At 58.9% G+C, this 225,661-nt stretch carries 212 protein-coding genes, 1 other RNA gene and 8 pseudogenes (2 of these 221 only partly in view); 121 read left to right on the top strand and 100 right to left on the bottom strand.

Features of this window, described 5'->3' with window-relative positions; all coding sequences use genetic code 11:
- From CXF97_RS24265 to CXF97_RS24255, 4 genes and pseudogenes are all read left to right on the top strand, one after another.
- Positions 1-737: the 3' portion of a lysozyme inhibitor LprI family protein gene (locus CXF97_RS24265; RefSeq protein WP_101161673.1), read on the top strand. Its footprint begins 7 nt before the window's first position; only the last 737 of its 744 coding nucleotides appear in the window; its start codon lies off the left edge, out of view; its stop codon occupies positions 735-737.
- Between the two features lie 228 nt (positions 738-965).
- Positions 966-1,133 carry a hypothetical protein gene (locus tag CXF97_RS28085; protein ID WP_157830924.1) on the top strand — a complete coding sequence of 56 codons (168 nt, stop codon included), beginning with the start codon at positions 966-968 and terminating at the stop codon, positions 1,131-1,133.
- Positions 1,133-2,272, top strand: a complete 1,140-nt coding sequence (locus CXF97_RS24260) for a lysozyme inhibitor LprI family protein (RefSeq protein ID WP_101161671.1) — start codon at positions 1,133-1,135, stop codon at positions 2,270-2,272. Before CXF97_RS28085 ends, CXF97_RS24260 begins: the two co-directional genes overlap by 1 nt.
- A gap of 46 nt (positions 2,273-2,318) precedes the next feature.
- A pseudogene (locus CXF97_RS24255) lies at positions 2,319-3,682 on the top strand (lysozyme inhibitor LprI family protein).
- 3 nt (positions 3,683-3,685) lie between these two features.
- On the opposite strand, the pseudogene CXF97_RS28570 reads toward CXF97_RS24255, so the two are convergent.
- Positions 3,686-3,966 (bottom strand): annotated as a pseudogene (locus tag CXF97_RS28570) (DUF6124 family protein); the annotation flags it as partial.
- On the opposite strand from CXF97_RS28570, the gene CXF97_RS24245 reads away from it, so the two are divergent.
- The 10 genes from CXF97_RS24245 (at position 3,866) to CXF97_RS24200 (ending at position 12,755) form a co-directional block, all read left to right on the top strand.
- Positions 3,866-4,546: a hypothetical protein gene (locus CXF97_RS24245; RefSeq protein ID WP_175559539.1), complete on the top strand. Its 681-nt coding sequence runs from the start codon at positions 3,866-3,868 to the stop codon at positions 4,544-4,546. The pseudogene CXF97_RS28570 and the gene CXF97_RS24245 sit on opposite strands and share 101 nt — an antisense overlap.
- A gap of 86 nt (positions 4,547-4,632) precedes the next feature.
- Positions 4,633-6,027, top strand: a complete 1,395-nt coding sequence (locus CXF97_RS24240) for a TIGR01777 family oxidoreductase (RefSeq protein ID WP_101161669.1) — start codon at positions 4,633-4,635, stop codon at positions 6,025-6,027.
- Between the two features lie 9 nt (positions 6,028-6,036).
- A complete protein-coding gene (locus tag CXF97_RS24235; protein WP_101161667.1) occupies positions 6,037-8,487 on the top strand; it encodes an alpha/beta fold hydrolase in 2,451 nt (816 codons plus the stop codon).
- Positions 8,484-8,993, top strand: coding sequence for a hypothetical protein (locus CXF97_RS24230; RefSeq protein WP_256589913.1), 510 nt, complete (start codon positions 8,484-8,486; stop codon positions 8,991-8,993). The genes CXF97_RS24235 and CXF97_RS24230 overlap by 4 nt, the downstream gene beginning before the upstream one ends.
- A gap of 86 nt (positions 8,994-9,079) precedes the next feature.
- Positions 9,080-9,535: a hypothetical protein gene (locus tag CXF97_RS24225; protein ID WP_101161804.1), complete on the top strand. Its 456-nt coding sequence runs from the start codon at positions 9,080-9,082 to the stop codon at positions 9,533-9,535.
- A gap of 4 nt (positions 9,536-9,539) precedes the next feature.
- A complete protein-coding gene (locus tag CXF97_RS24220) occupies positions 9,540-9,911 on the top strand; it encodes a hypothetical protein (RefSeq protein WP_101161665.1) in 372 nt (123 codons plus the stop codon).
- A 19-nt stretch (positions 9,912-9,930) separates the two neighbouring features.
- Positions 9,931-10,335: a hypothetical protein gene (locus CXF97_RS24215; RefSeq protein WP_256589912.1), complete on the top strand. Its 405-nt coding sequence runs from the start codon at positions 9,931-9,933 to the stop codon at positions 10,333-10,335.
- Positions 10,336-10,345: 10 nt separating this feature from the next.
- On the top strand, positions 10,346-11,104 hold the full coding sequence (locus tag CXF97_RS24210; RefSeq protein WP_101161663.1) for a lysozyme inhibitor LprI family protein: 759 nt from the start codon (positions 10,346-10,348) through the stop codon (positions 11,102-11,104).
- Between the two features lie 61 nt (positions 11,105-11,165).
- The gene (locus tag CXF97_RS24205; protein ID WP_101161661.1) at positions 11,166-12,254 is read left to right on the top strand and encodes a M48 family metallopeptidase; all 1,089 of its coding nucleotides are present in this window, start codon (positions 11,166-11,168) and stop codon (positions 12,252-12,254) included.
- A 72-nt stretch (positions 12,255-12,326) separates the two neighbouring features.
- Positions 12,327-12,755: a hypothetical protein gene (locus CXF97_RS24200; RefSeq protein ID WP_256589911.1), complete on the top strand. Its 429-nt coding sequence runs from the start codon at positions 12,327-12,329 to the stop codon at positions 12,753-12,755.
- Positions 12,756-12,812: 57 nt separating this feature from the next.
- Here CXF97_RS24200 and CXF97_RS24195 read toward each other — a convergent pair whose 3' ends face one another.
- A complete protein-coding gene (locus CXF97_RS24195; protein WP_101161657.1) occupies positions 12,813-13,175 on the bottom strand; it encodes a DUF6124 family protein in 363 nt (120 codons plus the stop codon).
- A gap of 433 nt (positions 13,176-13,608) precedes the next feature.
- On the opposite strand from CXF97_RS24195, the gene CXF97_RS24190 reads away from it, so the two are divergent.
- On the top strand, positions 13,609-13,992 hold the full coding sequence (locus CXF97_RS24190; protein WP_016985803.1) for a helicase: 384 nt from the start codon (positions 13,609-13,611) through the stop codon (positions 13,990-13,992).
- 89 nt (positions 13,993-14,081) lie between these two features.
- On the opposite strand, the gene CXF97_RS24185 is transcribed toward CXF97_RS24190, so the two are convergent.
- The 6 genes from CXF97_RS24185 to exbB all read right to left on the bottom strand — a co-directional run bounded on the left by CXF97_RS24185 (position 14,082) and on the right by exbB (position 20,923).
- Positions 14,082-15,482 (bottom strand): aminoacyl-tRNA deacylase and HDOD domain-containing protein, encoded by a 1,401-nt coding sequence (locus CXF97_RS24185; protein WP_101161655.1) that lies wholly within the window; start codon positions 15,480-15,482, stop codon positions 14,082-14,084.
- 79 nt (positions 15,483-15,561) lie between these two features.
- Positions 15,562-17,637, bottom strand: coding sequence for an ATP-dependent DNA helicase RecG (gene recG / locus CXF97_RS24180; protein ID WP_101161653.1), 2,076 nt, complete (start codon positions 17,635-17,637; stop codon positions 15,562-15,564).
- A gap of 9 nt (positions 17,638-17,646) precedes the next feature.
- Positions 17,647-18,576, bottom strand: a complete 930-nt coding sequence (locus tag CXF97_RS24175) for a hydrogen peroxide-inducible genes activator (RefSeq protein WP_101161651.1) — start codon at positions 18,574-18,576, stop codon at positions 17,647-17,649.
- A gap of 215 nt (positions 18,577-18,791) precedes the next feature.
- Positions 18,792-19,538, bottom strand: coding sequence for an energy transducer TonB (locus CXF97_RS24170; RefSeq protein WP_101161650.1), 747 nt, complete (start codon positions 19,536-19,538; stop codon positions 18,792-18,794).
- Positions 19,535-19,963, bottom strand: coding sequence for a TonB system transport protein ExbD (gene exbD, locus CXF97_RS24165; RefSeq protein WP_101161648.1), 429 nt, complete (start codon positions 19,961-19,963; stop codon positions 19,535-19,537). The genes CXF97_RS24170 and exbD overlap by 4 nt, the downstream gene beginning before the upstream one ends.
- A gap of 6 nt (positions 19,964-19,969) precedes the next feature.
- Positions 19,970-20,923 carry a tonB-system energizer ExbB gene (exbB, locus tag CXF97_RS24160; RefSeq protein WP_101161646.1) on the bottom strand — a complete coding sequence of 318 codons (954 nt, stop codon included), beginning with the start codon at positions 20,921-20,923 and terminating at the stop codon, positions 19,970-19,972.
- Positions 20,924-21,111: 188 nt separating this feature from the next.
- On the opposite strand from exbB, the gene CXF97_RS24155 reads away from it, so the two are divergent.
- The gene (locus CXF97_RS24155) at positions 21,112-21,969 is read left to right on the top strand and encodes an SDR family oxidoreductase (protein ID WP_101161644.1); all 858 of its coding nucleotides are present in this window, start codon (positions 21,112-21,114) and stop codon (positions 21,967-21,969) included.
- Between the two features lie 141 nt (positions 21,970-22,110).
- Here CXF97_RS24155 and CXF97_RS24150 read toward each other — a convergent pair whose 3' ends face one another.
- The 6 genes from CXF97_RS24150 to CXF97_RS24125 all read right to left on the bottom strand — a co-directional run bounded on the left by CXF97_RS24150 (position 22,111) and on the right by CXF97_RS24125 (position 27,414).
- A complete protein-coding gene (locus CXF97_RS24150) occupies positions 22,111-22,851 on the bottom strand; it encodes a hypothetical protein (protein ID WP_101161642.1) in 741 nt (246 codons plus the stop codon).
- Between the two features lie 65 nt (positions 22,852-22,916).
- Positions 22,917-23,297: a RidA family protein gene (locus CXF97_RS24145; RefSeq protein WP_003229509.1), complete on the bottom strand. Its 381-nt coding sequence runs from the start codon at positions 23,295-23,297 to the stop codon at positions 22,917-22,919.
- Positions 23,298-23,321: 24 nt separating this feature from the next.
- Entirely contained in the window at positions 23,322-25,427 is a 2,106-nt protein-coding gene (gene spoT / locus CXF97_RS24140; protein WP_007920338.1) for a bifunctional GTP diphosphokinase/guanosine-3',5'-bis pyrophosphate 3'-pyrophosphohydrolase, read from the bottom strand.
- Between the two features lie 57 nt (positions 25,428-25,484).
- A complete protein-coding gene (rpoZ, locus tag CXF97_RS24135; RefSeq protein WP_039757363.1) occupies positions 25,485-25,748 on the bottom strand; it encodes a DNA-directed RNA polymerase subunit omega in 264 nt (87 codons plus the stop codon).
- Positions 25,749-25,916: 168 nt separating this feature from the next.
- Complete coding sequence (gene gmk, locus CXF97_RS24130; RefSeq protein ID WP_039757364.1) at positions 25,917-26,537, bottom strand: guanylate kinase; 621 nt, start codon at positions 26,535-26,537, stop codon at positions 25,917-25,919.
- A gap of 13 nt (positions 26,538-26,550) precedes the next feature.
- Positions 26,551-27,414 carry a YicC/YloC family endoribonuclease gene (locus CXF97_RS24125; RefSeq protein WP_016770639.1) on the bottom strand — a complete coding sequence of 288 codons (864 nt, stop codon included), beginning with the start codon at positions 27,412-27,414 and terminating at the stop codon, positions 26,551-26,553.
- 268 nt (positions 27,415-27,682) lie between these two features.
- On the opposite strand from CXF97_RS24125, the gene rph reads away from it, so the two are divergent.
- The 3 genes from rph to gltS all read left to right on the top strand — a co-directional run bounded on the left by rph (position 27,683) and on the right by gltS (position 30,381).
- Positions 27,683-28,405 (top strand): ribonuclease PH, encoded by a 723-nt coding sequence (gene rph, locus CXF97_RS24120; RefSeq protein ID WP_027610407.1) that lies wholly within the window; start codon positions 27,683-27,685, stop codon positions 28,403-28,405.
- Positions 28,406-28,430: 25 nt separating this feature from the next.
- Positions 28,431-28,799, top strand: a complete 369-nt coding sequence (locus tag CXF97_RS24115) for a DUF4870 domain-containing protein (protein ID WP_101161640.1) — start codon at positions 28,431-28,433, stop codon at positions 28,797-28,799.
- 373 nt (positions 28,800-29,172) lie between these two features.
- Entirely contained in the window at positions 29,173-30,381 is a 1,209-nt protein-coding gene (gene gltS / locus CXF97_RS24110; protein ID WP_101161638.1) for a sodium/glutamate symporter, read from the top strand.
- A gap of 68 nt (positions 30,382-30,449) precedes the next feature.
- Here the strand turns inward: gltS and CXF97_RS24105 are convergent, their stop codons facing one another.
- Entirely contained in the window at positions 30,450-31,229 is a 780-nt protein-coding gene (locus CXF97_RS24105; protein WP_016772543.1) for an exodeoxyribonuclease III, read from the bottom strand.
- A gap of 82 nt (positions 31,230-31,311) precedes the next feature.
- On the opposite strand from CXF97_RS24105, the gene pyrE reads away from it, so the two are divergent.
- Entirely contained in the window at positions 31,312-31,956 is a 645-nt protein-coding gene (gene pyrE, locus CXF97_RS24100; protein WP_101161636.1) for an orotate phosphoribosyltransferase, read from the top strand.
- Positions 31,957-32,056: 100 nt separating this feature from the next.
- Here pyrE and CXF97_RS24090 read toward each other — a convergent pair whose 3' ends face one another.
- From CXF97_RS24090 to coaBC, 6 genes and pseudogenes are all read right to left on the bottom strand, one after another.
- The gene (locus tag CXF97_RS24090; RefSeq protein WP_101161634.1) at positions 32,057-32,440 is read right to left on the bottom strand and encodes a hypothetical protein; all 384 of its coding nucleotides are present in this window, start codon (positions 32,438-32,440) and stop codon (positions 32,057-32,059) included.
- Positions 32,427-32,999 (bottom strand): hypothetical protein, encoded by a 573-nt coding sequence (locus tag CXF97_RS24085; RefSeq protein WP_101161632.1) that lies wholly within the window; start codon positions 32,997-32,999, stop codon positions 32,427-32,429. The genes CXF97_RS24090 and CXF97_RS24085 overlap by 14 nt, the downstream gene beginning before the upstream one ends.
- Before the next feature lie 439 nt (positions 33,000-33,438).
- Complete coding sequence (argB, locus tag CXF97_RS24075; RefSeq protein WP_016772548.1) at positions 33,439-34,344, bottom strand: acetylglutamate kinase; 906 nt, start codon at positions 34,342-34,344, stop codon at positions 33,439-33,441.
- A 17-nt stretch (positions 34,345-34,361) separates the two neighbouring features.
- A pseudogene (locus CXF97_RS24070) lies at positions 34,362-35,765 on the bottom strand (phosphomannomutase/phosphoglucomutase); the annotation flags it as partial.
- 295 nt (positions 35,766-36,060) lie between these two features.
- Positions 36,061-36,516 (bottom strand): dUTP diphosphatase, encoded by a 456-nt coding sequence (gene dut / locus CXF97_RS24065; RefSeq protein ID WP_101161626.1) that lies wholly within the window; start codon positions 36,514-36,516, stop codon positions 36,061-36,063.
- Between the two features lie 5 nt (positions 36,517-36,521).
- Positions 36,522-37,730 (bottom strand): bifunctional phosphopantothenoylcysteine decarboxylase/phosphopantothenate--cysteine ligase CoaBC, encoded by a 1,209-nt coding sequence (gene coaBC / locus CXF97_RS24060; RefSeq protein ID WP_039757372.1) that lies wholly within the window; start codon positions 37,728-37,730, stop codon positions 36,522-36,524.
- Positions 37,731-37,863: 133 nt separating this feature from the next.
- On the opposite strand from coaBC, the pseudogene radC reads away from it, so the two are divergent.
- The 3 genes and pseudogenes from radC to CXF97_RS28565 all read left to right on the top strand — a co-directional run.
- Positions 37,864-38,376: pseudogene (gene radC / locus CXF97_RS24055) on the top strand (DNA repair protein RadC); the annotation flags it as partial.
- Positions 38,377-38,874: 498 nt separating this feature from the next.
- A complete protein-coding gene (locus CXF97_RS24050; protein WP_003253411.1) occupies positions 38,875-39,912 on the top strand; it encodes a hypothetical protein in 1,038 nt (345 codons plus the stop codon).
- 336 nt (positions 39,913-40,248) lie between these two features.
- Positions 40,249-41,145, top strand: coding sequence for an alpha/beta fold hydrolase (locus CXF97_RS28565; protein ID WP_014754857.1), 897 nt, complete (start codon positions 40,249-40,251; stop codon positions 41,143-41,145).
- On the opposite strand, the gene CXF97_RS24035 is transcribed toward CXF97_RS28565, so the two are convergent.
- On the bottom strand, positions 41,138-41,671 hold the full coding sequence (locus CXF97_RS24035; protein WP_009682000.1) for a hypothetical protein: 534 nt from the start codon (positions 41,669-41,671) through the stop codon (positions 41,138-41,140). The two genes, CXF97_RS28565 and CXF97_RS24035, sit on opposite strands and share 8 nt — an antisense overlap.
- Positions 41,672-41,770: 99 nt before the next feature.
- On the opposite strand from CXF97_RS24035, the gene CXF97_RS24030 reads away from it, so the two are divergent.
- Positions 41,771-42,310, top strand: a complete 540-nt coding sequence (locus tag CXF97_RS24030; RefSeq protein WP_003253418.1) for a hypothetical protein — start codon at positions 41,771-41,773, stop codon at positions 42,308-42,310.
- A 275-nt stretch (positions 42,311-42,585) separates the two neighbouring features.
- Entirely contained in the window at positions 42,586-42,822 is a 237-nt protein-coding gene (locus CXF97_RS28080; RefSeq protein ID WP_074059229.1) for a hypothetical protein, read from the top strand.
- A gap of 535 nt (positions 42,823-43,357) precedes the next feature.
- Here the strand turns inward: CXF97_RS28080 and CXF97_RS24015 are convergent.
- The gene (locus tag CXF97_RS24015) at positions 43,358-44,032 is read right to left on the bottom strand and encodes a heavy metal response regulator transcription factor (protein WP_003253420.1); all 675 of its coding nucleotides are present in this window, start codon (positions 44,030-44,032) and stop codon (positions 43,358-43,360) included.
- Between the two features lie 489 nt (positions 44,033-44,521).
- Positions 44,522-45,865, bottom strand: coding sequence for an OprD family porin (locus tag CXF97_RS24010; RefSeq protein WP_019818113.1), 1,344 nt, complete (start codon positions 45,863-45,865; stop codon positions 44,522-44,524).
- Between the two features lie 403 nt (positions 45,866-46,268).
- Between CXF97_RS24010 and CXF97_RS24005 the strand changes: the two genes are divergently transcribed.
- From CXF97_RS24005 to CXF97_RS23985, 5 genes are all read left to right on the top strand, one after another.
- Positions 46,269-47,540: a TolC family protein gene (locus CXF97_RS24005; protein ID WP_016712696.1), complete on the top strand. Its 1,272-nt coding sequence runs from the start codon at positions 46,269-46,271 to the stop codon at positions 47,538-47,540.
- A 68-nt stretch (positions 47,541-47,608) separates the two neighbouring features.
- Complete coding sequence (locus CXF97_RS24000) at positions 47,609-48,859, top strand: efflux RND transporter periplasmic adaptor subunit (protein ID WP_003253426.1); 1,251 nt, start codon at positions 47,609-47,611, stop codon at positions 48,857-48,859.
- A 24-nt stretch (positions 48,860-48,883) separates the two neighbouring features.
- Positions 48,884-52,045: a CusA/CzcA family heavy metal efflux RND transporter gene (locus tag CXF97_RS23995; RefSeq protein WP_003253428.1), complete on the top strand. Its 3,162-nt coding sequence runs from the start codon at positions 48,884-48,886 to the stop codon at positions 52,043-52,045.
- A gap of 162 nt (positions 52,046-52,207) precedes the next feature.
- Positions 52,208-52,531, top strand: coding sequence for a DUF2790 domain-containing protein (locus tag CXF97_RS23990; RefSeq protein ID WP_003253432.1), 324 nt, complete (start codon positions 52,208-52,210; stop codon positions 52,529-52,531).
- Positions 52,532-52,732: 201 nt separating this feature from the next.
- Positions 52,733-54,730: a heavy metal translocating P-type ATPase gene (locus CXF97_RS23985; protein ID WP_046786872.1), complete on the top strand. Its 1,998-nt coding sequence runs from the start codon at positions 52,733-52,735 to the stop codon at positions 54,728-54,730.
- A 90-nt stretch (positions 54,731-54,820) separates the two neighbouring features.
- Here CXF97_RS23985 and CXF97_RS23980 read toward each other — a convergent pair whose 3' ends face one another.
- The 4 genes from CXF97_RS23980 to CXF97_RS23965 form a co-directional block, all read right to left on the bottom strand.
- Positions 54,821-55,045 (bottom strand): hypothetical protein, encoded by a 225-nt coding sequence (locus CXF97_RS23980; protein WP_003253436.1) that lies wholly within the window; start codon positions 55,043-55,045, stop codon positions 54,821-54,823.
- Between the two features lie 127 nt (positions 55,046-55,172).
- The gene (locus tag CXF97_RS23975) at positions 55,173-56,198 is read right to left on the bottom strand and encodes a hypothetical protein (protein ID WP_003253439.1); all 1,026 of its coding nucleotides are present in this window, start codon (positions 56,196-56,198) and stop codon (positions 55,173-55,175) included.
- 298 nt (positions 56,199-56,496) lie between these two features.
- Complete coding sequence (locus CXF97_RS23970; RefSeq protein ID WP_003253440.1) at positions 56,497-57,804, bottom strand: OprO/OprP family phosphate-selective porin; 1,308 nt, start codon at positions 57,802-57,804, stop codon at positions 56,497-56,499.
- A 210-nt stretch (positions 57,805-58,014) separates the two neighbouring features.
- Complete coding sequence (locus CXF97_RS23965) at positions 58,015-58,983, bottom strand: LysR family transcriptional regulator (RefSeq protein WP_003253442.1); 969 nt, start codon at positions 58,981-58,983, stop codon at positions 58,015-58,017.
- A 257-nt stretch (positions 58,984-59,240) separates the two neighbouring features.
- Here CXF97_RS23965 and CXF97_RS23960 point away from each other — a divergent pair, with 257 nt between their 5' ends.
- The 3 genes from CXF97_RS23960 to CXF97_RS23950 are packed head-to-tail and all read left to right on the top strand — an operon-like array spanning position 59,241 to position 62,057.
- Entirely contained in the window at positions 59,241-59,660 is a 420-nt protein-coding gene (locus tag CXF97_RS23960) for a GtrA family protein (protein WP_003253444.1), read from the top strand.
- Positions 59,626-60,609, top strand: a complete 984-nt coding sequence (locus CXF97_RS23955) for a glycosyltransferase family 2 protein (RefSeq protein WP_003253446.1) — start codon at positions 59,626-59,628, stop codon at positions 60,607-60,609. The genes CXF97_RS23960 and CXF97_RS23955 overlap by 35 nt, the downstream gene beginning before the upstream one ends.
- Positions 60,603-62,057: a glycosyltransferase family 39 protein gene (locus CXF97_RS23950; protein WP_003253448.1), complete on the top strand. Its 1,455-nt coding sequence runs from the start codon at positions 60,603-60,605 to the stop codon at positions 62,055-62,057. Before CXF97_RS23955 ends, CXF97_RS23950 begins: the two co-directional genes overlap by 7 nt.
- Before the next feature lie 82 nt (positions 62,058-62,139).
- Here CXF97_RS23950 and CXF97_RS23945 read toward each other — a convergent pair whose 3' ends face one another.
- A complete protein-coding gene (locus tag CXF97_RS23945; protein WP_003253450.1) occupies positions 62,140-62,361 on the bottom strand; it encodes a hypothetical protein in 222 nt (73 codons plus the stop codon).
- 266 nt (positions 62,362-62,627) lie between these two features.
- Between CXF97_RS23945 and CXF97_RS23940 the strand changes: the two genes are divergently transcribed.
- The gene (locus CXF97_RS23940) at positions 62,628-63,215 is read left to right on the top strand and encodes a hypothetical protein (protein ID WP_003253452.1); all 588 of its coding nucleotides are present in this window, start codon (positions 62,628-62,630) and stop codon (positions 63,213-63,215) included.
- 57 nt (positions 63,216-63,272) lie between these two features.
- Here the strand turns inward: CXF97_RS23940 and CXF97_RS23935 are convergent, their stop codons facing one another.
- Together CXF97_RS23935 and CXF97_RS23930 are read right to left on the bottom strand one after the other, a co-directional pair.
- On the bottom strand, positions 63,273-64,691 hold the full coding sequence (locus tag CXF97_RS23935; protein ID WP_009682005.1) for a heavy metal sensor histidine kinase: 1,419 nt from the start codon (positions 64,689-64,691) through the stop codon (positions 63,273-63,275).
- Positions 64,688-65,362 (bottom strand): heavy metal response regulator transcription factor, encoded by a 675-nt coding sequence (locus tag CXF97_RS23930; protein WP_003253457.1) that lies wholly within the window; start codon positions 65,360-65,362, stop codon positions 64,688-64,690. The genes CXF97_RS23935 and CXF97_RS23930 overlap by 4 nt, the downstream gene beginning before the upstream one ends.
- Positions 65,363-66,051: 689 nt before the next feature.
- On the opposite strand from CXF97_RS23930, the gene CXF97_RS23925 reads away from it, so the two are divergent.
- On the top strand, positions 66,052-66,378 hold the full coding sequence (locus CXF97_RS23925) for a DUF2790 domain-containing protein (protein WP_003253458.1): 327 nt from the start codon (positions 66,052-66,054) through the stop codon (positions 66,376-66,378).
- A gap of 32 nt (positions 66,379-66,410) precedes the next feature.
- On the opposite strand, the gene CXF97_RS23920 is transcribed toward CXF97_RS23925, so the two are convergent.
- From CXF97_RS23920 to CXF97_RS28560, 3 genes are all read right to left on the bottom strand, one after another.
- On the bottom strand, positions 66,411-66,761 hold the full coding sequence (locus tag CXF97_RS23920) for a DUF3147 family protein (protein WP_003253461.1): 351 nt from the start codon (positions 66,759-66,761) through the stop codon (positions 66,411-66,413).
- Positions 66,762-66,918: 157 nt separating this feature from the next.
- Complete coding sequence (locus CXF97_RS23915; RefSeq protein WP_003253462.1) at positions 66,919-67,824, bottom strand: cation diffusion facilitator family transporter; 906 nt, start codon at positions 67,822-67,824, stop codon at positions 66,919-66,921.
- 54 nt (positions 67,825-67,878) lie between these two features.
- A complete protein-coding gene (locus CXF97_RS28560; protein WP_223255137.1) occupies positions 67,879-68,079 on the bottom strand; it encodes a zinc ribbon domain-containing protein in 201 nt (66 codons plus the stop codon).
- Here CXF97_RS28560 and CXF97_RS28555 point away from each other — a divergent pair.
- Together CXF97_RS28555 and CXF97_RS23905 are read left to right on the top strand one after the other, a co-directional pair.
- The gene (locus CXF97_RS28555; protein WP_003253464.1) at positions 68,059-68,265 is read left to right on the top strand and encodes a hypothetical protein; all 207 of its coding nucleotides are present in this window, start codon (positions 68,059-68,061) and stop codon (positions 68,263-68,265) included. The genes CXF97_RS28560 and CXF97_RS28555 overlap by 21 nt on opposite strands.
- A gap of 440 nt (positions 68,266-68,705) precedes the next feature.
- Positions 68,706-70,403: a phosphoethanolamine transferase gene (locus CXF97_RS23905; RefSeq protein ID WP_003253466.1), complete on the top strand. Its 1,698-nt coding sequence runs from the start codon at positions 68,706-68,708 to the stop codon at positions 70,401-70,403.
- A 323-nt stretch (positions 70,404-70,726) separates the two neighbouring features.
- Here CXF97_RS23905 and CXF97_RS23900 read toward each other — a convergent pair whose 3' ends face one another.
- Positions 70,727-71,953, bottom strand: a complete 1,227-nt coding sequence (locus tag CXF97_RS23900) for an OprD family porin (RefSeq protein ID WP_009682006.1) — start codon at positions 71,951-71,953, stop codon at positions 70,727-70,729.
- Between the two features lie 202 nt (positions 71,954-72,155).
- Here CXF97_RS23900 and CXF97_RS23895 point away from each other — a divergent pair, with 202 nt between their 5' ends.
- From CXF97_RS23895 to CXF97_RS23885, 3 genes are all read left to right on the top strand, one after another.
- On the top strand, positions 72,156-73,067 hold the full coding sequence (locus CXF97_RS23895; protein WP_003253472.1) for a LysR family transcriptional regulator: 912 nt from the start codon (positions 72,156-72,158) through the stop codon (positions 73,065-73,067).
- A 112-nt stretch (positions 73,068-73,179) separates the two neighbouring features.
- Positions 73,180-74,619, top strand: a complete 1,440-nt coding sequence (locus CXF97_RS23890) for a YfcC family protein (RefSeq protein WP_003253475.1) — start codon at positions 73,180-73,182, stop codon at positions 74,617-74,619.
- A gap of 44 nt (positions 74,620-74,663) precedes the next feature.
- Positions 74,664-76,493 carry a CocE/NonD family hydrolase gene (locus CXF97_RS23885; RefSeq protein WP_003253477.1) on the top strand — a complete coding sequence of 610 codons (1,830 nt, stop codon included), beginning with the start codon at positions 74,664-74,666 and terminating at the stop codon, positions 76,491-76,493.
- Positions 76,494-76,623: 130 nt separating this feature from the next.
- On the opposite strand, the gene CXF97_RS23880 is transcribed toward CXF97_RS23885, so the two are convergent.
- The 3 genes from CXF97_RS23880 to CXF97_RS23870 form a co-directional block, all read right to left on the bottom strand.
- Entirely contained in the window at positions 76,624-77,544 is a 921-nt protein-coding gene (locus tag CXF97_RS23880; protein ID WP_003253479.1) for a hypothetical protein, read from the bottom strand.
- A gap of 956 nt (positions 77,545-78,500) precedes the next feature.
- Positions 78,501-78,860: a histone-like nucleoid-structuring protein, MvaT/MvaU family gene (locus CXF97_RS23875; RefSeq protein WP_003253484.1), complete on the bottom strand. Its 360-nt coding sequence runs from the start codon at positions 78,858-78,860 to the stop codon at positions 78,501-78,503.
- Between the two features lie 149 nt (positions 78,861-79,009).
- Entirely contained in the window at positions 79,010-79,330 is a 321-nt protein-coding gene (locus CXF97_RS23870) for a helix-turn-helix domain-containing protein (RefSeq protein ID WP_003253486.1), read from the bottom strand.
- Between the two features lie 86 nt (positions 79,331-79,416).
- Here CXF97_RS23870 and CXF97_RS23865 point away from each other — a divergent pair, with 86 nt between their 5' ends.
- The gene (locus CXF97_RS23865) at positions 79,417-79,836 is read left to right on the top strand and encodes a hypothetical protein (protein WP_169918881.1); all 420 of its coding nucleotides are present in this window, start codon (positions 79,417-79,419) and stop codon (positions 79,834-79,836) included.
- Positions 79,837-79,844: 8 nt separating this feature from the next.
- Here CXF97_RS23865 and CXF97_RS23860 read toward each other — a convergent pair whose 3' ends face one another.
- From CXF97_RS23860 to CXF97_RS23845, 4 genes are read right to left on the bottom strand one after another with little or no spacing between them, the layout of a single operon-like run.
- Complete coding sequence (locus CXF97_RS23860; RefSeq protein WP_003253491.1) at positions 79,845-80,204, bottom strand: hypothetical protein; 360 nt, start codon at positions 80,202-80,204, stop codon at positions 79,845-79,847.
- Positions 80,201-82,603, bottom strand: a complete 2,403-nt coding sequence (locus tag CXF97_RS23855) for a hypothetical protein (protein ID WP_003253492.1) — start codon at positions 82,601-82,603, stop codon at positions 80,201-80,203. The genes CXF97_RS23860 and CXF97_RS23855 overlap by 4 nt, the downstream gene beginning before the upstream one ends.
- Positions 82,600-84,207 carry a site-specific integrase gene (locus CXF97_RS23850; protein ID WP_003253494.1) on the bottom strand — a complete coding sequence of 536 codons (1,608 nt, stop codon included), beginning with the start codon at positions 84,205-84,207 and terminating at the stop codon, positions 82,600-82,602. Before CXF97_RS23850 ends, CXF97_RS23855 begins: the two co-directional genes overlap by 4 nt.
- On the bottom strand, positions 84,200-85,396 hold the full coding sequence (locus tag CXF97_RS23845; protein WP_019819803.1) for a tyrosine-type recombinase/integrase: 1,197 nt from the start codon (positions 85,394-85,396) through the stop codon (positions 84,200-84,202). Before CXF97_RS23845 ends, CXF97_RS23850 begins: the two co-directional genes overlap by 8 nt.
- Before the next feature lie 46 nt (positions 85,397-85,442).
- On the opposite strand from CXF97_RS23845, the pseudogene CXF97_RS23840 reads away from it, so the two are divergent.
- Positions 85,443-85,601, top strand: a pseudogene (locus CXF97_RS23840) (JAB domain-containing protein); the annotation flags it as partial.
- A gap of 77 nt (positions 85,602-85,678) precedes the next feature.
- On the opposite strand, the gene CXF97_RS23835 reads toward CXF97_RS23840, so the two are convergent.
- The gene (locus tag CXF97_RS23835; RefSeq protein ID WP_101161624.1) at positions 85,679-87,268 is read right to left on the bottom strand and encodes an ABC transporter substrate-binding protein; all 1,590 of its coding nucleotides are present in this window, start codon (positions 87,266-87,268) and stop codon (positions 85,679-85,681) included.
- Between the two features lie 446 nt (positions 87,269-87,714).
- On the opposite strand from CXF97_RS23835, the gene rpmB reads away from it, so the two are divergent.
- Positions 87,715-87,948 (top strand): 50S ribosomal protein L28, encoded by a 234-nt coding sequence (gene rpmB, locus CXF97_RS23830; protein ID WP_007920377.1) that lies wholly within the window; start codon positions 87,715-87,717, stop codon positions 87,946-87,948.
- Positions 87,949-87,959: 11 nt separating this feature from the next.
- Entirely contained in the window at positions 87,960-88,115 is a 156-nt protein-coding gene (gene rpmG, locus CXF97_RS23825) for a 50S ribosomal protein L33 (protein WP_016772554.1), read from the top strand.
- A gap of 85 nt (positions 88,116-88,200) precedes the next feature.
- Here the strand turns inward: rpmG and CXF97_RS23820 are convergent, their stop codons facing one another.
- A complete protein-coding gene (locus CXF97_RS23820; protein ID WP_101161621.1) occupies positions 88,201-88,476 on the bottom strand; it encodes a peptidase inhibitor in 276 nt (91 codons plus the stop codon).
- Between the two features lie 167 nt (positions 88,477-88,643).
- Positions 88,644-89,006 carry a cupin domain-containing protein gene (locus tag CXF97_RS23815; protein ID WP_101161619.1) on the bottom strand — a complete coding sequence of 121 codons (363 nt, stop codon included), beginning with the start codon at positions 89,004-89,006 and terminating at the stop codon, positions 88,644-88,646.
- A 236-nt stretch (positions 89,007-89,242) separates the two neighbouring features.
- Between CXF97_RS23815 and CXF97_RS23810 the strand changes: the two genes are divergently transcribed.
- Both CXF97_RS23810 and CXF97_RS23800 read left to right on the top strand, forming a co-directional pair.
- Positions 89,243-90,736, top strand: coding sequence for an aldehyde dehydrogenase (locus CXF97_RS23810; RefSeq protein ID WP_101161617.1), 1,494 nt, complete (start codon positions 89,243-89,245; stop codon positions 90,734-90,736).
- Positions 90,737-90,922: 186 nt separating this feature from the next.
- A complete protein-coding gene (locus CXF97_RS23800; RefSeq protein ID WP_101161615.1) occupies positions 90,923-92,065 on the top strand; it encodes an MFS transporter in 1,143 nt (380 codons plus the stop codon).
- An 88-nt stretch (positions 92,066-92,153) separates the two neighbouring features.
- Here CXF97_RS23800 and CXF97_RS23795 read toward each other — a convergent pair whose 3' ends face one another.
- On the bottom strand, positions 92,154-93,722 hold the full coding sequence (locus CXF97_RS23795; RefSeq protein ID WP_101161613.1) for a phospholipase D family protein: 1,569 nt from the start codon (positions 93,720-93,722) through the stop codon (positions 92,154-92,156).
- Between the two features lie 61 nt (positions 93,723-93,783).
- Entirely contained in the window at positions 93,784-95,205 is a 1,422-nt protein-coding gene (locus tag CXF97_RS23790; RefSeq protein ID WP_101161611.1) for a PLP-dependent aminotransferase family protein, read from the bottom strand.
- A gap of 175 nt (positions 95,206-95,380) precedes the next feature.
- Between CXF97_RS23790 and CXF97_RS23785 the strand changes: the two genes are divergently transcribed.
- Positions 95,381-95,623, top strand: coding sequence for a DUF1127 domain-containing protein (locus tag CXF97_RS23785; RefSeq protein WP_101161609.1), 243 nt, complete (start codon positions 95,381-95,383; stop codon positions 95,621-95,623).
- Positions 95,624-95,670: 47 nt separating this feature from the next.
- Here the strand turns inward: CXF97_RS23785 and CXF97_RS23780 are convergent, their stop codons facing one another.
- A complete protein-coding gene (locus CXF97_RS23780; RefSeq protein ID WP_101161607.1) occupies positions 95,671-96,981 on the bottom strand; it encodes an FAD-binding oxidoreductase in 1,311 nt (436 codons plus the stop codon).
- A 146-nt stretch (positions 96,982-97,127) separates the two neighbouring features.
- Here CXF97_RS23780 and CXF97_RS23775 point away from each other — a divergent pair, with 146 nt between their 5' ends.
- Positions 97,128-97,481: a YkgJ family cysteine cluster protein gene (locus tag CXF97_RS23775; RefSeq protein ID WP_101161606.1), complete on the top strand. Its 354-nt coding sequence runs from the start codon at positions 97,128-97,130 to the stop codon at positions 97,479-97,481.
- Between the two features lie 84 nt (positions 97,482-97,565).
- On the opposite strand, the gene CXF97_RS23770 is transcribed toward CXF97_RS23775, so the two are convergent.
- The gene (locus tag CXF97_RS23770) at positions 97,566-98,054 is read right to left on the bottom strand and encodes an Lrp/AsnC ligand binding domain-containing protein (RefSeq protein WP_010465173.1); all 489 of its coding nucleotides are present in this window, start codon (positions 98,052-98,054) and stop codon (positions 97,566-97,568) included.
- A 153-nt stretch (positions 98,055-98,207) separates the two neighbouring features.
- Between CXF97_RS23770 and dadA the strand changes: the two genes are divergently transcribed.
- The 5 genes from dadA (at position 98,208) to CXF97_RS23745 (ending at position 102,236) form a co-directional block, all read left to right on the top strand.
- Positions 98,208-99,512, top strand: coding sequence for a D-amino acid dehydrogenase (gene dadA / locus CXF97_RS23765; RefSeq protein ID WP_071172120.1), 1,305 nt, complete (start codon positions 98,208-98,210; stop codon positions 99,510-99,512).
- On the top strand, positions 99,484-99,837 hold the full coding sequence (locus tag CXF97_RS23760; RefSeq protein ID WP_101161604.1) for a RidA family protein: 354 nt from the start codon (positions 99,484-99,486) through the stop codon (positions 99,835-99,837). The genes dadA and CXF97_RS23760 overlap by 29 nt, the downstream gene beginning before the upstream one ends.
- Before the next feature lie 93 nt (positions 99,838-99,930).
- On the top strand, positions 99,931-101,004 hold the full coding sequence (alr, locus tag CXF97_RS23755; protein WP_101161603.1) for an alanine racemase: 1,074 nt from the start codon (positions 99,931-99,933) through the stop codon (positions 101,002-101,004).
- An 88-nt stretch (positions 101,005-101,092) separates the two neighbouring features.
- Positions 101,093-101,641 carry a cupin domain-containing protein gene (locus CXF97_RS23750; protein WP_016772566.1) on the top strand — a complete coding sequence of 183 codons (549 nt, stop codon included), beginning with the start codon at positions 101,093-101,095 and terminating at the stop codon, positions 101,639-101,641.
- A gap of 181 nt (positions 101,642-101,822) precedes the next feature.
- Positions 101,823-102,236 carry a cytochrome c5 family protein gene (locus tag CXF97_RS23745; RefSeq protein WP_039757383.1) on the top strand — a complete coding sequence of 138 codons (414 nt, stop codon included), beginning with the start codon at positions 101,823-101,825 and terminating at the stop codon, positions 102,234-102,236.
- Positions 102,237-102,505: 269 nt separating this feature from the next.
- On the opposite strand, the gene CXF97_RS23740 is transcribed toward CXF97_RS23745, so the two are convergent.
- Both CXF97_RS23740 and CXF97_RS23735 read right to left on the bottom strand, forming a co-directional pair.
- Positions 102,506-103,375 (bottom strand): hypothetical protein, encoded by an 870-nt coding sequence (locus tag CXF97_RS23740; RefSeq protein ID WP_157830923.1) that lies wholly within the window; start codon positions 103,373-103,375, stop codon positions 102,506-102,508.
- 14 nt (positions 103,376-103,389) lie between these two features.
- Complete coding sequence (locus CXF97_RS23735) at positions 103,390-104,268, bottom strand: ABC transporter ATP-binding protein (RefSeq protein WP_101161599.1); 879 nt, start codon at positions 104,266-104,268, stop codon at positions 103,390-103,392.
- 296 nt (positions 104,269-104,564) lie between these two features.
- Here CXF97_RS23735 and CXF97_RS23730 point away from each other — a divergent pair, with 296 nt between their 5' ends.
- Complete coding sequence (locus CXF97_RS23730; RefSeq protein WP_101161597.1) at positions 104,565-106,487, top strand: acetyl-CoA hydrolase/transferase C-terminal domain-containing protein; 1,923 nt, start codon at positions 104,565-104,567, stop codon at positions 106,485-106,487.
- Positions 106,488-106,619: 132 nt separating this feature from the next.
- Here CXF97_RS23730 and CXF97_RS23725 read toward each other — a convergent pair whose 3' ends face one another.
- Together CXF97_RS23725 and rep are read right to left on the bottom strand one after the other, a co-directional pair.
- On the bottom strand, positions 106,620-107,192 hold the full coding sequence (locus CXF97_RS23725; RefSeq protein WP_016772573.1) for a xanthine phosphoribosyltransferase: 573 nt from the start codon (positions 107,190-107,192) through the stop codon (positions 106,620-106,622).
- Between the two features lie 57 nt (positions 107,193-107,249).
- On the bottom strand, positions 107,250-109,259 hold the full coding sequence (gene rep, locus CXF97_RS23720; protein ID WP_101161595.1) for a DNA helicase Rep: 2,010 nt from the start codon (positions 109,257-109,259) through the stop codon (positions 107,250-107,252).
- A 272-nt stretch (positions 109,260-109,531) separates the two neighbouring features.
- Here rep and CXF97_RS23715 point away from each other — a divergent pair, with 272 nt between their 5' ends.
- Positions 109,532-111,202, top strand: a complete 1,671-nt coding sequence (locus tag CXF97_RS23715) for a bifunctional diguanylate cyclase/phosphodiesterase (protein ID WP_101161593.1) — start codon at positions 109,532-109,534, stop codon at positions 111,200-111,202.
- Positions 111,203-111,279: 77 nt separating this feature from the next.
- Here the strand turns inward: CXF97_RS23715 and CXF97_RS23710 are convergent, their stop codons facing one another.
- Positions 111,280-112,674, bottom strand: a complete 1,395-nt coding sequence (locus CXF97_RS23710) for a NorM family multidrug efflux MATE transporter (RefSeq protein WP_101161591.1) — start codon at positions 112,672-112,674, stop codon at positions 111,280-111,282.
- A gap of 160 nt (positions 112,675-112,834) precedes the next feature.
- Here CXF97_RS23710 and CXF97_RS23705 point away from each other — a divergent pair, with 160 nt between their 5' ends.
- From CXF97_RS23705 to CXF97_RS23695, 3 genes are all read left to right on the top strand, one after another.
- Positions 112,835-113,755 carry a LysR substrate-binding domain-containing protein gene (locus CXF97_RS23705; RefSeq protein ID WP_101161590.1) on the top strand — a complete coding sequence of 307 codons (921 nt, stop codon included), beginning with the start codon at positions 112,835-112,837 and terminating at the stop codon, positions 113,753-113,755.
- A 187-nt stretch (positions 113,756-113,942) separates the two neighbouring features.
- Positions 113,943-115,919, top strand: a complete 1,977-nt coding sequence (locus CXF97_RS23700) for a methyl-accepting chemotaxis protein (protein WP_101161588.1) — start codon at positions 113,943-113,945, stop codon at positions 115,917-115,919.
- Positions 115,920-116,114: 195 nt separating this feature from the next.
- Positions 116,115-117,329 carry an aldose 1-epimerase family protein gene (locus CXF97_RS23695; RefSeq protein ID WP_101161586.1) on the top strand — a complete coding sequence of 405 codons (1,215 nt, stop codon included), beginning with the start codon at positions 116,115-116,117 and terminating at the stop codon, positions 117,327-117,329.
- On the opposite strand, the gene CXF97_RS23690 is transcribed toward CXF97_RS23695, so the two are convergent.
- Positions 117,326-118,819 carry a YifB family Mg chelatase-like AAA ATPase gene (locus CXF97_RS23690; RefSeq protein WP_101161584.1) on the bottom strand — a complete coding sequence of 498 codons (1,494 nt, stop codon included), beginning with the start codon at positions 118,817-118,819 and terminating at the stop codon, positions 117,326-117,328. The genes CXF97_RS23695 and CXF97_RS23690 overlap by 4 nt on opposite strands.
- A gap of 305 nt (positions 118,820-119,124) precedes the next feature.
- Positions 119,125-119,385 (bottom strand): accessory factor UbiK family protein, encoded by a 261-nt coding sequence (locus CXF97_RS23685; protein WP_016772581.1) that lies wholly within the window; start codon positions 119,383-119,385, stop codon positions 119,125-119,127.
- Between the two features lie 395 nt (positions 119,386-119,780).
- Here CXF97_RS23685 and glnK point away from each other — a divergent pair, with 395 nt between their 5' ends.
- From glnK to sutA, 4 genes are all read left to right on the top strand, one after another.
- Entirely contained in the window at positions 119,781-120,119 is a 339-nt protein-coding gene (gene glnK, locus CXF97_RS23680) for a P-II family nitrogen regulator (RefSeq protein WP_002555808.1), read from the top strand.
- Positions 120,120-120,156: 37 nt separating this feature from the next.
- Positions 120,157-121,494 carry an ammonium transporter gene (locus CXF97_RS23675; protein WP_024014776.1) on the top strand — a complete coding sequence of 446 codons (1,338 nt, stop codon included), beginning with the start codon at positions 120,157-120,159 and terminating at the stop codon, positions 121,492-121,494.
- Positions 121,495-121,707: 213 nt separating this feature from the next.
- Entirely contained in the window at positions 121,708-122,133 is a 426-nt protein-coding gene (locus tag CXF97_RS23670) for a secondary thiamine-phosphate synthase enzyme YjbQ (protein WP_101161582.1), read from the top strand.
- Positions 122,134-122,234: 101 nt separating this feature from the next.
- The gene (sutA, locus tag CXF97_RS23665; RefSeq protein ID WP_101161580.1) at positions 122,235-122,561 is read left to right on the top strand and encodes a transcriptional regulator SutA; all 327 of its coding nucleotides are present in this window, start codon (positions 122,235-122,237) and stop codon (positions 122,559-122,561) included.
- Positions 122,562-122,702: 141 nt separating this feature from the next.
- Here sutA and CXF97_RS23660 read toward each other — a convergent pair whose 3' ends face one another.
- The 6 genes from CXF97_RS23660 to CXF97_RS23635 are packed head-to-tail and all read right to left on the bottom strand — an operon-like array spanning position 122,703 to position 127,300.
- Complete coding sequence (locus tag CXF97_RS23660; RefSeq protein WP_101161578.1) at positions 122,703-123,401, bottom strand: HAD family hydrolase; 699 nt, start codon at positions 123,399-123,401, stop codon at positions 122,703-122,705.
- Positions 123,398-124,297 (bottom strand): tyrosine recombinase XerC, encoded by a 900-nt coding sequence (xerC, locus tag CXF97_RS23655; protein WP_101161576.1) that lies wholly within the window; start codon positions 124,295-124,297, stop codon positions 123,398-123,400. Before xerC ends, CXF97_RS23660 begins: the two co-directional genes overlap by 4 nt.
- A 2-nt stretch (positions 124,298-124,299) precedes the next feature.
- The gene (locus CXF97_RS23650; RefSeq protein WP_101161574.1) at positions 124,300-125,025 is read right to left on the bottom strand and encodes a DUF484 family protein; all 726 of its coding nucleotides are present in this window, start codon (positions 125,023-125,025) and stop codon (positions 124,300-124,302) included.
- A 13-nt stretch (positions 125,026-125,038) separates the two neighbouring features.
- Entirely contained in the window at positions 125,039-125,869 is an 831-nt protein-coding gene (gene dapF / locus CXF97_RS23645) for a diaminopimelate epimerase (RefSeq protein ID WP_016772587.1), read from the bottom strand.
- Between the two features lie 3 nt (positions 125,870-125,872).
- Complete coding sequence (gene lysA / locus CXF97_RS23640) at positions 125,873-127,120, bottom strand: diaminopimelate decarboxylase (RefSeq protein WP_101161571.1); 1,248 nt, start codon at positions 127,118-127,120, stop codon at positions 125,873-125,875.
- Between the two features lie 9 nt (positions 127,121-127,129).
- Positions 127,130-127,300: a lipoprotein gene (locus CXF97_RS23635; protein ID WP_016772589.1), complete on the bottom strand. Its 171-nt coding sequence runs from the start codon at positions 127,298-127,300 to the stop codon at positions 127,130-127,132.
- A 226-nt stretch (positions 127,301-127,526) separates the two neighbouring features.
- Here CXF97_RS23635 and cyaY point away from each other — a divergent pair, with 226 nt between their 5' ends.
- The 3 genes from cyaY (at position 127,527) to rnk (ending at position 128,623) form a co-directional block, all read left to right on the top strand.
- On the top strand, positions 127,527-127,853 hold the full coding sequence (gene cyaY, locus CXF97_RS23630) for an iron donor protein CyaY (protein WP_101161569.1): 327 nt from the start codon (positions 127,527-127,529) through the stop codon (positions 127,851-127,853).
- Positions 127,853-128,077 (top strand): DUF1289 domain-containing protein, encoded by a 225-nt coding sequence (locus CXF97_RS23625; protein WP_101161567.1) that lies wholly within the window; start codon positions 127,853-127,855, stop codon positions 128,075-128,077. The genes cyaY and CXF97_RS23625 overlap by 1 nt, the downstream gene beginning before the upstream one ends.
- A gap of 126 nt (positions 128,078-128,203) precedes the next feature.
- Positions 128,204-128,623, top strand: a complete 420-nt coding sequence (rnk, locus tag CXF97_RS23615; protein WP_039757397.1) for a nucleoside diphosphate kinase regulator — start codon at positions 128,204-128,206, stop codon at positions 128,621-128,623.
- A gap of 9 nt (positions 128,624-128,632) precedes the next feature.
- Here rnk and CXF97_RS23610 read toward each other — a convergent pair whose 3' ends face one another.
- From CXF97_RS23610 to CXF97_RS23600, 3 genes are all read right to left on the bottom strand, one after another.
- Positions 128,633-131,476, bottom strand: coding sequence for a class I adenylate cyclase (locus tag CXF97_RS23610; protein ID WP_101161563.1), 2,844 nt, complete (start codon positions 131,474-131,476; stop codon positions 128,633-128,635).
- Positions 131,477-131,658: 182 nt separating this feature from the next.
- A complete protein-coding gene (locus CXF97_RS23605) occupies positions 131,659-131,904 on the bottom strand; it encodes a TIGR02647 family protein (RefSeq protein WP_101161561.1) in 246 nt (81 codons plus the stop codon).
- Positions 131,905-132,101: 197 nt separating this feature from the next.
- Positions 132,102-132,392, bottom strand: coding sequence for a hypothetical protein (locus CXF97_RS23600; RefSeq protein ID WP_101161559.1), 291 nt, complete (start codon positions 132,390-132,392; stop codon positions 132,102-132,104).
- Positions 132,393-132,515: 123 nt separating this feature from the next.
- Between CXF97_RS23600 and CXF97_RS23595 the strand changes: the two genes are divergently transcribed.
- Positions 132,516-133,175 carry a glutathione S-transferase gene (locus CXF97_RS23595; RefSeq protein ID WP_101161557.1) on the top strand — a complete coding sequence of 220 codons (660 nt, stop codon included), beginning with the start codon at positions 132,516-132,518 and terminating at the stop codon, positions 133,173-133,175.
- Between the two features lie 133 nt (positions 133,176-133,308).
- On the opposite strand, the gene argH is transcribed toward CXF97_RS23595, so the two are convergent.
- The gene (gene argH / locus CXF97_RS23590; protein WP_101161555.1) at positions 133,309-134,703 is read right to left on the bottom strand and encodes an argininosuccinate lyase; all 1,395 of its coding nucleotides are present in this window, start codon (positions 134,701-134,703) and stop codon (positions 133,309-133,311) included.
- A 311-nt stretch (positions 134,704-135,014) separates the two neighbouring features.
- Between argH and CXF97_RS28550 the strand changes: the two are divergent.
- The 8 genes and pseudogenes from CXF97_RS28550 to CXF97_RS23555 all read left to right on the top strand — a co-directional run.
- Positions 135,015-135,176: pseudogene (locus CXF97_RS28550) on the top strand (sensor histidine kinase); the annotation flags it as partial.
- A complete protein-coding gene (locus tag CXF97_RS23580) occupies positions 135,173-135,919 on the top strand; it encodes a LytTR family DNA-binding domain-containing protein (RefSeq protein WP_016772598.1) in 747 nt (248 codons plus the stop codon). The pseudogene CXF97_RS28550 and the gene CXF97_RS23580, both read left to right, overlap by 4 nt.
- Positions 135,920-136,056: 137 nt before the next feature.
- Positions 136,057-136,998, top strand: a complete 942-nt coding sequence (gene hemC / locus CXF97_RS23575; protein ID WP_101161553.1) for a hydroxymethylbilane synthase — start codon at positions 136,057-136,059, stop codon at positions 136,996-136,998.
- Positions 136,995-137,741, top strand: a pseudogene (locus tag CXF97_RS28545) (uroporphyrinogen-III synthase); the annotation flags it as partial. The gene hemC and the pseudogene CXF97_RS28545, both read left to right, overlap by 4 nt.
- Positions 137,742-137,777: 36 nt before the next feature.
- Entirely contained in the window at positions 137,778-138,920 is a 1,143-nt protein-coding gene (locus tag CXF97_RS28540; RefSeq protein ID WP_256589923.1) for a uroporphyrinogen-III C-methyltransferase, read from the top strand.
- Entirely contained in the window at positions 138,917-140,155 is a 1,239-nt protein-coding gene (locus CXF97_RS23565; protein WP_101161549.1) for a heme biosynthesis protein HemY, read from the top strand. Before CXF97_RS28540 ends, CXF97_RS23565 begins: the two co-directional genes overlap by 4 nt.
- A 216-nt stretch (positions 140,156-140,371) precedes the next feature.
- Positions 140,372-140,923, top strand: coding sequence for a disulfide bond formation protein B (locus CXF97_RS23560; RefSeq protein ID WP_101161547.1), 552 nt, complete (start codon positions 140,372-140,374; stop codon positions 140,921-140,923).
- A gap of 182 nt (positions 140,924-141,105) precedes the next feature.
- A complete protein-coding gene (locus tag CXF97_RS23555) occupies positions 141,106-141,564 on the top strand; it encodes an Rsd/AlgQ family anti-sigma factor (protein WP_039757408.1) in 459 nt (152 codons plus the stop codon).
- 56 nt (positions 141,565-141,620) lie between these two features.
- Here CXF97_RS23555 and CXF97_RS23550 read toward each other — a convergent pair whose 3' ends face one another.
- On the bottom strand, positions 141,621-142,286 hold the full coding sequence (locus tag CXF97_RS23550; protein WP_101161546.1) for an FKBP-type peptidyl-prolyl cis-trans isomerase: 666 nt from the start codon (positions 142,284-142,286) through the stop codon (positions 141,621-141,623).
- Positions 142,287-142,478: 192 nt separating this feature from the next.
- Here CXF97_RS23550 and CXF97_RS23545 point away from each other — a divergent pair, with 192 nt between their 5' ends.
- Positions 142,479-143,660, top strand: a complete 1,182-nt coding sequence (locus CXF97_RS23545; protein WP_101161544.1) for an AlgP family protein — start codon at positions 142,479-142,481, stop codon at positions 143,658-143,660.
- On the opposite strand, the gene CXF97_RS23540 is transcribed toward CXF97_RS23545, so the two are convergent.
- Complete coding sequence (locus tag CXF97_RS23540) at positions 143,657-144,118, bottom strand: TIGR02444 family protein (RefSeq protein ID WP_101161542.1); 462 nt, start codon at positions 144,116-144,118, stop codon at positions 143,657-143,659. The genes CXF97_RS23545 and CXF97_RS23540 overlap by 4 nt on opposite strands.
- A 50-nt stretch (positions 144,119-144,168) precedes the next feature.
- Here CXF97_RS23540 and CXF97_RS23535 point away from each other — a divergent pair, with 50 nt between their 5' ends.
- The 3 genes from CXF97_RS23535 (at position 144,169) to rhtB (ending at position 147,413) form a co-directional block, all read left to right on the top strand.
- A complete protein-coding gene (locus CXF97_RS23535) occupies positions 144,169-146,079 on the top strand; it encodes an ATP-binding cassette domain-containing protein (protein WP_101161540.1) in 1,911 nt (636 codons plus the stop codon).
- Positions 146,079-146,660, top strand: coding sequence for a mechanosensitive ion channel family protein (locus tag CXF97_RS23530; protein ID WP_101161538.1), 582 nt, complete (start codon positions 146,079-146,081; stop codon positions 146,658-146,660). The genes CXF97_RS23535 and CXF97_RS23530 overlap by 1 nt, the downstream gene beginning before the upstream one ends.
- Positions 146,661-146,780: 120 nt before the next feature.
- Entirely contained in the window at positions 146,781-147,413 is a 633-nt protein-coding gene (gene rhtB, locus CXF97_RS23525; RefSeq protein ID WP_024014759.1) for a homoserine/homoserine lactone efflux protein, read from the top strand.
- Positions 147,414-147,473: 60 nt separating this feature from the next.
- Here rhtB and CXF97_RS23520 read toward each other — a convergent pair whose 3' ends face one another.
- From CXF97_RS23520 to CXF97_RS23500, 5 genes are all read right to left on the bottom strand, one after another.
- Positions 147,474-148,220 carry a penicillin-binding protein activator LpoB gene (locus tag CXF97_RS23520; protein WP_101161536.1) on the bottom strand — a complete coding sequence of 249 codons (747 nt, stop codon included), beginning with the start codon at positions 148,218-148,220 and terminating at the stop codon, positions 147,474-147,476.
- A 3-nt stretch (positions 148,221-148,223) separates the two neighbouring features.
- On the bottom strand, positions 148,224-148,811 hold the full coding sequence (gene lpoB / locus CXF97_RS23515; protein ID WP_016772610.1) for a penicillin-binding protein activator LpoB: 588 nt from the start codon (positions 148,809-148,811) through the stop codon (positions 148,224-148,226).
- A 36-nt stretch (positions 148,812-148,847) separates the two neighbouring features.
- Positions 148,848-149,219: a YcfL family protein gene (locus tag CXF97_RS23510; protein ID WP_016772611.1), complete on the bottom strand. Its 372-nt coding sequence runs from the start codon at positions 149,217-149,219 to the stop codon at positions 148,848-148,850.
- Positions 149,220-149,234: 15 nt separating this feature from the next.
- Positions 149,235-150,629 carry a COG3014 family protein gene (locus tag CXF97_RS23505; protein WP_101161534.1) on the bottom strand — a complete coding sequence of 465 codons (1,395 nt, stop codon included), beginning with the start codon at positions 150,627-150,629 and terminating at the stop codon, positions 149,235-149,237.
- Between the two features lie 206 nt (positions 150,630-150,835).
- Positions 150,836-152,242 carry a COG3014 family protein gene (locus tag CXF97_RS23500; protein WP_101161533.1) on the bottom strand — a complete coding sequence of 469 codons (1,407 nt, stop codon included), beginning with the start codon at positions 152,240-152,242 and terminating at the stop codon, positions 150,836-150,838.
- Positions 152,243-152,491: 249 nt separating this feature from the next.
- On the opposite strand from CXF97_RS23500, the gene CXF97_RS23495 reads away from it, so the two are divergent.
- Entirely contained in the window at positions 152,492-154,390 is a 1,899-nt protein-coding gene (locus tag CXF97_RS23495; protein WP_101161530.1) for an FTR1 family protein, read from the top strand.
- A gap of 131 nt (positions 154,391-154,521) precedes the next feature.
- Positions 154,522-154,977: a YaiI/YqxD family protein gene (locus CXF97_RS23490; protein WP_101161528.1), complete on the top strand. Its 456-nt coding sequence runs from the start codon at positions 154,522-154,524 to the stop codon at positions 154,975-154,977.
- A gap of 165 nt (positions 154,978-155,142) precedes the next feature.
- Here the strand turns inward: CXF97_RS23490 and elbB are convergent, their stop codons facing one another.
- Entirely contained in the window at positions 155,143-155,811 is a 669-nt protein-coding gene (gene elbB, locus CXF97_RS23485; protein ID WP_101161526.1) for an isoprenoid biosynthesis glyoxalase ElbB, read from the bottom strand.
- Positions 155,812-155,978: 167 nt separating this feature from the next.
- Complete coding sequence (locus tag CXF97_RS23480; RefSeq protein WP_101161525.1) at positions 155,979-156,638, bottom strand: DedA family protein; 660 nt, start codon at positions 156,636-156,638, stop codon at positions 155,979-155,981.
- Positions 156,639-156,845: 207 nt separating this feature from the next.
- On the opposite strand from CXF97_RS23480, the gene hemB reads away from it, so the two are divergent.
- Positions 156,846-157,859: a porphobilinogen synthase gene (hemB, locus tag CXF97_RS23475; protein WP_101161523.1), complete on the top strand. Its 1,014-nt coding sequence runs from the start codon at positions 156,846-156,848 to the stop codon at positions 157,857-157,859.
- Positions 157,860-157,877: 18 nt separating this feature from the next.
- Positions 157,878-160,103 carry a polyphosphate kinase 1 gene (gene ppk1 / locus CXF97_RS23470; RefSeq protein WP_101161521.1) on the top strand — a complete coding sequence of 742 codons (2,226 nt, stop codon included), beginning with the start codon at positions 157,878-157,880 and terminating at the stop codon, positions 160,101-160,103.
- Positions 160,104-160,260: 157 nt separating this feature from the next.
- Here the strand turns inward: ppk1 and ppx are convergent, their stop codons facing one another.
- From ppx to CXF97_RS23445, 5 genes are all read right to left on the bottom strand, one after another.
- On the bottom strand, positions 160,261-161,763 hold the full coding sequence (gene ppx / locus CXF97_RS23465; RefSeq protein ID WP_101161519.1) for an exopolyphosphatase: 1,503 nt from the start codon (positions 161,761-161,763) through the stop codon (positions 160,261-160,263).
- Positions 161,764-161,996: 233 nt separating this feature from the next.
- Entirely contained in the window at positions 161,997-162,734 is a 738-nt protein-coding gene (locus tag CXF97_RS23460) for an amino acid ABC transporter ATP-binding protein (protein ID WP_101161517.1), read from the bottom strand.
- Positions 162,721-163,371, bottom strand: coding sequence for an amino acid ABC transporter permease (locus CXF97_RS23455; RefSeq protein WP_016772621.1), 651 nt, complete (start codon positions 163,369-163,371; stop codon positions 162,721-162,723). The genes CXF97_RS23460 and CXF97_RS23455 overlap by 14 nt, the downstream gene beginning before the upstream one ends.
- Positions 163,368-164,036 carry an amino acid ABC transporter permease gene (locus CXF97_RS23450; RefSeq protein WP_016772622.1) on the bottom strand — a complete coding sequence of 223 codons (669 nt, stop codon included), beginning with the start codon at positions 164,034-164,036 and terminating at the stop codon, positions 163,368-163,370. The genes CXF97_RS23455 and CXF97_RS23450 overlap by 4 nt, the downstream gene beginning before the upstream one ends.
- A 21-nt stretch (positions 164,037-164,057) precedes the next feature.
- Positions 164,058-164,843, bottom strand: a complete 786-nt coding sequence (locus tag CXF97_RS23445; protein WP_101161515.1) for a transporter substrate-binding domain-containing protein — start codon at positions 164,841-164,843, stop codon at positions 164,058-164,060.
- 256 nt (positions 164,844-165,099) lie between these two features.
- On the opposite strand from CXF97_RS23445, the gene CXF97_RS23440 reads away from it, so the two are divergent.
- The 6 genes from CXF97_RS23440 to CXF97_RS23415 all read left to right on the top strand — a co-directional run bounded on the left by CXF97_RS23440 (position 165,100) and on the right by CXF97_RS23415 (position 171,290).
- Positions 165,100-165,807: a FadR/GntR family transcriptional regulator gene (locus tag CXF97_RS23440; protein ID WP_101161802.1), complete on the top strand. Its 708-nt coding sequence runs from the start codon at positions 165,100-165,102 to the stop codon at positions 165,805-165,807.
- A 120-nt stretch (positions 165,808-165,927) separates the two neighbouring features.
- Positions 165,928-166,257, top strand: coding sequence for a thioredoxin TrxA (trxA, locus tag CXF97_RS23435; protein WP_003206727.1), 330 nt, complete (start codon positions 165,928-165,930; stop codon positions 166,255-166,257).
- Positions 166,258-166,504: 247 nt separating this feature from the next.
- Positions 166,505-167,764, top strand: coding sequence for a transcription termination factor Rho (gene rho / locus CXF97_RS23430; RefSeq protein ID WP_003229334.1), 1,260 nt, complete (start codon positions 166,505-166,507; stop codon positions 167,762-167,764).
- Between the two features lie 238 nt (positions 167,765-168,002).
- Complete coding sequence (gene ubiD, locus CXF97_RS23425; protein WP_039757427.1) at positions 168,003-169,469, top strand: 4-hydroxy-3-polyprenylbenzoate decarboxylase; 1,467 nt, start codon at positions 168,003-168,005, stop codon at positions 169,467-169,469.
- Positions 169,469-170,437, top strand: coding sequence for a CDP-6-deoxy-delta-3,4-glucoseen reductase (locus CXF97_RS23420; RefSeq protein ID WP_101161513.1), 969 nt, complete (start codon positions 169,469-169,471; stop codon positions 170,435-170,437). The genes ubiD and CXF97_RS23420 overlap by 1 nt, the downstream gene beginning before the upstream one ends.
- 184 nt (positions 170,438-170,621) lie before the next feature.
- Entirely contained in the window at positions 170,622-171,290 is a 669-nt protein-coding gene (locus tag CXF97_RS23415; RefSeq protein ID WP_024014748.1) for a gamma-glutamylcyclotransferase, read from the top strand.
- Here CXF97_RS23415 and glpT read toward each other — a convergent pair.
- Together glpT and CXF97_RS23405 are read right to left on the bottom strand one after the other, a co-directional pair.
- A complete protein-coding gene (gene glpT, locus CXF97_RS23410; RefSeq protein ID WP_101161512.1) occupies positions 171,266-172,615 on the bottom strand; it encodes a glycerol-3-phosphate transporter in 1,350 nt (449 codons plus the stop codon). The genes CXF97_RS23415 and glpT overlap by 25 nt on opposite strands.
- Before the next feature lie 256 nt (positions 172,616-172,871).
- Positions 172,872-173,849: an NADPH:quinone oxidoreductase family protein gene (locus CXF97_RS23405; RefSeq protein ID WP_101161510.1), complete on the bottom strand. Its 978-nt coding sequence runs from the start codon at positions 173,847-173,849 to the stop codon at positions 172,872-172,874.
- 150 nt (positions 173,850-173,999) lie between these two features.
- Between CXF97_RS23405 and CXF97_RS23400 the strand changes: the two genes are divergently transcribed.
- The gene (locus CXF97_RS23400) at positions 174,000-174,407 is read left to right on the top strand and encodes a flagellar basal body-associated protein FliL (RefSeq protein ID WP_056791694.1); all 408 of its coding nucleotides are present in this window, start codon (positions 174,000-174,002) and stop codon (positions 174,405-174,407) included.
- A gap of 94 nt (positions 174,408-174,501) precedes the next feature.
- Here the strand turns inward: CXF97_RS23400 and CXF97_RS23395 are convergent, their stop codons facing one another.
- Complete coding sequence (locus CXF97_RS23395; protein ID WP_101161505.1) at positions 174,502-174,951, bottom strand: EVE domain-containing protein; 450 nt, start codon at positions 174,949-174,951, stop codon at positions 174,502-174,504.
- A 197-nt stretch (positions 174,952-175,148) separates the two neighbouring features.
- Here CXF97_RS23395 and CXF97_RS28265 point away from each other — a divergent pair, with 197 nt between their 5' ends.
- Entirely contained in the window at positions 175,149-175,304 is a 156-nt protein-coding gene (locus CXF97_RS28265) for a hypothetical protein (RefSeq protein ID WP_090287349.1), read from the top strand.
- Positions 175,305-175,339: 35 nt separating this feature from the next.
- On the opposite strand, the gene CXF97_RS23390 is transcribed toward CXF97_RS28265, so the two are convergent.
- The 4 genes from CXF97_RS23390 to CXF97_RS23375 form a co-directional block, all read right to left on the bottom strand.
- Positions 175,340-175,945: a 5-formyltetrahydrofolate cyclo-ligase gene (locus tag CXF97_RS23390; protein ID WP_101161503.1), complete on the bottom strand. Its 606-nt coding sequence runs from the start codon at positions 175,943-175,945 to the stop codon at positions 175,340-175,342.
- Positions 175,946-176,025: 80 nt separating this feature from the next.
- A non-coding RNA gene (ssrS, locus tag CXF97_RS23385) (6S RNA) lies at positions 176,026-176,204 on the bottom strand.
- Positions 176,205-176,234: 30 nt separating this feature from the next.
- Positions 176,235-176,552: a cell division protein ZapA gene (locus CXF97_RS23380; RefSeq protein ID WP_056791703.1), complete on the bottom strand. Its 318-nt coding sequence runs from the start codon at positions 176,550-176,552 to the stop codon at positions 176,235-176,237.
- On the bottom strand, positions 176,549-176,758 hold the full coding sequence (locus CXF97_RS23375; RefSeq protein WP_007911197.1) for a TIGR02449 family protein: 210 nt from the start codon (positions 176,756-176,758) through the stop codon (positions 176,549-176,551). The genes CXF97_RS23380 and CXF97_RS23375 overlap by 4 nt, the downstream gene beginning before the upstream one ends.
- A 125-nt stretch (positions 176,759-176,883) precedes the next feature.
- Here CXF97_RS23375 and CXF97_RS23370 point away from each other — a divergent pair, with 125 nt between their 5' ends.
- The 9 genes from CXF97_RS23370 to gcvP all read left to right on the top strand — a co-directional run bounded on the left by CXF97_RS23370 (position 176,884) and on the right by gcvP (position 189,045).
- Positions 176,884-177,444, top strand: a complete 561-nt coding sequence (locus CXF97_RS23370) for a YecA family protein (RefSeq protein WP_101161501.1) — start codon at positions 176,884-176,886, stop codon at positions 177,442-177,444.
- Between the two features lie 27 nt (positions 177,445-177,471).
- Positions 177,472-178,806, top strand: coding sequence for a Xaa-Pro aminopeptidase (gene pepP, locus CXF97_RS23365; RefSeq protein ID WP_101161500.1), 1,335 nt, complete (start codon positions 177,472-177,474; stop codon positions 178,804-178,806).
- A complete protein-coding gene (gene ubiH, locus CXF97_RS23360; RefSeq protein WP_101161498.1) occupies positions 178,803-179,990 on the top strand; it encodes a 2-octaprenyl-6-methoxyphenyl hydroxylase in 1,188 nt (395 codons plus the stop codon). Before pepP ends, ubiH begins: the two co-directional genes overlap by 4 nt.
- Positions 179,991-180,099: 109 nt before the next feature.
- Positions 180,100-181,317: a 2-octaprenyl-3-methyl-6-methoxy-1,4-benzoquinol hydroxylase gene (locus CXF97_RS23355; RefSeq protein ID WP_178081231.1), complete on the top strand. Its 1,218-nt coding sequence runs from the start codon at positions 180,100-180,102 to the stop codon at positions 181,315-181,317.
- Positions 181,318-181,538: 221 nt separating this feature from the next.
- Positions 181,539-182,543, top strand: a complete 1,005-nt coding sequence (locus CXF97_RS23350) for an extracellular solute-binding protein (protein ID WP_101161494.1) — start codon at positions 181,539-181,541, stop codon at positions 182,541-182,543.
- A 141-nt stretch (positions 182,544-182,684) separates the two neighbouring features.
- The gene (locus CXF97_RS23345) at positions 182,685-184,301 is read left to right on the top strand and encodes an iron ABC transporter permease (protein ID WP_101161492.1); all 1,617 of its coding nucleotides are present in this window, start codon (positions 182,685-182,687) and stop codon (positions 184,299-184,301) included.
- A gap of 155 nt (positions 184,302-184,456) precedes the next feature.
- The gene (gcvT, locus tag CXF97_RS23340) at positions 184,457-185,539 is read left to right on the top strand and encodes a glycine cleavage system aminomethyltransferase GcvT (RefSeq protein ID WP_101161490.1); all 1,083 of its coding nucleotides are present in this window, start codon (positions 184,457-184,459) and stop codon (positions 185,537-185,539) included.
- A gap of 48 nt (positions 185,540-185,587) precedes the next feature.
- A complete protein-coding gene (gene gcvH, locus CXF97_RS23335) occupies positions 185,588-185,971 on the top strand; it encodes a glycine cleavage system protein GcvH (RefSeq protein ID WP_101161488.1) in 384 nt (127 codons plus the stop codon).
- 200 nt (positions 185,972-186,171) lie between these two features.
- Positions 186,172-189,045, top strand: coding sequence for an aminomethyl-transferring glycine dehydrogenase (gcvP, locus tag CXF97_RS23330; protein WP_101161487.1), 2,874 nt, complete (start codon positions 186,172-186,174; stop codon positions 189,043-189,045).
- A 140-nt stretch (positions 189,046-189,185) separates the two neighbouring features.
- On the opposite strand, the gene CXF97_RS23325 is transcribed toward gcvP, so the two are convergent.
- From CXF97_RS23325 to CXF97_RS23315, 3 genes are all read right to left on the bottom strand, one after another.
- On the bottom strand, positions 189,186-189,506 hold the full coding sequence (locus CXF97_RS23325; RefSeq protein ID WP_172667868.1) for a DUF2388 domain-containing protein: 321 nt from the start codon (positions 189,504-189,506) through the stop codon (positions 189,186-189,188).
- Between the two features lie 64 nt (positions 189,507-189,570).
- Entirely contained in the window at positions 189,571-191,355 is a 1,785-nt protein-coding gene (locus CXF97_RS23320; RefSeq protein WP_101161485.1) for a GspE/PulE family protein, read from the bottom strand.
- A 92-nt stretch (positions 191,356-191,447) separates the two neighbouring features.
- Positions 191,448-191,786, bottom strand: coding sequence for a hypothetical protein (locus CXF97_RS23315; protein ID WP_101161482.1), 339 nt, complete (start codon positions 191,784-191,786; stop codon positions 191,448-191,450).
- 125 nt (positions 191,787-191,911) lie between these two features.
- Here CXF97_RS23315 and CXF97_RS23310 point away from each other — a divergent pair, with 125 nt between their 5' ends.
- Positions 191,912-192,376: an Lrp/AsnC family transcriptional regulator gene (locus tag CXF97_RS23310; RefSeq protein ID WP_024014730.1), complete on the top strand. Its 465-nt coding sequence runs from the start codon at positions 191,912-191,914 to the stop codon at positions 192,374-192,376.
- Between the two features lie 168 nt (positions 192,377-192,544).
- Here CXF97_RS23310 and CXF97_RS23305 read toward each other — a convergent pair whose 3' ends face one another.
- Positions 192,545-193,915 carry an inorganic triphosphatase gene (locus tag CXF97_RS23305; RefSeq protein ID WP_101161480.1) on the bottom strand — a complete coding sequence of 457 codons (1,371 nt, stop codon included), beginning with the start codon at positions 193,913-193,915 and terminating at the stop codon, positions 192,545-192,547.
- Between the two features lie 158 nt (positions 193,916-194,073).
- Between CXF97_RS23305 and argE the strand changes: the two genes are divergently transcribed.
- Entirely contained in the window at positions 194,074-195,228 is a 1,155-nt protein-coding gene (argE, locus tag CXF97_RS23300) for an acetylornithine deacetylase (protein WP_101161478.1), read from the top strand.
- A 267-nt stretch (positions 195,229-195,495) separates the two neighbouring features.
- Positions 195,496-196,797, top strand: coding sequence for an amino-acid N-acetyltransferase (argA, locus tag CXF97_RS23295; RefSeq protein ID WP_101161475.1), 1,302 nt, complete (start codon positions 195,496-195,498; stop codon positions 196,795-196,797).
- 161 nt (positions 196,798-196,958) lie between these two features.
- Here the strand turns inward: argA and tauA are convergent, their stop codons facing one another.
- A complete protein-coding gene (gene tauA / locus CXF97_RS23285; RefSeq protein ID WP_371918393.1) occupies positions 196,959-197,945 on the bottom strand; it encodes a taurine ABC transporter substrate-binding protein in 987 nt (328 codons plus the stop codon).
- 367 nt (positions 197,946-198,312) lie between these two features.
- Here tauA and CXF97_RS23280 point away from each other — a divergent pair, with 367 nt between their 5' ends.
- The 8 genes from CXF97_RS23280 (at position 198,313) to CXF97_RS23245 (ending at position 205,610) form a co-directional block, all read left to right on the top strand.
- A complete protein-coding gene (locus CXF97_RS23280; protein WP_016772649.1) occupies positions 198,313-199,671 on the top strand; it encodes an OprD family porin in 1,359 nt (452 codons plus the stop codon).
- A gap of 295 nt (positions 199,672-199,966) precedes the next feature.
- Entirely contained in the window at positions 199,967-200,605 is a 639-nt protein-coding gene (locus tag CXF97_RS23275) for a peroxiredoxin (RefSeq protein WP_024014725.1), read from the top strand.
- Positions 200,606-200,936: 331 nt separating this feature from the next.
- Complete coding sequence (gene ssuE / locus CXF97_RS23270) at positions 200,937-201,530, top strand: NADPH-dependent FMN reductase (RefSeq protein WP_101161471.1); 594 nt, start codon at positions 200,937-200,939, stop codon at positions 201,528-201,530.
- 89 nt (positions 201,531-201,619) lie between these two features.
- Positions 201,620-202,594, top strand: a complete 975-nt coding sequence (locus CXF97_RS23265; protein WP_101161469.1) for a sulfonate ABC transporter substrate-binding protein — start codon at positions 201,620-201,622, stop codon at positions 202,592-202,594.
- Positions 202,595-202,619: 25 nt separating this feature from the next.
- Positions 202,620-203,768, top strand: coding sequence for an FMNH2-dependent alkanesulfonate monooxygenase (ssuD, locus tag CXF97_RS23260; protein ID WP_101161467.1), 1,149 nt, complete (start codon positions 202,620-202,622; stop codon positions 203,766-203,768).
- 9 nt (positions 203,769-203,777) lie between these two features.
- Positions 203,778-204,560 (top strand): aliphatic sulfonate ABC transporter permease SsuC, encoded by a 783-nt coding sequence (gene ssuC / locus CXF97_RS23255; protein ID WP_093097304.1) that lies wholly within the window; start codon positions 203,778-203,780, stop codon positions 204,558-204,560.
- Positions 204,557-205,363 (top strand): aliphatic sulfonates ABC transporter ATP-binding protein, encoded by an 807-nt coding sequence (ssuB, locus tag CXF97_RS23250; protein WP_101161465.1) that lies wholly within the window; start codon positions 204,557-204,559, stop codon positions 205,361-205,363. Before ssuC ends, ssuB begins: the two co-directional genes overlap by 4 nt.
- A gap of 31 nt (positions 205,364-205,394) precedes the next feature.
- Positions 205,395-205,610: a molybdopterin-binding protein gene (locus CXF97_RS23245; RefSeq protein WP_003229256.1), complete on the top strand. Its 216-nt coding sequence runs from the start codon at positions 205,395-205,397 to the stop codon at positions 205,608-205,610.
- Positions 205,611-205,744: 134 nt separating this feature from the next.
- On the opposite strand, the gene CXF97_RS23240 is transcribed toward CXF97_RS23245, so the two are convergent.
- The 3 genes from CXF97_RS23240 to CXF97_RS23230 form a co-directional block, all read right to left on the bottom strand.
- Positions 205,745-206,371 (bottom strand): TetR/AcrR family transcriptional regulator, encoded by a 627-nt coding sequence (locus CXF97_RS23240; RefSeq protein ID WP_101161463.1) that lies wholly within the window; start codon positions 206,369-206,371, stop codon positions 205,745-205,747.
- A gap of 89 nt (positions 206,372-206,460) precedes the next feature.
- On the bottom strand, positions 206,461-207,213 hold the full coding sequence (locus CXF97_RS23235; protein WP_101161461.1) for a carbonic anhydrase: 753 nt from the start codon (positions 207,211-207,213) through the stop codon (positions 206,461-206,463).
- Positions 207,214-207,421: 208 nt separating this feature from the next.
- Positions 207,422-208,798, bottom strand: a complete 1,377-nt coding sequence (locus tag CXF97_RS23230; RefSeq protein WP_016772657.1) for a glutamine synthetase family protein — start codon at positions 208,796-208,798, stop codon at positions 207,422-207,424.
- 727 nt (positions 208,799-209,525) lie between these two features.
- Between CXF97_RS23230 and CXF97_RS23225 the strand changes: the two genes are divergently transcribed.
- The 7 genes from CXF97_RS23225 to CXF97_RS23195 all read left to right on the top strand — a co-directional run bounded on the left by CXF97_RS23225 (position 209,526) and on the right by CXF97_RS23195 (position 217,882).
- Entirely contained in the window at positions 209,526-210,884 is a 1,359-nt protein-coding gene (locus tag CXF97_RS23225) for a glutamine synthetase family protein (protein ID WP_101161459.1), read from the top strand.
- Positions 210,885-210,940: 56 nt separating this feature from the next.
- Positions 210,941-212,305, top strand: coding sequence for an aspartate aminotransferase family protein (locus CXF97_RS23220; protein ID WP_101161457.1), 1,365 nt, complete (start codon positions 210,941-210,943; stop codon positions 212,303-212,305).
- A gap of 171 nt (positions 212,306-212,476) precedes the next feature.
- Positions 212,477-213,589 carry a polyamine ABC transporter substrate-binding protein gene (locus CXF97_RS23215; RefSeq protein ID WP_101161455.1) on the top strand — a complete coding sequence of 371 codons (1,113 nt, stop codon included), beginning with the start codon at positions 212,477-212,479 and terminating at the stop codon, positions 213,587-213,589.
- Between the two features lie 185 nt (positions 213,590-213,774).
- Positions 213,775-214,872: a polyamine ABC transporter substrate-binding protein gene (locus tag CXF97_RS23210; protein ID WP_101161453.1), complete on the top strand. Its 1,098-nt coding sequence runs from the start codon at positions 213,775-213,777 to the stop codon at positions 214,870-214,872.
- A 63-nt stretch (positions 214,873-214,935) separates the two neighbouring features.
- On the top strand, positions 214,936-216,078 hold the full coding sequence (locus CXF97_RS23205; protein WP_101161451.1) for an ABC transporter ATP-binding protein: 1,143 nt from the start codon (positions 214,936-214,938) through the stop codon (positions 216,076-216,078).
- A gap of 35 nt (positions 216,079-216,113) precedes the next feature.
- Positions 216,114-216,995, top strand: a complete 882-nt coding sequence (locus tag CXF97_RS23200) for an ABC transporter permease subunit (protein ID WP_178081230.1) — start codon at positions 216,114-216,116, stop codon at positions 216,993-216,995.
- Complete coding sequence (locus tag CXF97_RS23195) at positions 216,992-217,882, top strand: ABC transporter permease subunit (protein ID WP_101161448.1); 891 nt, start codon at positions 216,992-216,994, stop codon at positions 217,880-217,882. Before CXF97_RS23200 ends, CXF97_RS23195 begins: the two co-directional genes overlap by 4 nt.
- A gap of 144 nt (positions 217,883-218,026) precedes the next feature.
- Here CXF97_RS23195 and CXF97_RS23190 read toward each other — a convergent pair.
- The 3 genes and pseudogenes from CXF97_RS23190 to CXF97_RS23180 all read right to left on the bottom strand — a co-directional run.
- Positions 218,027-218,358 (bottom strand): annotated as a pseudogene (locus tag CXF97_RS23190) (phosphohydrolase); the annotation flags it as partial.
- A 252-nt stretch (positions 218,359-218,610) separates the two neighbouring features.
- Positions 218,611-221,022: a penicillin acylase family protein gene (locus tag CXF97_RS23185; protein ID WP_101161446.1), complete on the bottom strand. Its 2,412-nt coding sequence runs from the start codon at positions 221,020-221,022 to the stop codon at positions 218,611-218,613.
- A 102-nt stretch (positions 221,023-221,124) separates the two neighbouring features.
- Positions 221,125-221,703 (bottom strand): DUF6436 domain-containing protein, encoded by a 579-nt coding sequence (locus CXF97_RS23180; RefSeq protein ID WP_101161445.1) that lies wholly within the window; start codon positions 221,701-221,703, stop codon positions 221,125-221,127.
- A gap of 99 nt (positions 221,704-221,802) precedes the next feature.
- Between CXF97_RS23180 and CXF97_RS23175 the strand changes: the two genes are divergently transcribed.
- Complete coding sequence (locus CXF97_RS23175) at positions 221,803-222,750, top strand: alpha/beta hydrolase (RefSeq protein WP_101161443.1); 948 nt, start codon at positions 221,803-221,805, stop codon at positions 222,748-222,750.
- Positions 222,751-222,854: 104 nt separating this feature from the next.
- Here CXF97_RS23175 and CXF97_RS23170 read toward each other — a convergent pair whose 3' ends face one another.
- The gene (locus CXF97_RS23170; protein WP_101161441.1) at positions 222,855-223,586 is read right to left on the bottom strand and encodes a DUF2059 domain-containing protein; all 732 of its coding nucleotides are present in this window, start codon (positions 223,584-223,586) and stop codon (positions 222,855-222,857) included.
- A gap of 108 nt (positions 223,587-223,694) precedes the next feature.
- Between CXF97_RS23170 and CXF97_RS23165 the strand changes: the two genes are divergently transcribed.
- Together CXF97_RS23165 and CXF97_RS23160 are read left to right on the top strand one after the other, a co-directional pair.
- Positions 223,695-224,327, top strand: a complete 633-nt coding sequence (locus CXF97_RS23165) for a 2OG-Fe(II) oxygenase (protein ID WP_101161439.1) — start codon at positions 223,695-223,697, stop codon at positions 224,325-224,327.
- A gap of 2 nt (positions 224,328-224,329) precedes the next feature.
- Positions 224,330-224,815: a DUF523 domain-containing protein gene (locus CXF97_RS23160; protein ID WP_101161437.1), complete on the top strand. Its 486-nt coding sequence runs from the start codon at positions 224,330-224,332 to the stop codon at positions 224,813-224,815.
- 119 nt (positions 224,816-224,934) lie between these two features.
- On the opposite strand, the gene CXF97_RS23155 is transcribed toward CXF97_RS23160, so the two are convergent.
- Entirely contained in the window at positions 224,935-225,504 is a 570-nt protein-coding gene (locus CXF97_RS23155; protein WP_101161435.1) for a transporter substrate-binding domain-containing protein, read from the bottom strand.
- Between the two features lie 135 nt (positions 225,505-225,639).
- Here CXF97_RS23155 and CXF97_RS23150 point away from each other — a divergent pair, with 135 nt between their 5' ends.
- A protein-coding gene (locus CXF97_RS23150) for a DUF4399 domain-containing protein (RefSeq protein WP_101161433.1) crosses the window boundary here: on the top strand, positions 225,640-225,661 show its 5' end (the start). 404 nt of this gene lie beyond the right edge of the window; the window shows 22 of its 426 coding nt (coding positions 1-22); it begins with the start codon at positions 225,640-225,642; its stop codon lies beyond the right edge, outside the window.

Raw genomic sequence — 225,661 nt, 5'->3', positions numbered from 1 at the left:
TTTTCAGATTCGGCGTCGTTTTTTTACTGCTATCGTCCCTCGCCCATGCGGAAGGCACGATGATCGCAACGGTGCTTCAGGCGGATTTTTCCAAAGATCCGGAAATACGACTGCTCGTGAGGGTTGTAGACGTAGGATGGGGGCCGGATGCTCCGTCCATGGCCCTTCGTAAAGATTGTCTGGCGAGGGGGAAATCGTCCGACCGTCCCGGCCCGGATCCTTGCTTTTCGATTGAAATAACCGAGAGCAAAAAGCAACGCGCCATTGTTCGACAAACGCTGCTGAATGATCCTCAGCGCTCAAGTGACCCGATCTATCTGGAAATTGTTTACCAATCGGAAGTCAGCGAGAGCGATCCGACCAATCACTATGGGCGGTCTGCCCGGCTGAAAATTGAAGAGAACGGTTTCTACAATTGGAACAACGAAACCAAGCAGGCATTGGCGGACGTTGTGTGGCCAACTTTGCCGAGTGGGACGCTTGATCTGGTCGTGACGGATACGGATGCACTGCTCAACCTGGTTTACCGGGAGCGCATGGAGCGGTTGGACGAAAAAGCACAGAAAGAGCTGAGAGAAACCCAAAGAGCCTGGATGAAGTTTCGCGATGCGGAGTGTCTGCCTGAGGCGAAATCGTATAAATCGGTGTTTGGGGAATGGTCGAACTCCTGCTTGATCCGCGCGACGATAGAGCGAGCGCGTCAATTGGCAATGGCTCCGGACAAGAACAAACAGTGAAGTAAAGCGTTTGAAGGTCACGGGCACTTATGAGTTGATGACTCAAGGCTCGCAGATCGTCTCGATGTCTTACACAAAGCAGTCCAGCGGCAAGGTGTACAGCTTCAGAATCAACACTAGCATCGACTCCTCTCCAGAGTCCGGATGCAAGTGGGAGTAAGGGCGAGCAAATGCAGTTAAAAATTCTGGCTGTATTACTGCTCGGGCTGATGTGGACGATCCCGGGGGGTGGCCGAAGCCACTACGTTCAGTCCAGCCAAAGGCGTCGATGCAACGGTGGTTCTCGAAGGCTCGACGCTTGTGAGAGAGGGGACGGATTTATTTGTTGCGCCAAAATTATTTGATTTTGAGGCGGAGCGTAACGTATCCGTGTCGATGGTGGGAAAATTTCTTTGATGGCTGATTCAATGAAAAATTTACATTCGCTCCCTTGCTTTTTATCGTTAACCTTTTTGCTATTCAGTTCGGGCGCATTTTCTGCGAGTTTCGACTGTGGCAAAGCTTCGACGGAAGTAGAGAGGAAAATCTGTAGTTCTCCTTCTTTGTCCGCAATGGACGAAAAGCTCAGTGAGGTCTTCAAACCGATAAAAAATCGGCGAGTTTTACAAATAATCGAAAGTGAATGGCTTGAGTCAGAGCGTAACTCTTGTGAGTCAGTGGAGTGTTTAGAGGACTCTTATGTTCGGCAGATACGCTTTCTGTCGCCGGTTCCTAGTGCGTCTAGGCCAAATCAGAAAGATATTAAGTTAATGTTGGGTGATAAGCCGTACACACAGTTTGAGCGCTCATGGAAGGTCATTGATTTAGCATGGCTTCCCAATGAAAAAGGGGCTGTCGAACGATTTGTGATCTCCGCAGAAACAATTTCAGGCATGTTGCATGTCATCGTGTTTGAAGGGCATTTTGATGCGGCGATGATTGCGTACCGGGGTAATTTATATGAGTACGTTGATCGCAACGACAGGCCGGTATTGCACACGATTGCGAAAGATATCGGTTTTGACGGTGCTTTGAGTTTGGGTTCAAACGACGAAGGGAAAAGATTCGCGGGAATCTTGGATGGGGCGTTTTACTATCGACAGCAGCTCTCCAAGAATCAGCTGCGGGGGATGGTCTATAAGCTCGGTTCAAAATCTCCGCCATTGGAAAGCAGTTTGCTGTTCCAGCAGTGGCCAAATACTGATGAAAATGCTGTTAGTGGTTTGACATTCGGTTGGGGTGGTGAGTATGGAAAATTGCAAGCGTACTACTCGCACACCTCAGGGTATGAAACGATAGCGCAGGCTGGTCGGCCCGAGGCTGGTTGGAATATATATGCTCCGATTTGGAGCAAGTCACGGCCGACGTTTTATTTCAAGAATGGTGATGGAACTATTTGGCGTGCCAATGTTGCGGATAAGACGTTAACAAAAATTGCGAAGGCTAGTGATGAAGGAATGATCCAGAATCCTACCCCTGTCGATATTAATGGGCGCGAAGCAGTCGTTTATCTGAATGGATCTACTCTGAAAATGGCTATATCCCTTGAAGAGTAAGCACGACTTAAAAATACACTTTCGCAAAATATTGTTGGAGTTTACCTTGAGTAAATATCTTATTCCGGTGCTTCCCGCCGTGCTGATTGGTGGTTTATCTCTGTTGGGGGGACATGCATTTGCTGACGATGCATGTGCCGATATCACTACGAACTCTCAGAGGGAAAGATGTTCTGTGAGTGCCAAGGTTGCTGCAGATAAACAGTTGAATACCATCAAGAACTGATGGTTCGGCTCGAGGGTGGGTATCAAACCGATCCAGTTCTTGCGGCGAGCCAAAAGGCAACGGTTCAGGAGGCTCAGCGCGCCTGGATCAAACTGCGCGATACCGATTGCCAGGTCGATGCGTTGGAGACGGAACCGGGCTCTTCGGCGCATGTGTCAGCGGTGAACAATTGCATCGCCAGTATGAGTCGCGACCGTTCAGTGTTTTTGGACAATATCGCGTCCGATACCGGGAGTGGCCCGACAATTGGACGTGGCTCGTGCCCTACGCAAGACTTTGCACAGTTTCTTCCAGCATTCTCCGCTAATGCCGAATCGCAGAAGCGACTAACTGCGCAGGCCGTGAAGCTATTGGTGTTGAAGGGGACGTCGGATATAGGACGGATAGTGACTCACGTCACTGCAGTGGTGGGGCGCGAGATGGCGTTTCCCTTAATGGCTGCGGTGCCAGATGGGAAAGTCGAAGGAATAGAAGTCGAGAAGGTGGATGATCGTCACGTTGACGTTGTGGATAAACGTGCCGGAAACAGCAATATCAAGATCTTCAACTTTTCGCGTAAAGCCTGCTGGACGCTTGAGGGGGTTGAGGATTGGTCGATTCCCGAAAAGGAGCTTTCTGTAGCCAGTACGCGCTCATTGAGTCGTGAGGAAAATTTCTGCTCACAGCGTGCACAAGGGTTTATTAGTTTGGGTGGTCTTGAGCAATATCGACTCACAGTGGAGCTTTTTGAAGCGGCTTTGGAAAATTACCTGTGTGCAGCTGCTTCAGGCGATCCTATTTCCAGTGAGTCTGCGGCTAGGCTGAGTCTGTCGGGTATGGCTCCGCAGTTGGAATACAGCAAAGTTGAGGCTTTTTTCAAAGCAGCAGCTGTGAATTCACCAGGAGGCGCTGAGGGTCTGGCAAGCTTCTATTGTTTTGGCAATGAAACGGCCGGAAGCGGACCGTGCCAGCGGCCAATTGATGTTGAGAAAGAGCTTATTCGTGCCGGCTCCATGGGGTCAGCGCATGCAATTGTCGCGCTTGGTGACTACTGGAAGAGTGGCGATCTCGGCGAGAAGGATATTCCTCGTGCCTTGGCTTGCTATCAGCTAGCCGCCGACAAGGGATACGAGTCAGGTCTCGATGCTGCTAAGCGACTTCGGTCGGAAGTGATTGAGCCAATAGCTCCGAGCAAATGCTACTAAATGTGCAACCGAGCGGCGGGAGCCGTGGAGGTCGTCGGCGAGGTCTGAGGCAATGACGCTTATGGACAGGCGGTCTTCGGAGGCGTTGGCCATGAGTGCTTCGGCGTCGGTGCCGGGGAGAGGCTAAAGAGGCCGGTCTCGCGTGTTGCGTTTGGTTCAGTGGGCAGTTTGACGTGGTGGTCGATGGCGCGTTCGGCGGCTTTGTGGAATTTCTTGGATTCCAGCGATTCAATTGAATGTATTGGAGCAGGTGGCTCAGTGAATGGAAATGCGTACAGGGGCATTCAGTTGAGCTTGCCCCAATCTTGTTTGAGGTGGGTGTTCGCATTCTGCACGACACTTCTATCACCGACATTGTTTGCTCAAGAGTCCACCTGCGAGTTTCATGACGTTCAGCCAATGCTGGAGCTCGTCAGCTGTGTCAGCAAGGGCGCAATTGAAGTCCTGAAATTTTCGCCACTTCATCAGTCAACTTATGAAGGTGATCTAGACGGCCTCCCCACGTTTATCGTGCGGGGTAAGGACCTCGCCGAAGTCACGAAAACCGTGGGAATGAGTTCTTTATCGTCGCCATACAACTTGCTCGTCAAGCTGCCGAATGCTGAGGCAATCATGCACTTCGATGGACTTCCTGAATCAGCCAGGACGAAATTGGCAATGGCAGGCTGGGTGCTGACGGATGCGCGGGATGTCGTGTATGGAAGGCAGGATGGCGGGGAAGGTCCGGGGATTGTATGCAGCACCCATGAAAAAGCGACCGGCTATGAATATGTGGTCGTGACGCAATGTAATGCCTTTTATGAGGAGGATATTGCTAGGTTGAAGGAGCTGCTCGTCTTGATTGACGCTCACTCAGTGCGATAGCGACAAAACGTATTGTGTTCGAGCGACTGAAAACCCCCATTTTCCTTTAAACTCCCCACCCTCAAGGAATGCGCTCAGGACACGGAATGCCAGCCCCCTCGAACTCCCTTCGCCCAGCATTCGTGCTCTGGCTATACGCCGCCGCAATCGTGCACATTCTCGCCGGTCTCACCCTGACCTGGGCCGGTCATTCCGGATTACTCGACGGCTACCTGCACAATCTCGAACTCGCATTCTGGGGCACCGACGCAGTACCCACCGCCGGCCACGAACAACAAGTCTGGTGGCTCGCGCTGTTCGGCGCGACGCTGCAAAGTTATTCGCTGTACATGCTCGCGCTGGTGCACATCGGCAATCGCTTGAAAGCCCCGGCGGTGTGGGGCTGGTTGATCGCCGGCATCCTGTTATGGGCGCCGCAGGACATGTGGCTGTCAGCGCAACAACAGGTCTGGTCGCACCTGTGGCTCGACGGTTTTGCGCTGCTGATGCTGTTGCCGCCGCTGGTCTGGCTTTATCGCCATGACCGCCGAAAGTCTCCTGCAGTAAAGACACCGAGCCAATCCAACCCGTTTGCTGATGGCGCCCACAAGCGAGTGCTAATCACCGGCGGCACCGGGTTCATCGGCGAAGCCTTGGTCAATCGATTACTCGACGCGGGCCATTCGGTCAGCGTACTGACGCGCGATCCGTTGAGCGCGGCCAATCTATTCAATGGCCGCATCCGCTGTGTGCATTCGCTCAGCGAACTCAGCCACAACGAAGCCTTCGACGTAGTGATCAATCTCGCCGGCGCCCCCGTCGCCGGGCCGCGCTGGAGCCCCAAGCGTCAGGCGCAACTGCTCGCCAGCCGAGTCGGCACAACCGAAGCACTGATGACCTGGCTGAAGAACACCAAGCACAAACCAACGCTGTGGATTCAAGCCTCGGCCATCGGTTTCTACGGTGTGCGCGATGCCAGCGAAAGCCTCGACGAACGCGCCAGCAAGGGCGACGGCTTCATGGCCGAACTCTGCGCGCGTTGGGAAGCCGCCGCGCAACCGGCCACTGAGTTTGGCGTGCGTCAGGTGGTGCTGCGTCTTGGCGTAGTGTTCGGCCCGGGTGGTGCGTTGACGCCGTTGCTGCTGCCGTTCCGCCTGGGTTTCGGCGGGCGCATGGGCGACGGTCGGCAGATCATGAGTTGGGTGCATCGCGACGATGTGCTTCAGGTGATCGCGCGGGCTTTCACCGACGACAGTCTGCGCGGCACCTACAACATGGTCGCGCCGGAAACGATCCGTCAGGCCGCTTTCGCCGAGCAGGCGGGCAAAGTGCTCAAGCGTCCGGTGTGGTTGCACATTCCCGCCGCGCCAGTGCGTGCAATGGCGGGGGAGATGGCGCAGCTGTTCTTCGACGGTCAGCGCGTGGTGCCGCAGCGTTTGACCGAGGCCGGTTACACATTCCGCTATCCAACCCTCGACGCCGCTCTGCGCGATCTGACCTGAGGATCGCTCATGAGCAAGCCGTTGATGTACCTGCTGGCCGGCAACGGTAGCGCTGCCGATTGGTGGGACGACGCGCTGCCACACTTCCAGCGCTACGACCTGGTGCCGCTGGAGTTGCCGGGCTTCGGCGCGAATCCGCAGCTGCCTTGCGAGGATCTGGCGGACTACGCGCAGACCTTGTTGGCGATGACTGAGCAGGGCAGCGCGATCATGGCGGTCGGGGTCAATGCCTTGCTGGTGCTGCATGCGCTGCAACGTCGGCCCGGGCACTTTTCGCGCAGTGTTTTGTTGGCGCCGGTCGGTGCGTTTTTGTGGCAGCGTCGATTGCCGGCGCTGATGTCACCGCTTCCGATCCGCAAGACCATCCACTGGCTGCTGTCGAACAAACCCACGCTGTTCGCGCGCAAGTTCTCCAACCAGACCTGGACGCCCGCGCAGTATCAGCGCATGGGCGCCGGCTATGCGCGCTGCCGTGCGTTTGTGCCGCACTGGGATCTGATTCGCGCCGACACCGCGTTGCCGCTGCTGGAGTGGATCACCGATCCGGTCGAGCTGGTCTGGGGCGATCAGGACGCGGTGCTCGGCATCGAGCAAGCGGCGGCATGGTCGGCGATTCTCGCCCGCGCAGATCTGACCATCAGCCTCAAACCCGGTTGGGGCCATTACCCGTGGATCGACTCGCCCGCCGAGTTCGCCGAGTGGCTGGAGTCGGGCAAGTGCGGGTTTGTCGCCCACACCAAGGGCGGGCGTTTGCGTCTGGCTGAACTGGCGCGGCAAGCGGTGCCGGCAGCGCTGACGCTCAACGAGTGCAGCGATCCACGTCTGCCGGTATTTCTTGCCGCCCAACCTGATGTGATCTGGGCGGTGCGCTCCTCCAGTTATGGCGAGGATCAGGCCGATTCGGCGAATGCCGGTTTGAGCACCACCTATCTGCGCGAGCCGACCGCCAATGTGCCGAAACGCATCGCCGAACTGACGGCCGAAGGCGTCGAGGAAGTGGTGGTGCAGCGCTTCATCACCCCGGTAGTGTCCGGGATCGCTTTTGTGCGCCATCTCTCGGTAGAACTGGAATGGGTGGAAGGCCATCTCGAATCGCTCGCCGACGGTCATGTAAGCCCCTCACGGGCAACACTTTCGCGGCTCGGCGATGCGTGGCGCAGCGGCACGTTCACACCGTCCCACGGCTTGACCGAAGACCTGCTCTGGCGCTTTCTGCAAGACGTGCTGCGCGTGTTCCACTACGTGCCCGGCGACGTCGAATGGGCCTGGGACGGCGCGCAACTGTGGCTGCTGCAATACCGGCCAATCAGCGATTACGGCTGGCGCCGCCACCTGACCGCCGCCAACATCGCCGAGATCCTGCCGCCGCAACCGAGCGTGCTGGTGGAGTACGCCCAACGCCGCGCGGCAGCGAGTATCCCGGCGATCATGGCGCGTTGGGATGCGCGAGTGTTGCAGGACAACGAGCCGTTCACCGCTGTGTTCGGTGGCGCGTCCTATATCAACAATGATCTGTTTCTCGCCCGGCTGGCCGACTGGGGCATCAGCGCCGATAACTACGCTGGTGAAGTCGGTGGTGCGACGCCGCATTTGCCGTGGCAGCCACTGAAGATGTTGCGTTCGTTGCCGCTGTTTTTGCGCATGCAGCGCAGAGCCCGCGACCATTTGCTGGATCTTGAAAGCGGTTTGCAGCGGTTCGACCGAGAGTTATCTGAACTCGTTGCCCAAGCTGCCGATGGCCAGCAATTGGCGGATTGGTTCACCCGGTTTTACGTGTTCGTGGTGCAAGGCAATCTGTGCATCGCCACGGCACTGGCCAGCAGCGGTGGCGATTGGCTGGGCCGCCCGCCGACTGCTTACGACAACCTTGAAAACAGTCCGCATCGATTGCCGTGGGAAACCGATCCGGCCACCCCTCGGCCCGCGTCGAGCGATCTGCCGCTACAGCCATTCCCGCAATGGTCTGGACTGATCCGCCTCGCGCATTCGACCGGCCTGCCGGGCTTGCGTGGCTACTACCTGCAAGTGCGCGAGTGGTATCGCGACAACCTGATGCGCATCTTCTTCCGTCTGCACCACGCCATGCCGCTGGCGGACCGCGAGCATTGGTTCGCGCCGCACCCGGATGTGCGCACCCGCGATGGCGGCTTTTGGCAGGACGGTCGTGAAGGTGCGGAGCAGGCCACCGGGTTCATGATTTATCCGGGGCAGGTGCAAGGCATCCTCGGCGAGGACATCTTGCTCGAAGACACCCTCGATCCGGGGCGACATGCGCATTACCAAACAGCGCGTGCGGTGATTGCGCGGATGGGTGGGCGCTTGTCGCATGGCTCGACGTTGTTGCGCGAATTGCGCAAGCCGTCGGCGGTGATGCCGCAGGTGGATCCGGCGTGGGTGGGGTGTGAGGTGTTGTATCGGGATGGTGAGTTGCAATTGATTAATTCGAAGGATACGAAGTGAAACGATTGCTGGTGTTATGTGTGAGCTGGTTGCCGATAGCGGTTATGGCGGCAGATGTTTGCAATCAGGAAACTGACTCAAAATATTTCTTATCGCAATGGTCGCAAAGCGGTGAACATCCGGAAGACATACTTTCCAGTCTTGATGGAAAAGAATTTTCTATCGATCCGGGCCACGTGGTTTTTCGCGGCGATCTAAATGGCGATGGCATCGAAGACTTCATCTTCAATTCCCGCGTCGGCATTGGCTCATCAATGGATAGCACATTTGCCTTCCTGATCCAGTGCCGTGGTTATTTGAGGTATTCGGGCGGCGATTACTTCGCCGGGGTCAAAGTTCTGGACGGCCCACCCAAGGGGGGAGGTGAGTTCAAGGACATCGAGATCTATTCCTACATCCGCGATAAGCGCGGGCAGATCCGCTACAAGGGCAAAGAGGCCATGACCCGGCCCCATCTGTGGCAATTCAACCCGCAGGCACAGCGTTATGAAGGGCAGGCTGAGTAAGCCGACGGTCCCCACTGCATTTACGGAGTTACTACGTGAAAGGATTTTCGATTCTTCTCGGCAGCTTGATATTGGCTGCCACGTCCATGGCATTCGCTGCCGATCCAGCCTTCAAGGATTACACCGTCACGCCCGTTTTCACCGGCCCCAACCATAAGCTGGTGCCGCAAGAGAACAGCAGCCCAATGATGGATCAGGCACGGGTGCAAGCCCTGAACGGCAAGGTCAACTTCGCCGGCCATTACATCCTGCACAGGCTCGGTTGTGGCGGCAGCGCCATTTGCGGCGAAGTGCTGGACGCCCAGACCGGTGAAGTCGTTGGCGGTCTGCCGAATGCTTACGACGGCAGCACCTTCGGCATGATTTACCAGCCCGACAGCCGCTTGATCATCGTCTCCGGCATCACGCTCGACGGCGAAGAAAACGCCCAAGGGAATGCTTTGGAAAGTGGTAACCGGGACCGTTACTACGAGTTTGTGAACAATGATTTTCAGCTGCTGAGCATGACCGACGTGGAGTCGTCGCCGATGGATGAGGAGTGAGTGGATGAACCGGTTTTTCATTCGGCCTGTGCTGATTGCGCTGTTGTTTTTACCTCATTCGCTGCCCGCGACTGCCAGTGAAGGGAGTTGCTACGGCTACCTTACGGAGCTTGTCAGGAGCAGCGATTTTCCGTTTCGTTATGTCGACAAGGACAAGGTCAATTTGCTGATTGACGAGGATGACGGTGAAGTAGTGCGCGCTCAGCTGTTTTTCGACACCGACGGCAGCGGCACGATTGGCTGGATCAAATACACCACGGCTACCCACGAATTGCTCAACACCTCGGCCGAGTTGGATGAGCCGGTGGCGTTGTCATTCGACACCAAGTTTGCGGACGGCTATGCAAAGTGCCTGACAAAACAAAAGGCCGGCTAACGGCGGAAAGGATTTCTCAATGAATCAGCTTTTGTTCGCCGGGAGCGTGGCATGGTTGTTCTCTTCCCCAGCCTTCGCCGCGCCGACGGATGCTTACACCCAACGCGATGTCATGCAGTGTGGCGGTGTTGAAGTGGTGTTGGTTTCGTCCTGCCGATCCGTGACAGTGCAGGACACGGAAACCCACGTCATTCCGGTCTGCTCCGACCAGACCATCAACATCGGCGGCAAAGTGCTGCGGCGTGACATCGGCAAGGTTCTACAGCGTACGTCCGACGGTGCGAAAACGAAGATGCTGAACAACGTGGTCGTGGCGATGGATTGCGTGACAGGCAGCAAGGGCAGCCTTGTTTCGATCGGTGGCTACGGCGGATGCGGTGCCTGCCCGGAGTGGCACGGCTATTACCTGCCAATCAGGGAATGAAAAATTGAACATGCTTGTGCGTTTTATCGCGTTGTCCTTTGGATGCCTGTTTGCCTCTTTTGCAATGGCCGAAGACGACTGCAAAGAAATCACCGTGAGCGCCCAGGTCGATCGGTGTGTGGAGGCGGCCCGCAAGGAAGCCGACACGCAACTCAATGCCAGCTACAAGAAACTGTTGGGACGGTTTGAGTCTCAACAGCGGCGCGACCCTGAGCAGGGTAAGGCGCTGGTCGCCATGGCCAGAGAATCCCAGCGCGCCTGGATCAAGCTACGCGACACCACGTGCCCGCTTGAAGCCACGGAAATCGAGCCTGGGGTGGCAGCGCATGTCACGACGATCAACAACTGCATGGCAAGACTGAGTCTGGAGCGTGCGGCTTACCTGGACACAATCGTCGCTGATGAGCCGGGTAATGTGGTCGATCTGAACAAGGTGTACCTTTCCGGCTCCCAGCGCTTTGGCGATGTCGTGGCACGTTATGTCAGCACCTTTGGCAGCCCATGCCTGACGGTCCAGATATTGGCGCCCAACGGCGGTTGGAGGGCGCTGTCCTCCAAGCGGTTTTGCAGTTTCGAGGGCAAGGCTTTTTGGACGGACTATGCCGATGCCGGGTTTGAGGATCATGTGTTTGCCGAGGATGGGTTGCACGTGACGCTCAGTTTGACTGAGCTTCGTGGGCTCGGAGAAAAGCGCCTTGCCTGTGTGATTCCGATCAACAACGAGCAAATCAAAGAGCTGAAGTGCGGCGCGCCTGAACCCGGTGCCTAATTGGACGAGCTCTATTGGGGCGTATTTGGACATCATTTGATTGAATCAAGGATTGAAGAAAGTGAAACGCGTATTGCAGAGCGTTCTCTGCGCTCTAACTTGTTGTGTCGCTGTACCGGGTTCTCCCGCGCTTGCTGCGCCCCAAGTCCTGAAGGAAATCTCGGCTAGCTTGCTGGGTGATGCATCACGGCAAAAGGTGTTTGTGCTGGCGGGTGATGCGGACGACGTTTCTAACCGATTGTTGATTGCGCCGGTACAGACACGTGACGAGGACATCTTGCTCGATACGTCGAAGGCGCTGCCTCTGATCAAGAGTCAGTACTCGTCTGCGCTTCAGGGTGTATTCAGCGTCCATGTACTTAAAGGTCGCCCCGGCGTCATGACTGTCATTGATCCGCAGGTTGAGGAAGCTGTGGTCAAGCAGCCGTTCGTTGAGGCAGGGGATTACATCGCGCTGGTAACCAGCGAGGAAGATAACGCGGTTTACAACTTCAACCTGTTGTTCGCCTTCAATAGAAGTTCAAGGCAGTTTGAGCTGAAAGCTCTGCTGGAAGTGGCGAACAACGACTCCTGTGACCGGTCGCTTGTCAGCGTAGTGCAGTTGCCGGTGCAGACATTGGGCACAATCACTCTGGCCTCTTTCGATGGACGTGAGGCGCTGCAGAAACTGCAGGTTGCTCGTACTGGCAGGATTGAGGGCGTTAGAAAGAAATTGATGACCGTCAATTCGGCTGATTTGCTGGATATGGCGCTGGCAGCCTACCGAAAGGGTGATGACTCTTCCTTCAAGGATACGATGAGCTACGCGTTGATGGGCGGTGGCTCGCATGACACTTGTCCCCCGGATAGCTATATCGTCGCAAAGTACTACTACCCGCAGCGTCCCGGCTGGTCCAACGACCTCGGTTTTCTGCTCGGCGAGGCGGGTTACTACGCTGAGTCGATTGAGTTGCTCAACGCAGTGATTGCTGACCACCCAAACAGGACGGTTGCTTACCTGAATCTCGCTGACAGTTATTGGGCCGTGAACGATAAAGAGCGGGCGGTGGCGGCGTACAAGCAATACGCATCGCGAATGTCTGAAGCGGGAAAAGCTTCGAAAATCCCGGCGAGGGTGGGTGAGCGCAGTGCTGGAGTCTCCAAGAAATGATCCGGCCCTATTCCCGTAAAGTTCGCACAAATGCACTTTCAATTGCCCATAAGTCGCTAAGGAATGATCGGTTTGAAATCGTCGTTTGCGTTTATTTCTGCGCTTCTTCTAATACCGCTGACTGCCCTAGGTGAGGTTACCACCGAGGTTTCCTGCTTCCGTTCGTTGGAAGGCAAGAACATCAATTTCGAGTTTCGATCCTATTACGACACCGTCTCACGGTGGAGCGGAGCAGGGGTCAAGTACACGAAGTCCCGAAAGGTCATTCCCCTTGTCTATCGGAGTGTCGAAGAGGAAGTCATGGCAGAGGGGCGGCCTTCTCAGTTCACGACAACTTGGGTAGAAGTGTCCGAAGACTCGCTGACAGGCGAATATGAAATGGTCAGCCAGGGTGCTCGAATTTACGGGATGACTTACACGAACTACAAATCCGGAAAGAAGTATTCATTTGAACAAGACATCACCATGGATGCATCTCCAGAGACAGGCTGTCGGTGGTAAGACAGGGATCATCGAGAAAGGGGACTCAACGCCCCCACTTTTCTTCCGCGAATCTCGCTAAGATTTGGCAGCCAGGTTCCGCACTTCAATCTGGTCGAGCGTCCCTTCCACCATCAATCGCACCCCGTCCGCCATTCTGCTCAGGGCCAGTGCAACTGAGCGGCGGGAGCCATCTATGTCGTCCGCAAGATCCGCAGCGATGATGCTGATGGATAGCAGGTCTTCCGAGGCGTTGGCCAGGAGGGCTTCGGCGTCGATGTCCGGGTTCAGGCTGAACAAGCCTTCGCGGCGTGGGACCGGTGGATGGCCGGGGTTGCCCAAATGGTGATCGAGGACGCGCTCGGCGGCTTCATGTAGTTTTCTTGAATCGAAGGATTCGTAGGGGGAGGTGTCCTCGGTGTCGGTAGTTGAATTGGTCATCGGTGTAAATCCCTTGGAGTAAGAAGAAATTGCTCCCGAATTCGGACTTGCACATCCGGTCACCGAATACCCGATGACGCAGAAAGCCTATCGGTGATCTTCAAGCTCGCCTAGTTCATGGACAGCCCCGCACTTTGCAGGAAATTTCCCATAGATTCGCGGGCCGGAAGATCAAAAGATCGCAGGCTTCGCCAGCTCCTACAGGGATGTGTTTCAACAGGTTAGGAAAGGTGAGTGGTGAGACGCGGAGCGTCTCGGGATGCATTCCCACGCGGAGCGGGGGAACGATCAGTGGGCGAGCGCTTAATCGTGACTTGGCGGTCATCGTGCGGGAAATGGTCTGCATCCTCTTCCAATGGAGTCAGATACTGGCGTTATCATCCGAATCCCTTACACTGCCTCGGCCGTTCATTTTTCTTTTGAGGCTGTGCGCATGAAATTTCGTTTTCTTCTGTGGATGATGGGTTTGTTGATGGGTAAGGCCAGCCGGACAAATCCTGCGTTCCAGCAGCAGTTGGGTGACAAGGATCTGGTGTTTCAGCTGCAGACGCTGGACGGGAAAGTGGCGCGGCATTTCGTGGTCAAGGATCAGCGCATCACCAGCAAGTCTGGCGTGGTGGCGGAGCCGGCGTTTGCGATTGCGTTTAAGGATGCCGGTTATGGCTTTGCGACGATGCAGGCAAAGAACAAGCAATTGGCGTTTATGCAGGGCATTCAGGACAAGTCGATCCAGCTCAAGGGTAATCCGGCGCTGGTAATGTGGTTTCAGGGGTTGATGAAGTACTTGGTGCCGAGGAAGGCTAAGCCTAAGGCTTGAGGTGGTCAGTTAGACCGAGTTGGATTCTTCGCGAGCAGGCTCGCTCCCACAGGGATTTGTGTAAATCCTGGGGGAGCGGGCCTGTTTTTTTATGCCTGGCTGAACTGCGAGGCCAGTTCGCGCAACAGGACTTCGGCTTCCAGGACTTTGCTGACGACGTCATTGGCTTTGTCGCGTGTCAGGCCGACACGCTCAAGCAGGGCGTCGGGAATGTCTTCATCCGGGCCGGAGCCAATCCCGCGACCGCGCAACAGGCGCACGGCCAGGCAGACGAGGTTCGGGTATTCGGCGTAGGCGCCGTCGTAGCTTGGGTCGTGCTGGAAGCGCAGGGCGGTGGCCAGCTCGTCGGGCATGTCCCAGTAGCGCATCAGCCACGAGCCGATCTGTTCGCGGCTGATGCCCAGCAAGTGTTGCTCGATGTAGCTGTGGCACAGGTGCGGGTTGACCTCCAGGTGGCGGCAGATCAGCGAGAAGTGCGGCGGGAACACGTGGGCCAGCAGCAGGTAACCGAAGTTGTGCAGCAGACCGGCCAGATAGGTCAGGCCGGCTTCCGGGCGCTGGGCGCGTGGCATGGCGCGGGTCAGGCCTTCGATGACGGCGGCGGTGTAGATCGATTGCTGCCAGTACGGTGTGGTGTGTTGCGGGTGGTCTTTCGGCAGGCTCAGGGTCTTGCCGAGGGCCAGGCCCAGCGCAAGGTTGATCACCAGATCGAAGCCGAGTACGCGGACGATCGCGTCTTCCACCGAACGAATCTTGCCCGGCGAGGCGTAGTACGGCGACGCCGCCCAGCTTACTACTTGCGCAGCCAGCGCCGGGTCGGTTTCAACCACGCCGGTGATGTCGTCGATGGTGGCGTTGGGGTCGACGCGCAGTTTGATGATTTTTTGCGCGGTTTCGGCCAGCGGTGGAATTTCGATGGTCGCTTCCAGCCGCTGCTGGATGCGCCGCGCGGTGAACGCTTGCACGGCCTGGGTGATTTCCTCGCGGTCATCGTCCGGGCGGTCGAGATTCGGGCGGATGCTGCTCAGGGCTTCGCCGAAGTTGGCGGCGCTGGCTTTGGTCAGCATGGTCTTGAAGTCTTCGCTGCTGATTTCCAGCAGCAGTCCCGGCTCGCCGGAGTTGATCAGCAGCTTCGGCTCGCGCAGCAGGCTTTCTTCGTAGAGGCACGGCGAACTGGTCAGCGCCGGCAGCCCCGGCAGCAGGCTCAGGTTGTGTTTGCCGAGCATCTTTTCCAGGCGTTCGGTGGAGACGGCGGTCAGGCGCCGGCCGGTGAGTTCGGCAAGGCGATTGAGATCCAGCAACTGGCTCTGTGGAAACAGCACCATCAACGCGCCAACGGCATCGTCGAGCAACACGGCCTGGACCTTGCGCGAAGCATTGAGGCCGTGATGATCGAGCACTTCTTCGTAGGCGATACCCAGCTTGCCGAGCAACAGCCGAATCACAGACGGTGCGTGCGGGAGTTCGGGAGCGAGAGCTGCGTCAGTCATGGTCTGTATCCGTTTTTGAAACAATGGCAGGAGTATAACCAGCTTGTTCGCAAGGTTCTGTCAGAAACTGCGACCGTGCTCACACTTGGCCGTATTGCTGCCCATGCCGCAGCCAGCGGTCGAGCAACGGGCTGACGTGGGTCGGCCAGCGTTCCAGCAGGGCTTGCGCAGCGTCGCGCACAGCGGGCAACAGATCGGCGTCGCGCATCAGATCGGCAACCTTGAATTGCAGCAGGCCGGTCTGGCGGGTGCCGAGCATTTCGCCGGGGCCGCGCAGTTCGAGGTCTTTCTCGGCGATGACGAAACCGTCGTTGGTCTCGCGCATGATGCCCAAACGCTGACGGCCGATTTGCGACAGCGGCGGATGGTAAAGCAGCACGCAATGACTGGCCGCGCTGCCACGACCGACGCGGCCGCGCAATTGGTGCAGTTGCGCGAGGCCGAGGCGTTCGGGGTTTTCGATGATCATCAGGCTGGCGTTGGGCACGTCGACGCCGACTTCGATCACCGTGGTGGCGACCAGCAGTTGCAGGTTGCCGGCCTTGAATTCGGCCATGACCGCAGCTTTCTCGACCGGCTTCATCCGCCCGTGAATCAGCCCGACTTTCAATTCGCCGAGGGCGGCGGTGAGGTCTTCGAAAGTGGTTTCGGCGGCCTGGCAGGTCAGCTCTTCGGATTCTTCAATCAGCGTGCACACCCAATACGCTTGTCGACCCTCGGCACAAGCGCCGCGCACGCGTTCGATGACTTCAACGCGACGGGTGTCGGTGACCAGCACGGTGTTGACCGGCGTGCGCCCGGGCGGCAATTCATCGAGGATCGAGGTGTCGAGGTCGGCGTAGGCGCTCATCGCCAGCGTCCGAGGAATCGGTGTGGCGGTCATGATCAGTTGATGTGGGCACATGCACCCGCCAACGCCTTTCTGTCGCAGAGCCAGACGCTGCTGCACGCCGAAGCGGTGCTGTTCATCGATGATCACCAGCGCGAGGTTCTTGAACTGCACTTCGTCCTGGAACAGCGCGTGAGTGCCGACCACCATCGGCGTGCCGCTGGCGATCTGCTCCAGCGCGGCGACGCGGTTTTTGCCCTTGAGCTTGCCGGCCAGCCATGCGACGTCGATCCCCAGCGGTTCGAGCCAGCGCTTGAAGGTGATGAAGTGCTGTTCGGCGAGGATCTCGGTCGGCGCCATCAGTGCGACCTGATAACCGGCCTCTAGCGCTTGTAGGGCGGCGAGGGCGGCGACCACGGTTTTACCCGCGCCGACGTCGCCCTGAATCAGCCGCAGCATCGGTTCGTGCTGGCTGAGGTCGTAGGCGATTTCGTTGCCGACACGCTGTTGCGCGCCGGTCGGGTTGAAGCCGAGATTTTTCAGGTATTTCGGCGGCAGCCTGGTGGCTTTCGGCATGGCTGGCGCGCGCAAGGATCGCATGCTTTCGCGCAGACGCTGTTGCGACAGTTGATGGGTGAGCAACTCTTCGAACGCCAGACGATGCTGCGCCCAGTGATGGCCGAGGGCGAGTTCGTCGACATCGGCATCGGCGGGTGGGTTGTGCAGATAGCGGATCGCATCGGCCAGCGGCGCCAATTGATAGTCGCGGGCCAACTCGGTCGGCAGCCAGTCGGGCAGCGTGCTCGGCTTGAGCAGCGTCAGGGTCTGCATGCACAACTGGCGCAAGCGCTGCTGGGTCAGGCCTTCGGTGAGCGGGTAGACCGGTGTCAGGGTTTCGTCTACGGGCGGCGGTTCGTCGCCGGTGATCGCGCGGTATTCTGGGTGATAGATTTCCAGACCCGACGCGCCGGGCCGCGCTTCGCCGTAGCAGCGCACCCGCGTGCCGCGTTTGAGACCCTCTTTCTGCGCGTTGCTGAAGTGATAGAAGCGCAGACTCAGACCGCCGGTACCGTCCTGCAAGCGCACGACCAGACTGCGCCGACGGCCCATGACCACGTCGGCACCGCTGACGGTGCCTTCGACCACGGCGTCCTGCCCCGGCCGCAATGCGCCGATCGGCACCACGCGGGTGCGATCCTGATAGCGCAGCGGCAGGTGGAACAGCACGTCCTGCAAATTCTCGAGGCCGACCTTGGCCAGCTTCTCGGCCATGGCCTCGCCGACACCCTTGAGTGCCGTCACCGACACTTGCGACAGCTCCGTCATGACGCTCGCTTAACCGGCCGAAACCGGCGCGGCAGGCTTGGCCACCGAGCACAGGCGAATGGAGTCGGCGAGGATCTCGATGGCTTTCGGCCGTGGGAAGCTCGCACGCCAGGCGATCGCCACGGTGCGGAATGGCACCGGTGCGGTCAGTGGGCGTACTTCGATCACGCCGGGGGCATAGTGATGGCTGTCTACCGCGGACAGCGGCAGGATCGAGATGCCCAGGCCGGACGCGACCATGTGCCGAATGGTTTCCAGCGAGCTGGATTCCACCGTGGTGTGCTTGGCGCCGTCGTTGCCCTTGGTCAGGGTCGGGCAGGCTTCGAGCACCTGATCGCGGAAGCAGTGGCCTTCACCGAGCAGCAGCAGGCTCTTGTCGTTGAGCAGGCCGGCGTCGATGGACTCTTTCTTGGTCCACGGGTGCTGCGCCGGCATCAGGACGTAGAACGGCTCGTCATACAGCGGCAGGGTCAGCACGTCGGCTTCGTTGAACGGCAGGGCGATGATGATTGCATCGAGTTCGCCGTTGCGCAGTTTGTCGCGCAGCACGTGGGTGAAGTTTTCTTCGATGTACAACGGCATCTGCGGGGCGACCCGGTGCAGTTGTGGAATCAGATGCGGGAACAGGTACGGGCCAACGGTGTAGATGGCGCCGACTTTCAGCGGCGCGGTCAGCTGATTCTTGCCGGCCTGAGCCAGTTCGCGAATGCCTTGGGCCTGTTCCAGGACTTTCTGCGCCTGAGCGACGATGCCTTCGCCGACCGGGGTCAGGCGCACGGCGCTTTTGCTGCGCTCGAAAATCAGCACACCGAGTTCGTCTTCAAGTTTTTTCACGCCCACCGACAGCGTCGGCTGACTGACGTGGCAACGCTCGGCGGCGTGGCCGAAATGCTGCTCTTGGGCGAGGGTAACGATGTAGCGTAATTCTGTGAGGGTCATAGCAAGCGTCCATGAAGTTGCGCGCCAAGCATACCGGCTGCAATCGATAGACGCACGTTATCAGACTGAGGGCTGAGTGCGACACCGGGCGATGTGGGTTTGCCGCTCGTGAATAAGGAGAAAAGCAAAAGATCGCAGCCTTCGGCAGCTCCTACATTTGGAAATGCGATTCCCTGTAGGAGCTGCCGAAGGCTGCGATCTTTGGATCTTGCTCTTTAGCGCCGACGTTCGAGGGAATAAACAAACGGCGCAACAATTTCGATCGAGCCGTTGTTCAGCATGTCCGCCGGCGGCTTGGGCAGCGGTTGGGCACGGCGGATCATGTCCAGGGTGGCCCGGTCCAGATCAGCGTTGCCGGAGCGGCCCACCAGTTCGAACGACAACACATTGCCTTCGCCATCAACCACGAAACGCAGACGATTCAAGCCTTCCTTGCCCCGTGCCTGTGCGCTTTGCGGGTATTTCTTGTACTTCTGCAAATGCGCGAGCAGGGTGCCTTGCCAGCTGGCCTTGGCCGCCAGTTGCGCTGGCGATGGGCCCGGTGCCGGCTGGGCGGATTTCTCCGTCGGTGCCTGGGTCGGCTGAGTGTCGGCCGGTTTTTCCTCGGAAAGTTTCTCTTTCGGCGGATCAGGCAGCTTCTTCTCGATCGGCTTCGGCGGTTTAGGCTTTGGCTTCGGCTTGGGTTTCGGCACCGCGATTTCCGCTTTTGGTGCTTCAGCCAGTTTCGGAATCGGCAACTCTTCCACCGGAGCCGGTGGCTGCGGCGGTGTGACGACTTTCGGCGGTGCCGGCGGTGGCGGGGCAGGTAACGGGGCCAGCTCGACCATCATTGCCTGCGGCGGCAATTCGATGGGCGGGCGGGCAGTCCAGTTCAGCGCCAGCGCGATGGCCAGCGCATGCACGCCCAGCACCACGGCCAGGCTACCGCTGTAACGCGTCAGCTTATGGCGCGTCGTGATCATTTCTTGGCTGCCGTCTCGAGACCTACCAGACCGACCTTCAGGTAACCGGCGGCGCGCAGGCTGTCCATCACGCTCATCAGGTCACCGTAGTCCACGCCTTTGTCAGCCTGGAAGAAGATGGTGGTGTCTTTCTTGCCCTGAGTCTTGGCGTCGAGGGTGGCGCCGAGTGCTTCGGCTTTCACTTCGTCGTCACCGAGAAACAGGCGCTGGTCAGCTTTCACGCTGAGGAACACCGGTTTCTCAGGCCGCGGCGCCGGTTTGGCGGTCGAAGCGGGCAGGTCCACCTTGATGTCCACGGTGGCCAACGGCGCGGCAACCATGAAGATGATCAACAGCACCAGCATCACGTCGATGAACGGCGTGACGTTGATTTCGTGGTTCTCGGCCAGATCGTCGTCTGCGCCTTCTTTCAAATGCAGGCCCATGGCCGATTACCCCACTTTAACCATGTGCGGCTGCGAGCTGCGCTCAGGCTGGTGGTCAAGGTCGCGGCTGACCAGCAGCAGCACTTCTGCCGATGCGTCGGAAACCTGCGCCTTGTAACCGGCGATGGAACGAGCGAACACGTTGTAGATCACCACCGCAGGAATCGCGGCAACCAGGCCCAGTGCGGTGGCCAGCAGCGCTTCAGCGATACCCGGCGCGACGACGGCAAGGTTGGTGGTCTGGGTTTTGGCGATGCCGATGAAGGAATTCATGATGCCCCACACGGTACCGAACAGACCTACGAACGGCGCGGTTGAACCGATGGTGGCAAGGACGCCGGTGCCGCTGCTCATGTTGCGACCGCAGGCAGCTACCAGACGCTCGAGGCGGAAGCTGACGCGTTCCTTGATGCCTTCCTTCTCGCGGCTGTTGACCGACAGGCGCATCTCTTCGAGCGCATCATGCACCAGCACGTTGGCGAGTGTGCCTTCCTTGCCGGCCGTGGCGCTGGCTTCTTTGAGGGTGGTGGCTTTTTTCAGTGCGGCAATTTCGCCTCGCAGACGACGCTTGGCGCCCATCAGCTCGAAGCCTTTGGCGATCCAGATGGTCCAGGTGATGATCGACGCGATGGCCAGACCGATCATCACGATTTTCACGACGATGTCGGCGTTCTGATACATGCCCCATGGCGACAGGTCATGGGCCATGCCCAGGGTGTTGTCGGCTTCGAGGACTTCAGGCGCTTCGGCCGCATCGACAGCCTGCACCGGATCGGTGGCGGCGGGTGCAGCCGGAGCGGCAACGGGTGCGCTCTGTTCGGTGGCGGTTGGGGTTGCTGGCGCTTGAGCGTCGGCGAAGGCGGCGGTCGGTGCCAGCATCAGGCTGAGCAACAGAGCCGCGACAGCGCTCCAGGCGCGAGGTCGAATGGTTGGCGAAGCGGGAGTTTGATTACGTGTCATGCTGGCCGGACCTGAGATAGAAAAACGTTGTTGCTCTTCCAGGCCTCGTGAGGCCGAGAACAAAAGTGGCCTGCATTATTGCAAGTAATTCTTGTTAACAAAAGTAATAGAGTAACTTTTTTTCCTTCATTGCTAGCCGTTCGTCCTTTGCCGGAGCTAGTCTGTGCCTTTCCGATAGGAGTTTTTTGATGTCCGCGCCTTCTGTTTTGATTGCCGGCTGTGGTGATGTCGGCAGTCGTCTGGCCACGCAATTACTGGTCGCTGGCTGGCAAGTCCATGGCCTGCGCCGGGACGTTTCCAAGCTGCCGGAGGGTGTCATCGGCGTCGCCGGCGACTTGTTCAACGAAGAATGTCCCGCTACCTGGCCGGTGGGGGCTGTGGATTATCTGGTGTATTGCGCTGCGGCCACCGACCACGATGAAGAGGGTTATCGCAAAGCCTACGTACAAGGCTTGCAAAATGTCCTGAGCTGGCTGGATGACTACGGGCAAGCGCCTGAGCGAGTGATCTTCGTATCCAGCAGCAGCGTGTATGGCCAGCAGGACGGGGCATGGGTCGATGAGACTTGCGAGACTGTCGCGACCGGTTATTCAGGTCGCTTGATGCTCGAAGCCGAGCAGGTTGCGCTCAACAGCGGCATCCCGGCGAGCGTGCTGCGCCTGACCGGCATTTATGGCCCCGGCCGCGAGTGGCTGCTGACTCAGGTACGTCGCGGCTACCGCGTCGCCGTCGAGCCGCCGCTGTATGGCAATCGTATTCACGCCGACGACGCGGCGGGTCTGCTGGCGTTTCTGCTGGAGAAAGACCGCGAGGGCGCGAAGTTGGAACAGTTCTACATTGGTGTAGACGATGCGCCAGCGCCGTTGGCCGAAGTGGTGGGCTGGCTGCGCAAATATCTGGGTGTGACTGAATGGGCGGAAGACGCCAGCGTGCGCCGTACCGGCAGCAAGCGTTGCAGCAATGCGCGGGCGAAAGCGTTGGGCTGGGTGCCGACTTATCCGACCTACCGCGAAGGCTACGCGGCGATTCTTGAGGGTCGCTGCTGACCTCCAGACTTCACAAAACAGCTGTGGGAGCGAGCTTGCTCGCGAAGAGGGCTTAACATTCAACATCTACGTTGGCTGTTTTACCGCGTTCGCGAGCAAACTCGCTCCCACATTGGATTTGCTGCAATCCCCGAGGCGGGGTCACTGCTTCTCCAGCAACCACTTGCGCTCACCCGCGGCGAACTGCGGTTGCTCATCCGCCAGCGCAGCGTTAACTGCCTGCAGAATCTCCAGCTCTTTGCCCTTGCGCACGAAGATCCAGTTATTGCCCTGACCATTGAGCTGCAGCCACATGCTGTCGTTGCCGTTGCTCATCGACGCGCAATCGCCAGCCAGGCACAAAGCATAACGATCAACGCCCGGCAGGCCTGTCACCTGGCCATCGGCTTGAAACTGCACGGTGCCGCCTTCGCCCTGACCGCTGGCGATGGTCCAGTTGCCGCCCAGATACGCCGAATACAGCGCGCGCTCGAAGCTCGCACCGATCGGCGCGCCTTCAGGCACCGGGATCTGTGCGCGATCGAAGATTTGTTCGGGTTCGTTATCGCTGGCGGCTTGCTGCAGGCGTCCGCCGTCGCGTTTCAGTTCGCTGGCGGAGCTGCCATAAAAGTCGACTTTCCAGGCGCCGGACTGTTCGCCGAGCAGCCGCCCTTCGACGTTCTCGAAACCGTTGGTGTAGCGGGCCTGACTGGCCTTGGTGTTGACGTCCCATTCCAGATTCGGGCCATAGGCCTGAAGCGCTTCGCGCAGGGGGCCGCCCTTGGCGGCGGCATCGATCGCCACCTGGTTGATCCAGGTGCCGCTGATGTCACGGTCGGCAGGGTCGCTGGCGCAGCCGCCGAGAAACAGGGCGAGCAGTGAGAGAGCTAGCGCTTTGCGCATGGTGGAATCCTTTCAAAACCTTTTCTTGCGGCAGTCGGCGCGGCGTGAAGGCTGCGCCGTGCGCTTCACTCGATGACCAGAATGGCATCCATTTCAACCTGCGAACCCTTTGGCAGGGCCGCCACGCCGATTGCGGCGCGGGCCGGGTATGGCTGATCGAAGTACTTGCCCATGATCTCGTTGACCTTGGCGAAGTGGCTCAGGTCGGTGAGGAAGATGTTCAGTTTGACGATGTCCTTGAACGAACCGCCGGCGGCTTCGGCGACGGCTTTGAGGTTCTCGAAGACCTGGACGGTCTGGGCTTCGAAGCCTTCGACCAGTTCCATGGTTTTCGGATCCAGCGGGATCTGGCCCGACATGTAAACGGTATTGCCTGCCTTGATCGCCTGGGAGTAAGTACCGATGGCGGCCGGGGCCTTGTCGCTGGTGATGACGGTTTTGGTCATGTAGGACTCCTTGTAATGGGCAGGTTATGCACGCATGCGGGTGATACGGATCACCCCGGTCAAGGCGCGCAGCTTCTTGATCACACGGGCCAGGTGCACGCGGTCGTGGACGCTGACCACCAGTTGCACGACGCTGATGCGACCATCGCGTTCGTCCATGCTGATTTTCTCGATGTTGCCGTCGGCCGCGTTGACGCTGCTGGCCAGCAGGGCGATCAGGCCGCGCTGGTGTTCCAGTTCGACGCGCAGCTCGACGTTGAATTCGCCGGTGACATCCTTGGCCCACGAGAGCTGGATGCACTTTTCCGGGTTGTGCCGGATTTCGCTGATGTTGCGGCAGTTGTCCAGGTGCACGACCATGCCTTTGCCCGCCGACAGGTGGCCGACAATCGGGTCGCCAGGGATCGGCGTGCAGCACTTGGCGTAGCTGAGCACCAGACCTTCGGTGCCGCGAATCGCCAGCGGGCCTTCCGGGCTTGGCAGTTGCTCGCCTTCGCCGAGCAGGCGACGGGCGACCACGTAGGCCATGCGGTTGCCCAGGCCGATGTCTTCGAGCAAGTCTTCGATCAATTCGAGGCGGTACTCGGTGAGCATCGCCTTGACGCGTTCGGCCGGGATTTTCTCCAGCGAACTGTCGAAACCGTTGAGAACCTTGTTCAGCAAACGTTCGCCGAGACTGATGGACTCGGAGCGGCGCTGCAGTTTCAGCGCGTGACGAATGTGCGTGCGCGCCTTGCCGGTAACAACGAAGTTGAGCCATGCCGGGTTTGGCCGGGCGCCGGGTGCGCTGACGATCTCGACCGTGGAGCCGCTCTGCAGCGGTTCGGACAGCGGTGCGAGACGACGATTGATGCGGCAGGCGATGCAACTGTTGCCAACGTCGGTGTGGACTGCGTAGGCGAAGTCGACTGCAGTGGAGCCTTTCGGCAGCTCCATGATCCGGCCTTTGGGCGTGAACACATAGACCTCGTCCGGGAACAGGTCGATCTTCACGCTTTCGATGAATTCCAGCGAGTTGCCGGCGCGTTGCTGCATTTCCAGCACGCCTTTGACCCACTGGCGGGCGCGGGCATGTGTGCCTTTCGGCTGCTCATCGCCGCTGGACTTGTACAGCCAATGCGCGGCGATGCCGTTGTTGGCCATCTCTTCCATTTCGCGGGTGCGGATCTGGATCTCGATCGGTACACCGTGCATGCCGAACAGCGTGGTGTGCAGCGACTGATAGCCGTTGGCCTTGGGGATCGCGATGTAATCCTTGAAGCGCCCGGGCAACGGTTTGTACAAATTATGCACAGCACCCAGTACGCGGTAGCAGGTGTCGACCTTGTCTACGATGATCCGGAACGCGTAGACGTCCATGATCTCATTGAACGCCCGACGCTTGCCGCGCATCTTTTTGTAGATGCCGTAGAGGTGTTTCTGCCGACCGCTGACTTCACCCTGGATGCCGTCGATGGCGAGGCAATGGCCGAGGGATTCTTCGATCTTGTTGACGATTTCCTTGCGATTGCCCCGGGCGCGCTTGACCGCCTGATAGATCCGCGCGGAACGCATCGGGTGCATCGCCTTGAAACCGAGGTCTTCGAATTCTATGCGGATCGCATGCATGCCCAGCCGGTTGGCGATGGGGGCGTAGATCTCGAGGGTTTCCTTGGCGATGCGCCGGCGTTTTTCACCGGACAGCACTTCCAGCGTGCGCATGTTGTGCAGACGGTCGGCGAGCTTGACCAGGATCACGCGGATGTCGCGTGCCATGGCCATGGCCATTTTCTGGAAGTTTTCGGCTTGGGCTTCGGCTTTGGTTTCGAAGTTCATCTGGGTCAGTTTGCTGACCCCGTCGACCAGTTCGGCCACGGTTTCGCCGAACTGCGCTTGCAGCGCTTCTTTGGCGATACCGGTGTCTTCGATCACGTCATGCAGCATCGCGGCCATCAGGCTCTGATGGTCCATGTGCATGTCGGCAAGAATATTTGCCACGGCAAGAGGATGCGTGACGTACGCCTCGCCGCTGCGACGGCGCTGACCGTCATGGGCTTGTTCGGCGTAGAAATACGCTCGGCGGACCAGGTTGACCTGGTCGTTGCCGAGGTAGGTCGATAAGCGATCGGCGAGGGCGTCTATGCTCGGCATGATGAATCCTGCCGCAAGCTGTGACCCCGCGCCGTGCTACGTCGACCAGGCATAGGCTTAGACGGCCTCGTTCGACTCGTCCTCGAACGCTGCGAACAGCGGCTCATCCTGGACGATTTCCTGCTCGGCGATGTACTCGTAGCTCATCACGCCTTCAGCAATTTCACGCAGCGCGACAACGGTCGGCTTGTCGTTTTCCCACTGCACCAGTGGCTCTTTGCCGCCGGTGGCCAGTTGACGGGCACGCTTGGTAGAGAGCATGACCAGCTCAAAGCGGTTTTCCACGTGTTCTAGGCAGTCTTCAACGGTTACGCGGGCCATGGTATTCCTCGGAGCGAATGCAATATGCGCGCTGCCCGGTTGGGCGAGCGGACTGAGCAGTTTAAAAAATCACCAGCGATTAGGGAAGCGCTGATTTTTTGATCAAACCCTTCAACGCGCTGCAAGCACCAATGTAAAGCGCTTGCAGGCATTTTGGGAAGTGCTGTTTCAACCGAGCAATTCAGCCAGTAATTTGCCGAAGCGTACTTGCTGACGTTTCTGTTGCAGCTGATTGGCGCGGAAAATCGCTTTCAGATCGTCCAGCGCGTGAGCAAAATCGTCGTTGATGATCAGGTAGTCGTAATCGACATAGTGGCTCATCTCGCTGACCGCTTCGCGCATCCGCCCGTCGATGATCTCATCGCTGTCCTGGCCACGGTTGGTCAGGCGCTGGTGCAACGCTTGCAGCGACGGCGGCAGGATGAAGATCGAGCGCGCTTGCGGCATCAGCTTGCGCACTTGCTCGGCGCCTTGCCAGTCGATTTCCAGAATCAGGTCATGACCTTCGTCCAGCGTCTGCTGCAGACGGCTTTGCGAGGTGCCGTAGAAGTTGCCGAAGACTTCGGCGCGTTCAAGGAAGTCACCGTGCTCGCCCATTTTCACGAACTCTTCGCGGGTCACGAAGTGGTAGTTCACGCCGTCCACTTCGCCGGGACGCATGGCGCGGGTGGTGTGGGAGACCGAGACGCGGATTTCCGGATCGGCGTCGGTCAACGCCTTGACCAGACTGCTCTTGCCCGCGCCCGATGGCGCGGAAATGATGTACAGGGTGCCGGTGTGTTGGGTCATGTCGGGGGTAGCCTTACTCAATGTTCTGCACTTGTTCGCGCATCTGCTCAATCAACACTTTGAGGTTGACGGCGGCCTGGGTGCTGCGCGGGTCGAAGGCCTTGGAGCCCAGTGTGTTGGCTTCGCGGTTGAGTTCCTGCATCAGGAAGTCGAGGCGGCGTCCGGCCGCGCCGCCGGACTTGAGCACCCGGCGGACTTCGATGATGTGAGTGCTCAGTCGATCCAGTTCTTCGGCCACGTCGCTTTTTTGCGCGAGGATGACCATTTCCTGTTCCAGTCGCTGCGGGTCGAGCTCGGCCTTCATGTCGGCGAAGCGGTCGAGGACTTTCTGGCGCTGGGTGGCGAGCATCTGCGGCACCAGTTCACGCAGGGTCACCACGTCTTCTTCGATGGACGTCAGGCGGTCGTTGATCAAGCGGGCCAGCTCCGCGCCTTCACGCTCGCGGCCAGCCTTCAGATCCTTCAAGCCCTGATTGAACAGCGCCAGCGCTTCGGCGTTCAGCGCTTGCGGGTCGGTCGCATCGGCCACCAGCACGCCGGGCCAGGCCAGCACCTCCAAGGGATTCAGCGCGGCGGGATTCTTGATCAGGCCGGCAACGGTTTCCGCAGCGGCGACCAACTGCGCGGCGCGCTCGCGGTCGACCTGCAGCGGCTTGCCGGTGCTTTCCTCGGTGAAGCGCAGCGTGCATTCCAGTTTGCCTCGCGACAGGCCCTGACGCAGCGCCTCACGCACGGCGCCCTCAAGGTCACGAAACGATTCAGGCAAACGCAGGTGCGGTTCCAGATAGCGGCTGTTGACCGAGCGCAGTTCCCAGCTCAGGGTGCCCTGAACGCCGGCTTTTTCGACGCGGGCGAAGGCGGTCATGCTGTGCACCATGGCGGTGACCTCGCAATGCAGATCGGCGCGAAACGGTGTTTCGCAGGCGCGATTTCAATGAATTTAAGCCGACTGGCAGCAAAGGCGCAGGATTGTAGCGCAGTGCGGTGAATGCGCCCAAACACACGGTGTGACAAAGCGCTGCAGCCCGTCGGTTATGCGCGCTTGAGGGGCTTCGGTCGTCGGCCGGCGGTTTTAACCAGTGCCCACTCGCGGTGCGGGGCTCTATAATGCTCGGCAGTTTTCCGTCCTCAGTACAGGTATCCCTATGAAACGTCCAAGTGGTCGCGCTGCCGATCAGCTCCGCTCGATCCGCATCACCCGCAACTACACCAAACACGCCGAGGGATCCGTACTGGTCGAATTCGGTGATACCAAGGTCATCTGCACCGTCAGCGTCGAAAACGGCGTGCCGCGCTTCCTCAAAGGCCAGGGCCAGGGCTGGCTGACTGCCGAGTACGGCATGCTGCCGCGCGCTACCGGCGAGCGTAACCAGCGTGAAGCCAGTCGTGGCAAGCAGGGCGGCCGAACTCTGGAAATCCAGCGTCTGATCGGCCGCTCCCTGCGTGCGGCGCTGGACATGTCCAAGCTCGGCGACGTGACGCTGTACGTCGATTGCGACGTGATCCAGGCCGATGGCGGCACTCGTACCGCGTCCATCACTGGCGCCATGGTTGCACTGGTCGACGCCTTGAAAGTAATCAAGAAACGCGGCGGCTTGAAGGGCGGCGACCCGCTCAAGCAAATGATCGGCGCGGTCTCGGTGGGCATGTACCAGGGCGAGCCAGTACTGGATCTGGACTATCTTGAAGATTCCGCTGCTGAAACCGACCTGAACGTAGTGATGACCAGCACCGGTGGCTTCATCGAAGTACAGGGCACCGCTGAAGGCGCGCCGTTCCAGCCGGAAGACTTGAACGCCATGCTGGAACTGGCGAAGAAAGGCATGAACGAAATCTTCGAGCTGCAGAAGGCTGCACTGGCCGACTGAGGTTTTTGACCACAAGGAGGATGTGATGAGTGACGAGCAAGAGTTGCTGCCCAAACCGAGCCAGGAGGTTCGCCAGTGGGCGATGTTCTGTCACTTGTCCGCGTTGCTGGGGATCTGGATTCCGTTCGGCAATCTCGTCGGGCCGCTGATCCTGTGGCAGATGAAGCGTGAGAAGGACCCTTTCATCGATGCGCAGGGCAAAGAGGCGCTGAATTTTCAGATCACTGTCGCCATTGCTTCGATGATCTGCTTCCTCCTCATGCTGTTGATCATTGGTTTCTTTCTGTTTGGCTTGCTGGCGATTGCGGCACTGGTCCTGACGATCATCGCAGGGGTCAAGGCCAACGAAGGTTTCCCATACAGATATCCGTTCACCTGGCGACTGATCAAGTAGTGGTCCGCTGAATGGCAGTACCAGAAATGCCCCGAGATGTCGGGGTATTTTTTTATTTATGCAATTAAATAATGGGTTTTTGTTGTAGGACTAGTCTGTTGTCGATGTGCGGTTTGGCATCTATTAACTGAATTTCTTCAGTTACATCTTTGGTCACAACTTATCGGGCAAGTGTTTGTCCCCGTCCTTGTTAGTGTCGCGAGCGGGTTGTTAAAGTTGCTCGGTGTAATGTTTCCGCTGAAACATTTCGATATGTTCAAGCCATCGAAGGCACTTGAATTCCCTAGTAATCAGTGTTGAGACGATCAGCCATTTCACCCGTCGGGCCCAGGGTAAAAGCTCGCCTTGTGAATACATAGCAAGAATAATCCACATGATTCAGCTTGATTTTTACGGCACGCTCGTAGCCGCTTCCTTAGTGCTATTGCTCGGACGCGGACTGGTTACGCGTGTTGGCTTTCTGCGAAGTTACAACATTCCTGAACCGGTAGCGGGCGGCCTGGTGGTTGCCGTGCTTTTGTTGATATTGCGCACTTTCGATATTGAAGTTCGCTTCGATACATCATTGCAAACACCGTTGATGTTGGCGTTCTTTGCCACGATTGGCTTGAGTGCCGACCTTGCCAGTCTGAAAAAGGGCGGCCGCATTGTCGGCATTTTCCTGTTGGCGGTCATTGGCTTGCTGGTGGTGCAGAACGCCATGGGAATCGGCTTGGCAACCCTGCTCGGGCTCGACCCTTTAATGGGCTTGCTGACGGGCTCGATCACGCTGGCCGGTGGCCACGGAACTGGTGCTGCATGGGGCGCGGTGTTCAGCGAGAAATATGGTCTGGCCTCGGCTTCGGAGCTGGCGCTGGCCTCCGCGACGTTCGGTCTGGTCCTGGGTGGGCTGATCGGCGGGCCCGTCGCCCGCTTGCTGATCAAGCGTGTGCAAGTGCCGGGCTGCAGTGCGCAACAAGCGCCGCGACTGCCAAAAGGTTTTGAACAGCCAAACAAAGAGCGTTCGATCACACCTTTTTCGTTCGTTGAAACACTGGCGTTGATTGCGGTCAGCCTGCTCGCAGGCAATCTTTTGAATGGCTTGCTGCAGGGCACTGCCTTCGAGCTGCCGACGTTTGTTTGCGTTCTGTTTGTGGGCGTGATGTTGCGTAACGGGTTGTCAGCGCTCGGTTTGTATCAGGTATTCGAGCGCGAGGTCTCAGTGCTGGGCAACGTAAGCCTCTCGTTGTTTTTGGCGATCGCGTTGATGTCACTGAAGCTTTGGGATCTGGCGGCGCTGGCGTTGCCGATCTTCATTATTCTGGCCGTGCAGGCATTGGTCATGGCGCTGTTCGCGATTTTCGTGACGTTCCGGGTAATGGGCAGTAACTATGATGCCGCTGTGCTCGCTGCTGGCCATTGCGGCTTCGGTCTCGGTGCCACGCCGACGGCCATTGCCAATATGCAAGCAGTGACGCAACGCTACGGGCCGTCACAGATTGCCTTTCTGGTGGTGCCGATGGTGGGAGCGTTCTTCATCGATATCGTGAACGTCATCGTGATCAAGCTGTACCTGACGTTGCCATTCTTCGCGGCGGTCTAGATAGGGCGCCCATGAAAAATGCCCGCGTCTCACGATGCGGGCATTTTCTTTGGCTGCGCTTACGACGCTTAAATAGTCAGCGTCCAGTCGTAGTCGACGATCAATGGCGCGTGCTGCGAGAACCGGGGCTGACGCGGCAGGCGTGCGCTGCGCACCGAACGACGCAGGCCCGGGGTCAGGATCTGGTAATCAAAACGCCAGCCCAGATTGAGCATTTCGGCCTGTTCGTTATCCGGCCACCAGCTGTACTGGTCACCTTCACGACTGACTTCACGCAACGCATCGACATAGCCCATGTTGCCGACAATCTCGTCCATCCAGGCGCGTTCCGGCGCCAGGAAACCTGGAGATTGCTGGCTGTCGCGCCAGTTCTTGATGTCGAGTTTCTGCTGCGCAACGTACAGCGAGCCACAATAAATGTACTCGCGACGTTTGCGTCGCTGTTTGTCCAGGTACTTGCCGAAGTCGTCCATGAGCTTGAACTTCTGGTTCAAGTCCTCATCGCCGTTCATCCCCGAAGGAAACAGCAAGGTGGCAATACTGACTTTGTCGAAATCTGCTTGCAGGTAGCGCCCGTAGCGGTCGGCCGTCTCGAAACCGAGACCGCTGATGACAGCCTTCGGTTGCAACCGCGAATACAAAGCCACGCCGCCTTGGGCAGGGACTTCAGCATCGCAGGCATAAAGGAAGTAGCCATCCAGTTGGAAGGCTGGGTCATCCAGTTCAAAGGCGGAGGCACGGGTGTCCTGCAGGCAGATGACGTCGGCATTCTGGGCTTGCAGCCAACTGAGCAAACCGCGCTCGACTGCCGCCTGAATACCATTGACGTTCACACTGATGATCCGCATAAATGGCCCCAAAAATCGCGTGCGTGTATGATACACGGCGTCAAGCTAATTAGCTAAATCCGTGGTATTTGGGGTTTTTTTCATGCAAGCGTATCAGCGCGATTTCATTCGTTTTGCCATCGATCGCGGCGTTTTGCGCTTCGGTGAGTTCACCCTGAAGTCCGGGCGCACCAGTCCTTACTTCTTCAACGCCGGCCTGTTCAACTCGGGTTCGGCCCTGGCGCAACTGGGGCGTTTCTACGCTGCCGCCATTGCCGAAAGCGGCATCCCCTTCGACGTTCTGTTTGGCCCGGCTTACAAAGGCATTCCGCTGGCGGCGACTACCGCCGTTGCGCTGGCCGAACATCACGGCCGCGACCTGCCATGGTGCTTCAATCGCAAGGAAGCCAAGGCCCACGGCGAGGGTGGCAGCCTGGTCGGCGCACCGCTGACTGGTGAAGTCTTGATCATCGACGATGTGATCACCGCCGGCACCGCCATTCGCGAGGTGATGCAGATCATCGCTTCCCAAGACGGCGCCAAGGCAGCCGGCGTGCTGATCGCGCTGAATCGTCAGGAGCGAGGCAACGGCGAGTTGTCGGCGATCCAGGAAGTCGAGCGCGACTTCGGCATTCCGGTGATCAGCATTGTTTCGCTGAATCAGGTGCTGGAGTTCCTCGCCGACGATCCGCAGCTCAAGCAGCACTTGCCAGCCGTCGAAGCCTATCGCGCCCAGTTTGGCGTCTGAGACGAACCTGCAGGAGCTGCCGAAGGCTGCGATCTTTTGATCTTGATCTGACAAAACAAAATCAAAAGATCGCAGCCTTCGGCAGCTCCTACAGGGGGGGCTAACGCAATTTGCGCCATTTGCCGAGCAGCCTCAGCGCGAGTCCAACATTGACCAGCGCGAATACCAGCAGCGCAGCTACCACCATCACGTACAGCGTGCGATCCACATCGAAATCCCACAGATCCAGCGTGCTGCTGCCGATGATGCGAACCGCTGCCGGCAAGTTGACGTAGAACAACGCCACGAAAGCGCACGTCAATGGCAATGCTCGCCAGTAGAAAGCAGCCATCACCTTGTCTCGACTGCGTTTTCGGCCCTGCGAACCCTTTTGATATTGATCCTCAGCCAGCGCTTCGTTGAGCGCCGGCCACGCCAGGTTGAACATGAACGTGGTCAGGGTCAGCAGCAAGCCGCTGACCGCGACAATGTCACTGAACGGCATTCAGGCCCAGCGTTGCGCAGAGCAATGCGTGGGAATCTTCGCTGATCTCGAACTGTCCGGCGCTGCCCTTTCGCTTGGTGATGGGTTTGAACGTCGGCTCGTTTTGGGTGATGAGCATGTTCAGCTCATCGCGAATCACGTCCGAGCTGATCACCACCAGGAACACGTTTTGCGCATGTTCGGCAGACTCGATCACCGCGCGCATGCTGTGCTGCAGGATGTCGTCGAGCTGGTTGCGAAAGCGTGAAACAGTATTCTTCAGCAGGGTTTTGCTTTGGCTCTGGGTCAGTTGAAAGATCGTCGAGATCTGCGATTCGGTCGGCAGCGTTTGCCCGAAGTAGCTCTGAATCAGATACAGCAGACGATCCTGTTTGGCTTCGTCGGCCCGGCTGGGCATGCCGCCCTCGACCAGCATTTTCAGGTATTCAGTCAGGCTCGCCTTGGCGATCCGCTCCAGTGCGTGGGCGATTTCGGCGTCGCCGATGCGCAAGGTCTTTTTCACCGGCTCCTTCTGTTCCTGCTCGAAAGCGTCGGCGTCGATCGTGAACGAGATCCGCATGGCTCAGGCGCTCCGGGTTATTTGTCGCTGGTTGCTGGATAGGGATCCTGCGGTGCGTCTCCTTGCCCGCGCAGGACTTTCCAGCCCTTGAGAGGATGAGACGCTTGCGTGAAGTCAGGGCAGGGCGGCATCGAAGTTTGCGAGGGGCCTGAATACTCTCGGCCACAGTCCACGCAGGCGTAAGTGCCAGCCGAAATGTCACTGCCGTAAGGAACGCTGTCTTTTTGCATGGGAAGATCTCCACTGAATGAAGGGAAGATCCTAGGGCGATTTGTTCTGGGGGGATGTCGGACGTTTCGCTATGTCGAGTCAGGCGTTTCCTTCGCGGCCAAAAAGATCGCAGCCTGCGGCAATTCCTACAGAAAGCGGGTTCTCGTCTGTACGAAATCCCTGTAGGAGCTGCTGAAGGCTGCGATCTTTTGCTTTCAGCGATTAGCGATCATGGACGCTTGCGATTGCTGATCAGCGTACCCACGCCGGTGTCAGTGAAGATTTCCAGCAGGATCGCATTCGGCACGCGACCATCGATGATCAGCGAACTGCCAACACCGCCCTGAACCGCTTCCAGTGCGCAGCGGATCTTCGGCAGCATGCCGCCATAGATCGTGCCGTCGGCGATCAGGTCGTCGACCTGCTGCGTGCTCAGGCCGGTCAATACGGTGCCCGACTTGTCCATCAGGCCGGCGATGTTGGTCAGCAGCATCAGCTTCTCAGCCTTCAGCGCTTCGGCAACCTTACCCGCCACCAAATCCGCATTGATGTTGTAAGACTCGCCGTTTTCACCGACGCCGATCGGCGCGATCACCGGGATGAAGTTGCCCTTGACCAGCAGGTTCAGCAGTTCGGTGTTGATACCGACCACTTCGCCGACATGACCGATGTCGATGATTTCCGGTTGGGTCATCTCCGGGGTCTGGCGGGAAACGGTGAGCTTCTTCGCGCGAATCAGCCCGGCGTCTTTACCGGTCAGGCCGATGGCGCTGCCGCCGTGGCGGTTGATCAGGTTGACGATGCTCTTGTTGACCTGACCGCCCAAGACCATTTCCACAACGTCCATGGTCGCGGCGTCGGTGACGCGCATGCCGTCGACGAAATGGCTTTCAATCGACAGGCGCTTGAGCAGATCACCGATCTGCGGGCCGCCACCGTGCACGACCACCGGGTTTATGCCTACGGCTTTCATCAGCACGATGTCGCGGGCGAAGCCGGTTTTCAGCTCCTCGCTTTCCATCGCGTTGCCGCCGTATTTGATCACCAGGGTCTTGCCGACATAGCGTCGGATGTAAGGCAGCGCTTCGGACAGGACCTTGGCAGTGTTGGCGGCGGCTTCGCGTTCGAGGGTCATTCAGGGCTCCGGGTGGATCAGAACGGTAGTTGGAGATCAGGTGCAACGCGTTTAAGTTGGGCGTGGAATACATCCTTGATGCGCTGCAATTCAGCCTCGTCATCGGCCTCGAAACGCAGCACCAGCACCGGTGTGGTGTTGGACGCGCGCACCAGGCCCCAGCCTTTGGCGTAATCGACCCGCACGCCGTCGATGGTGGTCAGGTCGGCGCCTTCGCCCCACTGAGCATCGTGCAGTGCATCAATGATGCTGAATTTGCTCTCTTCGGTCACATGGATATTGATCTCCGGCGTGGAAATATCGTTCGGGAAGGTCGCAAACAGCTCTTCCGCAGTGGATTTTTCCTTGCTGAGGATCTCCAGCAGACGTGCGGCGCTGTAGATGCCGTCGTCGAAACCGAACCAGCGCTCCTTGAAGAAGATGTGCCCGCTCATTTCGCCGGCCAACAGCGCGCCGGATTGCTTCATTTTCTTCTTGATCAACGAGTGACCGGTCTTCCACATTAGCGGCCGACCGCCGTATTCCTTGATCAGCGGCACCAGGCGACGGGTGCATTTGACGTCGAAGATGATCTCCGCGTCCGGATTTCGAGCCACTACGTCGCGAGCAAACAGCATCAGCAGGCGATCCGGGTAGACGATGCTGCCGGTGTTGGTCACCACACCGACGCGGTCGCCGTCACCGTCAAAAGCCAGGCCGATATCGGCGTTGGTTTCCTTGACCTTGGCGATCAGGTCGACAAGGTTTTCCGGTTTGCCCGGATCCGGGTGATGGTTCGGGAAGTTGCCGTCGACTTCGCAGAACAGCGGGATGACTTCGCAGTTCAGCGCTTCGATCAGTTGCGGAGCGATCACACCGGCCGCGCCGTTGCCGCAGTCGACCACGACTTTCAGACGACGGGCGAGTTTGATGTCCTGGACGATTTCGGTGTTGTAACGGTCGAGAATTTCAACCTGAGTGACGCTGCCCTGGCCAGTGCTCAGGTCATTGTTCTTGATGCGCTCGTGCAGCACCTGGATCTGTTCGTTGGCGAGGGTGTCGCCGGCGATCACGATCTTGAAACCGTTGTAATTCGAAGGGTTGTGGCTACCGGTGAGCATCACCCCGGACTTGCCGGCCAGCACGTTGGCGGCGTAGTACAGCGCTGGCGTTGGTACCAGGCCCACATCGCTGACGTGGCAACCACTTTCGGCGATGCCGCGAATGAGTTCCGCGACCAGTTCCGGGCCAGACAGGCGACCGTCGCGACCGACCGACACATTCGGTTCGCCCTGGGCCAGGCTCTGCGAGCCGATGGCGCGGCCGATCCAGTAAGCGGTTTCACCGTTGAGAAAATCCGGCACGGTGCCACGAATGTCATAGGCGCGGAAAATGCTGTCAGGCAGCTTAGGGGCGATTTTGGCGGGGGTGCTCATCTGTGGACATGCTCCATCTCGGAAAGGGCGGGACAGGCCGGCGAAATGTTCGACGGCAGGCTCAAACTGAAGGGTATGACGGCGTTTTGCACAGAGAGTTCGTGCTATGAAAGGGCCATGACGCCTCGGCTGGCCGGGCTCGCGACTGGCAAAACCTTGATTTTCCGCGCTTAACCGTTCAGGCGAATCTGTACAAATTTCCGTGAAGGAGCTGCCGCAGGCTGGGATCTTTTGATCTTGATCTTGAAAAAACAAAGTCAAAAGATCGCAGCCTGCGGCAGCTCGTACAGGGGGTATTCAGTTAATTGGTGCCAGTGTGGCCAAAGCCGCCGGTGCCGCGCTCGGTCTCGACGAACTCTTCAACCATTTCAAAGTGAGCCTGCACCACCGGCACCAGCACCAATTGCGCCAGGCGTTCGCCGACGGTCATGGTGAAGTCGCTCTGGCCGCGGTTCCAGCAGGACACCATCAGCGGGCCTTGGTAGTCGGAGTCGATCAGGCCGACCAGATTCCCCAGGACGATGCCATGTTTATGGCCCATGCCGGAGCGCGGCAGGATCAGTGCAGCGAGATTCGGGTCGCCGATGTAGACCGACAGGCCGGTGGGAATCAGCACGGTTTCACCCGGCTTGATCACGGTGTCCTGATCGAGCATGGCGCGCAGGTCGAGGCCGGCGGAGCCCGGCGTGGCGTATTGCGGCAGCGGGAAGTCGGTGCCGATGCGTGGATCGAGGATCTTGGCTTGCAAAGCGTGCATGTAAATTAAACCTGGTTCAGACGTTCGGCGATAAAAGTAACCAGTTGGCGAGCAATCTTGCTCTTGCTGGTCTGGGCGAAAACCGTGGCGTGCAGCTCACGGTCGATGACGCTGCAGGCGTTCTCTTCACTGTTGAAGCCGATGCTCGGGTTGGCGACGTCGTTGGCGACGATCAAATCGAGATTCTTGTCCTTCAGCTTGCGTGCAGCGTAGTCGAGCAGGTGTTCGGTTTCGGCGGCGAAGCCGACACTGAACGGACGGTCGGGACGGGTCGCGATGGTGGCGAGGATGTCCGGGTTGCGCACCATTTGCAGGACGAAGCCGTCACCGCTCGTAGGATCTTTCTTGAGTTTATGTGGCGCGACGACTTCCGGCCGGTAGTCCGCCACCGCAGCCGACGAGATGAACACGTCGCATGGCATGGCCGATTCGCAGGCGGCGAGCATGTCGCGGGCGCTGACCACGTCGATCCGCGTTACACGATCTGGCGTCGGCAAGTGCACCGGGCCGCTGATCAAAGTGACGCGGGCGCCGGCTTCCACGGCCGCTTCGGCGAGGGCAAAGCCCATCTTGCCGGAGCTGTGGTTGGTGATGTAGCGCACTGGGTCGATGTTTTCCTGGGTGGGGCCGGCGGTGATCACCACATGCTTGCCGGTCAGGGCCAGGCGCTGGAAGCAATCGGCGGCGAGCAGCGCCAGATCGGTGGCCTCCATCATGCGGCCCATGCCGACGTCGCCGCAGGCCTGGCTGCCGGACGCCGGGCCGAAGGTCTTCAGGCCACGGCTTTCCAGCAGTTGCAGGTTGGCCTGAGTGGCCGGGTCGCGCCACATCGCCTGATTCATCGCCGGCGCGACGGCCACGACGGCATCGGTGGCCAGCACCAGCGTGGTCAGCAAATCGTTGGCGATGCCTTGCGCCAGGCGCGCAATCAGGTCGGCGGTGGCCGGGGCGATCAGCACCAGATCGGCCCACTTCGCCAGCTCGATATGGCCCATCGCGGCTTCGGCGGCCGGGTCGAGCAAGTCGAGGTGCACCGGGTGGCCCGACAGGGCCTGCATGGTCAGCGGGGTAATGAACTCGGCGCCGCCATGGGTCATGACCACGCGCACTTCAGCGCCCTGGTCGATAAGGCGGCGAACCAGATCGGCGCTCTTGTAGGCCGCAATGCCGCCGCCGACGCCCAGAACGATGCGTTTCCGATACAGCCGCTGCATAGGTCTGCCTTTCATTTCGTTGATGACTGCGGCGCGATGCCCCTCCCCAGGGTTGAATCGACCGCCAAAAAGATGGGCTACGATATCACAGCGACCGCTACGGAACAGCGGCGCCCACAGACAGGGAGTGTGTATGAGTATTCGCGATTGGCCGGCGGCGGAACGGCCGCGGGAGAGGTTGTTGGAGCATGGAGCGGGGAGCCTCTCGGACTCTGAGTTACTGGCGATTTTTCTGCGCACCGGATTGCCCGGGAAAAGCGCTGTGGACCTCGCCAGACATCTGCTGACGCAATTCGGCAGCCTGCGTTTACTGCTCGAGGCCGATCAGGACGCATTCAGCAAACAAATGGGCCTCGGCCCTGCCAAATTCGCCCAACTGCAAGCCGCTCAGGAAATGAGCAAGCGCCATCTGGCCGAACGCTCACGGCAGAAACCGGCACTGGAAAACCCTCAAGTCGTTCGCGACTACCTCAAGGCGATGCTGCGGCATGAGCCGCACGAGGTGTTCGGCTGTCTGTTTCTCGATTCGAAACATCAGGTGCTGAATTTCGAGGCGCTGTTTCGCGGCTCGATCGACAACACCAGCGTGCATCCCCGAGAAGTGGTGAAACGCGCGCTGGCCAATAACGCAGCGGCGGTGATCCTGACGGGTTATGGTGTCAACTCTAGTGTTTCACTCGGCTGAAGTGCCCGAGATAGAAGCATTCCTTGATGCTTATTCAGATTTTGATGTTCCATATTCAGTGTTGCAGAGCAAATTTGATTTTAGGCCCAGGCGGGCCACCACAGCAGTCAGCTTCACCAACAATTGTGATGCTAGGTCCCGGATGACTGGGGCTCAGGCTGTTGCTTGCGGTTCACAGAAAAGCTGGGAATTCCTACCCATCTTCCCGAAAAAGCTGAACATTACGGCAAAATCTGATGGAACCTACTCCACGTGGCCAAGGGATCCTACATCGCTGATGGCATTTTGACCTTCTCCACTCATTGTGTACCGCTGGATAAAAAGGCGAGAATGCGCGCGCAATGGAAGGCATGATGCGCGCAGGTCGGCGCTCTCGTGGCAGGATGTCACCGGCTTCATGCCTCCACAGCCAAGGCTCGCACGAGCCTTTAAGCTTAATGCCAATTTGTGGAGAGTGATGTGCTGAGTGACGACGACCAAAAGCTAGCCAAGATCCTTTTTGGCCTTCTGAAAAATGCGACTAGCCAAGCCGTCGTCAAGGAATTCCTCCGGACGAAGGGCATCCCCGTTTCTGCGCAAAACTGGGACGATCTCTATGAGAAGCGGATCGAGCCTGCCCTCAAGGATAAAAAACTTGCCCTGAAAGACCTCCGTGATCTACTGCAGCAGGTGGAGGAGTTTGGCAAGCAGCACTCGTTCCTTTTCCAGTGCACTGAAGAGCGGGCAATCGGCCTGCTGTCTCCTACGCGCATCGCTTCAATCGCAGCAGCTGAGGGCCTTTCGGGGCTGTTTACTCACCCGCTGGATCTTGAGATGCCCGACGAGGCCACAATCGTCGACATCCGCCTGTACCGTCCGGACCCGCAGAAGACACCGGTTTCGCTTACGATCAAAGTCGTCGAAAGCCGTGACATCAATCGTCTCAGCGCTGTGGAGACGGATCCAGCAACTGGCGAACTGATTCGACGCTATGCGACCACAAAAAAACGTGCGGTGAATATTGTTCACCTGGACCACACTGGTTTATTGGAGTTTCGTATTGCCTCTCAAGATAATCAGGCAAAGAAATATTCCGAGCTCTTGTGGGTGTTGAAAAACAAAGTAAGGAAATTTCTACCGGACGATGGGTTCGCTGAAGTTTCGCTTAGCCCCGCTAAGAATAAGATTCTGCGCGAGCGCGATAACCTCTCCCAAGAAATCAGATATAGCAATTCAACGGCTCGAAATGAATTCGGGGCCCAAATGCAGATTACCTCCGCATCGGTTGATGAAAACCTTTCATCGGATGAGGGTTCGATGTCTGCGTTGGATCGCTTCTTGGAGCGTGATGGCGAAGTGACGGGAGCCAATATTTACGTTAAACTACCAGACAGTGATCCTCCCCGTGAACTGAGGCTTTTGATTTCGGGTGAGAGAAACGAGTTTGCGGTGACCGTAGCGTGCTCCGCCGGAGAATACGAATATGTTCGCGGAAAAGTTATCGCCTTTAATACTTAACCATCCAGACGAGGCTGAAGGCCTCCGAAGATTGGCTAGTTTTATCCAGGGCTATGAATCCCAGGGTGGCGAAGCTTTGCCTAGAATTCGGCTAAACCCGAATCGCATGTTCGATATTATGCAAGCCGGTACTTCCGCGCACCTTGCAATCTTGATTAATATCTTGGTAACGGGCCGGATTATCAAGAGATTCCTTATTGTTAGGTGCCCCAGCGGCGAAGGTCTCTCATTCCAATCTTACGGCGATATCCCAGAGATTGTTCGTGATCCTGGGATGGATACCGAATTTGAAGTACTTGCCGCCAACGTGGAACCAACCTATAGATTGGTGCTCGATTGAAGCCTGTTGATATTGTTACCCTTGTTCGATCGACTTGGGAAAATACGATTGAGACCAAACGACTGGCCCAGCTGCAGGCAATTAGGGCAACTCTGGATGCCGAGCATCTGGAGCTGTTTGACTCGTTAGTCGATATGCAGATTTCTAATGTCAAAGATGATGCTCAGGCCATCACGCTCATGCTTGTCCATGGTATTCAAACTGATGGTTCCTGGCACGAGCTGGTAAAAGCAGCCTTCCGAGATGTTGCTCATGTCAGAGTCAAAGGTCTTGGCTACCATTGTGTGACCGCGCTGCAGCTTGCGTGTCCGTTTCGATCTACGCCAATCAATAAGATCGCAAATGACTTCCGAGACGCACGGCTTATGGAACCGACTGCTCGCATTATGGTCATTGCCCACAGCTTCGGCACCTATATCATTAGTCGGATCCTCGCCAAATACACTGACATCAACATTGAGAGAATTGTTCTCTGCGGCTCCATAATAAAAGGCAATTATGCCTGGGAGAAGCATGCTCGGCACATGGCTGCAGGCAACATCGTCAACGATGTCGGGACGCGAGATTTTTACCCCGTCCTAGCTACCTTTTCGACTATAGGCTACGGCGGGACTGGTCGAAACGGATTTAAAAATACACGTGTAGCTGACCGTTACTTTGATTACGGCCATAGCGATTTTTTTGAGCCCGACAAGGACCATATCGTCAAATATTGGAAGCCTTATATTCTAGATGGGACCATCGTCGAGTCTGAGTGGGATAGCATAAAGCCGAAGACCCATCTGGGAATCATGCTGGCTTGTCACCCTTGGATCGGCAGACCTGCCTTCTATGCAACCGTTGGGTTAATTACAGCTGCCGTAGCGGGTTTGGCTTGGTGGCTACTCACCTGATCTTCCACTGCTCTGTTTCAGGGTCCCTTACCAAATGCTGCTCTGAGACGACATCCAAGCCTACGGACCTAAAAATACTGAGCATTAGCGTCATAGAATAGTAATAGAGTCGCTGGTGTCGTCCCTTGTCTGAGGCCACAAACACCCCGTCAATCCGTCCATCCTCACTAGTCGCGAATTCGAATACGTACGAGTGGATTACCTGGTTCGCGACAAAAGTCATATCCCGCAGTTCTTTGTAAACTTTAGTAGTTTCGTAGTTTTCCATTATGTTGTGCCGATTGAAGTAGTCTACTGTCTTGCCACTGGTGATCGGGTAGTACGGTAGATGGAGCTTAATTTTCTTCGTTGATTCAGAGATTTTGTAGGTCTCGATTAGCTTGCGTACCGTATAAAAACTGACAAAAATTTCACGTTCTGCTTTCGCATAAATGCGCCCTTCAGAACACTCTTTTACACGAGCCTTCTCAAGCCAACGAGCTGAACGAAGAAGTGACTTCCTCCAATCATCAGACTCGTAAATCATCAGGATTCTCCTTGACTGAGAAATAAATAAAGCGTCAGTCTATTACTGCTGCATCAATACAATATTATCACCTCGGCTAGCATAGGACGCAATAGGTCAATGACCCAGGCTCTAAAGCAATATATCGCGAAAAGCATTAACTCAGTTATAATGATGGCCCCGCTTAAACGGGAGGTGATACGCCTCATCATATGCTGCTCTATAGCAATTATCCTGAATGCCATCCTATTCTTTGGTGTAGAAAACGACGGTACCATCAAGCCATGGGCAGAGATACCACTGAAACTGTTCGCCTCAACAACTTTATTTGCCTTTATGGTGAAGATTTTCCTTCCGCTTTTCGGTTGGACCATATTGAAGGCAGTGTTATTGAGCGCCAATAATGCCTTTAGTGGGGTGCTAAGCTTTCTAGGGAATCAATTTACAGGTGCTTTGTATTGTTCGGCCTTTATCCTGGCTTCTCTTACACTTAAGCAGTATGTAATTTCAGGGTTTATGGATCCTCAATTGGCTCTGATGGCGCCTACTGTTCTCTTTGCGGGCTTCTTGTACTTCTATATTTTTCAGTGCGCTATTCAAAAAACAATGACGCCTGCTCTGTGTGCTCCGCCTCTCCCGCGCTCTAGCAGGGTGCCGTGACTACCTGTTCTTGTAGGGGCAGGTTCGAATAGCAAGAGTCACTTGATGGCGTGATTTGATCTCTATCCTGGTGCCATAGCATGGCGCCAAAATTCCGCCGGCATAAAAATCTCCTGCCTGACACAATCAGAATAATAAATGCTACGAAAGTAGGCTGCGTACTGAGCGATTATGGAAAACTTCGCTGGAATCTATTCGTCATTACGTGATAAAAATTATTCTGTGCCCCGGTAAAGTGGCACAAAAATATAGAGCAACAGTTCAAGGGAATAGATATGGCTCAGTATAAGCACGGCAATTTTCTGCACAAAAGTGATCATTCGGAGTACGATAAAAAGTATTCGCCTGGTACCGAAGCGCCAAATCCAGGCATTTACCGATGCGTCTCCTGCGGGGATGAGATCGGTATTGCCAAAGGGCATGTTCTTCCTCCACAGAACCATCACCAGCATGCACCTGGCGCGGGCAAGATTGAGTGGCAGTTAGTGGTTTTTGCACAGCAGCGGAAATAAGGTTTTTGGGCTCAGTAGAGCTCTGCAACGTGGGTTCTACTGAGCACTCAATAAAAGGACGGAATCCGTATTGACTATTCAAACCACTATGAGGAGGGTGATCGTGAGCGTGCCTGGTTACGCATATATTCGGATATTAGATTGCCGAAATTGATGTCGGCCTCTTCAACAAAAATATTGACGTGGCAGTAAAACTCTTCAGGACCCCTGAGATAATTGAAAATTCTTGATCTGACGACGCCACAAACCCCCGCTTTGACGGCCGTAGAGGGTAGGTTGACTACATCGCCAACACATGGGATAAGAGCTAAGCCATGCTCACTGTTAAAGACAATATCAGCTGAGCGGTCATCAGGCCTGACAAACTCTTGATCCTCCGAGACCTGCTGATAATCAATGCTATACCTCATGCACAGCCTACCTCATTTGCGGGGTAAGGAATCAGCGCCGCGGGTCGTAAATAGTAAAATCCAGTTCAGTAGGCACGTTTGCGACGGAATTAGTTAGCCGATCTCGATACTATATAGTTTGGCAATTAACGCTTTTCAAGTACATACCCTACGCCTCTAAGTGTGTGTATCAGCTTGGTTTCGAAGGGGTCATCTATCTTGGCTCTGAGTCTTCGAATCGACACCTCTACAACGTTCGTGTCGCAATCAAAATTCATATCCCAAACCTGAGAGATAATCTGCGTACGGCTCAGTACCACCCCGGTGTTACGCATCAAGTAGTGCAGCAACGCGAATTCTTTGGTGGTCAAATCAATACGCTGACCGTCCCTGAATGCCCTGTGCCGGCTTTGATCAAGTTCCAGATCGGCCACGCGAATGACCTCCACAGATGCGGGGTGATCTGACCTGCGCATCAAGGCGCGAACCCGGGCTAGCAGCTCTGGGAACTCAAATGGTTTGATCAGATAGTCATCTGCGCCGTTCTCCAGCCCCCGGACCTTATCCGCCAATCGGCTTCTCGCCGTCAGCATCATGATGCGGGACGGGCAGTTTTTACGGCGCAACAACTCAAGGACCTGCCAACCGTCCATCTCTGGTAGGTTTATATCGAGGATAATCAGCTCGTACTCATGCTGCTTGGCCAAGAATAATCCATCTGATCCGGTGTGGACGCAATCTACGACATAGCCACACTCCGTCAGACCTTGACGCACATACTCCGCAGTTTTTACTTCATCCTCAATTACCAGAATTCGCATGGGATTTTGTCTCGATATCACTGAGCAATTAACCGCGCACGCGCGCCGGCATTATTGAAAGGGATGGTAAATCAAAATGAGCGTGCCGGGGCTCAAATGACGGATTTGTAATTTCTAGGTAATACAGTTGATAGTCTGGCGGTATATCTTGTCGCGGTTTGGGTTTGACAGTTGCGGGCCCTCTCTCCAGCAGGTGATTTGACCTTATGAAGTATTGGGTTATTTTCTTTTTTGTGCTGGCTTCGTTCCGCTCAGATGACGGCGAGGTCGCTCACATCGAGGAAGCTGGTCATTGGTGTAGTCATGAACTTCACCGGCATGCAATGCGTACAATCGAACGCTTGCTTGAATTTTAGGTAAAAAAAAGGCGCCCAATGGGCGCCAAATATCCACCTTTTACCAAAGGAGCACTTAAGCCACTCAAGGTGAATTCGTAATGCTCGTTTTACTAATAGGACCAGTTAATGAATAACTGGTCCAGTTAGCGAATTACAGAATCGAAAGCGGGTACTCAATGATCACACGGGTTTCATCCAGATCCGATTCGAATGCAGTGGCACGTGTGGTTGCCTGGCGCAACCGGAAGGACAGATCTTTTGCTGGACCGGTTTGGACAACGTATTTGACTTCGACGTCACGCTCCCAACGCTTCTGATTGTCGAGCGGGTTGCCGTTGTCATCAGTGCGCATGTAGAACTGGTTAGCGTTCGAGTAATCCGCGCCCGAGCCTCTGGCGTAGCGGGTCATGAACGTCAGGCCTGGAATGCCGTAGCTGGTGAAGTTCAGGTCATAGCGCAGCATCCAGGAACGCTCTTTCGGCGAGTTGAAGTCGCTGTACTGGATGGAGTTGTCGACGAAAATCGAGTCCGACTGACGCAGGTAGTCAAAATCGTCGTCGCCGTTGTTGCGCTGGTGCGACAGGGCTAGGGTATGGGCACCGTAACGCACGCCGACCTTGGCACTCCAGATGTTGTTGTCGAATTCACCCAGGCGCTTCTTACCTTCATCTACGGCTTTGTAGTAGTTGAAGCCACCGATCAGCGCCAGATCGTCGCTCAGCGGGTAAACCACGCTGGTGCCGGCGTAGTACTGATTCCAGACGTCTTTCAGCTGGCTGGCGTAGACGCTCACAGTCCAGTTGTCGTTGATCGAGTAGTCACCGCCACCGTAACCGATCCATGGCGAGTTGACCGGGCCGCCGTAGAACGTCACGAAGTTGTCGTTCAGGTTGCTTGAGAGCGGCTGGCTCATCGCATGCAGACGACCACCCTGCAGGGTGAGGCCTTGGATGCTGGTGTTCTCAACGGTCACGCCGCGGAAGCTTTCTGGCAGCAGGCGAGAGTCGCCGGATGCAACGACCGGAGTCGATGGGAAAACATCACCTACTTTCACGATGGTATCGAACAAGCGGACTTTGGCTGCGCCGCCGACCTTGGTGTATTCGTCGCGAGCTTCGCCCTTGTTATCAACGGGTAGCACGTCGAAGGAGCTACGGCCGCCGTTGCGCCCATCACCGGTGTCGAGCTTGAGGCCGATCATGGCGAAGGCATCAACGCCAAAGCCAACTGTTCCCTGGGTAAACCCAGAGTTGAATTTGCTGATGATCGCGTGCGCCCAGGCTTCGGAGTAGCCGTTGGTGTTGCCCTTGCCACTGTTATAAGTGGGGGCAGTGCTGTCGCGGTTATCACGGTTGAAGTAGAAGTTACGGTTCAGCACTGTAAGGCTGCTGCCTTCAATGAAGCCTTCTGGCTTGTCTTCTGCCTGTGCCGAAATAGCATAGCTTCCAGACAGCGCAGAAACTGCCGCCAAATACAGTGGTACTTTGATTTTCATCCGATGCTCCTTTGATTCACGGCAGTTTTTATTATGTTTACCGGCGCGGGTGTCGTTAATTGTTCTGACCAGGCGGCGCGCCTAGCGTAGCGCGAGCTCATATTTGCAGGCCGAAGATAACGGGGGGGTGATAGGAAAATTACAATTTCGTCATCTACCTGTTGTTCGGGCCTTCGCACCGCGTGTTTGCCATCTCCGTTGCTTGTAACGAAATCATCGTGTCGGGTTTGGTTTCCCAGTATTTTCGGGCATTACAGGACATTCTTACGGAATTGTAATTTTCTAGCCACCCCTCTGATAGCTACAGGTTATTAGAGTGACATCACCTAATCAAGTGGGGCTTGGCAGCTGTTTCGGCGTTCTCGCCAAGCTTTATCGAAGTTTGTGCACGAGGACCATCAAAGTGCCCCGGTATAACCGCAATGTCTTATCCAAGACCTCCGTCTCGCCCTGGAAGATCGCTGCACTCTGTGCAGTCATCTCTGGATTGATGGCACCTGCAGCTCTTGCCCAAAGCATCAGCTTGCCCCAGGCGCTTTCGACGGCCATGGATGCCAACCCTGACCTGGCCGCGGCCCGGCAAGAGATTGGCATCGCTGATGGTGCTCGCAAGCAGGCCGGGCTTATCCCCAACCCCACTATTTCGTACGACGTGGAAGACACCCGTCGTAACACCAGCACGACGACCGTGTCGCTTAGCCAAACCCTGGAGCTGGGTGGTAAGCGGGGAGCTCGTGTTGACGTCGCCACTTACGGGCAGACCGCCGCACAGCTGGAGTTGGACCGTCGCGTGAACGGTCTGCGGGCAGACGTCGTACAGGCCTTCTACGCCGCATTGCGGGCCCAGACAGGCCTTGACCTGGCCAAGCAATCTCTCGAACTGACTGAGCGCGGTCTCCGCATCGTCGATGGTCGTGTTCGCGCAGGTAAATCGTCTCCAGTAGAGGCCACCCGCGCCCAAGTACAACTGGCCGAAGCAAAGCTGCAAGTTCGACGTGCCGAAACCGAAAAGACGACCGCTTACCAGCAACTCGCTCAAATTACCGGGAGCTCGGTCACCGTCTTTGATCGACTCGAATCGCCAACCCTCTCCCCGGGACTGCCACCGCGGACTGAAGAGCTGCTGGCGAAGCTCGATCAGACCGCAGAAATGCGCCAGGCCGTGGTACAGATCGACAAGAGCGATGCCTCGCTCGGTTCAGAGAAAGCTCAGCGTATCCCGAACCTTACCGTCAGCGTAGGTAGCCAGTACGACCGCTCTGTGCGCGAGCGTGTCAACACTGTGGGCGTCTCTATGCCTTTGCCGCTGTTTGATCGCAACCAGGGCAACATTCTTTCCGCTTCTCGTCGTGCAGATCAGGCCCGAGACCAGCGCAATGCTGTGGAGCTGCGGCTGCGCACCGAAACCCAAACCGCGTTGAACCAGTGGTCCACCGCCATGCAGGAGGTCGAGTCCTACGACAAGACCATTCTGCCGTCAGCCCAACAAGCCGTAGATACCGCAACCCGCGGCTTCGAGATGGGCAAATTCGGTTTCATCGAAGTGCTGGATGCCCAGCGCACCTTGATCGTCGCTCGTGGCCAATATCTCGAATCGTTGGCAGCGGCGACCAATGCGCGTGCGCAGGTGGAAAGGGTTTATGGCGAAGTCGGCTCAACTGCCGGCGCTCGCTGAACGGGCCAAACATTTTCTTCGGCACACAGCCTTGAACAAGCCGGTGCCTACGATCAGCAGGAGTAGCAATGGATAACAAACGCAAGATCGCCCTCGCGGTAGCCGCTGTGGCAGCCCTCGGATTTGGCAGCCTTGCCTGGAACAACAGTTCTGGACAGCAGGCCGCTAGTACCGCCGAGCATGGCGCTAACGATGGCCATGGCGACGAAAAGAAAGCCGCATCTGCCGCCAAAGAGGAGGGTGATGAGGGCCATGGTGAAGAAGGCCACAGCGAAGAGGGCGGTGAAGAAGAGGGCAAGCTGACGCTTAGCGCTGAGCAGATCAAGGCTGCCGGCGTTGCCCTGGAAGCTGCAGCGCCGCGTGACTTGGGTACAGTCGTGAGCTTCCCGGGCGAAATTCGCTTCGATGAAGACCGGACCGCCCACGTGGTTCCTCGTGTTCCTGGCGTTGTAGAGACTGTCCAAGCCGACCTGGGTGAGACGGTCAAAAAGGGTCAGGTCCTCGCTGTAATCGCGAGCCAGCAGATCTCTGACCTGCGCAGCGAACAACAGGCCGCACAGCGTCGCGTCGAACTGGCGCGAGTGACCTTCGAGCGTGAGAAGCAGCTGTGGCAGGACAAGATTTCCGCGGAGCAAGACTACCTCCAAGCACGCCAAGCGCTGCAAGAAGCGGAGATCTCCTTGGCCAACGCCAAGCAGAAGGTCGGTGCGATCGGTGCTTCGGTTAACTCCGTTGGCGGTAATCGTTACGAACTCCGAGCTCCTTTCGACGCCGTGGTGGTGGAGAAACACCTGACCGTTGGCGAAGTCGTCAGCGAGGCGACCAACGCCTTCATCCTTTCTGACCTGAATCAGGTCTGGGCAACCTTCGCCGTCCCGCCTACAGATCTGGGCAAGGTCACGACTGGTCGTGCGGTGAAAGTCTCTTCGCCTGACATGAATGTCGAGGTCGAAGGGAAGGTGGGTTATGTCGGGAGCCTGCTGGGCGAGCAAAACCGCGCAGCCACTGTCCGCGTCACCTTGACCAACCCCAACGGTGCCTGGCGTCCAGGCCTGTTCGTGAACATTGCGGTCACTTCCCAGACTGATCGAGTTGCCGTAGCGGTCCCTGAGCACGCAGTCCAGACCGTTGAAGACAAACCCTCGGTATTCGTACGCACCCCAGATGGGTTTGACACCCGCCCGGTAAAACTGGGTCGTCGCGACAATGGGTACGTGGAAGTCATCGACGGTATTGAAGCCGGCGCCCAGGTAGCAACCAGTGGCAGCTTCACACTCAAGTCCGAGCTCGGCAAAGCTTCTGCCGAACACGGTCACTGATGCGAACTGACAGGATGATTTCTCATGTTTGAACGTATCATCAGATTCGCCATCGAGCAGCGCATCGTAGTAATGATCGCTGTTCTGATCATGGCGGGTATCGGTATCTACAGCTATCAAAAGCTGCCCATCGATGCGGTACCCGATATCACCAACGTCCAGGTGCAGATCAACACTGCAGCGCCTGGTTATTCGCCTTTGGAAACCGAACAACGGATCACGTTTCCAGTTGAAACGGCCATGGCCGGTCTCCCGGGCCTTCAGCAGACCCGTTCCCTGTCTCGCTCTGGCTTGTCTCAGGTCACCGTGATCTTCAAGGATGGCACTGACATCTTCTTTGCCCGCCAGTTGATCAACGAGCGGCTGCAGGTTGCGAAGGAACAGCTGCCAGAAGGCGTAGAGGCCGTTATGGGCCCGGTATCTACCGGCCTCGGCGAGATCTTCCTGTGGACCGTTGAAGCCGAAGATGGCGCGGTCAAAGAGGACGGTACGCCTTACACCCCGACCGACCTGCGCGTGATCCAAGACTGGATCATCAAGCCTCAGCTGCGCAACGTCCCGGGTGTAGCCGAGATCAATACCATCGGCGGCTATGCCAAGCAGTTCCTGGTTGCGCCAGATCCTAAGCGCCTGGCTACCTACAAGCTTACCCTCAATGACCTGGTCGCAGCGTTGGAAAGTAACAATGCCAACGTCGGCGCCGGCTACATCGAACGTAATGGTGAGCAGTTGCTCATCCGTGCGCCCGGCCAGGTAGGCAACATCGAAGACATCGCCAACATCGTGATCACCAGCGTGGATGGTGCACCGATTCGCATCAGCAGCGTTGCTGACGTCAGCATCGGTAAAGAACTCCGCACAGGTGCTGCTACTGAGAACGGCCGCGAAGTCGTGCTCGGTACCGTGTTCATGCTGATTGGTGAAAACAGCCGTACTGTGTCTCAAGCTGTCGCCGCCAAACTGGCGGACATCAACCGCACCCTGCCAAAGGGCGTGGTGGCTGTGACCGTTTACGACCGTACCAACCTGGTTGAAAAAGCCATCGCGACGGTGAAGAAGAACCTGGTAGAAGGCGCGATCTTGGTAATCGCGATTCTGTTCCTGTTCCTCGGCAACATCCGTGCAGCCCTGATCACCGCGATGGTGATTCCGCTGTCCATGCTTTTCACCTTCACAGGCATGTTCAACAACAAGGTCAGTGCCAACTTAATGAGTTTGGGGGCACTCGACTTCGGCATCATCGTCGACGGTGCCGTGGTTATTGTAGAAAACGCGATCCGTCGACTGGCTCATGCGCAGCATAAGCATGGCCGCATGCTCACCAAAACCGAACGCTTCCACGAGGTCTTTGCCGCGGCGCGAGAAGCTCGCCGGCCGCTGATCTTCGGTCAGCTGATCATCATGGTGGTGTACCTGCCGATCTTCGCCCTCACCGGCGTCGAAGGCAAAATGTTCCACCCTATGGCGTTCACCGTTGTGATGGCTCTGCTGGGCGCAATGATCCTGTCCGTTACCTTTGTTCCTGCAGCTATTGCCATGTTCGTCACTGGCAAGGTGAAGGAAGAGGAAGGCGTGGTCATGCGCACAGCTCGACTGCGCTATGAGCCGGTTCTGCAATGGGTGCTGGGACATCGGAACATCGCTTTCTCGGCCGCAGTAGCCTTGGTCGTGCTCAGTGGTGTGCTGGCAAGTCGTATGGGTAGCGAGTTCATCCCAAGCCTCAGTGAGGGTGACTTTGCGATGCAGGCCATGCGTGTGCCTGGAACGAGCCTCACTCAGTCCGTCGAGATGCAGCAGCGTCTGGAGAAAGCGGTAATAGCGCAGGTGCCTGAAGTCGAGCGGATGTTCGCACGCTCGGGTACCGCGGAAATTGCATCTGACCCGATGCCACCGAACGCCTCCGACGCCTACATCATGCTCAAGCCTCAGGATCAGTGGCCTAACCCCAAGAAGCCTCGCGATGAGCTGATTGCTGAGGTGCAGAAGGCCGCAGCGGGTGTTCCAGGAAGCAACTACGAGTTGTCGCAGCCAATCCAACTGCGTTTCAACGAGCTGATTTCGGGCGTGCGTAGTGATGTCGCTGTGAAGGTCTTCGGCGATGACATGGACGTGCTCAACAACACCGCCAACAAGATCGCGGCAGCGCTCAAAGCGGTACCGGGCTCGTCGGAAGTGAAAGTTGAGCAGACATCCGGCCTGCCGGTGCTGACAATCAACATCGACCGCGAGAAAGCAGCACGCTACGGCCTGAACATCGCGGATGTTCAGAACTCGATCGCTATCGCCGTGGGTGGTCGCCAGGCCGGCACGCTGTATGAGGGCGACCGTCGGTTCGACATGGTAGTGCGCCTGCCTGAGACCGTTCGCACCGACGTAGCGGGGATGTCCAGTTTGCTGATTCCGGTGCCTGCCAATGCGGCTCAGGGTGCCAACCAGATCGGTTTCATCCCGCTGTCGCAGGTCGCTAATCTGGACCTGCAACTGGGCCCGAACCAAATCAGCCGCGAGAACGGCAAGCGTCTGGTAATCGTCAGTGCCAACGTTCGAGGCCGTGACCTGGGATCCTTCGTTGAGGAGGCGACCGCTTCGCTGGATCAGAAGGTGCAAATCCCTGCGGGCTACTGGACGACTTGGGGTGGCCAGTTCGAGCAGCTGCAGTCGGCTGCCAAACGGCTGCAGATCGTTGTTCCAGTCGCCTTGCTGCTGGTCATGACCTTGTTGTTCCTGATGTTCAACAACCTGAAGGACGGCATGCTGGTCTTCACCGGTATTCCATTCGCACTCACCGGTGGTGTTGTGGCGTTGTGGTTGCGGGACATCCCACTGTCGATCTCGGCAGGTGTCGGCTTCATTGCACTGTCCGGCGTTGCAGTACTGAACGGCCTGGTGATGATTGCCTTCATCCGCGGGCTAAGGGAGGAAGGGCGAACGCTCAGGCAGGCAGTCGATGAAGGTGCATTAACCCGTCTGCGACCTGTTCTGATGACTGCCTTGGTAGCTTCCCTGGGCTTCATCCCGATGGCTTTGGCCACCGGTACCGGTGCAGAAGTTCAGCGGCCACTGGCGACTGTGGTGATTGGCGGGATCCTGTCCTCCACCGCATTGACCTTGTTGGTACTGCCTGCCCTGTATTACTGGGCACACCGCAAGGATGAAGACGGCGACGAGGCCGAAGTGGTTAGCTAACAGGCTCCGCTAAAGAGAAGCCCACAACACGTGTTGTGGGCTTTTTTGTTTAAAGTGAAGTAGATGCACTTACCTTTCAAAATTGTAAGTTTCTCGTCATGCCGGTGATGCCTATGCATTGCTAAGGTTACGCCCGAGAAGTTTTGAAATTGAGAGGGTTTTATGAAAAAGCTAATTATCGCTGCTGCACTTGTTGTTTTCTCGGTGGCTTCGCAGGCCAACACTTTTTCCGAGAGCAAGCAGCTGCAATACACCAAGGAGCACCAGACCGCAGTGGCCAAGTACGCGGAGAAAAATGGCAAGCCAATGCCAGAGATTCAGGATTACAAATATGGCATGAAGATAGACGTTGCTAAGTTCGTACGTCAGTCGCAGGACCCACGTACCTGCCAGGTCTACCCACGGTTGATGACCTTCGAGGACTCCCAGGGCACGCTCAAGACTGTTCGTTACTCGATGTATTCGCAATGCATCAACAACAAGTAGTAAACGATTTGAACAGAACAATTAGAGAATTCATAAATGCCAGGCAGTGCCTGGCATTTTTTATTACGCCCGATGCCCCATGGTTTTGACATGTTAACGCCTGGGCCGGGGCAAACCGTGCAATAGGTCTTAGCTAACCAACCGCGACGGCTCCCAACTGCAGAGGGCAATTGGAAGCCTTGACCCCAGAAGGGACGAGTTATGAAGAGTTTGCTTGAACGCCCTGATGACCAAGCTGGGCATGAAGGTCATAGCCATGAGCATGGCGGCATTTTTGGCATGAACACGGAGCTGTTTTTCGCGCTGATCTGTGGTGCTCTCCTGGGTGCCGGAGCCCTCGCAGGAAAACTTGGGCTGATTGATCGACTTCCCCTTATTCTGTACGTGTCGGCCTATGTGTTCGGTGGATGGTTCACCACCAAGGAAGCGATCAGCAACATCCGCCAGAAACGCTTCGAGATCGATTCGCTGATGCTTCTCGCCGCAGCCGGTGCCGCGAGCATTGGCGCCTGGGCGGAGGGGGCTCTGCTGCTGTTCCTGTTCAGTCTGGGGCATTCCCTTGAAAGCTACGCGATGGGGCGGGCCAAGAAAGCGATTGAGGCACTGTCCAAGCTCGCACCAGCCACCGCGATCGTACGCAGAGCAAATGGCACGTTGGAAATGCCTGTGGAGCTGCTGGTTCCCGGTGACGTTGTCATCGTGCGCCCCAATGACCGCCTACCGGCCGATGGTTTTGTTGTAGTGGGCTCCTCAAGTATCAACCAGGCGCCAGTAACCGGTGAGAGCGTCCCCGTGGACAAGCAACCTGTCCCTGATGCCGAACTCGCACGCAGCAAGCCAGATGCAGTGGATGCAGCCTCGAAAGTCTTCGCCGGTACCATCAATGGCGAAACGCTCATCGAGGTTGAGGTAACACGGCGCTCTACGGAAAGTACCCTGGCGCGGGTCATCAAGATGGTCAGTGAAGCCGAAGTCAGGAAGTCACCGACCCAGCGATTCACGGACCGCTTCCAACGCATATTCGTCCCGTTGGTTTTGCTGCTGGTAGTCGGGCTGCTATTTGCCGGCATTTTCCTTGATGAGCCGTTCCGTGACTCGTTCTACCGGGCGATGGCCGTACTGGTTGCAGCCAGCCCCTGCGCGCTGGCGATCGCAACACCAAGCGCCATTCTATCTGGCATCGCCAGGGCAGCCCGAGGTGGCGTGCTGATCAAGGGCGGTGCACCGCTTGAAGAGCTCGGCTCCTTGAATGCCATGGCATTCGACAAGACCGGTACCCTGACCGAAGGGCGCCCACGCATCACCGATGTAATACCGGTAGGCGGCACGCAGATCGAGGATCTACTAAACGTCGCCATCGCTGTGGAGTCGATGAGCGACCATCCGCTGGCTGCGGCAATTGTGCGTGACGGTGAAGAGATGATTGGCACACGGCGCCGATTGCAAGCCAAGAACATGAGCAACATGATTGGCCGCGGCGTACGTGCCGAGCTTGATGGGCAGTTCGTCTGGATTGGCAAGGTCGAGATGTTCGGTACCAATGGTATTCCCGCACTGAGCAAGGCAGCCTTGGAGGCTGCGGAGCGTCTGCGTCAGTCGGGCCGCACAACCATGGTGGTACGTCGCGCTGACAAGGATCTGGGCGCTATCGGGCTATTGGACACACCCCGAGAGGGTGCCAAAGAGGCACTCCAGAAACTCAGAGAGATGGGCATCGACCGCATGGTCATGATTTCTGGGGACCACAACCGCGTTGCAGAGGCGGTAGCCAAACAAGTTGGCTTAGATGAGGCGTGGGGAGACCTAATGCCGGAAGACAAGGTCAAGGCCATCAAGAACCTGCGCCTCAGCGCCAGGGTGGCCATGGTGGGTGACGGCGTGAATGATGCCCCTGCCATGGCCAATTCGAGCGTTGGCATCGCAATGGGGGCTGCCGGATCTGATGTCGCCCTGGAAACGGCTGATATCGCGCTTATGGCTGACGACATCAGGCAACTCCCATTTGCGGTGGGGCTGAGCCGTCACACGCGATCGATCATCCGCCAGAACCTGTTCGTCAGCTTGGGGATTGTGGCCATCTTGGTTCCGTCTACCATCATGGGCTTGAGCATTGGTGCCGCCGTTGCGATCCATGAGGGCTCCACACTGCTGGTCGTCTTCAACGCCTTGCGGTTGTTGGCCTACCGCAGAAGCTCCTGATCCCTGAGCTTCAATCATGAAGCTAAGCAGGGAAATGACTTGAAGTAGAAGTACGGGTCGTGCGCGATCAGCGCACGACCCGTACTTTTCTCACTCGTCGATCCCGATGCGCTTGAGGCTTTCAAGGGCCTTCCCACACTCAGGTGAGCCGTGCCTTAAGCCGCAGGCCAACGCAGCTTTGAGACTCATGACACCGGCTACGAAACCGACTTGATTGCCGACCCCTTGTCCGTTCGCAAATCCCTGATCATACGCAATCTCCACAAGTGCATTGATCGCCGCCAGGGTGTCTTGTTTGTTGGTACTGTTCTGCATATCTACTCCGCGAGCATTCAGCTCATATCGCTCGGTTAGATGGCGGCGCCTTCAGGTTTGGGGTGAGCGAATCCCGCTCCCATAGCCAATCCCTAACGGGGGGCATAGCCCGCCACCGTAAGGAAAATCAGCTATTGAGAGCAGGTGACTCGTTTTGGTCACGCGTGCTGCTCGCCTCACCGCATTGGCACTGAGTGGGTACATCCGGATAGCCGCTGTGTTTCTCGACGAACAGCGTTTGGCAGGTGGTGCACCCATAAATCCGCGGCAGAGACTTCAGACCACCTGGCAGCACATCGCTCAAGGGCTCGTTATGCCAAGGAGCCCCGTCAAGGATCTTGGAGCGCAGGATGTTTCCCAGCCGCCAGGTGTTACTTTGTGCGCGCCAGAACCACATCGGCGCCGAAAGTGAATACTGGATGAAGGTCTCTTCCGGCTGTTTGGAGAGCATCGGAAATTTAGGGCGGGTCGATCCGGAATCGATGATAGTGAACCCCATGCCCATCTCAGCGCTCGGATGGGTCTGTTCACCGAAATAGCGGTCGTGACTCGCCGAAGCCGTAGCTTGATGATCAGTCGGCGGAAATACCCACAGATAGCACTCGCTTCGAGTCACCATTTCGACGAGCTGGCTCTGTCCCCGTATAGGGAAATCTGCAGCCAGTGCGAAGCGATCTTTCCACGTGATTTTCGGAGGCGGTGCCATACCCGCCGCAATGGCCAGCGTCGCCGTTTTCGGGACGAATCGATCGCCGAGCTCGTTCAGATCCAGATTCTTGCAAAGGGCTTTGAATGCCTTTTTACGAGTCTTCGAGGTGAAGGAGGGGTCGAGGAGCAGGCGAACCTGGTTCACGCCTATCCCTGCAGCTCGTAGTACTTCGATGACTTCTTCAGCCACGCCGACTGCTTGAAGATCGGTCAATCCCAAGCACTTTTTCGCCCGCTCAATCGTCTCGTAGAGGTTGTACTGCCTGTCGCTGTCACGGCATACCTGGATTGGCAGATTGTCTTGGGAGTCAACTTCTGGGGAGACGGAGCCAATGGCAGCGTGGAGCAACTGGTGAATGTGCTGGTGAGCGTACGGGCGACCGGAAGCCGAGAATGAGGCGTGCAGCTGAGCAGCGAGAGGTTGAAGCAGCTTTTTGGCAGACATGACTATCCCCTAATGAGCGACGTTGGGGTAGCTGCGCTTGTAGGGCCGTTAGACGCGAAGCTGGACGTCGAATCAGGTTCAATCATGAGTAGGAGTCAGGTTTGGTTTGCTTGCACGGCCACCATGCAAAACCCGACGCGGCAATCACACCAGATTCGCCGAGTTTTGGCAAGAGAGGTCATCAGGTGAGCGAGAGCAGGTAGGAGGAGGACGCTCCAAGCTCGATCACGTCAGAAACAGGGAAGCCGGAAGCACATTGAGCGCTTCCGGCTTTCTCACGTCAGACTGATGAGAGGGATCAGAAGACGTATTGCAGGCGGGTCACGATTGCATTGCCGCTGTCGTCGCCCACGGTGTTCTCGTTATTGTCAGTACGCACGTTGATGTAGTTGGCACTGAGTTTCACTGCCTCGTTGACATACCAGTTCACACCCACAGTGTGGCTCTTGGCCTTGCGCTCGTTCGATTGATCCGCTGCGGTGACCAGGTTGCCGTCTTCGACCTTGATATCGTCAAAGCGGTAGAAAACTTCCCAGGCCCCCAGTTCCTTGTTCTCTGGTTTGATAGTGTCGAACTTGGCACCGTCGAGCTTGTAGATACGCGGCTCGCCGGTCAGGGTGTAAGCCATCTGGGCGTAGTAACCAGAGGCCTTCATGTCGCTGTTGGCCTGGTCAGCTTTCAGCTTGCGGCGAAGGTATTCCGCTTGCACCGAGAACGGGCCGGTGGCCCAGGCACCTTCGAGACCCCAGACCGAATCGTCCTTCCACAGGCCATCTTGTGCGGCGGCACCGCCAAACAGCATGCGGTTGCCGTTGGTGCCGGCATCGCCGCCGCCATTGGTATCTACACCGCGAACGCCAAGACGCGAACGAATCCGGGTATCGACCGCACTGTTTTTGAGGTCGCGGTAAGCGTACTGAGCACCGACGTGCAGGACGTTGCCATCACTGTGCAGCGGTGCGAACACGGCACGTGCGTTGTAGCGCTTGGTGCTGTCGCCATCCGAGTTGTTGTTGGTTTCGCTGAAAACGCTACCGGAGACATAAGCCATGTCAGCGATGGTGCTGGTGGCTTGAACACCCATGCCGGCGTTGTCGTTGATCCAGTCCGCCAGGTCGTACGAGAGGTTCCGCTCCATGGCAGTGGTCCACTTCGAACTGGTGGCTTTCTCAAGACCGAAGTCGGTGTAGAAACGACCGAATCGCAGTTGGACGGGCTTGAAACCGGTGTAGGTCAGGCTGGCCTCGTCGAAGTAACCGTCGGAGTCGTTGCCCGTGTTGCGGGAAAGGTCGTAGTTGAGCTGATACTTCCAGTCGCGGTACAGAACGCCGCCGAGCTCAAGGTAGGCGCGACGGAAGTAGCCGGCGTCAGCGGTATCGCCATTCTTGGTGAAGACACCATCGAAACGGCCGTAGTCGGCCTGAACGCGACCGCCCAGTTTGAAACTGAATTCCTTGTCAGAAGTCGATACTTCAAGACCGCCCTTGGTCTTCAGAACGATGTCAGCTCCGTCAGTGGTTACTGTTCCGGAGAATGCTTGCGAGGAAAATGTGCCTATTATTGCGGCAGCCAACAGCTTTTCCCGCATGTTCGAAGAACGGATCATTGCTTGCCTCTCGTATGTTAAGTGCTTAGCTACCGACGTTGTATTTCGCCCTTCGTCGGCCTAAATTTATCTTGCAGATGGGAGCAGGCCACGGTTGTCACCTGCTGTAACAAGATGCCTTTGTTCTAAGCACTCTGACTAGATTGCAAGCGAATATGACAGTTGTGTTTCTGTAGTGTTAACAGGAGAGTTTGAAACCTAACAAAACTGTTACCGAACAAGCCAGTCCTTCTTATCAAAGAAGCTCTTCTTGATCAATCTACGGATTTCCAGAACGTGCGGGTTGCGGGCAAGCTTGGTTTTGATAACAAGATAGACATCTTTCTCCTCCAGATCGTCCAAAAAACCCGGCATCGGCAGAATATTCCTCTCCATCTTTCGACTATAGTCGGGCAGCACACCGATACACGCGCCTCCTACGACAAGGCCACGGGATAAGTTATAGTTCTTTACCCGAGTGGTACCGCCCTGATGCTCAGCCATTATCGATGCCCACTTTCGTGAGCCCGCCAAAATCTCTTCATCCCAAGGGATAACGAGCATGAAGTTGTGCAAATCCAGGCTCTGCACTGGAAGGGTGACGCTTCTTGAGTAGCGGCTGGAAATGAACAGCGAGTGCCCAATCCGGCCAAGCCGTTCAAACCTATACGTAGGATGGCGATCAAACGCGCCCTCATCATCTGGGCTCACGAAAGCGATACCCACATCGACTTCACACTCAGAGAGCATCTGCGTTGTGCACTCTGAATGGATTTCAAGCTGCATTTCGGCATGATCGCGCACGTAGGCGACTAGATCGCGGTTTACGATGTCGCTCAACACTGGCTCCGTGATCGCGATGGTAAGCCTGGGGACTTCCTTTTCACCGGACTTGCCAAGGCCGTCTGGGCCGAAGAGCTGGCACAGGTAATGGCTGACCCTCTCGCCAGTGCGGGTCAGGGCAAGCTTGTTGTGTTTGTATACAAACACGGGAGCACCAATGTGCTCTTCCAGTTTCTCCAAGCGTTTCCGAAGGCCTACCACTGGCACATTGAGCCCCCGGGCAGCCTGTTTGAAACTGGCACAACGTGCTGTTGCGAAAAACTCTACGGCCAGCTGATCATCAATTGGCAGATCATCCAATATGTCAGGACTGTAAGGAACAACGCTGCTTGTAAATGTTTCATTTTGTGTAACCATTGGGTCCCCCTTAATTCGGGGAATCTATCTCAATGCCACCCAGCATTTCCTTATCTTGTCAGCATTGTAATCCGCAGGTCATGCATGCGTTATCGGAAGGTTTTATTTCGAAAGCGTAATTTTCGAGCAATCTTGCTGATATTGTAGCGTGCTAGCCTAGCGCGCCAATTTCATTACTTGGCAGATCTAAATTTAGCCAATTACGCATTTACATTTGGTTCACTTTTTTTTCACCTTTGCCTCCATAGGCTTTGGGCATGGAAAATCAAACCCTACCTCTTACTACCTTACTGATTCGTTATCTGGGGATCGGCTTCATAGCAACGGGAATCCATTATGCGGTGTTCCTAGTGCTGGTTACGACAGAATTATCTACTCCATTGCTAGCCAGTATCTGTGGAGGCATGGTTGGCGCTATCGCAAGCTTTATTGGAAATAGGGCGCTCTGCTTTGTGTCAGATGGCTCTCGTAAGTTTCAGCCTGTCAGGTTTGCACTGGTCGCGTTAGCCACAAACTTCGGCAATGGCGTGGGTATGTGGTTCCTCATCAAGTCGAATCTGTCACCGCTCATCTCCCAACTTGTAGTGACCTTAAGCCTCACTGCACTTGGATTCATTGCACATCGTTTTTGGACATTCAATCATGCAGACATTACATCGCTTTCCCGAGCGCCCTGATCCCTTGTTAACCATCGTCGTCCCTTGCTTCCAGGAAGAGGAAACCATCCCCGAGTTCCACCAGCGGATCACCCGCGTCGTGAAGCGCTTACCCGTCTCCTGCGAAATCCTCTATATCGACGATGGCAGTAACGACCGAACGGCCGACATTCTTCGCCACTATCAGGATGGGTCATCTGTACGTTGTCTGTCCCTGAGTCGCAACTTCGGCAAAGAGGCTGCACTCAGCGCCGGGATAGACCATGCCCGTGGCAGTGCGCTGATCTTCATCGATGTCGACCTGCAGGACCCACCAGAGCTCATCTCGGCCATGGTGGACCACTGGCAACGCGGTTACGACGTGGTGAACATGCAACGCAACCTGAGAGTCGGTGATTCGTGGTTTAAGCGCATGAGTGCCCGGGCTTACTACTGGGTCATGCAGCGCCTGGTGGAGAAGGTGGACATGCCGGCCGATGTCAGCGATTTCCGATTGATTGGGCCTGCGCCGCTGGCAGCACTGCGGGCGCTGGACGAACGCTCCAGGATTCTCAAAGGCATGATCGGCTGGGTAGGCTTCCGTACCATCGAGCTGCCCTACAATCGCACCGTTCGCCATGCCGGCAGCACCAAGTGGAATGCAGCTGGCCTGTTCAATCTGGCCATCGAAAGCATCGTCAGCTTCTCTCGCAAACCGCTGCGCATTTTCAGCCTCATCAGTTTCGGTCTTTTCGTCTCCAGCATCTGCTACATGCTTGCGTCGCTTGTGGCAGGAAGTTTCGACATCCATCACCTGATCGTCGGAATGGCTTCATTCATGTGCGTCGGTGTCGCCATGGTGGGGGAGTACCTGGGCGTGACACTCGCGGAAGTGAAGCGCCGGCCTCTCTATTTCCTGAAGCACAGCAGCAAGGCGGATCCCGTGTCACTCCACCCTTCGATGGCCTCGATCGAGGGTAAGAAATGCTGAGCCTGAAAAACGAGCGGACGCTGTGGTGGATCCTGGGTTCGATTTTGCTCTTGCGTTTGGTGGGGCTGGGCATCTATCCACTGATGGACACATCGGAGGCTCGCTACGCTGAAATGGCTCGCAAGATGGTCGAGTTGAATGACTGGATCACGCCCATGTTCGACTACGGGGTACCGTTCTGGGGCAAGCCACCGTTGTCCTTCTGGACCCAGGCCGCAAGCATGACGGTCTTCGGCGTTAACGAGTTCGCTGCGCGTTTCCCGGCGTGGCTGCTGCACCTGGCAAGCTGTTTCATCATCATCAAACTCGGCACGCAGCAGATTTCCCGTAACGCCGGCATCTGGGCCGCCATTATCTTTTCCAGCACCACCCTTGGCCTAGTCTCCAGCGGTGTCGTGCTGACCGACCCTGTTTTGTCGTTCTCGATTCTGCTGGCCAGCTACGGTTTCTGGCGTTGGATGAAGTGCGCCAGCAAGGCGGATGCCTACCTGATGTTCGCAGGTCTCGGGCTGGGCTTGCTTGCCAAAGGCCCTCTGACCCTAGTGCTTATGGGGGCGCCGGCATTCGCCTGGTTCGTTATCTACAAGGAATGGGGACGGGTACTGAGGCTTCCCTGGATCAGCGGCCTTGTACTCATGTTCGGTATATCCGTGCCTTGGTATGTCGCGGCCGAGATGAAAACGCCCGGCTTCATGGAGTACTTCTTCGTTGGTGAGCACTGGAGCCGCTACGTCGTCAGTAACTGGGCGGGCGACCTATACGGCAGTGCTCATGCCAAGCCATATGGCACCATCTGGATCCAGCTCGGACTGTCGCTACTGCCGTGGGCCTTTTTCTTACCATTACTGATCCGCAAGCGTGAATCAATGCAGCGCTTCGAGGCTTACCTCTGGCTGTGGGCCTTGGCGACACCGGTCTTCTTCACATTTGCAGGCAACATTCTGTGGACCTACCTGCTACCTGCGCTGCCAGCCTGGGCATTGCTGCTATCCGGACGGATCAGCGATGTTGGCCCGAAGACTACATGGGCTGCCGCGGCGAGTGCATTGGTGTTACCAATCATCGGTGCGGGCATCATCTACGCCGGGGTACTTGAGGAGCGACCTCAGAATCAGCGAGATGTGGTTCAAGCCTGGCTCAATGTGCAGTCTGCTCATTCCGCTCCCCTGATCTATCCTGGCCGCCGCTCATACTCGTCGGAGTTTTACAGCAGCGGAAAGTCCGAGAACATCAAGGATCCTGCCAAGTGGCCGCAGGATGGCTCGTTCTATCTGTCCAGGCGCTTGCGAGACAGCAAGGATGGTCTGCCCGCTGATCTAGCATGTACAGCGATCACCGAAGCGAACGCCAGCCAGCTCATGCTGTGCCATTGGAAACGTACCGTACAAGGTGCCGAGGGTCTGGCTGGAGAAAGCAATGCGGAAACGCCTCGCAAGAACGAAGGCTAAATTCCAAGCACAAAAAAGCCAGGTTTTATCCTGGCTTTTTTGTCGATTTCTTTCGTCATTTGAAGTCCTATTTAACCGCCGATTAATTGTCGGCTTGTTCCTTACCATCCTTGCTTTCTTTCTTTTGCTCTTGAGCGACTTGTTGTTTGTTCTGGTCCGAAGAGTCATCGCTCCATAGGCGAGCCTGTTCGGTTCGGAAGTTTTCATTGAACTGTTTCGCTCGCTCGAAGCCACCTTCAGCGTAAGCGGTACCCATGAGACCCAGCAGCAGGCTGCCAATAGCGATAGATTTGACAAATTTCATTGTGAACCTCGGTTCATACTAGGCCTGCCTGATTAGCGGCCTTTGTTGGTTTGTAGTTTAGGAACGCGAAGCTAACGACAAGGTGAGTCAATAATTACAATTCCGTAATTTTGGCGGCAGGCAGGATGCGTTAAATCCTCAAATCTGGAAGGATCATGTCTATCTCGGCACTGTCGAGGGCGACTAAGAATTTTCTCTTAAATTACAATTTTGATATCTAGCGCGTTAATTCAGCGCGGCGTTGTTGGCCGCCCTAGGAGATAGCCATGAATGACATAGAGCCCTGGGCAGTTGCTATCGGTGACTTTCGCCGCTGCACTGAAAAACTCACTGTCCAGCTCGATGAGCTGACCTCGCAGACGCGGACCTCCAGCGCTGTTCTGGAGAGGTCGAACGAACTGGTGGAGCAGGTGGACGCTGTCGGCCGGCAGATTCAGGAGGAGGTGCGAAAGGCGGAGAAGGCTTGGTCGAACGCGGAGGAGGTTGCCTTGCGCGCCGCTGCATCAGCGTATTCAGCTGCATGCCGCGGAGTCGACACCGCCATCCAGCCACTGATCTCGGAGCTTACAGCAGCGACAAAGGCGGCGGACGCCTCTATCCAGGAGCTCAAGCGGGCACCGGTGCTGGCCAAGCGTTATGTGATGGTGGTCGCCACGTCGTTCTTCATTCTGGCGCTGATCTGTGTCTACTCGACCATGCGCCTGATCGATGCCGCCGGCAGCGTAAGTGCTCAAGAGAAAGTGAATGCTCAGTACTTCTCACACCTGTGGAAGAACGCCAATCCTGACGAGCAGAAGATCATCAAGTCGGTGATTCTGCGGTCGCCTATGGACCCTGTGGTCCTCCGGCACTGATGCATTGAGCAAACAAAAAGGCCCGTCGATGGACGGGCCTAATCATGTCTGCGCGGTTTAAGCGGCGGTCATTGCTGGCTGCAGTTGCTGGGCTGCGGGAAAGTGAAGGTGGAACCAGGTGAAGTTTTCTTCGGTCACCTCCACGCTCGCCGACCCTTGGTGCAGGCTCATGATCGACTGCACAATGGCCAAGCCAAGACCGGTACCGCCTTCGCTCCGTGCTCGGCTCTTGTCCACACGGTAGAACCGCTCAAATAAGTGCGCATGGTGTTCCTTGGCAATACCGCGGCCGGGGTTGCCGACACTCAAGGTCGTACCGCTCGCACTATGCTGCACCTTCACGTAGACCGTGCGGCCGCGAGGGCAGTAGCGGATCGCGTTCGACACGAGGTTTGAGACGGCCCGTTGAACCATCAGGCGGTTCCCGCGTACCACATCATCACTCCCAGAAATCTGCAGCTGGATCTCGCCTTCCTCTGCCGAAATGCTGAAGAGGTCGCATACGCGCTGAACCTCGTCGACCAGGGACACCGGTTCGAACTCCACCATGGACGCAGGGTGACTGACCTGGGCCAAGAACAGCATGTCGGAAACCATGCGGCTCATGCGGTCCAACTCTTCTGTGCACGACTCTAGAACCTCCCGGTACTCGGAAAGCGATCTTTCTCTGGTCAAGGCAACCTGGGCCTTGCCCATCAGGTTGGAAAGCGGTGCTCGAAGTTCGTGGGCAAGGTCGTCAGAGAACTGCGAGAGCTGCTGAACGCCATCATCCAGGCGAGCCAGCATGATGTTGATGCCGTCGGCGAGCTTCTTGAGTTCTGCCGGCATCCCATCAGTCGGAAGACGATGGTCGAGGCTCTCCGTTGAGATCTTTGACGCCACCTTGAGGAATTTGGTCAGCGGCAGCAGGCCTCTGCGCACGGTCCACCAGCCAATGGCCAAGATCAGTGCGAGGATGACGGGGGACATCATCAAGGCCCAAGTCAGCAACGCATCAAGCAGTGCCTCACTGGATGACTGGTCCATGGTCATATAGACGCTGACCTCTGTTCCATCGCCCAAGCGCATGATCCGAGAAGCACTCAGCAGAGGACGGTCCTGCGTATCACGCCATTCATGCTCTTTAGGCTGGGCCGCCGGCTGAAACTTGTGCACCTCCAGATTGACCTGTTTCGAGCCAATCGAGAGCAGAGGAGTCTGATTCTGTGAGGTATCGAATATGCTCACATACAGGTTGTTGTGGCCCATGACCAAATCGACAAGCTGATGTGCATCTGCGTTGACGCCGGAGATATCCGGGATGGTGGACAGGTTGTGAGCCATCCCCGCCATCTTTACTTCCAGGTCCGCTCGGGCATTTCTTTCCAGAGCCTTACCTACCATCAGATAGCCAAAGGTGGCGAACAGAAGCAGCAACGCTGCGCTCATCAACCCAACTTTTAACCCCAGCTTTGCAGCCAGGCTGAATGGCCTCATGCGCGTTCCTCAAAAACGTACCCAACGCCACGAAGCGTGTGAATGAGCTTGGTTTCAAACGGGTCATCGATCTTCGAGCGCAAGCGCCGGATGGCTACATCGATGACATTGGTGTCGCAATCGAAATTCATATCCCAGACCAACGAGATGATCTGGGAACGAGTCAGCGCTTCGCCCGTTCGGCTCATGAGCAGGTGCAGAAGCGCAAATTCCTTGGTGGTGAGATCGATGCGTGTGCCACCGCGGAAGACGCGATGGCGGACGGAGTCGAGTTCCAGATCCGCAATTTTCAGCGAGCTCTTCTCGACCAACTCATCACCACGGCGTTGCAGCGAACGGATGCGAGCAAGCAGTTCAGGGAATTCGAATGGCTTCACAAGGTAGTCATCCGCGCCGCCGTCCAAGCCCTTGAGCTTGTCATTGATGCGTCCGCGGGCGGTCAGCATGATGATGCGGACCCGGCTGGTCTTACGGATGGTTTCCAGCAGGTCCCAGCCGTCGATACCGGGGAGGTTCACGTCCAGAAGGACCAACGAATAGACATTAGTGTTGAACAAGTGCAGGGCATCTACACCGTTGTGCACGATATCTACGACATACCCGCTTTCGGATAGGCCCTGCTGAAGATATTCGGCAGTTTTAATTTCGTCTTCCACAACTAGAACGCGCATAACTTATCTCAAGGTGTGAGGAAGGAGTTGGCCTAATCCGCCAAGATTATGGTTGCAGGCTGTTCGAAAGATAGGCTGAGGGTATGGCATGTGGTAGTCGCTACCTCTGTCCATACGCCGGGTCACCTGAGGACGCTTGAATCTTAACGCGAAGAAGCTGGCCGCGGCGAAATCCTACAAATTTGTAATGTAGCCGCAAGATTTCTGACAGTCATGCAGGCTCCAGCTCTGAGCTTAGCGGATTCTGGGGTCTGCGACGGTGTATGACAGCTTCGCCTGACAGGCGGAATCGGCCATGACAGGCAGTATTTCGGTCGCCAGCTTGCAGAGACTGGCGCTGGCCTTGCATCGAGTGCGCCACGCAGGCAGTCCCCATGCACGGCCGCGAACTGCTACGCCTTTCTGCGAATTAGTTCACTTGGTGGCTCAGTAGTCTCCCGAATAATTACCTTACAATCTATTACATGTCCAAATTGTAATTGCGCGATCATCTTGGTGTTAGCCTCCTTTGCTAGTTTAAGGGCAGCGGAAGAGGCATCGCTGCTTTGGAAATTGTCTCATTTCAAAGCAGCTTGGCAAGAGCAGCGGGCAGTTGTTCTCGTCAATGCATTCACCTGTAAACCATACGCTCCTTTGGTAGGTGAATTTTAGCGCCCCCCTACGGGCGCTTTTTTATTAAGGGACTTCTTATGAACACTACTGTATCAGCGATCGCCGTGTTTATGCTCTTCACATCACTAACAGCCAATGCACAAAGCGGTATGGAAATAAACCAACGCATTGAGCGTTCTGCTAGAGAGGCTACTGCGGATTATGCTCAGCGCGTAAAAAAGCCCATGCCTCAACTTGAAGACTATGCCTACGGTATGGACCTTGACGTTGGTAAGTTGGTGTATGTATCACCCAGCGTGCGGTACTGCGGTAATGTAAGAAGTATGATGACCTACGAAGACTCGAAAGGCGAGCTGCACATGGTTCGCTACCTGGTGAAGGGCGAGTGTATTAACAGCCGTTAAGGCTCATCAAGATGATGTCTGCGGTCGCCGGATCATAGAAGCTCAATGCCGAACCGGCGCAGCAGTACGGCGAAACATCCGAAACTGGCCATTGTGATGAGGATGCTGCTGATAAGGGTCGGCCAGAAGCCGAGCTTAGGTAGCAGCAACGGGAACGCGATAAACATCGGCAGTGTAGGAAGCACGTACCAGAACGTGTACCAAGCATGATTGGAGATCTTCTCCATGCTCTGGTTCTCCAAATAGAGCCAGACCAGCGTCAAGACAGTGACCAGGGGTAGGGCGGCGACCAGGCCGCCCAGCTTGTCACTGCGTTTCGCCAGCTCTGATACGAGAATCACTATTCCGGCAGTGAGTAGGTACTTCGTGATGATCCAAGCCATCGCTGAACCTTCTGGGGATTGTGGACGGGGGAGGTGAAGCCATTCTCCAACCCCTCTCGAAGTGCTCCTGCCGTTTACGCCATCCCTCATCGCATTTCTTCTACAACATCCCCCTCAGCCAGGAAGGGGATGTGTCTGCATGGTGTTTACCGATCGATCAGTGCGAGGGCGAGGGAACGCTCTCGTGGAAAGCTGCCCGCTCGATCTGGATGGTGCAGTGATGGATTTCAAATCCATCGCTGACAGCATCCACGACGGCCGCCAACACAGCATCCCCATCTGCAGAATCCCGTACCACTACGTGCGACGTCATCACGTTGCTGCCACTGCTGACGGCCCAGACGTGCAAGTCATGAACGTCCGTGACCCCATCTACGCCGCGGATGGTGGCCTCGATTGCCGTAACGTCGAGCCCCCTCGGCACACCCTCCATGAGAATCCCCAGGCTTTCGCGAAGCAACTGCCACGTCCGCGGCAGTACCCAAAGTCCGATTGCCACAGCGACAATCGTGTCGACCCAGGTCCAGCCCGTGAAGCGGATGATGAGTGCTGCAATGATTACGCCTAGCGAGCCGAGCATGTCGCTCCAAACTTCGAGGTAGGCGCCTTTGACGTTAAGGCTCTCGTTGCTCGCAGATGCCAGAAGGCGCATCGAGATTAGGTTGATGATCAGGCCGGCGATTGCGATCCACATCATCGCCCCGGTAGCGATCTCCGCCGGCATGAAAAAGCGCTGGTAGGCCTCGTACAAGATGTACATCGCCACCAGGAAGAGCAGCACGGCGTTGAACGTCGAAGCCAGAATCTCCAGGCGCGCATAGCCGAAGGTTCTTTTCTGATCCGCCGGGCGCTTGGCTATCTGAAGTGCAATCAGTGAGATCGCCAAGGCGGCAGTATCTGTGAACATGTGGGATGCGTCAGACAGCAGCGCCAGGCTGCCGGTAATCCACGCACCGATCACTTCTGCAATCATGAAGCTGCCAGTCAAGGCGAGCGCCATGATTAGCTTCTTCTGATGCCCCTCGCGTACTGCAGCGCTGCCATGGTCATGATTTGAACCCACGTATTTCTCCTTGCGCAGGGTTGTGGTCTCGTTGGCCTTCCTGTCTGCCTATCGTTAGAGCGTCGCTTGGCCACACTGACTGCAGAATTTTGCTCCTGCGCTCAGCAACGAGCCACAGGCGGTGCAACCACTCGATAGTGGTGTTCCGCAGTTTAGACAAAAGCGTGCTGACGGATCGTTGGCCGTCCGGCACTGCCTGCAGCCCTGCAGATCTTTAATGGGGGCTGGAGTGGCATGGCGCCCGCCGTCATACACCTGGTTGCCGCCGTCGCAGCCCTGCTGCCGGCCATGGCGATCGTATTGCTCGGCCCCATGTCCCCCGCTGTGGTGCTTGCCTCCACCGTGGTTTCCACGGCCATGGTGCCCGCCCAGGATATTTTTGAAAAAGCTCATGGTATTCGCCCCTCATTGATGGGTGACATATTAACGAGCAAAAGTTGAAAAGAATGTTCTGCTCGCGAGAAAGACTTGTAAGTTAAAGTGAAAGTTCAAAATTAGCCTACGTCAAAACGAAGCCGTTTTGTTTGTGAAATTAAATTTATCTAGCTGAGCGGTGCTCTGCGTTTAATAGATGGTGTCGCCCTAATTTTTATCATAGCCTGGTCGATGGCAATTAAAACAGCAGTTATTGCATTTCTGTCAGCATTGTAATCACGAGGTCATCGTGTCGTTATCAGGCGCCGGAAATAATGCGCTCAGCGAGATTTATTTCTCTTTTGTCCCTATGCCTCACACATTCTAAGCGTCTCCAACGCCTAGGCCCTAAGGCCTCTGGCGCTCCGCACATTGCGCAATCGCTCAGCATCTGTCGATGGTTTGCCAAGCAGCTCCCGCTAACTCCACAGCTAACGCATGGATAAGCAGCCTCTCAGAGTTTGATAATGACACCTTCAAAATCCATTGTTCACACCCTGTTAAGTAAATGGATCTTTGCTATTCGCACTGCCCGACAGGAAGGCATCAGCACTAATCTGCTCATTGGGCTGGTAACTCTTTGGTTGCTGCTATTCGCGAATGCTGAGCTCTGGAGCGTGCTCTGGAAGCTGGTATTCAAAACCGATGAAGTGAACTGGCTGCTAGCAGCTAGCCTCCCAGTCATAGTATTCGCATGGGTGTTTACGGTTCTGAGCTTGCTGTCATGGGCGCGGCTGACCAAACCTTTTCTATGTCTCGTACTGATCAGCGCGGCTTTTGCGAGTTACTTCATGAATGCCTATGGCATCGTGATCGATTACACAATGTTCACCAACGTTGTGGAGACAGACGTCGCTGAGGCAACCGAGCTGCTGAATTGGAAGCTCGGTCTGTGGGTCGCAATGGTTGGGGTGTTGCCCGTCTACCTGATCTCCCGGGTTCCCCTCCGGCGCAAGCCTTGGGCCAGAGCTTTGGTCAGCAGGGTCATTGCTCTGTCGCTCGCTCTGTTGACCTTGTCTGGCATCGTGCTGAGTCAATACCAGTCATATGCCTCCTTGCTGCGCAACAATCGGGAGATCCGACTGATCCTGGTACCCACCAACTTGTTTGCGGCTGGCCATGGTTACCTGAAGCGCCAGCTGGCCACACCTAAAACGCTGACGGCCATTGGAACTGATGCGGTAGTTAATCGACAGGGGGCGGCCCGTAAACCTAGGCTGCTGGTACTGGCTGTAGGAGAGACCGCCCGCTCCGCCAACTTCTCCCTCAATGGCTACACCCGTGAAACGAACCCGGAGCTGGAAAAACGCAACGTCATCAGCTTCTCCAACGTCAGCTCCTGCGGCACCGCCACCGCAGTTTCGTTGCCATGCATGTTCCTGGATGTGGGTAAGGCCGAGTACAAAGATGGCTTGGCCAAGAGCCGAGAAGGGCTGCTCGACGTGCTTCAACGCGCAGGCATTAGTGTCATGTGGACTGACAACAACTCGGGGTGCAAAGGGGCCTGCGACAGGGTTCCCAACCACAAGGCTGCCTCTCACGCGGATCCCCAACTTTGCACCAGCGAGGAGTGTAAGGACGGGGTGCTGCTCTCGGAGATGCAAGACTTCATCAAGCGTCAAGAAGGCGATGCTGTCCTGGTGCTCCACTACAAAGGTAGCCATGGCCCGGCCTACTACAAGCGCTACCCCGCGCAATTCAAGAAATTCGCGCCGGTGTGCGAGACCAACGAGCTCGACAAATGTAAGCAGCAGGAAGTGCTCAATGCCTACGATAACTCGATCCTTTACACCGACTACGTTACAGCCGGGCTGATCGACATCCTGGCAGCGAACACCAAATTCGACACTGGGCTCCTGTACGTTTCTGACCACGGAGAATCACTGGGTGAGGGTGGGCTCTACCTGCATGGGCTGCCTTATGCGATGGCTCCTGAAGAGCAAACCAAGGTGCCATTGGTGCTTTGGATGTCCGATTCTCTTGCGAAGAGTGAAAGGCTCAACGTCGGCTGTTTGAAAGCTCAAGCAAGCTCACCTCTTAGCCACGACAACCTGTTTCACACAGTGCTCGGGATGATGAATGTCCAGACGTCCTCGTACCGCTCAGCCTTGGATTTCACTGCCCCGTGCAAGCCCTTGCCAGGAGGCTCTTACTCAGGCCTCTAAGACACGAAGTAGGATGGCCCCTCTGGGATGCCAAGTGCTTCTGCTCCCGTCCGCTTTGACAGCTATAAGAAGCTGGACTAACTACATAGCAGCACCCACCAACCCAAGCGATAAAGGAAATCTCGCATGAGCATCAAGCCAGGCCCTAAACGAACTAACGAAGATGGCACTCCGGATAAAAGGCAGCGAGTCACGCCTGAGAAGCAGAAGGACCATCCGGACCTGAAACCCCACAAGCACAAAAAGGGGGAGTAGGTTAACAAGGCAGCTCCCGACTGCGGGAGCTGCCTTTAGATGACGGCTTCAAGGGGAACTTGAAGCTATCACCACAATGCAATGTCGTACGTCAGATACAAGCGGTAGTTATCCCGGTCACTGCTGTACGTGCTCCTGGCCACTGCATATCGAAACTCAGCCCCCACACCTTTGAAGAGCCCGTCCTGGATCACATATTTCAGGTTCGTATTGGACTCGTGCTCCCGGGCTTCCTGACCACGATAGACCCCATCCTCGCCCTTGTAGTAGCGGGTCATGAAGCTCAGTCCAGGAATTCCCATGCTAGTAAAATCGTAGTCGTACCTCGCCATCCAGGTCCGCTCTCCGGGCTGAATGAATTTGCCAACGCTAGCATTGCTGAACGAGTAGACCGTGCTTACGCTCACGTACGGAAGTGCGGTGCTGCCATCAACCTTTTGATATCCAGCACTGAACGTGTGGCCACCCAGACGATAACTGAGTAAACCGCTAAACATATCGCTATCAACTACACCATTACGGGCTGCGCCAGCATCATCACTGATAAAGTAACGTAGATCGCTAGTTAGCTTGCCTGGGCCAAGCGGCAGTGTGTAAACCAACCCGAAAAATTGTTGGCGGTAGAAATCCCGAAGTTCCCCGTAGTAGCTGCTAAAACTGAGCTGTTTGGTGAGGTCGTAGCGCATCCCCGCAAAATCAAAGTCCGTACCGCCACCTCCGGAATATCCCTGAGGAAATATATCGACGCTATCGGTAGAGTTTCGGGCTTTGAATTTGTCTAGATGCCCAGCTTGAAGGTACAACCGATCAACACCGGTGTACTCCGCTTGGGTACCTCGGAACGTTTGAGGTAGTAGTCGACCATCGTTGTAAACCAGGACGGGGATTTTGGGGAGGAGAGTGCCACCACTGACCAAAAGGTCATTCCATTTGGCCTTAGCGGTAATGCCAAGACTCGAATATTCGCTAGCTGCCCGACCATCGTCGTGGACCGGCAGAAGGCCTGTCCCCGCATGCTTAGCGCTTGAGTCGAGCCGGATTCCTGAAAGTCCCAGTGCCTCCAAACCAAAGCCTACAGGTCCTTCGGTGTAACCTGACTGTAGCTTGAGCAGAAAACCCTGCGCCCACTCTTTGCGATCTTCGCCCCCATCACGAAATCCATCATTGAAATAGTAATTTCGCAGAGCCAGCCGGCCCTCGGAGTCTTTGAAGAAGTCTGCTTCAGCAAAATTGGGGAACAAGCTAGCAATGACGCTTGCACACGCGAGTGTGCGCGATGTTGTGAGGGTGTTCATCGGAAATCTCTGCTGTGTATTGTGATTTTTGGCAGCATCAAAATGGAGCGACCCAGTACTATCCATCGCAGATTACGCAGCGTCATGCTGGACGGGATTCACTCATGCGGCGGACACTAACCCGTCGTGGAATCGGCAACAACGTTATGAGTAATACGCATGAGGCTATGCGTTTAGTTGGTAAGAAACCTCGGAGTATCTTGTGAACCTCAAACAACTCGAAGCTTTTCAAGCCATCATGACAACGGGCTCTACCATCGGAGCTGCTACCCGTATGGGCTTGTCCCAATCGGCCGTCAGCCGCTTGTTAACTCAGCTCGAAGATCACTTAGGCCTCGCGCTCTTCCTTCGACGTAAGGGCAGATTGATGGCGACTCCTGAGGCGGAAGAACTCCTTGGACAGGTGGCGGAGCTCGTAGACAACCTCCAGCGCGTACAACGCATGGCAGATGAGCTGAGACTGGGTCATTCGCGCCGGAGTCTGCTCAAGGTTGCAGTACCGACCAGCATGTCTCAACACTTGCTACCGAGGATCGTTGCCGAATTCATGCAGGGCCGTGAGGACGTCGTCGTAGAGGTCATCACCGGCGGATACGATGCGCTGGAAAGGGCCGTACTCGACAAAAGCGCTGACTTCGCTTTCGTGCGTTTGCCTACGGAACTTCAGCATTTTGAAGTGCTACCGGTACTGGAGACCGAAGGGATGTGCGTCATGCACCAAAGCCATCCACTGGCGGAGCTATCGGAGGTCAGTCTCGAAGCATTGCGGTATGAACCCCTCGTGCTTCTGGGGCGGCAAAGGAGCCTTCGATCTGAACTCGACCTGCGTTTCCGAGAGGCTGAAATTACCCCTCAAGTTCGCGTAGAGGTCCACTCGGTCAGTGCTGCTTGCGCATTCGTTGCAGAGGGTATGGGGGTCTCAATTATCAATGGTCTTTTGGCCAAAGAGTTTGGTGGCCTTCCTTTGATCGCCAAGCCGCTGAGACCTGCGCTTTGCTATCGTTTTGGCCTGATTTTCCGCAAAGACCAGCCACGCTCTTTGCTGGTTGAGAGTTTCGCGGAGCACATGCGTAACAGGCTCACAGAGGTGAATGGTTCTACGCCAACGCAATAAATTGCATAGCCCAACCCGATTTACTCATAACGTTGAGTGACTGCATCCGATTGAACTAGTGTGCGCCCTGTAGCCCTGGGCCCCTACAAAACAATAATCGAGATCGCGCACCATGAACCTACCTCATGCACCGGCGGCGCAAGCCGCGCCTGCTGGAAAAGCAGACATCCCTCGCCCGGCCAAGCAGCTCAATCCTGCGTTGATCCTGTTGAGCATTGTTTTCATGGCTCTGGCCTTCACCTACTTCGTCGATTCAGGCCAGTTCCAGCGCAAAGACATCGCTGTTGTCCCCGGTTCGTACCAGACCTTGGAAAAGGACGCCTCTCTAAGCCAGCTATTTTCCACAGAGCCGCGTGCCACAACCGATTCTGCTGCACGTCCGGTCTCCTTGGTTGAGGCTTTCATGGCCATTCCACAGGGCATCGAGAAGCGAGCCGGCCTGATCTTCATGGTTTTGTTCATCGGCGGAATGTTTGGCGTGCTGAACAAGGCCGGGGCAATCGATGCTGGTCTTGAGCGGATACTTGGCCTTACCCGGGGCAACATCTACGTGCTGGTACCCTGCTTGATGCTGGTGTTCTCGGCCGGTAGCACGTTCATGGGACTGGCCAAAGAGTTCATCCTGATCGTCCCGCTAATGGTAGCGATGGCCAATCGCCTGGGGCTGCCCAACATTGTTGGTCTGGCGATCGTGGTGATCTCGGTGAAAATCGGCTATCTGGGTTCGATTACCAACCCCGTGGCATTGGCGGTTGCCCAGCCGCTAGTGGGCGTTCCAATGTTCAGCGGGCTGAATATGCGTGTGGCAGCCTACTTGGTGTTTCTGCTGGTCGGCATTGGCTTCGTGTTAATGACTGTACGCCGACTGGGTTACGACGCCAGTGCTGAGTTTACTTTTAAGCGCACACCGCTAGCGCCACGCCACAGTCTCAACCTTCTACTGCTGGGAGCGGGCGTCGCCTTCCTGGTTTATGCCTCCAATCGCTGGCACTGGAAGTACCCAGAGTTGTCTGCGTACTACTTGGCGATGAGCATGGTGTTCAGTGTGGTGGCTGGCATCGGTGCCAGCGAGGCTGCCGGCGCATTCGTCGACGGAATGAAGAAGGTGCTAATGGCCGGCGTGCTGATCGGTCTCGCCACTGCGGTGGAGATCATCCTCAGCACTGGCCAGGTGCTCGACACTATCGTCAACAACCTTTCCAACCTGGTCAGCGATCACGGCCCTCTAGTTTCGGCGTACGGCATGTTCTTCGCACAACTCGGGCTGGATGTCCTGATCCCGTCCACGTCGGGGCAAGCAGCAGTGACCATGCCAATCTTCGGACCGTTGGGGCAATTGTCAGGTGTGAGCGCTCAGACCACTGTGTATGCCTTTTTGCTGGGCAATGGTCTAACAAACCTGATCACTCCTACCTCAAGTGGCCTACTAGTGCTGCTTGCGACCGCTCAAGTCGGATGGGGTCAATGGGCGCGATTCATCTGGCCGTTGTGCCTGGTATTCGCGGCCATCGCCATGTGCCTCCTCTCCATTGCCGTTCTGACCGGCTACTGAAATCTCGGGCCGCGTATGCGGCCCTACTGCTTTGAGTGTCAAACATGCAAATCCTCAGAAACCTGATGGTCCCGATGCGCGATGGCGTTCGGTTGGCCACCGATGTCTACCTGCCTGATGAAAGTACCGGCGTGTGGCCAGTGGTGATCGAACGCACTCCATACGACAAGAGCAAGCCCTCACGCTCGGAGAAATGCCTGAATGGTCATCACTTAGGGCGTGAAGAGATGGCCCAAGCCTTTGCCGAACATGGCTTCGTCACTGTGTTTCAGGACTGCCGCGGTCGCTACGCCTCCGAAGGCGAATTCATCAAGTACGTCAACGAAGCAGAAGACGGCTACGACACTTTGGCCTGGTTGGTCGAGCAGCCTTGGTGCAATGGGAAGGTCGGAAGCATGGGTCTTTCTTATGCAGCCCATACTCAGCTCGCTATGGCCTGCTTAAATCCTCCAGGGCTGAAGACGATGGTGCTGGACTCTGGAGGCTTCGCCAACGCTTATCAATGTGGCATCCGCCAAGGAGGCGCATTCGAGCTCAAACAGGCCACATGGGCATACAAGCAGGCCAAGGAAAGTCCGGCAGCCAAAGCCGATCCACTATTGCGCGAAGCATTGGAGCAGGAAGACATCCGGCATTGGTTCGCCCATATGCCGTGGCGTCCAGGATTTTCACCGCTGCGTCATGCGCCAGCGTATGAGGACTACCTGTTCGACCAATGGGGCCGCGGCTGTTTCGATGCCTATTGGCAACAGTTGGGCATTTGCGCCGATCACTATCGCAGCAACATTCCCGATATTCCGGTGCTGCACATGTCGAGCTGGTATGACGCCTATGTCAGCTCAACCCTGGATAACTTTGCTGCCTTCGTCGCGAACGGTAAGGCACCACAACGACTCGTGATGGGCCCTTGGCTGCATGGCGACCGCAACATTAGCCACAGCGGCGATGCCGAGTTTGGCCCAGCCGCCGCTTTCGATGGGCAAGTGGCGCAGGATTGGCTGTCCTGTCGTATTGAGTGGTTTGTAAACCATCTGCAGCTACAGATCACTGCACCAGCCCAACAGGTGCAGGTATTCATGATGGGCGGTGGTAGTGGTCGCAAGCTTCAGGACACGCGAATAGATCATGGTGGTCAGTGGCTTGATGCACAGCAGTGGCCATTACCTGGCAGCCAGCGGTTGGATCTTTATCTTCATCCTGACGGTCAGTTGAGCAAAGGGGGGCCAGCGGCAACCGATGCTGCTTGCCACTTCCTCGCCGATCCATCTAATCCAGTACCGACCATCGGCGGCGCGCTGACTTCCGGCGCTCCTGTCTTCGAAGGCGGAGCGTTTGATCAGCGAGAAACACCACGCTTCTTCGGCGCGCGCGGAGATGGCAGTGCCATCTGCCAGCGCAGCGATGTGCTGTGTTTCGAAACTGAGCCGCTTGAAGCTGACCTTGCTGTCGCCGGTCCGGTAACGATCCAGCTGTGGGTCGAGACCGACGGCTTAGACACTGACTTTACCGCTAAGGTGGTCGACGTCTATCCGCCAAGCGATGACTTCCCAGAGGGGTATGCCATGAACATTACAGACGGCATCATTCGTTGCCGATACCGGGACAGCTGGAACGATCCGAAGCCGACGGTACCTGGGGAATGTTTCAAGGTGCAGATCGAACCGTTTGCAACCTGCAACCTGTTCAAGCGCGGTCACAGCTTGCGCCTTGAGATTGCCGGCAGCAATTTCCCACGGTTCGACGTAAACCCCAACAGCGGTGAGCCGGAAGGCTGCGCGAACAAAAAAAGGACTGCTCGAAATACCGTACATATGGGGGCTAAGCGGCCCTCCAGGATTCAGCTAACGGTCGTCCAAGCACCAGCTGGTAGCTGATAGCGGTATAGAGCTATCGCTTGGCAGCAGTTCTGGACAGCTGCCGAGCGCTGTCCCTGTAAACCAGTTTTTTTACCTGTTAACCACTGTAGTTAACAGGTAAAAAAATAGGTTTACACGATGCTCACCTCTACCCGTTCGACACCAGCAAATCGCCTAGCTCTTCACGGGCCATATCCACTCGGTCCATCCTGCGATAGGGATGATCAACAGGCATTCGGATGAGGCTCTCGAACCAAGCCGGATCGAATTTGAGCACCTGCTTGTGAATGTGCTCAAGCTCACCTTTGCGAAGCTGGGACACTACAAACTCCATGCTCTCAACCAGGCCGGATTCCTCGTTATCCTTAGAGATCCGGTGGCGGATGAAACTCATCTTGAGATCGAAGTAGGGGCCTTTCATCCCAGGAAGGCTCTTCGCCTCCAGCCGGCCTTTGGTGCTGATTTCCGCCCCTGGCACTTGAGACTCTATCGCTTTCACAAGCTCAGCATTCCCACCTATCTTCTGGCCAAAGAGCCGAGTGGCGTCCGACATATAGGCGAAGATCCATGGCACGTTGCGTAGCGTCGCACCGGTATAGAGGTAGCCGCGCTCCCCTTTGTAACGCTGCAGCATGCCTCGCAAGGCTTTCTCCGAGAGCACCACCTGGGTTTCCTTCTCCAGGATGTAAACCACGCGGTCAAACTGTTCTATCAAAAGCCTGAGAATCTTCCGCGGTACGCCGTCAAAACCGGTTTTTCGGTCGGTCTTCTTGTGCTGACGGGGCTGGAAGTATGGGCAATCGTTACGGGCCTCTCCATCAAATGGAGCGATACCGCGAATGCTCTTCGTCGCGTGCTTTCCGAAGGGATTTTTTACGTTTGGGGGTAACTCATACAGCCCTACCAGCTGGACAGGGTTGTCGCATGCCGGGCACACCGCGAACTGAGCCAGCTTGCCCGCGCTTCCGGGCTGATACCACGGCTCCCTGCGGAAGGTCTCAGACTCGAACCGATCCTTGTCTATGGTTTTGCTTTCAGTGTCTTCAATGCGGAGCTTGTACACATCCATCTTTGCCAAAACCGTATCAATAGAGGGTTTATTGATCGTACCCAGCGAAGTTCGGTAGCAGGAAGGCCTATCTGCCCCTTAGGTGGTCACCCTCCGGTGGCAGGCCTTGCCAGAAGCATGGGATTACCCCGTAAGGAGTCTGTGAGCCCCAGAAACAACTAACCCCCTGGTGCGCAGTGCAGGTCTGGGACCCGCCCGAGGCGTGGAGGCTATTCTTGTAGAGAAAATAACACCTGCCACGGAACGGATCAGTTGGTAGGCAGACCAGCCGTCAGCTATGGCCCAGCACCGTCGATCAAGGCCGCTCAATCAGCAAATCGTCGTCTTCTATGGCGTCTCCAAAACTGAACCAGTCGTGCAGGCTGTAATGCACGAAGTCTTCATCCTCCGCATCGAGCATAGTGAAATTCTGCAATACCGTGACATCCGCCCCCGAAGTACAGCCCCTCGTTGAGGTTTACGAAATGCTCCAGCAATTCGTTCAGCTGATCATGCAACTGACTTGTAAGCCTGGCGTGCTCTCGCTTGGTCTAAAAACGGAACATCACTTCATGCGCTTCGGGCGGGGCGCGAACTGGTCCCCAAGTTCTGCTTTTTTGAGGCATCCACTGGGTAAGCCGGCCACATGATTCGGAGGTGCAGATGTCAAGGCTCGGTAACCGACTTAGACGGTGAGACAGGCGTCGCGATCCCGGATCGAATGGCTTCGGCAGTAGGAGGGGGGGTGATCCAGTGGAGCATGAGACCAGCCAGGATGCTTGCGAGGGTGTTTACTGAGATTGTGACGAGAGCATTGCGCATTTTGGAGCGTCCGTTTCTGAAGTGGACCTCTATTTAATGCGCATAAATGGTGTGTCATTACCACCTACCAAAAAAATCGTCGCGCCCCAGAATGGGAATTCGCATTTGGCGACGATTCACGTTTATGCTCCTGCCACAGGTCGACTACAGCACAGTCAGTTGGCTAACCAGGACTCAACCACCTCGGCACCGTACTCTGCCTTCCAGGCCTTCAGAGTGCGCTGATTGCCCCCCTTCGTCTCAACGACTTCTCCGCTATGCGGGTTCTTGTAGGTTTTCACTACTCGTGGTTTCCGTGCAGGTTTTTGTGCAATAGATCCGGAATCTACGGGCTGCGGATCAATGATCTGGATCACGTGACGCAGGCTGTAGCCGTAATCGTTGAGCAGGTTGCGGAGCTTCGTTTCGAATTCCATTTCCTGCTTCAGGGCGGAATCATTCTTCAGTGCTTCCAGTTCGGCGAGCTGCGCGGCGAGCTGTTGTTCGAGAAGGCGAAATTCAGCGAGACGGGACATGAGATTCTCCAAGAAGTGGCCTGAGATTTTATCAGGCTAGACAGAAAGCGTGCTAAGTATCTTGTGGCCTAAACAGCCCTGCAATAGAGCAAAATCCAGTCCCCCCATTGGCGCTTGGGCAATCGCTTCGCGGCATTAGCAGGTGGTGATCAGCTCTGGTGTGAGGTTTTGCTTGAGTCCGGGAAGGCCGTTGCAAGGTCCATGCGTTCAGCTTCTTGAGTGATTTGAGCGAGTAACTCTGCCACTGCTCGGTTCTCTTTGAGGGCATAGCTCCCAACCAGTAATGTGATCGGATGAACTCCCAGCACTGGTGCGATGGTGTCCAGTTTCTCGATGGTCGGGACGTATCGTCCCCTTTCCAGCGTGCTGATGTAGGTACGACTGCTCACCGTCGCGAAGTCTTCTTGGGTCAGCTTTTGCTGGACTCGCATCCACTTCAGAACCCGACCGAATGCCTGTCTCAATTCCACTTTGCATCTTCCGCAAAAGGAAAGATGAGGCACCCGTGAACAGTATATGACTACAATGTATGCTGTTCATTTGAGAGGGGGTCATGATGTTTATCACCAACCGATGGGCAGAGGTGGATCGCTCCTTCGCCTGGCTGGCTGAGGATCAGCAGGCTTGGCATTTCGTGGAGCAACGGCTGTCATCGCCATGGATTCACATCACGGTGACGAGGGAGCGGGGAGAGGACACGTGTGTGGAGGTCTTCTTTCTGGAGGACATGCGTGGGCTGGAGCAGTTCACGCGTTTAACCCTGAATGGTGCCGTTGAGTTATCCCTTCAGATTGTTACTCCCGGGTGGATGAACGGTAGTAGCGGGTGGGCGATGGAGCATCTGGAGGTCATTCATGAAAGCGAGGATCGTTTGTACAGGTGTTACACCGTTCAAGGCGGTCGTCGGTATTACCAGCCTAACAGCTCCGAGTGCCGTGAGTATGGCTTCTTCAAGGAACTTTACAGACGAGGATAGCTGGTGAGTCAGCTCGTGGTATCTTCGAAGTATCGTCTTGGGTCAATTGCATCCTCGGTCATTAGCTGAGCGGCTTTGACGATTGTCTGAATTAATCGATTGTTCTCCATGCGTGCTTTTTGTAGCTGTGCTTCGAGAGCATAAATTCTCGCATCACTATTTTTACGCCCGACCTTTTTGAAGTCTTTAAGATGGGTCTGAGTGGCCGTATATAAAGATCGTATTTCCTCATCTCTCCAGAGCGTTTGACGACTAACACCCGCCTGCTGGGCAAGGCCACTTTGGGTGAGCGGTTCCTGAACCCGTCCGGCCTCATATTCGGCGAGAATGGACCGCACGTGGTCCTTCCATTTTTTTTCCTGCTTCATGATGAAGCCTTCTTAGGTTTTGAGTAAGCTTCTAAGGCCGTTTTGCAGCTCGTAACCATATCCATCACAAACAGAACGTGCTGATCGAAAGCGTGAGTATTATCGAGCTCAGCCTCAATACTAGACGTGATGTCAGTTTGGTTGTCAAAAATTGCCCTCAAAATTTTCTCGTACTCGCTGAGTAAGCTCTCGATAGCGGCCTTTGCTTCCAGATCATCAGGGTTCAGGTGAAAGGATTTACATCCAGAATCTGTACCGAAGCCTCTGATACACATGAGGCCCCTGTCGCACGGACTGATATAGAGCTCACGTGTACACCCGCCCCAAGGCGTTAGGTTGAGAATGCTGAGTTTCTCGATGATCATCTCTTCGATTTGTTCGTCAGCGATTGACTCCTCCCGCCATCGGATTACTAGCCTGCCCAAAAAGTCTGGGGGAGGGTCAACGGCCAAGTATAAAGATCTCACATATTCTGCTCGCTCTTTGGCAGTACGGTAGTCATATTGACGGCTTTGGCGTGGGGTTCGCCCCATCCATAGGTCCACAGCTGTTTCAGAGGGACCAGAACGAAGAATTGCCGTGGTAACCCAACGACGGATTTGATGAGGAGTGATGGAAAAGATTTCACCGTCTTGCCCTCGTAGGTCAAGGCGCTGAAAGATTGTTTTTTTTGAGGAGTTCGAAGAGAGATAGTTGTAGAGATCGGCTCTAAATAGGGGGCGGGGGATGATCCCTAGCTCAGATATCGAGTCAAACTGGTTTTCCCAGATTACAAGTAAGTTGTCACTCAGCTTGCTAGGATAACCTTTGGCAGTGTGCTTCGCATGATAAGGTGCTTCACTTCCATCACCAGGCATTGAAAATTGTTCTTCAAAATGGCGTCGCAGGTGAAATCTGTATTTATCTTCTAAAAGGCGCTTGAGCAGTCTGATATCTATGACCAGGGATGGTACTCCCGCCCCGAATCCTCTTTGAGATAACATAAGTTCTCTGATGCTTGCCCACTCATTCCGGATGTCGAAGAGTTGCGCATGTGAAGGATTGTTTCCAGGCTTGAAAAGCCCGTCGTGAACCATTCCCTTGAGAAAGGTGCGCAGGTGATCTACAAACCATTTGCTCTTTTTTACTGACGCCTCGGAGGATTTTGTGTGTTTTGCAATGTCAATGACGGATACGCTATAACAGTTCTTTTTGTACTCATTGAGAAAATTAGACCAATCCCAATTATGCATTCGTTCATCTATCCAAATTGCGATTCGAGCGGCCGTTATTCTAGGGAGTTCAACGCTGCTGCTGTAAAATCGCCCACCACTGTAGAGCTCTTTTGGAGATACGGGGAAGCACTTACATATCTCCTCAACAAAGTAGTGATGTTCTACGGGCAGATCCAACGATGAGAGTTGATCCACCGCGCCGGGATCTAACGGATGGTTAGCGCGATAGGCTGCGAGTGCTTTATCTATAAATGAGAAACCATTGGTTTCAATGTCAAGAGCACGCTCTCTAGCATCCTGAGTGACAGCCAGCAAGTACTCGTACGCTTCGGTGAGTGGTGCGCTCCATAGGTCTGCGACGGGTACGGCGTTGGGGATGCAGTTTTTTTCTACAGGCACTCGTACGAACGTCGTGTGAGTGTTGGGATCTTGGAAAAGGCAACTCTTTGGAAGATTCGCGATCTCACCAACTCTCAAACCGAGCGCCATTCCAAAGCAGGTCGCCTCAAGTCGAATTCTATCGAAGCCCGCAGTTGGCTCCAAATGTGGGTTCTGCTTGATCAACCACCTGGCTTGTGCAATCCCTTTGTGCAAGTCAGAAGAGTATAGATTTTCTTCTCTTTGCTGAAACTCTCGTGATGTGAGTTCAAGCGCACTATGAGTCGGGTTGGGTATCCCAGTTTGCCATTTGATAAACCTATCGACGAATCGCAGCAGTACTCCATCGACCATTACGCTAAGTTGGTTGAGGAAATCAACAAATGCCTTGAGGGCATTTGCTCTATGGTAAATGGTAGAGTCTGAACGTCCATGCCTGATCGAGTCTACGGTGCGGTCGAAGACTTTGCGCGTTATGTCGCTCCACTCAATGTTTTCGCTATCCATTACTGCGGATAGATGCCTAATCGAGGCCATTCTGCCGATAATCAGCTCTGCTGACGGATGTGCCAGAATTTCTTTAACTATAAAGCAGCGCGCAAGCTTGCCAATCACTAGCGGGAGAGGGGGTTGGTCTTGATTTCGCCTGTTGAGAGGATCGAGTGATGTGAAGGGAATATTACTCGATCGATACTGCCATACCTTGCCCTCGAAATCTCCTGCTACTAATCCGTTGGCCTTGAGGTCATTAAATTGTTGCTCTGCATGTTTGTATCGGTCGTCTAAGACCATCATTGATATGCTCATTCTTTCAACTCCTTCACAGCAATGATTACTGACTTAGCGCCGTGAATTGCTGCTTCGACCTGTTGGGCCATAGCGCCAGTGGAATTGCTCCCGAGCATCTGCTGGAATTTAGTGATGTCTGCTAAAGCCCCTTCATGATTAGCATGACGGCTAGGTCTGAATTTAGGGCATGCATAGCAAGTGACCGTCGGGTGGTAAGGACATGGCTCTTCAGAATTGCATGATCCTAAGCCACTTATTGGCCTTAGCGCGGATCTGTCAGGGATTTCTTCCATGAATTTGCCGCACCACATCTGCACGGCTGCATTGATCTCCGGGCTTGCCATGTGGGTCGTATTTATGAACTCTTGCAGCTCAAGGTTGTAATGGAAGTAGTGCTTTATAGAGTTCAGATTTGAATGATCTAAAGCTTCAGCGACCTCTTCAGGGGATGCACCGGAAAGAACCATTGAAGTAGCCTTGGTCCTGCGCAGTCGGTACGCGGTGATCCGCATGAAGGGCTCTGTTTTTTGTATGGGTCGATGAGGGTCTGGTAACTGGAGTATCCAAGTGAGAGATGTTAGCGCATAACTTATTCTATGGTTGTCGAGATGTAATGTGAATGGTGTCAGCTTGGGGTTGGTGAGGAAGCGTAAAAGGCGGTTTTCGGTTGTGTACGCCGAGGGAAACAACGGCGTAGGAAGTACTGGAGTGCTTATTCCATGCCTGGCACATATCGCGTTGATTTCCTTCGATGCGGCATTGCATTGGGTCTCAGCTAAAGTGCACTGAAGTTCTACTGCCTCTGCAGTATCGTTAGCGATGTAACGTTTTACCAGGTTGCTCGGATGCCTCCTGAGCCTTGAACGTCTAATTCCTTTAACACTCGGCACCTTTACAAAGGGGCCGCCCTCATCGATCCCGAAGTCAGTAACCTGCATTAGGGCCAACTGTATAGGGCGAAGAGCCCAGTCGCGACAGAGCAAAAAAAGCGTGCGTTGGGCATGAGTGATGAGCGGATTGTTGGCAAGCTTCATCTCAATGTTCGCGAGTTGTACGCGAGTGAAAGGGCCAAAGTCATCATCTCGCATCGTGACTAAATGCCTGTTATCATGCGCCTTTACTGTAAGCTGTGATAGTTCAAGGCTGTCATGTTCGTTGAAGCCTGGGACTTCTTCATCCAAGCACCATCGATAAAATACTCGAAGAGCAACTAGCTCCTCATACCAGCTTGATGCTTTTAATCGAGTGCATTCACGTACAGCAAATGTCGATAACCTATTGCCAATAGTATCCGCGTCATTTCCCGAAAATTTATGCTGGGCCAGAAGCCGCTGGACGACAATCAGAGGCCTAAGGTCGATGTGGGTTTGGAGTCTGTCGATGAACCACCCTCTGAGTAGCCACTCAACTAACAAGTTAGAATGTAGGGGCTTGCTCCACGCAATATTCATCGGAGCACACCCGACAATCTCTACCGTTATTCTCTCAACCCACGCATCATTGTTGTGAATTGTTATAGCCTGACCGAAGGTGGATTTGACTGTGGAAGGAAAGGCATCGGCCTCGATGCCGAAGCGACATTCAATCTCGGCTACGAGTTCGGCAGGCGAAATTTTAATCATCTTCATTGCCTCGAAAATTTGAGCTGTCTGAGCTTCTGATTATTTCGCCGAGCCGATCAGATATGGCCTGTCGAGAGTAGCGCTGAACACTTTCGCTGCTGGGGCTCCATCCGCCCAGATACGCCAGAGCATCTTTTACATTAATGCTGTTGGCGCCACTTTTTTCAAACTTTTTGCGAGCTATATTTGCCCCTGTCGCCCTCAAGCCGTGCGGATGAATTCGTGTTGAAAAGTTTGGCAAGCCGAGGCTGGCTGCAACGGTACGAAGAATGGTGTTTACGGTTCGCGCAGATAGCCGTCTCCCGTCACGGGAACTCACGAATAGGGCTGTACAAGGTCTTTTTGGTTTGATCAGTTTAGGGCGATGATCGGAAATGTATTCGTTCAGAACCGCGGCTACCGATGCGGTTATGGGGACTATCCGACCGCGCGTCTTGAGACTAGCCCCGTCCAGTCTCCGCTCCCTGTTGATATCGCTTGGGCGCTTGATGCGTATTGTAGGTGAGGGACCAAGGTCAACGTCGTCGAGTTCTATGAGAACCACTTCGCCACGCCTGGCAAGTGTTTCAAGCATTACTAAGAACAGACAGTAATTGCGTGCCTGTATCTGTTTACTTTGGAATGGGTTCCTAAAGTCATCAGGACTGAGCACCCCTTTGAATAAGGCTTGTCCGCCGGAGTCAAGTGGCGTTGCTGGTAGCGGCGGTTCTGATTGATATGCAATCTTGGTGATTTTTTTTTGAAGATTTCGCAGATTCTTGGCTTTGTTTTTTTCCGCTTGGCTTTGCTCAAGTAGACCTAGTCGATTGAGCTCAACGTAGTGCTCGAAGGAGAAATCTATGAATGATTTGACAGCTTCGAGTCGTCGGGTGCATGTCGATTGGCTCGCACCCGCACCGCGTTTGGTGGAGCAGAGGCGTTCGGCCAGCGATGTCAGTTCCGCTGAGCTGAACACCGCTAGGCGCTCAAGCTTCGCTTCCAGTGGAGAACCTCGGCTGAGAGCCCACTCGTACGCGATAGCGATGTCACGTAGGTAATTTTCGACGGTATTGAGACGCGATCTGTGGAGCAAATCCTCCGCCCAGAGGTTTGCTAGGATCACTGGAACCCCCTGCACCAGCAGGTATGGCCTGAGGCCGCTGGAGGCAGTACGAATCATTCGGATCTCGCAGAAAGGGACGTCTGGCATCGGTAGCTCCAGATCTGCAACGTTTCCGAACATATACCATAATTGCCATAACCATCCGTCCGGCAACACCGATCCGAGTCAGGCGGATCGGCTGCTGACCAAGCGCCTGCGGCAGGCCCTGGAGTTGATTGACGTGCGGGTGCTTGATCACTTCATCGTCGGCGATGGCGAACCGCTGTCGATGGCGGAGTGTGGCTGGATGTAAAGGGACAGCGGCAAGTATCGAGCTACAAGCGGCAAGCCAGAGCCGTGCGCGGTCGGCTCTAGCTTGAGGCTTGCCGCCTAGGGCTTGAGGCTGATTCTGGAATAGTCTTGCCGACCGAACGGGCTCACCGAATAGCCTTTGATGTCCTTGCGCGTCAGGGCATACGCCGTCGGGTGCGCCAGCGGCAGCCATAATGCCTGCTGCTGAATCTGCGCCTGTGCCTGTTCATACAGCTTGGTACGTACGCCTTGTTCGCTGGTGGTCTTGCCGGCGCTGATCAGCTTGTCCAGATCGGCGTTGCAGTACCGCGCGAAGTTGGTGCCGGATTTGACCGCCGCGCAGGAAAATTGCGGGGTGAGGAAATTGTCCGGGTCGCCATTGTCGCCAGCCCAGCCCATGAACAGCAGGTCATGCTCACCGGCCTTGGCGCGACGAATCAGTTCGCCCCATTCGATCACGCGGATCTCGGCCTGAATGCCGATCTCGGCCAGATCCGACTGCAGCATTTGCGCGCCGAGGCTCGGGTTCGGGTTGAGCAGGCTACCCGATGGACGCGTCCAGATCGTGGTCTGAAAGCCGTCCTTCAATCCGGCCTTGGCCAGCAGCGCCTTGGCTTTGGCCACGTCGTGCGGATAGCCCGGCAGGTTCTTCGCGTAGCTCCAGGTGTTCGGCGGGTACGGGCCGTTGGCAGCCTCGGCGGTGTCTTCGAACACGGCTTTGATGTAGTTGGTCTTGTCGAAGGCAAGGTTGATCGCCTGGCGCACTTCTGGCTTGTCCAGTGGTGGATGCTGACTGTTGATGCCCACGAATGCGGTCATGAACGCGTCAGTCTTTTCGACTTTCAGTGTCGGTTCTTTCAGCGCGGCCTGTACGTCGAGTGGTTTCGGCGACAGGGCGATCTGGCATTCATTGCGCCGCAGTTTTTGCAGGCGTACGTTGGCGTCTGGCGTGATAGCGAAGATCAGCGGGTCGACGGCAGGCTTGCCATGGAAATAGTCGGGATTGGCCTTGTAGCGGATCGCCGCGTCCTTTTGGAAACGATTGAACACGAACGGCCCAGTGCCGATCGGCTGGCTGTTGAGCTTTTCGGTAGCGCCAGCCTTCATCAGTTTGTCGGCGTATTCGGCGGAGTAGATTGAGGCGAAACCCATACTCAGGGTCGCGAGGAAGGTCGAGTCCGGATGATCAAGTGTGAAACGCACAGTAAGCGGGTCGAGGGCGTCGATCTTCTTGATCAGGCTCGGCAGCTGCATCGATTGCGCATGCGGGAAGCCGCTCTGGGCGACTTTGTGCCACGGATTGGCCGGGTCGAGCATGCGGTCGAAGCTGAATTTGACGTCTTCAGCACTCAGCTCGCGGCTCGGCTTGAAATAATCGGTGGTATGAAACTTCACCTGCGGGTGCAGTTTGAACACGTACGTCAGACCATCAGTGCTGACTTCCCAGCTATCGGCCAGGCTCGGGATGACCTTGCCGCTGGCGGTGTCGAAATCCACCAGACGGTTCATCAGCACATCGGCCGAGGCATTAGTGGTCGTCAGCGAGTTGTACTGCACCACGTCGAACCCTTCAGGGCTGGCCTCGGTACACACGCTCAGCGCGGCGGCCTGGGCGAGGGGGCTCAGCAGGAGCGGGACGAGCAACAGGGGTAGGGCAGCGAGGCGCATGGTCGGTTTCCTTTACAGATCGAAGGCCCATCTGCAAGTGCAGTCTGGAAAAGTCCTACCCTAGAGCTCTGAATTGCAAATGACTATCCCCTTTTTGCATTTTCAGGCGCAGTCTTGTGCGGTTTCGAGCACCGATGGCGAGATGAAAAGTCTGAAAGGCCTGTAGGGGCGGATTTCTGCGACGAGTGGTCAAAACCGGCCGCAGCCTTTGCCCAAGGCGTCTGCGGCGGAAAAAATCGCCCTTTTGCCGATTGATTGCACACCGATTGTTGTTGCACCCCAGTCTTTCTGGTATAAAGCAGCGCTCTTTTCTAGGGGCCCGGTTCCTTCACTGTAGGTGTAGCCGGTAAGACCTCTAAAGAAACGCGGCGCCTGGCGCCAAATGACTGAGAGATTAAGCGGCCAACCCATGCCGGGTTGGGCATGTGGTTTTAGAGGGCTGAGGCATGTCGAGAGTATGTCAAGTTACCGGTAAGGGTCCGGTGACTGGGAATAACATTTCCCACGCAAACAACAAAACCCGTCGTCGTTTCCTGCCGAACCTGCAGCATCACCGCTTCTGGGTTGAAGAAGAGAAACGTTTTGTGCGTCTGCGCGTATCTGCCAAAGGCATGCGTATCATCGACAAGCGTGGCATCACTGTCGTGCTCGCCGAACTTCGCCGCGATGGCAAGATTTAAGGGAGCTAATCATGCGTGAATTGATTCGTTTGATCTCGAGCGCCGGTACTGGTCACTTCTACACTACCGACAAGAACAAGCGTACTACTCCGGACAAAATCGAGATCAAGAAATATGATCCGGTTGTTCGCAAGCACGTGATGTACAAGGAAGGCAAAATCAAGTAATTGATTTTTCCTGACTTACGAAAAAGGCCCGTATCTTACGATACGGGCCTTTTTTGTTTATCCGTGTCTGGACAGTGCTCACAGGTCAGCCGCAATCCAGATGAGTGATTTTCAGATCCAGATCGGTCTGGATGCGCAAGCGATTGTTCTGGTGCTGGCGATCAAGCGAGTTGACCACCACGCTGGTGGCGCGCGCCTGCTTGCGAACCTCTTCTTTGACGGCAAACGTCAGAAACTGGCCTATAAATTCCTGCGCCCAGCGTGTGTTGCAACGCTGAGGTGACGGTTCGCCCTGGGCTGATGCCTGCGCGGCGAGCAGCAGCACGCCGGTCAGGATGCCGGTTTTCAGATACTTGATCATTGGAGTCGCTTCCTTGTGATTGATGCTGTCGAGTCTCTTTGTTCGAGACCGGTTGCAGCATCCGGCACAATCCACGACGACGTGCAGTAGTTATTTATATCGTTAAGGATCCGGGTCGACAAAAGGCGTTGACCTGTCTGGTAGCTATCGTCACCGCCTGTGTCGAATCAGGCCTTTTGTTCAAAAATCACATAAATCTTGCGGCAAGCCTCCAGCACTTCCCAGGTCCCGCGAAACCCAGCCGGAATCACAAAGCGATCGCCCACCCGTAAGGTCTTGGCATTGCCATCGCTGTCACGCAATACCGAAACCCCCTGCAGAATCTCGCAGTATTCATGCTCGGTGTAATTCACCGTCCACTGACCTACTGCGCCTTCCCACACGCCAACGCCCATCTGTCCGCAAGGGCTGTCGTATTGATGAAACACCGCCTGCTCAGGGTCACCTTTGAGCACTTTCGCCGGGTCCGGGCGATAGCGCTCGGCTTCGCTGCTGGCGAGGCTGATGTCGACGACGTTCTGGATGTTCATTGTTGTTTTCTCCGCTAATGACGGCGCGTTGGCTGGAATGGCCCAAAGTCTATGTTTATTAAAATGAACACCGCAAGGCCGTATGGCCAGCTTATGTCAAATATATTGAAACAAACCCGGTCGCTGGTTTAGGGTGGCGGGTGCCTCGGGCCGAAAGTGCAGGCTGGCCGGGCAGAATTCTTGAACAGCGCCGCAGTGCTTGCGGTGCTCGTATTCAATAAGAGGAGGACACCCGAATGACCACCCTGACTCGTGCCGACTGGGAACAACGCGCCCGCGATCTGAAAATCGAAGGCCGCGCCTTCCTGAACGGCGAATACACCGACGCCGTCTCCGGTGAAACTTTCGAATGCATCAGCCCGGTCGATGGCCGTCTGCTCGGCAAGATTGCCAGCTGTGATGCCGCCGATGCTGACTGTGCCGTCGAAAACGCCCGTGCTACGTTCAATTCCGGTGTCTGGTCGCGCCTGGCGCCGACCAAACGCAAAGCCACCATGATCCGCTTCGCCAGCCTGCTCAAGCAGCATGCCGAAGAGCTGGCACTGCTGGAAACCCTCGACATGGGCAAGCCGATCAGCGATTCGCTGTACATCGACGTGCCGGGCGCGGCGCAGGCGTTGAGCTGGAGCGGTGAAGCGATCGACAAGATCTACGACGAAGTCGCCGCGACCCCCCATGACCAGTTGGGTCTGGTGACTCGTGAGCCCGTTGGGGTGGTCGGCGCTATCGTGCCGTGGAACTTCCCGTTGATGATGGCCTGCTGGAAACTCGGCCCGGCGCTGTCGACCGGTAACTCGGTGATCCTCAAACCGTCGGAAAAATCGCCGCTGACGGCCATCCGCATTGCTGCGCTGGCCGTTGAAGCCGGGATTCCGAAAGGCGTGCTCAACGTGCTGCCGGGCTACGGCCACACTGTCGGCAAGGCGCTGGGTCTGCACAATGATGTCGATACGCTGGTGTTTACCGGTTCGACCAAGATTGCCAAGCAGTTGATGGTCTACGCCGGCGAATCGAACATGAAGCGTGTCTGGCTGGAAGCCGGTGGCAAGAGCCCGAACATCGTCTTCGCCGATGCGCCGGACCTGCAGGCCGCCGCTGAATCCGCTGCCAGCGCCATCGCTTTCAACCAGGGCGAAGTGTGCACCGCCGGTTCGCGTCTGCTGGTCGAGCGTTCGATCAAGGACAAATTCCTGCCGATGGTGATCGAAGCGCTGAAAACCTGGAAGCCCGGCAATCCGCTCGACCCGGCGACCAACGTCGGCGCTCTGGTCGATACCCAGCAGATGAACACCGTGCTGTCGTACATCGAGTCCGGCCATAGCGATGGTGCCAAACTGGTCGCCGGCGGCAAGCGCATCCTCCAGGAAACCGGCGGCACCTACGTCGAGCCAACCATTTTTGATGGTGTGAGCAATGCGATGAAGATTGCCCAGGAAGAGATTTTCGGCCCGGTGTTGTCGGTGATCGCTTTCGATAGCGCCGAAGAAGCCATCCAGATCGCCAACGACACGCCATACGGCCTGGCCGCAGCGATATGGACCCAGGACATCTCCAAGGCGCATCTGACCGCCAAGGCCCTGCGCGCCGGCAGCGTGTGGGTCAACCAGTACGATGGCGGCGACATGACCGCCCCGTTCGGTGGCTTCAAACAGTCGGGCAACGGTCGCGACAAATCGCTGCATGCGTTCGACAAGTACACCGAACTGAAGGCGACGTGGATCAAGCTGTAAGCTGATCAGGGAGTCTGGTTGGCTCAGGCTCCCGAACCATACAGAGATCCCCTGTGGGAGCGGGCTTGCTCGCGAAGGCGGTTTATCAGTCAGCAGATCTGCTGGATGTGAAACCGTATTCGCGAGCAAGCCCGCTCCCACACTGGTTTTGTGGTGCACATAAAACAATCCACAGGAGCGTGGAACATGCGGTGGGCGACGTATTTCGCCGTGTTGGCGTCTGTCTTGAGTGTCGGCCTGGCCCTGGGGGTCAGCATGCCGCTGGTGTCGTTGCGTCTGGAGGGCTGGGGCTACGGCTCGTTCGCCATCGGTGTGATGGCAGCCATGCCGGCAATCGGTGTGCTGCTGGGGGCGAAGATTTCCAGCCATCTCGCCGCGTATTTCGGCACGGCGAACCTGATGCGTCTGTGCCTGTGGGCCGGGGCACTGTCGATCGGCCTGTTGGCGCTGCTGCCGAGTTATCCGATCTGGTTGCTGCTGCGCCTGCTGATCGGGGTGATCCTGACCATCGTGTTCATCCTCGGCGAGAGCTGGATCAATCAACTGGTGGTCGAGCAGTGGCGCGGACGTCTGGTAGCGCTGTATGGCAGCAGCTATGCGCTGAGTCAACTGTCTGGCCCGTTGCTGCTCGGGGCGCTTGGCACCGAGCATGATTACGGTTTCTGGGTCGGGGTCGGTCTGCTGACGCTCTCGCCTTTCTTGCTGTTGGGGCGCAGCGGCGCGCCGAGCAGTGAGGCCAACAGCGTGACCTTTGGCGATCTGTGGGGCTTTGCCTGCGAGTTGCCGGCGATTGCCTGGGCGGTGTCGTTGTTCGCCGCGTTCGAGGCGATGATCCTGACGTTGCTGCCGGTGTATTGCCTGCAACAGGGGTTCACCGCCGAAATCGCTCTGGCCATGGTCAGCACCGTGGTGGTCGGCGATGCGCTGCTGCAATTGCCGATTGGCGCGTTGGCCGATTATCTGTCGCGGCGCACGCTGTTCGCCGGGTGCGCGGTGGTGTTGATGCTGTCGAGCCTGGCCATTCCGATGTTGCTCGACACGCTGCTGATCTGGCCGTTGTGGGTGGTGTTCGGCGCCAGTGCCGGCGGCTTGTTTACCTTGTCACTGATTCTGATTGGCGAGCGTTATCGAGACGATGCGCTGGTGCGTGCCAATGCGCATATCGCCCAGTTGTGGGGTGTCGGCTGTCTGGTCGGGCCACTGGCGGCGGGGGCGGGCAGTCAGTGGATCAACGGGCATGCATTGCCGCTGTTGATGGCGGCCGGGGCTTTTGGCCTGGTGCTTTTGTTGTTGCGCCAGGGGGCCTTTGGCACAACGCAGACTGCTTGAGAGCAAAAGATCGCAGCCTTCGGCAGCTCCTGCAGTAGGAATGCATATCCCCTGCAGGAGCTGCCGAAGGCTGCGATCTTTTTGCTTTTTACAGCATCCGCTCCAGGCCTACGCTGGTGCTGAACCACGAGTTGAAGCGCCGCCACCAGCTCCCCGGTTCCTTGGTCAGCGTGTGCATCTGGCCGTTGTCTTCGGTGACCCAGACGACCTGGCCGTCCTCCAGTTTCGCCTGATAACTCAGGGTCGGCGCCATGCCTTGCAGCGCCAGTGCGCGCACGTGTTCGGCCAGTTCCGGGCTGTCGACCAGCACGCCGACCTCGGTGTTCCACAGCACCGAGCGCGGGTCAAAATTGAACGAGCCGATAAACGATTTGCGCCGGTCGAAGATCATCGCCTTGCTGTGCAGGCTGGAATCCGAACCGCGAAACGACTTGCTGTAGAACACCCGCGGGCCGCTGCCATAGTTATCCCCAGGCTGGCGGCGCAGTTCATAGAGTTTCACCCCGTGTTCAAGCAGAGCCTTGCGATAGGGCGCGTAACCGCCGTGCACCGCCGGCACGTCGGTGGCCTCCAGCGAATTGGTCAGCAGGTTCACGGAGACCCCGGCATCGGCGCGCCCGGTCAGGTAGACCAGCCCCGGCTGACCGGGCACGAAGTACGCGGAAATCATGATCAGCTCTTTGCTGACACCGGTCAGTTCCGGCGCCAGTTGCGTGGTCAGCAGCAGGTGGGGATCAGGCTCGCCTTTGGACAGCACCTTGCTCGGCGCATCCCACAAGGCCTGATTCCACGCCCAGATCAGCTCTTTGCGCCAGATGTCCATGCGCGGATCGGTGGTGAATTTCATCAGCTGCTGATACAGCCCGTGGTTCTGCTTGCGGGTTTCTTCCAGCGACTCTTCCAGGCGCGTGCGGGTGTTTTGCAGGTCGGCGGCGGTCGGTTGGCTGGAGAGAAATTCCTCGATCGGCTTGCTCAGCGCGCTGTTCCAGTACTGGTCGAAACTGTGCCCGAGCTGCTCGGCGACCGGGCCGATGCTGAGCATGTCGATGTCGGTGAAATTCAGATTGGGTTCGGCGTCGAAATATTCATCGCCCAGATTGCGCCCGCCGACGATGGCAGCGCTGTTGTCCGCCAACCACAGCTTGTTGTGCATGCGCCGGTGCTGCACGGACAGATTGAACAGTCGCCCGGCCGCGCGTGTTACGCCGGTGCTGCGCCCCAGGTGCAATGGATTGAACAGGCGGATCTGAATCTGCGGATGCGCTGCCAGGGTCGCGATGATCTGGTCGAGGCCGTCGCTGGTGGTGTCATCGAGCAGGATGCGCACGCGCACGCCACGGTCGGCCGCCTTGAGCACTTCCTCCACCAGCATCCGCGTGCTGATGCCGTCATGGACGATGTAGTACTGCAAGTCGAGGCTGACCTGAGCATGGCGAATCAGCTCGGCCCGGGCGGTAAAGGCCTCGCCGCTATCGGAGAGCAGGCGAAACCCCGATTGCCCTTGGTAGGGCGCGGCCTGAGCCTGAATTGAACGGCCGAAGCTGGATTGCGACGCCGGCAGGGCCTGGCTCGGTTCGCGCGGTACATCAAGGCTGGCGCAGCCGCTGAGGAACGAGGCGAGTATCAGTAAAGCGAGTAGGGGCTGTCTGAAGCTCACGTAGGATCGTTCCGGTTGGCGGTTGAGGTCGGCATTTTTGACGCCGGGCTCGCAAAAAAGGTCAGTCGGCCTCAGCGAGTAATTTGATTGCCGCAGCGCCGACCTTGCGCACCGCTTCTTCGATCTGCGCTGTTGGCTTGGCAGCGTAGTTCATCCGCAAACAATTGCGGTATTTGCCCGAGGCGGAAAAGATGCTGCCGACGGCAATCTGTACGCCCTGATCGTGCAGCGCACGATTCAGTTTCAGGGTGTCGAAACCCTCCGGCAGTTCCACCCAGAGCATGAAGCTGCCCTGCGGGCGACTGGCGCGAGTGCCGGCGGGAAAGTAGCGGGTCACCCAGTCGATCATCGCGTCACGATTGCGCTGGTACTGCATGCGCATGCGCCGCAGGTGCGGCTCGAAATGGCCGGCCTTGATGAACTCGGCAATCGCGATCTGCGGCTGCGGTGCGGTCGATCCGGTGCTGATGTATTTCATGTGCAGCACCCGCTCCAGATATCGGCCGGGCGCCACCCAGCCGATGCGCAGCCCCGGCGCCAGGGTCTTGGAGAACGAGCTGCAGAGCAACACGCGGCCGTCTTCGTCGAAGGATTTGATCGTGCGCGGGCGCGGGTAGGTGTAGGCCAATTCGCCATACACGTCGTCCTCGATGATGGCCACGTCGAAACGCTGGGCCAGGGTCAGCAAGGCGCGTTTGCGCGACTCGGGCATGACGTAACCGAGGGGGTTGTTGCAGTTGGGAGTGAGCTGAATGGCCTTGATCGGCCATTGCTCCAGAGCCAGTTCAAGCGCGTCGAGGCTGATGCCGGTGAGCGGGTCGGTGGGGATCTCCAGGGCTTTCATGCCCAGGCCTTTGAGGGTCTGCATGGCGCCGTGGAAGCTGGGCGAATCCACCGCGACGATGTCGCCCGGTTCACAGATCGCGTGGATGCTGGTCGACAGCGCTTCGTGGCAGCCAGTGGTGATCACCAGATCGCTGGGGCTCAACTGACAGCCGGAGTCGAGCATCAGTCGTGCGATCTGCTCGCGCAGTTCGAGGTTGCCATGAATATTGTCGTAATACAGGCCGGGCATATCCTGCCGGCGGCTGATTCGCGCCAGTCCCCGCAGCAGCGGTTTCATCGTTGGCGAGCCAACATCAGGCATGCCGCGCCCCAGTTGCACGACGTCTTTGCGTGGCACGGCGCGAATCAATTCCAGCACTTGGTCCCACTGCGAAATTTCCACTGGCCGCTGCGCCGGGCGGCCGATCGCAGGCAATTCCGGCAGCTCGCGACCGACCGGCACGAAATAGCCGGACTTGGGTTTTGGCGTGGCCAGACCGCTGTCTTCAAGCACGCGATAGGCCTGCTGCACGGTGCTCAGGCTCACGCCGTGTTCGACGCTCAAGGCACGCACCGACGGCAAGCGGTCGCCGGGACGATAAAAGCCTTGCTCGATGCGAGTGCCGAGCAATTCGGCGAGGTTTACATACAGAGTCATGGCGGCCTCGGTGCGTCTTGATGGAAACCAGTACAGATGCGGAAAAAATCATTCATTCAGTGAGCCATTCCACGAATCTGTATGGATTTAATACAGCTTCGTTGCGTCTGTAACGGTTTTGCCCGCCCCCGCATCATGGAATCTCTGGCTACCCAAGTAAACAGGAGCAACAAAAATGAACGGCTTGAGCGATGTGCGGCTGACGTTACACAGTCAGGAACTGGCGGCAGGGCAGAAGGACAACGCGCGCAATCTGCTGCGCAACGCACCGTCCGGCCTGAGTCGCTGGGGTCTGTTCTGGCATCGTCTGCACACGCGCAAGGCGTTGTTGGGATTGACGGCGGAGCAGCTCAAGGATGTCGGGCTGACGCGGGAGCAGGCGCGTGAGGAGGGGTTGAAACCATTTTGGCGGATCTGAATACCACAGATCGTTCCCACGCGGAGCGTGGGAACGATCCTGATTCGTCAGACCAACTCTTTCAGCCGATGCCATAACATCCCCAACGCCAACAACGGCGAGCGCAAATGTTTGCCGCCGGGGAAGGTGATGTGCGGCACCTTGGCGAACAGATCAAAGCCGCCGCCCTGTTGCCCGCTGATCGCCTCGGCCAACAGCTTGCCCGCCAAGTGGGTGGCATTCACGCCGTGCCCGGAATAGGCCTGGGCGTAATACACATTCGGCTGATCGGCGAGCCGGCCAATCTGCGGCAAGCGGTTGGCGCCAATGCCAATCATCCCGCCCCACTGATAATCGATCTTCACCCCAGCGAGTTGCGGAAACACCTCAAGCATCTTCGGCTGCATATACGCGGCGATGTCTTTCGGATCGCGCCCCGAATAATGGCAGGCGCCGCCGAACAACAAGCGTCGATCCGCTGACAGTCGGTAATAATCCAGGGCGACACGCTGGTCGCAGACCGCCATGTTCTGCGGCAGCAGGTCGTGGGCCTGAGCTTCGCTCAACGGCTCGGTGGCGATGATGTAGCTGCCTGCGGGCAAAACCTTGCCGCTCAATTGCGGATTCAGATCGTTGAGATAGGCATTGCAGCCCAGCACCAGGGTCTTCGCCCGCACCGAGCCATGTGCCGTGTACACCTTTACTTCGGGGCCGTAATCGATACGGGTCACTGCCGAACGCTCGAACAACTGCACGCCCAACTGCTGCGCTGCTGCCGCTTCGCCCAGCGCCAGATTCAGCGGGTGCAGATGCCCGGAACCCATGTCGATCAAGCCGCCGACATAGCGCTTGGAACCGACCACCGTGTGCATTTCACTGGCCTGCAACAGGCGGGTTTCGTAGCGGTAACCGAGGCCGCGCAACTCTTCGGCGTCTTCGGCAAAACCGTCGAGATCGGAAGGCTTGTTGGCGAGGTCGCAGTAGCCCCACGTCAAGTCGCAGGCAATGCTGAAACGTTCAACGCGCTGACGCACAATCTCCACGGCTTCAAGGCCCATGAGCTTCATCTCGCGCACGCCATCGGCGCCTATGACATTGGCGAACTGATCGAGGCCATGACCGACACCGCGAATCAGTTGTCCGCCATTGCGACCGCTGGCGCCCCAGCCGATCCTGTGCGCTTCCAGCAACACCACGCTGAAACCGCGCTCGGCGAGTTCCAGCGCGGTATTCAGCCCGGAAAAGCCACCGCCGACCACGCAGACATCCGCCACCACCTCGCCTTGCAGCACGGGATGGTCAGGCTGCGGCAGGCTGCTGGCGGCGTAGTAAGAGGCAACGTGGGGTTGGCTCGCGATGATCTGGGCGCGGGCGGTCATGGGCATCATCCAACGGCTGAGTGTCGAAAAAATTTGACGGAGCATAAGCCGCACGCCCGAACGTGAGCAACATCGGTCGGGCTGCGGTGTCTGGATGCGGGCTTTTGCGGCACAATCATCAGCCCGCCACTGTGGTTACTGTTTCGATGAGCTGCAACAGCCAGAAAATCCGCGCTCTGCGTCAGCAGATCCCCACGTTCGAATGCGTGCCGGGCTGCCACGACTGCTGCGGGCCGGTGACAACTTCGCCAGAGGAGATGGCTCGGCTGCCGCGCAAGACCCGCGCCGAGCAGGATGCGGCCCTCGAAGAGCTCAACTGTGTGCACCTGGGACCCAATGGCTGCACGGTGTATGAAGAGCGGCCGCTGATCTGTCGACTCTTCGGTACCACCAAGACCTTGCCGTGCCCGAACGAGCGGCGCCCGCTGGAGTTGATACATCCGAAGGTGGAAAAGCAGATCTTCGAGTACATGGCGGCGAACCGGCAGGTATTGGTGTAAAAGATCGCAGCCTTCGGCAGCTCCTACAGAAACGCGTTGCAATGTAGGGCTGCCGAGGGCGGCGATCTTTTGATCTTCAAAATTTCAATCCGGAATCGGCAGGCACAGGCTCTCTTTCACCTCTTCCATCACGATATAACTCTTCGACTCGCGCACATGCGGCAGCTTCAACAGAATGTCGCCGAGCAATTTGCGGTACGAGGCCATCTCGGAAATCCGCGCCTTCACCAGATAATCGAAATCTCCTGAGACCAAATGACATTCCAGCACATGTGGCAGCTTCAGCACCGCGCGTCTGAATTCTTCGAATGTGTCGCCGGATTTGTAGTCGAGACTGATCTCGACGAACACCAGCAGGCTACCCTTCAAATGCTGCGGATTGAGCCGGGCGTTGTAGCCCATGATGATCCCTTCGCGCTCCAGACGCCGCACGCGCTCGGTGCACGGGGTGGTGGAGAGGCCGACCTTTTCCCCCAGCTCGGTAAACGAAATACGCCCGTCGGCCTGCAGGATTCGCAGGATGTTGCGGTCGATCTTGTCCAGCTCACGTTTGGTCTGGGTGTTGGTACGCATAGGGGATGCGCCTCCGTGAAAAGGGTTTTTGCCGAGAATTGTCGCCAAATATAGGCGCTTATATAGTGAAAAGCACTGGCATTTCTTTTTTACACTGCGCCCATCATTGCTCTAACAAACAGTTCGGCGCAAAGCCGCGATGAGGGATTGAAAATGCGCGTCATGGTCTTGGGTAGCGGCGTCATCGGTACCGCCAGTGCTTACTATCTGGCGCGTGCCGGGTTTGAAGTGGTGGTGGTCGACCGGCAGCCCGCTGCGGCCATGGAGACCAGTTTCGCCAACGCCGGCCAGGTCTCGCCGGGCTATGCCTCGCCGTGGGCCGCGCCGGGCGTGCCGCTCAAGGCGATCAAGTGGCTGCTGCAACGCCACGCGCCATTGGCGATCAAGGCTACCGCCGACATCGATCAGTACCTGTGGATGGCGCAAATGCTGCGCAATTGCACCGCCAGCCGTTACGCGGTTAACAAGGAACGCATGGTGCGTCTGTCCGAGTACAGTCGCGACTGCCTCGACGAATTGCGCGCCGAAACCGGCATTGCCTACGAAGGTCGCAGCCTCGGCACCACGCAGTTGTTCCGCACCCAGGCGCAACTGGATAACGCCGCCAAGGACATCGCTGTGCTGAAAGAGTCCGGCGTGCCGTTTGAGGTTCTTGATCGTGCCGGCATCGCCCGCGTCGAACCGGCGCTGGCAGGCGTGACCGACATTCTCGCCGGCGCGCTGCGTCTGCCCAATGACCAGACCGGCGACTGCCAGATCTTCACCACCCGTCTCGCCGAAATGGCGCGCAAGCTCGGCGTGGAATTCCGTTTCGGCCAGGACATCCAGAAACTCGACTACGCCGGTGATCGCATCAACGGCGTTTGGATCGACGGCAAGCTGGAGACCGCTGACCGTTACGTGCTGGCGCTCGGCAGCTACTCGCCACAACTGCTCAAACCGCTGGGTATCAAGGCTCCTGTGTATCCACTCAAGGGCTATTCGCTGACCGTGCCGATCACCAATCCGGATATGGCGCCGACGTCGACCATTCTCGACGAGACCTACAAGGTCGCGATCACCCGTTTCGATAACCGCATCCGCGTTGGCGGCATGGCCGAGATTGCCGGTTTTGACCTGTCGCTGAACCCGCGTCGGCGCGAAACCCTGGAGATGATCGTCAACGACCTTTATCCTCAGGGCGGCAATCTGGCCGAAGCGAGTTTCTGGACCGGCCTGCGTCCGACCACGCCGGACGGTACGCCGATCGTTGGCGCAACACCGTTCAAGAATCTGTTTCTCAATACCGGCCACGGTACGCTCGGCTGGACCATGGCCTGCGGTTCCGGCCGTTTGCTCGCCGACCTGATGGCGAAGAAAAAGCCCCAGATCAGCGCCGAAGGCCTCGATATTTCCCGTTACGGCAACCAGACCCAGGAGTCCGCAAAACATGTCAATCCAGCGCCAGCTCACCAATGAGCGCATGAGCCAGATCGTCAGCCACAATGGCACTGTGTATCTGGCCGGGCAGGTCGGCGACGACTTCGACGCCGGAATTGAACAGCAGACCCGCGACGTACTGGCCAACATCGAACGTCTGCTCGATCTGGCCGGCTCGGACAAGCAGCACCTGTTGTCGGCGACGATCTACCTGAACGACATCCAAGCGCACTTCGCCGGGATGAACGCGGTGTGGGACCAGTGGCTGCCAAAAGGCGCCGCGCCGGCCCGCGCCACCGTCGAAGCGAAAATGGCCAAGCCGAGCATTCTGGTGGAGATCTCCATCGTCGCCGCGCTGCCATAACGTTTTAAAGATCCCTCTCCCGGTGCTGTTGGTGGTCCATACCGTCAGCCAGCGCCGGTTTTTCTTCCCATGCCCGCCCAGAAGTCTGCCGCCATGCGTCCTGCCCGTGCCCTGATCGACCTTCAAGCCCTGCGTCACAACTACCGAATAGCCCGCGAAGTCACCGGCGCCAAGGCGCTCGCGGTGATCAAGGCGGACGCTTATGGCCATGGCGCGGTACGTTGCGCCCAGGCGCTGGAAGCCGAGGCGGACGGCTTTGCCGTGGCCTGCATCGAAGAAGCACTGGAGCTGCGCGCTGCCGGGATTCGTGCGCCGGTACTGTTGTTGGAGGGCTTCTTCGAAGCTGACGAGCTGGCGTTGATCGTCGAGCATGATTTCTGGTGCGTGGTGCATTCGCTGTGGCAGCTCGAAGCGATCGAGCAGGCAGTCCTGAGCAAACCGATCACGGTATGGCTCAAGCTCGATTCCGGCATGCACCGCGTCGGCCTGCATCCGAAAGATTATCCAGCGGCCTATCAGCGTCTGCTGGCCAGCGGCAAGGTGGCGAAAATCGTGTTGATGAGCCACTTCGCCCGCGCTGATGAACTGCACGCGCAGAGCAGCGCCGAGCAGGTCGCGGTGTTCGAAACGGCACGTCAGGGCCTGGCGGCGGAAGTCAGCCTGCGCAACTCGCCAGCCGTGCTCGGTTGGCCAGACATCAAAAGTGACTGGGTACGCCCGGGCATCATGCTCTACGGCGCGACGCCGTTCGAAGAAGCCAACGCCTTCGCCGAACGCCTGCAACCAGTCATGACCCTCGAATCGAAAGTCATCAGCGTGCGTGAATTGCCGGCCGGCGAACCGATCGGCTATGGCGCCAGATTTATCACCGACAAGCCGATGCGCATCGGCGTGGTCGCCATGGGTTACGCCGACGGCTACCCGCGCCAAGCCCCGACCGGCACACCCGTATTGGTGGCCGGCAAACCCAGCCGCCTGCTGGGGCGTGTGTCGATGGACATGCTCTGCATCGACCTGACCGATGTGCCGGAAGCGGGCCTCGGTTCTACTGTCGAGCTGTGGGGCAAAAATATCCTCGCCAGCGACGTAGCGAAATGGGCCGAGACTATTCCGTATCAGATCTTCTGCAACCTGAAACGGGTGCCAAGGCTCTATTCCGAGGGTTGACGCCGCTGCGGGGGCCAAGTGTTGTAAATACTGAACGCTGTCGCCATGATAACGCTCAATATTCTTACAGCATCAGGAGGCTCCTGCCTTGGACGTCGGTGAACGACTGCAATCGATTCGCAAGCTCAAAGGGCTTTCCCAGCGTGAACTCGCCAAACGCGCGGGCGTCACCAACAGCACCATTTCGATGATCGAAAAGAACAGCGTCAGCCCATCGATCAGTTCGCTGAGAAAGGTGCTCGGCGGGATTCCCATGTCGATGGTTGAGTTCTTTTCCGAAGAGATCCTGCAGGACCAACCGACTCAGATCGTCTACAAGGCCAACGAGCTGATCGACATCTCCGACGGCGCCGTGACCATGAAACTGGTCGGCCGCGCGCACCCCAGCCGCGCCATCGCCTTCCTCAATGAAATCTATCCGCCGGGCGCCGACACCGGCGAAGAAATGCTCACCCACGAAGGCGAGGAAACCGGGATTCTGGTTGAAGGTCGCCTGGAGCTGGTGGTGGGGCTGGAAACTTTTATTCTCGAAGCTGGCGACAGCTACTATTTTGAAAGTACCAAGCCGCATCGTTTCCGTAATCCGTTCGACGTTCCGGCGCGACTAATCAGCGCAGCCACGCCGGCGAATTTCTAAGCAAGAGGCGCCAGGCCATCGCGGCGAAGGCACCCGGACCGTTTTACCGATGGGCAACAAGACCCCTTTAACCATGGGGTTGTTTCAGTACAGCGGCCTACCCGCTATACTTGCGCCCGCCTGCGAACCGTGGCCGCAGGCGTGAATAGCCACCATTGAGGGTGAACGCGTGAACCTAATTATGAAAATGCTGGCTGCACCAGCAACCGTACTGGCCCTCTGGGCTGTCAGCGCTCAAGCTGCGACGAATGACGATATTGCCAAACGCCTCGAGCCCGTCGGCCAGGTGTGTGTTCAAGGGCAGGAATGCAAAGGCATGGAAGTGGCTGCGACCGCTGGCGGCGGTGGCGGGGCGAAGGCACCTAAAGATGTGATCGCCAAGCACTGCAACGCTTGCCACGGCACAGGCCTGCTGGGCGCGCCGAAAATCGGCGACAAGGCCGCCTGGAAAGAGCGCGCCGATCATCAGGGTGGCCTGGACGGCATCCTTGCCAAGGCCATCACCGGCATCAACGCCATGCCGCCAAAAGGCACCTGCGCCGATTGCTCCGATGAAGAGCTCAAAGGTGCGATCAAAGAGATGTCCGGTCTGTAATCAGCGGCGCCTTCGAAAAAACCGTCTCAGGGCGGTTTTTTTGTGCCCGCAATCTCACGGCATGTTTTTCGTGAGATAGGCACCGGCCGAAATGAGCACCGCTTTGTACACAGCGTAAGCATCGGTATCTTCCGGCATTTTTTGCTCGCAACGCCCTCCCGATATCTGCCTCAGATCACATCCCGGGATCGACATGATGAGGGGAGAGTGAGTGGCGGTGATGAATTGCCCAAGGCTTTGAAGCGGTGTTGAACAGCGTCTCCATCGCTTCACCGTGCGACAGGCGACACCCCTCTGAAGATTCTATCGACGGATACCTTCACGCCAATCATGGTTATGCCGAGCCTTATCGAACTCGTACTGGCTATGGTGAAAATTCCGATATAGCCAAGACAGGCAATGAGGCGCTCGCCAAACAGTTCCGGTGTTGCAGTGGCGCTGAATAAAATGACCGATACCGTCCCCGCCGAGATGGCCAGTTCCGGCCAGAAGGACTGTATGGTGCTCTCTTTCTGGTACTTGTAACGCGCTCGTACGGTGTCCTTCAGATAATCGCAACTTTTGGAAAGTTGAATTTTCGCCTCGTGGCTGGATAGTTTGAAAATATCAATGAGCGACCCCTTATATAATTCTTCGTTGGACATTTCTGCTTCATATAGACGTTGGATCAAGGGCTTGGCAAACCTCAACTGCACACACGTTAATAAAACAATAAAAGCGATGGGCAGGAAAAAGTAGACGTTTTGCCTAAGCAGAATATAAGCTGCGGAAAACGCCAAAATGCAGGAGCCGAAAAGGTGGATTGCGTCATGAATGACGGAGGCAATTTTTTCGGCATCTTCCTTTATCATTGTTACGCGAGAGCATAATGGAGGCGGCCGTTCATCATGCACAATGAAGTTGATAAGGATAAAGCGAGATCTCACTTCCATCAGCGTTGCCAAGGAGCTGCCCAGAGTTTGCATTGACAGCTTGGCTAAAAGAGCTGCGATAAGAACAATATAAAACTCAGCGCTAATAGCGCCGGCGATGAGAGCAGTCAGGCTTTTGGCGACGACTGATGGTATTAGCAATTGACATACGGCGGCTAAAGTTAGGCAAATTACCGAAAGGACAAAAACGATCAGGTTTTTTCGCACGCATATAAACATAGTCAATGGCCCTCACGCTGTAGCCCGTAACTGCGAATCCGACTACGTCTGTAAGATGCCTCTCTGCTCGAGTAATAGATGGATATCAGTGACATCACCGGACTGAGCACGCGCTCAAGGTAGATGGTTGAGGCAAGAATAGCGCCTATATTCGAATCGCCGGTACTGAGCAGATGTGCCGCAACCAATAATAAAACCACAATCGCTATCAGGTAACATGAGCTTGAAATTGATTCGAAAGTCGATGCTTTGAGGTTTGAACGAAAAGCGAGGCGTTCGATGTTTTTTATACTGAGCTTGACCCTGTCGGTATAGGGTGTTGAATTGTATAAATGCTCGCAGATGGTGCCAACTGTTACGGTATTCTCTTGAACATAATCAGCAAAAAGTGAACTGCTGTTTCCTCGAGTTAGAACATATGTTGCAGTGGCATAAAGGAGGCCGCTAAGCGGCGCGAGTGCCAGAAGTGGATGGTAGTGGGCAGTCACCCAGAGCGCAGCGATGATGATGCAGAAGTTCAGTGATACATCAAAATAAATTGAATGATATAGATACATCGAGCCATCAACGTCGCCATCGATCAGTTCGATCTGCTCGCCTGGTTTTTGCGTGTGCTCGACATGTTTGTCTAGCAAGTGAGTCAGTATCATTTTTTTCAAGGTATACCTTGTGCTCGCAATGGTCCTCTGCAAGTAGATATTGGCTGTCAGTTTTAGGGGGGGAGTGGCGATAATGAACAGCGAGGCGCTGGCGAGCGTATATAAATACAAGTTGTCGCCGGCAAGATAAGAATTAACTGCGTTGCCGATAAGATAAGGTGATGCGCTCGTAAGGATCGAAATGCCCAGGCCGAAGCAGCAAAGTACCAGATTTTTTTTCATTGGGGGTCTCTGCTTCGGATATTAACGGTTAATTTTCTGAAGAGCATTTTGATCATGTGTTCAATGCTAGCGATGTTTGAAATAAGTTCAATTCAGACGCGTCCGGTAATTTCGCGTGATTGAATTACAGGGGATGTAGGAAAACTAGTTGTACGTGTGTAAGGTGGGTCGCTTGCCGAGCTAGCGCGCTGATTCGCCTTCTGTCGAACCTTTTTCGCGCCAATCGCCTTCCCTCGGAAGTAATTCCCCGGCAATCTCGGTCTACCCCTATCAACGGAACGGGCGGGAGGCTTCAGATGGTGCAGTTGTGTTCGATCGAACAGGCAGTGGACGACGTACTGGCACGCTTGCCTGCGCACATCCACATGGGCCTGCCGCTGGGGCTGGGCAAGCCGAATCACTTCGTCAACGCGCTGTACCGGCGCATCACGGACCTGCCCGAGCGGCAACTGACGATCTATACCGCGCTGTGCCTCGGTCGGCCGAATCTGGGCGATGGCTTGCAGAAGCGCTTCATCGAGCCCTTCGTCGAGCGGGTGTTCGGTGATTATCCGGAGTTCGATTTCCTCGCCGATCTGCAGCGCGACAGCCTGCCCGCCAACATCCGCATCCAGCAGTTCTTCATGCAGCCCGGCAGCCTGCTCAACAGCGCGCCGGCGCAGCAGGATTACGTCAGCAGCAATTACAGCCATGCCGCCCGCGACATCAACGCCGCCGGGCTGAATCTGGTGGCGCAATTGCTCGCCAGCAGCAGCGAACACCCTGATCGCTTAAGCCTGAGCTGCAACCCGGACATCACCCTCGACCTGTTGCCGATGATCGCCAAGCGCCGCGAGGCGGGGGAGACCATTGTGCTGGTCGGCCAGGTGCATACGGATCTGCCGTACATGCCCGGCGATGCGGAAGTCGACATCGACACCTTTGATCTGCTGGTCGACGAGAAGGACAGCAGCACGCTGTTTTCCACGCCGAACATGCCGGTGGGCTTCCAGGATCATTTCATTGGTTTGCACGCCAGTACGCTGGTGCGCGATGGCGGCACGTTGCAGATTGGTATCGGTTCGATGGGTGATGCGTTGACCGCTGCGTTACTTGCTCGTCAGGCCGATAACGCTGGTTATCAGGCGTTGCTCGATGACATCAACCTCAGCCAATGGGCGCGATTGATCCAGCGCGAGGGCGGCACCGCGCCATTTGCCAAAGGCCTTTATGGTTGCAGCGAGATGTTCGTTAACGGCCTGCTGGTGCTGGCGGATGCCGGGATTATTCGGCGCAAGGTCTATCCGGATGTGCCGACGCAGGAGCAGGCCAACGCCGGCACCCTCGACGAAGCTGCCCAGCCTGACGGCGTCTCGGTGCACGGCGGCTTCTTTCTGGGCCCGCGCAGTTTCTATGAACGGCTGCGCGAGTTGCCGCAAAGCAAATTGCTTGAATTCAACATGACCCGCATCAGCTACATCAACGAGTTGTACGGCCAGGAAGAACTCAAGCGCTTGCAGCGCATCGATGCGCGCTTCATCAACACCGTGTTCACCATGACCCTGCTCGGCGCCGGCGTGGCTGATCAACTCGAGGACGGCCGCGTGCTCAGCGGTGTCGGTGGGCAGTACAACTTTGTTGCCCAAGGCCATGCGCTCGAAGGCGCGCGATCAATGCTGATCCTGCGCAGCTGGCGCGAGTCCGGCGGCGAGGTCAGTTCCAATATCGTCTGGGATTACGGCCACTGCACGATTCCGCGGCACCTTCGCGACATCGTCGTCACTGAGTACGGCATCGCCGACCTGCGCGGTAAATCCGATGCGGCTGTGATCGAAGCGCTGCTCAATGTCAGCGACTCGCGTTTTCAGCCGGGGCTGATCGAACAGGCGCAGAAGGTTGGCAAGCTGCCAAAGGATTTTCGCATCGATCCACGGTTTGCCGAAAACACGCCGCAACGCTTGCAGGCGATTGCCGCGCGGCACCCGAATCTGTTTCCGGAGTATCCGCTGGGCTGTGATTTCACCGCGATCGAGCGCGATCTGCTGCGCGCGCTGAACTGGCTGAAGAGCAAGTTCAAGCTGACCGAAATTCTGGAATTGGGCAAGGCAGCGCTGGATGCGCCGGAGGCGTCAGCGTTCCCGGAACATCTTGAGCGGATGCAACTGACGAATCCGGAAGGCCTGAAAGATGAGCTGTACCAACGCCTGCTGCTTACCGGCCTGCAAGCCACCGCACAATAAAGGCTCACCGCAAAACCTGTAGGAGCTGCGGCACGCTGCGATCTTTTGATCTGTTTGAAGATCAAGATCAGGATCAAAAGATCGCAGCCTCGTTTCACTCGACAGCTCCTACAGGGGAGCGGTGGTGTGGCGTTACTCGATGAAGGTAACGACGCCATCCTTCAGCGATTGCACGCGAGCCAGCGATTCAACGCGGTAGCCCTGCGAGTCCAGTTCGGCGCGGCCGCCCTGGAAGGACTTCTCGATGACGATGCCCAGACCGGCAACGGTGGCGCCGGCCTGTTTGATGATCGAGATCAGCGCTTGCGAGGCCTTACCGTTGGCCAGGAAGTCGTCGATGATCAGCACGCGGTCGCTGCTGGTCAGGTGGCGTGGGGAGATGGCCACGGTGCTTTCGGTCTTTTTGGTGAACGAATACACGGTCGCCGACAGCAGGTTTTCAGTCAGGGTCAGCGACTGTTGCTTGCGGGCGAAGATCACCGGCACGCCGAGGTTCAGACCGGTCATGATCGCCGGGGCAATCCCTGAGGCTTCGATGGTGACGATCTTGGTGATCCCCGAATCCTTGAACAATGCGGCGAATTCGTCACCGATCAGCTTCATCAGGGCCGGGTCGATCTGGTGGTTCAGGAAAGCGTCGACTTTCAGGACCTGATCGGAAAGCACGATGCCTTCTTCGCGGATTTTTTTGTGCAGTGCTTCCACAACAGCTTCCTCTGTTGGCGCGATGGGCGCCGAAGGTAGATTAAAAAGTAGTCGATTCTAGCGCTTTAACATCGCGCGTATATCGGCCAATGCGCTATTACCACGCACGGCTTTGACTTCAGTCGGGGTGTCGTCGTTGCCTTCCCAGGCCAGATCGTCTGGCGGCAGCTCATCCAGAAAGCGACTCGGCGCGCAGTCGATGATTTCACCGTACTGCTTGCGCTTGGCAGCGAAGGTGAAGGCCAGGGTCTGGCGGGCGCGGGTGATGCCCACGTAGGCCAGGCGGCGTTCTTCTTCGATGGTGTCGGCTTCGATGCTGGAACGGTGCGGGAGGATTTCCTCTTCCATGCCCATGATGAATACGTAGGGGAATTCCAGCCCTTTGGAGGCGTGCAGCGTCATCATTTGCACACCTTCGGCACCGTCCTCTTCTTCCTGCTGGCGCTCGAGCATGTCACGCAGCACCAGTTTGCCGATGGCGTCCTCGACGGTCATCTCGCCGTCTTCGTCTTTCTCAAGGGTGTTTTTCAATGCCTCGATCAGGAACCAGACGTTGCCCATGCGGTAGTCCGCAGCCTTGTCGCTGGAGCTGTTGGTACGCAGCCAGTTCTCGTAGTCGATGTCCATGACCATGCTGCGCAGCGCCGAGATCGGATCTTCGCCGGCGCACTGCTCGCGCACCTTGTCCATGAAGCGCTTGAAGCGCGCCAGGCGATCGGTGAAGCGGCTGTCGAGATGTTCGCCGAGGCCGATCTCGTCGGTGGCGGCGTACATCGAAATCTTGCGTTCGGTGGCGTAGTTGCCAAGTTTTTCCAATGTGGTCGAGCCGATCTCGCGGCGTGGCACATTGATCACCCGCAGAAAGGCGTTGTCGTCATCCGGGTTAACGATCAGGCGAAAGTAGGCCATCAGGTCCTTCACTTCCTGGCGACCGAAGAAGCTGTTGCCGCCGCTGAGGCGATACGGCACCTGATGGTGCTGCAGCTTCAATTCGATCAGCTTCGCCTGATAGTTGCCGCGATAGAGAATCGCGAAATCGCTGTACGGGCGGTCGGTGCGCAAGTGCAGGCTGAGGATTTCCATGGCCACGCGCTCGGCTTCGGCGTCCTCGTTGCGGCAGCGGATCACGCGGATCTCGTCGCCGTGGCCCATCTCGCTCCACAGCTGTTTTTCGAATTCGTGCGGGTTGTTCGAGATCAGTACGTTGGCGCAGCGCAGGATGCGGCTGGTGGAGCGGTAGTTCTGCTCGAGCATCACAACTTTCAAGGACGGATAGTCGTCCTTGAGCAGCATCAGGTTTTCCGGCCGCGCGCCACGCCAGGCGTAGATTGACTGGTCATCGTCACCCACCACGGTGAACTGGTTGCGCTTGCCGATGAGCATCTTCACCAGCAGGTACTGGCTGGCGTTGGTGTCCTGGTATTCGTCGACGAGCAGGTAGCGCACCTTGTTCTGCCACTTTTCGAGAATGTCGGCATGTTCTTCGAAGAGTTTCACCGGCAGCAGGATCAGGTCGTCGAAGTCCACCGCGTTGAACGCCTTGAGCGTGCGCTGATAGTGGGTGTAGACAATGGCGGCGGTCTGCTCTTTCGGGTTACGCGCGTTTTCCAGGGCCTGGGGCGGCAGGATCAGGTCGTTTTTCCAGGCGCCGATCATGTTCTTGATCTCGTCGACGCCGTCGTCGCCTGCGTATTCCTTCTGCATGATGTCGGTCATCAGCGCTTTGACGTCGGTCTCGTCGAAAATCGAGAAACCGGGTTTGTAGCCCAGCCGCGCATGCTCCTTGCGGATGATGTTCAGGCCCAGGTTGTGGAAGGTGCAGACCGTCAGGCCGCGCCCTTCGCCGGCACGCAGCAGGGTGCCGACCCGCTCTTTCATCTCGCGCGCGGCCTTGTTGGTAAAGGTCATGGCGACGATGTACTGGGCGCGGATGCCGCAGTTCTGGATCAGGTGCGCGATCTTGCGCGTGATCACGCTGGTCTTGCCGGAGCCAGCACCGGCGAGCACCAATAGAGGGCCGCCGACGTAGTTCACGGCTTCTTGCTGCCGGGGATTGAGTCGGGACATACGAAAATTCGGGAGTCGTTGACGAAATGGGCCGGCATTTTAACAGGCTCAGCGATTTGTGCTGCTCTGTCCGACTTGTGACGCAGCACGCGATTCGGATTTGCCGGTTTTGTTACTTTCACGCAGGATGCGCGGGGATTTTGCGGCTAATGTTCTCGTTCGTGACACAAAATAACGTTTCGATGCCGTTGTCATCAGACAACACATTGGTCATTGTTCAGCACAACGGCATAATGCCCCGCCTACATCATTGCAGAGTCTAGGGAGTCAGCTTGTCTACGCCTGTCGAACCCTTGCGTTTGCTGCTACTGGCCGAAGAGCCAGCGTGGACGGCGTTGTTGCGTGAGTGTCTGGCTCCGATGGGGAGCGCGGCGGTGCTCATCAGCGCACCGAACTGGGATTCGGTCAGCCGCCTGTTCGAGGACAACCGCCACGCGGTACTGCTGACCCTGCCGGCATTGCAACCGGCGCCCGGACGTTGCAGTTTGCCGACCGTTCTGCTGCTGGAGCACGAACCGGCCACCGCGCCGGTCGGTGTCAGCGACTGGCTGGTATTCGGCGCCCTCGACGCCGGCATGCTCCAGCGTTGTCTACGCCATGTGCGCGAGCGCGGCGTGCTGGAAAACACCCTGCAGCGCCTGGCCGAACAGGACCCGCTGACCGGTATCGCCAACCGTCAGGGTTTCCAGACCTTGCTCACCGCACGTCTTGCCGAAGGCGACGGTCGCGGCCTTGCCCTTGGGCATCTGGATCTTGATAACTTTCGCCATGCCAACGACGCTCTTGGTCACCAGGCCGGCGATCGCCTGATCCTGCAAGTCGTCGCGCGGCTGAAAAGTCAGCTGGAGGCCGGCGATCAACTGGCGCGTCTGGGCAGTGATGAATTTGCTTTGCTGATCGACACCCGCCGCGCGCCGCAACGCGCCGAGTGGATGGCTGAACGCATTACCGAGGCGTTGGCCGAACCGTATTGGGTCGATGGCGAAAGCCTGCTGATCGGCTCCAGCCTCGGCATCGCCCATGCCCGCGCCAATGGCGGTGCCGATCCATTGATGTGGCACGCGCACATCGCCATGCAGCAGGCCAAGAGCACGCAAGGCTGCACCTTTCATATCTTCAACGAACGCATCAACCGCAACGCGCGAAGTATGGCCGACCTCGAAAGCGAACTGCGCCGGGCCTTGCGCCGCGATGAGCTGGAACTGCATTACCAGCCACGCCTGAATCTTGAGGATGGCCAGATTGTCGGCCTTGAAGCGCTGGTGCGCTGGCGACACGGCGAGCGCGGTTTGCTGCCACCGAGCGAATTCGTGCCGTTGGCCGAGCAGAGTGGTCTGATCGTGCCGCTGGGTTACTGGGTGATTGCCCGGGCCCTGCGCGATATGCAGGCCTTGCGCGAACAGGGTCTGGCACCGCTGCACATGGCGATCAACCTGTCGTTCCGGCAGTTTCAGGACAGCCAGTTGCTGCCGACGCTCAGCCGCCTGATTGGCGAACGCGGCGTCGAGGCGCAGTGGCTGGAGTTCGAACTGACCGAAACCGCAGTGATGCGGCGCAGCGATCTGGTCAAACAGACCATGGACGCCCTCGGCCGTCTCGGCGTGCGCTTCTCACTGGACGATTTCGGCACCGGGTTCTCCTCGTTTGTGCACCTCAATAGCCTGCCGATCACCTTGCTGAAGATCGACAAGAGTTTTGTCGGCGGCATGGAGCAGCGCGAAGAGAACCGGAAACTGGTGCACGCGATGATCAACCTCGCACACAACCTGCACCTTGAAGTGGTTGCCGAAGGGGTCGAGACGGCGGAGCAGCTGGAATTGCTGCGCGGGTTCGGTTGCGATCAGGTGCAGGGTTACCTGATCAGCCGACCGCTGCCGCTGGAGGATCTGGTGGAATATCTGACCTTTGGAGCCAGTCAGCAGGCTTCGGTGGAAGCCATTTAAAGATCGCAGCCTTCGGCAGCTCCTACCTTGGAATGTGTTCCCTTGCAGGAGCCGCCGAGGCTGCGATCTTTTTGATCTTAATCTGCTTCGATGGCCTCGAACCTCTCTGCAATCGGCTCGCGCCGAATCATCCGCTGCATCTTCCATTCGAACGCCAGGGTCAGGCTCACCGCCGCGCACGCCAACCCCAACGCCAGACCCCACCAGACGCCCGTCGGCCCCCAGTTGAGGTGGAACGCCATCCACCAGGCCGCCGGCGCGCCAATCAGCCAATAGCAAGCGAGGCCCACGAGAAACGTCGTCTTGGCATCCTTGAGCCCACGAATGCAGCCCATGGCAATTGTCTGCGTGCCGTCGAACAATTCGAACCACGCCGCAACCGCCAGCAGGCTGACCGCCAGACGGATGACCTCGGCAAACGCCGGGTCGTTGTGGTCGAGAAACAGGCCGACCAACTGATTCGGCCACAGCCAGAACACCAGGGCAAAGCCGAGCATCACCACTGCGCCAAAGGCGATGCCGACACGCCCGGACATGCGCGCATCAACCAGTTGCCCGGCGCCGTAATGTTGGCCGACGCGCATGGTAATGGCATAGGACATGCCGGCCGGGACCATGAACGCCACCGACACGATCTGCAGTGCGATCTGATGCGCGCCCATTTGCGTACTGCCCATGGTGCCCATGCACAGCGCGGCAAAAGCAAACAGCCCGACTTCCACCGCATAGGTGCCGCCAATCGGCAGGCCCAGGCGCCAGAGTTCTTTCAGGTATTGCCGGTTCGGCCGCGACAGACCAGCGCGCAATGGATAAGCGTCATAGGCCGGGTGCCGTCGAATGTGCCAGGCCAGCGTTAACGCCATGCAATTGGCGACGATCGCCGTGACCAGACCGATGCCGGTCAGACCCAGTTGCGGCAGGCCGAACATGCCGGTGATCAATGCGTAGTTGAGCAGGAAGTTGGCCACGGTGCCGGCGAGGCTGATGACCATCACCGGCGTCGCCCGGCCGATTGCGCTGGTAAAGCCGCGCAGGGCCATGAAGCTCAGATAACCGGGCAGCGCGAAGGGCAGAGCGATGAGGAATTGCCCGGCGGCGTCGACGTTGGTTTCGGTCTGGCCGAACAGCAGCAACACCGGTTTGAGGTTCCACAACAACAGCCCGGCGCCGAGCGCCATCAGCCAGGCCAGCCACAACCCGGCCTGCGTCAGGCGCGCGGCGCCGATGATGTCGCCAGCACCCTGACGGATGGCCACCAGCGTGCCAACCGCTGCAATCACGCCAATGCAGAAGATCGACACGAACGAGTAGCTCGCCGCACCGAGGCCGCCGCCGGCCAGCGCTTCTGGACTCAAGCGCGCCATCATCAGAGTGTCGGTCAGCACCATCAGCATGTGCGCCAACTGCGAAGCAATCAGCGGCCCCGCCAGCCGCAAAATGGCCCAGAGTTCGGTACGCACAGGATGCTGCATGGTCATCACCACCCAAATATCAGAGGGAACAGAAGAGCATGGATTCTCGGCGCTTGGCAGACTTTGCACAAAGGGATAAAAAGGATGGGTTGCATGAGTAATACTCATCCTGAAACCTCTTGGCCACATTGGTCATATCCCCGTTCCTGGAGCTTTGCGTATGTCCCGACGCCTTCCGCCGTTGTATGCCCTGCGCGCATTCGAAGCGGCAGCGCGACACAGCTCGTTCACTCGCGCAGCAGAAGAGCTATCGATCACCCAGAGCGCGGTCAGTCGGCACATGCGCACCCTCGAAGAACACTTCGCCTGCCGGCTGTTCCATCGCAGCGGGCGCAACCTGCAACTGACCGAATCGGCGCGGCTGCTGTTGCCCGGGATTCGCGAAGGCTTTGCCGCCCTTGAACGCGCCTGCAATACCTTGCGTGCCGAGGACGACATCCTGCGCATGAAGGCGCCTTCAACGCTGACCATGCGTTGGCTGCTGGCGCGGTTGAGTCGCTTCCGCCACTTGCAGCCGGGCAATGAGGTGCAGTTGACCAGTGCGTGGATGGACATCGATTCGGTGGACTTCAACAACGAACCTTTCGATTGTGCGGTGTTGCTCAGTGATGGGCATTTCCCGCCGGATTGGGAAGCGAGCCTGCTGTTTCCCGAGGAGCTGATTCCGGTCGGCGCGCCGAACCTGCTCAATGACAAACCCTGGGACGTGGCGCGCCTGGCGAGCGCCGAACTGCTGCATCCGACCCCGGATCGCCGCGACTGGCGCAGCTGGCTGGAGCGCATGGGCCTGTCTAATCAGGTATCGCTGAAGGGTGGGCAGGTATTCGACACCCTGGAGCTGGGCATGATCGCGGCGGCGCGTGGCTATGGCGTTTCCATGGGTGATTTGTTGATGGTTGCCGAAGATGTCGCGCAAGGTCGCTTGAGTCTGCCATGGCCGACTGCCGTGGCCAGTGGCCTGAATTATTATCTGGTGTGGCCAAAACCGCGTCCGGGAGGTGAACGTTTGCGCCGTCTCAGTGACTTCCTGCAAGGCGAAGTCCGCGCCATGCAATTGCCGGCGGTAGAGCGCTTGAGCTGAAACGTTCGAGCCGGCACAATGCCACTACTGCGCCATACCCTCGCAAAGTGCTCAAGTATTCGGTTTCAGCGCCGACTACGAGCTTGTGGAACCGTCGTGCCGGTTTCGCGCTACCCCAATTATTAGAATATTTTCCGGGCAATTACCGCGATCAGGGAGGATTCGGTGGCTCGGCCAGGAGCTGTTCATGTCTCAACCTCGTGCTCGGATCGCCTCGCAGTTGGGCCTCGCCCTCGCTGTCATACTGGCGATAGTCATCAGCGGCAGTACGGTGTTCGCTTTGCGTTCGCTGGATTCCGCCAACCTCGCCACCCGTGAAGAGCACCTGGCCAGTGAGGCCCGGCTGCTGGCCGACCAGCTCAGTACCTTCCACGGCACGCTGCGCGAAAGCACCCTGCGCCTGAGCGGGCTGTTTGAAAAGCGCTTCGGCAGTGGCCTGAGTGTGCACCCGGACCAACCAGTGACCGTGGCCGGCGTGCAGACCCCGGGCCTGCACCTTGGCAACGAGGTGCTGAACAACAACTTCAAGGAAGTTGACGAGTTCAAGCAGATGACCGCCGGCGTGGCCACGGTATTCGTGCGCAGCGGCGACGATTTCATTCGTGTCAGCACCAACGTCAGCAAACAGGACGGCACCCGTGCCATCGGCACTGTGCTTGATCATGCCAACCCGGCGTACGCCAAGTTGATGGCGGGGCAGAGTTATGTCGGCCGCTCGCTGCTGTTCGAGCGCTACTACATGTCCCAATACACGCCGGTGCGCGACGCGGGCAGCAAGATCATCGCCGTGCTGTACGTCGGTTTCGACTACACCGATGCGCAGAACGCGCAGTTCGCCAATCTCAAGCGCTTCCGCATCGGCCAGACCGGCTCGCTGGCCTTGCTCGACGAGCAGAACAAATGGCTGGTGCCGATTGCCGGCGTCGAAGCACTGGATCAAGCCGTGCCAGCCATCAACAGCCTGGTGAAAACCCCGGGTAAAGGTGAGTTCTGGAGCGACAATGGCGAAGACTTCTACAGCATCGCCGTGCCGTTCGAGGGAGGCCCGTGGTCGGTGGTAGCGAGCATGCCGAAAGCCGAGATCCGCGCGGTGACCTGGAGCGTCGGTACGCAACTGGCGATCGGCAGCCTGCTGGCAATGATGCTCGCGGTCGGTTCTGTGGTCTGGCTGCTGCGCAGCAAACTGGCGCCACTGAGTGATCTGGTACGTCAGGCCGAAGCCTTGGGCGCCGGTGATCTGAGCGTGCGTCTGAACGTCTCGAGCCACGATGAAATCGGTCAGCTGTCCCGCGCGTTCAACCAGATGAGCCAAGCGCTGTCGACCATGGTCGAGCACATCCGCCGTGCCTCGGAAGAGGTCAACAGCCGTGCGCAGGCGCTGTCCGGTTTGTCCGGCGGTGCTTATGAAGGCATGGAGCAGCAGTCGGGCGAAATCACCAGCATGGCCGGCGCTGTAGAAGAGTTCAGCGCGACGTCGCTGAACATCGCCGACAACATGGGCGCGACGCAGCGCCTGGCGCAGGAAAACGCTCAGCAAACGCAGATTGGCCGCAGCTCGATGGAAGAAGCGTCGTCCTCGCTGGAGCAGATCGCTGGTGCGCTGAACAGCACCGCCAGCGTGATCAACACGCTGGGGCAGCGCTCGCAGGAAATCGGCGGCATTGTCGGCGTGATCACCTCGATCGCCGAGCAAACCAACCTGTTGGCGCTCAACGCTGCCATCGAAGCCGCTCGTGCCGGTGAGCAGGGCCGTGGTTTCGCCGTGGTCGCGGACGAAGTGCGCAGCCTTGCCTCGCGTACCCGTCAGGCGACCGATGAAATTTCGAGCATGATCCACAGCATCCAGCAGGAAACCGGCAACGCGATCAGCACCATGGAACAGGGCAACGTGCTGATGCAGGAAGGTCTGTCGCGCAACGCCAATGTCGCCTCGGCGCTGGCGCGGATCGACGAGCAGAGCCGTTCGGCAGGCCAGCAGTTCGCGGCGATCACTACTGCGACTCAGGAGCAGAGCAGCACGGCGACGTTGCTCAGCAGTAATCTGCAGAGCATTGCCTTGGCCAACAGCGAACAGCGTGAGGTTGTTTCGAATCTGGCTGTCACCGCAAAAGAGCTGGAGAAGCTGGCGGCGGATCTGCGTTCCGAGGTTGATCGCTTCCGTTGATGTGGGTTTGAAATAGCTATCGCGAGCGCGCTCGCTCCCCCGACCTTCGGTGCAACTCGCAAATATTGTGAGGGCCCGGAGTCCGTGGGGGAGCGAGCCTGCTCGCGAATGCCTATCTGCGAAGGTCGTTTTGCACTTGCTGAAACGTTTCCGCAGCGCTATAAAAATGGCACAACTCCAATAAAGGCTGCTGCCATGACCCCGCTCAAACTCCTTGTCGCCCTCGGCGCATTCTCCGCTGCTTCCCACGCGATGGCCTGGGACTATGTCCTGCTCGACGCCAATACCCCGGCAAAAAGCTGGACGATCACCAGTGAGCAACTCGGCGTAAAAGCCACCAAACCGTTTTCCGTGACCCTGCGTACCCTGCATGGCGGACGTCAGGAGGGCGTCAGCATTGTCGACATCGATAACGGCACGATGAAGATTTCCGTGGTGCCGACCCGTGGCATGAATGTGCTGCAGGCGTCGGTGGGTGAAGTGCGCATCGGTTGGGATTCGCCGGTCAAGGAGGTGGTCAACCCGGCGTTCATCGAACTCAACGGCCGCGGTGGCCTGGGCTGGCTCGAAGGCTTCAATGAACTCGTCACCCGTTGCGGTTACGAGTGGGTTGGCCATCCCGGCATGGACAACGGTGAGCTGCTGACCCTGCACGGCCGCGCTGCCAACATTCCGGCCAGTACCGTCACTTTGCACATCGACGAGAAGCCGCCGTATGCCATCACGCTGCGTGGCGAGCTCAAAGAGCAGGCCTTCAAGAAGGTCGACTTCTCGGTAGTCACCGAACTGGTCACCGAACCGGGCAGCGCAAGCTTCGCCCTCAACGACACCCTGACCAACAATGGCGACTATCCGAAGGAATATCAGGCGCTGTATCACAGTAACTTCAGCACGCCGTTTCTTGAGCAAGGGGCAAAGTTCGCTGCGCCGGTGAAGCAAGTGTCGCCGTTCAACGACAAGGCCAAAGGTGATCTGCCCGAGTGGCAGACCTATCGCGCGCCAACCAAGGACTACGACGAAACGGTCTACAACGTTGTGCCTTATGCCGATGCCAAGGGCGATACCTTGACCGTGTTGCACAACAAGGCTGGCAGTCTCGGCGTATCCGTTGGCTTCAACACCCGGCAGTTGCCTGTGTTCTCGCTGTGGAAAAACACCGACACCCAAGGGCAGGGCTACGTCACCGGTCTGGAGCCGGGGACCAGTTTTTCCTACAACCGTCGCTATCAGCGGCCGTTGAACCTGGTGCCGACCATTGCGCCGAAAGAACATAAACAGTTCCAGATCAGCTACAGCCTGCTGGCCGACAAAGGTGCGGTCGATAAGGCCTTGCAGCGGGTGACGGCGATTCAGGCTGGGCGCGACACCGAAGTGCGTCAGGCACCGCTGGTTGATCTGACAGAGCATTAAGGCGTCGCCGGCCGGTATTGCAGCGCCTCGGCCAGGTGCTCGCGGGTAATCGCATCGGCCTGCTCAAGATCCGCCAGTGTACGTGCGACCTTGAGCAGGCGATGCGCCGAGCGCAGCGACAGGATCAGTCGCTCGCAGGCCGCCTCCAGCCATTTCTCATCGGCTGTGGATAACGTGCAGTGACGCTTCAATCCGGGCAAATCCAGAAATGCATTGGCACAGGCCTGGCGTTTGTGCTGGCGCTCCCGCGCTTCGGCCACCAACGCCGCAGCGCTGGCGCTGTCCTCGCCGGGCCTGGCTGCCGGATTCAACGCGGTCGCCTCACGCGCTACGGTCAGGTGCAAATCGATCCGGTCCAGCAGCGGCCCCGATAACTTGTTGCGATAGCGCTGGACCATGTCCGGTGTGCACGAGCATTTGCCGCTGGGCTCGCCAAGATATCCACAGGGGCACGGATTCATCGCCGCCACCAGCTGAAACCGGGCAGGGAATCGCACACGGTCCTTGGCTCGAGCGATCACGATATGCCCGGACTCCAATGGCTCGCGCAGCACCTCGAGAACCTTGCGATCAAACTCCGGCAATTCATCAAGAAACAGCACGCCGTGATGGGCGAGGGTGATTTCGCCGGGTTGCGGTTTTGAACTGCCCCCGACCAGCGCTGGCCCGGAAGCCGAGTGGTGCGGTTGGCGGAAGGGGCGTTGCGGCCAGTGAGTCAACGGCACACCGCTGGCGACCGATTGAATCGCTGCCACCTCCAGCGCTTCACATTCGGAAAGCGGCGGCAGCAACCCCGGCAAACGACTGGCCAGCAAGGTCTTGCCGGTTCCCGGTGGCCCGCTGAACAACAAGTTATGCGCCCCGGCTGCGGCAATCAGCAGGGCGCGTTTGGCGGCGGTCTGCCCCTGTACCTCGTTGAGGTCCGGATAAGGCTTGGCGGCATGCATCAAGCCGTTTGATTTGTAAGGCTCGACCGGCGTGTGCCCATTGAAATGCGCCACCGCTTCCAGCAAATGATCGACGGCAAACACCTTGAGGCCCGAGGCCAGGCACGCTTCTTCGGCATTCGCCCGCGGTACCACCAAAGCCCGCCCGGCCTTGCGCGCCGCCAACGCCGCCGGTAGCACGCCACGCACCGGCCTCACCGCGCCGGACAACGCCAGTTCGCCCAGACATTCCACTTCGTCCAGGGTCAGACACGGCACCTGCACACTCGCCGACAGAATCCCCAAGGCAATCGCCAGATCGAAGCGCCCGCCATCCTTGGGCAGATCCGCCGGCGCCAGATTCAAGGTGATCCGCCGGGCCGGAAACTGCAGCCCCGAATTGATGATCGCGCTGCGCACCCGATCCTTGCTTTCCTTCACCGCCGCTTCAGGCAGGCCGACCATGGTCAGCGACGGCAGGCCGTTGGCCAGATGAACTTCGACGGTGACAGCGGGAGCTTCCACCCCTATCTGGGCGCGGCTGTGGACGATGGAGAGGGACATGGTCGTTCCTTGAGCTGAATCGGGGGCCGCTTCCTGCGGGTCTGTTCAAGAGTAGACGTCCACCGTAGGGGAGCTTGAATGGTTTAAGCAGCAAACTTTCTCTGGATGTTGCGCAAGAGGCGTAAGCCACAGGCGAAAAAAAACCGCCTTCAGGCGGTCTTTTTTTGGGGGGTATTCAGGTTCCACCGTCGGCGAGCCAGCCATCGGGCCTCATTTTATTGCCGTTCGTGGCGGCCACATCAAAGCGGATGCGGGTTGAGCTTCTTGCTTCTCCCCTGTCATGAACACCTCGCCCGGTTTCGATGTCACTCGGCGGGTGGATTCAGCTTCGCTTCCATCTCCGCCACCTTCGCTTCAAGACTCTCAAGCCGTGCACGCGTGCGTGCCAACACCACCATCTGACTGTCAAATTCTTCGCGGCTGACCAGATCAAGTTTACTGAACGCACTTTGCAGCAGCATTTTGAACTGGCTTTCGATTTCGGCTTTCGGCAACGGGGTGTCGCCGCTGAACAGGCGGGAGGCGGTGCCGCTCAGGGCGTCGAGGAAGTCTTTGGGCGCGAGCATGGGAAATGTCCTGGAAACAATGGCCGGCAGTGTATCACGCAGTGTCTACAGTCATTTCTCGCTGCAGGGATGCACGCTTTTCGCGCAGAGGGACAGACGGTGGCGCACCGTTGTTGTGCGTATCGACAAAAGCTTTTCTACGCGAGCGCACACAACAAGGGCCAAGAGATTGAAATGCCGGGATTTTGCCGAGCTGGCAAGGTTTCTGCTTAGTCACCCTCGACCCATGCACTGATGCAGTCGCTGTGACGAATGCAGTGCGGCAGACGAAGCGGGGAGTTTCGTCTGATGCGGTTAGCTGGCGTCAACGATGCGTTACAAAGCCAGGCACTGCGCTTAGACTTGAGACGGGTTTGTTTTCCTGGGGCAAGTCCACCAATTCGGGAGAGAGTTTCATGAAGCTAGTCACTGCCATCATCAAGCCGTTCAAGTTGGACGACGTGCGCGAGTCGCTGTCCGAAATCGGCGTGCAGGGCATTACCGTCACTGAAGTCAAAGGCTTCGGCCGGCAGAAGGGTCACACCGAGCTGTATCGCGGCGCGGAATATGTGGTCGATTTTCTGCCCAAGGTGAAAATCGACGTGGCCATCGACGACAAGGATCTGGATCGGGTTATCGAGGCGATAACCAAGGCGGCCAACACCGGCAAGATCGGTGACGGCAAGATCTTCGTGGTCAATCTGGAACAGGCGATCCGCATCCGTACCGGCGAAACCGATACCGACGCGATCTAAGCGCCGCCACAAACCCAACGCCCCAGGAGAAAACAATATGACTCTGCGTAAATTCGCAGGGCTAGGCGCCCTGTTGTCCATCGTAATGCCCGGCATCGCCATGGCGGCAGACGAAGTGGCAGCGCCAGTCCTCAATTCCGGCGACACCGCCTGGATGCTTACCTCGACAGCGCTCGTGCTGTTCATGACCATCCCCGGCCTGGCGCTGTTCTATGGCGGTATGGTTCGCTCGAAAAACATTCTTTCCGTGCTGATGCAGTGCTTCGCCATTACCGGTCTGATCAGCATCCTGTGGGTCATTTATGGCTACAGCATTGCCTTCGATACCACCGGCATGGAGCAGGGCGTCGTCAACTTCAATTCGTTCTTCGGCGGCATGGGCAAGGCGTTCCTCGCCGGTGTCACGCCTTCGAGCATTACCGGCCCGGCGGCGCTGTTCCCTGAGGCGGTGTTCATTACCTTCCAGATGACCTTCGCAATCATCACCCCGGCGCTGATCGTCGGCGCGTTCGCCGAGCGCATGAAGTTCTCCGCGATGCTGATCTTCATGGGCGTCTGGTTCACCTTGGTCTATGCACCGATCGCGCACATGGTCTGGTCCGGTAACGGCGGCCTGATGTGGGATTGGGGCGTGCTCGACTTCGCTGGCGGCACCGTGGTGCACATCAACGCCGGTATTGCCGGTCTGGTCGCGTGCCTGGTACTGGGCAAGCGCAAAGGTTTCCCGACCACACCGATGGCCCCGCACAACCTTGGTTACACGTTGATGGGCGCGGCGATGCTGTGGGTCGGCTGGTTCGGCTTCAACGCCGGTTCCGCTGCAGCCGCCAACGGCACGGCCGGTATGGCCATGCTCGTCACCCAGATCGCCACTGCCGCTGCGGCACTGGGCTGGATGTTTGCCGAGTGGGTCACCCACGGCAAGCCAAGCGCGCTGGGCATTGCCTCGGGTGTGGTTGCCGGTCTTGTGGCGATCACTCCGGCCGCTGGCACCGTTGGCCCGATGGGCGCACTGGTGATCGGTCTGGCCGCAGGCGTGGTGTGCTTCTTCTGCGCGACTACCCTGAAACGCAAACTCGGTTATGACGATTCTCTGGATGCCTTCGGCGTGCACGGTATCGGCGGTATCCTCGGCGCGATCCTCACCGGTGTGTTTGCCGCACCGGCACTGGGCGGCTTTGGCACCGTGACTGATATCGGTGCGCAGGTCTGGATTCAGATCAAAGGCGTCGGCTTCACGGTGATCTACACCGCGATCGTCACCTTCATCATCCTCAAGGTCCTGGACGCGGTCATGGGTCTGCGCGTAACCGAGGAAGAAGAATCGGTCGGCCTCGATCTGGCACAACACAACGAGCGCGGCTACAACCTGTAAGTACACGCGATAAAAACTGCCCGGTTCGCCGGGCATTTTTTTGTCCGGAATTTGTCATTCAAGTAGCGGCTGAAAGGATTTTTCTTACGGCTTTTGTCGTCTTTACAGCGAGGCTTTTTCTGCTGGCAATCGCTGACATCGTTGCTGGAATATTAGGGCCTTTGTTTTTTTTCAGAGCACGCTAGAATGCGCCCCGAACGAGCGGAGAACTGTATGTGGCAACAGACTCTGATAACCCTGCGGGCGAGGCCCCGGGGCTTTCATCTGGTAACTGACGAGTTGCTCGCAAGCTTGCCTGAACTCAAGACCTGTCGGGTCGGTCTGTTGCATTTGTGGCTGCAGCACACGTCGGCGTCGTTGACCATCAACGAGAACGCCGATCCGGCAGTTCGTCGCGACTTCGAACGATTTTTCAATCGCCTGATCCCACAAGGAACAGACGGCTACGAGCACAACGACGAAGGCCTGGACGACCTCCCGGCGCACTTCAAGGCCAGCGTGCTGGGTTGCCAGATCAGTCTGCCGGTTTCGGCGGGGCGGCTGGCACTGGGTACCTGGCAAGGGATTTATCTGGGCGAGCACCGTGATCATGGCGGTGCCCGTAAAGTCCTCGCCACCTTGCACGGTGAACAGGCATGAGCCACTGCCCGGCAGCGGCGCAAGATTTTTCAACGGCGGCTTCGACAGTCGCCAAAGCTGGTCTATAACTAATCTGCTTTTGGCAAGTCATGAGGTAGAACATGAGCGACGATGATCTGGAAAACGACGACCTCGAAGTAGGCGACGAAGACGAGGCCGAGGAAGGCCTGGAAGCGGCAGCGGAAGACGTTGCCGAAGACGATGGCGGTGACGACACGCCGGCGCCGGCTGCCAAAGGCAAAGCCAAGGCGGCGGTATCGGTCGACGAGTTGCCGAGCATCGAAGCCAAGAACAAGGAGCGTGACGCCTTGGCCAGGGCCATGGAAGAATTCCTTGCGCGCGGCGGCAAGGTTCAGGAAGTGGAGGCCAACGTGGTCGCCGATCCGCCGAAGAAGCCGGACAACAAGTACGGCAGCCGCCCTATCTGAGGCGCGTCGCTCGCTTGCTGAAAAAGCCCGCCGTCGCTGCGGGCTTTTTCATGCCCCATGAAACAGCAAAAGATCGCAGCCTTCGGCAGCTCTACAGGGAAACGCCTACCAAGGCAGGCGCTGCCGAAGGCTGCGATCTTTTCAACGGTTCCAGCGTGCGAGCACGGCTGGCAGTTCCGTGAGGCTGCGAATCTCCGCATCCGGCAGGCGCTCTGCTTCCCAGACTTTGCCCGTCGGGTTGAACCACACCGCGCGCAATCCCGCCTGCTGCGCCCCGGCAATGTCATCGCCGGGATGATCGCCGACATGCACCGCCGCTTCGGCGCTGACGCCGCCACGCTGCAAGGCTTCGTGAAACAGCCGCGCATCCGGTTTGGCGATGCCGATATCTTCAGCGCACAAGGCAAACTTGAAGAAATCTGCCAGCCCCAACCGGCGTACATCGGCATTGCCGTTGGTGACCACGCCGAGGGCGTAGTGATTGGCGAGCAGCTCCAGCAACGGCTCGACTTCGGGGAACACCTCGATCTGATGCCGCGCATGCAAAAACACTTCAAAAGCCTTGTCAGCCAGCTCTGACGCCTCGCCGTGGGCATACCCGGCTTCTTCCAGCGCATGGAACAGCACACGTCGACGCAGCGCGCTGATGCGGTGCTTGAGGCCCGGTTCGCCCGTCAGCACTCGCTCGCGAATCGACCACAAATGCTCCACCGGCACCGCGCCCAGGTTCGACGCATGTTCGCTCAACCATTCGCGCAACACGGTTTCGGCGCTGGCGATCACCGGGGCGGTGTCCCACAGGGTGTCGTCGAGGTCGAAGGTGATCAACTGAATGCTCATGAATCATCGCCTTTCATGCGTTTGGCCCGGGGATGGGCGCTGTCGTAGACCGCCGCCAGATGCTGGAAGTCGAGGTGTGTGTAGATCTGCGTGGTTTTGATATCGGAGTGGCCGAGCAATTCCTGCACCGCGCGCAGGTCCTGTGAAGACTCCAGCAAATGGCTGGCGAACGAGTGCCGCAGCATGTGCGGATGCAGGTTCTGCCCCAGTTCGCGCTCGCCAGCGAGTTTGACCCGCACCTGAATCGCACGCGGGCCAAGGCGCCGTCCTTGCTGGCTGACAAAAACCGCGTCATCGGCAGGATTGGTCATGGCGCGCAGCGGTAGCCACTGTTCAAGGGCTTCGCGGGCCTTGGTGCCAACCGGCAGCAGGCGGGTCTTGCTGCCCTTGCCGAGCACCTGAACCATGCCGTCGGCCAGATCGAGTTGATCGAGATTGAGCCCGGTCAGCTCGGACAGACGCAGGCCAGAGGAATAGAACAGCTCGAGAATCGCCTGATCGCGCTGGGCGAGAAAGTCGTCCTCGACCGCACCTTCCAACAATTGCAGGGCGCGGTCGGTGTCGAGGGTTTTCGGCAGGCGTCGTTCGCCTTTCGGCGGGGCCAGACCGGTGGCCGGATCGTGGTCGCACAAGCCTTCGCGATTCAAATAATGATAGAGCCCACGCACCGCTGAGAGCAGGCGGGCGAGGCTGCGCGAGGACTGGCCTTGTGCATGCAATCGGGCGACCAGGCTGCGCAGGCGCTGGATATCCAGCGCGGCCCAACTGCCGATGTTCTGCTTGATGCACCAGCCGAGGACTTTATCGAGGTCGCGACGATAAGCCGACAGGGTGTGCGGCGACACCTGTCGCTCACTGCGCAGATGTTCGCAGTAAGCGTCCAGTTGTCGTTCCATGGTCAGCGTACCGAGCGCAGCGAACTGTTGACCCGTGGCAGCACACGGCCCATGACCTCGGCGATATAGCTGAGAAACAGGGTGCCAACCGAACTCTTGTAGTGCTGCGGGTCGCGGCTGGCGATCGCCAGAATGCCGTGAATGCCCTGATGGCTGACGGCAACCACGGCGGTCGAGCCGATCTGCTGGCGCTGTTCTTCACCGAAAAGGAAATCCAGCTCATGTTCACGCAGGCTGCCGCTGACGCTTTTGCCTTCGGTAAGCAGGCCGCCGATCGCGGTTTGCGCATCGGCGTGGGTCACCCAGCGGCCGACCGGTGCAGGGTTGTCGCCGAGCAGAATCAGGCTGACAAACGGCACCTGGAAATCCTGACGCAGGCTGTCCTCAACGCTGATGACCACATCTTCCAAAGTCGACGCATCCATCAGCGCGAGGATCAGGCGCCGGGTCTTTTCGAACAGGCGATCGTTGTCGCGGGCCACATCCATCAGATGCGAAAGGCGATGGCGCATCTCGATGTTGCGGTCGCGCAGGATCGTCATCTGCCGCTCGACCAGTGAAACGGTGTCGCCGCGTCGGTGCGGAATGCGCAGCGACGCCAGCAGCTCTTCGTGCTCGACGAAGAAGTCCGGATGAGCCTCCAGGTAGGCGGCAACCGCGGCTGCCTCGAGGCTCTCGGACGCTGATTCGTCGGCTGGTCGGGCGGGTACCTGTGGCTTGTCGGTCATGATTTCTGCTCGCTCAAAGACGCACTTGTCCTTCGTATACACGCACTGCCGGACCGGTCATCAACACCGGTTCGCCCGGGCCGGCCCACTCGATGGACAGACGCCCGCCGGGCAGGTCGATCAACAGCGGCGAATCCATCCACCCCTGACTGATGGCAGCTACCGCCGCCGCACAGGCGCCGGTGCCGCAGGCCTGGGTTTCCCCGGCGCCGCGCTCCCACACGCGCAGTTGCGCGCGGTGGCGGTCGATGACCTGAAGGAAGCCGACATTGACCCGCGCCGGGAAGCGCGGATGGTGTTCGATCTTCGGCCCCAGTTCATGCACCGGCGCACTGTTGATGTCATCCACGCGAATGACCGCGTGGGGATTGCCCATCGACACGGCGGCCAGTTCGACCGTGGTGCCATCGACGTCCAGCGAATAGCTGCTGGCCTGGGCTGGCGCCTGGAATGGAATGTCCGCTGGCACCAGGCGCGGCGCGCCCATGTTCACGCCGATCTGGCCGTCGTTACGCACGTCCAGCTCGATGATGCCGCCCTTGGTCTCGACGCGGATCTGCCGTTTTGCAGTCAGACGCTTGTCGAGTACAAAGCGGGCGAAGCAGCGCGCACCGTTGCCGCATTGCTCCACTTCCGAACCGTCGGAATTGAAGATGCGGTAGCGGAAATCCACGTCCGGGTTGCTCGGCGCTTCGACGATCAGCAACTGGTCGAAACCGATGCCGGTGTGGCGATCGCCCCATTGCTTGGCGTGTTTGGGCTGAATGTGCGCGTGCTGGCTGACCAGGTCGAGGACCATGAAGTCGTTGCCCAGGCCGTGCATTTTGGTAAAACGCAGCAGCATGGGTTACTCCGGCAGCAGGCTTTCGCCGGCAAACAGCTCGGCCACGGTTTCGCGGCGGCGCACTTCAAAAACCTGATCCCCGTCTACCAGCACCTCGGCGGCACGGCCGCGGGTGTTGTAGTTGGAACTCATGACGAAACCGTAGGCACCGGCCGAATGCACCGCCAGCAAGTCGCCTTCGGCCAGCGCCAGCTCACGGTCCTTGGCGAGGAAGTCGCCGGTTTCGCAGATCGGGCCGACGATGTCGTAAGTGCGGGCGGCGGTCTCGCGCGGGTTCACCGCGGTGACGTCCATCCACGCCTGATACAGCGCCGGGCGGATCAGGTCGTTCATCGCCGCATCGACGATGGCGAAATCCTTGTGCTCGGTGTGCTTGAGGTACTCGACCTGGGTCAGCAGCACGCCGGCGTTGGCAACGATGAAACGGCCCGGCTCGAACACCAGCGCCAGATCGCGGCCCTCGAGGCGTTCGCGGACGGCTTTGACGTAATCGGCTGCCAACGGTGGCTCTTCATCGCGATAACGCACACCCAGGCCGCCACCGAGATCGATGTGGCGCAGGTGAATGCCGCAATCGCCGAGGCGGTCGACCAGATCCAGCAAACGGTCGAGGGCATCGAGGAACGGCGGCAGCGTGGTCAGTTGCGAACCGATGTGGCAGTCGACGCCGACGACTTCCAGGTTCGGCAGATGCGCGGCGCGCACGTACACGTCTTCGGCGTCGGCAATGGCGATGCCGAACTTGTTCTCTTTGAGACCGGTGGAAATGTAGGGGTGGGTGCCGGCATCGACATCCGGATTCACGCGCAGCGAAACCGGGGCGCGAACACCCAGCTCGGCGGCGACTACTTGCAGGCGCTCGAGCTCGTCGGTGGATTCGACGTTGAAGCAGTGCACGCCGACTTCGAGGGCGCGACGCATGTCGTCACGGGTCTTGCCGACGCCGGAGAACACGATCTTGTCGGCGCTGCCACCAGCGGCCAGTACACGTTCCAGCTCGCCACGGGAGACGATGTCGAAACCGGCGCCGAGACGGGCCAGGACATTCAGTACGCCGAGGTTGGAGTTGGCCTTGACCGCAAAGCAGACCAGATGCGGCATGCCGGCCAGCGCATCGGCGTAGGCCAGATACTGCGCTTCGATGTGCGCCCGTGAGTAAACGTAAGTGGGCGTGCCGAAGCGGTCGGCGATGGCGGACAGCGCCACACCTTCCGCGAACAGCTCCCCGCCACGGTAGTTAAAAGCGTCCATGGCGATCCCTTAGTAAACGTCGTGCTTGTGAGCCTTGGATGGCTGCTTCTGCGAAGACTGGGCTTGTTCGGCCGGGTCCTGGTCGTCATCGGGCAGGTACAGCGGGCCTTTTTGACCACAGGCCGAGACCAGGCAGGCAACCGCGACGAGCGCAGCAAGGGAAGAGATCAGGCGCTTCATGGCGAAATCCTTGAAAATGCGTTAATTGCGCCGGAGTATACCGGCCACCCGGCAGCTTGCCTATGCGAGGGGGTTCCCGTCCGGCGGGGCTCCTGTGATGTGCATCATCCCTGTGGGAGGCGTTGAGTGGGCCGACAGGTGCCTGGTCGTTAATCTTTGCAATCGGCCGGCAGCGTCCGTATCTTTCGGCGCTTGAGCCTGATCAGACATTTTTGAGGTTGCCGCAATGAGTTTGTCCGAAGCCCGTTTCCACGATCTCGTCGATGCTACCCAGCAGGCGTTGGAAGAGTTGCTGGAGGATCATGCCGACGATATCGAGATCACGGCTGGCATGATGACCATCAAATTCGACAATGGTAGTCAGCTGATCATCAGCCGCCAGGAGCCGCTGCGTCAGCTGTGGCTGGCGGCGCGTTCCGGCGGTTACCACTTCGACTACGACGAAGAGTCGGGCAAGTGGAGCTGCGAGAAGTCCGAAGAGCTGCTCGGCGAAGTGCTGTCGCGCTGTGTTCACGAACAGGCCGGCCTTGAGCTGGATTTCGAAGAGATCTGATGGTGACCGAGGCTGCCGCGCGACCACCCAAGCCGCTTTACAGCAACGTCAGCCCGGCGGTGCCTTCGCCCTGCACGGGCGTATGTCGACTGGACGAACAGAAAGTCTGTCTCGGCTGCGCGCGCCATGTTGAAGACATTCGCGAATGGCGTTCGGCCGACGATCAGCGGCGGCGGGTGATCGTCGCCCAGGCGTCACAGCGCAAGCTGTCCAATGGTGCGTGACTTGTATATTTTTTGAGCTGTGATAGTGTCCGCGAACGCCTCAAACCACCGAGGCACGGTGAGAACCCCGTCTTTTTTGGCGGGGTTTTGCTTTTTTTGTGCAGAAGAAAGGAGTCTGCCTGGATCATGACCGCACCTTCCATCACCCTTACCCGTCTGGACGTCCAACGTCTGGAGCGCCTGATCGACAGCCTGAGCGAGAAAGACCAGGCTGCGCCGGGCGTGATTGCGCTGCAAACCGAGCTGGACCGCGCCGATACCGTGGTCGGCCACGATGAAGTGCCCGCCGATGTCGTGACCATGAATTCCCGCGTGCATTGCCGCGAAGAAGGCAGTGGCAAGGATTACCACCTGACGCTGGTCTACCCCAAGGACGCCAACGCCGACGAAGGCAAAATCTCCATTCTCGCCCCGGTCGGCAGCGCGCTGTTGGGCCTGAAGGTCGGCCAGCACATCGACTGGCCGGCGCCGGGCGGCAAGTCGCTGAAGCTGACCTTGCTGGAAGTGGAATCGCAACCGGTCAACGGCGGCGCCTTTCCCGAGTAAATCCTCGCCTCAAACCTGTTCGAGCGCTTCATTCAACGAGCGCTCCAGGTCCGCCTTGTAGCGCAGATACAGATTGCTTGAACTGTGCCCGTCACCGAGCAGACCCGAGAGGTCGAGGTCGGTGATGTAGCAGCGATAGCGCTCGGTCTCGCGGCGCTGTTCGACGATCTCCCGGGCGACCACGCTGAACAGTTGGTCGCCATGCTCCAGCTCGCTGAATTCCCGCTGATTGCAATACAACGTGACCTGCACTTCGCCGGGCGCGGCTTTGCCGATGATCGCCTGCACGTCGTAGAACGGTTTGTTCACTGGCGTCTGCGGTGCCGGACGGATCTCGACCCTGCGCGAGCGACCCGGGCCGGACGGCAACAGCTGGTAATACAAAGTCTCGGGGCTGCCCGCAGGGCCACCGTCCATCGGCAACTGCGCTTCACGGCGGTACTGGATCGATTGCACAAAACGCTGCAACGGCACCAGCAGACTCTGCTCGTCGTGGTAGGGCAGGTGCTGCTGCCACAGCGCATTGAATTCATCCAGCACATACAGTTCGGCCTGCTGTTCGTTGATGCGGTAGAACACCTGAATGCACTCCGGCTGCCCCATCGGCAGGATCAGCGCCAGGTCGTGATCCTCGAGTGCCATCGGGTCGAGGTGCAGCGGGCTGTAGCGCGGTTGTTCTTCGCCCAGGTAATCGAGCAGTGCCGGTAGGGTAGCGAGCGCGACATGATTGACCTGACCTGGCACCAGCTCCAGCACGTGATAGTGCTGCTGCACCTGAATCAGGTAGCGATGATTCAATTCACTGAGCAGCAGGGTCTGCGCGGTGTCGACGATTTCTTCGACGCGGCGGGCAATGAACTGCGCGCGGTTATGGCAGAAACAGCGCACTTTCAGCGACGGCTGCACCAGACCGCGCGGCAGGTTGTTGAGGTAATCGCGCAGGCAATCGAGCAGCGCGTGCGGGCCGTCGAAACGATTGACCAGCACTTCGTTCCAGCTGTTGAGCGTAACCTGGTCGAGGGTCAGCACGAGATTTTCGCGCACGCCGGCGTAGCTCAGCGAGTCGGTGCGCTCGGTGGTCATCAGGATGTTCAGGTCACGGTGATGCTTGAGCGGGTCGACACCGACGTTGATCAGCATCAGCACTTCGCTGGGCACGGCGGCGCGCAGCAACGGCTCTTCCGCCACGCTGGGCAGGGGCAGGGCGATGCACTGCTGCAGGCTGCCGAGCAGGTTGAACAACTCAAATTCACTCAGATCGCTGGTGCCCGGATGCAGTGCCAGACGGGTGCTGCTGTCGATCACGCCGTTGCGGTGGCACCAGGTCAGCAGTTCAAGCAGCTCGCGACTGCGCTTGATCGGCGCAAAATTTTCCCACTCCAATGCCGTGAGGTTGCCGTTGTACAGCCCCCATTGGGTCTGCCCCGGTTCCTTTTTGTTGGGTGACTGCACCAGGGTCAGGGTGTCTTCGGCCAGATCCGGGGCGATGCCGGGGTTGATGAACTCGACCTTGTCGGCCTTGCGCTCGAAAGCTGCATACAGGCGCCGGCCGAGGACATTGAGATCGCGCTTGTTGATCAGGCTGACGGTCTGTTCGCTGCGGGCGAACTGGGTCAGGAAGCGATAGCTGTAGTTGAGCTCGTTGACCAGCGCGCGTCGCTCGGCGCTGACCTGGCGCACTTTCCACTGACTGCGACTGTCGAGCAGCACCAGTTGCCGCTGATCCCACTGCCATTCACCGGCCAGACGTTCGAGCAGTGCGCGCTGCCAGCCCTGGCTGCGGCTGTTACCGGTGAGCTTGCGATTGACCTTCAGATACAGCGCCCGGCGCACCAGCTCCAGGCGTTCCGGCTCGTTGCGGGCGATTAGGTATTCCTCGATACGGCGGTACACGACCATGTACGGGTCGAGTTCATCGAGGTCGAGCTGATTGGCAAACACGGCTTTCTTGAAGCGCAGACTCAGGCACTGCACCTGCGGGTGTTCGCTGGCGTACACCTCGGTCAGTAGCAATTTGAGCACTGACTTGTAGGGTGATTCGATGCCTTTGAACAGCTGCCACAATCCGGCACCGATGAATTCTCCCGGCGGAATCGTCGCCATCGGCCCGAGATCCAGGGTTTCGTCGGCGCGAATAAAGCGTTTGGACAGTAGGGTATGGGTGTAGGCGTCGTAGGCTGTTTCTTCATAGACCGGCACCAGCCACCAGATCGGTGTGCGCCCGGCAAGCCAGATCGCCGTGCGGTAAAACTCATCGAGCAACAGATAGTGCTGGGTGCTGCCGCAGTTTTCCGAACTGAGCTGGGAGTCTCGTTCGCCTCTGACGAAACGCGCTGGGTCGATCAGGAAGAAATGCGCTTCGGCGCCCTGGCTCGCAGCCCAGGTTTCCAGCAACTGGCACTTCTTGCTCAGCTCACTGAGCTCGCTTTCGCCCATATCCGGCGCATGGCAAACCCACACGTCCATGTCGCTCTGATCGGCCTGGGCCAGTGTGCCGAGGCTGCCCATCAGGAACAGGCCGTGGATCGGCCGCGGCGGGTTGCTGCCGTGGCGCGGTTTGTAAGAGAACGAACGGGTCAGGCGTTGTGCTTCAGCGAGCGCATTGGCGTCGGGCTCATAATTGGACAAGCCGGCCGGCGTACTGCCCGAGACATAGCCGGGCAGCAACGGATGATTGACGTGAAAGAACAGCGGCAACAGCGTCAGCACGCTTTGCTGGCGCGTCGACAAGCCTTCGAGGGCACGGCCGAGGCGGCCTTCATTGAGTTTGAGAAAACGTGCGCGCAGTTGACTGAGTACCTTGCGGTCGATGCCTTCGTCCAGGTCAGGGCGGATTTCGTGGGTGCGCGTCATGTCAGCTCAAACCGGCTTGCAGGCTCGGACGTAGAGGGTCTCGGAATGGCCGCAGTTTAGCCTCTGCGTAGCAGGACGTTTAAGCTGAATTTGTTTTTTCGCCGCAGATTTTTATCGACAGTGACCAGGCGGGCCCGCGGAAATCCCGTAGCAGGGGTTCCCGTGGGCAAAGTCATGAGGAATCAGGCGGTTTCCTGCTCTTTGAGAATCGTCAGTACGGTCTGCACGTTTTGCGCGGCATCGCGACCAAGGCTGGTCAGATAACCGCCATCGGGCTGGTCGGTGAGGTCTTTTTCAAACAGGCGCTGGGCAGCAGCGATGTGTTTCGGGGCAGCGGTCTGATGAATTTTCAGACCTTCCTGGGAACTGTCCAGGGGAAAGAGTGCGAGGACTTCCAGTTCGGCAACCAACTCAGGGGTAAGCGACATAAGGACTCCAGACTTTCTAGGAATTGGACGACAGCGCCCCTAAGGTGAACCCGCTGGTGCGGCATGTCCAGTGCTCAGATCAGGGGATTTTGTCTTGAGGCGAATTCCAGTGTAGTCCTCAAAAAAAAGATCGCAGCCTTCGGCAGCTCCTGCACGGAATCTATGCAGAAGCTGCCGAAGGCTGCGATCTTTTGATCTTAATGCTTTTCCGGTGGCAGCTCTGGCAAAGCGCGCAGCGCCGCTTCGTACCACTCGGTGTCGAAGGGACGATCTTCATCGAGCATCGCGTCAATCTCGAAAGCCAGCACATGGGCCATGAGATTAAGGATCTCCTCGCGCTCCATTCCGACCAGCGTGAGCTTGTTCAAAGTCGCCTTGGCCGCTGGCGGGTTGTCGCTTTCGATCTGGTTTTCGATGGCTTCGATCAGCGTCGCTTCGGTGAATGCTTCTTCGTCGTCATCGTTGACGATATCTGTCGGCTCGCTCATGGCAGGCTCCTCAGGGAAAGGCGCCAGTTTACCCGCATTCAGCGGCGTGATGCTGCTGGCGGGAAACGTCGCGGCGATCTATAAACAGGCACTGCCCACCCCGCACGGCCTGGAGGCTTTGTGATGTTCAAGCTCTACGGATTCGCTGTCAGCAATTACTACAACATGGTCAAACTGGCGCTGCTGGAAAAAGGCCTGCCCTTCGAAGAAGTGACGTTCTACCCGGCACAAACCCCGGATTCACTGGCCATCAGCCCGCGCGGCAAGGTTCCGGTGCTGGGTGTTGATGCCGGTTACATCAACGAAACTGCGATCATCCTCGAATATCTCGAGCAGTCTGAAAAGGGCACGCCTCTCCTGCCGAGCGATCCGTTTGAGCGCGCGCAGGTATTGGCAATTGCCAAAGAGATCGAGTTGTATATCGAGTTGCCGGGCCGTGCCTGTTATGGCGAGGCGTTTTTCGGTGGTACGTTGCCCGAGGCGATCAAGGAAAAGACCCGGACCGAATTGCTGCTGGGCTTTGCAGCGCTGAGCCGGCACGGCAAATTCGCCCCCTATGTGGCGGGTGACCGCCTGAGCATTGCCGATTTGTATTTCCTCTACAGCGTGCCGTTGGCCTGTGCGGTCGGGCAGAAGCTGTTCGGCATCGATTTGCTGGCCGAGATGCCGCAGGCGAAAGCTTTGCTGGAACGGCTTGAGCTGAATCCGCATGTGCAGAAGATTGCGGCGGACAAGGACGCGGCGATGCCGGCGTTTTTGGCGATGATTGCGGCCAAGAAGTAAGAATTACGCTGTTCTGAAGACCGCATTCGCGAGCAAGCCCGCTCCCACGTGGAGATTTTTGTCAGTCACACCGTTTGTGTTCGACAGAAATCCGAATGTGGGAGCGGGCTTGCTCGCGAAGCTTTTTTGGCTTTTAGCGGCTGGCCAGCAGGGCCTGACCACGAGCCACAGCAGCCTTGACCTGCGCCGGTGCCGTTCCGCCGATATGGTCGCGGGCATTCACCGAGCCCTCAAGGGTCAGCACGGCAAACACGTCCTGCTCGATCTGATCGCTGAACTGACGCAGCTCTTCCAGGCTCATCTCGGCCAGATCCTTACCCGTATCGACGCCGTATTTCACCGCGTGGCCAACGATTTCATGGCAGTCGCGGAACGGCAGACCACGGCGCACCAGATAGTCAGCCAGGTCGGTCGCGGTGGAGAAACCGCGCAGCGCCGCTTCACGCATGATTGCGTGTTTCGGCTTGATCGCCGGGATCATGTCGGCAAACGCGCGCAGCGAATCGCGCAGGGTGTCGGCGGCGTCGAACAGCGGCTCCTTGTCTTCCTGATTGTCCTTGTTGTAGGCCAGCGGTTGGCCTTTCATCAGGGTCAACAGGCCCATCAGTGCGCCGAACACACGACCGGTCTTGCCGCGAACCAGCTCGGGCACATCGGGGTTTTTCTTTTGCGGCATGATCGAACTGCCGGTGCAGAAGCGGTCCGGCAGATCGATGAACTGGAACTGCGCGCTGGTCCACAGCACCAGCTCTTCGGAGAAACGCGACAGGTGCATCATCGCGATGCTCGCGGCCGAGCAGAATTCAATGGCGAAGTCACGATCGGAGACGTTGTCCAGCGAGTTGCCGCCGACGGCGTCGAAGCCGAGCAGCTGCGCGGTGTATTCGCGATCGATCGGGTAAGTGGTGCCAGCCAGCGCGGCGCTGCCCAGCGGCATGCGGTTGGTGCGCTTGCGGCAGTCGACCAGACGCTCGTAGTCGCGGCTGAGCATTTCGAACCAGGCCAGCATGTGGTGACCGAACGTCACTGGCTGCGCGGTCTGCAAGTGGGTGAAGCCCGGCATGATGCTCGCAGCTTCGCGCTCGGCTTGCTCCAGCAGGCCTTTTTGCAGGCGGGTGATCTCGGCCAGGATCAGATCGATTTCATCGCGCAGCCACAGGCGGATATCGGTGGCGACCTGGTCGTTGCGGCTGCGTCCGGTGTGGAGCTTTTTACCGGTCACGCCGATGCGGTCGGTCAGGCGTGCTTCGATGTTCATGTGCACGTCTTCGAGGTCGACGCGCCAGTCGAACTGGCCGGCCTCGATTTCGCCCTGAATGGTGTTCAGGCCGTCGATGATGCTGTCGCGCTCGGCATCGGTCAGCACGCCGACTTTGGCCAGCATGGTGGCGTGGGCGATCGAGCCCATGATGTCGTGGCGATACAGGCGCTGGTCGAAAGTGACGGAGGCGGTGAAGCGGGCGACGAAGGCGTCGACGGGTTCACTGAAGCGGCCGCCCCAGGACTGATTGGTCTTGTCAGTGCTCATGAATTCGCTCGTATCGGCTTGAAGAAATGACGTGAAACGCTGGCGCGGATAATAACAGGGTTGCCAATCCTGTCGCTGACACCGATCGATACGTTTTTACCCCGATGTGTCAGGCGTCTCCCGCCGTGTCTGCAAGGAATTTACAAAAGGATATTTTTTGATTGAGCAATATCGTTCCGACGAACGTCTACAGTGGACATAAGGGTCGGTGCGTAGGCGGATCATGCAAAGGTCTGGCCACCGACTATAAGAAAAGGGGGCGGGTGAGTTGTCGTTGAGTCAACCGCCGTGAGAAACGCAGGAAACAGTGGGCTCTGAGCGGTACGACCCGGACGCTGGCAAATATTGCTGGCCGACGTACGGCACTTTTTGGCGCTCGGGCTAGTCTTAGCGTGGATCGCGGTGACGGACGTCACTACACCTGTCTACGCTATCCTTGTGCGAGACTCACGCAGGAATCCAGCGCAATATGAATGTCCTGATCGTTGATGACGAACCCCTGGCTCGCGAGCGCCTAAGCCGTATGGTGAGCGAGCTCGAGGGTTACACAGTCCTGGAGCCCAGTGCCACGAATGGCGAGGAGGCGTTAGCGCTAATCGACAGCCACAAGCCGGATATCGTGCTGCTCGATATCCGCATGCCGGGCCTCGATGGCCTGCAGGTTGCTGCCCGACTGTGCGAACGAGAGACGCCGCCGGCCGTGGTGTTTTGCACCAGTCCCGATGAATTTGCCGTGGAAGCCCTGCAGGCCAGCGCCGTGGGCTATGTGGTGAAACCTGTGCGAACCGAACACCTGAACGAAGCCCTGAAGCGGGCTGAGCGTCCCAATCGGGCGCAACTCTCGGCCCTGACCCGTCCCGCTGCCGAAAGTGGCAACGGCCCACGCAGCCACATCAGCGCACGGACCCGTAAAGGCATCGAGCTGATTCCGCTGGATCAGGTGGTCTACTTCATCGCCGACCACAAGTACGTGACCCTGCGTCACGAAGCCGGCGAGGTGCTGCTCGACGAACCGCTCAAAGCACTGGAAGACGAGTTCGGTGAGCGCTTCGTGCGTATCCACCGCAACGCGCTGGTCGCTCGTGATCGCATCGAGCGATTGCAACGCACGCCACTGGGACATTTCCAGTTGTTCCTCAAAGGCCTCAATGGCGATGCGCTGATTGTCAGCCGGCGGCATGTTGCCGGTGTGCGCAAGATGATGCAGGGGCTTTGACCCGGTCTTCAGCGGTCTTTTCGTGTTCTTTTATCCGGCATGGCAGGCCAGGGAGGCCGCGCCGGTTCTGATTCAGGTCAAAGCGAAATTGACTGAGCTGTTATTATCCGCCGTATCTATTCAGTACGGATTGTTCCATGTCCCCTCGCGAAATCCGCATCGCCACCCGTAAAAGTGCGCTGGCCCTCTGGCAGGCCGAATACGTCAAAGCCCGTCTCGAGGCGGCCCACCCGGGCCTGCTGGTGACGCTGGTGCCCATGGTCAGTCGCGGCGACAAGCTGCTCGACTCGCCCCTGTCGAAGATCGGCGGCAAGGGCCTGTTCGTCAAGGAACTGGAAACCGCGTTGCTGGAAAACGAAGCCGATATCGCCGTGCACTCGATGAAAGACGTGCCGATGGACTTCCCGCAAGGCCTGGGTCTGTTCTGCATCTGCGAGCGCGAAGACCCACGCGACGCTTTCGTCTCCAACACCTACGCAAGTCTTGAAGCGCTGCCTGCCGGTGCCATCGTCGGCACCTCGAGCCTGCGTCGGCAGACGCAACTGCTGGCGCGTCGTCCGGACCTGCAGATCCGTTTCTTGCGCGGCAATGTCAACACTCGTCTGGCCAAACTCGATGCCGGTGAGTACGACGCGATTATCCTTGCCGCGGCCGGTTTGATCCGCCTCGGTTTCGAAGATCGCATCACTTCGCCGATCAGTGTCGATGACAGTCTGCCGGCCGGTGGCCAAGGCGCGGTCGGCATCGAATGCCGCAGCGCCGACAACGAAATCCATGCCTTGCTCGCGCCTTTGCACCACGCCGATACCGCTTCGCGGGTGAACGCCGAACGCGCCCTCAACAAACATTTGAATGGTGGCTGCCAGGTGCCGATCGCCTGCTACGCCGTGCTCGAAGGCGAGCAGTTGTGGTTGCGCGGTCTGGTCGGCGAGCCGAGCGGTGGCAAGCTGCTCAGTGCCGAAGCGCGGGCGCCGCGCGCTGACGCCGAAACCCTGGGCGTGCAGGTCGCCGAAGATCTGCTCAAGCAGGGCGCTGACGACATTCTCAAAGCGGTGTACGGCGAGGCGGGTCACGAGTGACTGGCTGGCGCCTGCTGCTGACGCGTCCCGCGGATGACTGCGCGGCGCTGGCCGAACAGTTGGCCGGGCAGGGGATTTTCAGCAGTTGCCTGCCGCTTTTGGACATTGTTCCGCTGACGGTCTCTGACAGTATTCGTCAGGCGATTGCGCGATTGCCCACTTGCAACGCAGTAATCGTGGTCAGCAAACCGGCGGCGCGGATTGCGGTGGATCTGCTCAGGTCCGAAGGCGCGGCGCCATTGAGCATGCCGTGGTTCAGCGTCGGCGCGGCGACTGCCGAGATTCTTCGCGATCATGGTCTCGACGTGAGTTTCCCGTCTGATGGCGATGACAGTGAAGCCTTGCTGCAATTGCCGCGTCTGCGCGAGGCGCTGAGCCAGCCCGGCGCGCAGGTGATGATCCTGCGTGGGGAGGGTGGCCGTGAGCTGCTCGCTGAGCGCCTGCGCGCGCTTGGTGCTAGTGTCGAGTATCTGGAGTTGTATCGCCGCGACCTGCCTGCCTACCCGCCCAGCGAGCTGCCACGGCGGATCGAAGCGGAACGCTTGGACGGGCTGGTGGTCAGCAGTGGACAGGGTTTCGAGCACCTGCGGCAGATGGCCGGCGATGCCTGGCCGAAGATCGCGCAGTTGCCGTTGTTTGTACCGAGCCCGAGGGTCGCCGAGCTGGCACGTGCCGCCGGGGCTCAAACAGTTGTGGATTGCCGCGGCGCGAGTGCCGCGGCTTTGCTGACGGCGTTACGGGAGTTTCCCGTGCCGTTTTCCAATGCAAAGGATGGATACGTGAGCGAAACAGCCTTGCCCAAAGATGACGCCCAGCCTGCGCTCGATGCTCAGATTGAAACTCCACCGCCGGCCCGGGAGCCGCGCCGAGGCAATGGACTGGCGATTGTCGCCCTGCTGCTTGGCGCCGCCGGTGTCGCCATCGGTGGCTGGGGTGTCTGGCAGGTGCGTCACCTGCAGAACAACACGCAGCAACAGTCGAGTCAGGTGCAGGCGTTGAATGATCAGGCGCAGAGTCTGAAGCTCAACGAGCAGCGTCTGACCGAGCGCCTTGCGCAGTTGCCTGGCGCTGATGAACTCGCCGAACGCCAGCGTCTGGTCACGCAATTGCAAGGCGATCAGCAGCGCCTCAATCAACGTCTGGAAACCGTCCTCGGCGCCAGCCGCAAGGACTGGCGTCTGGCCGAAGCCGAGCACTTGCTGCGTCTGGCCAGTCTGCGCCTGTCGGCATTGCAGGACATCAGCAGCGCGCAGGCGCTGGTGCAGGGCGCCGACGAAATCCTCCGTGAACAGAATGACCCGGGTTCCTTCGCCGCTCGCGAGCAAGTGGCGAAAACCCTGGTTGCCTTGCGCAGCACCGAACAACCGGATCGCACCGGGCTGTTCCTGCGCCTTGGCGCGCTGCGCGATCAGGTCATCGACCTTACCGAGCTGGCGCCGGAGTACAAGGATCGCGGCGAGTCGCTGCTGGGTCTGACCGCCGACGGCGATGGCGCCAGTCGCTGGGCGCAATGGTGGGACAAGGTGTCGCGCTATATCCGCATCGATTTCAACGCCGACAAGAATGTCAAACCGCTGCTGGCCGGGCAGAGCCTGAGCCAGGTACGCCTGGCCCTGAGCCTGGCGCTGGAGCAGGCGCAATGGGCGGCACTCAACGGTCAGGCGCCGGTTTACACCCAGGCGCTGACCGAGGCGCGCGATGTGCTCAAGGGCAATTTCAACCCGGACAACCCGCAAAGCAAAATCATGCTGGAACAGGTCGCCGAACTGAGCAAGGAGCCCGTCACCGTCAAGATTCCGGATCTGGCCGGCACCTTGAGCGCGGTGCAAGCGTATCTTGAGCGGCGCAACCTCAACGCCGAAGAATCGGTGAAGCCGTTCGCCAAGCCTGCCGCCAACGCGGCGCAGGAGACGACCCCATGAAGCGCCTCTATGTAATCGTGTTTCTGGTCATCGCGGCGACGGCAGCGCTGGGCCTGGCGATCGCCGAGCATTCCGGTTACGTGCTGGTGGCGTACAAGAGCTTCCGCTACGAGGCGAGCCTGTGGGCAACGCTGGCGGTGATCACGGTGCTGTGGCTGCTGTTCTGGGGTATCAAGGTGTTGGTCGAGCTGGTGACGACCTCTACCGGCGTGGTCAATCCCTGGTCGCGGCGCAATCGCAGCCGCCGCGTGCAAGTGGCAATCGAACACGGGCAACTGGATCTGGCTGAGGGTCGCTGGGCCAGCGCGCAGCGGCATCTGACCCGCGCAGCCGAAGCCGAACGCCAGCCGCTGCTTTATTACCTGGGCGCCGCACGCGCGGCCAACGAGCAAGGCCAGTACGAAGAAAGCGATCGTTTGCTCGAACGTGCGCTGGAGCGTCAGCCGCAAGCCGAATTGGCGATCGCCCTGAGTCACGCACAGTTGCAGACCGATCGTGGCGACACCGACGGTGCGCTGGTGACCTTGCAGGCAATGCATGAACGGCATCCGCGCAGCGCGCAAACACTGCGTCAATTGCAACGTCTGTATCAGCAGCGTGGCGAATGGACGGCGGTGATTCGTCTGCTGCCGGAGTTGCGCAAGGACAAAGTGCTGCCGCCGGCCGAACTGGCTGAACTCGAGCGTCGCGCCTGGGGGGAAAATCTCTCGCTGGCAGCTCATCGCGAAGAGGACGGCACGGTGGGTCTGCAGTCGCTCAAGCGGGCCTGGGAACAGCTGACTTCAGCGCAGCGTCAGGAGGCCCCTCTGGTATTGGCCTATGCCGAGCAATTGCGCCAGCTAGGCGCTCAGGTCGAGGCCGAAGAGGTGCTGCGCACCGCGCTCAAGCGCAGGTACGACAGCCATCTGGCGCGGCTTTATGGTCTGGTTCGTGGCAGTGATCCTGCACGACAGTTGCAAACCGCTGAGGGCTGGCTCAAGGAGCATCCGGCCGATCCGAGCCTGCTGCTGACCCTTGGGCGTTTATGTCTGCAAACCAGTCTGTGGGGCAAGGCTCGCGACTATCTGGAAAGCAGTCTGCGCGTGCAGCGCAATCCTGAGACATGCGCTGAATTGGCCCGACTGCTCGCACAGCTCGGCGATACCGAGCGCAGCAACCAGTTGTTCCAGGAAGGTCTTGGGCTGCTTGATGAACGTTTGCTGGCGGCGCCTTTGCCGGTTGCGGCGAAGGTCTGAGAGGCGAGGGAGGATGCTCCCTCGTGAACTTCACTGACCGAAAATTCATCTTCTTTGTGCTCTTGAGGCAAAGTCCTACAGAGTCCTTCATCTTTTCCTCTTGAACCTGTCGGGTTTTCCCTACATCTGTGGTGAACTGTCGGCAGGCCCTTGCCTTGAAAGGCTGACACGCTTTCCTCTACCGTAACTGCCTGTCTCTACTGTTACGGAAAAGCCATGTCGTTGGCCTGCTCACGCTCCTTGTTCTTCATCGCTTTCATTGCGGGGGCCTTTGCTCTGGGAGCTTCCTATTACCTCGAATATGCGGTGGGCCTGACGCCTTGCAGTCTGTGCCTGGTGCAGCGCTTGTTCCTCACCTTGCTGTGCATTGGCTGCGGCGTGGCGGCGGTGCATGGCCCCCGGCGTGGCGGATTATGGTGGTACTGGCTGTTTGCGTTGGGCGCCAGTCTGGGCGGAACCACCGCTGCCTGGCGGCAGGTGTTGATCCAGAGTGATTCCATGTTGCAACTGGTCAAATGCTCGCCGACTGTGGAATCACTTTTCAGTGGCTTGCCATGGATCTGTGCCCTGCAACGAATGTTCAACGGCGGTGCCGACTGCTCGGAAATCTCCTGGACACTCTTCGATTTGAGCATCCCGGAATGGAGCCTGCTGTTTTTTGTCGGTGTGTCCATTCTTGCGGTTTATCAGTTGTTGCGTCTGATCTGCAGTGCTCTGCAACGACCGGTCAGCGACGAAGCGTCGCACCACGTGCTGGTCAGGGATTAAACACTTGTATGAACTTTATCTCCTGCGTACCTTGAAGCCATAGGCGTGCGGGCATAATCTGGCCGGCACGTGTCATTGGATTTATGTTGCTCGATGACGCTCTGCCCGATCGTCCACCCAGTCAAATCAGAACATGGGCGCGGGTGTAGAGCAGCATGACCCACAAGGGAAGAGAGATCGCCATGCTCGAAAGTTGTCAGAATGCTCAGGAACGTTGGGGTGGGGTTCATCTGCTGATCGACCGCTGGTTGCAGGAGCGTGAAGAGCTGATCGGCGCCTACGACAAACTCGGTGCGCAGCCTGATTCGCTGTCTGAAAGCCGCAAACCTCTACTGGAATTCTGCGGTGTGCTGGTCGATTACGTGTCGGCCGGTCACTTTGAAATCTATGAACAGTTGACTGGCGAAGCCAAGGCGTTCAACGACAAGCGCGGTCTGGAACTCGCCGAGACAATCTACCCGCGCATCGACGTCATTACCGAGAAGCTGCTCGCGTTCAACGACCTGTGCGATGAAGGTAAATGCGTTGCGGAGAAATTCAAGGAATTGGGCGGCTTGCTGCATGAGCGCTTCGAACTTGAAGACTGCCTGATCGAAGTGCTGCACACGGCACACAAGGCAGAAGACCCGGTTCAGGCCTGAACCACATCCTTGCGGAAAAACGGTGCGCCGAAAGCGCACCGTTTTTTTATGCCCGATCAGTTCGTCGCGCCACGCAGTTCCACTTCAAACACCAGTGGCGTGAACGGTGCGATCAGGTCGCCGGCACCGTCGGCACCATAGGCCTGATCCGATGGAATCACCAATCGCCATTTTGCCCCGACCGGCATGTTCTGCAGCGCCGTGCGCCAACCGGCAATCACGCTGTCGAGGTTGAACCATTGCGGTTGGCTGTTCTGGTCAAACACAGTGCCGTCCGGCAACTTGCCGACATACAACACCTGAACTTTTCCGTCGGGGCCGGCTTTGGCGCCGGAGCCCGGGACGAGTTCGGTCAGAAGGATGCCATCGGCCAATTCCTTTACGCCCGGTTTGGCTTTTTCCGCGCTGAGAAACCGTTGCTCGTTCTCCATCGCAGCATCACTCGATTGGCGTGATGCCTGCTCGGCATTGCGCGATTCGTGATCGGCCAGAATCTGTTCGATACGCGCTTCACTCAACGCCAGGGGCTTGCCCTGATACGCCTGTTGCAGGCCTTCGATCAGCGCCTGGATCTGCAACTGCGGCACCTCCTGGCGCAGCCGTTCACCGAGGCTGGCACCGAGGCTGTAAGCCAGGTCATGAGCATCATTCGCCGTGGTTTTTTCATCGGCGTATGCCGCCGAAAAAACCACGCAGAGGGACAAAATAAAGTAGCGCGACATGGGCACTCTCCGACCTGAGATGCGAGGGATTATGCCAGTGCAAACGTCTGCATCGGTGAACTGCTTTTACCCCGGTGCAGAACATTTCGGCTTCGGTGCAACGCAACGGCGCAGATACTGTCAACATGCCCTAGCGGCGGTATCAGCAGAGGTCTAGTATGAGCCGCACTCACGTCAGCCAGGAGGTAAACCATGTCGGCCACCAAGAAGCCTGTAAATACTCCGTTGCACTTACTCCAACAGTTGTCGGGCAGCTTGCTCGAGCATTTGGAAAACGCTTGCTCGCAAGCCTTGGCTGATGCTGAAAAACTGCTCGCCAAGCTGGAAAAACAGCGTGGCAAAGCGCAGGAAAAACTGCACAAATCGCGCACCAAACTGCAAGACGCCGCCACCGCCGGCAAAGCCAAGGCGCAGAATAAAGCCAAGGCCTCGGTGAAAGAACTCGAAGACCTGCTCGACGCGTTGAAAGATCGTCAGTCCGAGACCCGCAGCTACATTCTGCAGCTCAAGCGCGATGCTCAGGAAAGCCTGAAGCTGGCCCAGGGTGTTGGCCGCGTTCAGGAAGCAGTGGGTAAGGTCCTGTCGTCGCGTTCGGCCAAACCCGCAGCCGCTCCAGCGAAGAAAGTCGCTGCCAAACCTGCTGCAAGCAAAGCCCCGGCAAAGACCGCTGCGGCCAAACCTGCTGCTGCGAAAACCACCGCCAAACCAGCGGCCAAGGCGCCAGTGAAAGCGGTTGCCAAACCAGCGGCGAAAACTGCAGCGAAGAAGCCAGCGGCGAGCGCGGCAAAGCCGGCGGCTAAAACCACCGCAGCCAAACCTGCTACAGCCAAGCCAGCAACGAAAGCCACCCCTGCCAAAACCGTCGCTAAACCGGCCGCGAGCAAAGCTGCACCGGCGAAAACCGCAGCCGCCAAACCTGCTGCCAAAGCAGCGGCGAAACCAGTCGCAAAAACAGCTGCTGCGAAGCCCGTTGCCAAGATTGCGGTTAAACCGGCTGCCGCCAAACCTACGGCGAAAGTGGCGGTAAAACCTGCTGCCAAACCAGCCGCAACATCGACAGCAAAACCTGCGGCAAAAACCGCGGCGAAACCGGCCGCCAAGCCTGCTGCGAAACCCGCTGCTGCCAAGCCTGCGCCCGCTGCTGCAAAACCGGCCGCCAAGCCAGCCGCAAAACCAGCGGTGAAAAAGCCTGCTGCTGCCAAGCCAGCCGCTACCAAACCGGCTACCGCTCCAGCGGCCAAGCCTGCGCCTGCGGCTTCCCCGGCTGCTCAGGCTACGTCGGCACCGTCGTCCGCCGCTCACTCGACCCCTTCGACGGCGCCAGCGCCAGCCGCTTCGTCGAGCGTCAGCAGCACCCCGACCAGCGCTTCCTAAGTGCCGGTTGCCGCGACGCGCAGCACTTGCAGCGCGTCGCGGTTCAGGCTGGCTGCACTGCCGGCCAAGCCTTCCAGCCAGGTCACCGAACCTGCCTCGTTGCGCGTCCATTCCTGCGCCACACCTTCCAGCCGTGACAACAAGGTTCGTTCAGCTTCAAGCTCAAGTGACTTGATCTGCTCGCGCATGCCTGCCACCACCGCATCATCGACGGCCCGCACTTTCCATTGCATGCGCAGGCTTCGCAATGGCTGCACCACTTCGACATCCCACGGCGCGGTCAAGGCCTTGAGCAGGCGTACGCGCGGTTCATCGCAGGTCACCGCTCGCTGCTCCAGCCACAAACCGCATAGCAACAGGCAGACATTGGCGCCCGCCGTTTGCAATCGCAGGCAGGCATCTTCCACGCCCGGTCGGGCGTAGACATCAAGGGCAAAGCTCCACAGGTCAGAGGACATCGTGCTACTCGCGCCAGTTGTGAGCGAAGCTGGTAGACTCCGCCGCCATTATGATCCGACTTCAGAACCTGACTTTACAGCGTGGCCCGCAACGTCTGCTAGAAGACGCCGAGCTGACCCTGCACGCCGGCCACAAAGCCGGCCTCATCGGCGCCAACGGTGCCGGCAAATCCAGCCTGTTCGCCTTGCTGCGCGGCGAGTTGCATCCGGATTCGGGCGACTGCCTGCTGCCGGTCGACTGGCGCATCGCGCACATGCGCCAGGAGGTCGACACCCTTGAGCGCCTGGCGGTCGACTATGTGCTCGATGGCGACCTGCGTCTGCGTGAGGTGCAGCGCGAGCTTGCCGCCGCCGAGCAGGCCCATGACGGCACCGCGCTGGCGCGCCTGCACGCCGAACTCGACAGCGCCGACGGTTACACCGCCGATGCACGGGCGCGCAAGCTGCTCGCCGGTCTTGGTTTCACCAATGAGCAGATGGACCGTCAGGTCGGCGATTTCTCCGGTGGCTGGCGGATGCGTCTGAATCTGGCACAGGCACTGATGTGCCCCTCGGATCTGCTGCTGCTCGACGAACCGACCAACCACTTGGACCTCGACGCAATCATCTGGCTCGAAGAGTGGCTGAAAAGCTATCCGGGCACCTTGCTGCTGATTTCCCACGACCGCGACTTCCTCGACGAAGTGGTTGATCACGTCGCCCATGTCGATCAGCGCAAACTGACGCTCTACCGTGGAGGCTACACCGCGTTCGAACGCGCCCGCGCCGAGCGTCTGGCCCAGCAGCAACAGGCCTACGAGAAGCAGCAGGCGCAGCGTGCGCACATGGAAAGCTACATCGCTCGCTTCAAGGCCCAGGCGACAAAGGCCCGTCAGGCGCAGAGCCGGATCAAGGCGCTGGAACGCATGGAAGAACTCTCGGCGGCCCACGTCGATTCGCCGTTCGACTTCGTCTTCCGTGAGTCAACGAAGATCTCCAGCCCGCTGATCGACCTGTCCGATGCACGCCTGGGTTATGGCGACAAGACCATCCTGGAGAAGGTCAAGCTGCAACTGACTCCGGGCGCGCGGATCGGTCTGCTCGGGCCGAACGGCGCGGGTAAATCGACGCTGATCAAGAACCTCGCCGGTGAGCTTGAACCGCTGGCCGGGCGCCTGACCCGTGGCGAGAACACCGTGGTCGGCTACTTCGCTCAGCATCAACTCGATTCGCTGGATTCCAAGGCCAGCCCGTTGCTGCACTTGCAGCGGCTGGCGCCGGGCGAGCGCGAGCAGACCTTGCGTGACTTCCTCGGCGGCTTCGACTTCCGTGGCGCGCGCATCGATGAGCCGGTGCTGAATTTCTCCGGTGGCGAGAAGGCTCGTCTCGCGCTTGCGTTGATCGCCTGGGAGCGGCCGAACCTGTTGCTGCTCGACGAACCGACCAACCACCTCGACCTGGAAATGCGTCTGGCACTGACCATGGCCCTGCAGGAATTCAGCGGTGCGGTGCTGGTGGTGTCTCACGATCGGCATTTGCTCAAGAGCACCACCGACAACTTCTATCTGGTCGCCGACGGCAAGGTCGAAGAGTTCGATGGCGACCTGGAAGATTACGCCCGCTGGCTGGTGGAATACCGCCAGCGTAATGCGCCGGTCAGCAACACACCGGTCAATCCGGACAAGACCGACAAGAAAGCCCAGCGCCAAGCGGCAGCAGCGTTGCGCCAACAACTGGCCCCGCACAAGCGCGAGGCCGACAAGCTTGAAGCCGAGCTGGGCAAGCTTCACGAGAAACTGGCCAAGGTCGATGCCAGCCTCGGCGACAGCGATATCTACGAGCCGGCACGCAAGAATGAACTGCGGGATCTGCTCGCCGAACAGGCCAAATTGAAGGTTCGTGAAGCCGAGTTGGAAGAAGCCTGGATGCAAGCGCTGGAAACCCTGGAAAGCATGCAGGCGGAGCTGGAGGCGTTGTCCTGATGGAAGCCTTCAAACTGCCCTTTGCGGCGGTATGGGTCGAACCGCTCTGGTTCACCGCGCAGATTCTGCTGATTCTGCTCGCGGGTTACCTGACCCAGCGTTTCGTCGCCAAAGGCCTGACTCGCCTGGGTGAGCGTTATCCTTTCCCGCCGCAATTGCTGATGCCGCTGCGTGGCGTGCTGCGCTGGCTGATCATGGGCAGCGCGCTGCTCTTCGTGCTTGAGCGCCTCGGCGTTTCGGCGACAGTGCTGTGGACGGCGCTGTCGGGTTTTGTCGCGGTGGCGGCGGTGGCGTTCTTCGCCATGTGGAGCGTGCTGTCCAATCTGCTCTGCGCGATCCTGATCTTCACCGTCGGACCGTTCCGCCTCGGCGATGTGGTCGAGCTGGTGGACACCACCGACAAGCCTGGCGTCAAAGGCCGGGTGATCGCGATCAATCTGCTCTACACCACGCTGGTCGAGGCCGAAGAACTCGGCACCGGCAGCGCCATGGTGCAGGTGCCGAACAGCCTGTTCTTCCAGCGTTCGGTGCGGCGTTGGCGCGGGACGGATGTGTTGCCGTCGAGCGGGTTCGAGAAGTAGCTTTTTCAGCGAGATCAAAAGATCGGACGATCGCGGCCCGAGCCTTCGGACGATCTTTTGCTTTTAAGCCCAAAGCGCATTAGCTTGAGCGTCTGTCACGATTCAGAGCCGAGGTGTGCGATGGAGCTTCAAACATGGCTGGCATTCTTTGCCGCCTGCTGGGTGATCAGCCTGTCCCCGGGCGCGGGCGCCATCGCGTCGATGTCCAGCGGTCTGCAATACGGATTCTGGCGCGGCTACTGGAACGCGCTGGGCCTGCAGATCGGCTTGGCGGTGCAGATCGCGATTGTCGGCGCGGGTGTGGGTGCCGTGCTCACCGCATCGGCCACAGCGTTCCATGCGATCAAATGGTTCGGCGTCGCTTATCTGGTTTATCTGGCGATCAAGCAATGGCGGGCGCTGCCCATGGACATGAGCGATGACGCCGCGGTACGGCCGATCGGCAAGCCGCTGGCCCTGGTGTTTCGCGGCTTTCTGGTGAACATCAGCAACCCCAAGGCGTTGGTGTTCATGCTCGCGGTGTTGCCGCAGTTCATCAATCCCCACGCGCCGCTGCTGATTCAGTATGTGGTGATCGGTGTGACGATGGTGTTTGTCGATCTGATCGTGATGGCCGGTTACACCGGGCTGGCGTCGAAGGTGCTGCGTCTGTTGCGCACGCCCAAACAGCAGAAGCGCATGAACCGCACCTTTGCCGGGTTGTTCATTGGTGCGGCGGCGTTTATGGCGACGTTGCGTAAAGCGGCGGCCTGAAGCACTCGGGCAGAAAAAAGGCGACCTTTGCGGGTCGCCTTTTTTGTTTCTCTCGGTCGGTCAGCGCAGAATCACCGGCGCCGTATCACGCGGTAGATTGTTGCGCTGCGGCGCCTCGCGCGGTTGCTCGTAACCGCCACCACCATCGAGCTGCATGCTCAGTTGCCCGGCCACGTCTTCCCCCAAGGCCTTGGACACGTCACGCACCACCCGCGGACGATTCAGCGAGATCTTGATGTCGCGATGGTTCACCAGTTTGGTGTCCTGCGCTTCGCCCATCGCCGTGAAGGCCGAGGTGATCTCGTAAGTCTTGGTGTTGATCAGACTGAAATCCGCCACCAGTGTCAGGCCCAGTACCGCCGAGTAGCTGTCGGTATGCGCCAGCTCGTTGACGTCCTGGGTGAAGTCGATGTCGGACACAGTGCCGAACAACACGTAGTCGGCGCCTTTGAAGTTGCCGGCCTTGATGCGTTTGATCACGTCATACACATCGCCTTTGGACGAGGCGGTGTACGGCGTGCCCTGCACCAGCTGGAACATGCCGGTACGCAGAATTTCACCCTTTATGTCGCCGGTGAATTTGCGCAACTCGCCCTGTTCGATGTAGCTGGTGGTCGCTTCGATCTCGTTGTAGCTCGAAGAGCCGCTGGCGCTGTAGTAGCTCTCGCGGTGATTGCTCTGCGCCGAAACGATGTGGATGTATTGCTCCACGCGCTCCTGATACGCCAGATCCGTCACCGCCACTTTCGGGGCCGCCTGCGCGCTGAACGCGCAAGCCAGGGCCATCATGCCAATCCATGTGCGCATCGATCAACGCTCCGTGGTTTTGCGGATCTCTTTTTCATCCATCCACTCGGCCAGACCGCTTTCGACGTCGATCAACTGCAGGCTGAATTTGTAGAAGACGTCCTTGTAGTCGCTGCTGCGCTTGACGATCGAGCTGATCGAGCCTTCGATGCGGTACTTGGCGGCAACCATATTGCCGGTCTTGGCCACGGTGCTTTTCTTGTACAGACCGCTCTGGTTTTGCAGTTTGAGCTGGTCAACCTGGCTCTGCATTGCGTTGTTATCGCTGGCGAAGCGCGCGACGCCGGTCTTCATCAGCTGGGTCTTGATGCTGGTGGTGATTTCGCGGGTATCGATGTACTCGCTGGTCTTGTTTTTCACGTCGTAGACCTGAACCACGGGACGACCCTGCAGAATGCCGGACTGGGCCAGCGAGCGGGTCATCGATTCGGCGATCATTTGCAGGTCGGTCGAACCGAATTCGTTGGTCACGGTTTCAACGGCTTTGGTGTCGCCGTAACTGATGTTCTTGCTGCCCAGGGTCGGCGAAGTGTTGGCGCAACCGGAGGCCAGCAGGGCGATGACGGCGATGCAGGAAAAGCGTGCAAACATGAGAAAGCTCTCTCAATCAGAAAAAGGGTGGCGGGCTTAAGGCGTTTTGATTTCCAGACGGAAATCCACGGCTTTCGGGGTCGGAGCGATGGCTTGAATGAAGCTGGTCTGAGCGCCATACATCATCTGGCTTTTCCAGACCTCTTCTTCGGCAACCGGGAAACCTTCGGCGCCAAGCCAGGCGAAGCGGTAGTAGAAGATCTTGTTGCTGTTGAGGGTGTTGCTCAACTGCACATTGACGGTCATGAAGCCGTTTTCGCGGGCCACGCGCATGGCGCCGACGACGATGTGTTTCTGCGGCCCCATGGCCACGACTTTGCTCGCGGCGCTGCCCGGCTCAGGTGGCGGCGGGGTGGCGCAGCCTGCCAACAAGGCGAGGGCGGCGACGGCGATAATCTTCAAGCGCATTGCAAGACTCCGTTCTTAAGGTTGTTTGAGGCTGGCGACGTTGGTCGCGCCAGCGCTCGGCATTACGTGAGCAGCGATGCCGCCAGCGAACACCTGGTTGCCAACGGCGCGCAGGCTGACCACTTGATAACGCTGATCGACGGTGACCCTGACCACCGAGCCGCCCACGGCGCTCGGCAGGGTAACCTGATGCTCACCCTTTTTCAGGCGCAGGCGCACCACTTGGGTGTTGTCCGGCAGGGTGCGCCACGTACGGGTATCGGCACCTTCCAGTACCGCTGAAGAAATGCCTACGGCGAGACCGGCCAGCGGATTGGTTTCGTTGATCTGCTTTTGCGCCACGCCTTTGGTGATCGCCCGCACGGTGGTGCGCACGATGATCCCGGGCATGTCATCGCGCAGCGCGCGGCGCGACATAGCGGTGGTGCTGTTCAGCGCGGTCAGGTCAACTTGCTTGCCATCGACACCGATCTGCGCGAACGGCGCGGTGGAAGTGTCCGGTTTGATGATCGGGAACGACAGCGGGGTGATCACCACATTGTTGGAAATCGGCAACGGCAGCGGTACGCGAATCGAGTCGCGGGCCGGGGCCAGGCCGCTCTGCACTACGATCAGGATATCGCTGTCGTCAGACTTCGAAGGTTTGTCGAGGTTGACCAGCGCCTGCTCGAGCAGCGGCGTGTTCGGGCGCAATTCGGCAGCCTTGCGATAACCCGGCGCGGCCAGATCCTTCTCGCCCAGGGCTTCGTAGACGAAACCGGCGAGGTAATGGCTGAACGCGCTCTGATAGCTGTTTTTCAGGCCGACCACTTCCGGCGCGTCGAGGCTGGCAACCGGATAACCCTGAAGATCCTTGTACTGAGTCTTGATGCCTTCTTTCTCGGCCTGTTCTTCGCTCTTGAGGTATTCCTTGTCGCGCAGGTCGGCGATCACCGCTTCGCGTTCGTGGGTCTTTTTGATCGCCGTGCGGGCGCCATCGAAATCGTTGACCGCCAGCAGGTTCAGGGCCATCTGCGTGGTCAGCATGACTTTTTCGTAGTCGTAGCCTTCGTAGCGGCGCACCTTGTCGTTGACGATGAAGCTGCCGAACTGTGCCAGGTACTTGGCGGAGTCGAGCTTGACCGCGTCTTCCCACTGACCGACTACCTTGTCCGCGCTGCCCCAGGCGTTCTGGCTGCCCGACAGATCGCCCTTGGCGCGCAGCAGTTCTCCTTTCTCGAAGTAATAGAGCAGGTCTTTGTCGGTGCCGCTGTTGTTCTTTTCCAGCAGGGTCAGCGCCGCGTCGACGTTGCCGGAAGCCAGTTGCTGGTTGGTCTGGGCCAATTCGGAATCGTAGTTGCGAAACGCTGCACAGCCGGACAACAGAGTGACGGCGCTGAGCGCGAGCAGAGTGGGGGCGCGGAATGCCATGGGTACTTCTTCCCTGAGTAGCAAAACTTGCAGCCGCGGGTGCTGGTCGGGCTGGTGTGACCTATCGACGGCGGCGTTGGCCTCCTGCCAATTCCTCAAGTGTGAGGAGCTTGTGTTGCCGGCTCGCTGAGCGAGGGCGCGGCATTATAAACGCGAGGTGATGGCCATGTAATATCTTTTCGCTTTCATTATTCGGTGGTGTGCCATCACTCGTTCGCGGAATCAGGTGGGCTTGGCGCAGGTTTATGCTGTGGCACGAAGGCTGATCCAACGGTAAAAACCTGGTCGCGCAATACACGCAAATGCAGAACATGCCGATCCTGATCGACGCGAAGTTCAAATGGGCTATCAATGGGCGCTGCCGCAAAACGGAAGGTGTGCAGGCCTTTCTTCAGGCGCAGGCGGGCGATCAGCGTCTTGTCCGGCAACGCTCGCCATGTACGGGTGTCGGCTTCTTCGAACGGATCATGCTGAGTGACGATCAACGAGGCTTTCGCCGGGTTGCGCTCGTTTTCCTGCGCTTGACCGATGGCGGCCATGTTGGCGCGGAACATCGCCCGCGAGATGATTTGCGGCATGTCGTCGCGCAGTGTGCGCATGGACATGTCGGTCACGCTGTTGATCACGGCCAGCGGCTGTTTATGGCCATCCACAGTTATATGCTTGAAATTGGGTGTGACCGAATCAGGCACCATCACCGGGAATGAAATGGGCGCGATGATGACCAACGTTTCGTTCAGACGAACCGGGATCGGCACCTGTACGGAACTGCGAGCCGGGGCCAGCCCACTCTGGATAATCAGCAACACATCGCTTTCATCGGCTTTCGCTGGCGGTTTATCGAGATTGCGCAGGGCCTTTTGCAACAAGGGCATGTCCGGCCGCAATTCGATCGCCTGACGATAACCGGCCGCTGCCAGGGCGCGCTCGCCGAGGGCTTCGTAAGTGAAGCCGGCCAGATAGTGGCTGAACGCACTCTGGTAGCCGTTTTTCAGTTCCACGACCTGCGGCGCCTCGAGCAGGCCGACCGGATAACCCTCCAGGTCCCTGTAATGCAGGGTTTTGCCTTGGGCTTTTGCCTGTTCCTCGGCCGCTTCGTATTGCTTTTCCCGCTGGCGGGCGATCAATGCTTCGCGTTCGTGGGTTTTCCTGATGTCTGCGCGGGCGCCGGCAAAGTCATTGACGGATAGCTGGTTCAAGGCCATTTGCGTAGTCAACATGACCTTTTCGTAATCGTAGCCTTCATAGCGGCGCAGCTTGTCGTTGACCAGCATCGTGCCCATTTCGTCACCGAAGCGCGCGAGCAATTTCATTGCGCCGGACGGGTTGGCCTCCTCGCGCTGGAAGATCATCCGGTCGGCATTGCGCCAGGCGTCCTGGCTGTCGGGCAGGACACTGCCAGCGCTGAGGATCGCGCCTTTTTCCAGGTAATACAGCAGATCCTTGTCTTCCCACGGGTTGTGCAATTCCACCAGTGCCAGAGCGCCGTCAAGATTGCCCCGGGTCATTTGCTCGGTGGTCTGCTGCATTTCAAGATCGTAGTGGCGATAGGCGGCACAACCGCTCAACTGAACAGCCACGCAGAGCAGCAAAACGAACGGAAGACTGCGCATTGACCTTGATTCCTTGCACGCAATGGCTCTGGGGCGGGCAGTATAAAGTGGATGATGGCAAATGGCTGCGATCTTCATCGGGCGTGTCGAGGCAATCGGCAGCGGGCGGTGCGGCCATACTCATCGACAAACGCTGCTGCCGTCTGCCGGGTATTTCCTGCCAATCAAAGCGAAACGCCGACAAAGCTTGAGAGAAATGTCTTCGAAGTGAACAATATGTAACTTCGCATTTCCATTTGAGATTCGTTCATGACTGCCTCGTCCCGATTGCTGGCCTGGCTGCTGTTCCCGATATTGTCTCTGAGCAGCCTGCCGCTGCTGGCCGATACCGTGGAAGGCGCGCCGCAAGCGTTGCACCTGCTCGACTACATCAGTGCCGATTACCCGCCGACGGTCGCGGCAGGCAAAGTCATCGACGACGGCGAATACCGCGAACAACTGGAATTCACCCAGGTTCTGCAAGGCTTGATCACTGCGTTGCCAGCCAAACCGGAAAAAGCCGCGCTGGAGCAGGGCGTCAAGTCGTTGCATGCCGCCATCAGTGCGAAGCAGGACGGCGCCGATGTTGCCCGTCAGGCCCGGCAGTTGGGCGCGAAACTGGCCGTGGCGTATGAAGTCAGCCAAGCGCCGATCATCACCCCGGACCCGGCACGCGGTGCGCCGTTGTATGCGCAAAACTGCTCGGTGTGCCACGGCGAGACAGGCGCTGGCGACGGCCCGGCCGGCGTTGGTCTGACGCCCGCGCCGGCCAACCTGCGTGACGCCGCGCGCATGGACCATCTGAGCCTGTACGCGATCTACAGCACCCTCGGCCAAGGCGTCGAAGGCACAGACATGCCGGCGTTTGCCGATCAGCTCGATGATCGCCAGCGCTGGGATCTGGCCACCTACATCGCCGGCTTCAGTGCCGATGCGGCGGCCGCCAAGTCCGGCAAGGTCTACAACATCGCCGACCTGGCTCGGCAGACGCCGGCCGAAGTGCAGGCTGCCGAAGGCGCAGAGGTCGCGGCAACTTTCCGCGCCCAGCGTGCGCAACCGCCGCAGGTCAAGCGCGGCCCGGCGCAGTTGCTCGACTACACCGCCGCCACGCTGGACAAGAGCCTCGCGGCCTACCGCGCCGGTGAGCACGATCAGGCCTATGACCTGTCTGTCGCGGCCTATCTGGAAGGCTTCGAGCTGGTCGAGAGCTCGCTGGATAACGTCGATGCCAACGTGCGCAAGGACACCGAAAAATCGCTGATGGCGTACCGGCAGTCGCTGCAGGACGGTCTGCCTGTCGAGCAGGCCGAGCAGCGTCTGGACGCGGCCAGGGCCAAACTGAAGGACTCCGCCGGCCTGCTGGGCAGCGATGGTCTGAGCTGGTCGCTGAGCTACATCTCCGGTCTGCTGATTCTGCTGCGCGAAGGCCTGGAAGCGATTCTGGTGCTGGCGGCGATCCTCGCCTTCCTGCGCAACACCGGCCAGCAATCGGCCGTTCGCAGTGTCAACGTTGGCTGGGGCTTGGCGTTGCTGGCGGGCTTGGGTACCTGGGCGCTGGCGGCGTATGTGATCGATGTCAGCGGTTCGCAGCGTGAGTTGCTCGAAGGCGCCACGGCGCTGTTTGCCAGCGTCATGGTGCTGTGGCTTGGCGTGTGGATGCATGACCGCCGTCACGCGGCGGCCTGGCAGGATTACATCAAAAGCAGTCTGGTCGGCGGCGGTGGACGTTTCGGTTTTGCGATCCTGGCGTTCTTCTCGGTCTATCGCGAGTTGTTTGAAGTGATCCTGTTCTACGAAACCCTGTGGCTGCAGGCCGGGCCTGCCGGGCACAACGCGGTGCTGGCCGGTGGTGCGACGGCGCTGGTGCTGCTGGTTGGCCTGGCGTGGGTGATTCTGCGCGGCTCGGCGAAACTGCCGCTGACGCTATTCTTCAGCATCAACGCCGCGCTGTTGTGCGCGTTGTCGGTGGTGTTTGCCGGGCACGGCGTCAAGGCCTTGCAGGAAGCCGGGATCTTCGGCACACGGCCGGTGGCGTTCTTTGAATTCGACTGGCTGGGGATTCATGCCGATGCCTATTCGCTGACCGCGCAGGCAGTAGCGATTGTGGCGATCGTTGTGTTGTATGGGCGCAGTTGGGTGGCGGAGAAGCGCCGGGTTTCGGCTGCCTGATTGAGCGATCCCAAAAGATCGCAGCCTTCGGCAGCTCCAACAGGGTCGTGCATGTCGCAATGTCACCCCGCGACGCGCACTCTGTCGGAGCTGCCGCAGGCTGCGATCTTTTGCTTTTAGAGGTAAAGAACATGCGTGTATGGATCGATGCCGACGCCTGCCCGCGGGCGGCGAAGGATCTGGTGGTGAAGTTCGCGCTCAAGCGCCAGTTCGAAGTGGTGCTGGTTGCCGGGCAGCCGCAGACCAAGCCGGGGCTGGCCATCGTCAAACTGATTGTGGTGCCGAGCGGGCCGGATGCTGCGGATGACTATTTGGTCGAGCACGCCGTGCCGGGCGAGCTGGTGATCTGCAGCGATATTCCGCTGGCTGATCGGCTGGTCAAGAAGGGCGTGGCGGCGCTGGATCCGCGTGGCAAGGAGTTCGATGCGCAGAACATGGGCGAACGCCTGGCGGTGCGTAATCTGTTCACCGATCTCCGGGAGCAGGGCCAGATGAGCGGCGGGCCGGCGCCGTTTGGCGAGCGCGAGAAACAGGCGTTTGCCAATGCGTTGGACCGGATTCTGACCCGGCTCATCCGCAAGCCCTGAGTCTTGCACAATGATGATCGTTCCCACGCTCTGCGTGGGAATGCAGCCTTGGACGCTCGGCGTCCGCTGCTATTGGTCGTACATCTGTGGTGAGGCCGGAACGCGGAGCGTCCCTGAATGCATTCCCACGCGGAGCGTGGGAACGATCAGGTGAAAGAAGGGGGATCAAGCGTCGTTTTCGTGGGTCAGTTCGAGCACGCGGTCGACCAGTTTGTTGATGCCCGAAGCCGCTTCACTGATGGTCTGCGCCAGCATGTAGGCCGGGGTGGTGACCAGTTTGCGCGCCTTGTCTTCGACGATCTCGGTCACGGCGCACTCTTCGTGGGTCGCGCCCATTTTGCTCATCGCCGCGGCGGTATCGGCATCGTTACCGATGGTGCAAGTCACTCCGGGGCCGTAGATTTTCGCTGCCAGCGCCGGGGAGATGCAGATCAGCCCGACCGGTTTGCCCGCTTCGGCAAATGCCTCGGCCAGGGCCAGCACTTCCGGTTGCACGGTGCAGCCGGCGCCTTCGATGGCGAAGTTCGACAGGTTCTTCGCCGCGCCAAATCCGCCGGGCACGATCAGTGCGTCGAAGTCTTCGACGTCGGCGTCGCGGATATCCTTGACGTTGCCCCGGGCAATCCGCGCCGATTCCACCAGCACGTTGCGCGATTCCGGCATTTCTTCGCCGGTCAGGTGGTTGATCACATGCAATTGCGCAATGTTCGGCGCAAAGCACTGCACCTGCGCGCCGCGCTGGTCGAGGCGCAGCAGGGTGATGACACTTTCCTGGATTTCGGCGCCGTCGTACACGCCGCTGCCGGACAGGATCACTGCAACTTTTTTGCTCATGGGCTTCTCTCCAGATTCATGGCGCTCAATGTCCCTTAAATCGTCGCGCGTGGCCATAGGGGCATGGGCGACGCGCGCGGGGGCAGAGCGCTCTCTCAATGGATCGCAACGGCGGCGGGGTGTTCATTATTTGCCTGGACTGCGCCTGGCAGCTGCCAGCGAACGGCTTATTCGGCTGGCGTTTTTGGCTCGGCAGGATTGTTCGTTTCGGCCAGCGGCAACTGCTCGGCCGCAGCGGCTTTGGCGAGCTGCTCGTCCTGATGGATTTTCTTCGCCAGTTGCGCATTCTTGAAGCGGCGCCGCAGCCACAGGCCCAGCCCGAGGATCAGCAAGGCGCCGAGCACCCACAGCTCGTACTTCTTGATGCTGCCGAGCATGCCTTCCAGCACTGCACCGAAGTGATAAGCCGCCGCAGCCAGGGCGGTGGCCCAGATCGCCGCGCCGATGCCGTTGAGCAGCAGGTAGCGTCCCGGCGGATAACCGGACAAACCGATTGCCACCGGCATCACCGTGCGCAGACCGTAGACGAAGCGGAAGCTCAGGACCCAGATGTCCGGATGCTTGCGGATGTGCTCCAGCGCGCGGTCGCCCATCAGCTGCCAGCGCGGTTTGCGCGCGAGCAATTTGCGCCCGTGCTTGCGCCCCAGGAAGTACCACAGCTGATCGCCGGCATAGCTGCCGAAGAACGCCACGACCACCACCAGGTTGATGTCCATGTATCCACGGAACGCGAGGAAGCCTGCGAGCACCAGGATGGTTTCGCCTTCGAAGAACGTGCCGAGGAACAAGGCAAAGTAGCCAAAGTCGTGCAGAAATTGTTGGAGCATTGTCTGGGTGCTGGCGAAATGAACGCGCAGCCTAACCCTTCAGGCACATTCGTGAAAGTATCGAAATGTGTCTCGACGTGAACAATTCCTACACTGAGAATGGAATGCGGCTACCTGTCACAGGTTTCACACAACTGTCATCCGTTCGTCATAATGGCCGTCTATAACTGTCACGCTCGCCCGTTTGCGCGGGCTCAGGAGTCTGCCGTGAGCTTTACCCCCGCCAATCGTCTGTTCCCTGCCACCCGTTTGCGCCGCAATCGCCGTGATGATTTTTCCCGGCGATTGGTGCGTGAAAACGTGCTGACCGTCGATGATCTGATCTTGCCGGTGTTTGTACTCGACGGTGAAAACCGCCGCGAAGCCGTGGCCTCGATGCCGGGCGTCGAGCGACTGACGATTGATCTGCTGCTTGAAGAAGCCGCCAAGTGGGTAGAGCTGGGCATTCCAGCGCTGGCACTGTTCCCGGTCACGCCGCCTGACCTGAAATCCCTTGATGCCGCCGAAGCCTGGAATCCGCAAGGCATCGCCCAGCGCGCCACGCGCGCCCTGCGTGAGCGTTTTCCGGAACTTGGCGTAATCACCGATGTGGCGCTGGACCCATTCACCACCCACGGTCAGGACGGCATTCTCGACGAAGACGGTTACGTGCAGAACGACATCACCGTCGATGCGCTGGTACGTCAGGCGCTGTCCCACGCTGAAGCGGGCGCGCAGGTCGTCGCGCCATCGGACATGATGGATGGCCGCATCCAGGCGATTCGTGAAGCGCTGGAAATCGCCGGTCACGTCAACGTGCGCATCATGGCCTACTCGGCCAAGTACGCCAGCGCCTATTACGGGCCGTTTCGCGATGCGGTGGGATCGGCTTCGAACCTCGGCAAGGCGAACAAGGCTTCTTATCAGATGGACCCCGCCAACAGCGACGAAGCGCTGCACGAAGTCGGTGCGGACTTGTCCGAAGGCGCGGACATGGTCATGGTCAAGCCGGGCATGCCCTACCTGGACATTCTTTTTCGGGTCAAAGATGCCTTCAAGGTGCCGACCTTCGTCTATCAGGTCAGTGGCGAATACGCCATGCACATGGCCGCTATCCAGAATGGCTGGTTGAGCGAAGCGGTGATCCTCGAGTCACTGACCGCCTTTAAACGTGCCGGTGCAGATGGCATCCTGACTTACTTTGCCGTTCGTGCCGCTCAATTGTTACGAGAGCAGAAATAGCCCTCCCAGGAACATTCCATGAATACCGAAGGACTCACTGAAGTTGCCGTAAAAGAAGCTCAGCCGGTGGTCGAGCAAATCACCGAAACGCCGCCGGAACTGGAGCCCGCGCCACCCGCGCCGGTTGCCGAAACCGCCGCGGCGGTGCCGGCGATCGCTATTCCCGGCCTGGATGACAGCAGCCTGTACATCCACCGCGAGCTTTCGCAACTGCAATTCAACATCCGCGTGCTGGAACAGGCGCTGGACGAGTCCTACCCGTTGCTGGAGCGGCTGAAGTTTCTGTTGATCTTCTCCAGCAACCTCGACGAATTCTTCGAGATCCGCGTCGCCGGGCTGAAAAAGCAGATCACCTTCGCCCGCGAACAGGCAGGCGCCGATGGCCTGCAGCCGCATCAGGCGCTGGCGCGGATCAGCGAGCTGGTTCACGGTCACGTCGACCGCCAGTACGCGATCCTCAACGACATCCTGCTGCCGGAGCTGGAAAAGCATCAGGTGCGCTTCATCCGTCGGCGTAACTGGACGACCAAGCTCAAGACCTGGGTCCGCCGTTATTTCCGCGACGAAATCGCGCCGATCATCACCCCGATCGGCCTCGACCCGACACACCCGTTCCCGCTGCTGGTGAACAAGAGCCTGAACTTCATCGTCGAACTCGAAGGCATCGATGCCTTCGGGCGCGACTCGGGTCTGGCGATCATTCCGGCGCCGCGTCTGCTGCCACGGATCATCAAGGTGCCGGAGGAAGTCGGCGGCGCCGGCGACAACTATGTGTTCTTGTCCTCGATGATCCACGCCCACGCCGATGACCTGTTCCAGGGCATGAAGGTGAAAGGCTGCTACCAGTTCCGCCTGACCCGCAACGCCGACCTGGCGCTCGACTCCGAAGACGTCGAAGACCTGGCCCGTGCGCTGCGTGGCGAATTGTTCTCGCGGCGTTACGGCGACGCGGTGCGTCTGGAAGTCGCCGACACTTGCCCGAAACATCTCTCTGACTACCTGCTCAAGCAGTTCAACCTGAGCGAGACCGAGTTGTATCAGGTCAACGGCCCGGTCAACCTGACGCGCCTGTTCAGCATCACCGGTCTGGACAGCCATCCGGAGCTGCAATACACGCCGTTCACCCCGCAGATCCCGAAACTGCTGCAGAACAGCGAAAACATTTTCAGCGTGGTCAGCAAGCAGGACATCCTCTTGCTGCACCCGTTCGAGTCGTTCACCCCCGTGGTCGACCTGCTGCGTCAGGCCGCGAAAGACCCGCATGTGTTGGCCGTACGGCAGACGCTGTACCGCTCCGGTGCCAACTCCGAGATCGTCGATGCGCTGGTCGACGCCGCGCGTAACGGCAAGGAAGTCACTGCGGTGATCGAGCTGCGTGCGCGCTTCGACGAAGAGTCCAACCTGCAACTGGCCAGCCGTCTGCAAGCGGCCGGTGCGGTGGTGATCTACGGCGTGGTCGGCTTCAAGACCCACGCCAAGATGATGCTGATCCTGCGCCGTGAGGCTGGCGAGATCGTCCGTTATGCGCATCTCGGCACCGGCAACTACCACGCCGGTAACGCCAAGCTTTACACCGACTACAGCCTGCTGACCTCCGATGACGCTTTGTGCGAAGACGTCGGCAAACTGTTCAGCCAGTTGATCGGCATGGGCAAGACGCTGCGCATGAAGAAGCTGCTGCATGCGCCGTTCACCCTGAAGAAGGGCATGCTCGACATGATTGCCCGCGAGACGCAGTTCGCCCTCGAAGGCAAACCGGCGCACATCATCGCCAAGTTCAACTCGCTGACTGATCCGAAAATCATCCGGGCGTTGTACAAGGCCAGCCAGTCCGGGGTACGCATCGATTTGGTGGTGCGCGGCATGTGCTGCCTGCGTCCGGGCATCGCCGGGGTCTCGCACAACATTCATGTGCGCTCGATCATTGGCCGCTTCCTTGAGCACACGCGGGTGTTCTACTTCCTCAATGGCGGCGACGAGCAGATGTTCCTCTCCAGCGCCGACTGGATGGAGCGCAACCTCGACAAGCGTGTCGAGACTTGCTTCCCGGTGGAAGGCAAGAAGCTGCTGACCCGCGTCAAGAAGGAGCTGGAGCTGTACCTGACCGACAACACCCACAGCTGGAGCCTGCAGTCGGACGGCCGCTACATCCGCAACACGCCAACGGGTAACCAGAACCCGCGCAGTGCGCAGGCGACGTTGCTGGAGCGGTTGGGCAGCCCGATTTTGCCGGTGAGCAGCTGACCGTCAGCCCAATAAAAAAGGCGATCCCTCGGGATCGCCTTTTTTGTACCTGAGACATCAACCTGTAGGAGCTGTCGAGTGCAACGAGGCTGCGATTTTTTGATCTTGATCTTGAGGATCAAAAGATCGCAGCCTTCGGCAGCTCCCACAGACGCGTTCAGTGCACCGTGAGAACGATCCCCACCCGCGTCAGCCAATCCGCTTCGAGGCCGAAATCCGCCTGAGTCAGCTGATTTTCATCCAGCCAGTTCTCCGGGAATTCCACATCAAGATGGTCGCCATTGGCATGCAGCACCACCTGTGGCATTGCCTGGGTTCCGCGAATGTGGTGGAACAGAATCGCAAACCGCAGCAACACGCACAGGCGAATCAACTTGATGCCGTCGTCGCCGAACTCGGCGAACTTGTCTTTGGGAATGTTGCGACGGTGGCCGCGCACCAGGAGCGCGAGCATCTGCTGGTCTTCGCGGGAGAAGCCGGCCAGGTCTGAGTGCTCGATCAGGTAGGCACCGTGCTTGTGGTAGTGATAGTGAGCGATGTCGAGGCCGACTTCGTGCACTTTCGCCGCCCAACCGAGCAGTTCGCGCCAGATGCCGTCATCCAGTTCCCAGTCCACGGCAACCTGATCGAACGCGTGCAGGGCTTTGCGCTCGACGCGTGCCGCCTGTTCCAGATCGACGTGATAGCGCTCCATCAGCGAGGTCAGGGTGCGTTCGCGCACGTCTTCGTGATGATGGCGGCCGAGCAGGTCGTAGAGCACCCCTTCGCGCAGCGCGCCTTCGCAGTGATCCATGCGTTGCAGTTCCAGGGCATCGAAGATCGCTTCGAGAATCGCCAGGCCTGCCGGGAAAATTGCCCGGCGATCAGGCTTGATGCCTTCGAAATCGATCTTGTCGGCGTCGCCGAGTTTGAACAGCTTGCGCTTGAGCCAGGCCAGGCCTTCGGCGTTGACCTCACCGCTGCCGTGGCCGCCAGCCTTCAGGGCCAGGCCTATGGCGCGGATGGTGCCGGAGGAGCCGATGGCTTCATCCCAGGTCAGGCGATGCAGGGCGTGTTCGATGCTCATGATTTCCAGGCGCGCCGCCGTATAAGCCTGGGCGTAGCGGGCCGGGGTGATCTTGCCGTCCTTGAAGTAGCGCTGGGTGAAACTCACGCAGCCCATTTGCAGGCTTTCGCGCAGCAATGGCTCGAAGCGCTGGCCGATGATGAATTCGGTGCTGCCGCCGCCAATGTCGGCGACCAAACGTTTGCCCGGCGTATCGGCGAGCGTGTGCGACACGCCGAGATAGATCAGGCGCGCTTCTTCGCGGCCGGAGATGACTTCTACCGTATGGCCGAGGATTTCCTCGGCGCGGCGGATGAATTCGCCACGGTTGCGCGCTTCACGCAAGGCGTTGGTGCCGACGATGCGCACGGCGCCGAGCGGCATACCGTTGATCAGTTGGGCAAAGCGCTTGAGGCAATCGAGGCCGCGCTGCATCGATTCTTCGTTGAGCTGGCGCGCATCGTCGATGCCGGCGGCCAGTTGCACCTTTTCGCCGAGGCGCTCGAGGATGCGGATTTCGCCGTTCTGGGCCTTGGCCACGACCATGTGAAAGCTGTTGGAGCCCAGGTCGATTGCGGCGATCAGGGACAGATTCTTGGCTTGGGATTGCGGCATGGTCAGGGGGTCTCGGTCGATAACCCCGACATCGTGCCACGATCAAACGCTGGCGCCAACGCGCACGGTTCAAACCGTTGATTCAGCGCAGAAAGTCTTGAGGCCGCAGCCTGATCGTTCCCACGCTCTGCGTGGGAATGCCTCACCGGACGCTCTGCGTCCGCTTTTGGAACGCGGAGCGTCCCGGGCTGCATTCCCACGCGGAGCGTGGGAACGATCAGGATGGGGCAGATTCAGGCAGTCGCTTCCACGGTGCCAATAAAATTCGCCAGCTCCGCCGTCTGCGGGTTGGCGAACAACACCTTCGGATCGCCCACTTCATGCACTTTGCCGTGGTGCATGAACACCAGCTTGTCACCGACCTCGCGGGCAAAGCGCATTTCGTGGGTGACCATGATCAGCGTCATGCCTTCCCTGGCCAATTGCCGCACCACGCTGAGCACTTCATTGACCAGCTCAGGGTCGAGTGCCGAAGTGATTTCATCGCACAGCAACACCTTCGGCGACATCGCCAAGGCCCGCGCAATCGCCACGCGCTGCTGCTGGCCGCCGGACAGCCGATCCGGAAAGGCATCGAATTTCTCGCCCAGACCGACCCGCTCCAACATCTGGCGCGCCAGTTCGGCTGCCTTGGCCTTGGGTACTTTTTGCACCACTTGCGGCGCGAGCATGACGTTTTCGCCGACGGTCAGGTGCGGGAACAAATTGAACTGCTGAAAGACCATGCCGACCTTCTGCCGCAGGCTGCGCAGATCGGCGCGGGCGGCGTCGAGGTATTCGCCGTCGACTTCGATCACCCCGTCGTTGATCGACTCCAGCCCATTGAGCGTGCGCAACAGGGTCGATTTGCCCGAGCCACTGCGGCCGATGATCGCCACGACCTGGCCTTCCTCGACGCTGAGGTCGATGCCTTTGAGTACGTGGTGATCGCCGTAGTATTTATGCAGGGCGGAAATTCTAAGCAGAGGCATGCAGTCTCCTTTCCAGGTAGCGCGCACTGAGGGACAAGGGGTAGCAGAGCAGGAAGTAGCCGAGCGCGACGAGGCCGTAGACCATGAACGGTTCGAACGTGGCATTGGCGAGCATGCCGCCGGTCTTGGTCAGTTCGGTGAAGCCGATGATCGACGTCACCGCTGTGCCTTTGACCACTTGCACCGAAAAGCCCACGGTGGGCGCCACAGCGATGCGCAGCGCTTGCGGCAGAATCACGTAGCGCAATTGCTCGAGCGGATTGAGCGCCAGGCTCGACGAGGCTTCCCACTGGCCATGGGGAATCGCCTCGACGCAACCGCGCCAGATCTCCGCCAGATAGGCGCTGGTGAACAAGGTCAGAGCGATCGCAGCGGCCATCCACGGCGAAATCTCGATCCCGGCCAGCGCCACACCGAAGAACACCAGAAACAGTTGCATCAACAGTGGCGTGCCCTGAAACAGCTCGATCCAGGTGCGGGCGATGCTGCTTGGCAACGTGTTCTTCGAGATGCGCATCACCAGAATCAGCAGGCCGACGAGGCCGCCGCCGATGAATGCCACCAGCGACAGCGCCAGCGTCCATTGCAGACCGGTGAGCAGGTTGCGCAGGATGTCCCAGAAAGTGAAATCGCTCATTGGCTGCTCCTCGCAATGAACCGCCGGCCGAACCAGTTGAGCAATTGGCGGATCAGCAGCGCCATGCACAGGTAGATCAGGGTGGTCAGCGCGTAGGTTTCAAAGGCGCGGAAGTTGCGTGACTGAATGAAGTTGGCGGCGAAGCTCAATTCTTCCGTGGCGATCTGCGAACACACCGCCGAACCGAGCATGACAATGATGATCTGGCTGCTCAGCGCCGGCCAGACCTTGCCCAGCGCCGGCAGCAGGACGACGTGGCGGAACGCTTCGAAGCGGGTCATCGCCAGTGCCGCAGCCGCTTCCAGCTGCCCGCGCGGAATCGCCTGGATGCCGGCGCGGATGATTTCGGTCGAATAGGCGCCAAGGTTGATCACCATCGCCAGCACCGCTGCCTGCCACTCGGAGATCTGCATGCCGAGCGACGGCAGGCCGAAGAAGATGAAGAACAGTTGCACCAGAAACGGCGTGTTGCGGATCAACTCGACGTAGACGCCGAAGATCGCCGAGAACGGGCGGATCTGCCACGCCCGCACCAGCGCCCCGACAATGCCCACGCCGACCCCGAGCAGCGCGCCGATAGCGGTCAGCTCAAGGGTGAACAGCGCGCCGCGCAGCAGCAGGTCGGTGTTTTCCACCACCGGCAAAAAATCGAACTGATAAGCCATGAAGGTCTCCCGCGCAGTCGATCAGAGATCGGCCGGCAGCGGCTCTTTCAGCCAGGTCTGCGAGTTCTTTTCCAGTGCGCCGTCAGCCTTGGCGGTGTTGAGGATGTCGTTGACCTTGGTCAGCAGCGCCGCTTCGTTCTTGTTCACGCCCACATAGACCGGGGAATCCTTGAGCTTCACCTTCAGCGCCGGTACGCGCTTGGGGTTCTTCTCGCTGATGGCCACCATTACCACGTTGCCGCTGGCGATCAGATCGACCTGGCCTGCCAAATAAGCGGCGATGGTCGAGTTGTTGTCTTCGAAACGCTTGATGGTCATGCCTTCAGGGGCAACTTTGCTCAGTTCGATGTCTTCGATGGCGCCACGGGTGACGCTGATGGTCTTGCCCTTGAGGTCGTCGAGGCTGGTGATCGCAGCGTCTGGCGGACCGAACACGGCGAGGTAGAACGGCGCATAGGCGCGGGAGAAGTCGATGACCTTCTCGCGCTCGGGGTTTTTGCCGAGGCTGGAAATCACCAGATCAACCTTGCCGGTGGTCAGGAACGGGATACGGTTGGTGCTGTTGACCGGGGTCAGTTCGAGTTTGACCTTGAGTTGGTCGGCGAGCAGCTTTGCCGTGTCGATATCCAGGCCGCGCGGCTTCATGTCCGGGCCGACCGAGCCGAACGGCGGGAAGTCCTGGGGCACGGCAACTTTCAGCGTGCCGCGTTTGACCACGTCGTCCAGACCGTCGGCGTGAGCGGGGGCCTGGCACAGCAGCAGGCCGGCAAACAGGGAAGCGAGGAGGGCGCTGTAACGCTGGGTCATGGACAATCTCCGGATCGGCGGGAAGTGGTTGCTGCGATCGGACAGAGCATGGGCCGTGCCAACAGGCGGATTTCGCCCCGGCAGGCCGCAGTAGCAGCGGCTTCGTTCGGTCTTACTGGTCTGAACAGTCAACTCGGTTTTCGCACTGCGATGGCGCATCGGCAGTGCGCGCCGAACCCCGCTGGGGCACGACTTGCCGGACTCGACGAATAGCTTTACAACTAGCCGCACCTTGGCCCTGACGCGTCCGCAAACCATGAATTCGATCTCCCGCGCCGTACCCGAAGTGGCGCTGCAAGCGATCCGCAAACTGATCACCGAACAGGGCTTCGGCGCCGGCGATGCGTTGCCTTCGCAACGGGATCTGGCGTTGCAACTGGGCGTCAGCCGGGCCTCCCTGCGTGAGGCGCTGTCGTCGCTCAGTGCACTGGGCGTGGTCAGCATTCAGCCGGGCAAAGGCGTCTTCGTGCAGGCGCCAGTGGAACTGACGAATGGCGAAAGCGCACCGGGCTGGGCGTTTGCGGCGCAGGCCTCGCCGCTGGATATCTTTCAGTTGCGCTATGCACTGGAAGGGTTTGCGGCGGGGCTGGCGGCGGTGACGCTGAGCACGTTTGATCTGGATGCGCTGGAAGACAACGTCGCGGCGATGCGTGAGCAATTACGCGCCGGCGATTTCGAAGCGGCGGCGACACTCGACTTCGAATTTCACCGGCGCATCCTGCTGGCCAGCGGCAATCAGGCGATGCTGAGCATTCTCACCGCCAGCGCCGAGATCTTCCTCGAGAGTCAGAAACTGCCGTTCATCCGCGCCGAGCGCGCCATGGAAACCTGGCAGGAACACCGCAAGATCCTCCGCGCCCTGGCGCGCCGCGCGTCGGGGGCGGCGCAGAAAGCCATGCAAGAACACGTGCGCAACGCTGCCCTGCGCACCGGAATCGCCTTCATCGCTCCCGCCGCCGGCTGACTTGAACCATACCCAAACTCATCAGTCACCATAGCAACACTCAATCAACTGCGGCTTCCTGAACACGGGAAGGGCGGCTATGATGGGCCACGTTTTTTTGCTTACAACCTGGAGAATTCCATGAGCAGCGATCTGATCAAACACGTTAGCGACGCTAGCTTCGAAGCCGACGTACTCAAGGCCGAAGGCGCTGTCCTGGTCGACTACTGGGCTGAATGGTGCGGCCCTTGCAAAATGATCGCACCGGTTCTGGACGAGATTGCCGAAACTTACAAAGGCAAGCTGACCGTCGCCAAACTGAACATCGACGAAAACCAGGAAACCCCGGCCAAGCACGGCGTGCGTGGTATCCCGACGCTGATGCTGTTCAAGAACGGCAACGTTGAAGCGACCAAGGTCGGCGCACTGTCGAAGTCGCAACTGGCGGCTTTCCTCGACGCCAACATCTGAGCGTCGCAGTAAAACGCTGAAAAAAGGCCCCGCAAATCGCGGGGCTTTTTGCGTATTCAGGGCTAGACGCTCCGAAACTCAGGTGGTACATTCGGCCCCGCACTGGTTTCTCCAATGCCCCCTGCTAGCCGTCGCCGACGCACTCCTTTTCGAATTAGTTCGCGATCCTGTCGCCTTCTCCGCGGCGCGGCCTCATTAAGCCAAAAGCTTAATTTCCCCCCTCCATAAATGATTACGTCATTCCTATATGAATCTGACTGAACTCAAGCAAAAGCCGATTACCGAACTGCTCGAATTGGCCGAACAGATGGGCATAGAAAATATGGCCCGTTCGCGCAAGCAGGACGTGATTTTCTCCCTGCTGAAAAAGCACGCGAAGAGCGGCGAGGAAATCTCCGGTGATGGCGTGCTGGAGATTCTCCAGGACGGCTTCGGCTTCCTGCGCTCCGCAGACGCTTCCTACCTGGCCGGCCCGGACGATATCTACGTCTCGCCGAGCCAGATCCGCCGCTTCAACTTGCGCACCGGTGACACCATCGTTGGCAAGATCCGCCCTCCGAAGGAAGGCGAGCGGTATTTCGCCCTGCTCAAGGTCGACACGATCAACTTCGATCGTCCCGAGAACGCGAAAAACAAGATTCTCTTCGAGAACCTGACCCCGCTGTTCCCGACCGTGCGCATGAAGATGGAAGCCGGTAACGGTTCCACCGAAGACCTCACCGGTCGCGTGATCGACCTGTGTGCACCGATCGGCAAAGGCCAGCGTGGTCTGATCGTCGCACCGCCGAAAGCCGGTAAAACGATCATGCTGCAGAACATCGCAGCGAACATCGCCCGTAACAATCCTGAAGTTCACCTGATCGTGCTGTTGATCGACGAGCGTCCGGAAGAAGTGACCGAAATGCAGCGCACCGTGCGCGGCGAAGTGGTTGCCTCGACCTTCGATGAGCCGCCGACCCGTCACGTGCAGGTCGCTGAAATGGTGATCGAGAAGGCCAAGCGCCTGGTCGAACACAAGAAAGACGTGGTGATCCTGCTGGACTCCATTACCCGTCTGGCCCGTGCCTACAACACCGTGATCCCGAGCTCCGGCAAGGTATTGACCGGTGGTGTCGATGCCCACGCCCTCGAGAAGCCGAAGCGTTTCTTCGGCGCCGCGCGTAACATCGAAGAAGGCGGCTCGCTGACCATTATCGCCACCGCGCTGGTAGAAACCGGCTCGAAGATGGACGAAGTGATCTACGAAGAGTTCAAGGGTACCGGCAACATGGAACTGCCGCTGGATCGCAAGATCGCCGAGAAGCGTGTGTTCCCGGCCATCAATATCAACCGCTCCGGCACCCGCCGCGAAGAGTTGCTGACCGCCGACGACGAACTGCAGCGCATGTGGATTCTGCGCAAGCTGCTGCACCCGATGGACGAAGTTGCCGCCATCGAGTTCCTGGTCGACAAGTTGAAAACGACCAAAACCAACGACGAGTTCTTCTTGTCGATGAAGCGCAAGTAATACGCTGGCGTTTCAATAAAGGACGCTCCCGCAAGGGGGCGTTTTTTTTGCCCCGAAGAATCTCGCACCCAGCGGATATATCGGCTGATGCGCTGATTCTGCGGTGTCGGCTGCGCACTCCGGAGTCCGCAGCCGGCTCCTTCGCAGTAGCGCGCTAGCCATAATCGAGCGATGACGGGCTGCTGTTTGCCCGTCAGAGCAGGTAGGATGTACGCCTATTTTGAGGGTGCCATCGTCAATGAAATTCAAGGATCTTCGGGATTTCGTGCAGCAGCTTGAGCAGCGCGGAGAGTTGAAACGCATCCAGATTCCCGTCTCGCCGGTGCTGGAGATGACTGAGGTGTGCGATCGCACGCTACGGGCCAAAGGCCCGGCGCTGCTGTTCGAAAAACCCACCGGCTACGACATTCCGGTGCTCGGCAACCTGTTCGGCACACCCGAGCGCGTGGCCATGGGCATGGGCGCCGAGTCGGTCAGCGAACTGCGCGAAATCGGCAAGCTACTGGCGTTCCTCAAGGAGCCGGAGCCGCCGAAGGGTTTGAAGGATGCGTGGTCGAAGCTGCCGATCTTCCGCAAGATCATTTCGATGGCGCCGAAAGTGGTCAAAGATGCGGTGTGCCAGGAAGTAGTCATCGAAGGCGATGATGTCGATCTGGCAATGCTGCCGGTACAGACCTGCTGGCCCGGCGACGTCGGCCCGCTGATCACCTGGGGCCTGACGGTCACCAAAGGCCCGAACAAGGAGCGCCAGAACCTCGGCATCTACCGTCAGCAGGTGATCGGCCGCAACAAGGTGATCATGCGCTGGCTCAGCCACCGTGGCGGTGCCCTCGATTTTCGCGAGTGGTGCGAGAAGCATCCGGGCCAGCCGTTCCCGGTGTCCGTGGCCCTTGGCGCCGATCCGGCAACGATTCTCGGCGCCGTGACGCCGGTACCGGACAGCCTCTCCGAATACGCTTTCGCAGGGCTCTTGCGCGGTAACCGCACCGAACTGGTCAAGTGCCGGGGCAACGACCTGCAAGTGCCGGCCACCGCCGAAATCATCCTTGAAGGCGTGATTCATCCGGGCGAAATGGCCGATGAAGGTCCGTACGGTGACCACACCGGTTATTACAACGAAGTCGACAGCTTCCCGGTGTTCACCGTCGAGCGCATCACCCACCGGATCAAGCCGATCTATCACAGCACTTACACCGGCCGTCCGCCGGATGAGCCAGCGATTCTGGGCGTGGCGCTGAACGAAGTGTTCGTGCCGATCCTGCAGAAGCAGTTTCCCGAGATCACCGACTTCTACCTGCCGCCGGAAGGCTGCTCGTACCGCATGGCCGTGGTGACGATGAAGAAGTCGTATCCGGGGCATGCCAAGCGCGTGATGCTCGGCGTCTGGTCGTTTTTGCGACAGTTCATGTACACCAAGTTCGTTATCGTCACCGACGACGATATCAATGCCCGCGACTGGAACGACGTGATCTGGGCCATCACCACGCGCATGGATCCCAAGCGCGACACGGTGATGATCGACAACACGCCGATCGACTATCTCGACTTCGCCTCGCCGATCTCCGGCCTGGGCTCGAAAATGGGCCTGGATGCCACCCACAAGTGGCCGGGCGAAACCACCCGCGAGTGGGGCCGCGTGATCGTCAAGGACGACGCCGTCACCCAGCGGATCGATGCCATCTGGAATCAGTTAGGAATAGATTGATGCGTGTAACCCTGCAGCCTTCCGGAGCGGTGCTCGAGATACAACCCGGTGAGCGGATTCTCGACGGCGCGCGGCGCCTGGGCTATGACTGCCCGCAAAGCTGCCGCAACGGCAATTGCCACGTGTGTGCAGCGCTGCTGGTCGAAGGCCGCGTCGAGCAGGCCGGCAAAGTCCACGATCATGGCGAGTTCTACACCTGCATCGCCGCACCGCTGGAAGACTGCGTGCTGCTGTGGGATGGCGTGCTCGCGCTGGGTGAGCTGCCGGTGCGCAGCCTGTCGTGTCAGGTCATCGAGTGCCGCGAGGTCGGCGGCGATACCTGGCGCGTGCGTCTGCGTGCGCCAGCAGGCAAGCCGCCGCGCTATCACGCCGGGCAGTATTTGATGATCGAGCGCGAGAGCGGCGAGAAATCGGCGTTCTCCATGGCTTCGGCACCCCACGGCGGACGTGATCTGGAAATCCATGTGCTGGCGCGCGAAACCAGTGCGTTGAGCCTGATCGAGCAGCTGCAACGCAACCCGATGGTGCGTGTCGAGCTGCCCTTTGGCGACACCCATCTTGCGGAGCTGCCCGACGGTCCGCTGGTGTTGATCGCCGCCGGCACCGGCATGGGTCAGATTCACAGTCTGATCGAACATTGCCGCGCCGAAGGCTTCAAGCATCCAGTGCATCTGTATTGGGGCGTACGCCGTCCGGAAGATTTCTATCAAATCGAGCACTGGGACGAATGGCTGAAGTTGCCCAATCTGTTTCTGCACAAGGTCGTCAGCGATCAGTGCGGCTGGGAAGGGCGTTGCGGCATGTTGCATGAGGCGGTTTGCGAAGACTTCCCCGATCTGAAGCCGCTGCACGTCTATGCCAGCGGTTCGCCGGCGATGGTCTACGGCACGCTGGATGCGCTCGTCGAGGCGGGCATGGATGCGCACCAGATGCGTGCCGACGTGTTCGCCTACGCGCCGCGCTCCTGATACTTATAACTTGGTATATAGCCGATTGGTATTTATGCAATTGCATAAATACCGCTAGGTTATATATCAATCAGGCAATTAATCAGTGGCACTTAATTTGCCTTAAAACATATGTGCCTTATTGTTACAGCGGTGCGTTCTATTAAGTAATTCATCACCCGCGGGGAGCTGAACGCTATTCGCCATGAGCGCCATTGAAAACGCAATTCTGAACCTGGCTTACCCTCCACGGCTCGATCTTGGGCCGCAGCTGACGCACGAACAACTTCTCGCTTCCATGCAATCGACCATGGCGCGCCACAAGGGCGGGCCGGTGTGGCTGTTCGCCTATGGCTCGCTGATCTGGCGTCCGGAATGCACAGCAGTGGAGCGCATGCGCGGTCGCGTGCATGGTTATCATCGCGGCTTGTACCTGTGGTCTCACGAGCACCGTGGGACGCCGGAAATGCCCGGGCTCGTATTCGGTCTGGATCGTGGCGGGTCGTGCAGCGGTTTTGCCTACCGCTTGCCGGAAGACAATCTCGATACCGCGCTGTACGCCTTGTGGAAACGCGAGATGCCGTTCCCGTCGTATCGCCCGCACTGGCTCAATTGCCGGCTCGAGGATGGCACTCAGGTGCAGGCCTTGGGATTTGTTCTGGAGCGTCACCTGCCGAGCTATGCCGGCAACTTGCCGGATCATGTGCTCAGCCAGGTGTTCGCCAGCGCCAGCGGGCGTTACGGCACGACTCGTGATTATGTCGAGCAGACCGCGCACGCCCTGCGCAGCCACGCCATGCCAGACCGCAATCTGGAGGCGCGGCTCAAGCGCTGTAAATCACACAGTGATCAGGCGACCGCGTCACGGCTCTGACTGGCGACTTGCTTGTGCCATAGCGTCGGCGCAAGGAAGGCCATCGCCAGCAGGCAGGCGCCGACCAGCAGGACGAAACCGCCATCCCAGCCGAAATGGTCAACGGTGTAGCCCATTGCCGCACTGGCCGCGACCGAACCGCCCAGATAACCGAACAGACCGGTGAAGCCCGCTGCGGTGCCGGCGGCTTTCTTCGGCGCCAGTTCCAGCGCTTGCAGGCCGATCAGCATCACCGGGCCGTAGATCAGGAAGCCGATCGACAACAGGGCGATCATATCGACCATCGGGTTGCCGGCCGGATTGAGCCAGTACACCAGAGTCGCCACAGTCACCAGGGCCATGAACACCATGCCGGTCAGGCCACGGTTGCCACGGAAGATTTTGTCGGACATCCAGCCGCACAGCAGCGTGCCCGGAATGCCTGCCCACTCATAGAAGAAATACGCCCACGAGGTTTTATCCACGGTGAAGCCCTTGGCTTCCTTCAGATAAGTCGGCGCCCAGTCCAGCACGCCGTAGCGCAGCAGGTAGACGAAGACGTTGGCCAGAGCGATGTACCAAAGCATTTTGTTGCGCAGCACGTACTTGACGAAGATTTCCTTGGCGCTGAATTCGTCTTCGTGGCTGGCATCGTAGCCTTCAGGGTAATCGTTCTTGTACTGCTCGATCGGCGGCAGGCCGACCGATTGCGGGGTGTCGCGCATGGTGATGAACGCGAACACCGCCACGCCCAGTGCCACCGCCGCCGGCACATAGAACGCCGCGTGCCAGTCGTTGAACAGGCCCATGCCGATCAGGAACAGCGGGCCGATCAGGCCGCCACCGACGTTGTGCGCCACGTTCCACACCGACACTACCCCACCGCGTTCCTTCTGCGACCACCAGTGCACCATGGTCCGCCCGCTCGGCGGCCAGCCCATGCCCTGCGCCCAACCGTTGATGAACAACAGGATGAACATCATGGTCACGCTGGACGTGGCCCACGGCGCGAAACCGAAAATGAACATCACCCCGGCCGAGACCAGTAGACCGAACGGCAGGAAGAAGCGCGGGTTGGAGCGGTCGGACACCAGGCCCATGAGGAACTTCGACAGACCGTAAGCGATGGCAATCGCCGACATCGCCAGGCCGAGGTCGCCGCGGCTGTAGCCTTCGTCGATCAGGTATGGCATGGCCAGGGAGAAGTTCTTGCGCAGCAGGTAGTAACCGGCGTAGCCGATAAAGATACCGGCGAAGATCTGCCAGCGCAGGCGACGGTAGGTGCTGTCTATTTTTTCTTCAGGCAATGGAGCCTGATGTGCGGCGGGACGAAAGAAAGCAAACATTCAAGAGCTCCAGTTTTATTGTTTTGACTGCGGATGCGAATGTTACAGTTTCGTTACCGAAAATAGCATCGCTTCATGTCGGCTAAAAAGCGGAAATGTGGGCAGCCGAGCGTTCCTTTATGAACATGTCGCTCTGAGACAAGTACCGGGCGCTGAGGGAATGGTGACTCGGGTGGGTTTCTGCGGTTTGACGGATAGAAGAGGCAGACCTCAACGATAAAGCGATCCGGATTGCTGCTCCGGATCGCTCCATGTTTTAACGAACCTGAACGACAACCTTGCCCACAGCCTTGCGCTGGCCAAGATCATTGATCGCCTGCGCGGCATTGCTCAGCGGATAGACCTGCGATACCAGTGGTTTGAGCTTGCCCTCGGCAAACCAGCCGAACAGCTGCTGAAAGTTGGCTGCATTGTCCTGGGGCTGGCGCTGGGCGAACGAGCCCCAGAACACGCCGAGCACTGCCGCGCCTTTGAGCAGGGCGAGGTTGACCGGCAATTGCGGGATGCGTCCGCTGGCGAAGCCGACCACCAGCAGGCGGCCGTTCCAGGCGATGGCGCGGATGGCCTGGTCGAACAGGTCGCCGCCGACCGGGTCGTAAATCACGTCGGCGCCCTGGCCATCGGTGAGGCGTTTGATTTCGTCCTTCAGATTGCCTTCGCTGTAATTGATCAACTCATCGGCGCCGGCCGCTTTGGCCACTGCGAGTTTCTCGGCGCTGCTGGCTGCAGCGATCACGCGTGCGCCCATGGCTTTGCCGATTTCCACAGCGGCGAGACCGACACCGCCAGAGGCGCCGAGCACCAGCAGGGTTTCGCCCGGTTGCAGGTTGGCGCGTTGCTTGAGTGCGTGCATCGATGTGCCGTAAGTCATGCTGAATGCAGCGGCGATGTTGAAATCCATCGACGGCGGAATCGGCAGCACGTTGTAGCCCGGCACCGCGACCTGCTCGGCAAAACTGCCCCAGCCGGTCAGGGCCATGACCCGGTCGCCGACCTTGAGGTGGCTGACCTTTTCCCCTACTTCGCGCACCACGCCGGCCGCTTCACCGCCTGGCGAGAACGGGAAGGGCGGTTTGAACTGGTATTTGCCCTCGATGATCAGCGTGTCCGGGAAGTTGACCCCGGCGGCGTGCACCTCCAGCAGGATTTCATTCTTCTTGGCGACAGGATTGGCGACGTCTTCCAGCACCAGCGATTCGGCAGGGCCGAAGGCTTTGCACAGCACGGCTTTCATCAGGGCTATTCCTTTGGGAGTGATGGCCGATAAGTGTAGGTGTGTGAATCAACGGGTCAACGAGCATGCCCGACCCTGATAGTCAGGCATAAGCTTGTGCTTGCGCGGCGGGTCGTTATGCTAGGCCGCAAAACGGATAAGGAGCGAATTGTGAAAGCGTGGATCATGTTGTTGCTGGCCCTGTCTCTGCCTGTGGCAGCACTGGCCGAAGAAGCCAAAGAAGGCGAGGCGCCGAAGGTCAATTACATCACCCTGAGCCCGCCGTTCGTCGGCAACTATGGCCTCGACGGCACCGCCAAACTCAAGGTCTACAAGGCCGATGTGGCCCTGCGCGTCACCGGCGAAGAAGCGACCAAACTGGTCAAGGCCAACGAGCCGCTGATCCGCAATCAGCTGGTGGCGCTGTTCACTCAGCAGTCGACCGAGGCGATGGGCAGCATTGAAGGCAAGGAAAAGCTGCGGCAGGAAGCGTTGAAGCAGACCCAGCAGGTCATGAATGACGAGACCGGCAAGCCAGTGGTTGAGGATCTGTTGTTCAACAACCTGATCATCCAGTAAGTCTTAAAAGTCAAAAGATCGCAGCCTTCGGCAGCTCCTACCCTGGAATACGTTTCCCTGTTGGAGCTGCCGAAGGCTGCGATCTTTTTGCGCGTTAACGCAACGCAATTACCGCCGCCCACTGCTCCGGCGTCACCGGCATCACCGATAATCGCGATCCTTTCTGCACCAGTGGCATCTCGGCCAGCGCGGTCTGCTGCTTCAGATAATCCAGTTTCAGCACTCGCGCAAAGGTCTCGACATGCTCGACATCAATCGCGCTCCAGCCATTTTTCTCCGCCGTAGCCTTGGGATCGAAGTATTCACTTTCCGGCTCCAGAGCGGTGGGATCCGGGTACGCCGCTTCGATGATCCTGCCGATGCCGGCAATTCCCGGTTCCGGGCAACTGGAATGGTAGAAAAAGAATTCATCGCCTACCGCCATCGCCCGCAGGAAATTGCGCGCCTGATAATTGCGAACCCCGTCCCAGCGCGCCTTGCCGAGCTTTTCCAGACCCTTGATCGAAAGTTCGTCGGGCTCTGATTTCATCAGCCAATAGGCCATGTCGTGTGCTCCTGAAGCGGTCATTGGGCAGGTTGTCGGGCAATTTTATGACAAACCGACAGTCGGTTGACGCCAGCGTTTGCGCACAGGTTCACGTTGCCGCAAAATGCCGGCCTTTAAAGCTTGACGCTGCTGCACGGCCTACGAACGGAAACCGCTGCTGTCATCGTGATGATGTGCCTTGAGGGGGGCAATCGATGAAACGCAAACCGGATTTGCTATGGACTTTGGTAATTTTGTTTGGCCTGGGCGTGGTGACCACCGGTTACGCGCAGAGCCTGTGGGCGAACAAGGCTGATGCACCGATTGAGATTGCACAACAAGTGCAACAGTCGACTGCTTTCAAACGCTGAACCTGTCTCTTCGACGCCGCTGTTCCGTGCGGCGTCTACTCTGCGAAATACCATGCCTTGTCGGTGACCGTGCCTTGTAACGGGACATCCCAGCTCGCCTGCGCCAAACGCTCGACCTTCTGACACTCATGGGCCAGGCCCAGCAGTGTCGGCTTGCGCCAGTTCTGGCGCCGGGCCAGGTAGGCAAGGCTGCGATCATAGAACCCGCCGCCCATGCCCAGTCGTCCACCGACATCGTCAAACCCCACCAGCGGCAAGAGCACCAGATCCAGCGCCCAGACCTTGCGTTGCCGAGCCAGATTGGCGCGGGGCTCAAGAATCCGGAAACGATTAGGGGTCAGCTTTTCGCCGGGACGAATGCGCTGGAAGACCATTTTGGTTCGCGGCCAGGCGCTGAGTACCGGCAGATAAGTTGCCTTGCCGCGACGCTGGGCTTCGCGCAGCAGCAAGCGCGGATCGATTTCACCGTCGGTAGGCAAATACAGAGAGAGATGTTTCGCCCGCCGAAAGTGCGGGTCTTGGGCCAATTGCCGGAACAGGCACTTGGCAGCCTGACGTTGTTGGCCCGGCGTCAATGCGCGGCGCGCCTTGCGCAGCAGGCGGCGAAGTTGCGGGCGGGGCAGCAGCGCGGGTTCGGTCATGGTTCGGCTTCGGCAGGTGGATGCAAAAACGTACGCATAAAAAATCCGATGTCGGCATACACCGACATCGGATTCGAATCAGGCTCCCCGGATGAACCGCTGTCAACTCAGCCCTTGAACCCGAAAGTTCAAGGTGGAAGAAGCAGTAGACTTTAAGGCTTTCCGTCTAGCGGACATGCACACCAGCCCAACGTGCAACTTCCAGGGTAGTGCGAATCGGCTCCGGGACATCGTCAACTGGCAAGCACCCCAGGGAGTGCCGCGAGTATACCTCAAGCTGCCAGTCGAATCAGCCCTTGACGGTGTTCTGATCGTCGGCCAGGACCAGATCGACACGATCGAGCAAGTCGCGCACCTGTTCGCGGGTCGAACCGCTGGCCTGGATGTCCGGGCGCTCTTCTTTGTGCAACAGGTCGTGGGTGATGTTCAGCGCGGCCATCACGGCAATGCGGTCGGCGCCGATGACTTTGCCGCTGCTGCGGATCTCGCGCATCTTGCCGTCCAGGTAACGTGCGGCGCTGACCAGATTGCTGCGTTCTTCCGGCGGGCAGATGATCGAATACTCTTTGTCGAGGATCTGCACGGTAACGCTATTGCTTGAACTCATGAGTCTTGCTCCAGGGCCTTGAGGCGCGAAATCATCGATTCGACCTTACGCCGGGCGATTTCGTTTTTTTCAATGAGGTGAGCGCGTTCCTCGCGCCAGGTTTTTTCCTGAGCTAGTAAGAGTGCGTTTTGACTCTTAAGTTGCTCGACTCGGCCAATCAGCAGTTCGAGTCTGGCCATCAGCGCTTGCAGGTCGGTGTCTTCCATTGGGTCCACGTGTTCGTCTGATGGGTGGTGACTGGCGGACAGCCTTTAATGGTCTTGGCGGGGCTGTCGATGTAGGATACAAGGCCTTCATTCTAGACATAGCGCCGTCTGGCGCCTAGCTGCCCATGACCATTGCGAATTCCCCGTACCAAGCCTTTGCCACCCTGCTGACTGCCAGCGGCCACAACGTCTCGCCTGCCGAGCTGCACGGCGTGCTGCTCGGGCGCAGTTGCGCCGGGGCCGGCTTCGATCACGAAGGCTGGCTGATCGACGCCGCCGAACTGCTCGAAGGCGACATCCAGGACAACGTCCGCAATGCCCTGATCGGCCTGCAGGAGATGGTCAAAGGCGAACTGACCGGCGACGACGTCACCGTCGTTCTGCTGCTGCCGACCGATGATGCGCCGCTGGCCGAACGCGCTGCTGCACTGGGCGAGTGGTGTCAGGGCTTTCTCAGCGGTTTCGGCCTGAACTGCCGCGACAGCAGCATGCTCAGCACCGAAGCCACCGAAGTGCTGCAGGATCTGGCGGCCATTTCCCAGGTGCAGGATGCACTGGAAGAGTCCGAAGACGGCGAATCCGACTACATGGAAGTCATGGAATACCTGCGCGTCGCGCCGCTGTTGCTGTTTTCGGAAACCAAGAAAGCCGACGTGCCGCCAGCCGCCAAGCCGTCGCTGCATTAATCGCGTGCCAGGGAAAACCATCTGCCCATGACCCATATCCCCAAAGCGGAATACAGCCGGCGCCGCAGGGCGCTGATGGCGCAGATGGAACCCAACAGCATCGCGATCCTGCCCGCCGCCGCGGTGGCGATCCGCAACCGCGACGTCGAGCACGTCTACCGCCAGGACAGCGACTTCCAATACCTCAGCGGTTTTCCCGAGCCACAAGCCGTCATCGTCCTGATGCCCGGCCGCGAGCACGGCGAGTACATCCTGTTCTGCCGTGAACGCAATGCCGAGCGCGAATTGTGGGATGGCCTGCGCGCGGGGCAGGAAGGCGCGATCCGTGAGTACGGCGCCGACGACGCCTTTCCCATCACCGACATCGACGACATCCTTCCGGGCCTGATCGAAGGCCGCGACCGGGTGTATTCGGCGATGGGCAGCAACCCCGAGTTTGATCGGCACCTGATGGACTGGATCAACGTGATCCGTTCCAAGGCGCACCTCGGCGCGCAACCGCCGAATGAGTTCGTTGCCCTGGATCATCTGCTGCACGACATGCGCCTGTATAAATCGGCGGCAGAAGTGAAGGTGATGCGCGAAGCCGCGCGGATCTCGGCGCAAGCGCATATCCGCGCGATGCAGGCCAGTCGTCCGGGGCTGTATGAATACAGCCTCGAAGCCGAACTGGATTATGAATTCCGCAAGGGCGGGGCGAAGATGCCGGCCTACGGTTCGATCGTCGCCGCCGGGCGCAACAGTTGCATCCTGCATTACCAGCAGAATGACGCGTTGCTCAAGGACGGCGATCTGGTGTTGATCGACGCCGGTTGCGAGATTGACTGCTACGCCAGCGACATCACCCGCACCTGGCCGGTCAACGGCAGGTTTTCGCCGGAGCAGAAGGCGATCTACGAGTTGGTGCTGGCTTCGCAAGAAGCGGCGTTCGCCGAGATTGCACCGAACAAGCACTGGAACCAGGCGCACGAAGCCACGGTGCGGGTGATCACCACGGGTCTGGTCAAGCTCGGTTTGCTGCAGGGCAACGTTGACGAACTGATCGCCAGCGAAGCCTACAAGGCTTTTTACATGCACCGCGCCGGCCACTGGCTGGGCATGGATGTGCATGATGTTGGCGAGTACAAGGTCGGCGGCGAATGGCGCGTGCTGGAAGTCGGCATGGCGCTGACCGTGGAGCCGGGCATCTACATCGCGGCGGACAATCAGAACGTGGCGAAGAAATGGCGTGGCATTGGCGTGCGCATCGAGGATGACGTGGTCGTGACCCGATCCGGTTGTGAAATTCTCACCAGCGGCGTGCCAAAAACCGTCGCCGAGATCGAAGCGCTGATGGCACAAGCAAGGACACACGCAGCATGAGTCGAGTCAATCTGGCAATCATCGGTGGCGGTCTGGTCGGCGCCAGTCTGGCGTTGGCCTTGCAGGCCGGGGCCAAGGCCCGTGGCTGGAAAATCGTCCTGATCGAACCTTTCGCCCCCGGCGATAGCTGGCAGCCGAGCTACGACGCACGCTCCTCGGCGCTGTCGTTCGGCTCGCGGCAGATTTATCAGCGTCTGGGCGTCTGGCAGGAAATTTCCCGCCGTGCCGAGCCGATCAAACAGATTCACGTTTCCGACCGTGGCCGCTTTTCCACCGCGCGCTTGTCGGCGATGGAAGAAGGCGTGCCCGCGCTCGGTTACGTGGTGGAAAACGCCTGGCTCGGCCAGTGCCTGTGGCAACACCTGGACAAAGACGTCATCACTTGGCGCTGCCCGGCGGAAGTCACGCGCATGGAGCCGTTGGCCGATGGCTATCGCCTGACCCTCAACGATGAAAGCACGCTGGAATGCGACCTCGCCGTGCTCGCTGATGGCGGTCGTTCCGGGTTGCGCGAACAGCTGGGCATCAACGTGCGCACGCGTCCATACAACCAGAGCGCGCTGATCGCCAACATCACCCCGAGCGAAGCGCACAACGGCATGGCGTTCGAGCGCTTCACCGACGAAGGGCCGATGGCCTTGCTACCGTTGCCGGACAACCGTTGCGCACTGGTCTGGACGCGTCTGGGCATGGACGCGCAGCGTCTGGCCGAGTTGAGTGAGCGGGAATTTCTCAGCGAATTGCAGGGTGTGTTCGGTTACCGCCTCGGCACGCTGAAACAGGTCGGCGCGCGGCACCTGTATCCGCTTTCGCTGGTTGAAGCCGAAGAGCAGGTGCGTTCGCATCTGGCCGTGCTCGGCAACGCCGCGCACAGCCTGCACCCGATCGCCGGCCAGGGTTTCAACCTGTCGCTGCGCGACGCCGATGCTCTGGCCGCCGCGCTGCTGGGCAGCGAAAAAGCGCTGGGCGACTTTGCCACGTTGCAGGCCTATCGCGAACGGCAGCGCCTCGATCAGGACCTCACCGTGGGTTTTTCCGATCAGGTCACACGCCTGTTCGGCAGCACCCAGCCGCTGGTGTCGCTGGGGCGCAACCTCGGCCTGCTCGGCCTCGACCTGCTGCCGCCGGCCAAACGCTGGTTCGCCCGGCAGGCAATGGGCCTGGGAACACGCCCGGATGCTTGAGTGGCGGAGCGGCACTTTCAATTTCAGGATCGCGCCGCCAACGGGTGCGCTCGGTAAAAACCCTTACGTGCGGCGCAAGCCGCAAGCGAGACAGGCCTAAAGCATGGAAATGCGTGCAGATCTGCTGATTGTCGGAGCCGGAATGGTCGGCAGCGCCCTGGCGCTGGCGCTACAGGACAGCGGCCTGGAAGTATTGCTGCTCGACGGCAGCGCCCTGAGCGTGAAACCGTTCGATGCCGAAGCGGCGTTCGAACCGCGCGTCAGTGCATTGTCGGCGGCGAGCCAGCGCATCCTCGAACGCCTCGGCGTCTGGGATGGCATCGTCCAACGGCGCAGCAGCCCGTACACCGACATGCACGTCTGGGACGGCAGCGGCACCGGGCAGATTCATTTCTCGGCGAGCAGCGTGCATGCCGATGTGCTCGGTCACATTGTCGAAAACCGCGTGGTGCAGGATGCTTTGCTCGAGCGTTTGCACGATTGCGATCTGGGCCTTCTCGCCAATGCGCGGCTGGAGCAGATGCGTCGCTCCGGCGATGACTGGCTGTTGACGCTGGCCGATGGCCGCTCCTTGCGCGCGCCGCTGGTGATCGCGGCCGACGGCGCCAATTCCGCTGTGCGCCGTCTCACCGGCGTGGCGACTCGCGAGTGGGATTATTTGCACCATGCGATCGTCACCAGCGTGCGCTGCACTCAGGCGCACCGCAAAACCGCGTGGCAGCGTTTTACCGATCACGGGCCGTTGGCGTTTCTGCCGCTGGAGCGTGATGGTCAGCAGGACTGGTGCTCGATCGTCTGGTCGACCACGCCAAGTGAAGCCGAACGCTTGATGGCGCTAGACGACGTTGCGTTTTGCGCTGAGCTGGAGCGGGCCTTCGAAGGGCGCCTGGGTGAGGTGATCAGTGCCGATCCGCGCCTGTGCGTACCGCTGCGTCAGCGCCACGCCAAACGCTATGTCGCGCAAGGCCTGGCGTTGATCGGTGATGCGGCGCACACCATTCACCCGTTGGCCGGGCAGGGTGTGAACCTTGGGTTCCTCGATGCGGCGGTGCTGGCGCAAGTGTTGCTGCAGGCGCATGAGCGTGGCGAGTCACTGGCAGACGTCAAGGTCCTGAGCCGTTATGAGCGTCGGCGCATGCCGCACAATCTGGCGCTGATGGCCGCGATGGAGGGCTTTGAGCGGTTGTTCCAGGCTGATCCGCTGCCGCTGCGCTGGTTGCGTAATACCGGGTTGAAGGTGGTAGAGCGGATGCCGGAGGCGAAGGCGTTGTTTGTGCGCGAGGCGTTGGGGTTGACGGGTGACCTCCCAGCCCTGGCAAAGCCTTAGTTGTCTATCGAGGCTTACGGCCTCTTCGCGAGCAAGCCCGCTCCCACAGTTCAAATGCATTCCAACTGTGGGAGCGGGCTTGCTCGCGAAGGCGTCAGTCCAGTCACCGCAACATTCAGCCTGTGCAACATCTGGTAACGCCTTCCCCCAGTGTTCGATTGTGGTGGTAAATGTGAGTCCTTATCATTTGGCCCACATTTCCCGACCGAGAGACCACTCCCATGTTGGCACCCAAGCGTCTTCTGACCGCACTGGCCTTGACCCTGATCGGCAGCACTGCTGCCCAGGCTGCCGATGAGGTGGTGGTTTACTCGTCGCGCATCGACGAGCTGATCAAACCGGTGTTCGATGCCTACACCGCCAAGACCGGGGTGAGGATCAAGTTCATCACCGACAAGGAAGCGCCATTGATGCAGCGCATCAAGGCCGAAGGCGAGAACGCTACCGCCGACCTGCTGCTCACGGTTGATGCCGGCAACCTGTGGCAGGCCGAGCAAATGGGCATCCTCCAGCCATTCACCTCGAAAACCATCGACACCAACATTCCCCAGCAATATCGCTCGTCCACCCACGCCTGGACCGGCCTGAGCCTGCGCGCGCGGACCATCGCGTACTCCACCGAACGGGTGAAACCGGGCGAGCTGACCACCTACGAAGCGTTGGCCGACAAGAATTGGGAAGGCCGCCTGTGCCTGCGCACGGCGAAGAAGGTCTACAACCAGTCGCTGACCGCGACCATGATCGAAGTCCACGGCGCCGAGAAGACCGAGAAAATTCTCAAGGGCTGGGTCAACAACCTGTCCACCGACGTGTTCTCCGATGACGTTGCGGTGCTGGAAGCGATCAGTGCCGGGCAGTGTGATGTCGGCATCGTCAACACCTACTATTACGGCCGCCTGCACAAGCAGAAGCCTGAACTGCCGGTGAAACTGTTCTGGCCGAATCAGGCCGATCGCGGCGTGCATGTGAATCTGTCGGGCATCGGCCTGACCAAACACGCACCGCACCCGGAAGCGGCCAAGGCATTGGTTGAATGGATGACCACGCCAGAGGCGCAGAAAATTTTCGCCGACGTGAACCAGGAATTCCCGGCCAACCCGGCAGTGGCGCCATCGGAAGAAGTGGCGGCGTGGGGCAAGTTTGTTGCCGATACCTTGCCGGTTGAGGTGGCGGGCAAACGCCAGGCCGAAGCGATCCGGATGATGGATCGGGCTGGGTGGAACTGATTCTGCTGTTGTAAAGAGCAAAAGATCGCAGCCTTCGGCAGCTCCTACAGGGGGAACACGTTTCACATGTAGGAGCTGCCGAAGGCTGCGATCTTTTTGCTTTTCTCCCCACACTCCACGACCTATCCGCGAGATTCAAAAGTGGCCTACCCCGCCCAGCGCCGCTGGTACCCCATCGTCTTCGCCATCGCCGCTCTGGTGCTGTTACCGCTGAGTGTGCTGCTGTTGTCGTGGCAGACCATCGATCAGCAGATCTGGTCGCACCTGTGGCAAACCCAGATGCCGCGCCTGCTCGGCAATACCTTGACGTTGATCCTTGGCGTCGGTGTCGGCGTGACCCTGCTGGGCGTCAGCCTTGCCTGGCTGACCAGCCTCTGTGAATTCCCCGGTCGGCGCTGGCTCGACTGGGCGCTGATGCTGCCTTTCGCCATTCCGGCGTATGTATTGGCGTTCGTCTTCGTCGGCCTGCTCGATTTCGCCGGCCCCGTGCAAACCCTCCTGCGCGAATGGTTTGGCAGCGGCCTGCGCCTGCCGAGAGTGCGTTCCACCGGCGGGGTGATCGTGGTGCTGGTGCTGGTCTTTTATCCCTACGTTTATCTGCTGGCGCGCACCGCGTTTCTGGCTCAGGGCAAAGGTTTGATGGAAGCGGCGCGGGTGCTCGGGCAGTCGCCGTGGCAGGCGTTCTGGCGGGTTGCGTTGCCGATGGCGCGCCCGGCGATTGGCGCGGGTGTGGCGCTGGCGCTGATGGAAACCCTGGCCGATTTTGGCGCGGTGTCGGTGTTCAACTTCGATACCTTCACCACGGCGATCTACAAAACCTGGTACGGCTTCTTCAGCCTGCCCAGCGCGGCGCAACTGGCCAGTCTGTTGCTGTTGGTGGTGATGCTGGTGCTGTACGGCGAACGCCGGGCACGCGGGGCGAATCGGGCCAGCAATGAGCGGCCAAGGGTGAAAGCGCTGTATCACCTGCGCGGAATCAAGGCGTTCGCGGCGACGGCCTGGTGTGGATTGGTGTTCGCCTGCGCCTTCGTCATTCCGCTGCTGCAACTGATGGTGTGGTTCTGGCAGCGCGGGCGTTTCGATCTGGATGAACGCTACGCCGGGCTCATCCTGCACACGCTGTATCTGGGAGCGATGGCGGCACTGATCACCGTCAGCGTTGCGTTGTTGTTGGCCTTTGCCCGGCGTCTGGCGCCGACCCAGACGATCAGCTCCGGCGTCGGTCTGGCCAATCTCGGCTACGCCTTGCCCGGTTCGGTGCTGGCGGTGTCGATCATGCTTGCTTTCAGTTATCTGGATCGCGAGCTGGTGATTCCGCTTTCGTCATGGCTCGGCGGTGCCGGCAAACCGTTGCTGCTTGGCAGTCTCGCGGCGTTGCTGATGGCCTATCTGGTGCGATTCATTGCTGTCGCTTACGGGCCGCTGGAAAGCAGCCTGGCGCGTATACGGCCATCTTTGCCTGAAGCGGCGCGTAGCCTGGGTGTCAGTGGGCCGCGACTGTTTTTCAAAGTGTATCTGCCGTTGTTGCTGCCCGGCACGTTGAGCGCGGCGCTGCTGGTGTTCGTCGATGTGCTCAAGGAAATGCCCGCGACCCTGCTGATGCGCCCGTTTGGCTGGGACACGCTGGCGGTGCGCATCTTTGAAATGACCAGCGAAGGCGAGTGGGCGCGGGCATCGTTGCCGGCACTGACGCTGGTGTTGGTCGGTCTGTTGCCGGTTATCGGATTGATCAGGCGCTCCGCGCACCGAAACACTTAGTCGTCAGTCCTACATCATGCGGCTACAATGCGCGGCATTCGGTGCGGTTCGTCTGACAGACCCGTGCGCTGGAATCGGCTGAAAGCCTTATTTATCAAGGTTTCCAGCCGTATAGCGGCGGTCCGCACCCTCGCCACGCCCGGAAGGAGAAACCCATGGGACAGCGTACGCCTCTGTATGACCTGCACCTCGCGCTCGGCGCGAAGATGGTCGATTTTGGCGGTTGGGACATGCCACTGCATTACGGCTCGCAGGTCGAGGAGCACCACGAAGTGCGTCGCGATTGCGGGGTGTTCGATGTTTCCCATATGACCGTGATCGATGTCACCGGCGCCCAGGCCAAGACCTGGCTCCAGCATTTGCTGGCCAACGACGTCGAACGTCTGCACAGCCCCGGCCGGGCTTTGTACAGCACCATGCTCAACGAGCGTGGCGGCATCGTCGACGACATGATCGTCTATCGCCTCGACGACGCGTACCGGCTAGTGTTCAACGCCTCCACCCGCGATCAGGATCTGGCGTGGATGAACGCGCAGCTCGGCGCTTGCGAAGTGCAACTGCACGAGCGCTCCGAGCTGGCGATGCTCGCCATACAGGGGCCGCAAGCCCGGCACAAGATTGCCGAACTGGTGACCCAGTCCCGCGCCACGCTGATCCAGCAACTCAAACCTTTCGAAGGCGCCGTCGACGGCGACTGGTTCATCGCGCGTACCGGCTACACCGGCGAAGATGGCCTGGAAATCTGCCTGCCAGCGAATCAGGCCCCGGGTTTTTTCAACGATCTGGTGGGCGCCGGCATTTCGCCGATCGGCCTCGGCGCTCGCGACACCTTGCGGGTCGAGGCCGGGATGAACCTTTACGGTCAGGACATTCATCAGGACGTTTCGCCGCTGGCTTCGAACATGGCCTGGAGCATCGCCTGGGAACCGGCCTCGCGTCAGTTCATCGGCCGCGCGGCGCTGGAGGCGGAAAAAGCTGCCGGCGTGGCGCACAAACTGGTCGGTCTGGTGCTGGAAGAGCGCGGGGTTTTGCGCGCTCACCAGGTGGTTCGCATCGCCGATGTTGGCGAAGGGGAGATCACCAGTGGTAGTTTCTCTCCTACGCTGAGCAAATCGATTGCCCTGGCGCGTGTACCGATGGCAACCGCCGACCGCGCCGAAGTGGAAATCCGTGGCAAGTGGTACCCGGTGCGAGTGGTCAAACCGACCTTCGTGCGCCATGGCAAAACCTTGATCTAACCTTTTCTGGCGGGCATGACCGCTGACAATTTCTCGAGGACACCGAAGATGAGCGATATCCCTGCCGAACTGCGTTTTGCTGAAAGTCATGAATGGGCGCGTCTGGAAGCCGACGGCACTGTCACCGTGGGCATCAGCGATCACGCGCAGGAAGCGCTGGGCGACGTGGTATTCGTCGAACTGACCGAAGTCGGCAAGGTGTTCGCCGCCGGTGATCAATCCGGTGTGGTCGAGTCGGTGAAAGCCGCCTCCGACATCTATGCCCCGGTCAGCGGTGAAGTCATCGCGATCAACGAAGAGCTGAGCGGTTCGCCCGAGTTGCTGAACTCCGACCCGTACGGCGCATGGATCTTCAAGCTCAAGCCAAGCGACAAGGCCGAGCTGGACAAGCTGCTGGATGCTGGTGCGTACAAGGCTGCGATCGGCGAGTAAGTCGCCGGCCAAACCCAAAGCCCCGATTCGTCGGGGTTTTTTTTCAGAATCAAAAGATCGCAGCCTTCGGCAGCTCCTACAGGGGAATGTATTCCAAAGGTAGGAGCTGCCGAAGGCTGCGATCTTTTGATCTTCGAGGGCACTGCTATGCTGGTTTGACCGTGTCGATTGACGCCAACCGTCAGCCAGGAGAGCCCGTCATGTCCCAGTTGTCGTCCCTGAGCCAGTTACGCGATAGCGAAGCCTTTCTGCGCCGTCACCTTGGCCCGGATGCTGCCGAGCAGCAGGCGATGCTCGACAGCCTCGGTCTTGGCAGTCGCGCCGAGCTGATCGAGCAGACCGTGCCGCCGGGCATCCGCTTCAATCGGGCGCTGGATCTGCCGCCGGCCGTCGACGAACAAGCTGCGTTGATGAAACTGCGCGGGTATGCCGAGCAGAACCAACTGTTCACCAGCCTGATCGGCATGGGCTACCACGGCACCGTCACGCCGACCGTCATTTTGCGCAACGTGCTGGAAAATCCCGGCTGGTACACCGCGTACACCCCCTACCAACCAGAGATCGCCCAGGGCCGGCTCGAAGCGCTGCTGAATTTTCAGCAACTGACCATTGACCTCACCGGCCTGGAACTGGCCAACGCCTCGCTGCTCGATGAGGCCACCGCAGCGGCCGAAGCCATGGCTTTGGCCAAGCGCGTGGCGAAGTCGAAGAGCAATCTGTTTTTTGTGGATGAAAACTGCCATCCACAAACCCTGTCCGTTGTGCAGACTCGCGCCGAAGGTTTCGGCTTCGAGCTGATCGTCGACGCGGTGGATAACCTCTCGCAGCACGAGGTGTTTGGTGCGCTGCTGCAATATCCCGACACCCACGGTGAAATCCGCGACCTCAAACCCTTGATCGACCACCTGCACGCACAACAGGCCCTCGCCTGCGTCGCCACCGATTTGCTCAGCCTGCTGGTGGTGACGCCGCCGGGTGAGTTGGGTGCCGATGTGGTGTTCGGTTCGTCCCAGCGTTTCGGTGTGCCGATGGGTTATGGCGGCCCGCACGCGGCGTTTTTCGCCAGCCGCGAGGAATACAAACGAGCGATTCCGGGGCGGATCATCGGTGTGTCGAAAGATGCTCGCGGCAACGTCGCGCTGCGCATGGCCCTGCAAACCCGCGAGCAACACATCCGCCGCGAGAAAGCCAATTCGAACATCTGCACCGCGCAGGTGCTGCTGGCCAATATCGCCAGTTGCTACGCGGTGTATCACGGTCCCGAGGGTTTAAAGCGTATCGCCCAGCGCGTGCATCGCCTGACCTGCCTCCTCGCGGCGGGACTCGAGCGCAACGGCATCAAACGGCTCAACAGGCAGTTCTTCGACACGCTGACGCTGGAAGTCGGCGGCGCACAAACCGCAATCATCGAAAGCGCTCAGGCAGCGCAGATCAACCTGCGCATTCTCGGGCGCGGTCGCGTCGGTCTGAGTCTGGACGAGACCTGTGATGAACACACCGTGGCGAAGCTGTTCGATGTGCTGCTCGGCGCCGATCACGGCCTGAGCGTTGATGCGCTTGATGCGCAGGACATCGCCTCGGGAATTCCCGACGAACTCCAGCGCAGTACGCCGTATCTGCAACATCCGGTGTTCAACGCTCACCACAGCGAAACCGAGATGCTGCGTTACCTCAAGCAGCTGGAAAACAAGGATCTGGCGCTCAACCAGTCGATGATCCCGCTCGGTTCCTGCACGATGAAGCTCAACGCCACCAGCGAGATGATCCCGATCACCTGGCCGCAGTTCGCCAATCTGCATCCGTTCGTACCGAGAGAGCAGGCCGTCGGTTACACGCTGATGATCGAGGAGCTTGAGCGTTGGCTCTGTGCGATTACCGGTTTCGATGCGATCTGCATGCAGCCCAACTCTGGCGCTCAAGGTGAATACGCCGGGCTGCTGGCGATCCGTAAATATCACGAGAGCCGGAAGGAAGGCGCGCGGGATATCTGTCTGATTCCGTCGTCGGCCCACGGCACCAATCCAGCGTCGGCGCAGATGGCCGGGATGCGCGTGGTCATTGTCGAATGCGATGAGGCGGGCAATGTCGATCTGGATGATTTGAAATTGAAAGCCGCCGAGGCGGGGAACAAGTTGTCGTGCCTGATGGCGACCTATCCGTCGACCCATGGCGTTTACGAGGAGGGCATCAGCGAAATTTGCGCAGTGATCCACCAGCACGGCGGCCAAGTGTATATGGATGGCGCCAATCTCAATGCCCAGGTTGGTCTCGCCCGACCGGCGGACATTGGCGCCGACGTGTCGCACATGAATCTGCACAAGACCTTTTGCATTCCCCATGGCGGCGGCGGGCCGGGCATGGGCCCGATCGGGGTTCGCGCGCATCTGGCGCCGTTCGTCGCCAACCATCCGGTGGTGCCGGTTGACGGGCCGCTGGCGCAGAACGGCGCGGTCAGCGCAGCACCGTGGGGCAGTGCGAGCATTTTGCCGATCAGCTGGATGTACATCGCCATGATGGGCCCGCAACTGGCCGATGCCAGTGAAGTGGCGATTCTGGCGGCGAATTATCTGGCGCAGCATTTATCCGGCGCGTTCCCGGTGCTCTACACCGGGCGCAATGGCCGGGTGGCGCATGAATGCATTCTTGATCTGCGCCCACTGAAGGCGCAGACCGGCATCAGCGAGGAAGACATCGCCAAGCGGCTGATGGATTACGGCTTCCACGCGCCAACCATGTCCTTCCCCGTGCCGGGCACCTTGATGGTCGAGCCGACCGAGAGCGAATCCAAGGCAGAGCTCGACCGCTTCATCGCGGCGATGCTGAGCATTCGCGCCGAGATCAATGAAGTGCATAAGGGCAACTGGCCGGCCGAAGACAACCCGCTCAAACACGCGCCGCATACCTTGGTCGATGTCACTGGAATCTGGGAGCGCCCTTACAGCATCGAACAGGCCATAACCCCGGATGCGCACACCCGGGCGCACAAGTATTGGCCGGCGGTGAATCGGGTGGATAACGTTTACGGCGATCGCAATCTGTTTTGCGCGTGTGTGCCGGTCGATGATTACCGCTGAAGATCAAAAGATCGCAGCCTTCGGCAGCTCCTACAGTAGGAATGCATTCCAAAGGTAGGAGCTGCCGAAGGCTGCGATCTTTTGATTCTGGCGCAAAAAAAATGCCGCTCGATCGAGCGGCATTTTCATACGCGAAAGGCTTATTCGGACGCCACCGCGTTCTTCGCCAGAATCGCGTTCGCCAGTTCCATGTCCGAAGCCTGCAGGCCCGGATTGTCGGCGCGGACTTTCTGCATGGCTGCTTCCAGGTACGGGCCACGGATGCCGCCGTCACTGGCGACGAAGCTGCCGGCGTCGTCCTGAGCGGCGACGATCAGCTTGTGATCCTTGAAAGTCAGGTAGGTCGAACCGGTCGTGGCACCGGAGGAGATGACGTTACGCCAAAAGCTGTCCGCCATGGCCGAACCAACGGGAAGCGACAGCAGGGCCAAGGTGGCGACAGCAAGTTTGAGACGCATGATGAGGTGACTCCTGGGATTGACTACGGCGTTGGATAGCCGATCCCCGATCCAGTTCCGTGCCGACTTATTTCAACTCACTTTGCGGTGTCACCCGCAGCACTTCCTCCACCGTGGTCAGCCCCGCCGCGACTTTCTGCGCACCGGACAGGCGCAGGCTGCGCATGCCCTCCTTGAAGGCCTGGCGCCTGATCGCGGTGAGGTCGGTGTCCGGAGTGATCAGCGCCTTCAGGCTGTCGCTCAGTTGCATGATTTCGTAGACCCCGGCGCGGCCGCGATAGCCGGTGTCGCGACATTCCAGGCAGCCGATCGCCCGTTGCGCATTGCTCGGCAGCGGCGCTTGCCAGGGCCGGGTCAGGGTTTGCCAGTCTTCATCCTCGAGCGTCAGCGGCGTCTTGCAGTGTGGGCACAAAGTACGCACCAGACGCTGGGCCATGACCCCGAGCACGGTCGCCTTGATCAGGTAATGCGGCACGCCGAGTTCGAGCAAACGGCTGATCGCGCTTGGCGCGTCGTTGGTGTGCAGGGTCGACAAGACCAAGTGCCCGGTGAGCGCGGCCTGAATCGCCATTTCGGCGGTTTCCAGATCACGGATCTCGCCGATCATGATGATGTCCGGGTCCTGGCGCATCAGCGCGCGCACTCCGGCGGCGAAGGTCAGTTCGATGTTGTGCTGCACCTGCATCTGGTTGAAGGCCGGCTCGACCATTTCGATCGGGTCTTCGATGGTGCAGAGGTTGACCTCCGGCGTCGCCAGTTTTTTCAGGGTGGTGTACAGGGTCGTGGTCTTGCCCGAACCGGTCGGCCCGGTGACCAGAATGATGCCGTTGGGCTGACGGGTCATGTCCTGCCAGCGGCGCAGGTCGTCGGCGCTGAAACCCAACTGGTCGAAATTCTTCAGCAGCACTTCGGGGTCGAAAATCCGCATGACCATTTTTTCGCCGAACGCTGTCGGCAAAGTCGACAGACGCAACTCCACTTCGCCACCGTCCGGCGTCTTGGTCTTGACCCGGCCGTCCTGGGGTTTGCGCTTTTCCGCGACGTTCATGCGGCCGAGGCTTTTCAGGCGGCTGACGATCGCCATGGTCACCTGCGGCGGAAATTGGTAGACGTTGTGCAGCACGCCGTCGATGCGAAAACGCACGGTGCCGTGCTCGCGGCGCGGTTCGATGTGGATATCACTGGCGCGTTGCTGGAAGGCGTACTGGAACAGCCAGTCGACGATGTTGACGATATGAGCGTCATTGGCGTCCGGCTCCTGATCGCTGGCACCGAGGTTGAGCAGTTGTTCGAAGTTGCCGAGGTTGCCGCTCTGCGCGTCGGCATTGCTGGCGCCGCTGACGGATTTGGCCAGCCGGAAAAATTCGACACTGAACCGTTGGATGTCCACGGGATTGGCCACGACCCGTTTGATCGGCAGCTTCAATACGTGGGTCAGATCGGCTTCCCATCCGCTGACGTAGGGCTGAGCGCTGGCCACGGTCACGGCATCGCGGTCCACCGCGACGGCGAGAATTTTGTGGCGCTGGGCGAAGGCGTAGGACATCAGCGGCGTGATCGCCGCGACGTTGATTTTCAGCGGATCGATGCGCAAGTACGGCTGGCCGGCCTGCTGCGCCAGCCACAGGGTCAGGCTTTCAAGATCCAGATGTTTGCCCGGACGGCTGAGGTCGTCGAGTTGCTGGCTGGCGATGAATTCCAGCGGATGCATCTGCCCGTGAGCAGCATGGCGACGGCGGGCATTGAGCGCCTGTTCCGCCGCGTCCTGGCAGATGAAGCCTTGGGCGACCAGTTCACGCAAGACATCGTTAAGGTCCAGCCAGCGGTCCTGAGTGGCAAATTGAACGGACATGCGGCGTTCCTTTTTGAGCGACATGCGCAAAAGGATAGTCGTGGCCCCGCTGACCGTTGGGCCACTACCCGACGAAGCCGTTGCCGGATTTGTCAGCCGGCAGCCTGGGCGGGCGCTTGCCACGCCGCGTCGGCGTTGTGCAGATCCACCGAGCAGACGCTGATCAGGTTACGCAGTTTTTCCCCGATCACTTGCGCGCGATGCCAGCTCAGGCCGCCCATGAGCAGATCGATCGACAGCAGATCGTCCTGGCGCTGGACCTTGACCTGCTCCGGGGTCAGAAACTGCAAGGCGAACAGATTCAGCACGCGCACCAGCAGATCCGGCTCGGCCTCGGCAAGAATTCGGTACTGCGCCAGGCAGTGGGCGTTGTTGACGTTCCAGACATCGGCGCGGGTGGCGGGGCTGTTTACGGCTTCAAGGTGCGGCATGGTGAATCTCCAGATCAGTGGAGAAATTTTTACATTCGGTGCGGGGTATTTCTTGGCTATGATCGGCGCCTGAACGGATTTATCGAAAGAGTTGATTCGTGAAAGTTGATCTTTGAGGATTTTTTATGCACAGCGAGCTGGATGCCTACGACCGCAAGATCCTTGCCTTGCTGCAGGAAGACGCTTCGCTGTCGAGCGCGCAGATCGCCGAGCAGGTGGGCCTGTCGCAATCGCCGTGCTGGCGGCGGATTCAGCGGATGAAGGAGGAGGGCATCATTCGCGGCCAGGTGACCTTGCTGGATCGCAAGAAGATCGGCCTGAATACGCAGATCTTTGCCGAGATCAAACTCAACGCTCACGGCCGCTCGAACTTCACAGAGTTCACCGAGGCGATTCGCGGCTTTCCGGAAGTGCTGGAGTGTTATGTGCTGATGGGGGCGGTGGATTTCATGCTGCGCATTGTTGCGGCGGATATCGAGGCGTACGAGCGGTTCTTTTTCGAGAAGCTGTCGCTGGTGCCGGGGATACAGGAAGTGAATTCGATCGTGGCGCTGTCGGAGATCAAATCCACTACCAGCCTGCCGGTTTGAGGTAAGGCAGCTGGCCTCTTCGCGAGCAGGCTCGCTCCCACAGGGGATGATCGTTCCCACGCTCCGCGTGGGAATGCAGCCCGGGACGCTCTGCGTCCCAAAGCGGACGCAGAGCGTCCATTGAGGCGTACCCACGCAGAGCGTGGGAACGATCAGGTGGGAAGGTGTTTAGCTGCGCAGAAGGATTTTCCAGGCGCGGTTCTGGTACACCGCAATCGCCTGGTGCTTGCGCGCATCGAGCAGTTCGTCGGTGATGGTCGGCTCGTTGGCCAGTTGCGCCAGTTTGTTCAGTTCACCGTACAGGCGATCCATTTCCGGTATGTCCAGCACGTTGCGCGCGTGGTGCAGCCAGACCTGAATGCGCTCGATCCGCGGCAGTTGCTCGGCGAGATCTTCCGGCTGTTGCTGATAGCGCTGCAACTGCAGAGCGGTGGCTTCTTCGCCCAACAGACGCGGCAACCAGCTGTGCAATTGCGCATCACCCTGACGATTGCCGCGAGTATTGCGCTCGGCGGTCCAGGTGCGGGCCAACAGCCAGCGCGAAGCGTTCAGCGAGAACTGGCCCCAGCGCGGGTCTTCCAGTTCTTCGAGGAATTGTTCCGGCGCGGCTTTGCGCACGTCTTCGTCTTCAATGCCGACCTGGACCAGCGGACGCCAGTCTTCCAGCAAGGCATCGAGGGCCACGCGCAAATCGTGGGTCGACTGACGCGGTGCGGCCTGGCCGAGGCTGCTGAGCAGCGCGCGCATTTCCGCGAGGCTCTCGACCCAGTCCTGCAGCAGGCGCCAGTGGCCGTTGAAGCGATACTGCTCGGCCAGACGCTGGCTGCTGCCGAGCAAATGCCAGCTCAGTGCGGCGAAGGCGTCGTCGAGGCGGGTTTCGGTGGTCAGCTGCGGCGCCGGCAAGCTCAGCGAGTAACTGTTGGCGTCGTGCAGGCGATAACCGCGCTCAGCCTTGCTGATATCGCACGGCATCAAAGCCAGGGTTTCGGCCAGTTCGGCAGCCAGCTCCAGTAGCGCGGCAGGTTCGCCTTCGCGCAGTTCCAGTTCCAGCTCGCAGATTTCTTCCTTCTGCTTGCCGACCACCACGTGACCGAGGTCCAGCGCGGCTTCGATGACCACTTTGGTCTTGCCACGGCCCCAGGCGATTTCGGCGCGCTCGCGGACGAAATCGGTGGTGAAGATCGGTTTGAGGGTTTTCTTGTCCAGCTCGGCCAGCGCCTCGGGCCAGCATTCGCCGTCGAGCTTCTTCACGTCGAGCTTGGCTTTCGGCAGTTTCCAGTCGTACTCGTTACGCTCGGACAGACCGGCGACGCTCTGGCCACGGGTCTTGAGGGTCTGAATCACTTCGTCACCATCCTTGCGCAGGCGCAGGGCGACTTTGGCCCGGGCCAGGTCGCGCTCGGGGGTGTCGAAATACTGGTTCATCAACTCACGGCGTTCCCAGCCACTTTTGTTGCGTTTCTTCAGCAGCGGGTGCTCACGCAGCGCGGCGAGGGTTTCGCGGCTGACGCGGAGTTTGATTTCGGTTTCTTTCTGCATGGCCGGAAAATCCAGGATATCGGGAACGCAGCCGGGGGAATGTGTGGCTGCCAAGGCCGTGCAGTGTACAGGAGTCAAACTTCCTACGCCCTGCGGCGGTTTATTCCGCGCGCCGGATGGTTCTATAGTGGGTCTCAATCCGGGACCTGGAGTCAGTGATGCCATTGCCATCCATGCAAGACCAGTTCGCCGCGCTGATTGCAGCGCCATCGGTCAGCTGTACCCAACCGAGCCTGGATCAATCCAACCGCGCCGTCATCGATCTGCTGGCGGGTTGGCTGGGTGACCTGGGTTTCAACTGCGACATCCAGCAGGTCAGCCCCGGCAAATTCAATCTGCTCGCCAGTTTCGGCAGTGGCCCCGGCGGCCTGGTGCTGGCCGGGCACAGCGACACGGTCCCGTACGATGACGCGTTGTGGCAGACCGACCCGCTGAAACTCACTGAAGTCGATGGCCGCTGGGTCGGGCTGGGCAGCTGCGACATGAAGGGCTTTTTTGCGCTGATCATTGAAGCCGTGCAACCGCTGCTTGAGCAACCGTTCAGGCAGCCGCTGCTGATTCTCGCCACCTGCGACGAAGAGAGCTCGATGTCCGGCGCCCGCGCGCTGGCCGAGGCCGGGCAACCGTTGGGTCGCGCGGCGGTGATCGGCGAGCCGACCGGGCTCAAGCCGATCCGCATGCACAAAGGCATCATGATGGAGCGCATCGATATCCTCGGGCGGAGCGGCCACTCTTCAGATCCGCGCCTGGGCCACAGCGCCCTTGAAGCGATGCACGATGCCATCGGCGAACTGCGTGGTCTGCGCCTGTTGTGGCAACGCGAATTCAGCAATCCACAATTCAGCGTGCCGCAACCGACGATGAACTTCGGCTGCATCCATGGCGGCGACAACCCCAATCGCATCTGCGGCCAGTGTTCGCTGGAGTTTGACCTGCGGCCGCTGCCGGGCATGGACCCCAACGTGCTTCGTGCGGAAATCCTGCGCAAGCTCAACCCGGTCGCCGAGCGGCATAAAGTGAAGATCGATTACCAACCGCTGTTTCCGGAAGTGCCGCCGTTCGAGCAGGCCGAAGACGCCGAACTGGTGCGCGTCGCCGAAAAGCTCACCGGCCATCGCGCCGAAGCAGTAGCGTTCGGCACCGAAGCGCCTTATCTTCAGCGCCTCGGCTGCGAAACCATCGTGCTCGGCCCCGGCGACATTGCCTGCGCGCATCAACCGGGCGAGTACCTTGAAATGTCACGTTTGCAGCCTACCGTGCATCTGATTCGGCAGTTGATTGAACATTACTGCCTGAGCCCGGACAAACCCTGATATCCCCTGTGGGAGCGGGCTTGCTCGCGAAAGCGGTGTTTCAGACACTTTGCTGGCGACTGACAGGACGCCTTCGCGAGCAAGCCCGCTCCCACCAGGAGATCTGTGTTTTATCTGACCGAACCCGGTAAATTGCCTGCACCCCAACCCGTATTCATGAGGAGAGCGCGCGTGTCGCCAAGCCTGTTCCGACGATAACCATCAGCCCGCTGTGCGTTTTTCGTTTCGCCCCTTTTTTCGGCTGCTCTTTATTACAGGCCCAGGTTCATGCCCGAATACGTCAATTGGCTCCGCCACGCGTCTCCCTACATCAATGCTCACCGCGACTGCACCTTCGTCGTCATGCTTCCCGGCGACGGCGTCGAGCATCCGAACTTCGGCAATATCGTCCACGACCTGGTCTTGCTGCACAGCCTCGGCGTACGTCTGGTGCTGGTGCACGGTTCGCGCCCGCAGATCGAAACCCGCCTCGCCGCCCGTAGCCTGACCCCGCATTACCATCACGGCATGCGCATCACCGATGCCGCGACGCTCGAATGTGTGATCGATGCGGTCGGCCAGTTGCGCATAGCCATCGAAGCGCGGCTGTCCATGGACATGGCCTCGTCACCGATGCAGGGCTCACGTCTGCGCGTGGCCAGTGGCAACCTCGTCACCGCGCGGCCGATCGGCGTCCTCGAAGGAGTCGACTATCACCACACCGGCGAAGTGCGTCGGGTCGATCGCAAGGGCATCAATCGCCTGCTCGATGAGCGTTCGATCGTGCTGCTGTCGCCGCTGGGCTACTCGCCAACCGGCGAGATCTTCAACCTTGCCTGCGAAGACGTCGCCACCCGCGCCGCGATTGATCTGGGCGCGGACAAGCTACTGTTGTTCGGCGCCGAGCTTGGCCTGATCGACGAGAACGGCAAACTGGTGCGCGAACTGCGCCCACAACAGGTGCCGGCGCATTTGCAGCGTCTGGGCATGAGCAATTATCAAGCGGAGTTGCTCGACGCGGCTGCCGAAGCCTGCCGTGGCGGCGTGGCGCGTAGCCATATCGTCAGTTACGCCGAAGACGGCGCCCTGTTGACCGAGTTGTTCACCCGTGACGGTGGCGGTACGCTGGTCGCACAGGAGCAATTCGAACGGGTGCGCGAGGCGGCGATCGAAGACGTCGGCGGGTTGCTCGATCTGATCAGTCCGCTGGAAGAGCAGGGCATTCTGGTGCGCCGCTCGCGCGAAGTGCTGGAGCGCGAGATCGAACAGTTCAGCGTGGTCGAGCGTGAAGGCATGATCATCGCCTGTGCGGCGCTGTATCAGATTGCCGACTCCGATGCCGGCGAACTGGCGTGTCTGGCGGTGAACCCGGAGTATCGCCATGGCGGCCGTGGCGACGAATTGCTCGAGCGCATCGAAACCCGAGCGCGGGCGCAGGGTCTGAAGACCCTGTTCGTCCTCACCACACGGACCGCGCACTGGTTCCGCGAGCGCGGGTTCGAGCCGAGCAGCGTTGAACGCCTGCCGGCGGCACGGGCGTCGCTGTACAACTACCAGCGTAATTCGAAGATTTTCGAGAAGACGCTGTAATCGCGTCACGCCATCGATCGTTCCCACGCTCTGCGTGGGAATGCCTCAACGGACGCTCCGCGTTCGGCTTTTGATGGGACGCGGGCGTCCCGGGCTGCATCCCCACGCAGAGCGTGGGAACGATCAATGCACCTGTGGGAGCGAGCCTGCTCGCGAAGCTTTTATTGCGTTACGAATTTCGCACTGACATACGGCGAATAATCCGGCAGCACAGTCTCGACCTTGCCCTGTTCCTTCAAAAATTTCGCGGTTTCGGCGATTGCCTTCGCGGTGCCGCCGTCCAGCAGCGCGGTGGTCTGCTGCGCCTGAGCATCCGGAAATGTGGAGCCGGCCAGCAGTTCCGGCACATCCGCCGCGTTGGCACCGGTCAATTTGGCGATTTTCTGTACTGGCACCGAGCCGGCCGTCCAGCTGTCTTTGTGCGCCGCGTAATCAGCGAACGAATCCAGGGTGACCTTGGCAAATTTCGCCACAACCTCGGGATGCTTCTCGGCAAAGTCCTTGCGCGCCACCCAAACCTCAAAGGTCGGCGCGCCCCACTGGCCGACCTGGGCGGCGTCGGTCAGGGTCTTGCCGGTCTTGCGGATCTCGCCCAGCGCCGGCGACCAGACAAACGCCCCGTCAATGTCGCCCCGCTTCCACGCGGCGGCGATTTCCGCCGGTTGCAAGTTGACCACTTTGACTTGCGAAGTAGTCAGGCCCCAGTGCTTCAGCGCTCCGAGCAGACTGTAATGGGAGGTCGACACGAACGGCGTGGCGATGGTTTTGCCGACCAGATCCTGCGGCTTGTCGATGCCGCTGTCATTGCGCACCACCAAGGCTTCGGCGGCATTGATCTGCGCCGAAACAATAAACGCCACGATCGGCAGATTGCGCGAGGCCGCTGCAGCCAATGGGCTCGAGCCGAGGTTGCCGATCTGTACGTCGCCGGAAGCAATGGCGGTGACGACTTCCGGGCCGCTGTTGAAGCGCCGCCAGTCGATCTTCTCGCCAATGGTTTTTTCGTAGACGCCATCGGCCTGCGGCACTTTGCTCGGGTCGATGCCGGTTTGATAGCCCACGGTCAGACCGGAGGCCTGTGCGGAAAAAGAAAACAGCGCCGATACACAAACTGTAACAAATTGACTTGATAGTGCGCGTTTCGCCATGATGCGTCGCCTTTTCGAGGGGATTTGACGTGTTGGGAGCACGCCAAAGCTAATCGATCTAAAAAAAGGTCAACAAATACCATTTAGGAATGAGCTTAGGCGCCGATACGCTGTTTCCCAGCGCGGATGGCCATTAATGGGCCATATACCCGAATGGTATGAAAAAGGATGAATAAATTCTTTTTGGGATTATCAGGAAATCTTTACGCTGCAGGGACCCAGTCACCTGCGATTAGACGATGGTCGTAGACACACAAGGTTACGATTGACTTGGCAGTCACGGTCTGGCGCTAATCGCGCATCTTAGGATTCAGGGCAAATCGACCCCGAACCAGGAACACAAGAATTAGAACGAGAGGAGCGATACATGAACAAGTCCACCTTGGCCCTGGCTGTGGCCGTTGGGGTTATGGCGCAGCAGGCAGGCGCCGCCGGTTTCATCGAAGACAGCAAGGCTACTCTGGGTCTGCGTAACTTCTACATCAACACCGACAACCGTAACGGCACTGCCGAACCAAGTCGCAACGAAGAGTGGGGCCAAGGCTTCGACCTGCGCTTCATCTCAGGCTATACCCAAGGCACCGTCGGCTTCGGTATCGATGCCATCGGCCTGTTGGGCGTACGTCTGGATTCGGGCGGCGGCACCAACGGCAACGTTAACGGTGATGGCACCCCTGGCAGTGCCTACGGCGGCACTGTTTTCCCAAGCGAATCCAACGGTCAGGCGGTTGATAACTTCTCCAGCCTGGGTCTGACGGCCAAAGCCAAGATTTCCCAGACCGAACTGAAGCTGGGTACCTTGCAGCCGAAGAACCCGGTCATCGTCACCAACGACGGTCGTCTGCTGCCGCAAACCTGGCAGGGTGGCCAGATCACTTCCGGCGAGATCAAGGACCTGACGCTGGTCGGTGGCCAGATCGAGCACGTGAAAGGTCGTAACTCCAGCAACAATGAACAGCTGTCGATCGGTGGCGCAACTGCGCGTACCACAAACAGCAACAAGTTCATCTACGCGGGTGGTGACTACAAAATCACCAAAGACCTGACAGCCCAGTACTACTACGGCAATCTGGAAAACTTCTACAAGCAACACTTCCTGGGTCTGGTGCATAACTGGTCGATTGGCCCAGGTGTGTTGAAGTCCGACTTCCGTTACTTCAATAGCTCCGATGACGGCCGCAATGGCAACGATTCGGACTACTTCAGCAACGGTGCGTACGGCAACAGTACGCTGGGTAACGGCAAAGGCAAGGTCGACAACAACCTGTACAGCGGCTTGTTCCTGTACACCGTTGCCGGTCACACCTTTGGTGGCGGCTATCAGGTGAGCAACGGCAGCAGCGACTTCCCTTGGCTGAACCAGGGTGACGGTTCGTCGAACTACACGATCACCGACATGCAGATCCAGAAGTTCGCCCGCGCCGGCGAGCGCACCTGGCAAGCACGCTACTCCTATGACTTCGCCAAAGTTGGCGTGCCAGGCCTGACCGCCGGCATGGTTTACCTGCGCGGTGACAACGTAGATACCTACGCTCGTCGCGTCCAGACTTCCAATGGCGCTTCCGAGTGGGAACGCGATCTGACCGTAGCGTACGTTGTTCCAGAAGGCCCGTTGAAAAACGTCGGCTTCATGTGGAAAAACGCTTCGTGGCGCACCGACATCGCCGGTCAACGCGACCAGGACGAAAACCGCCTGATCCTCAGCTACTCGATCCCGCTGCTGTAACAGCTCGACCAAGTTACTGAAGCAAAAAAAAAGCCCCGTCCGGCATCGCGCCGGACGGGGCTTTTGCGTTTCGAGTCAGGCTCACCCCCGTAAGCCCTTCCCGATTTCCCTCTTTGCTGCAACTCAAGGCCTTCTCGAACCTTGCGTGAGATGTTCGTCGCGATACCGGTCGGTGTCCAATGAACAGATGTTTAATATTCTTTAATGTTCTAGATATCTAGTTATTTATTCTTTTTCACGCTGATCAATCACGAGCTACAGTTGTTGTCTCCCATCCCTCATCAGGAGCAGCACCATGAGCCTCAGACTCGGCGACATCGCCCCCGATTTCGAACAGGACTCCAGCGCCGGCAAGATTCGTTTCCACGAATGGCTGGGCGATAGCTGGGGTGTGCTGTTTTCCCATCCGGCGGATTTCACCCCGGTGTGCACCACCGAGCTGGGTTTCACCGCCAAGCTCAAGGATGAGTTCAGCCAGCGTGGTGTCAAGGCCATCGCGCTGTCGGTCGACCCGGTCGACTCGCACCACAAGTGGATCGAGGACATCAACGAAACCCAGAACACCATCGTCAACTTCCCGATCCTGGCCGATGCCGATCGCAAGGTCTCCGATCTCTACGACCTGATCCACCCGAACGCCAATGACACGCTGACCGTGCGTTCGCTGTTCGTGATTGATCCGAACAAGAAGATCCGCTTGACCATCACTTACCCAGCGAGCACCGGGCGCAACTTTCACGAGATCCTGCGGGTGATCGACTCGCTGCAACTCACCGACAACTACAAAGTCGCCACGCCGGCCAACTGGCAGGACGGTGAAGAAGTGGTAATCGTGCCGTCGCTCAAGGATGAGGACGAGATCAAACAGCGCTTCCCGAAAGGCTACCGCGCGGTGAAGCCGTACCTGCGCCTGACGCCGCAGCCGAACAAATGAATCAGTGAGATATTGGCCGTAGCTACCGGCGCTTTCGCGAGCAAGCCCGCTCCCACAGGGAGAACGCATTCCAAATGTGGGAGCGGGCTTGCCCGCGAAGGCGTCAGCGCAGGCAACCCGCAATTGAGCTTTAAGAGCCACGATGCAGGGGAATTTCGGCCGTCTCGACGGCCTTTTTTTTCGCCTGAATTCGGCTAAAAGGTATATCTCTTAAACGCATAACTAAATGAATAAATATGATTTATGGATATATAAATCAACTGGTAAGGTCACTGCCATTGAAGCGAGATCGCAGCCTGCGAATCGCCTGTAACGCTTAAAGGAATCTGCAATGCTGGTCGTCTCACTCGGTGGCAGCCCCAGCCTGCGCTCCCGTTCCGGAGTGCTGCTGGAGCGTTCGCAACGCTGGTTGCAGCAGCAAGGGGTGGAAGTGGTGAGTTATCAGGTACGGGATTTCCCGGCCGAGGATCTGCTCCACGCCCGCTTCGACAGCCCGAAGGTCCTCGACCTGCTGCAACAGATCGAAAACGCCGATGGCCTGCTGATCGCCACGCCGGTGTACAAGGCCTCGTTTTCCGGAGCGCTGAAGACCCTGCTGGATCTGCTGCCGGAACGTGCGCTGAGCCACAAGATTGTCTTGCCGATGGCCACCGGCGGCAGTATCGCCCACATGCTGGTGGTCGATTACGCGCTCAAGCCTGTGCTGTCGGCACTCAAAGCCCAGGAAATGCTGCAGGGTATTTTCGCCGAGGACAGCCAGATCGCTTACGGCGAAGGCAGTGCCGCCGCGCAACTGGCTCCAGCGCTGGAGCAGCGTCTGCATGAAGCGCTGGAGCAGTTTGTCGGCGCCATGGCGCGCCGGCCGAAACCGCTGGAGCCGGGCTTGTTGAACGAACGTTTGTTGAGTGCCCGCTGGAGCATTTGAGTCTCACCGCAATTTGAAGTACTGGCCTTACTCGCCCGCCAACGGGCAAGCAGGTGCAGCCACAACCCAACAGCAAAAAGGAGAGCGCCATGCGCCCTGTATTTTTGCGTCGTGGTCTGGTCGCTCTGTTTGCTGCGGCTGTGTCCATTGGCGCCATTACTCAAGCTCAAGCCGAGACCTTGCGGATCGGTTATCAGAAGTACGGCACGCTGGTGCTGCTCAAGGCCAAAGGCACGCTGGAAAAACGTCTGGCCGCGCAAGGCGTCGATGTGCAATGGACGGAATTCCCCGGCGGCCCGCAACTGCTCGAAGGCCTCAATGTTGGCTCGATCGACTTCGGCGTGACCGGCGAAACTCCGCCGGTTTTCGCCCAGGCCGCTGGCGCCGACCTGCTCTACGTCGCCTACGAACCGCCAGCGCCAAACAGCGAAGCGATCCTCGTGCCGAAAGACTCCCCGATCAAATCGGTGGCCGATCTCAAAGGCAAGAAAGTCGCGCTGAACAAAGGCTCCAACGTTCACTACTTGCTGGTGCGCGCACTGGAAGACGCCGGCCTCAAGTACAGCGACATTCAGACTGTGTTCCTGCCGCCGGCCGATGCCCGCGCCGCGTTCGAGCGTGGCAGCGTCGACGCCTGGGTCATCTGGGATCCGTACCAGGCGGCCGCCGAGAAGCAACTGCAAGCGCACACCCTGCGTGACGGCAAAGGCATCGTCGACAACCACCAGTTCTATCTCGCTACCAAACCTTACGCGCAGAAAAATCCCGAGGTGATCAAGACTCTCGTCGAAGAAGTGCGCGCGGTCGGCGAATGGTCGAAAGCCAATCCTGAGGACGTGACCCAACAGGTCGCGCCACTGCTCGGTCTGCCGGCAGACATCACCCTGACCTCGGTGAAACGCCAAGGCTACGGCGCGCTGTTCCTTACCCCGGACGTGGTCGCCGCACAACAGAAAATCGCCGACACGTTCTTCCAGCTCAAGCTGATTCCCAAGCCGCTGAGTATCAAGGACGTGATCTGGACCCCGCCGGCCACTGTGGCCCAAAGCTCCCAAGCGCAGTAATTCGAATCCACAAGGAGACCACTCCATGAGCCTCAACATTTTCTGGTTCCTGCCTACCCATGGCGACGGCCATTACCTTGGCACCGCCGAAGGCGCCCGCGCGGTCGACCACGGTTACCTGCAACAGGTTGCGCAAGCGGCGGATCGCCTCGGTTTTGGCGGTGTGCTGATTCCTACCGGGCGCTCCTGCGAAGACTCGTGGCTGGTGGCGGCCTCGCTGATTGCGGTGACCCAGCGTCTGAAATTTCTCGTTGCCCTGCGCCCCGGGATCATTTCCCCGACGGTCGCGGCGCGGCAGGCTGCGACGCTGGATCGTTTGTCCGGCGGGCGTGCGCTGTTCAATCTGGTAACCGGCGGCGACCCGGAAGAATTGGCGGGCGACGGTCTGTTCCTCAACCACGAAGAACGCTATCAGGCCTCGGTAGAATTCACCCGTATCTGGCGTCGCGTGCTGGAAGGCGAAACCGTTGATTACGACGGCGAGCACATCAGCGTCAAAGGCGCCAAGCTGCTCTATCCGCCGATCCAGCAACCGCGTCCGCCGCTGTATTTCGGCGGCTCATCGGAAGCGGCGCAGGATCTGGCCGCCGAGCAAGTGGAAATGGTCTTGACCTGGGGCGAGCCGCCAGCGGCCGTTGCCGAAAAAATTGCACAAGTCCGGGCCAAAGCCGCCAAGCTCGGACGCACCGTGCGCTTCGGTATTCGTCTGCATGTGATCGTCCGTGAAACCAGCGCCGAAGCCTGGCAAGCGGCGGACCGGCTGATTTCGCATCTGGACGACGACACCATCCAACGTGCGCAGGCCTCGCTGGCGCGCTTCGATTCGGTCGGCCAGCAACGCATGGCCGCGCTGCACGGCGGCAGCCGCGACAACCTCGAAGTCAGCCCGAACCTCTGGGCCGGCGTCGGTCTGGTACGTGGCGGCGCCGGTACGGCACTGGTCGGCGATGGCCCGACTGTGGCAGCGCGAGTCAAGGAATACGCTGATCTGGGCATCGATACGTTCATCTTCTCCGGTTATCCACACCTCGAAGAGTCGTATCGTGTGGCCGAGCTGCTGTTCCCGCACCTGGACGTCGAGCGCCCGGAACTGCCGAAAAGCGCCGGTTATGTCAGCCCGTTCGGCGAGATGGTTGCCAACGACATCCTGCCCAAAGCCGCGTCGCAGAGCTGAGGCGCGGCCATGAAGAAATTAATCCACAGCCTCGCGCCCTGGGCGCTGCCGGTGTTGCTGCTGGCGGTGTGGCAGTTGTCGGTGTCGGCGGGCTGGTTGTCGACGCGGATCCTGCCGGCACCGGTGGCAGTAATCGAAGCCGGCGTCAGTCTGGTGCGCAGCGGCGAGATCTGGACGCACCTGGCGATCAGCGGCTGGCGCGCGGCACTTGGTTTCACCATCGGCGGCAGCATTGGCCTGGTGCTGGGTTTCATCACCGGCCTGTCGAAGTGGGGCGAACGCCTGCTCGACAGCTCGGTGCAGATGATTCGCAACGTGCCGCATCTGGCGCTGATTCCGCTGGTGATTCTGTGGTTCGGCATTGATGAGTCGGCGAAGATTTTCCTCGTGGCGCTGGGCACGTTGTTCCCGATCTACCTCAACACTTACCACGGCATCCGCAACGTCGATCCAGCGCTGGTGGAGATGGCGCGCAGTTATGGCTTGAGCGGTTTCAGTCTGTTCCGGCAGGTGATTCTGCCGGGTGCGCTGCCTTCGATTCTGGTCGGTGTGCGTTTCGCGTTGGGCTTCATGTGGTTGACGCTGATCGTCGCTGAAACGATCTCGGCCAGCTCCGGTATCGGCTATCTGGCGATGAATGCCCGTGAGTTTTTGCAGACCGATGTGGTGGTACTGGCGATTCTGCTTTACGCGGTGCTGGGCAAACTCGCCGACCTCGCCGCCCGAGGGCTTGAACGTGTGTGGTTGCGCTGGCACCCGGCCTATCAGGTCGCCAAGGGAGGTGCGGCATGACCGCTCAACAACCTCCACGGCTGCTGCGCGGGATTCCGCTGGCGGTGCGCAACCTGCAGAAAACCTTCGGCGCGCGGCAGGTGCTGCGGGACATCGATTTGCATATTCCGGCGGGGCAGTTCGTCGCCGTGGTCGGGCGCAGCGGTTGTGGCAAGAGCACGTTCTTGCGCTTGCTGGCCGGTCTCGATCAACCGACTGGCGGCGACCTGCTCGCCGGCTCCGCGCCGCTCAGCCAGGCGCGTGACGATACGCGTCTGATGTTCCAGGAAGCGCGGCTGCTGCCGTGGAAAAGGATCATCGACAACGTCGGCCTCGGCCTCAAGGGTAACTGGCGCCAGCAAGCGCTGGATGCATTGGAAGCGGTGGGCCTGGCGGATCGCGCTCATGAATGGCCGGCGGCATTGTCCGGTGGCCAGAAGCAGCGCGTCGCGCTGGCCCGGGCGCTGATCCATCAACCGCGACTGCTGCTGCTCGACGAACCGCTCGGCGCGCTGGATGCACTGACCCGGATCGAGATGCAGCAACTGATCGAACGGCTCTGGCAGCAACACGGTTTTACCGTGCTGCTGGTGACCCACGATGTCAGTGAAGCGGTGGCGATTGCCGATCGGGTGATCCTGATCGAGGACGGCGAAGTCGGCCTCGACCTGCACGTCGAACTGCCGCGCCCTCGGATCCGTGGTTCGCATCGCCTCGCCGCGCTGGAAACCGAAGTGCTCAACCGTGTTCTGTCCCTGCCCGGCGAACCGCCGACGCCGGAACCCGTTTCACCCCTGCCTGCGCAATTGCGTTGGGCGCAATAACTCAGTTTTATCAACGACAGGAATCAATGCCATGACTATCAAAGCCATCAACGTGCGCAACCAGTTCAAAGGCTCGATCAAGGAAATCGTCCTCGGCGACGTGCTGTCGGAAATCGACGTGCAGACCGCTTCGGGTATCGTCACTTCGGTGATCACCACTCGCTCGGTGAAAGAGCTGGAGCTGGTGGTGGGCAGCGAGGTGATTGCTTTCGTGAAATCCACCGAGGTGTCGATCGCCAAGTTGTAAGTCGGTGAGCAAAAAACAACCCCGAGGGTGTGAGCCCTGCGGGGTTTTTTTTTGAAGATCAAAAGATCGCAGCCTTCGGCAGCTCCTACAGGGGGACGCATTCCAAGGTAGGAGCTGCCGAAGGCTGCGATCTATTAGCGCTTAGGTAGATAGGGCGGTAGATACAGGCCGATGTAGGCATCAAACACCCGCATCCCTTCCTCAGCCATGCGCGGGGTGATCTGGCCGTGCTGCTGCACCGAGCGGGCATAAACCCGGTCGCCCAGTTCCATCGCCAGGGCAAACACATCGACATCGTCCGGCAGCCTCGGCAGCTCGAAATGCTGGTCGAACAATTTGTGCATCAAATCGCCCAGCTCCAGGTCGTGCTGACGGTCGGCCTGGGTCACTTCGGTCAGGCCGTGTTGCGCCAGGATCAATTGCCGCGCAGCCGCGTCTTCGTCGTAGATTTCAAGCATGCGCTGTTCGACCAGTCGCGACAGATCTCGCCAGTCATGCAGGGCATCGTGATCGATCGGCGCTTGCAGGCAGGCGCGAAATGCCGCATGCACATCGGCGGTCAGCGCTTCGAGCAGCGCCGGGACGCTGGCGAAAAAGTGATACACGGAGGAGGGCGGAATCTGCGCGCGTTCGGCGACGCTGTAGATCGACAGGCTCGCCACGCCCTCGGCCGCCAGCAGCGTGCGCGCGGCGTCGAGTATCGAATCGATCCGGGCCTGGCTGCGAGCGCGGGGTTTGCGTGGGGTGACGAGTCGGCTCATTGAATTCTCCAGCGGGGGCAGCGGGCATTGTACGAGGCGACTTGCACCTTGTCTGCACGGGCCCATTGCCCCGGCTGGCCGTCTGCGACCTAGCCGCCGACCTCCACGCTACGGCCATTCAAGGGTTGCACCGGACGAGCGTTCATCGGGTACAGCGCCTGGAAAGCCTGCAGTTGTGCGGGAGACAGCGTCACCGCTGTGGAAAGGACATGCCAGCGAACACCTTCAGCACACGGTGGTGTCGTCAGGGAGCCAGCGTAGGCGTAGTAATGGCGGGTGGCAGGCAAAAGATCGGTAACGTTCAGCGTTTGCAGATTCATCACAACGCCCGCCTCCTTGGGCATGGCTTCCAAAATCAAATCCAGTGCCGGGTTGTGCGCCCCCTCCTCAAACAGCACTGCGACGACGGCCAGTTCGCCTGCAGCGCTACGGTGAACCAGATGCGCGCTCATTGGATAGGAGCGGCCCTGGATCTGTTCTTCGCTTGGCGTATGCAGGTGCAACTGCACGAAGGAATAATCGCCGGATGCGAGGGTGAGACTGCCCGCATCCACGGTCGCCACCTGAATGGTATTACCGTTGTTCGAGACGACAGCTGCGCTCGGCTGATACGTGAAGACAAGGGGGGCAAGTCGAGTGTCGACTGCATCGCGGATGTCGATTGGCGATTGCGTCAGGCCGGACGAGCAAAGCGCATAGTCACTCTTCAGTTCGCTCCATTGTTCCGGCCCGGTGGGGGCGGCGTAACTCCATGTGGCGGCTTGCCCTGTGGTTGCCCCTGCGGTCGTGCATACACTGGTGATCAACAATGTAATGGCGGCGCTCATTAGCTGCTTTTTCATGAGGGTTACTCTCGGCACTGTGGAAAGAAAACCGGTCAGATCCCGGGGTTCTTGAGTGTGAGAGGGCGGCAGGGATTGCTCTGTAGGGTGACTTCGACGGACCCTGTAGGGCCATTCCGAGATTGCTGGTTGATCGGTAAGCATCAATTGCGGGCAAAAAAAACGCCGCAGGCTTTAAGGCCGGCGGCGTTGTTGTTACTGCAACCGCTTACACGGTATGCAAGTACCAGTTGTACTCAAGGTCGGAGATGGAGTGTTCGAATTCTTCCAGCTCGCTCTCCTTGCAGGCGACGAAGATATCGATGTACTTCGGATCGATGTACTTGGCCATCACCTCGCTGTCGTCCAGCTCGCGCAGGGCATCGCGCAAGTTGTTCGGCAGGCTTTGCTCGTTCTGCTCGTAGCTGTTGCCTTCGACAGGTGCGCCCGGCTCGATCTTGTTGACCAGACCGTGATGCACGCCGGCCAGCACCGAAGCCATCAGCAGGTACGGGTTGGCATCGGCGCCCGCCACGCGGTGTTCGATACGCACGGCATCGGCGGAGCCGGTCGGTACCCGAATCGCCACGGTGCGGTTGTCCAGGCCCCAGCACGGCGAGTTCGGTACGTAGAACTGCGCGCCGAAACGACGGTACGAGTTGACGTTCGGGCAGAGGAACGCCATCTGCGCGGGCAGGGTCTCGAGCACACCGCCGATCGCGTGACGCAGCGCGGCGTTCTGCTCGGGATCCTCGCTGGCAAAAATGTTCTTGCCGGCCTTGTCCAGAATCGAAATGTGCACGTGCAGACCATTGCCCGCCTGGCCCGGATACGGCTTGGCCATGAAGGTGGTGTCCATTTCATGGTCGTAGGCGATGTTCTTGATCAGACGCTTGAGCAGGACCGCGTAGTCGCACGCCTTGATCGGGTCGGCGACATGGTGCAGGTTCACTTCGAACTGCGCCGGGGCACTTTCCTTGACGATCGCATCGGCCGGAATGCCTTGCTCTTTGGCACCTTCCAGAATGTCCTGGAGGCAGTCGACGTATTCGTCAAGGTCGTCGATCAGGTAGACCTGGGTCGAGTGCGGGCGTTTGCCGGAGATCGGCGAGCGTGGCGGCTGTGGACGGCCGTTCACGTTTTCCTGGTCGATCAGGTAGAACTCGAGTTCGAACGCGGCGCAGATGGTCAGGCCCAGTTCGTCGAACTTGGTCACCACCTGGCGCAGCACTTCACGGGGATCGGCGAAGAACGGGTCGCCTTCGAGTTCGTGCATGGTCATCAGCAGTTGCGCGGTCGGGCGCTTCTGCCATGGCTCGTTGCACAGGGTGTCGGGGATTGGATAGCAGATACGATCGGCGTCGCCGATGTCCAGGCCCAGGCCGGTGCTTTCCACCGTGGAGCCGTTGATATCCAGAGCAAATAGAGAGGCCGGCAGGTTGATGCCTTTCTCGTAAACCTTGTGGAGGCTGGTGCGTTCGATGCGCTTGCCGCGCACCACACCATTCATATCCGCAATCAGAAGGTCAACGTACAGAACCTCAGGATGTTCCTTAAGGAACGCGTTCGCTTCGTTAAGCTGAACGGCACGCGGGGGTACCGACATGATGCAACACCTTTGTTGTTAAAAATATCAATCATTGATCTTTTCTGGTTTCAGTCAACCCGAACGGCCTGCCGAAGTCAAGCGAGGCCTTTTTTGCCCCGAAAAAGCGCTTGAAGGGCATTTATGGGGCACTTTGGGGCATTTTTTCAAACCTTGAACGTTGCTCAGCTGCGGGCTTGAGCAGGCCGTGTTGTATTTTTTACGGGGGTGTTGTGTAAAAAAATGAACAAGGCTAAGCTCCGGTCAAACCCATAACAGCAATAATACCGGGGTGCTTCATGTCTCGCCTGCCGTTAATCGGCATCACCGACTGCTCGCAACAGTCCGGTCTGCATGCTCATCACATCAGTGGCGATCAATCCGTCCGTAGCGCAGCCAGCAAGGCGCGCAGCCTGTCGACGAGACTCTCGTCAACATCCGGCACAACGGCACCGTCCGATATTCTGGACGTCGGGCACAGCATCCGCTTTATGGCGTCTCCTTCCACTATAGAACTCTTTCCCACTCAAAGCGCGTGCCGCACTCAGCGTCGTGCTTGTGATTCTGCACGTTTGCAAAGTGCACGGGAAATGCAACGCCAGCGTAAAGGGCAGGTAAGCTCCTCTTTCATTGTCTATGCGCGGTGCCAGGCGTAAGCCGGCACTGCGCGAGCAAGCCCCCTTAACGCGACGCCCCAAGCGTCAAAATTGCCTGACATCGCGTCAGGAGACTCAGCCCAGAGGCATTTATGAGTAACAACCTCGACCAGCTCACCGATTGGTTGAAAGACCGCAAGATCACAGAAGTCGAATGCATGATCGGCGACTTGACCGGCATCACCCGGGGCAAGATTTCGCCGACCAACAAGTTCATCGCCGAAAAAGGCATGCGTCTGCCGGAAAGTGTTTTGTTGCAGACCGTGACCGGTGACTACGTCGAAGACGACATCTATTACGAACTGCTCGACCCGGCCGACATCGACATGATCTGCCGCCCCGACCAGAACGCCGTGTACCTGGTGCCGTGGGCCATCGAGCCGACCGCGCAGGTAATCCACGACACCTATGACAAGCAAGGCAACCCGATCGAGCTGTCGCCGCGCAACGTCCTCAAGAAGGTTCTCAAGCTGTATGCCGACAAGGGCTGGCAGCCGATCGTCGCGCCGGAAATGGAGTTCTACCTGACCAAGCGCAGTGACGACCCTGACTATCCGTTGCAGCCGCCGATTGGTCGCTCCGGTCGCCCGGAAATCGGTCGTCAGTCGTTCTCCATCGAAGCGGCCAACGAATTCGATCCGCTGTTCGAAGACGTCTACGACTGGTGCGAACTGCAGGAGCTGGATCTCGACACGCTGATCCACGAAGACGGCACGGCGCAGATGGAAATCAACTTCCGTCACGGTGACGCACTGTCGCTGGCCGACCAGATTCTGGTGTTCAAACGCACCATGCGCGAAGCGGCGCTCAAGCACGACGTGGCCGCGACCTTCATGGCCAAACCGATGACCGGCGAGCCGGGCAGTGCCATGCACCTGCACCAGAGCATCATCGACATCCACACCGGCAAGAACGTCTTCTCCAATGAAGACGGGACCATGAGCCAGTTGTTCCTGCACCACATCGGTGGCCTGCAGAAACTGATCCCCGAACTGTTGCCGCTGTTCGCTCCTAACGTCAACTCGTTCCGGCGCTTCCTGCCGGACACCTCGGCACCAGTGAACGTCGAGTGGGGCGAAGAAAACCGCACCGTCGGCCTGCGCGTACCGGACGCCGGCCCGCAGAACCGCCGCGTGGAAAACCGCCTGCCGGGCGCCGACGCCAACCCGTACCTGGCGATTGCCGCGAGCCTGCTCTGCGGCTACATCGGTATGGTCGAGGGCCTCAACCCGAGCGCGCCAGTGGTCGGCCGTGGTTACGAGCGCCGCAACCTGCGTCTGCCGCTGACCATCGAAGACGCGCTGGAGCGTATGGAGAACAGCAAGACCGTGGAGAAATACCTCGGCAAGACCTTCATCACCGGCTACGTCGCGGTCAAGCGGGCCGAGCATGAAAACTTCAAGCGCGTGATCAGTTCCTGGGAGCGTGAGTACCTGCTCTTCGCCGTCTGATACGCCGGGCGCGCTGCGCAGGCGGCGCGCCTTCACCGATAACAAGGAGAATTGGCATGACCAGCAACAATTCGCAAACCCGTGAGTGGCAAGCGCTGAGCAGCGATCACCACCTGGCCCCGTTCAGCGACTTCAAGCAACTGAAAGAGAAGGGCCCGCGGATCATCACCAACGCCAAGGGCGTTTACCTGTGGGACAGCGAAGGCAACAAGATCCTCGACGGCATGGCCGGCCTGTGGTGTGTGGCGATCGGTTACGGTCGCGATGAACTGGCCGATGCCGCCGCCAAACAGATGCGCGAGCTGCCGTACTACAACCTGTTCTTCCAGACGGCCCACCCGCCGGCGCTGGAACTGGCCAAGTCGATTGCCGACGTTGCGCCAGAAGGCATGAACCACGTGTTCTTCACCGGCTCCGGCTCCGAAGGCAACGACACCATGCTGCGCATGGTTCGCCACTACTGGGCGATCAAGGGCCAGCCGAACAAGAAAGTCATCATCAGCCGCAAGAACGGTTATCACGGTTCCACCGTGGCCGGTGCGAGTCTCGGCGGCATGACCTATATGCACGAACAGGGCGACTTGCCGATCCCGGGCATCGTTCACATCGCGCAGCCGTACTGGTTCGCCGAGGGCGGCGACATGACGCCGGAAGAGTTCGGCATCTGGGCGGCCAATCAGCTCGAAGAAAAGATTCTCGAAGTCGGTGTCGACAATGTCGGTGCCTTTATTGCCGAGCCGATCCAGGGTGCCGGTGGCGTGATCATTCCGCCCGATACCTACTGGCCGCGCATCAAGGAAATCCTCGCCAAGTACGACATTCTGTTTGTGGCCGACGAAGTGATCTGCGGTTTCGGCCGCACCGGTGAGTGGTTCGGTAGCGATTTCTACGACCTCAAACCGGACATGATGACCATCGCCAAAGGCCTGACCTCCGGTTACATCCCGATGGGTGGCCTGATCGTGCGTGATTCGGTGGTAGCCGTGCTCAATGAAGGCGGCGATTTCAACCACGGCTTCACCTATTCCGGGCATCCGGTGGCAGCGGCGGTGGGCCTGGAAAACATCCGCATTCTGCGCGATGAAAAAATTATCGAGAACGCCCACAACGAAACGGCACCGTATTTGCAGAAACGTCTGCGCGAGCTGAACGATCATCCGTTGGTGGGTGAAGTTCGCGGCGTCGGTCTGCTGGGGGCGATCGAGCTGGTGCAGGACAAGGCCACGCGCAAGCGTTACGAAGGCAAGGGCGTCGGTATGATCTGCCGGCAGTTCTGCTTCGACAACGGCCTGATCATGCGCGCGGTGGGCGACACGATGATCATCGCGCCGCCGCTGGTGATCAGCAAAGCCGAGATCGATGAGTTGGTTACAAAGGCACGCAAGTGTCTGGATCTGACCCTCGGTGCGCTGCAGGGCTAAGTGCTAGGCTTTGAGCGAGCAGGTTGCGGCTTGCTCGGTCAAAGCTGTCAGAAAGGCCGGTCTTTTGTTGAAAGACCGCCTCGGATCTTGCCAGACTAGCCGCGGTTCCAGTTGTCCGGGTTCGGCCGCTGAACAATGTGGTTCAAAAAAGAAAAATTTGGAGCATGACGCATGAAGGCATTAGGTAAAAAGCTTGCTGGCAAGACACTTCTCGCGCTGTCCGTGGCGGGCATGATGGCGGGTGCGGTTCACGCGGACGACAAAGTGCTGCACGTTTACAACTGGTCCGATTACATTGCGCCGGACACTGTGGCCAATTTCGAAAAAGCCACCGGGATCAAAGTCGTTTACGACGTCTTCGACAGTAACGAAACCCTGGAAGCCAAGTTGCTGGCCGGCAAATCCGGTTACGACATCGTGGTGCCTTCCAACAACTTCCTCGCCAAGCAGATCAAGGCCGGCGTTTACCAGGAGCTGGACAAGTCCAGGCTGCCGAACTGGAAAAACCTCGACGAAGACCTGCTCAAGGCCGTTGGCGACGCCAGCGACCAGGGCAACAAACACGCCTTCCCGTACATGTGGGGCTCGATCGGCATCGGCTACAACCCGGCCAAGGTCAAGGCTGCGCTGGGCATCGACAAGATCGATTCGTGGGACGTGGTGTTCAAGCCGGAAAACATCGAGAAACTCAAAAGCTGTGGCGTGAGCTTCCTCGATGCACCGACCGAAATGATTCCGGCCGCATTGCACTATCTGGGCAAGCCGACCGACAGCAAGGACAAGGCTGATCTGAAAGCCGCCGAAGACCTGTTCCTGAAGATTCGTCCGTCGGTCGCCTACTTCCACTCCTCCAAGTACATCTCGGACCTGGCCAACGGCAACATCTGCGTCGCTGTCGGTTACTCGGGTGACCTGGAGCAGTCCAAGACCCGCGCCCAGGAAGCGGGTGACAAGGTCAAACTGGCTTACACCATTCCGAAAGAAGGCGCCGGGACTTTCTATGACATGGTCGCCATTCCCAAGGACGCCGAAAACGTCGAAGCCGCCTACAAGTTCATGAACTACCTGCTCGAGCCGCAAGTGATGGCCGGCATCACCAACGCCGTGCGTTTCCCGAACGGCAACAAGGCGGCCACGCCATTGGTAGACAAGGACATCACCAGCGATCCGAGCATCTACCCGTCGGCTGAAGTGAAGAAACAGCTCTACGCGATCAGTGACCTGGACGCGGCGACTCTGCGCCTGATCACGCGCAGCTGGACCAAAATCAAATCGGGCAAATAAGCCGGTTTGCTGCAGCAACCACTGGCCGTCGTCGCCGCGACGGCGGCCAGCGGATAATTAATTGACAGAAAGTTTTGCTGGATCGGTTTTTCGAGGGTAAGTTGCGCGCCGGTTTTGTTGTCGGGCAGCCATGGCTGTCATGCAGCGCGGGCAACTTGGGCCCAATCCATTTAGAGGACCTCCACTTGCCTGTATTTTCTTCTTTGCGCAAAGCCCTGCTGGTCGCTGCCGGCCTGACCATCGCTGTCGGAGCCCAGGCCGCCGGTACGGTGCATATTTATAACTGGTCCGATTACATCGGCGAATCGACCCTGGCCGACTTCGAGAAAGACACCGGGATCAAACCGGTCTACGACGTCTTCGACTCCAACGAAACCCTGGAAGGCAAGCTGCTCGCCGGGCGTACCGGTTACGATGTGGTCGTGCCGTCGAACCACTTCCTCGGCAAGCAGATCAAGGCGGGCGCGTTCCAGAAGCTCGACAAGGCGCAGCTGCCGAATTATTCCAACCTCGACCCGGTGCTGCTCAAGCGCCTGGAGCAGAACGATCCCGGCAACCTCTACGCCGTGCCGTATCTGTGGGGCACCAACGGCATCGGCTACAACGTCGACAAAGTCAAAGCTGTGCTGGGTATCGACAAGATCGATTCCTGGGCCGTGCTGTTCGAGCCGGAAAACATCAAGAAGCTGCACAGCTGCGGCGTCGCGTTCCTCGATTCGGCTGATGAAATGATGCCGACCATGCTCAATTACCTGGGCCTGAACGCCAACAGCACCAACACCAAGGATTACGAAAAAGCCACCGCCAAGCTGCTCGCGGTGCGTCCGTACGTGACCTATTTTCATTCCTCGAAGTACATCGGCGATCTGGCCAACGGCGACATCTGCGTGGCGATCGGTTTCTCCGGCGACATCTTCCAGGCGAAGAACCGTGCCGAGGAAGCCAAGAAGGGCGTCAACATCGCCTACTCGATCCCGAAAGAGGGTGGTGCGCTGTGGTTCGACATGCTGGCAATCCCCAAGGATTCGCCCAACGTCAAAGAGGCCCACGCCTTCATCAACTATTTGCTGAAACCTGAGGTGATCGCCCAGGTCAGTGATTACGTCGGTTACGCCAACCCCAACCCGGGTTCGGACAAGCTGATGGAACAATCCATTCGCACCGATGAAGCGGTTTACCCACCGCAAGCAGTCCTCGACAAGACCTACGTGTCGACCGAGTTGCCAGCCAATATTCAGCGTTTGATGACCCGCAGCTGGACCAAGGTCAAGTCGGGCAAATAACGCACAAACTATCCAGGGTTCGTCTTGCGTGGCGAACTGCTGCTTCTGTTGGGAGTTTCGTAAATGGCAGTTGCCTCCGGCGCCTACAAGAAAGCCCTCGAGGGCGACCAGACACCGAAACAGGTGCTGGTCAAAATCGACCGGGTCACGAAGAAGTTCGACGAGACGATTGCCGTGGACGACGTGTCCCTGGAAATCAAGAAGGGCGAGATTTTTGCTCTGCTCGGCGGTTCGGGATCGGGCAAATCCACCTTGCTACGGATGCTCGCAGGCTTCGAACGGCCCACGGAAGGGCGGATTTTTCTCGACGGTGTGGACATCACCGACATGCCGCCGTACGACCGTCCGATCAACATGATGTTTCAGTCCTACGCCTTGTTCCCGCACATGACCGTGGCGCAGAACATCGCCTTCGGCCTGCGGCAGGACAAGATTCCCAAAGCTGAAATCGACGCCCGTGTGGCCGAGATGCTCAAGCTGGTGCAGATGAGCCAGTACGCCAAGCGCAAGCCGCATCAACTGTCCGGCGGCCAACGTCAGCGGGTGGCACTGGCACGCTCGCTGGCCAAGCGGCCGAAACTGCTGCTGCTCGACGAACCGATGGGCGCACTGGACAAGAAACTGCGTTCGCAGATGCAACTGGAACTGGTGGAAATCATCGAGCGCGTCGGCGTGACCTGCGTGATGGTGACCCACGACCAGGAAGAAGCCATGACCATGGCCGAGCGCATCGCGATCATGCACCTGGGCTGGATCGCCCAGATCGGCAGCCCGATCGACATCTACGAAACCCCGACCAGCCGACTGGTCTGCGAATTCATCGGCAACGTCAACATCTTCGAAGGCGAAGTGATCGACGACGCCGAGGGCCACGCGACCATCACCTGCAAGGATCTCGACCGGCAGATCTACGTCGGCCATGGCATCAGTACCTCGGTGCAGGACAAGTCGGTCACCTACGCGATTCGTCCGGAGAAACTGCTGGTCACCGCCGAGATGCCGACCTGCGAGTACAACTGGTCGAGCGGCAAGGTTCACGACATCGCTTATCTGGGCGGTCACTCGGTGTTCTATGTCGAGTTGCCGAGCGGCAAACTGGTGCAGTCGTTCGTGGCCAACGCCGAACGCCGTGGCGCGCGTCCGACCTGGGGCGATCAGGTCTACGTGTGGTGGGAAGACGACAGCGGCGTGGTACTTCGCTCATGAACATGCGCAAATTCAAACGCCGTATGAACCGAATCATCCCCAATGGCCGGCAAATGGTCATCGGCGTGCCGTTCATCTGGCTGTTCCTGTTCTTCATGCTGCCGTTCTTCATCGTTCTGAAGATCAGTTTTGCCGAAGCCGACGTGGCGATCCCGCCGTACACCGAGATCTACACGTTTGCCGAGCAGAAGCTGCAATTGCTGCTGAACCTGGGCAACTATGCGCTGCTGAGCGACGACGATTTGTACATCGCCGCCTACCTCGGCTCGCTGAAAATGGCCTTCATCAGCACGCTGCTGTGCCTGCTGATCGGCTATCCGATGGCTTACGCCATTGCCAGTGCGCGCAAAGAGCTGCAAACGGTGCTGGTACTGCTGATCATGATGCCGACCTGGACGGCGATACTGATCCGCGTTTATGCCTGGATGGGCATCCTCAGCAACAACGGCCTGCTCAACGGCTTCCTGATGAGCATGGGCCTGATCGACGAGCCGCTGCAGATCCTCAACACCAACCTGGCGGTGTACATCGGGATTGTCTATTCGTACCTGCCGTTCATGATCCTGCCGCTGTACGCCAACCTGGTCAAACACGATCAGAGTTTGCTGGAAGCCGCATCGGATCTGGGTTCGAGCACTTTCAACAGCTTCTGGAAAATCACCATTCCGCTGTCCAAGAACGGGATTATCGCCGGCTGCATGCTGGTATTCATTCCGGTGGTCGGTGAGTTCGTCATCCCGGAACTGCTCGGCGGCCCGGAAACCCTGATGATCGGTAAGGTGCTCTGGCAAGAGTTCTTCAACAACCGCGACTGGCCGGTGGCATCCGCCCTGGCGGTGGTGATGCTGGCGATCCTGATTGTGCCGATCATCCTGTTCAACCGCAGTCAGGCCAAGGAAATGGAGGGTAAAGAATGAAGCGCTTCCGTTTCTCCAGCCTGATGCTGGTACTGGGTCTGATCTTCATCTATCTGCCGATGCTGATCCTGGTGATCTACTCGTTCAACGCTTCCAAACTGGTGACGGTGTGGGGCGGCTGGTCGATCAAGTGGTACGTCGGCCTGCTCGACAACTCGCAACTGATGGGCTCGGTGCTGCGTTCGCTGGAAATCGCCTGCTACACCGCGGTTGCCGCGGTGGCGCTGGGTACGCTGGCAGCGTTCGTGTTGACCCGCATCACGCGCTTCAAGGGCCGTACGCTGTTCGGCGGCCTGGTGACGGCGCCGCTGGTGATGCCGGAAGTGATCACCGGTCTGTCGCTGTTGCTGTTGTTCGTGGCCATGGCGCAGATGATCGGCTGGCCGCAGGAGCGCGGCATCGTCACCATCTGGATCGCCCACACCACGTTCTGCGCGGCGTATGTGGCGGTGGTGGTGTCGGCGCGTTTGCGCGAGCTGGATCTGTCTATCGAAGAGGCGGCAATGGACTTGGGGGCGCGGCCGTGGAAGGTGTTCTTCCTGATCACCATCCCGATGATCGCGCCGTCGCTGGCGGCGGGCGGCATGATGTCGTTCGCCCTGTCGCTGGATGACCTGGTGCTGGCGAGCTTCGTGTCCGGCCCGGGTTCGACGACCCTGCCGATGGAAGTGTTCTCGGCGGTGCGCCTGGGTGTGAAACCGGAGATCAACGCGGTGGCGAGCCTGATTCTGCTGGCGGTGTCGCTGGTGACTTTCCTCGTCTGGTTCTTCAGCCGCCGCGCCGAAGAGTCGCGCAAGAAAGCCATCCAGCAGGCTATCGAAGAAAGTGCGGCCGATTCGTGGAAGCAGCCGGACGCGCGTCGCGCGCCTGCGCCGGAAGCGGCGTGAGCCCTATCGGGTTGGTCGTTTTCTCAAGAGCAACCCAAATCAAAATGTGGGAGCGGGCTTGCTCGCGAAGAGGGCGTGTCAGTCGACTGAATGTTGTCTGACCCACCGCATTCGCGAGCAAGCCCGCTCCCACATTTTGTTCCATGCAGTCCAAGGGGATTGGCGGATGACCTCAACGAAGTTCAGCGGTTTGAACCCCGGCTCCTGATCCACCAGCACATCGGTCTTCACATTGCCGAACGTCATCTGCGGGCGATGACGCACTCCTTGAAACCTTCGTTGCGTGGATGCGCATGCACCACGGCTTCGCGCTGCACGCTGCTGAACGCCGCATAGTCCATCGCCAGCACGTCCGTCTCCGCCCCCCGCAGTGACAGCGACACGCTCGGACGCAGATGCTTCGGCACGCCCGGTGTCGTATGCAAGGCAATCGATAACCAGACCTGTCCGATATCGTCTTCGCTCAGCCCGTACGGCATTTCCTCGTCGAAACGCCGTTGTGGCGCTGCCTGTAAATCGTGCCGGGTTTGGATTGGCCAGGGTTGGCTCGCTCAACCAGCCGGAGACGGTCCCTGTGGAATCGGGCTTGCTCGCGAAAGCGGTGTGTCATTCGACATCCATATCGCGTGAGATGGCCTCTTCGCGAGCAAGCTCGCTCCCACATTTGGAATGCATGTCCCTGTGGGAGCGGGCTTGCTCGCGAAGGGGCCTGTGCAGGCGTTATAAATCTATTGGGCACCCCGCATCGGCAGTAGCTTCAAGGTACTGCGCGTATTCGCCAGCACCTCTTCCTCACTGAAATGCGCCTGCACATAAATCCCCTCTACGTACGCCTCAGCCTGGTCGTCGTAATGACGATCAAACGGCACGCCACTCTGGCCGACCGGATTGATCGTCAAACCATGCACCGCATCGGCAAAATCAACCAGACGCCGTGTCGACGGCCCATAGGTCACCGGCCACGGCGCCGGGCCGATCTTCGCCGAGAGGTTGTTCGGCACTTCATGGCTGCCCGGCGCCGCGAACGGCCCGACATTGAACAAGCGATCCAGCGGCTTCTGCTGCCCCAGCGGGTGGCCATGAGTGAGGGTGTGCGCCGCGCCCCACTGCCAGCCCGCCACGTTGTCGCCGAGGGTCAGTTTCAGATGCGCCATGCTTGCCGCCCACGCCATGCGCACGACATCGGCGCGGGTTTCTCTGGCCGGCGTGCTGCGGTTGTCCCACCAGGGCGAATCGGCCTGCGCCGCCAGGCGTGGCAACGCCGAATCGATCACCCGCGTCGACAGCAGGGTTTCGAAAAAGTCATTACCCAACTCATCGCGCATCGCCGCGTCGGCAAGGTCGTAGAGGAACTGGTTGAACACCGTCGCGCTGACCGAATTCAACGGATAGTCGCCGGGCCACTGCGCTAGTTGTTCGAGCAGTTTCAGCTGCGCCGGATCACTGACCACCTCTCGCAACACCGGCAACAGCGGCGCCAACAGGCGCGGGCCATAACCGGTCGCCGTGCCCAGTTGCAGCTTCTGGTTGGCCTCGTTGCTCAACTTCACCCGGTTGTCGCTGAGCTGGCGGTCGAGCTGCTGACCGCGATCAGCAAGGTTGTAGTAACCGGGAATCTCCATACCGGTCGGCGACACGGGCTGGAAGTTGGCCGAGACGATATAGCCGCGCGCCGGGTTCTCTTCCTGCGGATTGGCGCTGAACGGGTAGTAGCCGTCCTTGTCCGCCTCAGCCGTGCTGCCGTCAAGAATGAAGCCCGGTTTTACCCCGGCTGGACGTTTGGGCAGTAGCGCCGAGGCCCACCAGGCGATATCGCCTCTGGCATTGGCGTAAACCAGATTCAGCCCCGGCGCCTGCACCTTGGCCGCCGCCGCGCGGGCCTTGGCCAAGGTGTCGGCGCGGTTGAGCTGGTAGAAGCCGTCGAGGATCGGGTTGGGTGTTTCGAGGAAGGCCCACCACATCGCGATCGGGGTCTTGCCGGCAGCGCTGCCAAGAGCATCGTTGACGATTGGCCCGTGCGGGGACTGGCGCAAGGTGAGGGTCACCGGCGCCTGCCCCTTCACATTGATCTGTTGTTCGGTGACGAGCATCTCGGTCCACTGACCGCGATACCAGACTTGATTGGGGTTGTCCGGGTTGACCTTCTCGGCGATCAGGTCGAGATCGTCGTTCTGGAACATTGTCAGGCTCCAGCCGAAATCGAGGTTGTGTCCCAGAAACGCGAACGGCACCAGTGCCTGATGATGGCCGTACAACTCGAAACCCGGCGCCGACAGCTGCGCCTCGTACCACACCGACGGCACCGAAAAGCGGATATGCGGATCGCCGGCCAGCAACGGCTTGCCACTCTGGCTGCGGCTGCCGGCAATCACCCAGGCGTTGCTGCCTTCAAACTGCGGCAGGCCGTTGTCGAGCAGCGCCTGTTCGCTGAGGCGGGCGAGGGTGGTGAGGTCCTGCCAGTCGCCGGCGGCAAGGGCCGGTGCGTGCCGGGTGTGATCGGTGGCCAGAACGCCTTTGGCCTGCCAGTCGAGATCGAACACATCGAGGTAATCGGCGCCGAGCTGATCGCTTACGTAGGTCAGCAGCGGCTCGGTGCGAAACGCGGCGGCAAAGCTGTAGGCCATGTAGCCGGCGACGCTGATGCTGTCTTCGGCAGTGAACGGCCGCTTGGGGATGCCCAGCACGTCGAACTCGATCGGCGCGGCGTGGGTGTCCTGATACTGGTTGATGCCATCCAGATAAGCTTGCAGGCCTTTCCACGCCGGCGACTGTTTGTCGAGGCTGGCGACGTAGCTGGCCGCGCGCTCGCGGATGCGCAGGCTGCGAAACAGTTTGTCGGTGTCGAGCAGCTTCGGCCCGAGCACTTCGGCCAGTTCGCCCCGCGCGAGCCGGCGCATGGCTTCCATCTGGAACAACCGGTCCTGCGCGTGCACATAACCGAGGGCGCGATAGAGGTCGGTTTCGTTCTCGGCGCGGATATGCGGCACGCCGCGCTCGTCATAGCGCACGTTCACCGAGCCTTGCAGGTTGCGCAGTTCCACCTGGCCCTGGCGCGTCGGCTGCTTGCTGTAGATAAAGCTGCCGGCGGCGCAAAGCAGGACAACGATGAGCAAGGCAACAATGGTGAACGCACGCTTCATGGTGACTCCTTGTGCAGGCGAAAAGGCCGCCCGTCGGGCTGCAAACATTTAGCACAGAGCATCTATGCGGTGCAGCGCTGTCCTTGAAAAGTCCGGAATGCCTTACTTCGCGTCCGCCGGCCACGGGCAATAACAACCCACCGCCAGCGTATGCGTGGCATTGACCGGGCGATCTTCCGTCAGGGCATGCAGGATCGGTTCGATAAAGCTGTTGCTGGAATTGCAGGTCAGGCCTTCGCTGTACGGGCCGAAGTAGGCCAGTTTGCCGCTGCGGTCCCAGATTGCCACGGCCGGGCTGGCGGGGATCTGTTCGGAGCCGGGCAGGACGATGATGGTTTTCAGGCCGGCGAGGGTGGCGGGCAACTGGCCGTGGCTGCCGGGTTTTTGCACGGCGAAGAACTCCACGCCGCGAGTGCCGAACTGTTCGACCATCTCGCTCAGGTGCTGCTGATTGCCGACGTTGCATGGGCAGGCCGGGTCCCAGAAGTGCACGAGGCGGATATTGCCCGGCCCGGCGAGATTGTCCGGCAGGCGCAACGGGTCGCCGGAAAATACCGCGGTATGTTCGCTGAAGGCGCGCAGATAGCGGCCTTGAAACCAGTCATACGCCGCCCACAGCACCCCGGCGCAGATCAGCGCGAGCAGGCTGGCGAACAGTGCGGAGCGGTAGGGCGAACGCATGATTTTCGATCCTCGAAAGGCCGGCTAGCTTGCCATGTCTGTCACTACAGATGAATATCGCAGGCCGATAAAGTCTGTTTACCGCTTTGGAATGTCCGCATGCCTGATACTTTCGACCCCGATCATTTACGCGCGAGCCTCAAGCCGTTGGCCGAGTGGCAGCCGTTATCGGACGAGGCGAAGGCTTATCAGCGCTTCTACAAGACTGACTTCGCCGAGCGCGATGTCTGGCGTGGCATGGGGCGTTTCGACGTCGATGGTTACGAGTTGGTCAGCCATTGCTGGTGGCCGGAGAAGGTCAAGGCGACGCTGTTTCTGCTGCATGGTTACTACGATCACGTCGGCCTGTACCGGCATGTGATCGAGTGGGCGCTGGATCAGGATTTTGCCGTGATCGCCTGCGACTTGCCGGGGCACGGATTGTCGAGCGGGCCACGGGCGAGCATTCGTGATTTCGCTGAATATCAGCACATGCTGCAAGCGTTGTTCGCTGAAGCCAACTCGATCGCGCTGCCGCAGCCTTGGCATTTGTGCGGGCAGAGCACCGGGGGCGCGATTGTCGTCGATCACCTGCTCAACCATGGCGAGAACAGCCCGGCGCAAGGCCAGGTGATTCTGCTCGCGCCGTTGGTAAGGCCGAGGGCGTGGGGCTGGTCGCAGCTGAGTTATTACTTGCTGCGGCCATTCGTGCGGGGCATCGCGCGCCGCTTTAGCGAAAACTCCAACGATCCGGATTTCCTGCCGTTTCTCCAAGCCGATCCGCTACAGCCAAGGCGCCTGCCGACGAGATGGGTGGGCGCACTGTCGCGCTGGATCATCCGCGTCGAGCACGCGAAAAAAAGCCCGCGACGACCTCTGATCATTCAGGGGCAGGCGGACATGACCGTGGACTGGCAGCACAATCTGCAAGTGTTGAAGTGGAAGTTCGACCGGCCGCAGATTCTGCTGTTGGCCGAGGCACGGCATCATCTGGCGAATGAAACGGCGGAGATGCGCGAGGAGTATTTCGAATTCTTGAGCAAGCGGATCAGGGGCCGGAATCTCTAGTGCCTGGGAGGGCCTCTTCGCGAGCAGGCTCGCTCCCACAGTGGAATGCATTACAACCTGTGGAAGCGAGCCTGCTCGCGATGTGATCTTTCAGGCACCGAACATCACTGGCCGACCGCCAACCCCGCCCGAATCGCCGCCAGTGCCGCCTGGTAGTACGCCTTGCCCTCGGTTGACTCGGCAAACGTCGCAAACTCTTCCAGTTCTTCATCCGACAAATCGCGATAGACGTAGAGCAGCGTGTTGTTCAGATCCGCGCCGATCTGATCCATCAACCGTTGGCGCTGACCATTCAACATGCCTTGCGCCTGACCGCCACCCAGCAATCCCGGGATCATCGAACTCAAACTGTCCGCCGCCACGCCGGCAATTGCCAGACTGACCTCGGCGCCAGCCTCTCGGGCCGGCAAGGCCTGGGCGAGATGGCCGATGATCAGCAAACGGCTGTCGCTGGCCTGCATCTTTGGCAGACCCTGGGCATTTTTTGCCAACTGATCGCGGCGAGTCGCGAGCAATTCGGCGGCGACGATTTTCTTGCCCAGTGGTGACTGGAAGAAGGTCAGCGCCGGTTTCGGGTCGGCGAGTTTCAGCCGCAGTTGCGCTTCGGCGCGTTGATCCATGGCCTGCGCGGCGAAGCGCTGATTGCTGTTGTTGACCAGCGCTTGAAATACCGCAGGCGGCAGGCTGTTCTGATAGCGCTGCTGGGCTGCGCTCAGGGCATCGTTGAAATGCGCGCGTTGTTCTGGCCAGCCGGCGACCTTGTACAGCTGATCGTGGCCGTCCGCCCAGGCGGGCAATACGCAGAACATCAACAGTGAAAAAAGCAAACGGCGCATAGGGACTCCTGTCAGCAGCGCACTATTGTCCGTGCGGTGCGGGTACTTGTCGAGAATTCGTAGCAAGCCGCTGCGTGGCTCTGTCGGATTTGTTGCCGCCGGCATACTATGCGCGCCATGCCGATATCCTCTGAACACCCGCTGCTGTTACGCATTGTCGACGACCTGGCCGAACATGGCTGGTCGCAGCAGAACATCTTCCTGCCCGCCGATCTGACTCGGGCGCTGGCGGCCGAGTGCCGTCAACGCGAAGCCGAAGGCGAACTGGCGCCGGCGGCGGTCGGGCGCGGGCCGTTTTCGGAGATTCGCGAGGGTATTCGCGGCGATCACATTCAGTGGATCGACCCTGGTCAGGCCGACGCCACTGACCGCTACCTGAGTTTGATGGACAGCCTGCGCGAGGCGCTCAATCGCGGTCTGTTTCTGGGGCTGGAAGACTTCGAATGCCATTTCGCCCTGTACCCGCCCGGCGCGTTTTACCTCAAGCACGTCGACCGCTTTCGTGATGATGATCGACGCATGGTCTCGGCGGTAATCTACCTCAACGACGCCTGGCTGCCGGAGGACGGTGGCCAGTTGCGCATGTATCTGGGTGATGAGCGCGTGCATGACGTGCAGCCTACCGGGGGTTGTCTGGTGGTGTTTCTCTCCGGCGAAGTACCGCACGAAGTATTGCCGGCCTATCGCGAGCGGCTGTCGCTGACCGGTTGGTTTCGTCGCCGTGGCAACGAGCCGTTCTGACGATGGAAAAGATCCTGGTCAGCCGCTGCCTGTTGGGCCATCGCGTGCGATATGACGGTGGCGCCAGCGGTCCGTTTGATCTGCTTGAGCACTGGATTGCCGAGGGACGGGTGGTGCCGTTGTGTCCGGAGGTGGCCGGTGGCTTGCCGACGCCACGGGCGGCAGCGGAAATTCCCGGCGGGCAGGGTGGCGAGGTGCTCGATGGCACTGCTGCGGTGATGACCACCGAAGGCGAGGATGTCAGTGCGCAGTTTCTCGACGGTGCGCGGCAGGCGCTGGCGTTGGTGCGCAAACACGGCATTCGCGTCGCGGTGCTCAAGGCCAACAGCCCCTCTTGCGGGAATTTGCTGACTTACGATGGGACATTCAGCGGAGTGAAAGTCTCCGGCGAAGGGGTGACGGCGGCGCTGCTCAAGCGCCATGGGGTTCAAGTGTTCAGTGAGCTTGAGTTGCCGCTAGCCGCGGCTGCCCTGGCCCGACTCGACTAAGACACACCACATCTGCCTTGTGGGAGCGGGCTTGCTCGCGAAGGCGGTGTGTCTGGCGATTCAGATGAGCCTGACACGCCGCTTTCGCGAGCAAGCCCGCTCCCACAGGGGGGGGGTGTTCAATTGGATTCGGTGAGCCACTTTTCCGACAGCGCCGCCAGCCGCCCATCCGCCTTGATCCGTTCCAGCGCGCTCTTGAGGCTGGCCTGGAACGCCGGGTTGCCTTTCTGAAACGGGATCGCCAATTCCACCGGCGCCGCAACTTTCGGCTTCTCTTCGGTCAGCGCCTGCACCAGCACCATCGGTCGTGGCGTCTCATCTTTCTTCGCCAGCAGCTGCGCATTGACCTGGCCGTACGGCTCGCTGAAGTCGAAACGATCCTTGAGTTCGGGTGTCAGTGCTATGTGGTTGAGCGCGACGTCGTACTTGCCGCTTTCGACGCCCTGGAGCAGATCGCCTTCGTCGGTGACGATGAAATCGGCGCGTACATCCAGCTCTTTGGCCAAAAGTTGCCCAAGCTCGACCTCGAACCCCGTGAGTGTGTCGCCTTCCTTGTAATTGAAGGGCGGTGTATTAGCCTCAAGGGCTATGCGCAGCTCGCCACGGTCGTTGACGTCATCAATCAGTTCGGCGTGAGCCAGCGGGCTCAGAAGGGGTAGCAGGCAGAACAGGCCAGGCAGCAGGCGCATGGTCACTCCTTTGAAATCATTATCGCGACGCTCTGATTCAGGCTCGCTTTGCTATGGTTGTCGAGTGCCTTCGACAACGAATGGACATGAAGTTGTCATGACCATGCGGATTTTACGGAAAAACTGGAGAAGAAAATGAAAAGCTTTATGTCACGTG

Source organism: Pseudomonas sp. Choline-02u-1 (assembly GCF_002836515.1).
GTDB lineage: Bacteria > Pseudomonadota > Gammaproteobacteria > Pseudomonadales > Pseudomonadaceae > Aquipseudomonas.
This window is presented reverse-complemented; position numbering and strand designations above follow the sequence as displayed.

Bases quoted from the DNA above. Each gene is read 5' to 3' on its own strand.
- lpoB (WP_016772610.1), bottom strand. From the start codon at position 148,811: ATGTTTGCACGCTTTTCCTGCATCGCCGTCATCGCCCTGCTGGCCTCC.
- CXF97_RS23670 (WP_101161582.1), top strand. From the start codon at position 121,708: ATGTGGCAACAGACTCTGATAACCCTGCGGGCGAGGCCCCGGGGCTTT.
- CXF97_RS23900 (WP_009682006.1), bottom strand. From the start codon at position 71,953: ATGAACACCCTCACAACATCGCGCACACTCGCGTGTGCAAGCGTCATT.
- CXF97_RS23390 (WP_101161503.1), bottom strand. From the start codon at position 175,945: ATGACCGAACCCGCGCTGCTGCCCCGCCCGCAACTTCGCCGCCTGCTG.
- CXF97_RS23770 (WP_010465173.1), bottom strand. From the start codon at position 98,054: ATGCGTACCAACACCCAGACCAAACGTGAGCTGGACAAGATCGACCGC.
- CXF97_RS23460 (WP_101161517.1), bottom strand. From the start codon at position 162,734: ATGCCTCTGCTTAGAATTTCCGCCCTGCATAAATACTACGGCGATCAC.
- hemC (WP_101161553.1), top strand. From the start codon at position 136,057: ATGTCCCCTCGCGAAATCCGCATCGCCACCCGTAAAAGTGCGCTGGCC.
- CXF97_RS23305 (WP_101161480.1), bottom strand. From the start codon at position 193,915: ATGCAGAAAGAAACCGAAATCAAACTCCGCGTCAGCCGCGAAACCCTC.
- argA (WP_101161475.1), top strand. From the start codon at position 195,496: ATGCCCGAATACGTCAATTGGCTCCGCCACGCGTCTCCCTACATCAAT.
- CXF97_RS28555 (WP_003253464.1), top strand. From the start codon at position 68,059: ATGGCGCCCGCCGTCATACACCTGGTTGCCGCCGTCGCAGCCCTGCTG.
- dadA (WP_071172120.1), top strand. From the start codon at position 98,208: ATGCGCGTCATGGTCTTGGGTAGCGGCGTCATCGGTACCGCCAGTGCT.
- CXF97_RS23350 (WP_101161494.1), top strand. From the start codon at position 181,539: ATGTTGGCACCCAAGCGTCTTCTGACCGCACTGGCCTTGACCCTGATC.
- CXF97_RS23230 (WP_016772657.1), bottom strand. From the start codon at position 208,798: ATGTCGGTACCCCCGCGTGCCGTTCAGCTTAACGAAGCGAACGCGTTC.
- gcvP (WP_101161487.1), top strand. From the start codon at position 186,172: ATGTCCCAGTTGTCGTCCCTGAGCCAGTTACGCGATAGCGAAGCCTTT.
- CXF97_RS23855 (WP_003253492.1), bottom strand. From the start codon at position 82,603: ATGAGCATATCAATGATGGTCTTAGACGACCGATACAAACATGCAGAG.
- CXF97_RS23815 (WP_101161619.1), bottom strand. From the start codon at position 89,006: ATGAACATCCAGAACGTCGTCGACATCAGCCTCGCCAGCAGCGAAGCC.
- gmk (WP_039757364.1), bottom strand. From the start codon at position 26,537: ATGACCCAACACACCGGCACCCTGTACATCATTTCCGCGCCATCGGGC.
- ssuE (WP_101161471.1), top strand. From the start codon at position 200,937: ATGCTGGTCGTCTCACTCGGTGGCAGCCCCAGCCTGCGCTCCCGTTCC.
- cyaY (WP_101161569.1), top strand. From the start codon at position 127,527: ATGAGTTTGTCCGAAGCCCGTTTCCACGATCTCGTCGATGCTACCCAG.
- CXF97_RS24210 (WP_101161663.1), top strand. From the start codon at position 10,346: ATGCTTGTGCGTTTTATCGCGTTGTCCTTTGGATGCCTGTTTGCCTCT.
- CXF97_RS23780 (WP_101161607.1), bottom strand. From the start codon at position 96,981: ATGACCGCCCGCGCCCAGATCATCGCGAGCCAACCCCACGTTGCCTCT.
- CXF97_RS23800 (WP_101161615.1), top strand. From the start codon at position 90,923: ATGCGGTGGGCGACGTATTTCGCCGTGTTGGCGTCTGTCTTGAGTGTC.
- CXF97_RS23155 (WP_101161435.1), bottom strand. From the start codon at position 225,504: ATGCGCCTGCTGCCTGGCCTGTTCTGCCTGCTACCCCTTCTGAGCCCG.
- CXF97_RS23940 (WP_003253452.1), top strand. From the start codon at position 62,628: ATGAATGACATAGAGCCCTGGGCAGTTGCTATCGGTGACTTTCGCCGC.
- CXF97_RS23395 (WP_101161505.1), bottom strand. From the start codon at position 174,951: ATGGCCTATTGGCTGATGAAATCAGAGCCCGACGAACTTTCGATCAAG.
- CXF97_RS28265 (WP_090287349.1), top strand. From the start codon at position 175,149: ATGAAACGCAAACCGGATTTGCTATGGACTTTGGTAATTTTGTTTGGC.
- CXF97_RS24240 (WP_101161669.1), top strand. From the start codon at position 4,633: ATGCCAGCCCCCTCGAACTCCCTTCGCCCAGCATTCGTGCTCTGGCTA.
- CXF97_RS23980 (WP_003253436.1), bottom strand. From the start codon at position 55,045: ATGCAGAACAGTACCAACAAACAAGACACCCTGGCGGCGATCAATGCA.
- CXF97_RS23320 (WP_101161485.1), bottom strand. From the start codon at position 191,355: ATGTCCGTTCAATTTGCCACTCAGGACCGCTGGCTGGACCTTAACGAT.
- CXF97_RS24010 (WP_019818113.1), bottom strand. From the start codon at position 45,865: ATGAAAATCAAAGTACCACTGTATTTGGCGGCAGTTTCTGCGCTGTCT.
- rnk (WP_039757397.1), top strand. From the start codon at position 128,204: ATGACCGCACCTTCCATCACCCTTACCCGTCTGGACGTCCAACGTCTG.
- CXF97_RS23745 (WP_039757383.1), top strand. From the start codon at position 101,823: ATGAAAATGCTGGCTGCACCAGCAACCGTACTGGCCCTCTGGGCTGTC.
- CXF97_RS23790 (WP_101161611.1), bottom strand. From the start codon at position 95,205: ATGACTCTGTATGTAAACCTCGCCGAATTGCTCGGCACTCGCATCGAG.
- CXF97_RS23975 (WP_003253439.1), bottom strand. From the start codon at position 56,198: ATGTCTGCCAAAAAGCTGCTTCAACCTCTCGCTGCTCAGCTGCACGCC.
- CXF97_RS24235 (WP_101161667.1), top strand. From the start codon at position 6,037: ATGAGCAAGCCGTTGATGTACCTGCTGGCCGGCAACGGTAGCGCTGCC.
- CXF97_RS23180 (WP_101161445.1), bottom strand. From the start codon at position 221,703: ATGCGTTCGCCCTACCGCTCCGCACTGTTCGCCAGCCTGCTCGCGCTG.
- CXF97_RS24175 (WP_101161651.1), bottom strand. From the start codon at position 18,576: ATGACCCTCACAGAATTACGCTACATCGTTACCCTCGCCCAAGAGCAG.
- CXF97_RS23955 (WP_003253446.1), top strand. From the start codon at position 59,626: ATGCAGACATTACATCGCTTTCCCGAGCGCCCTGATCCCTTGTTAACC.
- dut (WP_101161626.1), bottom strand. From the start codon at position 36,516: ATGCACGCTTTGCAAGCCAAGATCCTCGATCCACGCATCGGCACCGAC.
- xerC (WP_101161576.1), bottom strand. From the start codon at position 124,297: ATGGAACGACAACTGGACGCTTACTGCGAACATCTGCGCAGTGAGCGA.
- CXF97_RS23490 (WP_101161528.1), top strand. From the start codon at position 154,522: ATGCGTGTATGGATCGATGCCGACGCCTGCCCGCGGGCGGCGAAGGAT.
- CXF97_RS23535 (WP_101161540.1), top strand. From the start codon at position 144,169: ATGATCCGACTTCAGAACCTGACTTTACAGCGTGGCCCGCAACGTCTG.
- CXF97_RS23310 (WP_024014730.1), top strand. From the start codon at position 191,912: ATGCACAGCGAGCTGGATGCCTACGACCGCAAGATCCTTGCCTTGCTG.
- CXF97_RS23605 (WP_101161561.1), bottom strand. From the start codon at position 131,904: ATGTCGCTTACCCCTGAGTTGGTTGCCGAACTGGAAGTCCTCGCACTC.
- CXF97_RS23555 (WP_039757408.1), top strand. From the start codon at position 141,106: ATGCTCGAAAGTTGTCAGAATGCTCAGGAACGTTGGGGTGGGGTTCAT.
- CXF97_RS23810 (WP_101161617.1), top strand. From the start codon at position 89,243: ATGACCACCCTGACTCGTGCCGACTGGGAACAACGCGCCCGCGATCTG.
- pyrE (WP_101161636.1), top strand. From the start codon at position 31,312: ATGCAAGCGTATCAGCGCGATTTCATTCGTTTTGCCATCGATCGCGGC.
- CXF97_RS24015 (WP_003253420.1), bottom strand. From the start codon at position 44,032: ATGCGAATTCTGGTAATTGAGGATGAAGTAAAAACTGCGGAGTATGTG.
- CXF97_RS23660 (WP_101161578.1), bottom strand. From the start codon at position 123,401: ATGAGCATTCAGTTGATCACCTTCGACCTCGACGACACCCTGTGGGAC.
- CXF97_RS23520 (WP_101161536.1), bottom strand. From the start codon at position 148,220: ATGCGCACATGGATTGGCATGATGGCCCTGGCTTGCGCGTTCAGCGCG.
- CXF97_RS23175 (WP_101161443.1), top strand. From the start codon at position 221,803: ATGCCTGATACTTTCGACCCCGATCATTTACGCGCGAGCCTCAAGCCG.
- argH (WP_101161555.1), bottom strand. From the start codon at position 134,703: ATGAGCACTGACAAGACCAATCAGTCCTGGGGCGGCCGCTTCAGTGAA.
- CXF97_RS24220 (WP_101161665.1), top strand. From the start codon at position 9,540: ATGAACCGGTTTTTCATTCGGCCTGTGCTGATTGCGCTGTTGTTTTTA.
- CXF97_RS23845 (WP_019819803.1), bottom strand. From the start codon at position 85,396: ATGCCAGACGTCCCTTTCTGCGAGATCCGAATGATTCGTACTGCCTCC.
- CXF97_RS23695 (WP_101161586.1), top strand. From the start codon at position 116,115: ATGACCCCGCTCAAACTCCTTGTCGCCCTCGGCGCATTCTCCGCTGCT.
- rph (WP_027610407.1), top strand. From the start codon at position 27,683: ATGAAACGTCCAAGTGGTCGCGCTGCCGATCAGCTCCGCTCGATCCGC.
- CXF97_RS24035 (WP_009682000.1), bottom strand. From the start codon at position 41,671: ATGATTTACGAGTCTGATGATTGGAGGAAGTCACTTCTTCGTTCAGCT.
- CXF97_RS23480 (WP_101161525.1), bottom strand. From the start codon at position 156,638: ATGCTCCAACAATTTCTGCACGACTTTGGCTACTTTGCCTTGTTCCTC.
- exbD (WP_101161648.1), bottom strand. From the start codon at position 19,963: ATGGGCCTGCATTTGAAAGAAGGCGCAGACGACGATCTGGCCGAGAAC.
- CXF97_RS23860 (WP_003253491.1), bottom strand. From the start codon at position 80,204: ATGAAGCAGGAAAAAAAATGGAAGGACCACGTGCGGTCCATTCTCGCC.
- CXF97_RS23545 (WP_101161544.1), top strand. From the start codon at position 142,479: ATGTCGGCCACCAAGAAGCCTGTAAATACTCCGTTGCACTTACTCCAA.
- CXF97_RS23280 (WP_016772649.1), top strand. From the start codon at position 198,313: ATGAACAAGTCCACCTTGGCCCTGGCTGTGGCCGTTGGGGTTATGGCG.
- exbB (WP_101161646.1), bottom strand. From the start codon at position 20,923: ATGACACGTAATCAAACTCCCGCTTCGCCAACCATTCGACCTCGCGCC.
- CXF97_RS23970 (WP_003253440.1), bottom strand. From the start codon at position 57,804: ATGATCCGTTCTTCGAACATGCGGGAAAAGCTGTTGGCTGCCGCAATA.
- CXF97_RS23835 (WP_101161624.1), bottom strand. From the start codon at position 87,268: ATGCGCCTCGCTGCCCTACCCCTGTTGCTCGTCCCGCTCCTGCTGAGC.
- CXF97_RS24245 (WP_175559539.1), top strand. From the start codon at position 3,866: ATGGCGCGTTCGGCGGCTTTGTGGAATTTCTTGGATTCCAGCGATTCA.
- glnK (WP_002555808.1), top strand. From the start codon at position 119,781: ATGAAGCTAGTCACTGCCATCATCAAGCCGTTCAAGTTGGACGACGTG.
- CXF97_RS23890 (WP_003253475.1), top strand. From the start codon at position 73,180: ATGAACCTACCTCATGCACCGGCGGCGCAAGCCGCGCCTGCTGGAAAA.
- rpoZ (WP_039757363.1), bottom strand. From the start codon at position 25,748: ATGGCCCGCGTAACCGTTGAAGACTGCCTAGAACACGTGGAAAACCGC.
- tauA (WP_371918393.1), bottom strand. From the start codon at position 197,945: ATGGCGAAACGCGCACTATCAAGTCAATTTGTTACAGTTTGTGTATCG.
- CXF97_RS23785 (WP_101161609.1), top strand. From the start codon at position 95,381: ATGAACGGCTTGAGCGATGTGCGGCTGACGTTACACAGTCAGGAACTG.
- CXF97_RS24225 (WP_101161804.1), top strand. From the start codon at position 9,080: ATGGCATTCGCTGCCGATCCAGCCTTCAAGGATTACACCGTCACGCCC.
- CXF97_RS28080 (WP_074059229.1), top strand. From the start codon at position 42,586: ATGGCTCAGTATAAGCACGGCAATTTTCTGCACAAAAGTGATCATTCG.
- CXF97_RS23930 (WP_003253457.1), bottom strand. From the start codon at position 65,362: ATGCGCGTTCTAGTTGTGGAAGACGAAATTAAAACTGCCGAATATCTT.
- CXF97_RS23775 (WP_101161606.1), top strand. From the start codon at position 97,128: ATGAGCTGCAACAGCCAGAAAATCCGCGCTCTGCGTCAGCAGATCCCC.
- recG (WP_101161653.1), bottom strand. From the start codon at position 17,637: ATGACGGAGCTGTCGCAAGTGTCGGTGACGGCACTCAAGGGTGTCGGC.
- CXF97_RS23580 (WP_016772598.1), top strand. From the start codon at position 135,173: ATGAATGTCCTGATCGTTGATGACGAACCCCTGGCTCGCGAGCGCCTA.
- CXF97_RS23935 (WP_009682005.1), bottom strand. From the start codon at position 64,691: ATGAGGCCATTCAGCCTGGCTGCAAAGCTGGGGTTAAAAGTTGGGTTG.
- CXF97_RS24145 (WP_003229509.1), bottom strand. From the start codon at position 23,297: ATGACCAAAACCGTCATCACCAGCGACAAGGCCCCGGCCGCCATCGGT.
- CXF97_RS23710 (WP_101161591.1), bottom strand. From the start codon at position 112,674: ATGCAGCATCCTGTGCGTACCGAACTCTGGGCCATTTTGCGGCTGGCG.
- lysA (WP_101161571.1), bottom strand. From the start codon at position 127,120: ATGGACGCTTTTAACTACCGTGGCGGGGAGCTGTTCGCGGAAGGTGTG.
- CXF97_RS24125 (WP_016770639.1), bottom strand. From the start codon at position 27,414: ATGGTGCACAGCATGACCGCCTTCGCCCGCGTCGAAAAAGCCGGCGTT.
- CXF97_RS23735 (WP_101161599.1), bottom strand. From the start codon at position 104,268: ATGAAAAAAAATCTGGTACTTTGCTGCTTCGGCCTGGGCATTTCGATC.
- CXF97_RS23875 (WP_003253484.1), bottom strand. From the start codon at position 78,860: ATGTCCCGTCTCGCTGAATTTCGCCTTCTCGAACAACAGCTCGCCGCG.
- CXF97_RS23380 (WP_056791703.1), bottom strand. From the start codon at position 176,552: ATGAGTTCAAGCAATAGCGTTACCGTGCAGATCCTCGACAAAGAGTAT.
- CXF97_RS23925 (WP_003253458.1), top strand. From the start codon at position 66,052: ATGAACACTACTGTATCAGCGATCGCCGTGTTTATGCTCTTCACATCA.
- CXF97_RS23500 (WP_101161533.1), bottom strand. From the start codon at position 152,242: ATGCGCAGTCTTCCGTTCGTTTTGCTGCTCTGCGTGGCTGTTCAGTTG.
- ppk1 (WP_101161521.1), top strand. From the start codon at position 157,878: ATGAATACCGAAGGACTCACTGAAGTTGCCGTAAAAGAAGCTCAGCCG.
- ubiH (WP_101161498.1), top strand. From the start codon at position 178,803: ATGAGTCGAGTCAATCTGGCAATCATCGGTGGCGGTCTGGTCGGCGCC.
- CXF97_RS23530 (WP_101161538.1), top strand. From the start codon at position 146,079: ATGGAAGCCTTCAAACTGCCCTTTGCGGCGGTATGGGTCGAACCGCTC.
- gltS (WP_101161638.1), top strand. From the start codon at position 29,173: ATGATTCAGCTTGATTTTTACGGCACGCTCGTAGCCGCTTCCTTAGTG.
- CXF97_RS23185 (WP_101161446.1), bottom strand. From the start codon at position 221,022: ATGAAGCGTGCGTTCACCATTGTTGCCTTGCTCATCGTTGTCCTGCTT.
- CXF97_RS23225 (WP_101161459.1), top strand. From the start codon at position 209,526: ATGAGTAACAACCTCGACCAGCTCACCGATTGGTTGAAAGACCGCAAG.
- ssuB (WP_101161465.1), top strand. From the start codon at position 204,557: ATGACCGCTCAACAACCTCCACGGCTGCTGCGCGGGATTCCGCTGGCG.
- CXF97_RS23595 (WP_101161557.1), top strand. From the start codon at position 132,516: ATGTTCAAGCTCTACGGATTCGCTGTCAGCAATTACTACAACATGGTC.
- CXF97_RS23885 (WP_003253477.1), top strand. From the start codon at position 74,664: ATGCAAATCCTCAGAAACCTGATGGTCCCGATGCGCGATGGCGTTCGG.
- CXF97_RS23275 (WP_024014725.1), top strand. From the start codon at position 199,967: ATGAGCCTCAGACTCGGCGACATCGCCCCCGATTTCGAACAGGACTCC.
- CXF97_RS23565 (WP_101161549.1), top strand. From the start codon at position 138,917: ATGAAGCGCCTCTATGTAATCGTGTTTCTGGTCATCGCGGCGACGGCA.
- CXF97_RS23495 (WP_101161530.1), top strand. From the start codon at position 152,492: ATGACTGCCTCGTCCCGATTGCTGGCCTGGCTGCTGTTCCCGATATTG.
- elbB (WP_101161526.1), bottom strand. From the start codon at position 155,811: ATGAGCAAAAAAGTTGCAGTGATCCTGTCCGGCAGCGGCGTGTACGAC.
- glpT (WP_101161512.1), bottom strand. From the start codon at position 172,615: ATGTTTGCTTTCTTTCGTCCCGCCGCACATCAGGCTCCATTGCCTGAA.
- dapF (WP_016772587.1), bottom strand. From the start codon at position 125,869: ATGCTGCTGCGTTTTACCAAAATGCACGGCCTGGGCAACGACTTCATG.
- CXF97_RS23445 (WP_101161515.1), bottom strand. From the start codon at position 164,843: ATGACCCAGCGTTACAGCGCCCTCCTCGCTTCCCTGTTTGCCGGCCTG.
- CXF97_RS23355 (WP_178081231.1), top strand. From the start codon at position 180,100: ATGCGTGCAGATCTGCTGATTGTCGGAGCCGGAATGGTCGGCAGCGCC.
- CXF97_RS23505 (WP_101161534.1), bottom strand. From the start codon at position 150,629: ATGGCATTCCGCGCCCCCACTCTGCTCGCGCTCAGCGCCGTCACTCTG.
- CXF97_RS23705 (WP_101161590.1), top strand. From the start codon at position 112,835: ATGTCCCGACGCCTTCCGCCGTTGTATGCCCTGCGCGCATTCGAAGCG.
- CXF97_RS23510 (WP_016772611.1), bottom strand. From the start codon at position 149,219: ATGCGCTTGAAGATTATCGCCGTCGCCGCCCTCGCCTTGTTGGCAGGC.
- CXF97_RS23690 (WP_101161584.1), bottom strand. From the start codon at position 118,819: ATGTCCCTCTCCATCGTCCACAGCCGCGCCCAGATAGGGGTGGAAGCT.
- argB (WP_016772548.1), bottom strand. From the start codon at position 34,344: ATGACCCTCGAACGCGAAGCCGCCGCCAACACTGCCAAGGTCCTGTCC.
- CXF97_RS23420 (WP_101161513.1), top strand. From the start codon at position 169,469: ATGCGTGTAACCCTGCAGCCTTCCGGAGCGGTGCTCGAGATACAACCC.
- CXF97_RS23235 (WP_101161461.1), bottom strand. From the start codon at position 207,213: ATGAAAAAGCAGCTAATGAGCGCCGCCATTACATTGTTGATCACCAGT.
- pepP (WP_101161500.1), top strand. From the start codon at position 177,472: ATGACCCATATCCCCAAAGCGGAATACAGCCGGCGCCGCAGGGCGCTG.
- CXF97_RS23960 (WP_003253444.1), top strand. From the start codon at position 59,241: ATGGAAAATCAAACCCTACCTCTTACTACCTTACTGATTCGTTATCTG.
- ssuD (WP_101161467.1), top strand. From the start codon at position 202,620: ATGAGCCTCAACATTTTCTGGTTCCTGCCTACCCATGGCGACGGCCAT.
- CXF97_RS24150 (WP_101161642.1), bottom strand. From the start codon at position 22,851: ATGCGCAAAGCGCTAGCTCTCTCACTGCTCGCCCTGTTTCTCGGCGGC.
- rep (WP_101161595.1), bottom strand. From the start codon at position 109,259: ATGTCCCGACTCAATCCCCGGCAGCAAGAAGCCGTGAACTACGTCGGC.
- CXF97_RS23455 (WP_016772621.1), bottom strand. From the start codon at position 163,371: ATGAGCGATTTCACTTTCTGGGACATCCTGCGCAACCTGCTCACCGGT.
- CXF97_RS24190 (WP_016985803.1), top strand. From the start codon at position 13,609: ATGAAATTTCGTTTTCTTCTGTGGATGATGGGTTTGTTGATGGGTAAG.
- CXF97_RS24185 (WP_101161655.1), bottom strand. From the start codon at position 15,482: ATGACTGACGCAGCTCTCGCTCCCGAACTCCCGCACGCACCGTCTGTG.
- CXF97_RS23985 (WP_046786872.1), top strand. From the start codon at position 52,733: ATGAAGAGTTTGCTTGAACGCCCTGATGACCAAGCTGGGCATGAAGGT.
- CXF97_RS23405 (WP_101161510.1), bottom strand. From the start codon at position 173,849: ATGAAAGCCGTGCTGTGCAAAGCCTTCGGCCCTGCCGAATCGCTGGTG.
- CXF97_RS23370 (WP_101161501.1), top strand. From the start codon at position 176,884: ATGACCATTGCGAATTCCCCGTACCAAGCCTTTGCCACCCTGCTGACT.
- CXF97_RS24085 (WP_101161632.1), bottom strand. From the start codon at position 32,999: ATGCGGATCTCGTTCACGATCGACGCCGACGCTTTCGAGCAGGAACAG.
- CXF97_RS23540 (WP_101161542.1), bottom strand. From the start codon at position 144,118: ATGTCCTCTGACCTGTGGAGCTTTGCCCTTGATGTCTACGCCCGACCG.
- argE (WP_101161478.1), top strand. From the start codon at position 194,074: ATGCCATTGCCATCCATGCAAGACCAGTTCGCCGCGCTGATTGCAGCG.
- ubiD (WP_039757427.1), top strand. From the start codon at position 168,003: ATGAAATTCAAGGATCTTCGGGATTTCGTGCAGCAGCTTGAGCAGCGC.
- ssuC (WP_093097304.1), top strand. From the start codon at position 203,778: ATGAAGAAATTAATCCACAGCCTCGCGCCCTGGGCGCTGCCGGTGTTG.
- CXF97_RS23170 (WP_101161441.1), bottom strand. From the start codon at position 223,586: ATGCGCCGTTTGCTTTTTTCACTGTTGATGTTCTGCGTATTGCCCGCC.
- CXF97_RS24000 (WP_003253426.1), top strand. From the start codon at position 47,609: ATGGATAACAAACGCAAGATCGCCCTCGCGGTAGCCGCTGTGGCAGCC.
- CXF97_RS23240 (WP_101161463.1), bottom strand. From the start codon at position 206,371: ATGAGCCGACTCGTCACCCCACGCAAACCCCGCGCTCGCAGCCAGGCC.
- CXF97_RS24260 (WP_101161671.1), top strand. From the start codon at position 1,133: ATGGCTGATTCAATGAAAAATTTACATTCGCTCCCTTGCTTTTTATCG.
- CXF97_RS23675 (WP_024014776.1), top strand. From the start codon at position 120,157: ATGACTCTGCGTAAATTCGCAGGGCTAGGCGCCCTGTTGTCCATCGTA.
- CXF97_RS23880 (WP_003253479.1), bottom strand. From the start codon at position 77,544: ATGGATGTGTACAAGCTCCGCATTGAAGACACTGAAAGCAAAACCATA.
- CXF97_RS23610 (WP_101161563.1), bottom strand. From the start codon at position 131,476: ATGACGCGCACCCACGAAATCCGCCCTGACCTGGACGAAGGCATCGAC.
- CXF97_RS24090 (WP_101161634.1), bottom strand. From the start codon at position 32,440: ATGCCGTTCAGTGACATTGTCGCGGTCAGCGGCTTGCTGCTGACCCTG.
- CXF97_RS23995 (WP_003253428.1), top strand. From the start codon at position 48,884: ATGTTTGAACGTATCATCAGATTCGCCATCGAGCAGCGCATCGTAGTA.
- CXF97_RS23375 (WP_007911197.1), bottom strand. From the start codon at position 176,758: ATGGAAGACACCGACCTGCAAGCGCTGATGGCCAGACTCGAACTGCTG.
- CXF97_RS23600 (WP_101161559.1), bottom strand. From the start codon at position 132,392: ATGAGCGAGCCGACAGATATCGTCAACGATGACGACGAAGAAGCATTC.
- CXF97_RS23905 (WP_003253466.1), top strand. From the start codon at position 68,706: ATGACACCTTCAAAATCCATTGTTCACACCCTGTTAAGTAAATGGATC.
- CXF97_RS23635 (WP_016772589.1), bottom strand. From the start codon at position 127,300: ATGAAGCGCCTGATCTCTTCCCTTGCTGCGCTCGTCGCGGTTGCCTGC.
- CXF97_RS23450 (WP_016772622.1), bottom strand. From the start codon at position 164,036: ATGGCTTATCAGTTCGATTTTTTGCCGGTGGTGGAAAACACCGACCTG.
- CXF97_RS23865 (WP_169918881.1), top strand. From the start codon at position 79,417: ATGTTTATCACCAACCGATGGGCAGAGGTGGATCGCTCCTTCGCCTGG.
- ppx (WP_101161519.1), bottom strand. From the start codon at position 161,763: ATGCCGCAATCCCAAGCCAAGAATCTGTCCCTGATCGCCGCAATCGAC.
- CXF97_RS23195 (WP_101161448.1), top strand. From the start codon at position 216,992: ATGAAGCGCTTCCGTTTCTCCAGCCTGATGCTGGTACTGGGTCTGATC.
- CXF97_RS23700 (WP_101161588.1), top strand. From the start codon at position 113,943: ATGTCTCAACCTCGTGCTCGGATCGCCTCGCAGTTGGGCCTCGCCCTC.
- gcvT (WP_101161490.1), top strand. From the start codon at position 184,457: ATGGGACAGCGTACGCCTCTGTATGACCTGCACCTCGCGCTCGGCGCG.
- CXF97_RS23950 (WP_003253448.1), top strand. From the start codon at position 60,603: ATGCTGAGCCTGAAAAACGAGCGGACGCTGTGGTGGATCCTGGGTTCG.
- CXF97_RS23220 (WP_101161457.1), top strand. From the start codon at position 210,941: ATGACCAGCAACAATTCGCAAACCCGTGAGTGGCAAGCGCTGAGCAGC.
- spoT (WP_007920338.1), bottom strand. From the start codon at position 25,427: ATGCCGAGCATAGACGCCCTCGCCGATCGCTTATCGACCTACCTCGGC.
- rpmB (WP_007920377.1), top strand. From the start codon at position 87,715: ATGTCGAGAGTATGTCAAGTTACCGGTAAGGGTCCGGTGACTGGGAAT.
- CXF97_RS24105 (WP_016772543.1), bottom strand. From the start codon at position 31,229: ATGCGGATCATCAGTGTGAACGTCAATGGTATTCAGGCGGCAGTCGAG.
- CXF97_RS23990 (WP_003253432.1), top strand. From the start codon at position 52,208: ATGAAAAAGCTAATTATCGCTGCTGCACTTGTTGTTTTCTCGGTGGCT.
- CXF97_RS23415 (WP_024014748.1), top strand. From the start codon at position 170,622: ATGAGCGCCATTGAAAACGCAATTCTGAACCTGGCTTACCCTCCACGG.
- CXF97_RS23820 (WP_101161621.1), bottom strand. From the start codon at position 88,476: ATGATCAAGTATCTGAAAACCGGCATCCTGACCGGCGTGCTGCTGCTC.
- CXF97_RS23625 (WP_101161567.1), top strand. From the start codon at position 127,853: ATGGTGACCGAGGCTGCCGCGCGACCACCCAAGCCGCTTTACAGCAAC.
- CXF97_RS23650 (WP_101161574.1), bottom strand. From the start codon at position 125,025: ATGACCGACAAGCCACAGGTACCCGCCCGACCAGCCGACGAATCAGCG.
- CXF97_RS24115 (WP_101161640.1), top strand. From the start codon at position 28,431: ATGAGTGACGAGCAAGAGTTGCTGCCCAAACCGAGCCAGGAGGTTCGC.
- sutA (WP_101161580.1), top strand. From the start codon at position 122,235: ATGAGCGACGATGATCTGGAAAACGACGACCTCGAAGTAGGCGACGAA.
- CXF97_RS24170 (WP_101161650.1), bottom strand. From the start codon at position 19,538: ATGATCACGACGCGCCATAAGCTGACGCGTTACAGCGGTAGCCTGGCC.
- CXF97_RS24215 (WP_256589912.1), top strand. From the start codon at position 9,931: ATGAATCAGCTTTTGTTCGCCGGGAGCGTGGCATGGTTGTTCTCTTCC.
- CXF97_RS23945 (WP_003253450.1), bottom strand. From the start codon at position 62,361: ATGAAATTTGTCAAATCTATCGCTATTGGCAGCCTGCTGCTGGGTCTC.
- alr (WP_101161603.1), top strand. From the start codon at position 99,931: ATGCGTCCTGCCCGTGCCCTGATCGACCTTCAAGCCCTGCGTCACAAC.
- rhtB (WP_024014759.1), top strand. From the start codon at position 146,781: ATGGAGCTTCAAACATGGCTGGCATTCTTTGCCGCCTGCTGGGTGATC.
- CXF97_RS23730 (WP_101161597.1), top strand. From the start codon at position 104,565: ATGGTGCAGTTGTGTTCGATCGAACAGGCAGTGGACGACGTACTGGCA.
- gcvH (WP_101161488.1), top strand. From the start codon at position 185,588: ATGAGCGATATCCCTGCCGAACTGCGTTTTGCTGAAAGTCATGAATGG.
- CXF97_RS23550 (WP_101161546.1), bottom strand. From the start codon at position 142,286: ATGTCGCGCTACTTTATTTTGTCCCTCTGCGTGGTTTTTTCGGCGGCA.
- rho (WP_003229334.1), top strand. From the start codon at position 166,505: ATGAATCTGACTGAACTCAAGCAAAAGCCGATTACCGAACTGCTCGAA.
- CXF97_RS23165 (WP_101161439.1), top strand. From the start codon at position 223,695: ATGCGCGCCATGCCGATATCCTCTGAACACCCGCTGCTGTTACGCATT.
- CXF97_RS23760 (WP_101161604.1), top strand. From the start codon at position 99,484: ATGTCAATCCAGCGCCAGCTCACCAATGAGCGCATGAGCCAGATCGTC.
- CXF97_RS23315 (WP_101161482.1), bottom strand. From the start codon at position 191,786: ATGCCGCACCTTGAAGCCGTAAACAGCCCCGCCACCCGCGCCGATGTC.
- coaBC (WP_039757372.1), bottom strand. From the start codon at position 37,730: ATGCAGCGGCTGTATCGGAAACGCATCGTTCTGGGCGTCGGCGGCGGC.
- rpmG (WP_016772554.1), top strand. From the start codon at position 87,960: ATGCGTGAATTGATTCGTTTGATCTCGAGCGCCGGTACTGGTCACTTC.
- CXF97_RS23440 (WP_101161802.1), top strand. From the start codon at position 165,100: ATGAATTCGATCTCCCGCGCCGTACCCGAAGTGGCGCTGCAAGCGATC.
- CXF97_RS24195 (WP_101161657.1), bottom strand. From the start codon at position 13,175: ATGACCAATTCAACTACCGACACCGAGGACACCTCCCCCTACGAATCC.
- CXF97_RS23965 (WP_003253442.1), bottom strand. From the start codon at position 58,983: ATGGTTACACAAAATGAAACATTTACAAGCAGCGTTGTTCCTTACAGT.
- CXF97_RS23685 (WP_016772581.1), bottom strand. From the start codon at position 119,385: ATGCTCGCGCCCAAAGACTTCCTCGACGCCCTGAGCGGCACCGCCTCC.
- CXF97_RS23245 (WP_003229256.1), top strand. From the start codon at position 205,395: ATGACTATCAAAGCCATCAACGTGCGCAACCAGTTCAAAGGCTCGATC.
- CXF97_RS23215 (WP_101161455.1), top strand. From the start codon at position 212,477: ATGAAGGCATTAGGTAAAAAGCTTGCTGGCAAGACACTTCTCGCGCTG.
- CXF97_RS23560 (WP_101161547.1), top strand. From the start codon at position 140,372: ATGTCGTTGGCCTGCTCACGCTCCTTGTTCTTCATCGCTTTCATTGCG.
- CXF97_RS23205 (WP_101161451.1), top strand. From the start codon at position 214,936: ATGGCAGTTGCCTCCGGCGCCTACAAGAAAGCCCTCGAGGGCGACCAG.
- CXF97_RS23920 (WP_003253461.1), bottom strand. From the start codon at position 66,761: ATGGCTTGGATCATCACGAAGTACCTACTCACTGCCGGAATAGTGATT.
- CXF97_RS23160 (WP_101161437.1), top strand. From the start codon at position 224,330: ATGGAAAAGATCCTGGTCAGCCGCTGCCTGTTGGGCCATCGCGTGCGA.
- CXF97_RS23850 (WP_003253494.1), bottom strand. From the start codon at position 84,207: ATGATTAAAATTTCGCCTGCCGAACTCGTAGCCGAGATTGAATGTCGC.
- CXF97_RS24155 (WP_101161644.1), top strand. From the start codon at position 21,112: ATGTCCGCGCCTTCTGTTTTGATTGCCGGCTGTGGTGATGTCGGCAGT.
- CXF97_RS23265 (WP_101161469.1), top strand. From the start codon at position 201,620: ATGCGCCCTGTATTTTTGCGTCGTGGTCTGGTCGCTCTGTTTGCTGCG.
- trxA (WP_003206727.1), top strand. From the start codon at position 165,928: ATGAGCAGCGATCTGATCAAACACGTTAGCGACGCTAGCTTCGAAGCC.
- CXF97_RS24030 (WP_003253418.1), top strand. From the start codon at position 41,771: ATGACCCAGGCTCTAAAGCAATATATCGCGAAAAGCATTAACTCAGTT.